Source organism: Streptomyces tsukubensis (assembly GCF_003932715.1).
Lineage (GTDB): Bacteria > Actinomycetota > Actinomycetes > Streptomycetales > Streptomycetaceae > Streptomyces > Streptomyces tsukubensis.
Genome location: NZ_CP020700.1, coordinates 5,574,794 through 5,805,479 on the forward strand (window position 1 = coordinate 5,574,794; position 230,686 = coordinate 5,805,479).

Here is a 230,686-nt window from a genome sequence, read left to right on the forward strand (position 1 = left end):
AGGCGTCGTACGACGTCACCGCGGCCCGCCCGACGCCCACCCCCACTCCGACGTCCACCGGCAGCGGGGGCCCGAAGCCGACGCCCTCGCAGACGCTGCCGGTGATCCCGTCAGGCGACCCGAGCGACCCGAGCGACCCGAGCGACCCCGCGCCGAGCGGCGATCCGTCGACTACTGCACCTGCGGCGCCCGGCGGTGGCGCCCTGCCCCAGACGGGCGGTGACACGGCCCGCGAAGAACTGGCCGCGACCGGGGCGCCGACGCTGCTCCTCGCCCTGGGAGCGGCGGGGACGGCGGGAGCGGGGGCGGCGCTGGTACGGATCCGGGCGGGCGCCCGCGGCCGTACGGGCGGACCGGCCCGGCGGGGTGAGCACCGATGACGGACCCCTCGGGCGCCCGCGCCGGTGCCGACACCCCCGCCGGTTCCGGGATCCGTACCGGAGCCGATGTCCTGCGGGACGTCGTCGCGGCCCTCGCCCCGGCCGAACTGCCCCGGCTCGACGAGGCCCGCCGCACCTACGCCGATGACCCCTATCCGCCGCAGCGCGTGGAACGCGGGGGAGGGGGCGTCCTCACCGCCGGGGTCGACACGGCCGTACTGCTGCCGGTGCTGGTCGCCTTCGTCGCCCAGTTCCTCGCCGATGTCGCCGTGGACGCGGTCCGCAGGGGCGGCGGGGCGCTGTCCCGGCGCAGGGCGCGGCGCCGGAGGCGGCGCGAGGGAGCGGACGAACGCCGCGCGGCCCTCACGGACGCGGCACCGGACGTCACGGCGCTGCCCGTCGACGACCTGCTCCGGTGGGCCCGCGAACACGCCCGCGACTGCCGCCTGTCCGCGCCGGATGCGGACCGCTGCGCCCATGTGCTGATCGTGGCCCTGAACCCGGCGCCACCGGAGGACCGGCCCGCGACCGATCCGGAGCCCCCGGCGGGCGAACCCGCGCCGGACGGACCTCAGCCCCCTCCCGGGACCTGACACCCGTCAGGCGCGAGGAGCGGGCGGACCGGGCGAGCCCCCGCTCGGTCCCGGCGCCGGGCCACCCGCCGACCGTCTCCCGCCGACCGTCTCTCGCCGACCGTCTGTCACCGGCCCTCCGCCACCGGCCAAAAGGCGCAGGTCCGGGCACGCGACGCCCGGCATTCGCACCCCGTCCGGCATCACAAAGGAATCGCAACCTCTCGCCATGGCCAGAGCACCAGCCCGCCCCGGGGGGCCCGCTCACCGCCCCCGTTCCGTACCCCCGTCCGAAGGCCCCGGCGCCGTCCCCGCGTCCCTGATCGCCGCCGCACGCCTGCCGCAGCCGACCACGACCCGGCTCGTCCAACTGGTCGTCGTCGCGGCGGCGGGTGCCGCGTTCGCCGCCTGGTGGTGGCTGGTCAAGGAGCGCGACCACTGGCCCGGCGCCCAACTCGACTGCGTCCCGGGCCCGGTGCCGCCCGGCCGGGACCCGATGGAAACGGTCACCGGCTTCACGCGCTGCGTCGACGGCGTACGGCTCGACCAGGCCCTGGTCGTCCTCTGCGGCCCCCTCGCCCTGCTGCTCTTCGCCCTGCTCGCCGGAGCCCTGGCCCGGGCCCGGGCACTGTCCCCGCGGCGCACCCGCCCGGCGGGCCCGGAGATGGCGGCCCGGCTGGCTGCCGTCGTCCCCGAAGGCGCCGCCCGGCAGCCCCTTCTGCTGATCCACCGCGGTCGGGGTCGCGGTGGCGGACTGGGCCTCGGTGCCCGGGCCGACGGTACGGTCCGCCGCCCGCGCGTCGTCGCCGGTGCCGGGGCGCACCTCCAGCCGGAACGCGATATCGGCGCACTGCTCCGGCACGAGGCGGCCCACATCACGGCACGGGACGTCGGCCGGGTCCGGATGGCCATCGCCGCCTGGTGGATCCTGCTCGCCGGGGTCACCGTCCCGCTCGCCGCCGAACTCGCGCTCCGCCCCGGGGACATCGGCGGCGCGGTCTCCCTCCGGCTCGCCGTGGTCCTCGCCGTGTTCGGGCTGACGCTCTGCGGGGTGCTGCGGATCCGGGAACACGACGCGGACGTCCGGGCCTCCGCCGACCCGCGCGACGGCGGAGCCGTAGCGGCGTACATCGCCCGGGACCGGCCCCCGACCCTGCGCCGCCGGATCCCGCACCTCCTCGGCCTGGCCACCCACCCCACCCGCGCCGCCCGGCTCGCGGCCCTCGACCGGCCCGCGCGGCTGTGGGGGCTGTCCGTACCCGAGAGCCTGGCCACCGGCGTCGCGGCCGGACTGGTGTTCACGGACACGGCGCTGCTGATCACCGCGCTCACCCCGGACAGCATCGCCACCGGCTACCGCATCACCGGCGCGCTGACCGGCTGGGCGGTGGCCGGGGTGGTGACGGTGGCGCTGTGGCGGGCCGCGGCCGTACGGCACCCGGACGCTTACGGACTCCGTCCCGCCCTCCGCGGCGCCGCACTGGGCACGGGAGTCCTCGCCGGATCGCAGCTGTCCGCGCGCGCCGCGGGGGACTGGACCGACGCCTTCGCCACGGCGGACGGACTCGCCGCCGACTTCTCCCTCGCCAACGCGACGGCGGGACGCGCCACGGCACTGTCCCTCGCCCTGATCGCGGGCGGTGCGCTCTTCACCACCTGGGCGGCGGCACTCGCCCGCGCCGCCGGGGCGGCACCGCACGGCCCGCGGTCCGGCCCGGCGTGCGCGGCGGCGGTCGCCCTGTCGGGGGCGGTGCTCGCGGTGCCGCTGGGGACGTGGTTCCTGTTCGCCGCGCTCGCGGCGGTGGAGGCGGACTCCGTCCCGTACTGGGGAGCGGTGGACTCCAGGGCATGGGTGATCGGCGGCACGCTGACGCTCTTGGGCGCGCTGGCGCCGTTCGCGCTGACGGCGCTGCGCCGGGTCCGACCGAGGCCGAGGCTCGTACCGGCGGTCGCGGTGGCGCTGTTCGTGCTGCCGACGGCGGCCGTGTGGATCCCGCTGGCAGGTTCGGAGGACACGAGCCCGCGGCGGGTGCTGTTCGGATCCACGGTGCCGACGGCGCCGGAGGCGGTCCTGACCCCGCTCCCTCCCACTCCCTCGCCCGCCCCTCCTCCCTCTGCTCCTCCTTCCCCTCCTCCCTCTTCCCCTCCTCCCCCTTCACCACGGGACGAGGGGGTGACGCACTTGGACGATCTGCCGGTCCTGCCGCCGCCGGAAGCGGAGGGACGACAGCCGGTACGGGACCCCTTCATCGCCTGTCTGGCGCTCAACGTGGGCCGGTCGGCGCTCTGGGTGGACCCGGCGGGCCGTGAGGAGACGGCGGAGCTCCTCGCCGAGGTCGACGACACGGTGCTGCGGGCGGTCTCGGCCGTACTGCGGCGCGCCCACCCCGCGCCGGTGCACAGCGATGTGCAGCAGGCGGCGATCCTCCGCTGCGACCTGTTGCGCCGCTATGCGCGCTGAGGGGCCGTGTCCCGTACACCCGACAACCGATCACCCGTCAGGAGACGATCATGCAGCCGACCACACCGGTGACCGCGCGGGCCCGGCTCCGTACCGCGGCCGTCCCCGCGCTGGTGACCCTGTTACTGGCCGCCGCGGCCGGCTGCGGGGGAGGAGGAGACAAGGACGACGGGGCGGACAGGGTAGGGGCGAGCGAATCCGCCCCCTTGGACCCGCCGCCGCAGCCGAGCAGCAGCGGATCGCCGTCCGCGACGGAATCCACAGTGCCGCCCCCGCCCCCACCCTCGACCGCACCCCCGCCTCCGACACCGGGTCCTCAGACATCTTCACCGCCCTCACTGCCTTCACCGCCCTCACTGCCTTCACCGCCTTCATCTCCGTCACCGCCGTCACCACCCTCACCGCCGTCGGCAGCCCGCCTGACCAGTGCCCTGCTCCCCACGAGCCGGCTGCCCGCCGGATACATCCGTACGACACTGCCCAGCTATCCGCCGAACCGCTCAGGCCGCCCCGACTGCGTCCAGCGCCTCAACGCGCTGGAGCTCAACCGCACGACCCACCCCGGGGCGGTCGAGTCCCGGGCGGCGTGGGCGCAGAGCCGGAGCGGCCCCTTCCTCCAGGAGGTCCTGCGGTGGTACCCGAAGGGCGCGGCCCGGGCCCAGGTCGACAACGCGGCCCGCGCGTTCGCCGGCTGCGGTACGTACACCCTGGCCTGGCCGGACGGCGATACGGCGCAGCAGACGGTGACGCCCCTCGGACCGGCCGGGATCGGGGAGAAGTCGTGGCACGCCCGAGTGACGGTGAAGTACGCGGCGGCGACGGTGGAGGAGACGCTGGTCCTGGTCGTGGTCAGGAACTGTCTGATCGTCCTCAGCCATCTGGGCAGCCCGACGGCGCCCGCCCGCGCCCAGACCCTCTCCCTGGCCGGGGCGGCGGCGGCCAGGGTTCCCTGACCCTTCAGTCGAGCGGACCGGTACGCTCCCCGATCCGGTAGGCGGCGCTGAGCCGGACATGTTCGATCATGACGCGCTCGGCGGTGTCGCCGTCACCCGCTTCGACGGCGTCGAGGATCCGGGCGTGGGCGTCGACGATATGCCGCTGCACATGGTTGTCGTCTAGCCAGAGGGAAGCGTCCTGCGGTACGGGGTAGCTGTTGCGGATGGCCCGCGCCTGCTCACCGAGGAAGGCCGGGCCGCCGATGTCCGCGATGGCGAGATGGAGATGGCGGCTCAGCTCGCCGAGGCGTTCGCGCCGCCCGGCGGCGATGTCGTCGACCATCGACCGGTGGACATCGCGCAGTCCGGCCAACTGCTCGGCGGTGATGCGCCCCGCCGCGAGCCGGGCGCCGAGCCCTTCGACGACGGCGCGGACGTCGTAGTACTCGACGAGGGCCTCGTCGCTGAGGTCGATGACCGTGGCGCCGTGATGGCTCTCGTAACTGATCAGCCGGTCCTTCTCCAGTCTGCGGAGGGCCTCGCGCACGGGGGTGATGGAGACCCCGAGCCGCTCGGCGACCGGGGCGGCCCGGAGCGGGGAACCGCCGGGGATCCGGGCATTGCGGATATCGTCGAGGAGCACGTTGTACACATAGTCGGCTTTGCTCTGAGGTGCCGTCCGCCGCTGTCGCACGCCAACCGCCCTTCCGGCAGCCCGCCGTGTCCGAAACTGTGCGCAGTTGTCAGTGTCCGTGTGAGTCCGTGTGAGTCCGTATCGGTCCGTGTGTGTCCGTGTGTGTGCCGCCGCCCAGTATCCCGTACACCGGTAAAGCCTGTGGGTCTGCCGAGCGCCGCCTTCCGTAACACGTGCACTGCATAGGACTGTTGACCGAACGGGAGTAGTAGCGTGACGGGGCCGGGGACGGTGAAACGGGTGGGGGAGACCACCGGCCCCGTCCGCCGCCCGAGAACTCGACGACCGGCTCCGCCGGCCCGCGCACGCCGTTCCCCGGCGGTATCGCGGATTTGCGAGAGAGGCAGTGCCTTTGATCCCACTGATCTGCACGGACACGGTCCCGGAGCACGAGCGCGTCGACTGGTTCACCGATACGGTCGGCCGTCTGATCGCGCCGGTACGGCTGAGCTGCCCCGACCCCGGCATGTTCCGGGCCCGGGTGGGCACCCTCGACCTCGGCGCCACCGCGTTCTCCCTCTTCGACCACACCCCGCTGCGCTCCTTCAGGACCCCTTCCCTGATCCGTCTGCACGACCCGGAGCACTATCAACTCGCCCTGGTCACCTCCGGATCGGCGGTCCTGACGCAATGCCGGCGGACCGTATCCCTCACCGCCGGGGACTGGGTGCTCTTCGATACGTCGCACGAGTACGAGACGGAGACCACGGACCGCAACGGCTTACGCCATCTGCTGCTCCGGCTGCCGCGCCACTCGGTCCCGCTGCCCCCCGACCGTATCGACGCCCTCCTCGCCACCCGCCTCAGCTGCGGCGGAGGCATCGGGGAGGTCCTCCGCGGCCATCTGCTCTCCATCGCCCGCCACGGCGGCCGCCTCCGGGCCGGCGACACGGAACGCCTGAACGCCGTCACCAGGGACCTGGCCGTCGCCTTCCTCGCCCACCACCTGGACCGGCAGCGCACCCTCCCCGACGAGGCCCACCGCACCTCGCTGCTGACCCGCATCGACTACTTCATCGACGTGAACCTCACCGACCCCGGCCTCACCCCGGCCGCGATCGCGGACCACCACCGCGTCTCGGTCCGTACCCTCCACGCCCTCTTCGAAAGCCGCCGCACCACCGTCGCGGCCACCATCCGCCGCCGCCGACTGGAACGCTGCCGCCGCGACCTGAGCGACCCCGAACTGGCCTCCCGCCGCATAGCGGACATCGCGGCCCACTGGGGCTTCACGAACCCGTCGGTCTTCAGCCGCACCTTCCGCGCCACGTACGGCGCCACCCCCGGCACCTACCGCCGCAAGGAACTCCCCACCCAACGAGGGGAACGCCACCGCCGCCGACACGGCCACGGCTAGGACACCGCAGCACTGAGCCCCGCAGGCTGCCGGCGCAGTGCAGTACCCGGGCAGCAGGCCGCGGCCGGAGCCCCGAATCGGGGCCCCGGCCGCGGGACGGTGCACGCCTTCGACCGTGGCTGCGACCACGACGGCGCTTCTCGGAACCTACGGCCGGCCGAGATGCCGACCGGTCGGCCGACTAATCCAGCTCGGCGAGCAGCTCCGCCTCGTAGATGCGTTGGGCTCGCGGCCGGACCGGCTTCCACACCGGCCCGAGCCGCCCATCGGCCGGCTGAGGTACCGGCTTGGGTACCGGACGCGGGTTCCGGCGGCGGCGCGGCGGCACCGTTGCCTCCGGGCGGCCCGCCGCCGGGCGCCGCAGGTTCTTCGGCGCCTTCTTGTGCTGGGTGAATGTCATGCAGTTCTCCTGTTGGGTCGTTCGAACAGGTCACCGGACACGGGTTTCCCTTCGGCGTCCCGAAGGGCCGACCCGCGCGAAGGCGCTTACAGGCCCGGGCCTGTCGGGCCTTCTGCCCGGTGCGTTGGGGGGAGTGACCGCAGATTGGCAGATCGTCTCTGAATTCGCCAAGTTCCGAGCGTTAGTTGACCGTTACTCGGCATCTCGGGTGGCATGGCAGACTCTTTGCCGCAGATAGGCACACGCGGTGGCACTCTGTGCCGGCATGGGGAGCTGAGGGCAGTGGAATTTCGTGTACTGGGTCCGGTTGGTGTGCTGCGTGAAGGCAGTCCGGTTCAGTTGAAACCGAAACCCTTGCAGATGCTGACCGTACTGTTACTGACGCCCGGGCATCATGTGTCGCATCAGGTTCTGACACGCTACCTCTGGCCCCGGGACGAGAAGCCGAATCCCGGCCGGATCCGGCAGTGCTTTCATCAACTCCGGCGCTCGGTACCGGAAATCTCCCAGGAGAACGAGCGCGGATCCTGCAGGATTCAGGTCGATCCGCAGAGCATCGACCTCCTGCGCTTTCAGGGGTTCCGCGAGGCCGCCCGAGCCACGGAGAACGTGCAGGCGCGGTGCGAGGCTCTGCGGTCGGCACTCGCCGAAGTGAGAGGGACGCCGTTGGAGGACCTGCCCGGTGAGGGATTTGCGCGAAAGCGGTCCGACCTCGTCACCGATCTCAGGGAACTCACCGTCTCCTGCGTTCAGGCAGAGCTGGACTGCCATGAGGCGGAATCTGCTCTGGAACGCGTCGAATCGGCTCTTGAGTACTGGCCGGACAGTGAGAGGCTGCTGGCCCTGAATGTCAGGGCTCTGCGTCAACTCCGCCGGGAAGACCTCATAGCTCCGCTTCTCAGCCGCTGGGAGATGCGTTTCAGCCGCTCCACGACCCATCTCCTGCTTGCCGATACGGCACAGGGCGAGGAGGTGAATACCCGGCCTGCCGGAGCCGCGCCGGGCCCATTCCGGTCAAAGCCCCGCCAGCTCCCCGCCGCGGCCACTGATCTGATCGGACGCCGTGCTGAACAACGACTGATTGAACAGGTCGTCCTCGGAAACACTGCCGGGCGCAGCCGAATCGTCGTGATCGGCGGCCAGCCGGGGGCCGGGAAGACCTCTCTCGCGGTACGTACGGCAAACGTCCTCGAACGACATTTTCCCGATGGCACCCTCTACGTCGATCTGCGCGGCTACTCACTGGAGGAGCCGGAGACCCACTGGCGCATTCTGGCGCGATTCCTGAACGACCTCGGGGTCCGTCCCACCACCCCGACGGAGGACGGCATGGTGGCCGCGTACCGGGCCGCCCTCGCGGACCGCGCTGTTCTGCTCGTCCTGGACAACGCCTGCGACGAAGGGCACGTACGACACCTCCTGCCGGGGCCGGGAGCCAGTGCGGCGGTGGTCACCAGCCGCCGTCAACTGCACGGACTGGCGATCAGAGAAGGCGCCGAGCTGGTCACCATCCAGACCCTGGACCATGCCGAATCGGCGGCGCTGCTCAGGGCGAGGCTCGGCGACGACCGCATGGGGATGGCCGCCCCCTTCGTCGAAGACGTGATCAAGCACTGCGGCGGTCAACCCCTGGCACTGACCATCGTCGCTGCGCGGATCGCGGAACACCGGCCTGCGGCGATCGCGGACATCGTCCGTGACCTCTGCCGGGAGAGCACCAGACTCCGTTCTCTGGACCTCGGCACGGACAATCTCAGCGTACGCATGGTGCTGGAGACCACACACAGCCGACTGCCGCAGCCTCAGGCGCAGCTCCTCTGGCAGCTCGCGGTGCATCCGGGCCCGACCATCAGTCACGCGGCCGTCCGGGCGATCGCCCCCGACGACACGGTACGCACGGGTGGTGCGCTCGAAGGCCTGATCCGGATGCACCTGGTCGACGAGCCCGTGGACGAGCGCTACTCGCTGCACGATCTGATCCGCCTCTACGCCCGTGAGATGGCCGGCCGGCGGGACGAGAACGAGCGGGCCGCCGTGGTGGACGGCATGCTCTCCTTCCTGCTGCACAACGCCTGGTCCTGCGACCGGCGGCTGGACCCGGACCGCAGGCTGCCCATCGACGAGCCGCGCAGGGGTACGGTCGTCGCTCCCCATGACTCCGCGGCGGCCATGAAGTGGTTCGAGGCGGAGTACCCGACGCTGACGGCCGCGGTCCGCATGGCCCGCGATCACGGACTCGACCGCTTTGCCTGGCTGCTTCCCATGACCATGGTGACTTTTCAATGGCGTACGAACCGCTATCTGGATGCGCTCGGCCAGTTGAACCATGCCCGGGAGGCCGCGGAACGGGCGGCCGATCCGGCCGATGTCGCCATGATCCACCGGATGCTCGCCGGTACCCATCGCGGTCTGGGCGATCGCAACCAGGCGGCACGGGAGCTCCGCTCCGCCGTTCTGCTGAGCGAGCGCGACGGCGACACCTTCAGTGCCGCCCTGAGCCGGCACGCCCTCGGTGTGCTGCTGCGGGAGAGGGGCGCACCTGCCGAGGCGGAGGAGCAGTTCCGTGCCGCCCTGGCCGTCTTCGAAGACCTGGGGGACCGTTTGGGGAAGGGAGCAGCACTGTGCGGACTGGGGAACGTCCGCCACGACCTCGGGCAGTACGACGAAGGCCTTGAATACTGCCTTCGGGCGCTCGCAGTGCTGCACGGGACGGACGATGTCAACGGCCGGGCCCATGTGCTGTACAGCATGGGCCGGATCCGCCGGGCGAAGGAGGAGCACGGTGCAGCCGTCGACGACTTCTCCGCAGCCGTCGATCTCTACCGCTCCCTCGCCTATGCGAGCAGAGAGGCCAAGGCGCTGATCCGCCTTGCCGAAGCGCTGGAAAGGGCGAATCGTCCCGAGGAGTCGGAAGGAGCCTTGGAACGGGCCCGGCTTCTGCTGCAGGAACTGGGAGAGCGCGATATCGCCGGAGCGTTGGAACGGATTCGGCGACGATTCTGACCCTCAGAGGGTGTCGGCGGCTTCCGCACGCGGGGGCAGCGGCAGCACGTACTCCTCTGCCTTCTCGGCAAGGTGCAGAGGGAGGGGCTTGGCCAGCGCGTCCGGGTAGTCGGCCGCCTGCCGGAGCTGATGGGCGAGGAGCGCGTAGGCCGCGGGCTCGTCCCCGTCCTCGCGGTGGCAGCCGAGCACGGTGATCTCGGCCAGATGCGGATTCCAGGCGGGCACTTCCGTATCCAGGACCAGTTCGCCCTTTCTCCGCCCCTGGGTGACCGGACGCGGGGCCAGCTTGTCCGCCCGGACCGCGCTCTGTCCGAACTGCAAGGCCTTCTCCGTCGTGCTGTAGAAGACCCGGGGATCGTTGCCGTTCCCGGCCCCCGTGGCCGGGTCGGGACCCCAGAGCCCGGCGCTCAGTCCGTTGACCCCGCCGGGGTGCCCCGTACCCCACCACCCCGGGGTCTCATGAGCGTCGCCGCCTCCGTCCCGGACGCGTACCAGCCGGAGATCCGGATCGAGGCCCGCGGCCGGCGCCTGTCCGGACCTGAGCAGATCGCGGCCGACTTGGCCGTCCTGGATCCAGGTCCAGAGCGAACGGAGGTTCTGGGCGTGCACGAACAGTGCCGTGGGGGCCGTACGCAGCGTCGGCAGAACGTGCTGGAGGAAACCCTCCATGGCCCGCCGTTGCTCGTCCCGGAGCCGGACTCCACGGAGGTCGCCGTCCGTCTTCCGCGGCGCTTCGCCGCTGTCTCCGTCCTCCGCCCGGGCGTCGGCCACGGGATCCTCCTCCGGTTCCGTCTCCGCTCCCGAATCCGGGTCCGCGGCGGTCAGGTCCGCGGCGAACTCCTTCAAACGCTCCAGCCCGGTGCTTCGGGTCAGACGGACCAGCATCGCCGGATAAGGCACCCAGTCGGCCTGCTCCAGATCCCAGCCGTGGATCCGGGCCCGCCCGCCGGCGTTGCCCTCGGGTGTCATGAGGAGAGCGACGGGCAGGGGATGACGCAACGCCGTACGAGTGGGTCCGTCACTGCGGCGCTTCACCGCCCAGACCGCGGCGTACCGCAGATCGTCGGGCAGCAGTCCGCCGAGCGAATGCTCCGGCAGCACCCGGACGCCCAATTGCCGGAACCCGTCGAGCCAGCTCATCTGCGCCCGGTGCGAGGCGTTCCGCTCGGTGTTGTACGTCTTGCCGTTCTGCCGGCCGCGGCGGGGCACCAGCACGAACTGGCTCACCACGCCCGCGTCGGCGCAGCCCAGGCGCACGGCGTACTTGGGATCGGCGAGTTCGGTGGCGAAAACACCCTGGTCGATCTCGACGACCGCGAGGGCCGGGCGGTCCGGCAGGGCACCGTCCGCCGAGAGCCACTGCGCGACGGTTCGCCGCCGCTCCATCACACCCTTGACGAACGACTCCCTGACCGTGCGGCCCGTGCCCACGGTGAGCCCGTCCCCCAGACCGGCCGAGGGAAGACAGCGCAGGTGCACCGTCAGCTCGGGGGTCTGCCATTCCAGGACCACGGGGTTGCCGGGGGCAGCGTTGTCGTACGCCGCTTCCGCCTCCATCTCGGTATCGGCACCGGAACCAGGCGCGGCCCCGGCGGCGTGCTCCGGATCACCACCGTCGCCCTTGAGCCCGAGAACCCGGGCCAGGGCGGCGATCGCTTCCCGCCGCATGCGATGAGTGGTCCACACCAGCCGCAGCGTCAGCACCGGCCGGGAGGTATCCACCGGATGGTCGCCGTACCCTTCCTCGGCAAGGAAGCACATCGCGGAAGCAAGGGCGATGCGCCGCTCCTCCGCGGTGCGTGCCCGCTCCGTCTCGTCCGCCTGCTGCCGGGACGGGCGGTTGTGCGGTTGATGCTCTCCGACGGTGCTGCGCCCGAGATCGGGTACGGGCGCCAAGTGCGCCGGGAGCGCTTCCCGGACCCATGCGAAGAGCTGGGAACGCTGGTGCGACATGAAGCCGCGCTCCACGGCGTGCGTCCCCATGGCGGCGCTGTGGACGACGGCAGCGCGTACTCCGGGACCCTCGCCCAGGCGCGCGGCCGGTTCGGTGAGCAGCTCCTCCGGGGAGGGCAGCGGCAAGGACTGGTTCGCAGCGAGAGGCCTGAGCAGTCCGGCCGGATCGTTCTCGTGCCAGACGTGGGAGCCACGATCACGGGCCCACTCCAGCCGGGCGACCGTATAGCGCCCGGTGAGCGGGGCACCGGGCAGCCAGGGCACCGGGCAACGCAGATACACCGAGGTACGGCGGCCGGGCGGGAGGTACAGCCGGCCCGTGGTGCGGGAGGGGTGAGTCGCCCAGCGTCGTACACCGAAGGAGAAGTGGACCCGCGGCAGGGGATCGAAGGGAACGGAGTGCAGCGACAGCCGGATCACCACCGACCACCACCAGACCTTGCCCCCGGCTTCGTGCCTCAACGCCTGTGACATCAGTTCGGCGCCGCGGTCGGCCGGGCCCCGGGGGACGGCGTGGAAGGACAGCAGTTCCCCGCCCGAGTCGTACGGGGGCAGTTGTTCGATTCGTCGCGCAAGCCAGTCCATGGCCAGGCGGTACTGGTACGGCCGGGGCAGAGCGGTACCGCCTTCGCTCGTGGGGCAGCCGAACAGGTCCAGCTCCGTCTCGCGCCAGACGGGCGGGGCGCTGCGCAGCGCACCCAAGGCCTCTGCGACCTGCTGGGGGGCGCTGACCCTCGGGAGCGTCCCCACCCAGAGGTTGAGCATGCCCTCCAGGGCTTCGGGCGGGAGGGGGTCGGGGATGTCCCGGGGGACGAGGAACCAGTAGTCGTGGGCCGGTCCACCGGGTTCGGTTCCGGTGGGGCGCGGCAGTGTGCAGAGCTCCGGACAGAGAGTGGTCAGGGCCCTGTCGAGCCGTCGGGTGGGGACGGTGCGCCAGGGTGCCGCCTCCGGATCCCGCCCGTGGTTCACGAGTTCGAGCAGTGCGGTGTTCCACAGTTCGGGCCGCTCCATGGCGCGGTAGCCGATCGTGAGCGGCTCCGCTCCAGGGGCGGGCCGGGCAGCGGATCGGGCGATGCGGGCGTAGGGGATTCCCATGATGGTCCTTCTCGGAGACTGGCTGGGACGGAGAACGGCCGTGTCCGCCGCTGACCACCTCTGGGGTGGACAGCGGTCCGCCGGGTCCGGTTCAGGGCGGGGGCGCCGGCGTAACGTTCAGCTCCACCAGCGCCTTGTACAGCGGCTCGTACAGGGTGCGAACCAGTTCGGCGTCCGGACCTTTGTGCTCGGTGAAGTACGGCTCCAGTACCCGGCGCAGCCGTACCAGCAGTCCCGGGTCGCGCCGCGGGCGCCGGGGTGCCCCTCCTCCTGCCTGCTCGGCCGCGAGGTCGGGGGCGAATGCGGCGTCGACGAAGACCACCCGGGCCGGTACCCCGCCGCGGACCAGCCGGCCGATCACCTGCCAGAGGGTGACCAGCTGATCCCAGGCGAAGGACTCCTTCTCGTGCTCTTCCAATCGCGAGTAGACGTAGCGGCGGGAGACCAGTCGGCGCCACTCGCCCCGGGCCTTCCGCCGGAACTCCTGCCCGGCCTCGTCCAGTCCGGCGGAGTCGGCAACGAGACCGCTGAAGGTTCCGCCGTGGGCATCGGGCCGGTCCCGGACGAAACGGGTGGCCCAGTCGTTGATTGCGAAGACCGACAGATAGAGGTCGTCGGGGCGGGGATGGGGACGGGAGAGGAAGAGCACGGTCCCGAAGGCGGCCTTGCCCTGCTTGTTGAGGATGTTGTGACCGCGTTCCACCGCCAGCAGCGGGGCCACCAGCAGTTGAGCCTCGGGGTCTTCGGCGAAGGAGGCCAGGTCGCCGCGGCGCACCGAGGTGACCGTGGTGCTGTCGTCGGCCGTGGCCGGCGGCGGCTCGTCGAGTTCCGCGTCGTCGGCTGTCAGTACGCGTACCCTGCCCTGCCAGCGTTTGACGGCATGCAGTTGTTCCGCCGCTGCTGTTGCGTCCCGGTAGCTGCCGACCAGAAGGAGTGCCCGCTTCCGCTGTGGGTCGGTGATCTCCTTGAGTTCGTCTTCCAGGGGACTGGTCATACCGGGGCGGGGCCGCTCCGCCAGTCGCCGGATCATCTGGGCCAACGCCGTCGACCGATTCTCGGGCCGCTGACCCGACAGGGTCAGCGGCTTACGGGTCTCCGGTTCGAAGAGAAAGCCCGTCCGGAACACCGTCTGCCGGATCGCTTCCCGGGCCTTCACGTTCGGTTTGAGGACGACTTGTACCGGGGCGAGCACATGGGCCCTGGTGGACGTGCCTGCCCAACTCGTGCCCGACATCAGCAGGACCCGGGGGCCGTCCGGTTGCGGCGGCCCGCCGCCGTTGCCGAGGCGCGGCAGCCCCAGCAGGAGTTCCCGGCCGATCCCGGCGCAGCGGAAGAAGCGCAGTGTGCCGCTCAGCAGTCCGTCCTTGTCCGGAGACTGGTCGAGCTTGTCGACGAGGTACTGGAACCCCAGCACGTTTCCCATCGGTGCCTCGGGGATGAGCGGCGCGTAGTCCAGCGGCGGTTTGCGGGACAGTTCGTTCCCCGTGGCGTCCAGATGCAGCGCCGCCTCCACCTGGGGCCATAGCCGGGTCAGTCGGTCGAGTCGTCGCTCCAGCGCGTAGAGGAGGAGGGTGAAGGAGAGCCTGCGCACCGAGCGTTTGCGCCAGGCATCGGAGCCGAGGACATCGGCCGGATCGCCGGTGTCTCCGGGGTGCGGACGGCCTGCCGACCCGTCGACAGCGGGTGAACCCTGCAGAAGCCGGTCGAGCAGCTTCAGCACACGGGCGCGGGCCCGCCTTTCGTCCAGCCCGTGCAGCAGGTCGTTCACACACTCCAGCAGCAGCCGGATATCGCCCTCGTAGCTCCCGTTGTTCCCCAGAGGGTCGTCCCGCACCCGGTCGAGAAGGGTCTGGACTTCGTCGCGCCGCTCTGCCCAGGGCTCCTCGCCCGGTAGGCCGGTCGAGACCTCCTGGTCCTCCTCCGCCTGCTCGTCCTCCTCGTAGAGCAGCCGCTCGTCGGGTGTGCCGTCGGGATCGTCGGCGGATCGCCAGGTCGGAAACCACTCGGAGAGGAGCTTCTCCTGAAGCGTCCAGGTGTTGAAGTAGTCGATGTCCACCCATGTGCGAAGCGCGGGATCCGCGATCAGCAGAGCGTAGATCCGGTTGGTGGCTGCCGCGACGATACTCAGCGCCGCGTCCCAGCCCGCGATATCGCGATCGGTGAGCTGAAGTCTGCCCTGCTGGGCCAGCTCGTCGATCTTCTTCGTCTGCACCTGGTCCAGCCAGGACTCCGCCAACCCCTGAGTGACGAGAGTGGCCGACGGAGCGAAGATCTGATCGAAGATCATCTGTACCCGGTCGGCCTCGTCCACGACGATGATGTCGGAGCGCAGACAGGTGAGTTCGAGTTGCCGGATCCGTTCCTCGTTGAGATGCGCGGGTACGGACGACGAGACCAGACTCCACGGGTTGGCGACCCAGATCTCCGCTTCCACCTGGTCCCGGGCCACGCCGTGCCGGGGGCAGCCGCTCCACAGCGGGCATCCGGCGGGGGTGCCGAGGAGCGCCGTCTCGGGCCGGTCGTCCGGCAGGGACTCGTTCCGCCCACGGCGACCGGTCGGGCGGTACGAGGGCGCTCTGCCGGGATCCTCCCCGGACCTGCCGGGTTCCCCTGCTCCGTCGTCCGCGCCCGGGTCCGGCCCCTTCGGATAGAGCCCGGTACACGGTCCGTCCGCGTAACGGAGCGGCTGCGCCTGTTCGTCGCGCAGGGCGTCCACGACACAGACGGTGCTGAGATCGTCGAAGCCCGCAGCATCGTGCAGCAGCAGCCGGTGCTCGCCCTGGGAAGCCAGTCGGCGGTGCAGCCGCTGGATATGCGTCTCCCGCGTGGTCGGCCCGAGGAGCGGTACGGCGCGCAGTCCGAGGGAACGGAAGGTGTCGACCAGCCGGAGCTGCTCGGCCACGTCGCCGACGACCAGGGTGGTCCTCAGAATCGGCGCACCGGGATTCCACCGGTCCCGTGTGGCGGCCCAGACGGCGATGAGGATCATCAGAGTCGATTTTCCGGCGCCCACCATGCCCACGAGGTGGACCAGTTCGTCCAGGCACAGTTCGCCTCCGTCGCGGAACCCGTCCCCGTCCCGGACCGCCAGCTCCAGATCGGCCAGCCGGCTGGACCAGTCGCCGTCGATGAGCTGGTCCATCCAGAGCGCCGTGGCGGCCAGCTCGTGACGGGGCACGGGCAGTGCACCCGAGGCCCGCCGGTCGCTGCCGGACAGCGGATGGCCGGGAACCGGTCCGCCGATCAGCTCAGGGGGCAGGTTCACCGAGCCGACCCGGCCGCGGTCGACGAAGGAGTGCCGGCCTGCCTCGGCAAGCTTCAACGACCGGGTCGAAAAGCCCGGGACGCCGTCCAGTGCGGCGTCGTAGTGCTGGAACCGCCAGGGTGCGACCGCCGGAACGACCTGGCGGAACGCACCGTTCCCATCCGTCACCCGATAGCCGCGCAGCCGCTGCGGCAGCTGCCGGTAGATCTCCAGATACTGCTCCCACAGGCGGTGCCGACGCAGTGTCCAGAGCCGGTGCCGGGCCGCCGTGAGCATGATCTCTTCCTGTTCCCCCACCGGGATCCCGGCAGCACGGGCGAAAGGGTAGCCACCGAGCAGGACCCAGGCGTCCCGTGCCGGCCGCGAGGGATCCAGCCGCTGGAGGAGTCTGAGAGCCAGTTCCACCTGGGCCAGTTGCACCGGCTTCACATCGGGCTGTTCCTCCCGTACCTCACTCCAGCCCGTGAGGTTCTTCGTGACTTCCCGGTGCCAGGTTTCACGGTCACGCATCAGCCGGTCCTCCTCCGGATTCCCTGATGTGCCGTTCCGCACGGAGCAGCAGTTCGCCCTCCGGCAGAAGGCTGATCCCGCCCTCCGGACGAGGGTGGTTGCGGTGGAAGACCGTCAGATAGTCCGGCCGGGCCCGAACCCGGTGCCCGGGTACCACCCAGAGCGTCTCGTGGTGCGGAGGCCCGGCAGGAGCCGGTCCCGCGGACCGGCCCAGCAGCGCGGGATGGGCCCGGTCCTTGATATCGACGGCCCAGCTGCGGCCGTCGGGAAGGCCCACCCGCATGATGTACGCCTCCGTGGTCGGCCACATCGTCACGGTCGCGCCGAGCCGGGTGAGCCGCTTCCTCAGGCCGCGCGCGATCCGGCCGGGCCAGGTGACGAACTGTCGCAGCGGCCGGTCCAGCTGGACGAGACCCTTGCACTGTTCCGGCGGGATGATCCGGTCGATGGGGGGTTCCCCGCTCTCACTGCGGCAGTAGTCGCGTTCGCACCACCAGTCGGCATCGCCCACGGGGGTCAGCAGAGTGCCGCAGCGCCGACACTGTGCACACCCGCGCCCGGGGCGCACAAAACAGGAAGGAACGGGCTGGTAGATGTTTTCGAGCAGCTCCGGCAGCCCCATCAGCGCAGGATTGCTGATCACCTTGAACCACTCCGTATGGGTGAGTACCGGGTGCTCGACCAGCAGCCTGCGGAACGCGCCGTACGACTCGGGGCCGAGGCTCCGGCATCTCTGGAGCGCCCAGCGCAGGACGTCCTGGTGATGCAGGCGTGCCGGGACGTCGGCCTGGTGCGCCCACCACTCGCGTACGAGTTCCGTCGGCAGTCCGGTGTGTTCGTCCAGCAACCGGTCGGCGGGCCCCGCCGCATCCGCCGGGAGGTCGAGAAGCCAGTTGGCCAGCGGACGGTCCCGGCACCAGCTGAGCAGTTCCGGGACGGATCGCGGCGGCTCGGCCCGGCGCAGCAGACAGACCAGAGCCGTACGGTTCAGGGCCTGGTGGACGACGTGCGGATAGGGGAGGCGAAAGGACGACAGCTCGGTGATGTCTTCCAGGGCCACGACGGCACGAGCCAGTAGCTCCACCAGCTCCACACCGGGCTCGTTCTCCCAGTCGGTCGTTGTTCCCGAGGGATGCACGGGCGAGCCCCTATCCTGCGGCCGGGCGCGATGCCCCGCATGCGGCGGGAGCCGCCCCTGGCGGCGGCACCGGGGCGCCGCCGGGCCGTCGTGAATCCGCCGCCAGATGCTCGCGTCCCTCCCGGCACCAGTCCAGCGCCTCGCAGTCCCGGCACGGCCGGCCCGGCACTGCCCGGTACACCGTCTCCTCCAGCCAGGGGCCGGCCGTCCTGCGGACGATGTCTCTCGCAGAGGCGAGCACCGAGGGTTGCCAGGGGTCGATTTCCAGACGGCGAGCGGACTCGGAGCCGAGGAGCTCCAGTTCGATGCGGGACCGGCGGCGATCCCCGTCGGCCAACTCCCCCGTACGCATGAGCAGTACGGCCAGGGCGAGTTGCGGGTGGTGCACCAGCACCGAACCTCCCTCGTACGGGCGGCGGCCGACGGTCTTGGTCTCCCGCCAGACCCACCCGCCACGCCGGGTGTGCAGCAGATCGGGTTTGGCGACGAGCACCAGGTCGAGCACCGGGTCGTAGGCCGTGACCTGTGCCTGGACACGGACCTCCTCCTCGGGGGCCAGCCGGTCGAGGGGGCACAAGGCAGCATGGCGTTCCACCATCGCAGCCGCAGCGAGAGCGATCTCCGGTGGCAGCCCGGACCAAGCGGACTCGTCCGGCGCTGCCAGGCCGCGGCAGCCGCGCGGCCGTCGCGTCTCGTGCTGTTCGTTGAGTACGGCGTCGACGGCGCGCCCCCGTCGGACAGCGGGATTCTCCGGACGGACCGAGCGGAGCTTGAGCTCCCTGGTCAGGTGGTACTTCGCCGGACAGTCCGCATAGGCACGCAGATCGCTGGCCGACAGGCTGCGCCGGGTGCGGACGCGGACCGGAAGGGGAAGCCCGATGAGACCTGCCTGCTCCCCGTGGCCCGCGGACGACGGCAGCGCACTGCAGCGCCCGGCCCCCGAGCACTCGACGCAGGAACGGCCCGGCCGTCGTTCGGATCCGTCGAGCATCCTCGTCAGGACGGGTTCCGTGTACCTCCCGAAGTCGCGCGCGGCTTCGGCGGGAGTGCAGTCCACGGTCGTTCGCGCCGTTCCGTCTCCACAGCCGAAGTCGATGACGCGGATCCGGCTCGGCCCGGGGGCGGACCGGTGCGGATCGACCACGGTGTACGGCTCCGGGCGATCCCGCTCCCGGTCGTATCCGGGCCGGCAGGCCCGACCGAAGGCGGTCACGGACGCGGCGGCCGCCACCTCGGCGTCGGGCCGGTCCTTTTTCGCCGATCCGAAGGAGAGTAGCCAGAGTTCCCGCTGGGTTCCGTCGGCGGAGGCGTACCGTCGTCCCCACGCGGTGCGCTCGTACACATGGGCACCGCGTGCGTCGGGACGGGCGTGCACGGGCAGCACATCCCGGACCACCCACTCGTACGCCACCGGCTCGGTGGGCAGCTCGCCCGGGCCACGGTTGTCCAGCAGGATCCTTCGACGGCTCAGAAAGCGGTCGAGGGCCTCGACCGTCCACTCCACCAGCCCGTCGTGCGCCGGGCGGCCACGTCCGAAACGACCCCGGGTGCGCCGCAGTTCTTCGACGGCCTCCGCCGGAGAGCGGCCGTGGAACTCGATCCGGTCAAGGGCCGTCATCAAAGGCTTGAGGGCGAACGTGAGAAACGGGTCGTACGCAGGCAGCCGGCTCGCCGCCGTCAGCCAGGGCCTGGCCTTCACCGCCAGATGCGCAGGACAGTCGGCGGGATCCTCCCGGGTCAGCGGAAGGCCCGCGCGAATGAGGCCGAGCTCATCGGAAGTAGCGAGTGGGCGGGGCCAGTTGGACATGGGCGGGCAAACCTCCTGGAGCCGGGACGGCGATGTCCAGTGCCGGCCTCAGGGAACCATGTGTTTGTGTACAGAGTCAACGAACGTAGTTCCGTGCGGCGTTGATATCTGTACAGTAGTGGGCCACGCGGACAGGCGACCGATGTGCGCGCGGTGACGGGTTCCCGGGTGCGGACGGAACGCGGACCGCGGTAGTGGGAAGGCGCGAAGCACGCAGTGAAAAAAGAGCATTTGACGCTGAACGGGCGCTATCGGCTCGAAGAGAGCTTCTCGGGCGGCATGGCCATGCTGTGGAAGGCGTGGGACACCTACCGTGACACCTGGGTGGCCGTCAAAGTCCTTCATGAGCGCAACGAGCTGGTCCGACTCCACGAAACCACCGACGGTGAAGCGCTGGAGAGCGACCTGACGACCCGATTCCGTCGTGAGTGCGCCATCCTGCGGGAGATCCGGCACCCTGCCATCCCCGCCTGGCTGGACGAGGGGTTCCACGACGGTCGGCCCTATCTGGTGATGGAATGGGTCGAGGGCATGTCGCTGCATCAGTTCATCGAGACCTACGGACAGTGCGAGCCGTCGGTGGTCGCCTCCCTGATCGTCCAGATGGCTGAGGCGCTCGACTACGCGCACCGGTGCGGGTTCATCCACCGCGACCTCAACCCCAAGAACGTGATGATCACGCGTGAAGGCGTCGTGCATCTGGTCGACTTCGGCATCGCCATGCCGCTGGACCCCACCGTGACCAGGTACACCGCCTACGGCACCCGCAGCCCGGGCACACCCGGCTACACCTCGCCCGAGCAGCACAACGGAGGCGCTGTCGGCGTTCCCTCCGATATCTACTCCCTCGGCTGCGTCGCCTTTGAACTGCACACGGGCCGATGGCCTTTCCACCCGGACTCGGAACGGGACCTGGAGCGTCAGCACGAATCGGACAAGCCCGCACCGTCGGTCGCCTGGTTCGCCCCCGGCCTGCCCCCGGAGCTCGCGGAAACCGTCGACCGGATGCTGATCAAACCGATCCGGCAGAGGCTCGACAGTGTCCCGAAGATCCTGGCCGTGTACCGCGCCTTCCTGCCCTCCGTCGGTGATCCCGAACCGAGCCCCAGGCTGACCCACGACCCCACCCGGCCGTTCCGCAGGCCCGAATCTCCGGCCCGGACTGCCCGCGGTCGTTCGGCCGCTCCACGGCGGATCCGCCCCGCGCACCGCACCTCCTCCTGGCTCCAGCCGGCCGCCGCGGCCGCCGCGCTGGAAGCCGCCCGCAACGAACTGCGGAACGGACAGGCGGCCCCGGGGCCGCACTGCGAGGCACTGGAGCGGATGCGGAAGGACGCCCTGCGCTCCTGGGGGATCCGTGAGGAGGTCACCGCGCGCATCCAACTCATCTGTGCCGACGCACGGTTCGCGGGGGCCGACTCCTCGGCGGATACGGACACGGCGCTCCGGCTCTACCGCGAACTCGTCGTCGAGCTCGCCCAGCACGCGGCGCCCGGCATCCGGGAGGTGTTCCTCAGCGCCCGAGCCGGGGCGTCGAGCTGTCTGCTGGCTCTGGAGCGGGATCCGGCGCCGGCTTTCGACGGATGGGTGGCGGTCACCTCGGAAACGGCGGAACTGCCGGAACCGCCGGAGGACACCCTGCGGCGCTGCCGGGCCCTGGGGGAGGAGTTTCTGCACCTCGGCTTCCGAACCGAGCGGGTCCGGGCGCTGCTCGCGGGACTGCCCACGACCGGCGCATAACACCCGGGCTGCTCCGCCCGATGTCATACGGCACCGGGCCACCACGCCGAGGCAGCCCGTGCACCGCCTAACGCAGTCTGCCCTCGGCCAGGGCGTCGCTCAATGCCCCGGTCAGCTCCCGGCCCAGCCCGTTCGCCTGCTGGAGCATTCGCTCCAGCTCGACGATGCGCCGGAAGGCTTCCCCGTAGCGCCGCTGCTCGGCCAGGGACAGTCGCGGCACTCTGAGTCTGCGCACATCGACCCGGGAGGCATGGGTGGAATGGGAGCCGGCCTGGCGCGCGTTGCCGGGGGAGCGCAGACAGCCCGCGAGAAACCAGGGGTCGAGGAGCCCGGGATCGGGCCGCAGCGCCAGTATCTGCGGCACGAGCGCCGTCGGCGCGGTTTGCTCGACCCATGCATCGAACACCTGCGAGGCACCTACCACGACCACGTCGAGCGGCGCCGTGAGCGTGATGTGCTCCTCGAAGGCCGTCACCTGATGAGGCCCTAGCCAGCCAGTGGGTTCCGTGCGACGGATCAGGTCATTGACCGTGAGTACGGGTACGGCCCCTCTGGGGCGCGGGCCCTGGTGGACCGCGTCCCTGGGCAGGGTCTGACCACCGTGCAGCTCCAGCGCTCCGGCACGGAGCAGTTCGTCGATGCTGGTGGTGGGCGGTTGGACACCGGCCTCCTCCAGTTCCCGCAGCGCGGCCAGGGCGGACGAAACCTCTGCCAGCCGGGAGAGCGCGGAGGAGAACTCCTCCCACGAACGCCGCGCGCGCCGTGCCGCGGAGCCACGGACCGCCGGAACGTGACGTGCGGGGGTGAGATCCACCTGCTCGTCCAGGAGGCCGACGACGGGAACGGCGGCGCTCCGGACCGGGCTCACGTCCCGGCTCTCGCCTGCTTCGTGCGCTCGTACGACAGCAGGCAGTGAGTGCGTCAAGGCATCCCAGTCCACCGGGTCCCGTCCGTCCTTCGTGCCTGTTCCCTCCTCGGTCTCGGCAGCATCGACCAACAGCAGGGTCTTGAGCGGATGGGCGTCGGCCGCGGGTTTCCGCAGGAGCCACAGGTGCAGCCCGACGGCATGGGGCGGTGCGGAGCCCGCGGGGAGCGCGATCACCGCCCGCAGCGCTCCGGTGCGCAGAAGGCCGGCCCGGATCCTCCGTCCGGCGCGCCGCTTCGCCACGCCCGGAGGGAGCAGCAGTACGGCCGTCCCGCCGTCCGCCAACCCGGCCAGCGCGTGCTGCACCCAGGCCAGCTCCGATTCCGTACGCGGGGGAAGACCGAAGGTCCAGCGGGTGTCGGTGGCGAGTTCCTCGTGCCCCCAGTCCCTGGCGTTGTACGGCGGATTGCACAGCACCACGTCGGCCCGTTCGGCAGCCCAGGTATCGTCACGGAGAGTGTCGGTCGTGGCAATGCGGGTACGAACGTTCCGCGGCAGCCCCGATGTGCCGATCCGGCCCCTGGCCAACCGTGCGAGTACCGGGCTGACGTCCGATCCCATCAACTCCAGCGCACGCTCCGACGACCAGCGATGCCCGGCCGCGAGCAGTAGCCCGCCCGTCCCGCAGGCGGGATCCAGTACCGCGCGGGGCCGGTCGCCGAGTACCGCGGCCAAGGTGACCATCAGTTCTGCGAGGGGAGAGGGCGTCGTGGAAATCTGCCGTACGTGGGTACGGGACCAGCGCTCCAGCAGAAAGTCGTAGGTGGCCCCCACTCCACGGCTACGGGCAACCTTCAGCGCCTCCTCGACGGCCGCCAGTTGAGCATTTCCCAGCTTCCCCGATGCCTCCGTCGCCCCTGTGGCCTCGGCCACCGCAGCAATGGCCTCGCCGGCCGCCGCCCGCCCCGGCAGAGCGTCGAACTGCGGCCAGAGCCATCGGAGCAGATCCTCCTCGCGCCGCAGCTTCCCGTTGTCACGGAGCCAGGACTCGACCTCCGCGAGATCGAATTGGGGTGTGGTGTCCGTTCCGCCGACGGGCGCAGGGAAAGTGCTGTACCGCCGCCGCCAGTTGCTCACTGCCGCCCGCCCCACTCCGGCCAGTCGGGCGATCTCCGCGAGTGCCACGGTGACGGGTGGGATGGAGGGCATGGCGTGCTCCGGATCCTGGCAGGTGGGACCGCGCTAACGTACAACTTGCGGAAGCCGAGCACCATGATCCCGTGAACTGTTGATTGACTCAGTACACACACTGCCAGGTTCCGTATGCGGAGCGTTCGGCCGGTGTCGCGAGAGATGCTTCGGGCCGGAATCCAGGCTGTCTTCCCCGGCGGTCCCCGCGGAGCGGGCCGGGTATCCCGGCTCGGTGGCGGTTGCGCACGGTGAAGCAGGAACAGTGGCCTCTGCGCGGCGGGCACAACAAAAAGATCCCGATCGACGTTTCCATCGAATCGGGATCCTTTTACAGAAAGTGCCCCCGGCAGGATTCGAACCTGCGCACACGGCTCCGGAGGCCGTTGCTCTATCCCCTGAGCTACGGGGGCGCACTGTCTGCCTCGGTGTTGTTGCCGTCGGCGTGACGGGTAGAACACTACCAGCTCTTCGAGGGTGCCCGTGAACAGGTATTTCGAGGGATCGGACGGGCCGCGGGAGCGGACCCGAGTCGCCCGGAGGGGGTGGAAGTGGGGAAAACCCGGACGCAGCCCCGGACGCGGACCTACTCTCAAGTTGTGTCAGGTGCGTCCGGGCGGGTGCTCGTTGTCGATGACAACCGGGTCATCCGGCAGTTGATCAGGGTCAACCTTGAGCTTGAGGGCTTCGAGGTCGTGACCGCGGCCGATGGTGCCGAGTGCCTGGAGGTCGTGCGGGAGGTCCGGCCGGACGTGGTGACGCTCGATGTCGTCATGCCGCGGCTGGACGGGCTGCGGACCGCCGCGCGGCTGCGCGAGGATCCCGCGACACGGCATCTGCCGGTGGCGATCATCAGCGCGTGCACGCAGTACGAGGTCGAGAGCGGTATCGAGGCCGGAGTGGACGCCTTTCTGGCGAAACCCTTCGAGCCGGTGGATCTCGTGAGACTCGTGCGGCGGTTGGCGCGCCGGGAGGGACCGCCGGCTCCCGACGGGCGGCAGGGGATCGGACAGCCCGGCACCGCGCAAGGGGCCGGACACCCCGGCAGTACGCAGATTGCCGGACACCCCGGCAACGCCCACGGCATCGGACAGTCCGGCACCGCCCATGGAGTCGGGCAGCCCGGCAGCGCGCGCGGCTGAGCAGCCGGGCGGCGACGACGGTGTCGGCGCCGGGCCGGCCCACCCCGCGGGGCGCCCCGCGGCGGCGGGTGACCGCATCGCGAAACCGTTCGCATTCCGGGGGGCCTCCTCCCCTACGCTGGTCCCGTGACCCCCGCCGAGCTCTCCCGTACCGTCCGGCACGCCGTGTGCCGCGCGGTGGCGGACGGTGCGCTCGCGGTGGAGGTGCCCGAGAGCGTACGGGTCGAAAGGCCCCGGCCCGGCGGCTGCGGGGACTGGGCGACCAATGTCGCGCTGCGGCTGGCCGGACCCGCCGGGCGGCCCGCGCGGGCGGTGGCCGAGGAGCTGCGGGCGCGGATCGCGGCGGAGCCCGGAATCGGCGAGGTCGAGATCACCGGGGCCGGATTCCTCAACATCACCGTCGACGAGGATCCGCTGGAGCGGCGGCGGGCGGTGATCGGGCGAGCCCTCCGGCAGCCCCGCCGCCACGGGAACCCGATCACCGGGGACCGTGGCACCGTCTGGGCCGAGACCGTCGGCCTGCTGCGCGATGCCCGGGGGTACGGACCCGCCTCCGTACCCGTGCGCGAATGCCGGGACATGAGCGGGGAGCTGGGAACCGACCCGGTGCGGTGGGCGTTCCTGGCCGTCGCCGCGGGCGACCGGGCCCGGCCCGGTGCCGAGCTGCTGCGGCAGCGCGAGAGCAACCCCCTCTTCACCGTCCGGTACGCGTACTCCCGGTCCCGGGCCCTGGTCCGTGAAGCCGCCCGGCTCGGGTTCACGGGGAGCACCGAGCAGTTCGTGGAGACGGAGCTGGAGCGGTGGCTCGCGGACTGGCCCGAGGCCCTCGACTCCGCCGCCCGGCTCTGCGCACCCGACCGGATCGCCCGGCATCTCGAAGGGACCGCCGACGCGCTGCTCGGCTTCCAGCACACGGTCCTCCCCGTCGGCGGGGAGAAACCCTCGGCCGCCCACCGCTCCCGGCTCGCGCTCGCCGAAGCCGCCGGGGGGGTGCTCTCCGGCGGCCTGTCCCTGCTCGGCATCAGCGCACCCCAACACCTGTGAGAGAGAACCGACCATGAGCCGTTCCGCACATCCCGCCGGGCCCCGCCACGCCGACGTCCTGCCCGAGGGGCACTACGCCGCCCCGCCCGCCGACCTCAACGCCCTCGACGGCAGGATCTGGTCCCGGACCGTGACCCGGGCGGCGGACGGGACCGTCGCCGTCGGCGGAATCCCGGTGACCCGGCTGGCCGAGGAGTTCGGCACCCCCGCGTACTTCCTCGACGAGGAGGACTTCCGGGCCCGCTGCCGCGCCTGGGCCGAGGCCTTCGGGCCCGGGGCCGACGTCTTCTACGCCGGGAAGGCCTTCCTCAGCCGCGCCGTCGTCCGCTGGCTGTACGAGGAGGGGCTCAACCTCGACGTCTGCTCCGGCGGCGAGCTGCGTACCGCACTGGACGCGGGCATGCCCGCCGAGCGCATCGCCTTCCACGGCAACAACAAGTCCGCCGAGGAGATCGAACGGGCCGTCGAGGCCGGTGTCGGGCGGATCGTGCTCGACTCCTTCCAGGAGATCGTCAAGGTCGCGCACACCGCCCAGCGGCTCGGCCGGCGGCAGAAGGTCCTGATCCGCGTCACCGTCGGGGTCGAGGCCCACACCCACGAGTTCATCGCCACCGCGCACGAGGACCAGAAGTTCGGCATCCCGCTCGCCGGGGACCAGGCCGCCGAGGCGGTCCGCAGGGCCCTCGCCCTCGACGGTCTCGAACTGGTCGGCATCCACTCCCACATCGGCTCGCAGATCTTCGACACCTCCGGCTTCGAGGTCGCCGCCCACCGGGTCGTCGGCCTCCTCAAGCGGGTCCGCGACGAGCACGGCGTCGAACTGCCCGAGATCGACCTCGGCGGCGGGCTCGGCATCGCGTACGTCCCCGGCGACGACCCGCGTGAACCGCATCACATCGCCAAGGCCCTCCACGAGATCGTCGGCCGCGAGTGCGAGGCCGCCGGACTGCGCAGCCCCCGGATCTCGGTCGAGCCCGGCCGGGCCATCGTCGGCCCGACGGCGTTCACGCTGTACGAGGTCGGCACCGTCAAGCCGCTGGAAGGCCTGCGGACGTACGTCAGTGTCGACGGCGGCATGTCGGACAACATCCGGACCGCGCTGTACGACGCCGAGTACAGCGTCGTCCTGGTCTCCCGCACCTCCGACGCCGCCCCGATGCTCAGCCGGGTCGTCGGCAAGCACTGCGAGAGCGGTGACATCGTGGTGAAGGACGCCTTCCTCCCGGCCGACCTCGCCCCCGGCGATCTGATCGCGGTGCCCGCCACCGGCGCCTACTGCCGCTCGATGGCCAGCAACTACAACCATGCGCTGCGACCGCCCGTGGTGGCGGTCTCCGAGGGGGCGGCGCGAGTGATCGTCCGGCGCGAGACGGAGGAAGATCTGTTGCGTCTCGATGTCGGTTAATGGAGATAGATGTCTCGGATGCCGGACGGAGCATAGAAAATGCTGTCCGGTGAGTGAGACTGGACCAACCCCTGAATGTTGAGAAACGAGGTCGGATGATGCGTACGCGTCCGCTGAAGGTGGCGCTGCTGGGCTGTGGAGTGGTCGGCTCAGAGGTGGCGCGCATCATGACGACGCACGCCGACGACCTCGCGGCCCGGATCGGCGCCCCCGTGGAACTCGCGGGGGTCGCCGTGCGGCGGCCCTCCAAGGTCCGCGAGGGCATCGACCCGGCGCTGGTCACCACCGACGCCACGGCCCTGGTGAAACGCGGCGACATCGACGTCGTCATCGAGGTCATCGGCGGTATCGAACCGGCCCGCACCCTGATCACCACCGCCTTCGAGCACGGCGCCTCGGTGGTCTCGGCGAACAAGGCGCTGCTGGCCGAGGACGGTGCCACCCTCTACGCCGCCGCCGAGCGGCACGGCCGCGACCTCTACTTCGAGGCGGCCGTCGCCGGGGCGATCCCGCTGATCCGGCCGCTGCGCGAATCGCTGGCGGGCGACAAGGTCAACCGGGTCCTCGGCATCGTCAACGGCACCACGAACTTCATCCTCGACAAGATGGACACCTCCGGCGCCGGATACACCGAGGCGCTGGACGAGGCCACCGCCCTCGGCTATGCGGAAGCCGACCCGACCGCCGATGTCGAGGGCTTCGACGCCGCCGCCAAGGCCGCGATCCTCGCCTCCATCGCCTTCCACACCCGGGTCCGGCTCGACGACGTCCACCGCGAGGGCCTCACCGAGGTCACCGCCGCCGATATCGCCTCCGCCAAGCGCATGGGCTGCACGGTCAAGCTGCTGGCGATCTGCGAGCGCGCCGCCGACGGCCGGTCGGTCACCGCCCGGGTCCACCCCGCGATGATCCCGCTCAGCCACCCCCTGGCCTCCGTCCGCGAGGCGTACAACGCGGTGTTCGTCGAGTCCGAGGCCGCCGGGCAGCTGATGTTCTACGGCCCCGGCGCGGGCGGCGCGCCCACCGCGTCCGCGGTCCTCGGCGATCTGGTCGCCGTCTGCCGCAACAAGCTCGCCGGGGCCACGGGCCCGGGGGAGTCCGCGTACACCCAGCTGCCCGTGAGCCCCATGGGCGAGGTCGTGACGCGGTACCACATCAGCCTCGACGTGGCCGACAAGCCGGGCGTCCTCGCCCAGGTCGCGACGGTCTTCGCCGAGCACGGGGTGTCCATCGACACCGTCCGCCAGCAGGGTAAGGACGGAGAGGCCTCCCTCGTCGTCGTCACCCACCGCGCGCCCGACGCCGCCCTCTCGGGGACCGTCGAGGCGCTGCGCAAGCTCGACACCGTGCGTGGTGTCGCCAGCATCATGCGTGTTGAAGGGGAGTAACCAGCAATGACCCACCAGTGGCGCGGCATCATCGAGGAGTACCGGGACCGTCTCCCGGTCTCCGACACCACTCCGGTTGTCACGCTCCGTGAGGGTGGTACGCCGCTCGTACCCGCCCAGGTGCTCTCCGAGCGCACCGGCTGCGAGGTCCACCTCAAGGTCGAGGGCGCCAACCCCACCGGTTCCTTCAAGGACCGCGGGATGACGATGGCCATCACCCGCGCCAAGGAGGAGGGGGCCAAGGCCGTCATCTGTGCCTCCACCGGCAATACCTCCGCCTCGGCCGCCGCCTACGCGGTACGGGCCGGGATGGTCTGCGCGGTCCTGGTGCCCCAGGGGAAGATCGCGCTCGGCAAGATGGGCCAGGCGCTGGTCTACGGTTCGAAGATCCTCCAGGTCGACGGCAACTTCGACGACTGCCTGGATCTGGCCAGGAATCTGTCCGAGAACTATCCGGTCGCCCTGGTCAACTCGGTCAACCCCTACCGGATCGAAGGCCAGAAGACCGCCTCCTTCGAGATCGTCGACGCACTCGGCGACGCCCCCGACATCCATGTGCTGCCGGTCGGCAACGCGGGCAACATCACGGCCTACTGGAAGGGGTACCGGGAGTACGCGGCCGACGGTCCGGCCACCCGTACCCCCCGTATGTGGGGCTTCCAGGCGTCCGGCTCCGCGCCGATCGTCCGCGGTGAGGTCGTCAAGGACCCCTCGACCATCGCCACCGCCATCCGGATCGGCAACCCGGCGTCCTGGCAGCAGGCGCTGGCCGCCCGGGACGAGTCCGGCGGCGCCATCGACGAGGTGACGGACCGTGAGATCCTGCGGGCCTACCGCCTGTTGGCCTCGCAGGAGGGCGTCTTCGTGGAGCCCGCGTCCGCCGCGTCCGTGGCCGGTCTGCTCAAGGCCGCCGAGGCCGGCAAGGTCGACCCCGGCCAGCGGATCGTCTGCACGGTCACCGGCAACGGTCTGAAGGACCCCGACTGGGCCGTGGCCGGCGCTCCGCAGCCCGTCACCGTCCCGGTCGACGCGCCGACCGCGGCGGCCAGGCTCGGCCTCGCCTAAGCCTTGCAGCAGGGCCTTTCCGGCCGCCCGATCCCTGGACGCCGCTGCGTCCGCGGTACGGCGGCCGGGGGCCCGGACCGCCCGTACGGCCGGGCCGGAGGCGGGCTCGGGGCCGTAATACCCCGGTGAAAAGCATCCCAAGCCGGGCGGCCGCGGAGGCCGGGGCACAGGCGGCTCGCGACACGCATCGTGCGCCTCCTGTGCGCCCTATGTCGCCACAGAACCTTCCTTCGATAGGCTGTACCGAACCCACCCACCCCGCATGCCGGCCGGTGCGGTGGTGCGGCCGCCGTTCGCGGCCCCGGGGGCTGACCCCTCCCGATCGCGAATGCCGCCCTACCCCCAGCAATTCCCCCACTTCATCCCCATCAGCAGAACCCGACACCACCGATCCCACTGACATCAATGTCACCGCCCGTCCCTTCCGCAACAAGGGGCAGAGCCAAGGAGAGTCATCGAGCGATGGCCGGTCCAGCGTTCCGCGCCGCCGCCGTCCGGGTGCGCACCCCCGCCACCAGCGCCAATCTCGGTCCGGGCTTCGACGCCTTCGGGCTGTCGCTGGGGCTCTACGACGATGTCGTCGTCCGGGTCGCCGACTCCGGTCTGCACATCGACATCGCGGGTGAGGGCGCGTCGACGCTGCCCCGCGACGAGAGCCATCTGCTCGTCCGCTCCCTGCGTACGGCCTTCGACCTGCTCGGCGGGCAGCCGCGCGGTCTCGAAATCGTCTGTGCCAACCGGATTCCGCACGGCCGCGGGCTCGGTTCCTCCTCCGCCGCCATCTGTGCCGGGATCGTCGCCGCCCGCGCGGTGACCATAGGGGGCGAGTCCCGTCTCGACGACACCGCCCTGCTGGAGCTGGCGACCGAGATCGAGGGTCACCCGGACAATGTCGCCGCCTGTCTGCTCGGTGGTTTCACCCTTGCCTGGACCGAGGCCGGAGCCGCCCGGGCCATCAGGATGGATCCCGCCGATTCCGTCGTTCCGGTGGTTTTCGTCCCGGGCAAGCCGGTGCTCACGGAGACCGCGCGCGGACTGCTGCCGCGTTCCGTCCCCCATGTGGACGCCGCCGCGAACGCCGGCCGCGCCGCCCTGCTCGTCGAGGCGCTGACCAGGCGCCCCGAGCTGCTGCTGCCCGCCACGGAGGACCGGCTCCACCAGGAGTACCGGGCCCCGGCGATGCCGCAGAGCGTCGACCTTGTCAACCGACTGCGCGCCGACGGCGTCCCTGCAGTCATCTCCGGTGCGGGCCCCACGGTGCTCGCGCTGGCCGAGGACAGTGCGGCCGACAAGGTCGCACAGCTCGCGGGCGAGGACTGGGCGGCCAACCGTCTGGCCTTCGACACCGCGGGTGCGAGTGTGCTGCCGCTCGTCGCCCCCGAGACCGCCGGTGATCCGTCGCGGGACGGATCCGGGCAGGTGTACGGGGCCGGGGGCGGCGTACGGGAGTCCGGTGACGCGCCCCTCGGGTGAGCCGCCACGGCGGGGGCCCGCCCGGGAACGGGGCGGGCGCCGCGGCGAGCGCGCGGCGGGGCATTTCCGGGAAACCACCCGGGAAATGCCGCGGGGAAAGTCCGGGCGCGCGCCCGGGGGCATCCACGCGGTGATTCCCGGGGACACGAGATTGCCGGTGATGGAGAGGGGGAATGTTTGTTGGAGCCGGTAGTGTTAACCTCAAGTCAGCACCGAAAGCCTTCACGGCTCGGAGCTTCGTGTCCCGCATCGGGACCGCCAATTCTTCCGGGAGCCTCCCCGACTGCCTGAGCAGCCTGCCTGAGCAGTATCGAGCACGCTCCGGAACCGGCACGACACCTCCCGCTCCGCCGAGAAGTGGCCGAGCAGGGGGATCTCGGGCCGGATCGCAAGTATCTGCTTCTCCGCCGTATTCAGAACCGGCGGGGACCACCGCCCCGACACGGTCGCCACGCGACCGCGTTCGGACAGCACAACCGGTCGCCGAGCCAGATGGCCGACGTCCGCTCCAGGGAAGGACCCTTCGTGAGCGACACCACCGATCTGATGGGCGTGACTGCCGACACCAGCGTCGACACTTCCGCGCCCGCCGCAGGTGCTGCCTCCGGCACCACCTCCCGGCGCCGCCGCTCCGGCACCGGCCTTGAGGGCATGGTTCTGGCCGAGTTGCAGCAGGTCGCGTCCGGCCTCGGGATCAGGGGCACCGCGCGGATGCGCAAGAGCCAGCTGATCGAGGTCATCAAGGAGGCCCAGGCCGGCGGCGGAGCCGCGGCCAAGAAGGCCGCCGAGCCGGCGGCCAAGAGCGCCGAGGCCAAGCCGAAGCGCCGGGCCACCTCGAAGGCGCGCACGAGCGACGCCTCCGCCGAGGCCGCCCCGGCCGCCGAGGAGAAGGCCGCGCCGCCCGCCGCCAAGGCCGAGAAGGCCGTCGCCCAGCAGCAGATCGACATCCCGGGACAGCCGGTCAGCGACGACCAGCCGGTCGTCGAGCGCCGTCGCCGCCGCGCCACCGCGCAGGCGGGCAGCCCCGATGCCCAGGCCGAGGGTGCCGTCGCCGTCAAGGAGGCCAAGGAGGCCTCCCGTACCGAACCGCAGGACGGCTCCGCCGGTGCGGCCGGACAGGACGGCGAGGGCCGCAAGGACCGCGGCGAGCGCGGCCAGCGCGGTGACCGCCGCGACCGTCAGCGCGGCCGTGGCAAGGGCGATGAGCAGCAGGGCGGACAGAGTCGTCAGCAGGGCGGCCAGCGTCAGCAGCAGCAGCAGAGCACCGGCCCGCAGGACGACTTCGACGACGACGGCAGCCGCCGGGGTCGCCGGGGCCGCTACCGCGACCGCCGTGGCCGCCGCGGACGTGAGGACTTCGCGGGCGAGCCGCAGGTCTCCGACGACGATGTGCTGATCCCCGTCGCGGGCATCCTCGACATCCTCGACAACTACGCCTTCATCCGCACTTCGGGCTATCTGCCCGGCCCGAACGACGTGTACGTCTCCCTGGCCCAGGTCCGCAAGAACGGCCTGCGCAAGGGCGACCACGTCACGGGCGCGGTCCGGCAGCCCAAGGACGGCGAGCGCCGCGAGAAGTTCAACGCGCTGGTCCGTCTGGACTCCGTCAACGGCATGGCCCCCGAATCGGGGCGCGGACGGCCGGAGTTCACCAAGCTGACCCCGCTCTACCCCCAGGACCGGCTCCGGCTGGAGACCGACCCGGGTGTGCTGACGACCCGGATCATCGACCTGGTGTCGCCGATCGGCAAGGGCCAGCGCGGTCTGATCGTGGCCCCGCCGAAGACCGGCAAGACCATGATCCTGCAGGCGATCGCCAACGCCATCACGGTCAACAGCCCCGAGTGCCACCTGATGGTGGTCCTCGTCGACGAGCGTCCCGAAGAAGTCACCGACATGCAGCGGTCGGTCAAGGGCGAGGTCATCTCCTCCACCTTCGACCGTCCCGCCGAGGACCACACCACCGTCGCCGAACTCGCCATCGAGCGCGCCAAGCGCCTGGTGGAGCTCGGCCACGACGTGGTCGTCCTGCTGGACTCCATCACCCGTCTGGGCCGCGCCTACAACCTGGCCGCGCCCGCCTCCGGCCGCATCCTGTCCGGTGGTGTCGACTCGACCGCGCTCTACCCGCCGAAGCGCTTCTTCGGTGCCGCGCGCAATATCGAGGACGGCGGCTCGCTGACCATCCTGGCCACCGCGCTGGTCGACACCGGCTCCCGGATGGACGAGGTGATCTTCGAGGAGTTCAAGGGCACCGGCAACATGGAGCTGAAGCTCGACCGGAAGCTCTCCGACAAGCGCATCTTCCCGGCGGTGGACGTGGACGCGTCCAGCACCCGCAAGGAGGAGATCCTGCTCGGCAGCGAGGAGCTGGCCATCGTCTGGAAGCTGCGCCGGGTGCTGCACGCGCTCGACCAGCAGCAGGCGATCGAACTCCTGCTGGACAAGATGAAGCAGACGAAGTCGAACGCCGAGTTCCTGCTCCAGATCCAGAAGACGACGCCGTCGTCCAACAACGACTGACGGTTTCGCCGGTACTTCGGTACTGCCACACAGCCGTGGGCCCCGCCATCCGTATGGACGGCGGGGCCCACGGCTGTGCGGAGCAGACCCTGCCGAGGGCCCTTCTCACGCGGTTTTCATCACCGCATGCAACCCTTTTGCTGAGGGACGCGTCCTACCAATGGCGGAACAAAGCTGGACAGAGTGAGAGTTTTCGCCTCGTTCGGTGGCGCGGGGGTCACGGAGCGCGACGACGGTACGGAGGGGGCCGAAGCGCCGGGAGGCGCGCAGAGCGGGAGAGAACATGAGCGAGCAGAGCAGCGGCGAAGGCGGTACGGACGCCACCGGGAGCGGCCGGAAGCCGCACCCCCGGCGTCGTCGCAGGGCCACTGTGGTGGCCGCCTGGGCCGCGGCGGGACTGATCGCCGTCGGCGGCGGCGGACTCGGCTACGCCTATCTGAGCCTCAACGGCAATCTGCGCGGGATCGACATCAACGCCCAGCTCAACGGCAAGGACCGGCCCCCGGACATCGGCAACGGCTCGATGGACGTCCTCGTACTCGGCTCGGACTCACGCTCCGGGGCCAATCGCGAGTACGGCCACAACGGGGGCGGGGCCCGCTCCGACACCGCGATGGTCGTCCACGTCTACAAGGACCACCGCGAGGCCAGTGTGGTCTCCATACCCCGCGACACCCTCGTCGACCGGCCCGCCTGTACGGCTCCCGACGGCAAGCGAATACCCGCCGCCGACGGCGTGATGTTCAACAGCGCCTACGAGGTCGGCGGCCCGGCCTGCGCCGTCGACACCGTCGAGCAGCTGTCCGGTATCCGCATGGACCACTACGTCGAGGTCGACTTCACCGGCTTCAAGAAGCTCGTCGACGAACTCGGCGGGGTGAAGATCACCACCACCGAACCGATCCGGGACACCGACAGCCGTCTCGACCTGCCGGCCGGCACCCACACCCTCGACGGCGAACAGGCCCTCGGCCTGGTCCGTACCCGCAAGAGTGTCGGAGACGGCAGCGACCTGGGGCGGATACAGCTCCAGCAGGCCTTTATGAAGGCCTTCCTCGCCCAGGTCAAGGACGCCGGACTGCTCACCGACCCGGGCAAGCTGTACGGCGTCGCCGACACCGCGACCCGGGCCGTGACCACGGACTCCGGCCTCGCCTCCGTACCGAAGCTCACCGGCTTCGTCCGGTCGCTCGCGGCACTCGACCCCGCCGACGTCCGGATGGTCACCATGCCGGTCGTCTACGACCCGCAGAACCCCAACCGCGTGCTGCCCCTCGAAGGCGCCTCCCAGCAGGTCTGGACGGCGCTGCGGCACGACAGGCCGGTCCCGGCGAGCGCGCTGACGGACTCCGCGGGCGGCAAGGGCAGCGCCGGCGCGGTCGTCCGGAGCACCCCGGCCCCCGTCTCCGGGGCCGGTGCGGGCGCCGGATGACGGAACGCGCCCGAGGGTGCGCACAGGGTCGCCGGTACGGCCCCGGGGGCGTGCGCGCCCGCGTACGCGCGGCCTCGCCACGGCGGCCCGGCCGTGCCGGAAGCCCCCGGGAATAGTTCCGCACCGACCCCGGTTTTGGGAGATACGGCCGGTCCTGGCAGACTGGTTCGTCGGCCCCGGTTCACGCGCGTGCATTCCGCCCGTGCGACCCGGAGCCCTCCCGAAACTAGGAGACACCTTGAAGCGCGACATCCACCCCGAGTACGTCGAGACGCAGGTCAGCTGCACCTGTGGCGCGTCGTTCACGACTCGCAGCACCCTCTCCTCCGGCACCATCCGTGCCGAGGTCTGCTCCGAGTGCCACCCGTTCTACACGGGCAAGCAGAAGATCCTCGACACCGGTGGCCGCGTGGCCCGCTTCGAGGCCCGCTTCGGCAAGGCTGCCGGCTCCGCCAAGAAGTAGCGAGCCAACTGCGCCGGTCACCGGCCGTCCCCGTGCCGGGGCGGCCGGGACCGGCGCTTTGACGTCCCGCAGCACCTTCGTACGTAAGCAGAGCAGGAGCCCCCGATGTTCGAGGCGGTCGAGGAACTCGTCGGCGAGCACGCCGACCTTGAGCAGCGGCTGGCAGACCCCTCCGTCCACGCCGACCAGGCGAACGCGCGCAAGCTGAACAAGCGCTACGCCGAGCTGACCCCGATCGTCGGCACCTTCCGCTCCTGGAAGCGGACCGGGGACGATATCCAGACGGCCCGCGAGCTGGCCGCCGACGATCCGGACTTCGCCGCCGAGGTCAAGGAGCTGGAGAAGCAGCGCGAGGAGCTGACGGAGAAGCTCCGGCTGCTGCTGGTGCCCCGCGACCCCAGCGACGACAAGGACGTCCTGCTGGAGGTCAAGGCGGGCGCGGGCGGCGACGAGTCCGCCCTCTTCGCCGGCGATCTGCTGCGGATGTATCTGCGCTACGCCGAGCGCGTCGGCTGGAAGACCGAGATCATCGACGCCACCGAGTCCGAGCTGGGCGGCTACAAGGACGTCCAGGTCGCGGTGAAGACCAAGGGCGGCCAGGGTGCCACCGAGCCCGGCCAGGGCGTCTGGGCCCGGCTGAAGTACGAGGGCGGGGTGCACCGTGTCCAGCGGGTGCCCGCCACCGAGTCCCAGGGCCGGATCCACACCTCCGCCGCCGGTGTCCTCGTGACCCCCGAGGCCGAGGAGATCGACGTCGAGATCAACCCGAACGACCTGCGGATCGACGTCTACCGCTCCTCCGGACCCGGTGGCCAGTCCGTGAACACCACCGACTCCGCCGTGCGCATCACCCATCTCCCCACTGGGGTGGTCGCCTCCTGCCAGAACGAGAAGAGCCAGCTCCAGAACAAGGAGCAGGCCATGCGCATCCTGCGGTCGCGGCTGCTCGCCGCCGCCCAGGAGGAGGCCGAGAAGGAGGCCGCGGACCAGCGCCGCAGCCAGGTCCGCACGGTCGACCGCTCCGAGAAGATCCGGACCTACAACTTCCCGGAGAACCGCATCTCGGACCATCGCGTCGGCTTCAAGGCCTACAACCTCGACCAGGTCCTCGACGGCGATCTCGACGCCGTCATCCAGGCCTGCGTCGACGCCGACTCCGCCGCCAAGCTCGCGGCCGCCCAGTAAGCCCGGCTGCCGGACCCGTCCGTACGAACCAGGTGGAGGACCACCAGTGAACCTGCTGCTCGCCGAGGTGGCCCAGGCCACCCAGCGGCTGGCCGACGCCGGCGTACCCTCGCCGCGCTTCGACGCGGAGGAGCTGGCCGCGTATGTGCACGGGGTGAAGCGGGGCGAGCTCCACCTGGTCAAGGACGGCGACTTCGACGCCCGCTACTGGGAGGCCGTCGCCCGCCGCGAGGCCCGCGAACCCCTCCAGCACATCACCGGCCGCGCCTTCTTCCGCTATCTGGAGCTCCAGGTCGGCCCCGGCGTCTTCGTACCCCGCCCCGAAACCGAATCGGTCGTCGGCTGGGCCATAGACGCCGTCCGCGCCATGGACGTCGTCGAACCGCTGATCGTCGACCTCTGTACGGGATCGGGCGCGATCGCGCTGGCCATGGCGCAGGAGGTGCCCCGCTCCCGGGTGCACGCCGTCGAACTCTCCGACGACGCCCTCCACTGGGCCCGGAAGAACGCCGAGGGCTCCCGGATCAGCCTCCACCAGGGCAACGCCCTGACCGCCCTGCCCGAACTGGACGGCCAGGTCGACCTGGTGATCTCCAACCCGCCGTACATCCCGCTCACCGAATGGGAGTACGTGGCGCCCGAGGCCCGCGACCACGACCCGGAGATGGCCCTCTTCTCCGGCGAGGACGGCCTCGACACCATCCGCGGTATCGAACGCACCGCCCACCGGCTGCTGCGGCCCGGCGGGCTCGTCGTCATCGAGCACGCGGACACCCAGGGCGGCCAGGTGCCGTGGATCTTCGCCGAGGAGTCCGGCTGGACGGACGCGGCGGACCACCCCGATCTGAACAACCGCCCCCGGTTCGCGACCGCCCGCAAGGCGACGCCGTGACGACGATCCCGTACGCCCCCGCCGCGTACCTGCCCGAGGAGGTTCTCTGATGGCCCGGCGATACGACTGCAACGACGCCACCGACCGGACGACCGGGCTGCGCGAGGCCTCGTCCGCCGTACGCCGCGGTGAACTGGTCGTGCTGCCCACCGACACCGTGTACGGGCTGGGCGCCGACGCCTTCAGCCGCGAGGCCGTCGCCGATCTGCTGGCCGCGAAGGGCCGCGGGCGCAATATGCCGACCCCCGTCCTCATCGGCTCCCCGAACACCCTCCACGGGCTGGTCACCGACTTCTCCGAGGGCGCCTGGGAACTGGTCGACGCCTTCTGGCCCGGAGCGCTCACCCTGGTCGCCCGGCACCAGCCGTCCCTCCAGTGGGACCTGGGCGACACCCGGGGCACCGTCGCGGTCCGGATGCCGCTGCACCCCGTCGCCATCGAACTGCTCACCGAGGTCGGCCCGATGGCGGTCTCCTCGGCCAATCTGACCGGCCACCCGGCGCCGGAGGACTGCGACGCCGCGCAGGGCATGCTCGGGGACTCCGTCTCCGTCTACCTCGACGGCGGCCCGACGCCCGGAATCGTCCCGTCGTCGATCGTCGACGTCACCGGTGACGTGCCCGTCCTGCTGCGCGCCGGGGCGCTGACCGCGGACGAGCTGCGCAAGGTCGTACCCGATCTTGAGGTGGCACCTTGATCGCCCCTGACCAGGGGCGTGGCACCGCATCGGACGACTGCTTCCGGATACTCCACGTCAGCACCGGCAACGTCTGCCGCTCACCGATCACCGAGCGGCTGACCCGGCACGCCCTCAGTGACCGCCTCGGTGATCTGATGGCGAGCGGGCTGATCGTGGAGAGCGCCGGCACCTGGGGGCACGAGGGCGCGCCCATGGAGGCCAACGCCGAGATCGTGCTCGCGGACTTCGGCGCGGACGCCACCGGTTTCACCGGGCGGGAGCTCCTCGACGAGCACGTCATCCGCGCCGATCTGGTGCTGACCGCGACCCGGGACCACCGGGCGCAGGTCATTTCGATGGGGCACTCCGCGGGCCTGCGGACGTTCACCCTGAAGGAGTTCACCCGGCTGGTGCGGGCCATAGACCCCGCGACCCTGCCCGACCCGCGCGACGAGGGCGTCGTCGAGCGCGCCCGGGCGCTGGTGCGGGCCGCGGCGGCGCTGCGCGGCTGGCTGCTGGCCCCCAGCCCGGACGCCGACGAGGTGTACGACCCCTACGGCGCGCCGATCACGTTCTTCCGCTCCATCGGCGACGAGATCAACCAGGCGCTGGACCCCGTGGTCACAGCCCTGACGGGCATTCCGGCCCGGCACTGACCGCCCCCGGGCGGACGGCCCGGGACCCGTCCCGCGGGGCCGTGCCGGCGCCCCGTACGACCGCTTCCGCGCCCCGCTCCGGGCCCTCCGGTGGCGACGGCCGCAGCCGTCTCCGTACCGCCGCGACGACCGCCCCGCGCCCCGCCCCCGGTGCCGACGCCCGTACCGCCGCTCGCGCGCGCCGCGGGCAGCCGCGGCCTAGAGTGAAAACGCACCGAAACGCGAGGACCGGAGCACGCCATGCCCGTCCGCACCGCACGCGCGAGCGCCGCGAGAAGCGCCGTCCGCTATGCCGCCGACCCGGAACTGCTGCAACGGCAGGACCCGGAGATCGCCGAGGTGATCGCGGGGGAGACGGCCCGGCAGACCGGGACGGTCCAGCTGATCGCCGCGGAGAACTTCACCTCACCGGCGGTACTGGCCGCCCTCGGCTCCCCGCTGGTCAACAAGTACGCGGAGGGCTATCCGGGGGCCCGCCACCACGGCGGCTGCGAGATCGTCGACGCGGCCGAGCGGATCGCCGTGGACCGGGCCAGGGCGCTGTTCGGCGCCGAGCACGCCAATGTCCAGCCGCATTCGGGCTCCTCGGCCGTGCTGGCGGCGTACGCGGCACTGCTGCGGCCCGGGGACACGGTCCTGGCGATGGGGCTGTCGTACGGCGGACACCTCACCCACGGCTCCCCGGCGAACTTCTCCGGGCGCTGGTTCGACTTCGTGGGCTACGGGCTCGACCCGGACACCGGGCTGATCGACTACGGCGAGGTCCGCAGCCTGGCCCGGGCGCGCGGACCGAAGGCGATCGTCTGCGGCTCGATCTCGTACCCCCGCCATCCCGACTACGCGCTCTTCCGGGAGATCGCGGACGAGACGGGCGCGGTGCTGATCGCGGACGCCGGGCATCCGATGGGGCTGATCGCGGGCGGGGCCGCGCCGAGCCCGGTGCCGTACGCGGACGTCGTCTGCGCCACCACCCACAAGGTGCTGCGGGGGCCGCGCGGCGGGATGATCCTCTGCGGCGAGGAGACGGCCGGCCGGATCGACCGGGCGGTGTTCCCGTTCACCCAGGGCGGGGCGCAGATGAACACCATCGCGGCGAAGGCGGTGGCGTTCGGCGAGGCGGCGGCCCCCGCGTTCGCCGCGTACGCCCATCGGGTGGTGGCCAACGCCCGGGTGCTGGCCGCCGGTCTCGAAGCGGAGGGCTTCACGGTCCTGACGGGCGGTACGGACACCCATCTGATCGTGGTGGACCCGGAACCCCTCGGTGTGGACGGGAGGACGGCACGCGGCCGTCTGGCGGCCTGCGGGCTGGTCCCGGACACCTGTGCCCTCCCGTACGGAGAGGGGCGCGGGCTGCGGCTGGGAACGGCCGCGGTGACCACCCAGGGGATGGGGGAGGCGGAAATGGCCCGGATCGCGGTGCTCTGTGCCGCTGCCCTGTACGCCGAGGGTGACGCGGTACGGACCTTGCGTTCGGAAGCTGCCGAGCTGGCCGGTAGATTTCCGCCGTATCCGGGGTAGCCGAGACCGAGTGCAACCGTCCGCGGCGCCCGCCAGTCCTCCACCATGCGGCCGCCGCGGTTAGGGTGTGTGGCTGAGATGGCCAGCGATTCCTGTGGGGCAGCCCGTGCGTGATTATCTGCTGACGCTCTGTGTCACAGCCGCGGTGACCTATCTGCTGACCGGTCCGGTGCGGAAGTTCGCCATCGCGACCGGAGCGATGCCGGAGGTCCGCGCGCGCGACGTGCACCGAGAACCGACGCCGCGGCTCGGCGGCATCGCCATGTTCTTCGGGCTCTGCGCGGGGCTGCTGGTCGCGGACCATCTGCAGAATCTCGGCAGCGTCTTCGAGCTGTCGAACGAACCGCGGGCGCTGCTCTCCGGCGCCGCGCTGATCTGGATCATCGGGGTCCTCGACGACAAGTTCGAGATCGACGCGCTGATCAAGCTCGGCGGGCAGATGATCGCCGCCGGTGTGATGGTGATGCAGGGTCTGACGATCCTGTGGATCCCGGTGCCCGGTGTCGGCACGGTCTCGCTGACCTCCTGGCAGGGCACCCTGCTGACGGTGGCGATCGTGGTGATCACCATCAACGCGGTCAACTTCGTCGACGGTCTCGACGGTCTCGCGGCCGGCATGGTCTGCATCGCCGCCGCCGCGTTCTTCCTCTACTCGTACCGCCTGTGGGTCGGCAACATGATCGAGGCCGCCGCCCCCGCCGCCCTGTTCACGGCGATCCTGATGGGCATGTGCCTGGGCTTCCTGCCGCACAATATGCATCCGGCGCGGATCTTCATGGGCGATTCGGGGTCGATGCTGATCGGCCTGGTGCTGGCCGCCTCCGCGATCTCGGTCACCGGCCAGGTGGACCCGGACACGCTGCGGATCTTCGTCTACGACGGCAGCGCCCGCGACACCACCCACGCGATGCTGCCCGTCTTCATCCCGCTGCTGCTGCCGCTGACGATCATCGCCATCCCGGTCGCCGACCTGGTGCTGGCCATCGTCCGCCGGACCTGGAAGGGGCAGTCGCCGTTCGCCGCCGACCGGGGGCATCTGCACCACCGGCTGCTGGAGATCGGGCACTCGCACAGCCGCGCCGTGCTGATCATGTACTTCTGGTCGGCGGTGTTCGCCTTCGGTGTGGTCGGCTACTCGGTGCACTCGGCGTCCCTGTGGATCGTCATGGTGATCGTCGGGCTGAGCGCGGTGGGGCTGGTGCTGCTTCTGCTGCCGCGGTTCACACCGCGGGCGCCGCGCTGGATGGAGGCGTTCGTCCCGCCGCGCTACCGCCGCCGCAAGCGGCCGGCCGCCGGGACGGAGCCGGAGCCCGCGCATGCGTACGCAGGCGGGGACGCCGAGGCGTCCGGTGCGGGTGAGGAGAGCGGGGCGGAGGGGGCCAGGACCAAGCTGCCCGAGGGGGTCAACGGGGCGACCGCGCTCAGCGCGCACCCGGGGCTTCCGGAGCGGCGGAAGGCCGGCACCCCGGGGTGACTTTTGCCATGTTCAGCCGCATTAGCAGACAACCTGCCCCCAAGTCCCTGCACACACGGGCGCATTCACTCTCATGTGTGAGAGTGGGCACACGAACGGGTAAAGGTCTCCTCAAATAGCTTGTGATACGATTCACGAGAACCGGCGACAGTGCCGAAGGACCGTAGTGCGACGGTCTTCCGGTCCCCGAGGACCAATCTCGGACCCGGCTTACGCTCGTCCATGACGACACCACTGCCACCACCAGCAAGCGGAGATGCCGCCATGCCGTCAATTGACGCACGCACCCTTCTGCACACCGCCGTACCGACCGCTGTCACCGGCTTGATCGCCGTGGCCGTCAGCGCCGTTGTCGCGGGCGGCAAGGGTGCGCTCGGCGCTGCCATCGGCACGCTGGTGGTCGTCCTCTTCATGGGGGCGGGGCTGGTGGTGCTCCAGCGCACGGCCAAGCAGTATCCGCATCTGTTCCAGGCCATGGGCTTCCTGCTCTACACCACGCAGTTGCTGCTGCTCTTCGTCTTCCTGATGGCGTTCAAGGACACGACCCTCTTCGATTCGAAGGTCTTCGCCCTGACGCTGCTGGTGGCGACCATTGTCTGGGTCGCGGCGCAGGCCCGCGCCTACCTCAAGGCCAAGATCCTCTACGTCGAACCCGAGGAATCCACGGCCCCCGCGGCCGCGAAGACCGGGTCCGCGACGTGAAGAGTAGGGCCGCGATAAAGAGCGTTTCGGGTTCCTGCTATCGTCCGGTGCCAACTGCGGCACTGCGGGCGCGGGCATCCGAGCTGACGCCCGCTCATCCGCGAGGCTCATGGCCCGCCCGCCGCCCCACCATCCGATACACCAGTCCCGTGCCGAACCGCGGCTTCGCGCCGCGCCGACACAACGAGGTTGCCGTACCTATGCGCCACGCTGAAGGAGCCCGCGGTGAGTGCTGACCCCCAGATGCTCGCCTTTGAGGCGGACTGTCAACTCTTCACCGGGTGTGGATTCAACGCCCCTGGGCTCCACACGTTCATGTACGAGCCTCTGTTCACGGTCGGTGGCTTCGAGTTCAACAAGCCCATGCTGCTCGCCTTCGTGAGCACGCTGGTCGTCGTCGGCTTCTTCTGGGCGGCCTTCAACAAGCCGAAGCTGGTGCCCGGCAAGGTCCAGATGATCGGTGAAGCCGGCTACGACTTCGTCCGCAAGGGCGTCGTCTACGAGATCATCGGCAAGAAGGAGGGCGAGAAGTACGTCCCCTTGATGGTCTCGCTGTTCTTCTTCATCTGGATCATGAACCTCTGGTCGATCATTCCGATCGCCCAGTTCCCGGTGACCTCGCTCATCGCGTACCCGGTGGTGCTCGCCCTCCTCGTCTACTTCCTGTGGGTCGGGCTGACCTTCAAGAAGCACGGCTTCGTCGGTGGCTGGAAGAACATCCTCGGCTACAACAAGGACCTCGGGCCGATCCTGCCGCTGATCATGGTGCTGGAGTTCTTCTCGAACCTGATCATCCGCCCGTTCACGCACGCCGTCCGGCTCTTTGCCAATATGTTCGCGGGCCACCTCCTGATCGTGATGTTCACCGTCGCGACGTGGTACCTGCTGAACGGCATCGGCGTCCTCTACGCGGGAACCTCGTTCATCCTCGTCATGGTGATGATCGTCTTCGAGCTGTTCATCCAGGCCGTCCAGGCGTACGTCTTCGTCCTCCTGGCCTCCAACTACATTCAGGGCGCGCTCTCCGAGCACCACTGATCGCCTCGGACCTCCCTCCAGCGCAACCCTCCAGATCGTCCGGTGGCCAACCCCCACCGGGTCCTTGAAAGAGAAGGAAGAACCGGCATGTCCGCTCTCCAGACCCTCGCCGCCGTCGAAGGCAACGTCGCCGCCATCGGTTACGGCCTCGCCGCCATCGGCCCCGGCGTCGGCGTCGGCATCATCTTCGGTAACGGCACCCAGGCCCTGGCCCGTCAGCCCGAGGCGGCCGGCCTGATCCGCACCAACCAGATCATGGGTTTCGCCTTCTGTGAGGCGCTCGCCCTGATCGGCATCGTCATGGGCTTCGTCTACTAGGACGAGTCCGGACAGCCCACCTCTTTTTCACGGAAGGCACTGATGTGAGCGCCCTGATCAACATCGCGGCCGCGGGGGAGCCGATGCCGCCGCTGCTCCCGCACCCCGATGAGCTCATCATCGGCACCATCGCCTTCGCGATCGTCTTCTTCTTCCTCGCAAAGAAGCTCCTCCCGAATATCAACAAGACTCTGGAAGAGCGTCGCGAGGCCATCGAAGGCGGCATCGAGAAGGCCGATGCGGCCAAGATCGAAGCCGAGAGCGTGCTGGAGCAGTACAAGGCCCAGCTCGCCGAGGCTCGTCACGAAGCCGCCCGGCTCCGCCAGGAGGCGACCGAGCAGGGTGCCACGATCGTGCAGGAGATGCGGTCCGAGGGCCGGCGCCAGCGCGAGGAGATCATCGCCGCGGGGCACAGCCAGATCGAGGCCGACCGCAAGGCCGCGGCCGCCGCGCTCCGCCAGGACGTGGGCACGCTCGCGACCGATCTGGCGAGCAGGCTCGTCGGCGAGTCCCTTGAGGACTCCGCCCGGCAGAGCCGGACGATCGACCGCTTCCTCGACGAACTCGAGGCAGGCGCCACGACCACGGTGAAGGCGGAGGTCTCCCGGTGAACGGAGCGAGCCGAGAGGCACTGTCCGCCGCTCGCGAGTCCCTCGACGCGCTGACCGACAACACGTCGGCCGACGCGGCGAAGCTCGCCGGCGAACTGGCTGCCGTCACCGCTCTGCTCGAGCGCGAGGTGTCGCTGCGCCGGGTCCTCACCGACCCGGCGCAGAGCGGCGACGCCAAGGCCGAGCTGGCGGGACGGCTGCTGAGCGGCCAGGTGGGCGGCGAAGCCGTCGATCTGGTCTCCGGAGCGGTCCGCTCCCGCTGGTCGCGCTCGCGCGACCTGGTGGACGCGCTGGAGGAGCTGGCGAACACCGCCGACCTCACCGCGGCCCAGCGGGCGGGCGACCTCGACGATGTCGAGGACGAGCTGTTCCGCTTCGGCCGGATCGTGGACTCGAACCCGCAGCTGCGGTCCGCGCTGACCGACAAGTCCGCGAACCCGGCCGCCCGGGCCGAGCTGCTGAGGAGTCTCCTCGAAGGCCGGGCGAACCCCGCCACCGAGCGACTCGTCGGCCGTCTCGTGTCCGCGCCCCGGGGACGTAGCCTGGAACAGGGAATCGACTCCCTGTCCAAGCTGGCTGCGGCCCGCCGGGACCGGATGGTGGCCGTGGTCACCTCCGCGGTACCGCTCAGCGACGCGCAGAAGCAGCGACTGGGCACCGGGCTGGCCCGGCTGTACGGCCGTGAGATGCACCTCAACCTTGAGGTGGACCCCACGGTCATCGGCGGGATCTCGGTCCGGGTCGGTGATGAGGTCATCAACGGCACCATCGCCGACCGCCTCGACGAGGCGAAGCGCAGGCTGGCCGGCTGACGCGCCCCCGCGCGTCCGCCGCCGAGCGGCGGCACAACTGAATTGGCAAGAAAGCGGCCCGGTTGGGCCGTGCAGAGATTGCAGAAGATTCCTGGGGGTCGCCCCCAGACCCCAAAGAAACTTCGGGCCCAACAAGGAGAGCAGGGAACCTGATGGCGGAGCTCACGATCCGGCCGGAGGAGATCCGGGACGCACTGGAGAACTTCGTCCAGTCGTACAAGCCGGACGCGGCCTCGCGCGAGGAGGTCGGTACGGTCAGCGTGGCCGGCGACGGCATCGCGAAGATCGAGGGTCTTCCCTCGGCCATGGCGAACGAGCTGCTGAAGTTCGAGGACGGAACCCTCGGCCTCGCGCTCAACCTGGAAGAGCGCGAGATCGGCGCGATCGTCCTCGGTGAGTTCAGCGGTATCGAGGAGGGGCAGCCGGTCAGCCGTACCGGCGAGGTCCTGTCGGTCGCGGTCGGCGAGGGCTACCTCGGCCGGGTCGTCGACCCGCTCGGCAACCCGATCGACGGCCTCGGCGAGATCGAGACCTCGGGCCGCCGCGCCCTTGAGCTGCAGGCCCCCACGGTCATGGAGCGCAAGTCGGTCCACGAGCCGATGGAGACCGGCTACAAGGCCGTCGACGCCATGACGCCGATCGGCCGCGGCCAGCGCCAGCTGATCATCGGCGACCGCCAGACCGGTAAGACCGCCCTGGCCGTCGACACCATCATCAACCAGCGCGACAACTGGCGCTCGGGCGACGTGAACAAGCAGGTCCGCTGCATCTACGTCGCCATCGGCCAGAAGGGCTCCACCATCGCGTCCGTGCGCGGCGCGCTGGAGGAGGCCGGTGCCCTGGAGTACACCACCATCGTCGCCGCCCCGGCGTCCGACCCGGCGGGCTTCAAGTACCTCGCGCCCTACACCGGCTCGGCCATCGGTCAGCAGTGGATGTACGAGGGCAAGCACGTCCTGATCATCTTCGACGACCTGTCGAAGCAGGCCGACGCCTACCGCGCCGTATCGCTGCTGCTGCGCCGCCCGCCGGGCCGTGAGGCCTACCCGGGCGACGTCTTCTACCTGCACTCGCGTCTGCTGGAGCGCTGCGCCAAGCTCTCCGACAGCATGGGCGCCGGTTCGATGACCGGTCTGCCGATCGTCGAGACGAAGGCCAACGACGTCTCGGCGTTCATCCCGACCAACGTCATCTCCATCACCGACGGCCAGTGCTTCCTGGAGTCCGACCTGTTCAACGCCGGTCAGCGCCCGGCCCTGAACGTCGGTATCTCGGTCTCCCGCGTCGGTGGCTCCGCCCAGCACAAGGCGATGCGCCAGGTCTCCGGCCGGCTCCGGGTGGACCTCGCCCAGTTCCGTGAGCTGGAGGCGTTCGCCGCCTTCGGTTCCGACCTGGACGCGGCCTCCAAGGCCTCCCTGGAGCGCGGTAAGCGCATGGTCGAGCTGCTGAAGCAGCCGCAGTACGAGCCGATGCGCACCGAGGACCAGGTCGTCTCCGTCTGGGCCGGTACCACCGGCAGGATGGACGACGTCCCGGTTCAGGACATCCGCCGCTTCGAGCGTGAGCTGCTGGAGTACCTCCACCGCGAGGAGTCCGGTCTGATGCTCTCCATCCGCGAGGGCGCCAAGATGTCGGACGACACGCTGACCGCGGTCGCCGACGCCATCGCCGCGTTCAAGAAGCAGTTCGAGACCCACGACGGCAAGCTGCTCGGCGAGGACGCCCCGGCCGCCGTCAACGTCTCGAAGTGACGACGGAAGGGACCTGACTCATGGGAGCGCAGCTCCGGGTCTACAAGCGTCGCATCCGGTCCGTCTCCGCGACGAAGAAGATCACCAAGGCGATGGAGATGATCGCCGCCTCGCGCATTGTCAAGGCACAGCGCAAGGTGGCGGCCTCCACGCCGTACGCGACCGAGCTGACCCGCGCGGTCACGGCGGTGGCGACCGGATCGAACACCAAGCACCCTCTGACCACCGAGGCGGAGAACGCCACCCGCGCCGCGGTGCTGCTCATCACGAGCGACCGCGGTCTGGCGGGCGGTTACTCCTCCAACGCCATCAAGGCGGCCGACCGGCTCACCGAGCGGCTCCGCGGCGAGGGCAAGGAGGTCGACTCGTTCATCGTCGGCCGGAAGGGTGTCGCCTACTACGGGTTCCGTGAGCGCAAGGTCGCGGACTCGTGGACCGGCTTCACGGACAGCCCGGAGTACGCGGACGCCAAGAAGGTTTCCGCGGCGCTCATCGAGGCCGTGCAGAAGGACACCGCCGAGGGCGGCGTCGACGAGCTGTACATCGTCTTCACGGAGTTCGTGTCGATGATGACGCAGTCGCCGGTGGACAACCGGATGCTGCCGCTCAGCCTCGGCGAGACGGCGGAGGAGACCGGCGGGAAGACCGAGATCCTTCCGCTGTTCGACTTCGAGCCGTCGGCGGAGGACGTCCTCGACGCACTGCTGCCGCGGTACGTCGAGAGCCGGGTCTACAACGCCCTGCTCCAGTCCGCCGCCTCCGAGCACGCGGCCCGCCGCCGCGCGATGAAGTCGGCGACCGACAACGCGGGTGAGCTGATCAATACGCTCTCCCGACTTGCCAACGCGGCCCGACAGGCCGAAATCACCCAGGAAATCAGCGAGATCGTCGGTGGCTCCAGCGCCCTGGCCGACGCGACCGCGGGGAGTGACAAGTAATGACGACCTCTGTTGAGACGGCCGCTGCCACGGGCCGCGTCGCCCGGGTCATCGGCCCGGTCGTCGACGTGGAGTTCCCCGTCGACGCGATGCCCGAGATCTACAACGCGCTGCACGTCCAGGTGGCCGACCCGGCCCAGGACGGCGCGCTCAAGACGCTGACCCTTGAGGTTGCGCAGCACCTCGGTGAGGGTGTGGTCCGCACCATCTCCATGCAGCCCACCGACGGTCTGGTCCGCCAGGCCCCGGTGACCGACACGGGCAAGGGCATCACGGTCCCGGTCGGCGACTTCACCAAGGGCAAGGTGTTCAACACCCTCGGCGAGGTGCTGAACCACCCCGAGGAGAACGCCAACGTCGGTGAGCGCTGGGCGATCCACCGCAAGGCCCCCGCCTTCGACCAGCTTGAGTCCAAGACCGAGATGTTCGAGACCGGCCTGAAGGTCGTCGACCTGCTGACCCCGTACGTCAAGGGCGGCAAGATCGGTCTGTTCGGTGGTGCCGGTGTCGGCAAGACCGTGCTGATCCAGGAAATGATCATGCGTGTCGCCAACCTCCACGAGGGCGTCTCCGTCTTCGCGGGCGTCGGCGAGCGCACCCGTGAGGGCAACGACCTCATCGACGAGATGGAGGAGTCCGGCGTCCTCGACAAGACGGCGCTGGTCTTCGGCCAGATGGACGAGCCCCCGGGGACGCGTCTGCGCGTCGCCCTGGCCGGTCTGACCATGGCGGAGTACTTCCGCGATGTGCAGAAGCAGGACGTGCTCTTCTTCATCGACAACATCTTCCGGTTCACCCAGGCCGGTTCCGAGGTGTCCACCCTGCTCGGCCGTATGCCGTCCGCGGTGGGTTACCAGCCGAACCTGGCGGACGAGATGGGCCTCCTCCAGGAGCGCATCACCTCGACCCGTGGTCACTCGATCACCTCGATGCAGGCGATCTACGTCCCCGCGGACGACCTGACCGACCCGGCCCCGGCGACCACCTTCGCCCACCTCGACGCGACGACGGTGCTCTCCCGTCCGATCTCCGAGAAGGGCATCTACCCGGCCGTGGACCCGCTGGACTCCACGTCCCGGATCCTGGACCCGCGGTACATCGCCGCGGACCACTACGAGGCCGCGATGCGCGTCAAGGGGATCCTCCAGAAGTACAAGGACCTCCAGGACATCATCGCCATCCTCGGCATCGACGAGCTGGGCGAAGAGGACAAGCTGGTCGTCCACCGTGCCCGCCGGGTCGAGCGCTTCCTGTCCCAGAACACCCACGCCGCCAAGCAGTTCACCGGTGTGGACGGTTCGGACGTTCCGCTCGACGAGTCGATCGCCGCGTTCAACGCGATCTGCGACGGCGAGTACGACCACTTCCCCGAGCAGGCCTTCTTCATGTGCGGTGGTCTTGAGGACCTCAAGAAGAACGCCAAGGAGCTCGGCGTCTCCTGACGCCGGCGATCCGGTGAGGAAGCGGCGGGCGGGGTGCCCCCGCCCGCCGCTTCCCCCGAACCCCCGCACCTTCGGCCCCCGGGCCGGAGCGGGCCCCGGCACGATCGTGTCCGGTGCCCTACTAGACTGATGAACCGACACCCGGCGAAGCCGCCGGGTGGTGACCCGAGGAGCCACCCTTGGCTGCTGAGCTGCATGTCGAGCTGGTCGCCGCCGACCGCCAGGTCTGGTCCGGCGAGGCCACCCTGGTCGTCGCGCGCACCACGTCCGGCGACATCGGCGTCATGCCCGGTCACCAGCCGCTGCTCGGTGTGCTGGAGTCGGGCCCGGTGACCATCCGTACCAGCACCCCCGAGGGTGCCGGGACGGTCGTCGCCGCCGTACACGGCGGATTCATCTCCTTCGCCGACAACAAGCTGTCGCTGCTGGCGGAGATCGCCGAGCTGGCGGACGAGATCGACGCCCAGCGTGCCGAGCGTGCGCTGGAGCGTGCCAAGTCGGATTCGGACGCGGCGGCCGAGCGCCGTGCGGACGTCCGGCTGCGCGCGGTGGCGGTGCGCTGAGCGCCCCGCCGTACGAACAAGACCTCAGCCGCGGCTCGGACTGGAATCCTCCAGACCGGGCCGCGGCTGAGGCGATGCAGGTGCGAAGGGGACCCCTTCTCCGCACGGGGCGGAGGCCGGGTTTGGGTACGACGACGAGGCGAGGAGGTCGGTGGCGATGTTCCTCGTGGTGCTGGTGAGCGTGCTGGCGGTCGTCGCACTGGTGGGGATCGGGCTGTTCGTCTTCGGACTGCGCCGCCGGCTGATCCAGCGCTCCGGAGGGACCTTCGACTGCTCCCTGCGGTGGGACGTCCCCGACGATGCCGCGGAGTCCGGGCTGCCGCCCGGCAAGGGCTGGGTGTACGGGGTCGCCCGCTACAGCGGAGACCGCATCATGTGGTTCCGTGTCTTCTCGTACGCGCCGCGGCCCCGCCGGGTGCTGGAGCGCTCCGCGATCGAGGTCGTCGGCCGCCGTACGCCCGAGGGCGAGGAGGAGCTGGCACTGCTCTCCGACGCCGTGGTGCTGGGCTGTCTGCACGAGGGGACCAGGCTGGAGCTCGCGATGAGCGAGGACGCGCTGACGGGCTTCCTGGCCTGGCTTGAGGCGGCGCCTCCCGGCCAGCGCGTCAACGTCGCGTAGCCGTCTCCCGCTGTGGGGTGCGTGTTCCGGGCCCGTTCCGTAGTAGGTGCGCCGGTTGCCCGTCCCCGGACCGCGGGTACCTGATTCCAAGGCCCTTGGATGACCTCGGCGACGCTCTCCGGGGTGCCCGAGGCACAAGCACCCAGGGGCGCTGGGGGTCCCCCCATGCCGAAGGCATAGGGGGCGGAACTGCGCGAACGGCCACAACGGGCGCGGGGGCGGCCGACTACCGCAGCGACTACGGACCGCACCGCCGGACATCCGACCGCACCGGTCATCCGCTGGGCCCGCGCATGCGAAAAGGGCCGGGGAGAGATCTTTCTCCCCGGCCCCTTCGTCATCTCATGGGCGGGTCACCGGATGCCGTGACCCTCCCTGGTTACTGGAGGCCGTTGTGGACCGCCGTGACCATTTCGCCGTTGCTGGTGTCACCGCTGAACTCCCACCAGAACGCGCCGCCGAGCTCCTGGTTCTTCGCCCAGGTCATCTTGGTGGCGATGTTCGCCGGGGTGTCGTAGCCCCACCAGTTGCTGCCGCACTTGGCGTACCCGGTGCCACCGAGCGTGCCGCTGGACGGGCAGGTGTTCTTCAGGACCTTGTAGTCCTCGAAGCCGGGCTCATAGGTGCCCTGGGCCGGTCCGGTGGCCGTGCCGCCCGGGAGCGTCTGGGTGACGCCGGTCCAGCCGCGGCCGTAGAAGCCGACGCCGAGGAGCAGCTTGTTCGCCGGCACGTTCTTCGCCTTGAGCTTGGCGATGGCGTTGGCCGAGGTCCAGGCCGGGTCCGGGATCGGGTTGTACGTGGTGAGCGGGGAGTGCATGGCGGTCGGGCCCTGGGCGTTCCAGGCACCGAAGAAGTCGTACGTCATGACGTTGTACCAGTTGAGGTACTGCGCCGCCCCGCCGTAGTCGGCGGCGTCGATCTTGCCGCCGGTCTTGCTGTCGGCGGTGATCGCGGCCGTGACCAGGTAGTTCGGGCCGAACTTGGTGCGGAAGGCCTGCGCCATGTTCTTCATGACGGCGGGGCCGCTGGTGTCGCAGGTCAGACCGCAGGCGTTGGGGTACTCCCAGTCCAGGTCGATACCGTCGAAGACGTCGGCCCAGCGCGGGTCCTCCACCAGGTCGTAGCAGGACTGGGCGAAGGCCGCCGGGTTCTGCATGGCCTGGCCGAAGCCGCCGGACCAGGTCCAGCCGCCGAAGGAGAAGAGGACCTTGATGTGCGGGAACTGCTGCTTCAGCTTCCGGAGCTGGTTGAAGCTGCCGCGCAGGGGCTGGTCCCAGGTGTCGGCGACGCCGTCGACGGAGAGGTCGGCGGTGTAGGCGCGCTCGTAGTCGGAGTAGGCGTCACCGATGGTGCAGCGGCCGTTCTGGACGTTGCCGAAGGCGTAGTTGATGTGGGTGATCTTGGCCGCGGAGCCGGAGGTCACCAGGTTCTTCACGTGGTAGTTGCGGCCGTAGACGCCCCAGTTGGTGAAGTACCCCATCTTGATCTTGTTGCCGCCGGGGCCGCCGCCGCCGGGGGTGGTGAAGGTGTGGACGCCGCTGACCGGGCCGAGCTGGTCGATGGTGTCCCGGGCCTGGACCGAGTAGCTGTACTCGGTGCCCTTCACCAGGGTGTTGTCGGTGTACGTCAGCCCGGTGACGGTAGCGATCTTCAGGCCGTCACGGAGGAGGTCGTAGTTCTTGATGCCCGTGTTGTCGGTGGCCGCGGTCCAGGTGATGACGGCCGAGGTCTCCGTCACATTGCTGGAAGCCGGGGTGCCCGGGGCGCTGGGCAGCGGGTCCGTGGGACCGCCTTCGCAGTTGGCGCCGTTGATCTTACAGTTGGACGGCGCGCCCGGGCCGGTGCCGTTGAAGCCGAAGGTGGTGCTCGCGCCGGGAGCCAGCGCGGCGGCCCAGGACTTGCTCTTGGCGGTCCAGCGGTTGCCGACGTTGGTCACGTCGGCGTCCCAGGAGGAGGTGACCCGCGTGCCGGCGGGAAAGTCCCACTCGACGGTCCAGCTGCTGATGGTGGTGGTGCCGGTGTTCTTGACCGTCCACTTGCCCTCGAAGCCGCCGCCCCAGTCGGAGCCCTTGGCGTAGGTGGCAGTGGCCGAGGTCGCGGCCTGGGCGGGTGATGCGAGGCCGACCATCGCGGCCATCGGGATCACCAGTGCGGCCAGGACCGCGGTCACCCTTGATCTGAGTGACCATCGGGCTCTGGGGACGTGCAGAGGTGGGGGTTGAGTGCTCACGGGTGCTCCTTGAGGAGGTCCGGACAGTGGGGGTGGGACCAGGGTGGAACCGTGCACTGCGCACTCTGCGAGGCTCACCGCAGCGTGTGTTCCGGTGAGAGTAAGAAGGTCTGGACCAATCGTCAATAGGTCCAGACCATAGTGAGGTGCCCCCGAACTGCCCCGTCCAACCGCTCGGTTCAGGCCACAGCGGGACGGTCCGTCAGATGCCGAGTTCCTGTGCCAGGACGGCCGCCTGGACCCGGCTGCGCAGCTCCAGTTTCCCGAGCAGCCTGCTCACATGGGTCTTGACCGTGGCTTCCGCCATCCGCAGCCGTTCGGCGATCTCGGCGTTCGACAGGCCCTCGCCCAGACACGACAGCACCTCCCGTTCACGGCGCGTAAGGGCGTCGAGGAGGGCCGGATCGGGTCCGCCGGGGGCGCGAACCGGCCGCGGAGTGGCGAATTCCGCAATCAGTCTCCGGGTCACAGCGGGGGCGATGAGCCCCTCCCCGCGGGCCACCGTCCGGACCGCCTCCAGCAGATCGCGGGCTTCGGTGTCCTTCAGCAGAAAGCCGGACGCGCCCGCCCGCAGGGAGCCGAAGACGTACTCGTCGAGGTCGAAGGTGGTCAGCACGAGTACGTCCGCGAGCCCCTCGGCGACCACCTGACGGGTGGCCGACACCCCGTCGAGCCGGGGCATCTGGACGTCCATCAGCACCAGATCGGGGCGCAGCTCGCGGGCGAGCCGTACCGCCTCCTCGCCGTCGGCGGCCTCGCCGACCACCTGGATGTCCGGTGCGCTGCCCAGGATGAGCACCAGGCCGGCGCGGACCGCGCTCTGGTCCTCCGCCACCAGGACCCGGACGGGTGTCGTCGTGGTGCCGTCGTCTGCCGGGGTCATGCTTCGGGCTCCTTGTCGTCGCGTACGGGCAGGGCGGCCCGTACCCGCCAGATCTTCTCCGGTCCGTCCGCGGGGCCCGGTTCCGGGCCCGCTTCGAACTCCCCGCCGAGGAGTACGGCCCGCTCCCGCATCCCCACCAGACCGGCGCCGGACCCCGGTGCCCGGGGGCCGGACCGGGGGCCGTACGGGCTGGTCACGACCACGGTCAGCCGCCGGCCCGCGGTGTGTTCGAGGACGATGTTCACCAGGCCGGGGGCCGCGTGCTTCAACGCGTTCGTCAGCGATTCCTGCACGATGCGGTACGCCGCCTGCTCGACCGGGGCGGGCAGTGCGGCCGCCCCCGGTCCTTCCCCGTCCCCGCCGGGCCGCCGGTCGTCGAGGACCACGTCGATCCCGCTGGCTGCGCCGTTGGTCCTGGCCTGGGCCACCAGGGAGTCGATCCCGGAGAGCGACGGGCGGGCGGCGGGCTCCCGGTCGTCGCTGTTGTCCCGGAGCAGCCCGATCAGCCGCCGCATCTCGGCCAGCCCTTCGACGCTGTTCTCGCGGATGACTTCCAGCGCGCCGCGGGTGGTCTTGGGATCGTCGAGGGAGAGCGCTGCCGTGGAGTGGATCGCGATCGCCGAGAGGTGGTTGGCGACCAGGTCGTGGAGTTCCCGCGCCATCCGGGAGCGTTCGGCGGTGACCGCCTGGGCCCGGTCCATCTCGGCCAGCAGAGCGGTCTGCTCGGCCCGCAGCCTGGCCGCGTCCGCCGCCTCGCGGTGGTTGCGGACGATCGCGCCGGTGGCCGCCGGAGCGAAGGTGATCAGCCCGAAGACGATGCCCAGCAGCAGGGACTCCGCCGCCCGGAGCACCGCGAGCAGGACACCCGTCACGACGACGGTCAGCACACCGGTGATCTTCGGGAGATGGCGGGTGAACCTGGCCGGGCCGTAGACCACGGCCGAGTACACCGCGTCCGTGAAGACGACGATCGTGATCAGCGAGCCGACCGTGAACAGATCCCCGATCAGTGCCAGACAGCCGACCAGCAGGGTGGTCATCGGCCGGGTGCGGCGGAAGGCCGCCTGGCAGCAGATGACCACGAGCGGTACCAGCGCGGCCCACGGCGGTGTGGGGCTGGTGTCCGGGCGCTGCATATAGAGCCCGAGGGACCAGATCAGTACGCCGCCGACGAGGGCGGCAGCGGCGATGAGGACGTCGTCGCGATGGGGACGGGGGAAGCTCACGTTCCCATCAAACACGGCTCGGCCGCCGCGGGCGTCGTCAGCGCGTGGGAACGGCGGCTACATCGAAAGATGCACTTCCGCGGCCTGTCATCTCCTCTCCCGCGACGACGTTCGGCGGCCCGGGGCGGGGGAGTCTGGACGAGGGAGAGAGGGGTGCAGCCGTGATCGTCACGCTGATCGTGATCTGTGAGGTCGGCTTCTGGGTGCTGCTGGCCGCCGGGCTGGGGGCCCGCTACGTACTGCGCAAGCCGCGTCTGGGGGTGGCGCTGCTGCTGTGCGAGCCGGTGCTGGAGGTCGTGCTGCTGATCGCGACGGCCGTCGACCTCAGGAACGGGGCCGAGCCGAACTGGACGCACGGACTGGCGGCGCTGTACATCGGCTACACGGTCGGGCACGGCCATCGCACGGTGAAATGGCTGGACGGGCTCGCCGCCCGGCGCTTCGACGGTGTGGAGCCGCCGCGGGCACCGAAGTACGGCCGGGAGCGCGCCGCCCACGAGGGCAAGGTGTGGCTGGGTACGGTCACGGGCGCGGTGACCGCCACCGTACTGCTGCTGCTGGCGGTCGCCTACGTCGGCGACGGTGCCCGGGACGACAGCCTCTGGGCCTGGATCGCCCAGGCCTGGAAGATCACCGGCATCCACGGGCTGGTCGCGCTCTGGTACACCCTGGCCCCGCCGAAGGCGCCCGCGGGCCAGGACGACTGGGGCAACGACCTCACGGACGGGCCCCGCGAGCACCAGCGCACCGGCAAGCACCTCTAGGACGTCAGCCAGGAAGTCAGCGCTCGCCTCCGGGGACCCACAGCACGTCCCCGCGCTCCTTGTTCGCCGTCCTGGCCAGGATGAACAGCAGGTCCGACAGCCGGTTGAGATAGGTCGCCGTCAGCGGGTTCATCGTCTCGCCGTGGACCTCCAGCGCCGCCCAGGTGGACCGCTCGGCGCGGCGCACGACCGTACAGGCCTGGTGCAGCAGGGCGGCGCCCGGAGTGCCGCCGGGCAGGATGAAGCTGCGCAGCTTGTCGAGGGAGGCGAGGAAGTGGTCGCACTCCTTCTCCAGCCGGTCGACGTAGAACTGCTCCACGCGCAGCGGCGGATACTCGGGGTTCTCGGTGACCGGGGTCGACAGATCGGCGCCGACGTCGAAGAGGTCGTTCTGGATCCGGACGAGGACGGTGACGACCTCCTCCGGCAGTCCGCCCAGGGCGACCGCGGTGCCCAGGACGGCGTTCGCCTCGTTGGCGTCGGCATAGGCGGCGATCCGCAGATCCGTCTTGGGGGCCCGGCTCATATCACCGAGCGCGGTGGTGCCGTCGTCGCCGGTCCGGGTGTAGATACGCGTCAGATTCACCATGGGACCAGCGTAATGACGTCGCCGGGGGCCGGGCGCGGGGCCGCCGGGGCGGTGGCGGGCGGCGAGGGTCCGGGTCAGCGCGGACATGCTGATGACGGGCATGACAGCAGCGAAGCAGAACCGATTAAAGTTTGCAATGGACTTAAAAAATTCACTGAGATCAAAAATGGACTCCACTGCGGCAGCGGGTAGGGTTGCGGTATGACCGAAGGGCTGAGGGAGCGCAAGAAGGCGCGGACGCGGCGACATATCTCCGATACGGCCACGGGCCTCTTCCTCGACCGCGGCTTCGACGCCGTCACGATCGCCGAGATCGCGGATGCCGCCGAGGTCTCCGTCAACACGGTCTACAACTACTTCGCCACCAAAGAGGACCTCTTCCTCGACCGCGGCGACGAAATCACCGCCCGGCTCTCCCGCTGGGTCCGCGGCCGGGACGTGGGGGAGTCGGCGGCCGCCGCCGTACTGCGCGAACTGCGCGCCGAGGCCGAGGCGGTCTCGCCCCGGATCGGCCTGACCCACGGTCATGAACGCTTTCTGCTGGTCGTCCAGGAGGCCGCCACGCTGCGCGCCGGTCTCGCCCTCCTCCAGCAGCGCGCTGTGGAACAGCTCGAACAGACCCTGCGCGAGGAGACCGCCGCCGCCGTCGGGGATCCGCTGCCCGCTCTCGTGGCCGGGCAGATCGACTGGATCCACCGGTCCGTCCTGGACGCCGTGCGCGGCGGGATGGCGGCCGGCCGCGCCCCCGAGGACGTCGCCGCCGCCGCACTCCTCTTCGTCGACGAGGTCGAATCCCTCCTCGGTGAACGGGTCCTCGGCTACGCCGTACGCACCGTCTGACCGACCCCGGTGATCATCGTTCGCCGTCCCGTCCCGCCCTCGCGGGTGTGATGTCCGTCCGACGGAGCGTGACGCGCATCTCTTCGGCGCCACAGCAGCGGCCGCGGGCGCTAACCTCCGCCGAGAGGCGAAAAGTGAACGACTGTTAAGGGGTGTCGCGTGGCCGGGAAGCTCGCCGTCATCGGGGCCGGACTCATGGGGTCCGGTATCGCACAGGTCTCCGCCCGGGCGGGCTGGGACGTCGTCCTGCGCGATATCACCGACGAGGCCCTCACCCGCGGCACCGACGGCATCAAGGCGTCCTTCGACAAGTTCGTCGCCAAGGGGAAGCTGGAAGCGGCGGACGCCGAGGCCGCCCTCGGCCGGATCACCACCACGACCGATCTCGACGCGGCCGCCGACGCGGATGTCGTCGTCGAGGCCGTCTTCGAGAAGCTTGAGGTCAAGCACGAGATCTTCCGGGCGCTCGACGGGCTGGTCCGGGACGACGCGGTGCTCGCCTCCAACACCTCCGCCATCCCCATCACCAAGATCGCGGCGGTCACCACCCGCCCCGAACGGGTGGTCGGGGTCCACTTCTTCTCGCCCGTGCCGATGATGCAGCTCGTCGAGCTGGTCCGCGGCTACAAGACCAGCGACGAAGCCCTCGCCACCGCACGGGCGTTCGCCGAGTCCGTCGGCAAGACCTGCATCGTCGTCAACCGGGACGTCGCCGGATTCGTCACGACCCGGCTGATCTCGGCGCTGGTCGTGGAGGCCGTCAAGCTGTACGAGAACGGCGTCGCCTCCGCCGAGGACATCGACCTCGCCTGCAAGCTGGGCTTCGGCCATGCGATGGGGCCGCTGGCCACCACCGACCTCACGGGCGTGGACATCCTGATGCACGCCACCGGCAATATCTACACCGAGTCCCAGGACGAGAAGTTCGCCCCGCCGGAGCTGATGCGCCGGATGGTGGACGCGGGTGACATCGGGCGCAAGAGCGGGCAGGGCTTCTACACGTACTGACGCGTCCGACCGGGCTTCCGGGCCCCGTCGATCACCCTTCGGAGTGATTTCGGTATCGGTTCGCTTACAACCAGCAACCCTGCGGCCCGTAATGCAGTCAGTTGATGGAGAACCGCAGTGGACTGACGGAACCGCACGGACGGGACGGCACCAGCAGGCCGACCCGGACGGACCGGACGCACCGGACGCACCGGAAAAGATTCAGTGCGCCGTGACGGGGTATCCCCGCCCGCGCCCGGCGGCGTGGGGGTGTCCCCAACAGCCGGACGAACGACAGCCGAAGCACTCTCGGGAGCGCATATGCACATCAGGGGCGACCACACCGAGCTGGTCGTCGGGGGCCGCCTCGACGTCCGGAGCGCGGCGGACGCCCGTACGGTCCTCCACACGGCCGTCGACGACGGGGACGGGGATCTGGTGCTCGACCTCACCGCCCTCGACTCCTGGGACGCCACCGGGCTCGGGGTCATCATGGGCGCCCACCGCCGGGCCGGACGCTGCGGCCGGCGGCTCGTCCTGCGCGGAGTGCCGCCGCAGATGCAGCGGTTGCTGGTCGCCACCCGGCTGCACCGCATTCTCGCCATCGAGGGCGGCCTCGCCGCGGAATCACTGCCCCGCGTCTGACCCCCCGTCCGGTCCGGTTCCGGCCACCGCCGCCGTGCTCCACGGCCGGGCAGGGCACCGGACGTCCGTACGGCCCCCACACCTTCCGCCGATTTCTCATGGGATCGTGACCTCGCGGACCGCGCGGCACCCCCCGGGCAGGGGGATACCCTGCCACCGTCAAGGGTTCGGTTCCGGCCGCCGCCCGGAGCCGCGGAACGGCCGGACGGATAGGTACGGGCAAGCACGGGAACGGACGGGAACCCGTGCGAACGCCTGTCCGGAGCCGGGGAACAAGGGAGCCAATGAAGCCGAGGGAGCCGATGAACAGGGCCAGTTCCGGCGGGAGCGGCGGTACGCCGCGCGCCCCGCGCGACCCCGCCGTGGAGAACTTCGCCCACCCCGCGCCCGCCCCCGTCCGCATCACCCCGGTCGTCGCGGGCGACTACCTGCTCACCGTCAACCCCGTCGACGGCAGCGAGATCGTCCTCCGCCCGCCCGGCGGCGCCCCCGCGGACCAGAACTGGCCGGCCGGGCCCGAGCGGCGGACCGCCGCCGAACGCGCCGCCCACGAGCGGGCCGGAGCACCCCCCGTACCCTCGGGACCGGCTCAGCCGCGCCCCGGGCTCGTCGAACGCGACGAGGTACGCGAACGCCTCGGCCGGCTCCTCGGCCGCGGCCGCTCCGTCCGGCTCACCGGCCCCCCGGGATCGGGCCGCACCGCCCTGCTCGACCTCGTCGCCCAGGACTGCGCCGGCCTCGCCCCGGACGGCGTGATCCGGCTCAACGGGCTCCACCGCACCGCCGGTGAGCTGCTCCACGCCCTGTTCGCCGCCGTGCACCGCAGCGAGCGCCACCGCCTCGACCGGACCGAACTCCTCACCGAGATCGCCGCGATCGGCGCCGTCGTCGTCCTCGACGATTTCGAAGGACCGGCTTCCGCCCTGACGGAACTCCTCGACGCGGCGCCCGAATGCGCCTTCCTGATCGCCTCCCTCCCGGCCGCGCCCGACTCCGGCGACGAACCCCACGGCCCCCGGATCGACGAGGCCGAACTCGAAGGGCTCAGCCGGGCCGGCTCCCTCGCCCTCCTCGCCCGGCTCGTCGACCGCGACCTCACCGAGGACGAGCGCAACTGGGCGGGCGACCTGTGGTTCGAGTCCGAGGGGCTGCCGCTCCGCTTCGTCCAGGCCGGAGCCCTGCTGCGGCAGAGCGACGCACTGCGCGTCGACGCCGAGGCCGCGGAGGACGCCTCCCCCTTCGAAGGCGCCCGGACCACCGGCGTACGGCTCCCGACACTCGGTCAGGGCGCGGCCCCCGCCGCGCTGCTCGCGTCCCGGCTCGGGGAGAGCGCGCGCGAGACCCTGCGGCTCGCCGTCGCCCTCGGCGGCGAGGTACCGCACCAGGCGCATCTGCCCGCCCTCATCGACGACACCCACGCCGACAGCGCCCTCGGAGAGCTGACGGCCTGCGGGCTGCTCTCGCCCGCCGGACCGCGCTGGCGGCTCGCCCCCGGCGCCCTCGACCAGTTGAAGGAGAAGGGGTACGGCCCCGATCCGGGCCCCGAATCCGGCACCGGTCCCGGCTCCGGCTCCGGTGCCTCCGACGGCCGTCCGGACGACGGCACGGACCGCGCCCACACCGCCGCCCGGCACTACGCCTGGTGGACCGCACACCCCTCGGTCACCGCGGAACGCGTCGTCGTCGAGGCCGACGCCGTACTCGCCGCCCTGACCGCCCTGCTCGCGGGCCGGGTCCCCGGACGGCTCGGCACCGCCGTACGGCTCGCGCGCGCCGCGGCCCCCGTCTTCGCCGCCGGACTGCACTGGACGGCCTGGGAGAGCACGCTGCGGATGGGCTCGGAGGCCGCCCGAATAGCGGGAGAGGTCGCCGAGGAGGCCTACTTCCACCATGAACTGGGCGTCCTCGCGCTCTGCACCGACAACCTCGGCCGGGCCCGCGCCGAACTGGAAGCCTCCATCGGGCTCCGCGGGGCACTCGCCGACAAGAACGGCACCGTCGCGGGGCGCCGCGCCCTGGCCCTGGTCACCGACCGCGAGAAGCGGCCGGCCGACGGGGCCGGCGCCGTCGTGCCCGCGCCCCGGGCGATAGGGCCCGGCGCTCCGGCCGCGCCCCAACTGCTCCCGGTACCCGTGCCCGTACCGCCCCCGCTGCCCGTACCCGCCCCGCGTACCCTCCGGAAGCCGGACGACGACGAGGTGGCGTCCCGGCTCGGACCGCGCCCGGTGGAGCTCGGGAGGCCCCCGGTGCGGCCCGCGCTGCCCACGGGCGCCGTGGCGGCCATCTCGGAGCCCCTGACGGTGCCGGAGGCCCTCGCCGCGGTCCCGTACCCGCAGAAGGAACCGCGCCGCCGCCGCGGCGCACCGCTGCTGGGCAGCGCCCGGCGCAATCTGGTGGCGGCGGGCGCCGGTGCGGTGCTCGTCGCGGTCCTGGGCACCGTCCTCACGTTCGCCCCGGCGTCCGACGAGGTCGACCCGCCCGGCACCCGGGTCGACCCCGGCGACTCCGCACCCGACGAGGACCTCCGCGAGGACGGAGCGACCACCGGGGAACCCGCCCCGCCGCAGAACCCGGTGATCGGTGACCCGACCCGGGAGCCGTCCCGTACGGCATCGCCCGGACGGTCCCCCTCGCCGTCGCCCTCCGCGTCCCGGGAGACGGGACGCGAGACGGCACGCCCGTCGGACTCCCCGTCACCCGAGGACCCGCGGCCGACCCGGTCGACGCCGCCGACGTCGCCGAAGCCGTCGAACAGCGGAAGGCCGACGACGTCGCCGGGCCCCACGACGAGCGGCACGCCGCCGCAGTCACCGAGCCCCGGGCCGACGGGCAGCGAGAGTTCCAGGCCGCCGTCCATGGAATCGGCACCCGAAGCGGCCGTGTCCGCCACATCGGACCCGGCACCGGACCCGGCACCGGACCCGGCACCAGCCCCGGACTCCGGCTCCCCGTCCGCGGACTGACGCCCGGTTCCGGACACGGCACCGCCCCGGCCCGGGACTCCGGGACGGGGCGGTCGTGACGGGCGCGCGGCCCGGCATCAGAGCAGTCAGAACAAACGGACCAGCCGGACCAGCCGGAACAATCAGAACAGTTTGAGTTTGTCGTCCTCGATACCGCGCAGGGCCTCGTAGTCCAGGACGACGCAGTGCATACCGCGGTCCGTCGCCAGCACCCGGGCCTGGGGCTTGATCTCCTGGGCCGCGAACACCCCGCGGACCGGCGCCAGATGCGGATCGCGGTTCAGCAGCTCCAGATAGCGCGTGAGCTGCTCCACCCCGTCGATCTCGCCGCGCCGCTTGATCTCCACGGCGACCGTGGCCCCGTCGGCGTCCCGGCACAGGATGTCCACCGGCCCGATCGCGGTGGGGTACTCACGGCGGATGAGCGTATAGCCGTCGCCGAGTGTCTCGATCCGGTCGGCCAGCAGCTCCTGGAGGTGCGCCTCGACACCGTCCTTGATCAGACCGGGGTCGATCCCCAGCTCGTGCGACGAATCATGGAGGACCTCCTCCATGGTGATGATCAGTTTTTCGCCCGCCTTGTTGATGACCGTCCAGACGCTTCCGTCGCCCTCCTTGAGGGTGCACGGAGGCGACATCCAGTTCAGCGGTTTGTACGCCCGGTCGTCCGCATGGACGGAGACACTGCCGTCCGCCTTCACCAGGATCAGACGGGGAGCGGACGGGAGGTGGGCGGTGAGCCGGCCCGCGTAGTCCACGGAGCAACGGGCGATGACGAGGCGCATGGTCGGCAACGCTACTCGACGCACACCGCCGCGCGCGATTCCCCCTGCGCTCCTCCGTCCGCACCCGCTACTGAGCCTGGCTGAGCCCCATCGGGTCGCCCCACTTGTCCCTGTTCGTTTCTGGCTGGTTGTCGGCCCAATCTTCTGGTGCCACCGGGACACCGCACTTACCGTGGATGCAGGAGGTTGCCGGACGCGTACTCTGCGTCGTCATTTTCCTGCGCATGCCGGTGCCACCGGGGGACCGGCGGACCTCCTTCCCTGCCCGTAAGACCCCGGGATCCGGGGTCGCGAGAGGAGAACCCATGTCGCTCGACGTCTCACCGGCGCTGTTGGAACAGGCCGAGCGAGGCGAGGTCGACGAAGCCGCCTTCGTCGACTGCGTCCGGACCTCCCTGCCCTACGCATGGGAGATGATCAGCTCACTGGTGGCCAAGCTGAAGGTGGACGGCGGGGACTTCGCCGACAACCAGACGCCGCCGCCGGACGAGCAGGCACGTGGTCAACTGCTGCGCGCGCTCGCGAGTGACGCGATACGCGGTGCGCTCCAGCGGCACTTCGGAGTACGTCTCGCCTTCCAGAACTGCCACCGCGTCGCGGTGTTCCCGCTGGACCCGTCGGTGGACGAGCGGCTCGGCCGTTTCACCTCCCCCCGGGCGCAGCTGCTCAACCAGTCACCGGAGTTCCGCGACTGCTGATCCGAGCGGGCGGCAGCGGAACGGCCTCGCGGTACGGGAAGTGAGGGGCGTCCGGCCGCCGGGGGTCCCCCCACGCCGTCAGGCTTAGGCCCTGTCCGGGCCTGGGGGGAGGGCGGCTCCCGTGAGCCCCCCGCACGGGACGCTTCCCGGAGCGGGGGGAACTCGGGGCGGCCGGGCCCGGGCGCGGGGGCGCTGAGGCGCCCGGCGAGACGGGCGTACGGGCCACAGCGGCCCCTGTTCAGCGCAGCAGTGGAAGGACTTCCTCGCCGAGGCGGCGCACGGTGGTCTCCGTGGCGGCGAGATCGCCGGAGCCCTCGGCGAGCAGGGCGAAGCGGGTGATGCCGGTACGTTCCGCGGTGGCCGCCAGCCGGTCGGCCGCCGTCCCGGGCGGGCCCACCGGGTGCAGTGAACAGAGCAGTTCGGTGTAGGCGACGGGGTCCCGCATCGTCCGCACGCGGTCGTCGACCGTCCGATGGGCGCCGAGCCCCAGCCTCAGCCAGCCCGGCATGGCCTTGAGCAGCGCCTCACGGGCGTCCCCGGCGTCGTCGGCTATCTGGACCACTCCGGCGGAGACGTGTCCCGCTGCGGCGACGGTATCGGGGCAGTGCCCGGCGGCCAGGGCGTGCCGCCGCCAGAGGGCGACCATCTCGGCCTTCTCCTCGTCGCCGCAGTGCATGCCGAGGAGCATCGGCAGTCCGCGCTCGGCGGCGACCCGCACCCCGCCGGGAGAGGTGCAGGCGACGACCACCTCGGGGTGCGCGTCGGGGGCGCCCGCGCCTTCCGCCGTACCGCCGCCCTTCGCTCCGGCACCAGTTCCGGCACCAGTTCCGGCTCCGGCAGCCGCCGCCGTACCCGCTGCCGCGCTGCCGTGCGCACCGGCGGCACCGCCCGCGGCGGACCGCAGTGGGCTGTCGAGCAGATCGGCGGGGCGCGGTACGACGGCGACCTCGCGGAAGCGGTACCGCTCGCCGGCCGCGCCCACCGAGGGCTCCCGCAGCCAGCGCAGCAGCAGGTCGAGGGATTCGGGGAAGCCGCTTTCGTACGCCGCGAGTCCGGAGCCGAAGACCTCCAGGTCGATCCAGGGCCCGCCGCGGCCCACTCCCAGCGAGAACCGCCCCCCGCTGGTGATGTGCAGCAGGGCCGCCTGCTCGCCGAGGGCCACCGGATGGACGTTCGGCAGCACGCTCACCGCCGTGCCGACCCGGATCCGGCGGGTCCGGCCCAGCAGCACCGCCGCCAGGGTGACCGCCGAGGGGCAGACCCCGTACGGCACGAAGTGGTGCTCCGCCAGCCAGACCCCGTCCAGCCCGGACTCCTCGGCCACCTCCGCCGTCCGCACCGCCCGGTGCAGTGCCTCCCCCCGTCCCTGGCCAGGGAACTGAGCGGCCAGGACGAACGTACCCACGCGCATGCCTTCTGCCTCCTCGCGGCCGATGGCCCGTCCCCCCTGACCGCACTAACGCCTGACACGTGCCAAAGGCACGGGCGGCGGCGAAAATCATGCGATTGTCCGGTAACTGGGCTCGGTGGCGGGTGGGCTGTCACTCTCCCGGGTGCGTCTACCCGGCTCCCCGGCCCGTAGGCTGGACTCGTAAGGAAACGCCCCGACTTGCCCCGTGAGGTGCCGCGTGTCTCCCCGCCGCAACCGCCCCAAGGGCGGCGACAAGTCCTCCGCCCCGGCCGGTGAGACCGGCGACCGGTACGGCGGATTCGGCCGTACCGAGTCCTGGCAGGGCGAGGACTGGTCGGTCCGGCACGTCGCCGGAGCCGCCGCCGACGGAAAGCGCTACCGCTGCCCCGGCTGCGACCAGGAGATCCCCTCCGGCGTACCGCATGTGGTGGCCTGGCCGGACCACGGCGGGGTGGACGACCGGCGGCACTGGCACAAGGCCTGCTGGAACGCGAAGGACCGCCGCACCAGCCGGGTGCAGCGGTCCCGTAACGCGCCCCGGCACTGACCGGGCGGCCGTGGCCGCGGGGCCGGGGTCTCCCTCCGGCCCGCGGCCACCGGGAGCTACACGTCGCGCGATTCCAGCGTGGCGTAGGCGCCCGCCAGGGCGGCGGCGGTGAGTCCGACGATGATCGCCAGCGGCTCCCAGCCCGTCGGTCCGCCGTCCATCATCGAGCCGTCGTAGAGGGCCCCGAGCTGGCTGGGGATGGAGTACTTGACCAGCCATTCGCTGAGTCCGCGGAGCGCATCGAAGGTGATCATGAAGATGGTCAGCACCAGCGGCAGCAGCACCACACCGAACATGACGGTGATCGCGCCCGCGGAGTGCCGGATCATCGAGCCGATACCCAGCGCCAGCAGCCCCAGGAAGGCGAGGTAGAGGCTGACGCCGAGGGTGGAGCGCAGCCACTGGCCGCCGTCCGGCTCGCCGCCGAGGATGCCCACCTGCACCACACCGAGCAGCAGGGTGGTCACCGCGGTCACGGCGAAGACGAGGACGAAGTAGACGATCGCCTTCGCGGTGAGTATCCGGGCCCGCGAGGGGCAGGCGGTCATGGTCGTACGGATCATCCCCGTGCTGTACTCCGAGGTGATCGTCAGCACCCCCAGGGTGATCACGCAGATACCACTGAGCACGGCACCGAAGAAGCCCAGCGACAGCACCTCGTCCTCGACGAAGGTCCCGTCGTCGGTGGCCCTCACGATGAGCGCGACGAGGGTGCCGATCCCGAAGAACACGGCGACCATCGTGCCGAGCGTCCACATCGTGGAGCGCAGCGAACGGATCTTGGTCCACTCGGAGGCGACGGCGTCCGCGAGCCGGGCCGGACGGACCGGGATCGGCGAGGTGTATCCGGCGGTGGGGGCGCCCGACGGCGGGTAGGGGCTGGTCATCGGGGGTCCTCGGACGTGGTCGGGGCAGGCTCTGACTTCGGCGACTTCGGCACCTGGGATGCCGTGACGGCGGCCGGGGGCGGCCCGGCATAGGGGTTCTCACCGGGCCGCGGCGGGGCGTACCAGCCGCCGCCCGCCGGGGCGTCGGGCATCCGGAGCTCCCCGTACGGCTGCTGCTCCATCAGCCCCGCCTTCTCGTCCTGTGTGGAGCGGAAGTCGACGGCGCTCTGCGTCATCCGCATATACGCCTCCTCCAGCGACGCCTGGTGCGGCGACAGCTCCCACAGCCGGACACCCGCGCCGTGCGCCAGGTCGCTGATCCTCGGCAGCGGCAGGCCCATCACCCGCAGCGCACCGTCCGGCTCGGGCATCACCTGCGCCCCCGCCTCGGCCAGCACCCCGGACAGCTTCTCGCGCTGCTCCGGCTCGTCCTCGGGGATCCGGACCCGGGCGAACCCCGCAGAGTTCGCCGCGATGAAGTCCCGTACCCCCATATCGGCCAGCAGCTGCCCCCGGCCGATCACGATCAGATGGTCGGCGGTCAGCGCCATCTCACTCATCAGATGCGAGGAGACGAAGATCGTCCGGCCCTCGGCGGCCAGCGCCTTCATCAGATTCCGGACCCAGTGGATGCCCTCCGGGTCGAGCCCGTTGACCGGCTCGTCGAAGAGCAGCACCTTGGGGTCGCCCAGCAGGGCCGCCGCGATGCCCAGCCGCTGGCCCATGCCCAGCGAGAAGCCCTTCGAGCGGCGCTTGGCCACGTCCTGGAGACCGACGACGCCCAGGACCTCGTCGACCCGGCGGGCCGGGATTCCGGAGAGCTGCGCCAGTGCCAGCAGATGGTTGCGGGCGGTGCGCCCGCCGTGGACCGCCTTGGCGTCCAGCAGCGCGCCGACCTCCCGGGCCGCGTTCGGCGCCTGCCGGAAGGGGCGGCCACCGACGGTGACCGTCCCGGACGTCGGATTGTCCAGGCCCAGGATCATGCGCATGGTGGTGGACTTCCCGGCACCGTTCGGGCCGAGGAAACCGGTCACCGCGCCGGGACGGACCTGGAAGCTGAGGTTGTACACCGCCGTCGTGGTTCCGTAGCGCTTGGTCAGGCCGACTGCCTCGATCATGCTCCCGCCCCATCGGCGTCAGATGCTCCGGGCCTCGGGCAACTACGCCGCCTGGCCCCCCGTAAGGCTTACGAGGATATCCGGAGGCCGGCGGTTCCCGTGAGAACGTGATTCCGAACCGGCCGTGACCCGGTGTGATCACCGCAGTTCAGGCGTCGCGCCTCTTGATGACCAGAAAGGCGCCGATCAGGGCCGCCACCACCCACAGCAGCATGATTCCCAGCCCTTCCCAGGGGCCGTACGGCGCCCGGTCACTGCCCATCGCGTCCGGCACCACCTGCATGATCTTGGATCCGGCCTGGTCGGGGAAGTAGCGGGCGACCTCCTTCGCCTTCGGGACCGCGGCCAGGATCTGCGAGACCAGAAAGAAGAACGGCATCAGAATGCCGAGCGACAGCATCGACGAGCGCAGCATCGTCGCCACACCCATCGAGAACAGCGCGATCAGGCCCATGTACAGCCCCGCGCCGACGACCGCGCGCAGCACGTTGTCCGCACCGATCGTGGTGCCGTGCCCACCCAGCAGCGCCTGGCCGAGGAAGAAGCTCGCGAAGCTGGTGATCCAGCCGACGAGCAGTGCCAGCGCCGTCGCCACCGCGATCTTGCTGAAGAGGAACGTGCCCCGCTGGGGCACCGCCGCCAGCGAGGTACGGATCATGCCGGAGCTGTACTCCGTGCCCACGACCAGCACCCCGAAGACCACCATCGCCAGCTGCCCCAGCACGATCCCGGAGAATCCGGCGAGCACCGGGTCGAAGGTCAGCCGCTGCTCGACGGGCAGATCGTCGAAGGTGGCGTTGTAGACCGCGCAGAGCGCGGCGCTGATCGCCACCGTGGCGACGAACGCCGCCAGCAGCGTCCAGACCGTCGACGACACCGTACGGATCTTGGTCCACTCCGACTGGAGGACCGCAGGGACCGAGGCCATCCGTCAGACTCCCTTGCTGCGGCCGTCGCCGCCGTCGCCGCCCTGCGTACCCCAGCCCCCGCCCCAGCCCGGCCCGGCCGGACCGCCGGCCGGCGGGGCACCGGAGGCCCCGGCCGCCGGAGTGCCGTGCGCGTGGTACTCCACGGAGCCCGCCGTCATCTGCATGAACGCCTCCTCCAGCGAGGCCTGCTGCCCGCTCAGCTCGTGCAGCACCACCCGGTGGGCGGCCGCCAGCTCGCCCAGCGCCTCCGTCGTCGCACCGTCGACCTCCAGCGCCCCGGCCGATTCCAGCGCGGTGAACCCGGCCCCGTGCAGGACGTCCCGGAGCCTCTCCTGCTCGGGGGAGCGCAGCCGTACATAGCTCCGTGAGTTCTGCCGGATGAAGTCCGTCATCGACGTGTCCGCCAGCAGCTTCCCCTGCCCGATCACGATCAGATGGTCGGCGGTCAGCGCCATCTCACTCATCAGATGCGAGGAGACGAAGATCGTCCGGCCCTCGGCGGCCAGCGCCTTCATCAGATTCCGGATCCAGTGGATGCCCTCGGGGTCGAGCCCGTTGACCGGCTCGTCGAACATCAGGATCTCGGGATCCCCCAGCAGCGCCGAAGCGATGCCGAGCCGCTGCCCCATCCCCAGCGAGAACCCCTTCGACTTCTTGTTCGCCACCGGCGACAGCCCGACGACGTCCAGCACCTCTGTGACCCTCGACGCCGGGATCCGGTTCGCCTGGGCCAGACAGAGGAGATTGTTGTACGCGCTCCGCCCGCCGTGCATCGCCTTGGCGTCCAGGAGTGCCCCGATGTACTTCAGCGGCTCCGACAGCTCGCGGTAGTGCCGCCCGTCGATCCGGACCGTTCCCGCCGTCGGCAGGTCCAGATCCAGCATCATCCGCATCGTGGTGGACTTGCCCGCGCCGTTCGGTCCCAGAAAGCCGGTGATCATGCCCGGCCGGACCCGGAACGACAAATGGTCGACGGCGACCTTCGGACCGAAGTGTTTGGTGAGATCCTCCAGCTCGATCATGCCGCCACGCTAAGCGCGCGCAAAGCCCCCCGCCACTTGAGCGACAGGGGGCTTGATGCCGGTCCGATCAGCCGTACGGAGGAACGGGTCCGCCGTCGGCCGAGGGGTCAGCGGGACTGCTGCGCCGGGACACCGCGCGAGATCGGCTCGTCGTCGACGGGCGCGCCCGCCGCGGCCACCGCGGCACCGGTCAGCGTCGCCAGCATCTCGCGGACGTTGGTGAGCTGCGCGTTGATGGAGTCGCGGCGGTTGGTGAGCGCCGCCAGCTCGCGCTCCGATTCGCTGCGGATCCGGTCGGCCTTGGCGTTGGCGTCGGCGACGATGTCCTCGGCCTGGCGCTGCGCCGTCTCCACGGTCTGCCGGGCCCGGCGCTCCGCGTCCGTCCGCAGCTTCTCCGCCTCCAGACGGAGCTGCTCCGCCCGGTGCTCGATCTCCGCGAGCCGCTTCTCCGCCTTCGCCTGACGCGACGCCAGGTCCCGCTCGGACTGCTCACGGCGCTTGGCGAGGTTCGTCTCGAAGTCCGCGGCGGCCTGGGCGGCCTTGGCGCGGGTCTCCTCGAAGAGCGCGTCCGCCTCCTCGCGCTTGGACTGGGCGTCCTTCTGCGCGTCGGTACGGAGCTGGGTGGCGTCGCCCTTCGCCTTCTCGACGATCCGGATGCCCTCCTCCTCCGCCTTCTCCTTGCGGTCGGCGGCGAACGACTCGGCGTCGTTGCGGACCTGCTGGGCGGCGGACTCGGCCAGCTCACGGTGCTGCTCGGCGGCGCGGCGCGCCTCCTCGCGCAGGTCCTTCGCCTCCTCCTCGGCGAGCCGGAGGATCTTCTCGACGCGCGCGCCGAGGCCGGCGTACGACGGCTCGGCGTCGCTGACCTGAGCCTGGGCGTTCTGCGTTTCGAGATGCAGCTCCTCGATGCGCTTTTCCAGAGAGGTGATCCGGGTCAGAGCACTATCACGGTCGGCGACGAGCTTGGTAATGCGGTCGTCCACCTGACCGCGGTCGTAACCACGCCGCACGAGCTCGAAGCCGAAGGGTGAGGATGTGTCGCTCATGGGGTTCCTGTCGAATGAGACCGGTGAGGTGATAGAGGGAATCCTAGGGGCCGAAGCGGTGTGTCATCGAGCGGATGCAGGTTTGATATAGAGAATGTGCAGTCTTTTGAGTGGCTAAGATCGTGAAGGCTTGCCACTCGAACGGGTAACACCCGCCGATGCGCCGGTCTTGACGGCCCCTCCGGAACCACCGCTCCGCGGATCGCCCGAACCGCCGCCCGGCTTCGGCACCTTGTCCCCGGCGGTCGGAGCCTCGAAGGTTTCCAGCGCCTCCAGGACGTTCTGCACCCGGGAGATCTCCGCCTGGATGTCCTCGCGCCGACGCTGGATCACATCCAGATCCCGCTTGCCGTCACCGACCAGCTTCCGCGCCTCCGACTCCGCTTCGGCCTTGACGGCCTCGCCCTCGCGGATCAGCGCCGCCTTCTTCTGCTCGGCCTCCTTGAGGAGACCCTCCGCCTTCTTCACGGCCGCGATCCGGACCCGGCTCGCCTCGGACGTCGCCTCCGAAAGCAGCTCCTCCGCCTTCTGCGCCGACTCGTTGCGCTGCTCGGTGGCCGCCTTCACCAGATGGTCCACGCGCTCGCCGGCCACCTTCATCTGCTCGGCCGTCTCCCGGCGGGCCCGCTCGTGCAGCTCCTCCACCTCGGACTCGGCCCGGACCCGCAGCTCCTCCGCCCGGTCCCTTATGGCCGTCGAGTCCCGGCGGGCACCCACCAGCAGCTCGTCCGCGTCCGCCCGGGCCCGCTCCACCAGCGAATTGCCCTCGACGGTGGCCTCGGTGACCAGCCGTTCGGCTTCCTTGCGGGCCGCGCCGACCATCGTGTCGGCCTGCTTCTCGGCCTCCAGGGCGGCGTGCAGCGCCTCCTCCTGGGCCTTGTTGACCAGCTGGTCGGCCTGCTCGGCCGCGTCCCGGCGGCGTTTGGCCGCCGCTTCGCGCGCCTCGTCGACCGTACGGTCCGCGGCCGCGCGGGCCTCGGACCGCATCCGCTCCGACGCCGCCTCCGCATTCGATTTGACCTGCTGCGCCTCGCCCCGGATCCGCTCGGCGGCCTGCTGCGCCGAGTTCACCGTCTCCGCGGCCTCGGCCCGCAGCCGCTCCGCGTCCCCGCGCGCCTCCGAAAGCAACTGGTCGGCCTGGGACGCCGCGTCCGCACGCCGCTTGTCGGCCGTACGGCGGGCGTCGTCGAGAACCTCCTGTGCCTCGGCGCGGATCCGGTCGCCCTCCGCCGCCGCCTCGCCGACCAGCCGGTCCGCCTGCGCCGCCGCCTCCGAGCGGATCCGGTTGGCGTCGTCACGGGCGTCCGCACGGGTCCTGGCCGCGTCCTGCTCGGCCGCCGCCACCGTGTCCGACGCCTCGGTACGCATCCGCTGCGCGTACTCCGCGGAATCCGTACGCACCTTGTCCGATTCGGCGATCGCCTCATTGACGGTCCGTTCGGCCAGCGCGTTCGCCGCCTCGGTCTCCGTCCGCGCACGCTCCCGCAACTGGGCCGCGTCCTCGGTGGCGCGCTCCAGCGCGGAGTGCGCGTCCGCCCGCAGCCGGTCGGACTCCTCCTGGGCCTCGGCCCGGGTCCGGCCCGCCGCGTGCTCGGCCGCCGACCGCAGCCCCGCGATCTCCTCCTCGGCCTGCTCGTGCAGCCCAGCGACGGAGTCCCGTACCTGCTTGGCGGTCTGCTCGGCCGCCGCCACCGCCTCCGTGGCCCGCCGGTCGGCGTCCTCCGTCAGCGCCTGCGCCTCGGACTGCGCCTCCTCGACCCGCTTGCGGGCCGCCGCCAGCAGCTCTTCGCTCTGCTCCCGGGCCCGGTCCCGCTCCCGGTCCGCCTCGGCCCGCGCCGACTCCAGGGTCTCCTCGGCCGCCCGGCGGCGCCGTCCGGCCTCCTCCTGAGCGGCCGCCAGCGCCTCCTGGGCCTCGGCACCCACCCGGTCGGCGGCGGCTGCCGCCTCGGCCCGCAGCCGGTCCGAGGTCTCCTGCGCCTCGGTCTTCAGCCGCTCCGCCTCGGCCGCCGCGTCCCCGCGCAGCCGTACCGCGATGTTCTCCGCCTCGGCCCGGGACGCCGAGGCGTCCGCGGCGGCCTCGTTGCGCAGCCGGTCCGCCTCCGCCTCGGACTGCTCCCGGAGGTTCCGGATCCGCTCCGCGGTCTCCGTGCGCAGCCGGTCGGACTCCTCCACCGCCTCGCGCCGCAGCCGCTCGCCCTCGGTCCTGGCGTCCGCCAGCGCGGTCTCCGCGGCCCCGACCCGGGCCTCCGCCTCGGAGTGGAGCCGCGCCAGGGACTCGGCGGCCTCCTCCTGACGGGCCGCCATCGTCCGCTCGGCGTCTTCGCGCAGCTCGTCCGCGGCCTGCTCGGCCGCCGCGCGCGCCGCGTCCGCCTGCTCCTCGGTCTCCACCCGGAGGCGCTCCGCCTCGGTACGGGTGCGCTCCAGGGTCTCCTCGGCCTGCCGGCGCAGCGTCGTCGCCCGCTCGATGGCTTCGGTACGGACCCGGTCGCTCTCGGCACCCGCGCTCGTCCGCAGCTCGTCGGCGTCCGACCGGGCCTTCGTCAGCAGCTCCTCGGCGGTCGACGCCGCCTCTTCGATCTGCTGTACGGCCTCGCGGCGGGCCTCGCCCCGGATCCGCTCGCCCTCGGCGACGGCCTCCGAGCGGAGCTGCTCCGCCTCGCCGCGCAGCCGCCGGGCCTCCTCCTGGAGCTCGACCGTCCGGGCCCGGTACTCCTTGGTGTCGTCCTTGGCGGCGCCCTTGATGTGATCGGCCTGGTCGGCGGCCTCACCGCGCAGCCGGTCCGCCTCGGTCTCGGCCTCGCGGCGGATCCGCTCGGCCTCCTCGGTCGCCTTGCGGGTGGTCTCCCGGGCGTCCTCCGACGCCTTGGTGAGCACCTCGTCCGCGTCCCGGGCCGCCTTGGCGATGGCCGCCGCGGAATCCTCGGCGGCGATCGTCTTCGCCTTCTCCGAGGCCTCGGCCAGCTGCTTCTCGGCCTCCGAACGGGCATCGGCGAGGACCTGCTCGGCCTCCGCCTTGACCGTCTCCGCCTCGCCGGTCGCCTCCGCCACCAGCCGGGCGATCTCCGCCTTCGCGGTACGGGTGCGCTGCTCGTTCACCGATTCCGCGGTGGTCTGCTGCCGGGCCGCCGCCTCCGTGGCCTGGGTGACCAGCCGCTCCGCCTCGGCCCGCGCCTCGCGGAGCCGCTCCTCGGCCTCCTGGAGCTTCTGCTCGGACGCCCGGGTCAGCTCCGCCGACTGCTGGCGGGCCTGCTCCGATTCGGCGGTGGCCCCGGAGCGCAGCCGCTCGGCGTGGCCGGTGGCCTCCTGCGCCTGGGTGGAGGCCGCGTTCAGCATCCGCTCGGCGTCCCGGCGGGCCCGGTGCAGCAGGGCCTCCGCCTCGCCGCGGGCCGACTCCGCCTCCGCGCCGACCCGGGAGCGGGTCTCTTCGGTGAGCCGTTTCGCCTCGGCCCTGGCCTGTCCGACGGCCTGCTCGGCCTCCGCGCGCGATTCGTCGAGGAGCCGGCGCGCCTGGGACTCCGTACGGGCCCGGAGCTGCTCGGCCCAGGCGACGTTCTCGTTGACGTGCGCCTCGACGGTCTGCCGGCGCTCGGCCAGCTCCTGGTCCAGCCGCTGGCGCCGCTGATTGGCCTCGGTGTGCAGCTCGGCCTGGAGCCGGGCCTGCTGCTCCGCGTGCTCCTGGAGGAGCCGCTGCGCCTGGGCCCGGATGTCCCGCAGTTCGCGCTCGGCGTCGGACCGCAACTGGTCGGCCTGCGCCTGGGCGTTCCGCAGCATCTGCTCGGCCTGGTAGCCGAGGTCGCCGTTGTCGTAGGCCGGACGGGTCGCGAGGGCCCGGCGCGCCTCGTGGAGCTTGGCGCGCAACACCTCGACCTGGTAACCGAGGTCCTCGGCGTGCTGGACGGCCTTCTCCCGCTCGGTCTTCAGCCGCTCCATCTCGGCTTCGAACCGAGAGAGGAGGTCGTCGTCAGCTCGGTGGCTCTCCTGGCGTTCGTAGCCCCGCACTACGCGGTCCCATCCGTCCCCTGGTCGCAACTGATCCCGCACAAGCACCGCTCGCCCTGCGAACGGCCCCCCGGGGAATGGTGACAGAACAATATGAGAGGACGCGTGGCGGCCCCGACCCGGCCCCGGCCCGGAACCGCCCACTCTACCGGGCCGGGAATCCCGAAGGTCAGTGCTCCGATGCAGAGGTGACGAGTTCGGTCAGAACGCCGTGGCAGTCCTTGGGGTGCAGGAAGGTGATCCGGGAGTCCATCGAACCGCGCCGGGGCTCGTCGTAGAGGACCCGTACCCCCTTCTCCCGGATCGCCTCCGAGTCGCCGTCGACATCGGCGGTGCCGAAGGCGATGTGGTGCACCCCCGGACCGTTCTTGGCCAGCCACTTCCCGACCGGGGAGTCCTCCCGGATCGGCTGGAGCAGCTGGAGGTAGGAGGCGCCGCCGTCGGAGGTCTCGTTGATCTTCAGCATGGCCTCGCGTACCCCCTGCTCCTCGTTGACCTCGGAGTGGAAGACCTCGAAGCCGTACGTGGACCGGTAGAACTCGACGGTCGCGTCCAGGTCGATACAGGCGATCCCGATGTGGTCGATGCGCGTCAGCATGGGAACAGTGGAGCGTCCGGGCCCCGGTTACGCAAGGTGCCCGCTGTCACACCGGGCGCACAGTGACCCGGGGGCGTACCGATCAGTACATTGAAGTAAACCCTCGTTCACTCCTCAGCGTCCGAGCTGGAAGGGGATCGTCACTCATGTCGTCTCTCGCTTCAGGAACGGCCCGCAGTAACGGAAACACCACGGTGATCGTCGCGGGCGCACGGACGCCCATGGGGCGGCTCCTCGGCTCGCTGAAGTCCTTCTCCGGGGCCGATCTCGGCGGTTTCGCCATCAAGGCCGCGCTCGACCGGGCGGGCATCGGCCCCGACCAGGTCCAGTACGTGATCATGGGCCAGGTGCTGGGGGCGGGGGCCGGACAGATCCCGGCGCGCCAGGCCGCGGTCAAGGCGGGCATCCCGATGAACGTACCGGCGCTCACGGTCAACAAGGTCTGTCTCTCCGGCCTCGACGCCATCGCCCTCGCCGACCAGCTGATCCGCGCCGGTGAGTTCGACATCGTCGTCGCGGGCGGCCAGGAGTCCATGACCAACGCCCCCCATCTGCTGCCCAAGAGCCGTGAGGGCTTCAAGTACGGCGCGGTCGGGATGCTGGACTCCATGGCCCACGACGGCCTCACCGACGCCTTCGAGAACATCGCCATGGGCGAGTCCACCGAGAAGCACAACACCCGGCTCGGCATCGGCCGCGCCGAACAGGACGCCTTCGCCGCCGCCTCCCACCAGCGGGCGGCCGCCGCGCAGAAGAACGGCCTCTTCGACGCGGAGATCACCCCGGTCGAGATCCCGCAGCGCAAGGGCGACCCGGTCGTCTTCGCCGCGGACGAGGGCATCAGGGGCGACACCACGGCGGAGAACCTGGCCCGGCTGCGGCCCGCGTTCGCCGCCGACGGCACCATCACCGCGGGCACGTCGTCGCAGATCTCCGACGGTGCCGCGGCCGTCGTCGTCATGAGCCGCGCCAAGGCCGAGGAGCTGGGCCTGGAGTGGCTCGCGGAGATCGGCGCGCACGGCAATGTCGCAGGACCCGACAACTCGCTGCAGTCCCAGCCGTCGAACGCGATCGCCCACGCGGTCGCCAAGGAGGGCATCTCCGTCGCCGACCTCGACCTCATCGAGATCAACGAGGCCTTCGCGGCGGTCGCCGTGCAGTCGATGAAGGACCTCGGCGTGTCCCCGGAAAGGGTGAACGTCAACGGCGGCGCGATCGCACTGGGCCACCCCATCGGCATGTCCGGCGCCCGGATCGCGCTCCACCTCGCGCTGGAGCTGCGCCGGCGCGGCGGCGGTACGGGCGCGGCCGCGCTGTGCGGCGGCGGCGGACAGGGCGACGCGCTGATTCTGCATGTACCGGGGAACGGCCCGGGGAAGTAGCCCCGGGTTACGCCCCCGGGCCATGCCCGGGGGCGTAACCGCCCGGGCCGTCCGGACCGGGCCGCGGCGGTGCAACAGGCGGAAGCGGCACGGGCCGCGTGTGCGGTGAGGAGCAGAGGCATGGTGGACGTCCCCGAACTGGTCGCCCGGGCACGGGAGGGGCAGCCGCGCGCCGTCGCGCGGCTGATCTCCCTGGTGGAGGGGGCGTCGCCGCAGCTGCGGGAGGTGATGGCGGCCCTGGCGCCGCTCACCGGCCGGGCGTATGTGGTCGGACTGACCGGCTCGCCCGGTGTCGGCAAGTCGACCACGACGTCCGCCCTGGTCGGCGCGTACCGCCGGGCGGGAAAACGGGTCGGGGTGCTGGCCGTCGACCCCTCGTCGCCGTTCTCCGGCGGTGCGCTCCTCGGGGACCGGGTACGGATGTCGGACCATGCCTCCGACCCCGGGGTCTACATCCGCTCCATGGCCACCCGCGGCCATCTCGGCGGCCTCGCCTGGGCCGCGCCGCAGGCGGTACGCGTCCTCGACGCGGCGGGCTGCGACGTGATCCTGGTCGAGACGGTCGGCGTCGGCCAGTCCGAGGTCGAGATCGCCGCCCAGGCCGATACCTCGGTGGTCCTGCTGGCGCCGGGGATGGGCGACGGCATCCAGGCCGCGAAGGCGGGAATCCTGGAGATCGGCGATGTGTACGTGGTCAACAAGGCCGACCGCGACGGTGCCGACGCGACCGCGCGCGAACTGAACCATATGCTCGGCCTCGGTGAGGCCAGAGCCCCCGGCGACTGGCGCCCGCCGATCGTGAAGACCGTGGCCGCCCGGGGCGAGGGCATCGACGAGGTCGTCGAGGCGCTGGAGAAGCACCGGGCCTGGACGGAGGAGCACGGCGTCCTCGCGGAACGCCGGCTGCGGAGGGCGGCGGGAGAGGTGGAGACCATTGCCCTCACCGCCCTCCGCGAACGCATCGCCGACGTCCACGGCGACCGCCTGGTGGGCACTCTGGCGGCGCGGGTGGTGGCGGGTGAGCTGGACGTCTACGCGGCGGCGGACGAACTCCGCGCGAGCCTGACGGAGGGTGAGTAGGGGCGCCCCCGGGGTGAAGGATCCCCCGGGGGCGGTCTGCGGTCACTGCTCAGGACCCGTCTGCCCCAAGACCCGGCGAGTGAGCCGAAGGGGCGCGGCGAGTTCTGGAGGGAGAACGCGCGGAGGCCGCGAGGAACGAGTGGCCGAGCACGATCGACTGAAGAACTCGGCTTAGACGCCATTTCAGTTGGCGTGATCTTGCGGCAGTCTGGGGTGATGGCTGCTGCGCTTGTCGAACGGTTGGCGCCTGAGGACTTGTGGGAGTTGTTCCAGCGGGTGGTGCCGCCGGCCCCGCAACGTCCGCAGGGTGGTGGGCATCGTCGTCGGGGGGATCGTGAGGTGCTGGCCGCGATCATCTTCGTGGCCACCTCGGGCTGTACCTGGAACCAGCTCCCGCCGGGCTTCGGGCTGTCAGGGGTGACGGCCTTCCGCCGGTTCGCCGAGTGGACCGAGGCCAGGGTGTGGGCCAAGCTCCACCGCCTGGTCCTGGACGAACTCGGCTCCCGAGGCGACCTGGACTGGTCGCGGTGCGCGATCGACTCCGTCAGCGTCCGGGCTCTCAAAGGGGGCGGCTGACAGGACCGAATCCGACCGACCGTGGCAAGAACGGATCGAAAATCCACCTCATCGTCGACCGCCGGGGCCTGCCCCTTTCGGTCGGCATCTCGGCCGCCAACCTCCACGACAGCCAGGCCCTCATCCCGCTGGTCTGCGGCATCCCGCCCATCCGCTCACGTCGCGGCCCGCGACGTCGCCGACCCGGCAAGCTGCATGGCGACAAGGGATACGACTACCGCCACCTGCGGCGATGGCTCGCCTCCCGAGGCATCCGGCACCGTCTTGCCCGTAAGGGCGTCGAGTCATCCCGGCGCCTGGGCCGTCATCGCTGGGTCGTGGAGCGGACCGTGTCGTGGCTGTCCGGATGCCGACGCCTCCACCGCCGCTATGAGCGCAAGCCGGAACACTTCCTCGCCTTCACTGCCATCGCCGCGACCCTCATATGTCATCGCAGACTCACCAAGTGAAATGGCGTCTTAAGCGCCCCGGAGGCGAACCGAGCCCTAAGAAACAGCCTTGCCCGTGGTGGCGTCGACGTCGATGTCGTACCACTTGCCGTCGTTGCCCTTGATGTCGATCTCCCAGCGGGCGTCGTCGAACTCGACGTCCGTGACGGTGCCCGGGTGCAGCTTCAGGGCCGCGGCCTGCGCCTCGGCGGACGTGGTCTTCGCGGCGGCGGCGGCCGCGGCGTCGTCCCGGTCGTCCTGCTTGTCCGTGTCGTCGCGGTCGTCCCGGGCCTCGTCCTGCTCGTCCCGGTCGTCGCGGTCTTCACCGGCGTCGTCGCGGTCGTCGCGGTCGTCGCCGGTCTCCACTCGCACGGATCCGTTCTGCGCATCCACCCGGACCTCGCGCTCCGTGCCCTCGGAGGTGCGGATGTCGATCTCCCAGTCGCCCTTGCCGTCGTCGTCGCGGTCGGCGGACTCCACCGTGCCCGGCACCTTCGCCAGCGCGGCGTCGGTCGCCTCGGTCAGGGTGACCTTCGCGGCGGGCGGGGTGCGGTCGTCGTCGGAACCGGTTGCGGCGAACGCGGTCAGGGTGCCGCCGGCCATCAGGGCGGCGACGGCGGTGGCGATGACGATCTTGCGCTTCATGAGTGGGGATTCCCGTCGTTGGGTCGTTAACCGGACGACCACCAATCTGGCCGGGTGACCCTGAACGCCGCCTGAAGCCACCTGAAGGCTTCTTCAGGTCGGGTTTGCGACCCTGAGGGCATGCGTCTGCTGATCGTTGAGGACGAGAAGCGCCTCGCGCTCTCCCTCGCCAAGGGACTGACCGCCGAGGGCTATGCCGTGGACGTGGTCCACGACGGTCTCGAAGGGCTCCACCGTGCCGCCGAGGGCGACTACGACCTGCTGCTCCTCGACATCATGCTGCCCGGGATGAACGGCTACCGGATCTGCGCCGCCCTGCGCGCCGCCGGGAACGACGTACCGATCCTGATGCTGACCGCGAAGGACGGCGAGTACGACGAGGCCGAGGGCCTCGACACCGGCGCCGACGACTATCTGACCAAGCCGTTCTCGTACGTCGTGCTGATCGCCCGGATCAAGGCGCTGCTGCGCCGCCGTGGCCGCGGCGCCGGGGCGTCCCCCACCCTCACCGTCGGCGATCTGCGGGTGGAGACCGCGGCCCGCCGGGTCTTCCGCGCGGAGCGGGAGATCACCCTCACGGCGAAGGAGTTCGCCGTCCTGGAGCAGCTCGCGGTCCGCGCCGGGGAGGTCGTCAGCAAGGCGCAGATTCTGGAGCACGTCTGGGACTTCGCCTACGACGGCGACCCCAACATCATCGAGGTCTACATCAGCGCGCTCCGCCGGAAACTGGGCGCCGAGTGCATCCAGACCGTGCGCGGCGCGGGCTACCGTCTGGTGGCCGGGCGATGAGATCCGTACGGGCCAAGGCCGCGCTGGGAGCCACCGCTGTCGTCGCCGTCGCCCTGGTGGTCGCCGGATTCTCGGTGCTGCTGGTGCTGCGGGCGTACCTGACCGACCAGGCCGAACTCCAGGCCGAGGTCACCGCCCGCGAGGTCGCCTCGCAGATCGCCCGGGAGGCGGGGGACGGGCCGATCTCGGTCACCTCCCCGGAGGACCGCCCGGTCCAGGTCGTCGACGAGGACGGGAAGACCGTCGCCGTCAGCAAGGACCTGGAGAAGATCTCCGGTACCGGCAGTACGGGGGTGAAGCCCGAGCCGCTGCCCACCGGCGAGGACGAGCCGGACCGGGACCAGGAGGACGACGATCCCGAGCGCGGCCAGGTGTCGGGGAAGGAGCCGCGGTTCAGCCGGGGCGAGGCGACCGTCGACGGCGAGAGCGCCGAGTACCGTTTCGCGGCCGTGGAGGCGACCACCGGCGGCGGTCTGACCGTGACCGTCTACGCGGGCGCCCCGCTCGCCGTGGAGCAGCACGCGGTGGAGTCGGTACGGGAGGCGATGCTCGCCGGGCTGCCGGTGCTGCTGGTGGTGGTCGGCGGGGTGACCTGGCTGGTGACCCGGCGGGCGCTGAAGCCGGTCGAGGACATCCGGGCCGAGATGGCCGAGATCACCGCGTCCGAGGATCTGTCCCGGCGGGTGCCGGAGCCCGGCACCCGGGACGAGGTGGCCCGGCTGGCCCGGACCACCAACGAGACCCTCGCGGCGCTGGAGGCGTCCGTGGAGCGGCAGCGCCGGTTCGTCGCGGACGCCTCGCACGAGCTGCGCAGCCCGATCGCCTCCCTGCGGACCCAGCTCGAAGTGGGCGAGGCCCATCCCGAGCTGCTGGACGTGCCGGGCGCGGTGGCCGACACCGTACGGCTGCAGCAGCTCGCGGCCGATCTGCTGCTGCTGGCCCGGCTGGACGCGGGGGAGCGGCCCGGCCGGGCGGTGGTGGATCTGTCTGCGCTGGTGCGCGAGCAGGTGTCGCAGCGGGGCGGTGCCGGGCGGGTGCCGGTCGTGGTGACCGCCGCGGACGGGGTGGAGGTGCTCGGCTCGGCGGGGCAGCTCGACCGGGTGCTGGGCAATCTGCTGGACAACGCGGAGCGGCATGCGGCGGGTGAGGTGACCGTGTCCGTCACGCGGGAGGGCGGGGCCGCGGTGCTCGCGGTCGGCGACGACGGATCCGGGGTGCCGGACGCCGAGCGGGAGCGGATCTTCGAGCGGTTCGTCCGGCTCGACGACGCCCGCTCCCGGGACGAGGGCGGCGCCGGGCTGGGGCTGGCCATCGCCCGGGACGTGGCGGAGCGCCACGGCGGGACGCTGACGGTGGGGGAGTCGCGGGCGGGCGGTGCGCTCTTCGTGCTGAGGCTGCCCGCGGAGTGATGCCGGTGCCGGTGCTCGTGCCGGCCGGGGACTCAGACTTTGCCGCGCCGGCCGCGCAGATGCTCGGCCACCGGGGTCAGGGATTCCCGCAGATCGGCCAGGGCCTCCGGGGCCATCAGGTCGATGAAGTGCCGGCGCACGGACGCCACGTGGTGCGGTGCGACCCGCCGCATCGTCTCCATGCCCGCGTCGGTGAGGACCGCGTACAGTCCGCGCCGGTCCGATTCGCAGTTCTCCCGGCGGACCAGTCCCGCGGTCTCCATCCGGGTGATCTGGTGGGAGAGCCGGCTCTTGGACTGCAGGGTCGCGGCGGCCAGGTCGCTCATCCGCAGCCGCAGGTCGGGCGATTCGGAGAGGTTGACCAGGATCTCGTAGTCGTTGTTCGTCAGCCCGAACGGCTGGAGGTCCTTCTCCAGCTGGTGCATCAGCAGCCGGCTGACGTCGAGGTGCGTGCGCCAGGTGAACTGTTCGTCCTCGGTGAGCCAGCGAGTGGCCGTCTCGGTCTCGGTCTCCATAGAAGGATTCTACCTAAAAAAGTTGAAAAGCGGACTATTTTTGGCGGGCGCGTTCACGAGACCCGCAGCGCACGCGCGATACGCCCCTCACGGGCCCCGGCATCCCGGCCGGTACCGCACCGCCACTGTGACCACCCGTGTGACTGCGCAGTGTACGCAGCGTGCAAGGGGCGCGGACGTCCCGCGGCGTACGCGCCCTGCCCGGCCGGGGGCCGCTCAGAGGCCGAAACGGCGCTGGAGATCACCCAGCTGACCGGGCAGCCGGGGCGCCGAGCCGTGCTGCCCCTGGCCCCCGCCGTGACCGCCCGGCACCCCCGCCTGCGCCGGAGGCGCCCCCGTCGCGGTCTCCGGCAGCAGCGTCTCCGTCGACTGGAGCAGCACCGTCCCGGCGCCAGCGAACTCGAACTGGTGCTCCTCGCCCGACGCCCCGCCGATCCCGGTGAGCGCCCGCAGCCCGCCCATCACCCCGGTCATATAGCCGTGGTCGTAGTGGTGGCAGGGCGAAGGGCAGTCGGCCCAGCCCACCAGCGCCTGGGGATCGACCCGCAGCGGCGGCTCCATGAAGACCACCGGACCGTTGGAGGCGGCCACGAACTTCCCCGTACCGATCAGGGTGAGGAAGCCCGGCACGATCGACTGCTTCAGCGCCAGGGACGGCTGGTACGCCAGCAGGTTCCCGGCCCGGATCGTCAGATTGCCGTCGTCCAGGTCGAAGGAGTTGACGTCGAAGGCCCGGTCGGCCAGCAGCATCTTGCCGCTGCCCTCCGCCACCACCCAGTCCGAGGCGTGCAGCGGCGAGTGGAAGGAGGTCCGCAGCAGCCGGTCGAGCCGCCCGTGGCCGATGCCGTTGAAGTCGATCCGTCCGTAATAGGCGATCATCTTCCCCTTCTGCAGGAACCACTGGCTCCCCTTGAGCTCCACGCAGAAGGTGTACGCATTGACGTTGTCGTCGCCGGGGAGGGTGGTGGGGTCGTGCACCACGGGACGGTCGCCGGAACCGGTCACAGCTTCTCCTCCGATGCCTGGACGAGCACCGCGCCCCGCCCGCTCAGCTCCAGCTGGAACGCCTCACCCGAACCGCGCCCCACCATGTCGCGCCAGCCCAGCGCGGTGGAGAGCTTGTTCTGTACGTCGCCGTGGTGGGCCACGTACGCCTGCGGGTCGACATGGACCGGGCGGCCCGGCACGATCGGCAGTTCGATCACCCCGCCGTGGGCCATCACCGCGACCGAGCCGTGGCCGCGGAGCGTGGTGGTGAACAGCCCCTGGCCGGTCACCTGGCCGCGGACCATGCCCATGACGCCGCCCTGGGCGCCGAGGAACACCGTGCCCTGCTCCAGGGTCCCGTCGAAGGCGAGCAGCCGGTCCGCCTCGACATAGAGGGTGTCGCCGGTCAGCTCCACCACCTGGATGTGGTGGCCGCCGTGCCCGAACATCACCGTCCCGCTGCCCTCGACCTTCATCAGCGGGGTGGCCTCGCCCGCCACCCGGCGGCCGATCATGCCGCCGATACCACCGCTGCCGCCGGTCGTACTCGGGGTGAAGCCGACCTCGCCGCGGTACGCGATCATGGCGCCGCGCTGGCTGTAGAGCCGCTGCCCCGGGGCGAGGGTCGCCTCGACCATCTTGGAGTTGATCTCCCGGAAGCCCACTAGACCTCGCCGCCGATCGTGTTCCGCTCACTGGGCTGCACATAGACCAGGCCGTCGCCCTCGAAGCGGATCTGGAAGGCCTCGCCTCCGCCCTCGCCGACGAGGGTGCGGAAGGTGACGCCCGACTGGAAGTTCTGGCGCAGATCGCCCTGGTGGGCGACGTAGGCGCCGGGGTCGACGGAGAGGGGGTACTGCGGGGTGACCCGGAGCACCACCGCCGTGCCGTCCGACATGATCGCGGCCCGGCCGGTGCCCTCGACCGTGGTGGTGAAGAGTCCGTTGCCGCTCGCCCCGCCGCGCAGCCCGGTGAAGCTCGTCCCGGTGCGCAGCCCGCCGTCCGCCGCGAGGAGGTTGCTCGACTCGACGTACAGCTTCTCGCCGTTCAGGGCGACCAGGCTGATCTCCGACGCCCGGTCGGCGAAGAAGCAGGTGCCCTCGCCCTTCACCTCCATCAGGGTCATCTGCTCGCCGGTGAGCCTGCGGGTCACCATGCCGCGGATGCCCTCACCGCCCCCGGACAGCTTCTTGAAGGCCATCCGGCCGTCGTACGCGACCATCGACCCGTTCTTCACTTTGACGGCGTCGCCGGCCAGATCGACCGCGAGCACTTTGCTCCCCTGGAGCCGGAAGGTTGCCACCAGGCGACGGTAACCGGCGCCGGCGGGCGGACAACAGGCCCCTGGGAACGATGCCCGCCGCACCGACCCCCGCACCGACCCCCACCCCGACCCCCACCCCGGACAAAGGCTCGGCAAAAGCGGCTGTCAGAATGGGGCCTGCGCTTGTGAGCGCGTTCACAAGATCGTCTCCCCGCAAAGGTGCACCCGCCGTGGACATCAAGACCGCCTCCGCCCTCCACCGCCTCCGGCTGATCTCGGCGCCCGAGGGCGCCTCCTTCGTCCTGCTGATCATCGCGTCGGTGCTCAAGCGCACGACGGACTTCAACGCGGTGCCCGCGCTCGGCATGATCCACGGCATTCTGTTCATCATCTACGTCCTGTTCTGGGCCGACGCCTGGAACCGGACCCGCTGGGAGTTCAAGACCGCGGCGCTCTACTTCGTGCTGGCCGTCGTCCCGCTCGGCGGTTTCGTCGCGGAGCGCAAGCTGAAGCGTTCGGCGGAGGACGCGGTGATCGCCTCCCGCGCCCGCCGCGAAGGCGTGGTCGACACCGTCTGAGACGGCCGGCCCGGGCCGTCCTCCGCGTTCGGTACGCGGAGGGCGGCCCTTCCGTGTTTCCGGGGACCGGCCCGTCCGGGACCGCCGTTCGAAGGGCGAGACGGGACGGACGCCGCCCTGACCAGTCGGTAGGGTCGGGGCCGTGTCCAAGCCGCTCAGCCTCTCCTTCGACCCCATCGCCCGCGCCGACGAGCTGTGGCGGCAGCGCTGGGGCCCGGTGCCGTCCATGGCGGCGATCACGTCGATCATGCGGGCGCACCAGATCCTGCTCGCCGAGGTCGACGCCGTGGTCAAGCCGTACGGACTGACCTTCGCCCGCTACGAGGCGCTGGTGCTGCTCACTTTCTCCAAGGCCGGGGAGCTGCCGATGTCCAAGATCGGCGAGCGGCTGATGGTCCACCCCACCTCCGTGACCAACACCGTGGACCGGCTGGTCAGATCGGGTCTGGTGGCCAAGCGTCCCAATCCGAACGACGGGCGCGGCACCCTCGCCTCCATCACCCCCAAGGGCCGGGACGTCGTCGAGGCGGCCACCCGGGACCTGATGGCGATGGACTTCGGGCTCGGCGCGTACGACGCCGAGGAGTGCGCCGAGATCTTCGCGATGCTGCGCCCGCTGCGGGTGGCGGCCGAAGATTTCGACGAGGAGTGACGAGGAGTGACGAGGGGGGCGCCCTTGCGGCGGAGGGGGCTGGACACCCCGCCCGCAGGGTGGTATCCGCGCCCGGATAGGCTCGGCGCCATGAAACAAACCGTGCTGACCCGCTACCGGGTGATGGCGTACATCACCGCCGTCTGGCTGCTGGTGTTCACCGGCGCCATCGTGCTGAAGTACGGCTTCAGCACCGGCGACACCATGGTGATCTCGCAGATCCACGGCATTCTCTTCATCGTGTACGTGATCTTCGCCTTCGATCTGGGCTCCAAGGCGAAGTGGGGCTTCGGCAAGCTGCTCTGGGTGCTGGTGGTCGGCTGCATTCCGGTGGCCTCCTTCTTCGTCGAGCCGAAGATCACCAGGGAGACCCGGGCGCTGATCGACGGCCCGGCCCCGCAGCCCGTCAAGGCGTAAGGCCTCCGCCGCTTCCGCCGGGGGCCGGATTCACCCGGACGCCGCACGTTTCATCCGTGCGGCGTCGGCTCATCGACTTTTACTAGGACGTCCTAGTAAATTGGAAGCATGGACGCTCACGCGATCGAGGAGGGCCGCCGGCGCTGGCAGGCCCGCTACGACAAGGCCCGCAAGCGCGACGCGGACTTCACCACGCTCTCCGGGGATCCGGTCGAGCCGGTCTACGGGCCCCGGCCCGGCGACGCCTACGAGGGATTCGAGCGGATCGGCTGGCCCGGCGAGTACCCCTTCACCCGGGGGCTCCACCCGACCGGCTATCGCGGCCGGACCTGGACCATCCGCCAGTTCGCGGGCTTCGGCAACGCCGAGCAGACCAATGAGCGCTACAAGATGATCCTGGCCGCGGGCGGCGGCGGGCTCTCCGTGGCGTTCGACATGCCCACCCTGATGGGCCGGGACTCCGACGATCCGCGCTCCCTCGGCGAGGTCGGCCACTGCGGGGTCGCGATCGACTCGGCCGCCGATATGGAAGTCCTCTTCCAGGACATCCCGCTCGGTGATGTGACGACGTCGATGACGATCAGCGGGCCCGCGGTCCCCGTCTTCTGCATGTACCTGGTCGCCGCGGAGCGTCAGGGCGTCGATCCCGCCGTACTGAACGGCACCCTCCAGACCGATATCTTCAAGGAGTACATCGCCCAGAAGGAGTGGCTCTTCCAGCCCGAGCCGCATCTGCGGCTGATCGGCGATCTGATGGAGCACTGCGCGGCCGGTATCCCCGCGTACAAGCCGCTCTCGGTCTCCGGCTACCACATCCGCGAGGCCGGGGCGACGGCCGCACAGGAGCTGGCGTACACCCTCGCCGACGGCTTCGGCTACGTCGAGCTGGGGCTCAGCCGCGGCCTCGACGTGGACACGTTCGCACCCGGGCTCTCCTTCTTCTTCGACGCCCACCTCGACTTCTTCGAGGAGATCGCCAAGTTCCGGGCGGCCCGGCGGATCTGGGCGCGCTGGCTGCGCGACGTCTACGGCGCCCGGAGCGACAAGGCGCAGTGGCTGCGCTTCCACACCCAGACCGCGGGTGTCTCGCTGACCGCGCAGCAGCCGTACAACAACGTCGTACGGACCGCGGTCGAGGCGCTGTCGGCGGTCCTCGGCGGCACCCAGTCCCTGCACACCAACGCCCTCGACGAGACCCTCGCCCTGCCCAGCGCGCAGGCGGCGGAGATCGCCCTGCGCACCCAGCAGGTGCTCATGGAGGAGACGGGGGTCGCCAATGTCGCCGATCCGCTCGGCGGCTCCTGGTACGTGGAGCAGCTCACCGACCGCATCGAGGCCGACGCGGAGAAGATCTTCGAGCAGATCAGGGAGCGGGGCCGCCGGGCCCACCCCGACGGACGGCATCCGATCGGGCCGATGACCTCGGGCATCCTGCGGGGCATCGAGGACGGCTGGTTCACCGGGGAGATCGCGGAATCCGCCTTCCGCTACCAGCGGGCGCTGGAGAAGGGCGAGAAGCGGGTCGTCGGCGTCAATGTGCACCACGGTTCGGTCACCGGCGATCTGGAGATCCTGCGGGTCGGCCACGAGGTGGAGCGGGACCAGGTACGGATCCTGGCCGACCGGAGGGCCGGACGGAACGACGCCCGGGTGCGGTCCGCGATCGGGGCGATGCTGACCGCGGCCCGCGACGGATCGAACATGATCGGCCCGATGCTGGACGCGGTACGGGCGGAGGCGACGCTCGGCGAGATCTGCGACGCCCTGCGGGACGAGTGGGGTACGTACACGGAGCCGCCGGGCTTCTGAGAGGCGGTACGACCCGGGCCCGGCCCCATGGCAGCTGCAGCCGCAGAGCCGTACGGTACGGCCGGTCCGGGCCCGCTCCGGGCGGCCGCGGGCGCCCCCGGTGGTCCGCGCACCGTGCATTTCGGGCCGTGCTTTTCACTTGCGCGGGCCGAGGGGGGAGGATGTACCCATGCAGCCTAGGAACATGTCCATGAGCGGTGTCGTCGACCTCGCCGCAGTGAAGGCGGCCGGTGAGGCCAAGGTCAAGGCGGAGCAGGCCCGTGCCGAGGCCGCACGCCAGGGCGGCGGCGCGGCCGTCGCCCCCTCCAGTCTGGTGATCGACGTCGACGAGGCGGGCTTCGAGCAGGAAGTCCTCCAGCGGTCGGCCGAGGTCCCGGTCGTCCTCGACTTCTGGGCCGAGTGGTGCCAGCCCTGCAAGCAGCTCGGCCCCCTCCTGGAGAAGCTGGCCCTGGAGTACAACGGCCGGTTCGTGCTCGCCAAGATCGACGTCGACGCCAACCAGCTGCTGATGCAGCAGTTCGGTATCCAGGGCATCCCGGCGGTCTTCGCCGTGGTCGCGGGCCAGGCGCTGCCGCTCTTCCAGGGCGCCGCCCCGGAGCAGCAGATCCGGGCCACCCTGGACCAGCTGATCGAGGTCGCCGAGCAGCGCTTCGGTCTGACCGGAATCGCCGTCGACGCGGACGCCGAAGACGCCCCCGCCGAGGAGCAGGCGGCGCCGCCCGGACCGTACGACGCCCTGCTGGCGGCGGCCGTCGACGCACTGGACGCGGGTGACTTCGCGGGCGCGGTGCGGGCCTACCAGAACGTCCTCTCGGACGACCCCGGCAATACGGAGGCCAAGCTCGGGCTCGCGCAGGCGGATCTGCTGGGCCGGGTGAAGGACCTGAACCCGCAGCGGGTGCGCGAGGAAGCCGCGGCCCGGCCCGAGGACGTCACCGCCCAGATCGCGGCGGCCGATCTGGACCTCGTCGGCGGCCATGTCGAGGACGCCTTCGGCCGGCTCGTCGAGACGGTCCGGCGGACCCGCGGCGAGGAGCGGGACGCGGCCCGGCTGCGGCTGCTGGAGCTGTTCGAAGTGGTCGGCGGGGACGACCCCCGGGTCACGGCGGCGCGCTCGGCGCTGGCGCGCGCCCTCTACTGACGTACCGTCATGGCCCGTTGCGGGCCGGGGTGAACGGCGGCGGTACGGGATCACGTACCGTCGCCGTTTTGGCAGCGCGGTGACAAAGGACCGCCGCACTTTACTAAAACTTGGCAAAGGCGACTGCTGTTACTCGCAGTAAACCGGCTGTGGCCCTCCGCCCGGTTTTCTCCTTCTTTCGCCCGGTCCGGCGCCCGGGGCCGCCCCACCCTGTGTCGCCGCACAGCACGCTGAGGTGTCGTTGTGGCCATCGGTTGGTTACTAGTCGGTAACGACCCCCCTTGTGTCAAGGCGTGGAATGCACGACGATCGGCCACGCTCGGTCCACTACCGCACCGTGCCTCCGTGCCCGCGGTAGCTGGGTCCCCACCGGGCCGGCCGGCGGCGCGCCGGACGAGGACAGGGGGGTTCCCGTCGTACGCCGGGGCCTGTCCGACCCGAGGCCGCAACCGATCCGTCGGACGCGGCAGCGGTTGTCGCTCGGGGGTGATCGCCGGTGGTCCGGACGCGGTACGCGCCCGGCGGCGCGGGCGCTCTCCTTCCCGAGGACGTAGCACTTCTCCCATCTCCGGACGGGCGTTCGGCGCCGTGCCGGAGGTGGTACGTCCGAGAAGGAGGAACAGTCATGGAGTCTGTGGCTCGTGGCGGAACCAGATGGAAGCGGTTCGCCATAGTCATGGTGCCGAGTGTGGCCGCGACGGCCGCGATCGGTGTCGGCCTGGCACAGGGGGCGCTCGCGGCGTCCTTCGCGGTGTCGGGCCAGGAGTTCAAGGTCAGTGCCGCTTCCCTCGACGGTCAGGGGTTCGCTCAGTACGGCGGAGTCGTCGACGGGTATGTGGAGCTGGAGGGGGACCGGAAGGTCAAGCGTCCGGTGATGATCTCCACCTTCAAGTCCGCGACCATCGAGGACATGTGCCAGTCGGTGGTCCTGGACCTGCCGTTCCTGGGGGCGTTCACCCTCCGGCTGGACGCGGGAGGCCCCGGCTCGTCGGTCACGGCCCAGAACCTCTATCTGGACGTGTCCGAGCTCAGGGCCAAGGTCGCCCAGTTCGGCAATATCGACATCGGTATCGCGGCCCGGCACACGGACCAGGGCGAGCCGGGGGGCAAGGGTCCCGTCGTCAAGGACAACATCAGCCCCAACGGGTTCGCCCAGCAGGCCGATGAGGCGTATCTGACCGAGGTGGAGCAGAAGACGTGGTCCACCACGGCCGGCACCTTCACGCTCGGTGGTCTGAGCATGAAGCTGAAGAAGGGATCCGGCAACGGCAACGAGTGCTTCACGGGCTAGGACCTCGTCTTCCGGGTCGGCCGGACCGGCACGATCCGGAAGCGAGGGCCCGGTGTCCGGGCGGGTGGTGACACCGGTGCGGCTGTGACCGCCCGCCGAACTCTCCACTCAGTAACACCAGTTCCAGGGAGCTGTTTTCCATGAGCGCCGACTCCATGGCCACCGGGCAGAACGAACACGTCCTCCGCGTCCTTCTGCGGCGGTTCCGTAACTGGCGGTGGCAGCGGCCGTTCTGGGCGGGGCTGTTCACCATGCTCGGCGGCGTTCCGATCGCCTACTTCCCCTATGCCACCCTGAGCGTGGGGAACGTCACGCTGTCCATGTCGACCACGGCGGGCGCCGGATCCCTGATCATCGGCGTGCTGCTGGTCACCCTGGGCTTCACGATGTGGTTCCACCACATCGTCCGGGTGTTCGCCGGTATCGCCGCGATCCTGCTGGCCCTGATCTCCATCCCGGTCGCCAACCTCGGCGGCTTCGGCATGGGTTTCCTGCTCGCGCTGGTGGGCGGTGCGCTCTCCGTCGCGTGGGCGCCGGGCGAGCCCGTCCTCCCGGCGGCCGTCCCACCCCACACCGCGGGGGAGGTTCCAGCACCCCCCGCCGTATCCGTACCGCCGCAAGCGGGCCCCCCGGTGCCGCCCGCGGGTCCGGCCGTCCCGGCCGGGCAGTCCGAGATCTCCCGGGAGGCCGTCGCCACCGAACCGGACGGCGGGAGGAACAGTGCAGGGTGATGTCGTGCCGCCGGACCCGGCCGCGGCGGGCGGGGGGCGCGGCAGGAGGGGGCCGCGGCACGCGGCTCCCCGTAAATCACTGCTGAGCAAGCTCCAGCGGCCCGCGGGCAAGGCGATAGCCCTGGCCGCGATGCCGACCGCGGTGCTCGTGGGGATGGGGTTCACCCCCCGCCTCGCCCTCGCGGAGAGCAAGGACATACCGTTCGCCCCCGGCCCGTGTGTGACCCGGTCCGACGAGGCCCCGGCCGGGGAACCGCCCGCTCCGAAGCCGTCGGAGACCGCGAAGCCTCCCGAGCGGACGGAGCCGGCCGACCCGCCTCCGCCCTCCCGGCCCCCGGTCCCGCAGCCCGATGCGTCCGAGGAAGCGGGGGAGTCCGGGGAGAACGACGAGGCGCCGGAGCGGGAGACTTCGGAGGAGCACGGGGAGCCGGGCGAACTGCCGTCCGCGCAGGAGGCGGCGGAGGGGCGGCGGCCCAAGGCCCGTGAGCCCGCTGCCCCGGCTGCCGCACCGGGCACCGTCGGGGCGAGCCCCGCCGCGAGCCGTGACCCATGGGATCCGCTGGGTCTCGGCGACGCTCTCAAGGATCTCTTCGGCCTTCCCGACGGGAAGAAGCCGCCCACGACCGCACCGCCTACCGGCCCCCCGGGCACCACCCCGCCCGCACCTCCCTCGACGGCCGAACCGCCGGGGAAGCCGGGTAAAGCAGGCAAGCCGGGCAAGCCGGGTGAGCCGGGGAACGGGCAGGGGAAGACCCCGCCGTCCACCGGTTCGGGAAAGCAGCCCGCGGCCCGGCCGGACGGCGGCGCCGCGGACCGTACGAAAGAGGCCGTCGCGGACGCGGCTGCCCGGGCCGGGGCCGAGGTGGCGGAGCTCGACGAGAGCGCCAAGGGCCTCGAACCCCGGAAGGACGAGGACATCCCCGAGGGCGCCAAACCGCGCATTCCGTGCGCCACCCCGGATCCGGAGGCGCTCGCCGCCGCGGAGGAGGAGCCGGGCATACCGGCGGTCCCCGACGATCCGTGGATCCTGAAGAGCTCGGCGCTCACCCTCAAGGGCCTCAAGTACCACGGCATCGTCGAGGTCCGCACCGGCGGCGGGGAGCTGAAGCCCGTCCTGAAGTTCACGGCGAAGGCCGTGGACATCAGGGACCTCCACCAGCTCGCGGTCGGCCCGCTGGGGCGGACCATGCACGTCGAGGCGCGCAAGGGCTCCGTATCGACGATCACCGAAGGCCCGGTGACCATGTACACGGAGGAGCTGAAGGGCAACCTCTTCGGCATCTTCCCGGTGACCTTCGGCCCCGGGACGCCCCCGCCGCTCGATGTGCCGTACGCCGTCTTCACCGATGTGACGGTGAAACAGGCCGGCCAGTTCGGCGGCAGACTGACCGTTCCCGGTCTGCACAACTACCTCACGGACGGTCAGGCGTCCTGGTAGGCACGGGATACTTCCCGGCTCCCGGGTGACAGGCCCGGAGCCGGATGCACCACGGGCAGGCCGTGGGCCGTTTCAGGTGCGGTCCACGGTCTGCCCGTTTCGGTGTGCAGATGTGTGCAGGTGTGTGCAGGTGGGTGCGGCTCTGCTCAGGCCTGGGAGCCCAGGTGGTGCACCCGCACCATGTTGGTGGTGCCCGGGACACCCGGCGGGGAACCGGCCGTGATGATCATGATGTCGCCGGCGTTGTGGCGCTGGAGCTTCAGCAGCTCGGCGTCGACCAGATCGACCATCGCGTCGGTGTTGTCGACGTGCGGCACCACGAAGGACTCGATGCCCCAGCTCAGGGTGAGCTGGTTGCGGGTCGACTCCTCGGTGGTGAAGGCGAGGATCGGCTGGCAGACCCGGTAGCGCGAGAGCCGGCGGGCGGTGTCGCCGGACTGGGTGAAGGCCACCAGGGCCTTGCCGTCCAGGAAGTCCGCGATCTCGCAGGCCGCGCGGGCGACGGAACCGCCCTGGGTACGGGGCTTCTTGCCGGGGACCAGCGGCTGCAGGCCCTTCGAGAGCAGCTCCTCCTCCGCCGCGACCACGATGCGGGACATCGTCTTCACGGTCTCCAGCGGATAGGCGCCCACCGAGGACTCCGCCGAGAGCATGACCGCGTCCGCGCCGTCGAGGATCGCATTGGCGACGTCGGAGGCCTCGGCGCGGGTCGGACGGGAGTTGGTGATCATCGACTCCATCATCTGGGTCGCGACGATCACCGGCTTGGCGTTGCGGCGGCAGAGCTCGATCAGCCGCTTCTGGACCATCGGGACCTTTTCGAGCGGATACTCGACGGCCAGGTCGCCGCGGGCCACCATCACACCGTCGAACGCCATCACGACGGCTTCCATGTTCTCGACGGCCTGCGGCTTCTCCACCTTGGCGATGACGGGGACCCGGCGGCCCACCTCGTCCATCACCTTGTGGACGTCCTTGACGTCCTCGGCGTCCCGGACGAAGGAGAGGGCGACCAGATCGCAGCCCATCCGCAGGGCGAAGCGCAGGTCCTCGACGTCCTTCTCGGACAGGGCGGGGACGTTCACCGCGGCACCGGGGAGGTTGATGCCCTTGTGGTCGGAGATGACGCCGCCCTCGACGACGATCGTCTTCACCCGCTGCCCGTCGACCTCGACGACCCGCAGTTCGACGTTGCCGTCGTTGATCAGGACCTGGTCGCCCTTGGAGACGTCCCCGGGCAGGCCCTTGTAGGTGGTGCCGCAGATGGTCTTGTCGCCGGGCACGTCCTCGGTGGTGATGGTGAACTCGTCACCGCGCACCAGCTCGACGGGACCGTCGGCGAAGGTCTCCAGACGGATCTTGGGGCCCTGCAGGTCGGCCAGTACGCCGATCGCCCGGCCCGTGTCCTCCTGCGCCTTGCGCAGCCGGTGGTACCGGCCCTCGTGATCGGCGTGGGACCCGTGGCTCATATTGAAGCGGGCCACGTTCATACCGGCCTCGATGAGCGCTTTCAACTGCTCGTACGAGTCGACGGCGGGGCCCAGTGTGCAGACGATTTTGGAACGGCGCATAAGGCGGATCCTATCGGTTTGTTTCGACTCGGAATATTCCGTCTGGTGGAAGATACAAATGGGCGGGTATTCGCTCAGTCGAGTGAATCCTCGGATACCAGCGCGAAGGCCTGCCGGGCGATCTCCAGCTCCTCGTCGGTCGGTACCACCGCCACCGCGACCCGGGCGTACGGCGGCGAAACGATCCGTGCGTGCGGCGACCGCTCCTCGTTCAGCCCCGAGTCCAGCGCGAGCCCCAGCTCCTCAAGACCCGCGACCGCGGCCGCCCGTACGGGCGCGGCGTTCTCGCCGACCCCCGCCGTGAACACCACGGCGTCCACCCGGCCGAGCACCGCGTAATACGCCCCGATGTACTTCTTCAGCCGGTGGATGTAGATGTCGAAGGCGAGCTGCGCCTGCTCGTCGCCCTCGTCGATCCGGCGGCGGATCTCCCGCATGTCGTTGTCGCCGCAGAGCCCCACCAGACCGCTCTTCTTGTTCAGCAGGGTGTCGATCTCGTCCGTCGACATGCCCGCCACCCGCCGCAGATGGAAGGTGACCGCCGGGTCGACGTCGCCGGAGCGGGTGCCCATCACCAGGCCCTCCAGCGGGGTCAGGCCCATGGACGTGTCCACGCAGCGGCCGCCCGCCACGGCCGAGGCCGAGGCGCCGTTGCCCAGGTGCAGCACGATGACGTTGACGTCCTCGGGCGCCTTCCCGAGCAGCTTCGCCGTCTCGCGCGAGACGTACGCGTGGGACGTGCCGTGGAAGCCGTAGCGCCGGATCCGGTGGGCGTCCGCCGTCTCCACGTCGATCGCGTACCGGGCCGCCGACTCCGGCATCGTGGTGTGGAAGGCGGTGTCGAAGACCGCGACCTGCGGCAGGTCCGGGCGCAGGTCCCGCGCGGTCCGGATCCCGGTGATGTTCGCCGGGTTGTGCAGCGGTGCCACCGGCACCAGCCGTTCGATCTCCGCGAGCACCTCGTCGTCGACCACGGTCGGCTCGGAGAACCGCAGCCCGCCGTGGACCACGCGGTGGCCGATCGCGGCCAGCTCGGGCGAGTCCAGGCCCAGCCCGTCGGCCGCCAGCTCCTCCGCCACGGCCTTCAGCGCCGCCTCGTGGTCCGCGATCGGCCCGGTCCGCTCCCGCAGTCCGGCCCCGCCGTCCACCAGCGGGGTGTGCACCAGCCGGGACGACCGCTCCCCGATCCGCTCCACCAGTCCGACCGCGAGCCGGGCGGCGTTCCGCATGTCGAGCAGCTGGTACTTCACCGACGACGAGCCGGAGTTGAGGACGAGGATCCGGGTGGGGGCCGGGGGAGGGGACGTGGTCACGGTCGGTGCCTTCTGGTCGGGGGAGAGGGTGCTGCGGGGCTCAGGCGGGCGTCGCGGCGGTCTCGGCCGCCGGACGTACGGGACGGTCCGGCGCGGGCGCCGGCTGGGCCTGGATCGCGGTGATCGCCACCGTGTTCACGATGTCGCCGACCAGCGCGCCGCGGGACAGGTCGTTCACCGGCTTCCGCAGGCCCTGGAGGACCGGGCCCACGGCCACCGCGCCCGCCGAGCGCTGGACGGCCTTGTAGGTGTTGTTGCCGGTGTTCAGGTCCGGGAAGATCAGCACGGTGGCCCGGCCCGCGACCTCGGACTCCGGCAGCTTGGTCGCGGCGACGGACGGCTCCACGGCCGCGTCGTACTGGATCGGGCCCTCGATCCGCAGGTCCGGCCGGGACCTGCGGACCAGCTCGGTGGCCTCCCGCACCTTGTCGACGTCGGCGCCCGAACCCGAGGTGCCGGTGGAGTACGAGAGCATCGCGATCCGCGGTTCGACACCGAACCGGGCCGCGGTCGCCGCCGACTGGACGGCGATGTCCGCGAGCTGCTCGGCGTTCGGGTCCGGGTTGACCGCGCAGTCGCCGTACACCAGCACCTTGTCGGCCAGGCACATGAAGAAGACCGAGGAGACGATCGCCGCGCCGCCCCCGGGGTCCGTCGGCCGCCGGGTCTTGATGATCTCGAAGGCGGGGCGGATGGTGGCGGCCGTGGAGTGCACCGAACCCGACACCATGCCGTCGGCCAGCCCCTCCTCGACCATCAGGGTGCCGAAGTAGTTGACGTCCGCGACGACGTCGTACGCCAGCTCCACCGAGATGCCCTTGTGGGCGCGCAGCTCCGCGTACCGCTCGGCGAAGGGCTGCCGCAGCTCGGAGGTGTTCGGGTCGATGAGCTGGACCGAGGAGAGGTCGATGCCCAGGTCGGCGGCCTTCTTCCGGATGATGTCCGGATCACCGAGGAGGGTCAGATCGCAGACGTCGCGGCGGACCAGGACGTCCGCGGCGCGGAGCACCCGCTCCTCGGTGCCCTCCGGGAGCACCACCCGGCGGCGGTCTGCCCTGGCCTGCTCCAGCAGCTCGTGCTCGAACATCATGGGGGTCACCCGGCCGCTGCGGGCCACGGCGAGCCGGTCCAGCAGTCCGGCGCTGTCGACATGGCGTTCGAAGAGGCCGAGGGCGGTCTCCGCCTTGCGCGGGGTGGCGCCGCTGAGCTTGCCCTCCAGCTTGAACAGCTCGGCGGCGGTGGGGAAGCTGGTGGCGGCGACGGAGACCACCGGGGTGCCGGGGGCGAGCTTGGCCGCCAGGGTGAGGACCTCGTCGGTGGGCCGCTCGTCGAGGGTGAGGAGGACGCCCGCGATGGGCGGGGTGCCCGCGGAGTGCGCGGCCAGTGCGCCGACCACCAGATCGGCCCGGTCGCCGGGGGTGACCACCATGCAGCCGGGGGTCAGGGCGGTGAGGAAGTTCGGCAGGGTCGCGCCGCCGAAGACGAAGTCGAGGGCGTCGCGCGCGAGCCCGGAGTCGTCGCCCAGCAGCACCGTGCCGTGGAGGGCCTGGGTGATCTGGGCGACCGTGGGCGCGGCGAGCGCGGGCTCGTCCGGGAGGACGTAGCAGGGGACGGGGAGGCGGGCCGCGAGCCGCTCGGCTATGGACTCCCGGTCGGCGGGCGCCACCCGGTTCACCGTCAGGGCGAGGATGTCGCAGCCCAGGGCCTCGTAGGCGCGGAAGGCGTTACGGGCCTCGGCCCGTACCGATTCCGCGGTCTGGCCGCGGCCGCCGACGACGGGGATCACGGAGGCGCCGAACTCGTTGGCGAGCCGGGCGTTCAGCGCCAGCTCGTCGGGGAGCTGGGTGGCGGCGAAGTCGGTGCCCAGCACCAGGACGACCTCGTACTCCCGGGCGACCCGGTGGAAGCGGTCGACGAGCCGGGAGACCAGCTCGTCGGTGCCCTGCTCGGCCTGGAGCGCGGAGGCCTCGTGGTAGTCGAGGCCGTAGACGGTCCCCGGGTCCTGGGTCAGCCGGTACCGGGCCCGGAGCAGTTCGAAGAGCCGGTCGGGGCCGTCGTGCACCAGCGGCCGGAAGACGCCCACCCGGTCCACCTGGCGGGTGAGGAGTTCCATGACCCCCAGCTCCACGACCTGCCGGCCGTCCCCGCGGTCGATTCCGGTCACGTACACGCTGCGCGTCACGTGTGCTCTCCTGTTCGCTTCGCTCTTCTTGAAGGCTCGGTTCGCCTGTGCATACGTCGTGCGACCCGTATCACACGCCGTCCTGATCTTTTCTGTGCGGCCGCGGTACGACCGCGCAGAAAAGCCGCCGAAGAGCGGCCTTTCCCTCTTGACGATACCTCCGTCGGTGCGCTAAGTGCCTGGCGGGTCGGCAGGGAGGGGAGGGGCGTACGTCCCGGCGGCCCGGGCGGCCCGGTGTACGGCGGTCGTCCCCGGGTAGCCGCTCCCCGACCCACCCCCGACCCACCCCCGACCCATGCCGGACTGCAGAAGCGGCAGCGGCGGTCTCCGCCGCGTGGAACAATTGATTTCCGGCTCAAACGTCCCATTGACGAGCAGGAGACACAGCGCGATGCGTATCGGAGTGCTCACCGCCGGAGGCGACTGCCCCGGACTGAACGCGGTCATCCGGTCGGTCGTGCACCGGGCCATCACCGGGTACGGCGACGAGGTCATCGGTTTCGAGGACGGCTTCAAGGGCCTGCTGGACGGGCACTACCGCCCCCTCGACCTCAACGCCGTCAGCGGAATCCTGGCCCGGGGCGGCACCATCCTCGGCTCGGCCCGGCTGGAGCGGGCCCGGCTGCGCGAGGCGGCCGAGAACTGCGGCGAGATCCAGCGGCGCTACGGGATCGACGTCCTCATCCCCATCGGCGGCGAGGGCACCCTCACCGCCTCCCGGATGCTCTCCGAGGCGGGCATGCCCGTGGTGGGCGTCCCGAAGACCATCGACAACGACATCTCCGCCACCGACCGGACCTTCGGCTTCGACACCGCGGTGACCGTCGCCACCGAGGCCATCGACCGGCTGAAGACCACCGCCGAATCGCATCAGCGGGTGATGGTCGTCGAGGTCATGGGACGGCACGCGGGCTGGATCGCCCTGGAGTCCGGGATGGCGGGCGGCGCCCACGGCATCTGCCTTCCGGAGCGGTCCTTCCAGGTCGAGGACCTGGTCAAGATGGTCGAGGAGCGGTTCGACCGGGGCAAGAAGTTCGCCGTCATCTGTGTGGCCGAGGGCGCGCATCCCGCCGAGGGCTCCATGGACTACCGCAAGGGCGAGATCGACCAGTTCGGCCACGAGCGTTTCCAGGGCATCGGCAACCGGCTGGCGGCCGAGCTGGAGCACCGGCTCGGCAAGGAGGCCAAGCCGGTGATCCTCGGACACGTCCAGCGCGGCGGTGTGCCGACGGCGTACGACAGGGTGCTCGCCACCCGCTTCGGCTGGCACGCCGTCGAGGCGGCGCACCGCGGCGACTTCGGCCGGATGACCTCGCTGCGCGGGACGGACATCGTGATGGCGCCGCTGGCCGACGCGGTGACGCAGCTCAAGAAGGTCCCGACGGACCGGATGAACGAGGCGGAGTCCGTCTTCTGACCTCGCCCGCCCGACCGTACCCCCCGACCGGGGCCCCCTGATCTCAAGGGCGCAGCCGGCCGGAGGGGAGACGAGTGGCCTTGGCCGATCCCCGTGCTTCGGCCAGGGCCACTCGTGTATCCCCCGTGCTTCCCCCGTGTTTCCCCCGATACGTCCGCACCCACGGGCAGTGCCCCTGCCCCGGGGAGCGGCCGGTGCCCCTACTCTTGCCCGGCCCGTACGGCCCCGGCAAGGGAGTGCGCCGTCCGGGACATGTCCCGCCCTGTCCCACCGCTGTCCCGGCAGGTCGGCGCGGGTCGGAGGAGTCCCCGATCCGCCGCCGCAGGGCCACGAAATTGCTTCGCCGGCGAGCGCGCCCGGCGGATACGATTCCCGGCCGAGAAGGGGAGCCCGCCTTGCCCGTGGAGCCGCCGCCGCACCCGGTCCCGCCGTCCGCCGAAGCTCCGCGCGAGCTGTATCCGCCCATCCGTCCGTACGATGCGGGCCTGCTCGACGTCGGTGACGGACAGCACGTGTACTGGGAGGTCTGCGGCAATCCGCGCGGAAAGCCCGCAGTCGTCGTCCACGGCGGGCCCGGCAGCGGCTGCACCGAGCGCATGCGCCGCTACTGCGATCCCGAGCGCTACCGCATCGTCCTCTTCGACCAGCGGGGCTGCGGCCGCAGCACTCCGCACGCCGCCGACCCCACGGCCGCTCTGCGCCACAACACCACCGGCCGGCTCGTCGCCGATATGGAGCGGCTCCGCACCCTGCTGGGCATCGAGAGCTGGCTGCTCTTCGGCGGCTCCTGGGGTTCGACGCTGATCCTCGCCTATGCACAGGAGCATCCGGAACGGGTGTCGGAGATCGTCCTGTCGAGCGTCACCACCACCCGGCGCTCCGAGATCGACTGGCTGTACCGGGGCGCGGGCCGGTTCTTCCCCCGGGAGTGGGAGCGCTTCCTCGCCGGTGCCCCGGGCACACCCCGCGACGGCGATGTCGTCGGCGCCTACGCCGCGCTGATGAACCACCCGAACACTGCCGTCCGCGAGCGGGCGGCGCTCGACTGGTGCGACTGGGAGGATGCCGTACTCTCCGGGGAGCCCGCGGCCCGAACCAGCCCCCGGCCGTACGGCGACCGGCCGCCGGCCGCCCGGCTCGCGATGGTCCGCATCTGCTCCCACTACTTCAGCCACGGCGCCTGGCTGGAGGAGGGCGTCCTGCTGCGCGAGGCACACCGGCTGGCCGGGATCCCGGGCGTACTCACCCATGGACGGCTCGACCTCAGCACCCCCCTCGACACTGCCTGGGAGCTCTCCCGGGCCTGGCCGGGCGCGGAGCTGACCGTCGTCGAGGACGCGGGGCATCAGGTCCTGTCCGGGCGATCTTCGAGGATCAGCCCGCGGCGTCAGATGCGGTGCATCGCAAGGCGGAGGTCCACGGCTCGTACGTATGGGGGCACCCCCGCGCCCGGAGGGCTGCGGGGGAGTACTTGCGTGGTCCGACAACGCGGCGTGGGGGTCCCTCCCGGGCCGCCAGGCCCAGGGGGAGTGCCGTAGCTGTCGTCGCGGGCCCGACAAGATCGCCCGGACAGGGCCTGGGGCGGGGACACCACCCGCACCCATCTGCTGCGCTCCCTCGACCGCTTCGCGGACGGCGGGCGGCTCAGCGCCCGCTGACCCAGCGGTACTGGAGTTCGGGGCGGCCTATCTGGCCGTACTGCGGGCTGCGCACCGCACGGTCCTGGGTGACGAGGTGTTCCAGATAGCGGCGGGCGGTGATCCGGGAGATCCCGACCGCCGCACCCGCCTCCGCCGCCGTCAAACCTGCGGGGGTGCCGCGCAGGGTCCGGGTCACCGCCTCCAGCGTCGGCCCGCTCAGCCCCTTCGGCAGCGCCCCGCCCTCCGGGGCGCGCAGGGTCGCCAGGGCGCGGTCGACCTCCTCCTGGCCGCTGGCCTCGCCCGCCGCGGCGCGGAATTCGGCGTACCGGCCCAGCCGGTCCCGCAGCGTCGCGAACGTGAACGGCTTGAGGACGTACTGCACCACCCCCAGCGATACGCCCTCCCGCACGATCGCCAGATCCCGCGCCGAGGTCACCGCGATCACGTCCGCGCCGTGCCCCGCGGCCCGCAGCGACCGGACCAGACCGAGACCGTGCCCGTCGGGGAGGTAGAGGTCCAGCAGCAGCAGATCGACCCGGGTGCGCTCCAGCACCCGTACCGCCTCCGACCGGGAGTGGGCCACGCCCGCGACGGAGAAACCGGCGATCCGGCCCACGTACAGGGCGTGCGCGTCGGCGGCGACCGGGTCGTCCTCGACGACCAGGACCCTGATGGTCCGAGCGGTTCCGTCCGCGGTCATGGCTGCTGCACCTCCCCGGTGCCGTGGGGCAGCGGCGATCGTACGCCACGTCCCCGGGCGGGCCCCCGGCGCGGTCTCACGCGGGTACCGCCGCCGTCAGCGGCAGCGTGACGGTGAACTGCGCGCCGCCGTCCGGGCCGGTGCCCAGTTCGATGGCGCCGCCCGCCCGGTGCACGGCCTGCCGGACCAGGGCGAGGCCGAGGCCGCGGCCCGAACCGCGGGTCGACCAGCCCCGGTGGAAGACGTCGGCCGCCCGGTCCGGATCGACCCCGGTGCCCGTGTCGTGCACCCGGATCAGCAGTTCGCCCCCGCCGCCGGACGGATTCTCCGCGCGGGCGGTGACCGTCACCCTGGCCCGGCCCGTACGGGCCCCGGAGACCGCCGCCTCCGATGCCGCCTCGACCGCGTTGTCGACGAGATTGCCCAGGATGGTGACCAGATCGCGGGCCGGGAGCGACGGCGGGAGCACCCCGTCGTCGATCCGGCTGTCCTCGGCCAGCACCAGCTCCACCCCCCGCTCGTTCGCCTGGGACGCCTTGCCCAGCAGCAGCGCCGCGAGGACCGGCTCCCCGACCGCGCCCACCACCCGGTCGGTCAGCACCTGCGCCAGCTCCAGTTCGGCGGTGGCGAAGTCGACCGCCTCGTCGACCCGGCCCAGTTCGATCAGCGAGACCACGGTGTGCAGCCGGTTCGCCGCCTCGTGGGCCTGGGAGCGCAGGGCGTGGCTGAAGCCCCGCTCGGAGTCCAGCTCGCCGGAGAGCGCCTGGAGCTCGGTGTGGTCCCGCAGGGTCACCACCGTGCCGCGGTGCTCCCCGCCGATCACCGGGCTGGTGTTGACCACGACGATCCGGTCCGCGGTCAGATGCACCTCGTCGACCCGGGGCTCGGACGCCAGCAGCGCGCCGGTCAGCGCGGGCGGCAGCCCCAGCTCGGCGACCGGCCGCCCCACGGAGTCCTCCCCGAGGCCGAGCAGCTCCCGGGCCCCGTCGTTGACCAGGGCGATCCGGCGGCGGCCGTCGAGCATCAGCAGCCCCTCGCGCACCGCGTGCAGCGCCGCCTGGTGGTAGTCGTGCATCCGGCTCAGCTCGCCCGCGTTCATCCCGTGGGTATGGCGGCGCAGCCGGGCGTTGATGACATGGGTGCCCAGGCCGCCCAGCGCCAGGGCGCCGCCCGCGGCCAGCAGCAGCCCCATGACCTGCTCCCGCACCTGCTCGCTGATCCGTTCGATGGTGATCCCGGCGCTGACCAGCGCGATCACCTTCCGCCCTGTGGAGGGTGCCGCCGGATCGCCGGGGGCCGCCGGGGCGAAGACCGGGACGACGGTCCGGATGGACGAGCCGAGCACTCCCACGGTTGTTTCGCTGTGGACCTCGCCCCGCAGCGCCTGCTCCGTCTCGCCGAGGTAGCGGCGGCCGATCTCCCCGGGCTGCGGATGGGTCCAGCGGGTGCCGTCCGGCGCCATGATCGTGACAAACGCGACGCCCGCGTCGCGGCGGACCCGTTCCGCGTACGGCTGGAGGACCGCGGTCGGATCGGCGGAGCGCGCGGCGGCGGCGACCGACGGCGAGTCCGCGACGGCCGCCGCGGTTGCGGTGGACTGGCGCCGGGCGGTCTCCTCGGCCTGGGAGCGGTCGATCACATAGGCGAAGAGGGCGCCGCTCGCCACGATCACCGCTACCAGGACCACCTGCATCGCGAAGAGCTGGCCCGCCAGGCTGCGGGGGCGGGGTATGCGCATGCCACCAGTGTGCCTTCCGTTTCACGGCGTTTAACGCCCGGTGAACGATTCGGTCGTGAACGAAATGCACGCAACGGTGACCCGGGTCACAGCGTGATGGATATTCACCGAAATCCATACGGGACATGGACCTGGCAATTTTTCCGAGGAGGACCCCTTGGCTGCGACAGCAGGCAGAAGGGACCGTACGCACTACCTGTACATCGCCGTGATCATCGCGGTCGTGGCGGGTATCGCCGTGGGCTTCGCAGCCCCCGGGGTCGCGGTCGAGCTCAAGCCCATCGGTACGGGCTTCGTCAATCTGATCAAAATGATGATCGCGCCGGTCATCTTCTGCACCATCGTGCTCGGCATCGGCTCGGTACGGCAGGCCGCGAAGGTCGGTGCCGTCGGCGGGCTCGCGCTCGGCTACTTCGTGGTGATGTCCACGGTCGCGCTCGCCATCGGCCTGCTCGTCGGCAACTTCCTGGAGCCGGGCTCCGGCCTCTCGATCACCGAGGAGGCCAAGGCCGCCGGTGACAAGGCGGCCGAGGGCGCGGGCGGCGAGTCCACGGTGGACTTCCTGCTCGGGATCATCCCCAAGACCCTGGTCTCCGCCTTCACCGAGGGCGAGGTCCTCCAGGCGCTGCTCATCGCCCTGCTGGCCGGCTTTGCGCTCCAGGCGATGGGCAAGGCGGGCGAGCCCGTCCTCCGCGGTATCGGCCATATCCAGCGGCTGGTCTTCCGCATCCTGGCGATGATCATGTGGGTGGCCCCGATCGGCGCCTTCGGCGCGATCGCCGCGGTCGTCGGCGAGACCGGTATGGACGCCCTGAAGTCGCTCGCGGTCATCATGATCGGCTTCTATGTCACCTGCGCCCTCTTCGTCTTCGTCGTCCTCGGCGCGCTGCTGAAGCTGGTGGCCGGGATCAACCTCTGGTCGCTGATGAAGTACCTCGGCCGGGAGTTCCTGCTCATCGTCTCCACCTCCTCCTCCGAGTCGGCGCTGCCGCGGCTGATCGCCAAGCTGGAGCACATGGGCGTCAGCAAGCCCGTGGTCGGCATCACCGTGCCCACCGGCTACTCCTTCAACCTCGACGGCACCGCGATCTATCTGACGATGGCGTCGCTGTTCATCGCCAACGCGATGGGCGACCCGCTGAGCGCCTCCGAGCAGATCTCCCTGCTGATCTTCATGATCATCGCCTCGAAGGGTGCCGCGGGCGTCACCGGCGCCGGGCTGGCGACCCTGGCGGGCGGCCTCCAGTCGCACAAGCCCGAGTTGGTGGACGGCGTCGGTCTGATCGTCGGCATCGACCGCTTTATGAGCGAGGCACGCGCCCTGACCAACTTCGCGGGCAACGCGGTCGCGACGATCCTGGTCGGCACCTGGACCAAGGAGATCGACAAGGAGCGGGCGGCGGAAGTGCTGGCGGGCCGTATCCCGTTCGACGAGTCGACGCTGCTCGACGACGGCCACGGCGCGCTGCCGGACGACGACGACGCTGCCGCGGTGCCGGAAGCCCGGCCGGAGAAGAACGTGCCCGTGAAGGTCTGAGCCCTCTGTGAAGGTCTGAGCCCCTGTGAAGGTCGGACCGCCGTGAGGGCGGTCCGACCCCGGTGAGGGCCCGGCCTCCTTCCACTGCGGAGCCCGGCGGTCCGTGCGTACTTCCCCGACGCACGGGCCGCCCGGCATTTCCGGCGGGGCCGCGGAAACTTACCTTCAGGTGGGTAGCCCCACTTCAAAGTGCGTACTTGTGGGGGTTCCCGGCATGGAAAACGATGGTCGTATGCCAACCGGAACCACTGTTTCTTCAGCCGTCTCTTCTCCTGTTACTCCTCCCCTTGCCGTGACCGTGATCGGCCTCGGCGCCATGGGCAGCGCCCTCGCCGGTGCCTTCCTCGACGCCGGGCACTCCGTCACCGTCTGGAACCGCACCCCCGGAAAGGGCGACGCCCTCGCCGCCCGCGGCGCCGTGGTGGCCGCGACCGCGGAGGAGGCCGTGACCGCGAGCGAACTGATCGTCGTCTGCCTCGTCGACTACGACGCTTCCGAGGCGATTCTGACCCCGCTGGCGAAGGCCCTCTCCGGCCGGACGCTGGTCAATGTGACTGCCGATGTCCCCGACCGCGCCCGGACCGCGGCGGCCTGGGCCGCGGAGCACGGCATCGCCTATCTGGACGGCGCGGTGATGGTGCCGACCGCGGTCGTCGGAACCCCCGCCGGACTGCTCTTCTACTCCGGCGACCCCACGACCTTCGAACGGTACGAGCCCGTCCTGCGGGCTCTCGGCGGCCGGACGGTCCATGTCGGCGACAGCCCGGACCGGGCGGCGGTGTTCGATGTGGCGCTGCTGGACCTCTTCTACGGCGCCATGGGCGCGATGATCCACGCCTTCGCGCTGGCCCGGGCGCACGGCGTCCCCGCGGCCGAGGTGGTGCCGTACATGACGAGCATCGTCGACCTGCTCCCCGAGGCACTGGAGGCGATGGCCGGGGACATCGACGCCCGGTCCTACCCTGCGCTCACCGCCGGGCTCGGGACGATGGCCGCTTCCGTCGACCACATCGTGCACGCCGGACGGGCCGCGGGCATCGACTCGGCCCAGATGGAGGGCATCCAGCGGATGACGGACCGGGCCCGAGAGCTGGGACACGCGGACTCCGGATGGGCGGCGAACTACGAGGCCCTGATCAACCCCCGTACCCGAGACCGGAGCTGAGACCGGACCCGAGACCCGAATCCGTACTCCCCGCGGCGGGCGCTCTTGCCCTGACCTCGGCGTCAAGGTCTACGTTCGTCGGTATGCGCATCGGTGAACTCGCGGAGCGGGCCGGGACCACCACCCGTGCCCTCCGTTACTACGAGTCGCGCGGGCTGCTGCCCGCGCGGCGCACGGAGAACGGCTACCGCGCCTACGACGAGAGCGATCTCCGACTGCTCGACGAGATCCGGACCCTCCGGAGCTTCGGCTTCGACCTGGAGGAGACCCGGCCGTTCCTGGAGTGTCTGCGCGCCGGGAACCCGGCGGGTGACGCCTGCCCGGCGTCGATCGCGGTCTACCGGGCCAAGCTCGGCGAACTCGATGCGCTCATCGGGAAGCTGACGGCCGTACGGGCACAGGTCGGGGCGCAGCTGGAGCAGGCGGAGGCGCGGCGGCGGGAGCCACAGCCGCGCTGCGGATTCGGATTCGGATACGGGGAGTGATGGCCATGGCGGGAACGGGTACGGGTACGGGAGCGGGAGCGGTGTCCGAGGTGACGGACGCGGACTTCGCCCGGGAGGTACTGGCCGCCGGGCGGCCCGTGCTGGTGAAGTTCACCGCCGACTGGTGCCCGCCGTGCCGGCAGATCGCACCGGTCCTGGCCGAGATCGCCCGCGAGGAGGCGGACCGGCTCAAGGTGGTCCGGCTCGACGTGGACCGCAACCCCCTGACGGCCCAGCGGTACGGAGTGCTGTCGATGCCGACGCTGATGGTCTTCCGCGACGGCGAGCCGGTCCACTCGTCCGTGGGCGCACGGGCCAAGCGGAGACTCCTGGAGGACCTGGCGGGTGCACTGGACTGAAGGGTGCGTCCACGTCCGGGCGGCTCCACCGCCCTCAGCCGATCAGCACCGCGCAGCCCCGCCGCTCCAGCTCCGCCACCGGCCCGTCCTGCGGGGCCAGGGCGTTCCAGCGCAGGTCGAGCTTCTCCAGGGCGGGCAGCCCGAGCACCCACTCCGGGAGCTCCCGCAGCCGGTTGGAGCGCAGGTCCAGCTCCCGCAGCCGGGGGAGGGCCGACAGACAGCGGGGGAGTTCGGTGAGGGCGTTCTCCCTCAGTTCGACGCGGCGCAGTTCGGTGAGGGCGGCGAACGAGTCCGGCAGGGCGGTCAGCGCATTGCCCCGCAGCCACAGTTCACGGAGGCCGCCGAGCCCGCCCAGGGAGCCGGGCAGGGCGGTGAGCCCGCAGTGCTGGGCCCGCAGTTCCCGCAGCGACGCCAGCCCGCCGAGCGCGCCGGGGAGCGCCCCGAGCGGGTTCCCGCCGATGTTGAGGTAGCGCAGTGCGGCCAGTTCGCCGAGGGCGGCGGGCAGGGCGGTGAGCCGGTTGTCGTGGAGATAGAGGAACCGGCTCAGCCCGGTCAGCAGGCCCAGCTCCTCCGGCAGGGCCGTCAGCGCGTTGTGGCCCAGGTCCAGCGTCCGCAGCCGCCGCAGCCCGCCGATCCGCGGGGACAGCTCCGTCAGCCCGTTGTCCGCGAGGATCAGGATCTCCGTCTCCGTCCGGTCCCAGACGGACTCCGGCACCCTGCCGAGCCCCGCCCGCCACAGGTTCACCTCATGTGTCGTCACGCCCCCGTTGTAGCCGATACCGCCCGGGCCGCGGCGACCGCCCCGGCCACGTCCTCCGCCACCAGCCCGTTGTTGATGTCCATCGCGGCGGCAGCGCCCGCCCCCACCGCGACGGGGACCTGCGCCCGGGCGTCGGTGACATTGCCGACGGCCCATACCCCGGCCACGGACGTCCGGCCCGTTCCGTCGGTGACCACCGCGCCGGTGGTCTCGTCCCGGGCACAGCCCAGCGGGGTCAGCAGCCCGTCCCGGGGCACCATCCGCGGGGCGGTGAAGACGGCGGTACGGGGTACGACCCGGCCGTCCGTCAGCTCCACGCCCCGCAGCGCACCGTCCGCGACGGCCAGCCGCTTGACCGGTGTTTCCTCGATGCGCACCCCGCGCGCGGCCAGTTGCTCGCGCTGCTCCGCGTCCGGTTCGACGCCCTGGGCGAAGAGCACCACGTCGCCGGACCACTGGCGGACCATCAGCGCTTGGTGCACCGAGCCCGGACCGGTGCCGAGCACGCCCAGCGGTTCGTCCCGGACCTCGTATCCGTGGCAGTACGGGCAGTGCAGCACGTCCCGGCCCCAGCGCTCCCGGACCCCGGGCAGGTCGGGCAGTTCGTCCCGCAGCCCGGTCGCGACCAGCACCCGGCGCGCCGTCAGCAGCGCGCCCCCGGCGAGCCGTAGCCCGAATCCACCTCCGTCCGCGGTGATCTCGTCCGCGAGGGCGTCGAAGAACTCCACCCCGTACCGGCCGGCCTCGGCCCGGCCCACGGCCAGCAGTTCCGCCGGGGGCATCCCGTCCCGGGAGAGAAAGCCGTGCATCTGCGCGGCCGGGGCATTGCGCGGCTCACCGGAGTCCACCACGGCCACCCGGCGCCGGGCCCTGCCCAGCACCAGCGCGGCGCTCAGCCCGGCGGCTCCCGCGCCCACCACGATCACGTCGTACCCGGTGTCCGTGCCGGTGGATCCCGTGCCGTCGCCGCTTCCGTTCGTCGCGCCCATCGCGATCACCTCCGCCCACAGCGTCACCGCCGCGGGCGCGCAGCGGCAAGTGTCTTTGCCGATCCGGCAAAGGCCCCGGCAGGGCCCGCCGCGGCCGCGGCGGGCGGGCCCGGGCATAAAAGAAACCCTCCACCGAATTGACCGGCGAGGGCTTTGGCTGCGTATATTAGTGAATTGGCCTCCGGCGAGAACGAACTGAATGCCGTTCACGGGGGCGCCACTAAAACTACTTTATCGCGGCGGGAGTGGAATTGTCAAGCACGGGGACCGGAAAAGCCGGAAAAAGCCGGGAAGAAATTCAGCGCGGAGAATTGCGCCGGGAGCAGGAGACCCTCGACCGGCTGCTCCTGCGCCTGGCCGAACTGCGCCGGGAGGCCGCGGCCGGCCTCCGTACCACCCTCGCCCTCCAGGGCACCCATCTCCAGGCCAGACTGGAACGCGATGTCGCCGCCGGGGAGGGCGCCGGCCGGCTCGCCGCGCTCGACGCCGTCGAATCCGGACTCTGCTTCGGCCGGATCGACCACCGCGACGGCATCAGCCGCCCCATCGGCCGGATCGGCATCCGCGACGGCGACCCCGAACGCACCCCGCTCCTCATCGACTGGCGCGCACCCGTCGCCCGCCCCTTCTACCTCGCCACCGGCCATGAGCCGATGGGCCTCACCCGCCGCCGCCACATCACCACCGAGGGCCCCACCGTCACCGATCTCCACGACGAGATCCTCGACCTCACCGACCCCACCCGCACCGGCTACGAGGACCATGACGCCGATGCCGTCCTCCTCGCCGCCCTCGGCTCCGCCCGCACCGGCCGGATGGCCGACATCGTCCGTACCATCCAGGCCGAACAGGACCGGATCATCCGCGCCCCGCGCCGCGGCGTCCTCGTCGTCGAGGGCGGACCCGGCACCGGCAAGACCGCCGTCGCCCTGCACCGCGCCGCCTACCTCCTCTACGCCGAGCGGGAGCAGCTGGCCCGCCGCGCCGTCCTGATCGTCGGGCCCAATCCGGCGTTCCTCGGCTATATCGGGGACGTCCTGCCCTCCCTCGGGGAGACCGGGGTACTGCTGGCGAGCCTCGGGGAGCTGTTCCCCGGAGTCCGGGCCGACGGCACCGAATCCGTACGGTCCGCGGCCGTCAAGGGCCGGGCCGCGATGGCGGACGCGCTGGCGCGGGCGGTCCGCGACCGGCAGCTGCTCCCGGAGACCGTCCCCGCGCTCCCCGGCCACCGCGCCGACCCCGCAGCCCGCCCCGACCCCGGCGACTACGAAGCGGAGAACACCCTTCCCGAGCCCGCCCTGCTCGTCGACCACGAGCAGCACGGCACTCTGTGGCTGTACCGCGAGATGGCGTACGCAGCCCGGGACCGGGCCCGTGCCACCGGGCTCCCGCACAACCTCGCCCGCCCCCACTTCGCCTACGCCGTCGTGGACGCCCTCACCGCGCAGGTCGCGGACCGGCTCGGCGCCGATCCCTACGGCGGGCCGAACCTCCTCGGCCCCGACGACCTCGCCCAGATCGGCAAGGAGATCGCCACCAGTGCCGACGTGCACTCCGCGATCGACGAACTCTGGCCGCCGCTGACCCCGCAGGAGCTGGTCACCGGGTTCCTCGCCGACCCCGGGCGCTACCTCCCCGAGGGCGATGCGGCGGCGATCCGCCGTACCGGCGGCCCGTGGACCCCCGCCGATGTGCCCCTCCTGGACGAGGCCGCCGAACTCCTCGGCGTCGACGACAGCGCCCGGCTCGCCGCCGAGGAGGCCGAGCGCCAGGAGCGGATCGCCTATGCGCAGGGCGTCCTCGACCTGTCGGCGGGTTCGGAGACGTACGAGTTCGAGGACGAGGAGTCCGAGGTGCTCGCCGCGCACGACATCGTCGACGCCGAGCGGATGGCGGAGCGCCAGGAGGAGGCCGACCACCGCACCGCGGCCGAACGGGCCGCCGCCGACCGCACCTGGGCCTTCGGCCATATCGTCGTCGACGAGGCGCAGGAGCTGTCCCCGATGGCCTGGCGGCTGCTGATGCGCCGCTGCCCGGCCCGTTCGATGACCCTGGTCGGGGATCCGGCGCAGACCGCCGACGAGTCCGGTGCCGGATCGTGGGCGCAGATCCTCCGGCCGTACGTCGGGGACCGCTGGACCCACACCCGGCTGGGCGTCAACTACCGGACACCCGCCGAGATCATGGCGCGGGCGGCCGCCGTCAGGCGGGCCGTACACCCGGAATTCGAGCCGCCGCGCTCGGTCCGCTCGACGGGCACCGAGCCCTGGTTCGAACGGGTCGCGCCGGACGGGCTGGCCGCGGCCGTCCTCGCGGCCGTCCGCCGGGAGACCCCCGACGAGGGCCGGCTCGCCGTGATCGCCCCCGCCGCACTCCACCCCGCGCTGTCTGCCCTGGCCGGAGACGGCCTCGACCTGACCCGGCAGGTCGTCCTGCTCGCGCCGCGCGACGCCAAGGGCCTGGAGTTCGACGGGGTGATCGTCGTCGAACCGGCCGCGTTCGGAGACAGCGATCTGTACGTGGCGCTGACCCGGGCCACCCAGTGGCTGGGCGTCGTCCACGCGGCGCCGCTGCCGCCGGGCCTGGGCGACGATCCGGTACGGGAGAACTGACGGCCCGCGCCGGGGCGGGCCCCGCCCCGGCGCACCGCCTCAGGAGGTACGGACCGGCCGCAGCCAGACCGTCGCCAGCGGCGGCAGCGTCAGCAGCAGACTCGAACCCCTGCCGTGCGACGGCTCCGGCTCCGGCACCAGCGGCCCCCGGTCACCCTCGCCGCCGGTCACCGCGGCGCCGCTGCGGATGCCCCCGCCGCCGTACCGCTCCTCGTCCGTGTTGAGCGCCTCCGCCCAGGCCGGAACCCACTCCGGCACCCCGATCCGGTAGCCCTCCCGCACCACCGGCGAGAAGTTGCTCACCGACACCAGCGGCTCCCGCTTGGCGTCGAAGCGGACGAAGGCCAGCACATTGTCCTCGGCCGCTTCGCAGTCGATCCAAGCGAAGCCCTCCGGCACGGTGTCCCGCTCCCACAGCGCGGGCGTCCGCCCGTACACCGTGTTCAGATCCCGCACCAGCAGCCGTACGCCCCGGTGGTCCGGCTCCGCCGCGTACGACGGGTCCAGCAGCCACCAGTCGGGCCCGTGCGCCTCCGACCACTCGGCGCCCTGGGCGAACTCCTGCCCCATGAAGAGGAGCTGCTTGCCCGGGTGCGCCCACATGAACCCGAGGTACGCCCGGTGGTTGGCGCGCTGCTGCCACCAGTCGCCCGGCATCTTGCCGACCAGGGCGCCCTTTCCGTGCACGACTTCGTCGTGGGAGACCGGCAGAACGTAGTTCTCGGTGTACGCGTACACCATCGAGAACGTCATCTCGTGGTGGTGGAAGCGGCGGTGCACCGGCTCACGGGCCATGTACTCCAGGGAGTCGTGCATCCAGCCCATGTTCCACTTCAGCCCGAAACCGAGGCCGCCGTGCTCGGTGGCGCGGGTGACGCCGTCCCAGGCCGTGGACTCCTCCGCGATCGTCACCACACCGGGGCACCGCCGGTAGACCGTGGCGTTCATCTCCTTCAGGAAGGCCACCGCGTCCAGATCCTCCCGGCCGCCGTGCTCGTTCGGAGTCCACCGGCCCTCCTCGCGCGAATAGTCGAGATAGAGCATCGACGCGACCGCATCCACCCGCAGCCCGTCGATATGGAACTCCTCGCACCAGTAGACCGCATTGGCCACCAGGAAGTTCCGGACCTCCTTGCGCCCGTAGTCGAATTCGAGCGTCCCCCAGTCCGGGTGCGCGGCCCGGACCGGATCCCCGTGCTCGTACAGCGGCCGTCCGTCGAATTCGGCCAGCGCCCATTCGTCGCGCGGGAAGTGCGCCGGCACCCAGTCCATGATCACGCCGATGCCCGCGCGGTGCAGCGCTTCGATCAGGAACCGGAAGTCGTCCGGACTGCCCATCCGGGACGTCGGCGCGTAGAAGCCGGTGACCTGGTAGCCCCAGGAGCCGCCGAAGGGGTGCTCGGCCAGCGGCATCAGCTCCACATGGGTGAAGCCGAGGTCCTTCACATAGGAGGGGAGCTGCTCGGCGAGCTGCCGGTAGTTCAGCCCGGGCCGCCAGGAGGCGAGATGGACCTCGTAGACGGAGAACGGCGCCTCGTGGGCCGGGCGGGCCGCACGCCGCTCCATCCAGTCGGCATCGTCCCACTCGTGCCGGGAGACCGTGACGACGGAGGCGTTGGCGGGCGGCACCTCGGTGTGCCGGGCCATCGGGTCGGCGCGCAGGGTGTGCGTACCGTCCGGGCGCATGATCTCGAACTTGTACAGGGTGCCCTCGCCGACCCCGGGCACGAACAGCTCCCACACCCCCGAAGCGCCCAGCGAGCGCATCGGGAAGCCGCCGCCGTCCCAGTGGTTGAAGCTCCCTGCGATCCGCACCCCGCGCGCGTTCGGCGCCCAGAGCGTGAAACGGGTGCCGGTGACGCCCTGGTGGACCATCGGGTGCGCGCCGAGGGCCCGCCACAGCTGCTCGTGCCGGCCCTCGCCGATGAGGTGCAGGTCGAGTTCGCCGAGTGCGGGCAGCAGACGGTACGGATCGTCGGTCTCGACCTCGTGGAGACCGCGGCCGTCGGGGCTGTCGTAGGTGATCAGCAGCCGGTAGTCGGGGACCGACCGCATCGGGAGCACCCCGGAGAACAGCCCGTCGCCGTGGTCGTGCAGTTCGGCCCGGAGGCCCTTGGCGAGCACGGTGACGGACCGGGCGTACGGGCGCAGGACACGCACCTCGACGCCGTGGCGGCCGAGATGCGCGCCGAGGAGGGCGTGCGGATCGTGGTGGCCGCCGGAGAGGAGGCGCTGCCGGTCCGCCTCGGGGAGCGCGGGGGCGGTGCGCACACCGTGGGCGGCGGAGCCGGGGCGGGGCGCGGACGGCGGGGCGGCCGGCGGCTTCTTCGGGGGCCGGGCGGCGCGCGCGGGCGCCGCGGGGCGCTTCGCGGTCCGGGGGGACGGCGCGGCGGGTGGCGCGGGCGAGGGCGTGCGGGGTGCGCCGGTGCCGGGGGATTCCTGGTACGGAGGGCGGGCGGCGGTCACGGAAGGAGCCTCCTTCGGGGCGTGGCTGAGGAAGGGCGAATGCTGCGTCGGGCGGTCTCGGACGGTCCTGGAGGGGGGCGTCAGCCGGGGGCGGCCAGCCGGTCGATCGCCGCCATCGGGACCGGCAGCCAGTCGGGGCGGTGCCGGGCCTCGTACACCACCTCGTAGACGGCCTTGTCGGTCTCGTACGCGCGCAGCAGCGCGGGCTCGGCGCGCGGATCGCGCCCCGACACCTCCGCGTAGCCCTCGCAGTACGCGGTCCGGCAGCCGTCCGCCCAGGACGGGTTCCACGGGCGGTGGGTGCGGGCCGCGTAGTCGAAGGAGCGGAGCATTCCGGCGATATCGCGGACGGGCGGCTGGGGGGTGCGGCGTTCGGCGAGGGGCCGGGCGGGTTCGCCCTCGAAGTCGATGACGGACCAGTAGGCGCCGGAGCGCAGGGTCTGGCCGAGGTGGAGGTCGCCGTGGACGCGCTGGACGCGGTGCCCGGTGCCTGCCGTGGAGCGGCCGAGGGCGGCGAGCGCGTCGAAGGCGGTGCGGAGCCGGGGCAGATAGGGCAGCAGGGCGGGGACCGCGAGCGCGGCTTCGTCGAGCCGGCTGCTCATTCCGGCGGCCAGCCGGGCGGTGAGCGCGGGTCCGAGGGCGACCGTGGGCAGTTCGGCGGCGAGTGCGGCGTGCACATCGGCGGTGACCCGGCCCAGCTCCCTGGCCTCTCCGGTGAACGGGCGGCCCGCGGCCAGCGCTTCGAGGGCGAGCTGCCAGCCGTCGCGGGAGCCGCTGAGATAGGGCTGGAGCACTCCGAGGGTGTACGGGTGCGGATCCGCCGACTCGTACCAGGCGACCGGCAGCGGCACCCGGTCGCAGCCCGCGCGGGCGAGGGCGAGCGGCAGTTCCAGATCGGGGTGCGGGCCGGGCTCGACCCGGCGGAGCACCTTGAGGATGTACGCATCGCCGTACACCAGGGAGGTGTTGGACTGTTCGGCGTCGAGGGGGCGGGCCGGGAGGCCGCCGGGGACGGCGGGTGCGCCGCCGGAGCGGGCGAACCGGAGGGTGCCGTGGGGGCCCGGGGTCCGCAGCCGTTCCAGGAGGAGTTCGGTGAGCCGGGGGTCGCGCAGCCCCTCGTACACCGTGCGGCCCGCCAGCGGTCCGGTCGCCGGACGGCCGATCAGCGCCGGGGCGAGCCGCGGCGGCAGCGTCCGGCGGACGCCCAGCAGGAGTTGGTAGCAGTCCGCCGGGCGGCCGGGCGGTCCGGCGGCCCCGGGTTCGTCCTGGTGGACCGCCACCAGCAGATGCAGCAGACCGGGCCCGTCGCCCCCGGGCCCGGTTCCGGCCACCGGCAGCAGTTCGGCCGCCGACACCAGGGAGAAGCCGGTGACCGGACGCCCCTTCCCGGCGAACCAGCGCCGGTCCGGCAGCCAGGAGCGCAGCAGCGGGGCGAGGGAGGTGAGCAGCGATGACGGACGGGCGACCGGGGTCCGGGTGGCAGCAGCCTCCGACATTGGCAACGTGCCCCTTCCCTCTGACGAAACTCATGAGGTGTATGTCGCATATGGTGCATATGTCGCAAATATACGAATGCCCAGAGTGTTCCGGATCTTTGCGGCGACAGTCCGGCGGCGCGCGGAGCCGCTCCCGCTTTGGGGTGCCGCACCCCCTCGGGTCGGCCGCCGTCCGGAAGCGTGCGGACGGGCTCCGGCCACCGGGCCCGGGGACGGGGCGAGCCCCCTGCGCCGGGGCGCCGGGGGCTCGGACGAGGGTCTCCGTACCGTCAGACCGCACCGGCTCCGACGGGGGCGGCCGGCTCCGGCTCCGTGCTCTGGTCGCGCCGCAGCCGGAACCAGTAGAAGCCGTGGCCCGCCAGCGTCAGCAGATACGGCCACTGGCCGATCGGAGGGAAGCGGACCTGGCCGATCAGCTCGACCGGCCGCCGTCCCGCGAACTCCCTCAGGTCCAGCTCCGTCGGCTGGGCGAACCGGGAGAAGTTGTGCACACAGAGCACCAGATCGTCCTGGTACTCCCGGGTGAAGGCGAGCACCGCCGGATTGGACGAGGCCAGTTCCGTGTACGAGCCGAGCCCGAACGCCGGGTTCTGCTTGCGGATCTCGATCATCCGCCGGGTCCAGTGGAGCAGCGACGAAGGGCTGCTCATCGCGGCTTCGACATTGGTGACCTGGAAACCGTAGACCGGGTCCATGATGGTCGGCAGATACAGCCGTCCCGGATCGCTGGAGGAGAATCCGGCGTTCCGGTCGGGGGTCCACTGCATCGGCGTCCGGACGGCGTCCCGGTCCCCCAGCCAGATGTTGTCGCCCATGCCGATCTCGTCGCCGTAGTAGAGGATCGGCGAACCCGGCAGGGACAGCAGCAGGGCCGTGAAGAGTTCGATCTGGTTGCGGTCGTTGTCCAGCAGCGGGGCGAGCCTGCGCCGGATGCCGATATTGGCCCGCATCCGCGGGTCCTTGGCGTACTCCGCGTACATGTAGTCGCGCTCTTCGTCCGTCACCATTTCGAGGGTCAGCTCGTCGTGGTTGCGCAGGAAGACGCCCCACTGGCAGTTGGACGGGATGGCCGGGGTCTTGGCGAGGATTTCCGAGACCGGGTAGCGGGACTCGCGGCGCACCGCCATGAAGATCCGCGGCATCACCGGGAAGTGGAAGGCCATATGGCATTCGTCGCCGCCGGCCGCGTAGTCGCCGAAGTAGTCGACGACGTCCTCCGGCCACTGGTTGGCCTCGGCCAGCAGCACCGTGTCCGGGTAGTGGGCGTCGATCTCCTTGCGGACCCGCTTCAGGAACTCGTGGGTGGCCGGCAGGTTCTCGCAGTTGCTGCCGTCCGCCTGGTAGAGGTACGGCACCGCGTCCAGCCGGAATCCGTCGATGCCCAGGTCCAGCCAGAACCGGAGGGCGGAGATGATCTCCTCCTGGACCGCCGGGTTCTCGTAGTTGAGATCCGGCTGGTGGGAGAAGAACCGGTGCCAGTAGTACTGGCGGCGGACCGGGTCGAAGGTCCAGTTCGACGATTCGGTGTCGACGAAGATGATCCGGGCGTCCGGGTACCGCTTGTCGTCGTCGGCCCAGACGTAGTAGTCGCCGTACGGCCCGTCCGGATCGGAGCGGGACTGCTGGAACCACTCGTGCTGATCACTGGTGTGGTTCATGACGAAGTCGATGACGACTCGCATGCCGCGCTGGTGGGCGGCGTCCGTGAACTCCACGAAATCGGCCAGATCGCCGAACTCGGGCAGGACGGAGGTGTAGTCGGCGACGTCGTACCCGCCGTCCCGCAGCGGGGACTTGAAGAACGGCGGCAGCCAGAGGCAGTCCACGCCCAGCCACTGGAGGTAGTCGAGGCGTTCCGTCAGGCCCTTGAGGTCGCCGACGCCGTCCCCGTTGCTGTCCTGGAAGGAGCGGACGAGTACTTCGTAGAAGACGGCCCGCTTGAACCAGTCGGGGTCGCGGTCCTTCGCGGGGGTGTCCTCGAACAGGTCGTGGACGGGTTCGTTGACGGTCATGGTGTGGGTGACCCTCCGATCGGCGGGGACGGTCGCAGAGCCACGATGTGCGCGGGCGTGACGCCCGGCTCCAGGCGCACGAAGGCGGCTCTGCCCCAGTGATAGGTCTCACCGGTGAGCAGATCGCGCACCGGGGCGGTCTCGTGCCATGCGAAGCCGAGTCGCGGCATGTCCAACGAGACCGTCCCCTCCTGGGTGTGGTGGGGGTCGAGGTTCGCGACGACGAGCACGGTGTCCTGGCCCGACCGTTTCGAATAGGCGATCACCGCGTCGTTGTCGGTGTCGTGGAAGTGGAGGTCCCGCAGCTGCTGGAGCGCCGGATGGCGGCGTCTGATCCGGTTCAGCGCGGTGATCAGGGGGGCGATCGTCCGGCCCTCGCGGGCTGCGGACTCCCAGTCCCGGGGCCGGAGTTCGTACTTCTCCGACCGAAGGTACTCCTCGCTGCCCTCCCGCAGCGCGGTGTTCTCGCAGAGTTCGTACCCCGCGTACATCCCCCAGGACGGCGAGAGCGTCGCGGCCAGCACCGCCCGTACCTCGAAGGCCGGGCGGCCGCCGCGCTGCAGCGTCTCGTGGAGGATGTCCGGGGTGTTCACGAAGAGGTTCGGGCGGAGCACCGCCGCGCTCTCCCCGGCCAGCTCGGTCAGATACTCCGTCAGCTCGCTTTTGGTGTTCCGCCAGGTGAAGTAGGTGTACGACTGCTGGAAGCCGACCGCGGCCAGCGTCCGCATCATCGCCGGGCGGGTGAATGCCTCCGCCAGGAAGATCACGTCCGGATCGGTGCCGTTGACCTCCGCGATGACCTGCTCCCAGAACACCACCGGCTTGGTGTGCGGATTGTCCACCCGGAAGATGCGCACCCCCCGCTCGGCCCAGAAGCGCAGGACCCGCACCGTCTCCCGGACCAGGCCCCGCAGATCGGCGTCGAAGGCGACGGGGAAGATGTCCTGGTACTTCTTCGGCGGGTTCTCGGCGTACGCGATCGTGCCGTCGGCCCGGTGCCGGAACCACTCGGGGTGCTCGGTGACCCAGGGGTGGTCCGGCGAGCACTGGAGCGCGAAGTCGAGGGCCACCTCCATCCGCAGCGCCTGCGCGGTCCGGACGAAGTGGTCGAAGTCGGCGAAGGTGCCGAGGTCGGGGTGGAGCGCATCGTGCCCGCCGTCGGCCGAGCCGATCGCCCACGGCACGCCGACGTCGTACGGACCGGCGGTCAGGCTGTTGTCCGGGCCCTTGCGGTGGGTCGTCCCGATCGGGTGCACCGGCGGCAGGTACACCACGTCGAAGCCCATCGCGGCGATCGCGGGCAGCCGTTCGGCGGCGGTGCGGAAGGTGCCCGAGACCGGGGGCGCGCCGGGCGCGACCACCGCCCCCTCGGAGCGGGGGAACAGCTCGTACCAGGACCCGAAGAGGGCCCGGCGGCGCTCCACCAGCAGCGGCAACGGACGGGACATGGTGACGAGTTCCCGCAGCGGATGCCGGTCGAGGACGGCGGCGACCCCGGCACCGGCCGCGGCGGCCAGCCGGGCCCGGGGCCGCTTCGCGCTGTCCCGCAGCGCGTCCACCACCGCGAGCACGGCCTCCCGCCCGTCGCTCTTGGGCACGTCCCGCGCCGCCCGCTCGTACAGCCGCGCCCCCTCCTCCAGCACCAGCTCGGTGTCGATCCCGGCCGGAATCTTGATCCCGGCCTCCCGCAGCCAGCTCGCCACCGGATCGCTCCAGGCCTCCACGGCGTAGCTCCAGAGCCCCTCGGAGTCCGGCACCACGACCGCACTCCACCGGTCGCTCCCCGGCGCGGCCTCCCGCATCGGCGTCCACGGCCCCGGCTGCCCGGCCGGATCGCGCAGCACCACATTCGCGGCGACGGCGTCGTGCCCCTCCCGGAACACGGTGGCCCCGATCTCGATGGCCTCACCGACCACGGCCTTGGCGGGCCTGCGCCCGCAGTCGACGAGAGGACTGACGTCCAGAACGGGGATCCGACCGATCATGGGCTCACCTGTGGGGGGCGGTACGGGCAGTACGGAGGCAAGCACGCGGGCACGCCGTAGCGCTATGCGGCTTTTAATGAAAGTTGCCCCTATTTGTAACCGCTGGATTACCGAGACCCGGCCCGGGACGCGGACGGCCCGTACCGATGGGGGGCGCGTTCACCCGGGGGGCGCAACGCCCCGCCGACGGGCCCACCGCCCGGCCCGGAACGGCGTCGAGCCCCGTACGGCACGGTGCCGTACAGGGCTCGGGAGTTCCCGGGGCGTCAGGACGGGAGCAGTTCCCAGCTCGGTTCCTTCGCTCCCGGGCGGAACAGCGCGAGGGCGGGGGGAAGGGTCTTACGCGTCATACGAGTGCTCCGATTCGGTCCACATCTGCCAGGGCTGGCGGGCCACCCACTCCTCGGCCCGCGCGGGTTTCACCGACAGAGCGGTGGACGACAGCCCCTCGTCGCCCGTCAGCAGCGAGGGATCCGCGCCCGCCGCCATGTAGTGGTAGACACCGGAGACACCCGCCGCGGCCTCCGCCCCCAGCAGATGCGAGAGCCCCTGCTCGAAGACCGCCGGCTCCAGGGGGACGTACCGCACATCCCGGCCCAGTCCGCGGCCGAACTCCTCGGCCAGCTCCGGGCCGGTCAGCACGGCCGGTCCGCCGATGTCGAAGGCGCGGCCCGCGATCCCGTCGACCGTCAGGGCCGCGAACACCGCCTCCGCGAGATCGCGGTGGGAGAGCCACGCCACCTGCGCGTCCTCGGGCAGCGGATAGGCCAGCACGCCCTCCGTCATCAGCGCCGGACCGTTCCACGGACTGAACAGATTGTCGAGATAGACCGGCGGCCGGACCACGACCAGTTCCACCCCGCTGCCCGAAAGCCCCTCCCGGAACACCGTCTCCGACAGCCGCCGGGTCTCGAAGCCGACCACGTTCGTCGTCCGGTCCGGGATCCGGACGTTCGTGTTGAACACCAGCCGCCGCACCCCGGACTCCCGGGCCGCCCGCGCGATGTTCTGCGCGTACCGCAGGACCTTCTCCGCCTGGTAGACCAGCGGAAGCACCACCGCCGCATGGGTGGCGCCCTCGAACAGTTGCCGTACGTCCTCGAAACGCCCCAGGTCACCCCCGCCGCAGGAGATACCGGGAAGCTGCGGCCGCTCACCCTCCGGCCGGCGGCTGAGGGTACGGACCTGATGGCCGCGCTCCACGAGCAGCCGCGCGGTGGCACCGCCCTGGAAGCCGGTCGCCCCCACGACGGCCACCCGCATCGGAATGTGATCGGACATATGTCTGAAGAGCCCTTCGATAAGGTTGAGGCCGCTGCCGGGTACCGCTCTTCCAGGCTCGCGGCGGCGGCTTCGGCCGATCAATTAACAAACCGGGTCGGAGGTTGAAGGATCGTCCAATGGACTCTGTTGACACTGCCCGGACCGAGGGCGACGACCTTCTGAGCGAGCTGATGAGGCCACTGCGGCTCACCGGCGTGTTCGACAGCCGGTGGAACCTCCGCGGCCCCTGGGCCATCGAGGGCGACGCCGAGGAGAGCTGTGCCGTCCTGCACTTCATCACCGAAGGCGACTGCTGGATCACCGGGGACGGGCGGACCTCCTTCCGGCTCCACGAAGGCGATCTCGCGGTCTTCCCGACCGGAACGGCGCACCGGCTCTCCGACCACCCCGACCGGCGCGGCGGCGTCGCGCTCGGCAGCGTGCTGCCCGAGCGCGAACCCGGCACCTCCGGCGAGATCCGGATCGACGGGGAGGGGCCGGTGACCAGGCTGCTCTGCGCCGGACTCCACTACGACGCGTCCGCCGCCGGCGGGCTCTACCGGGCCCTGCCCTGGGCCCTGGTCCTCGACCGCTCCCAGGTCGACCAGGAACCGCTGCTCCGGGACACCCTCCGGCTGCTCGCCACCACCGACCGCCCGGTCGGCCCCGGCGACCGGCTGGTCACCCTGCGCACCTTCGAGATGGCGCTGGTGCTGGCGCTCCGCCCGCTGCTGCGGGAACTCGCCGACAACCCCGCCACGCTGCCCCTGCTGCGGCACCCGGGGATCAGCAAGGCGATGGTGATCATCTCGACCCGGTTCGCGGAGCCCTGGACCATCGAATCGCTGGCCCGCGAGGTCGGGATGTCCCGGTCCGCCTTCACCGCCGCCTTCCGGGAACTGGTCGGGGAGGCCCCCGCCCGCCATCTCACCGGACGGCGGATGCAGGAGGCCGCCCGGCTGCTGGGGGAGACGTCGCTGCCCCAGTCCGCGGTGCCGCAGCGGGTCGGCTACCAGAGCGCCGTCGGCTTCCATCTGGCCTTCCGCAAATGGTTCGGTGTGACCCCCGGCGAATACCGGGCAGGCAACCGTCCGGCCGCCGCACGGCTGGCTGGTTCTTAATCACCACTGGACGCTCTCTCATTGCCCAGCCGTCCCGGACCGGGTGAGGCTCGGTACGGACGGGGGATGTGTTCCGTTTGAGGAGAAACGTTGATCAGGTCTGGCTCGCACTATCTCGATGCGCTGGACGACGGCCGGGAGATCTGGCTGGACGGCGAGCGCGTCAAGGGCGTGTCCTCCCACCCCGCCTTCCGCGGCACCGCCGCGTCCATCGCGGGTCTGTACGACCTGGCGCACGCCTCCGACCAGAGCCCGGTGCTCACCAGTGACGGGATCCACCGGGCGTACGCGATCCCCCGCACCCACGCCGATCTGGTGGCCCGCCGCCAGGCCTACAAGGTGTGGGCGGAGGCGAGCTACGGCTTCCTCGGCCGCACCCCGGACTACATGGCGAGCGGCGCCGCGGGGTTCGCGGCCCTGCCCCGGCTGTTCACGACGGACACCTTCGACGGGTCGGACAACGTTCTCGCATACCACCGAAGACTGGCCGAGAACGATCTGTACTGCGCGTTCACCATCACCAACCCCCGCCCCCGGCCCGGCGGCGACGACCCCGTGGTGCGGGTCGTCGCCGAACGCGACGGGGGCGTCGTGGTGCGCGGCGCCAAGACCATCGGCTCCGGAGCGGTCTTCGCCGACGAGGTCATCGTCGGCACCATCGAACCGCTCGCCCCGGACGACGTCGAACACGCGCTCTGCTTCTCGCTGCCCGTCGACACGCCCGGACTGAAGCTGATCTCACGGACCTCGTACGAGGGCCGGGCCCGCAGCGTCTTCGACAATCCGCTCTCCTCGCGCTTCGACGAGAACGACGCGATGCTCGTCTGCGACGACGTGTTCGTGCCCTGGGAGCGGGTGCTGACCTACCGGAACGTGGCGGCGACCGCCGCGATGTGGTGGCGCACCCCCGCCTACCTCAACTTCGTCCACCAGGCCGCCACCCGCTTCTGGACCAAACTGGAGTTCCTCACCGGGCTCGCGATCCTGCTCACCCGGGACAACGGCACCCATGGACTGCCCGCCGTCACCGAATCCGTGGGACGGCTCCTCGGCATGGTCGCCCAGGCCAAGGCGTTCGTCCTGGCCGCCGAAGCGTCCTTCGAGGAGGTCGACGGCGGCTGCGGAGGGGTGGCCCCGGGCACGGAGATATCCTTCGCCCAGCGCATCATGGCCGGTGAGCTGTACCCCCGCGCCGTCCAGGAGATCAAGAGCCTGGCCGGCGGGTCGGTCATCCAGCTCCCGGCGTCCGGCGAGGACCTCCTCCACCCCGAACTCGGCCCGCTGATGCAGCCGTACCTGAACTCGGCGGAGAGCACCGCCGAGGACCGGGTGAAGCTGCTGAAGCTGGTCTGGGACGCCCTCGGCTCCGAATTCGCCTCCCGCCACGAACAGTACGAACGCTTCTACCACGGCGCCCCGCACGTCTATCTGATGATGCAGCACGGCGCCGGCGGCGCGGAGGGCTGCGAGCGGCTGGCCCGCGCCTGCCTCGACGGATACGACCTCACCGGTCCCGGCCGGGGGCCCGGGGTGAGCACGGCGGGAGGCGCCGGCGGCGGGACCCGCCGGTGACGCACGCGCCCCCGCCGGTCGGGCTCCCCGCGGAGCCGCCCGGCACCGCGGGGAGCCCGACCGGCGCGGGCGCGCGCCATGACAGCGTTTTCCCCGCGGTACGCCTCCCCTCTCATGGGTCTACCGGGCTTCCGCCCCGTCCCGGCGCGCCCACCGCGACGGCCCTACGCCGCCCCGGGCCCGACCGTCACCGGGCTCCCGGGATCCTCGCCACGGCCGCCCCCGGCGCAGGGGGCGGCTCCGGCGTGCACACGCAGCGGCACAGCGCTCACCCGGCGCTCGTCCCGGGCGCGGGGAGCGCGGGGCATGCCGCGCTCCTGCCCGTACGACTGGGTACGACAGCCGCGGGTACCCAAGCTCCAGGGTCCGGCGAGCCGTCCCGCCCCGGCCCCGGACAGCACCCCGGCCCCGCCGTCCGGCCGGAATCCGTCACCAGGGGCCCGACCAGCCCCGGGCACGGGCCCTTACCGGGGTCCGCCACCGGCCGCGCGGCCGGACAGGAGCGCCGCAGCACCCCGGAGTGAGGGGCGCACGGCAGGCGTGCGGGCGCGTACCGCGCCGGGCGGCGGGGGGCCGCCCCCGTACGACCGTCCATTTGACCCGCACTTTCTTTCCCGTCGCGATGTGTCCGAGGGGGGCCTCCGATGACCTTGCACGACCTTGTCGTACCCGGTTTCGCAGCACGCACCGAACCGTATTTCCGCATTCCCGAGATCCGGGCCGCCGATCCGCTCGGCGCCGATGCGCCACTGGCCCGGCTCCCCGCCATGAACGCCGCCGCCGACGTCCCCGCGCTCGCCGCGGCCCTGCGCGCCCTGCTCCCCGAACCCGAGGACGTCGCCCGCTACGACGTCCCCCACGCCCTCGCCGCCATGCGCGACCTGGGCATGTTCCTCGGCTCCCTCAAACGCCACGGCACCGAGCCGGTCGCCGCCGTCCCCTATGTCCTGCCCGTCCTCGAACACCTCGGCCGGATCACGGACATGGTGCCGCGCGACACCGTCCACCACTACACCACCTGGAACCCGCCCGGCGAACGCCTGCGCACCTACACCGGGCTGACCGCCGAAGCCCGGCTCCAGGACGCCGTCCGGATGGTGATACCCGGACTGGTCGCCGCCCTCGAACACTGTGCCGAGCTGGCCGGGCTCGAACCGTACGACCCCGGATTCGCCACCGCCCTCGACCGGATCGCCGACTCCCTCGGCGCGATGGTCGAGTCCATCGACTTCACCATCGCCCATGTCCCCCCGGTGGTCTTCGCCACCGATATCCGCCCCTACTTCGAGGAGATCGGCGTCGACGGCGTCGACTACCTCGGCCCGGCCGCCGCCCAGGTCCCCCTCTGGCTGGTGGACCTGACGCTCTGGCAGTGCGACCGGAGCGACCGCTCGTACGAGCAGTTCCTCGCCGAATCCGTCCGCTACACCCTCCCGGGGTGGCGCGCCCACTACACGGCCCACCGCGACGGCACCTCCGCCGTCTCCAAGTTCTCCGCCGCCGTCAGCTGGGAGACCGAGGGCGGCCGGCCCCCCGCCCATCTGGTGCGATCCGGTTACTCACTCGTACGGGTGCTGCGTATCCTCAAGGCGTTCCGGGCCCGTCACATCACCGTGGCGCGCAAGGCGTACGCGGAGGAAGTGCGGTTGTACGACAAGGGCAGCGGCGGTGCGCCCCTCGAACTGCTGCGCGCCGTCCTCGACCTGACGCGCGACAACGAGACCTTCGTGCGCCGGGCCGTTGAACCGGCGCGCGCCGGGGGACGTGCCCGACACGACGCGTGCGGGCCCGGCGACACCTGCGGGTCCGCCGCCGAGGGCTGCGCCTGCGGCGGGAACGACGGCCCCGGGAGACCCGGGGGAGACGGCGGCCGGAACGGCGGCGACGGCCGCGACGGCCGGAGCCGGAGCCGGAGCGTCCGGCGGGCAGGGACCGGAGAGGCCGGGGAGACGGAACAATGACCCACTTCATGATCGCGGGCGGCGGTATCGCCGGGCTGACGGCGGCGCTCGCGCTCCACCGGGCCGGATTCACCGCGGTCACGGTCGTCGAGGCGGCCCGCGAACTGCGCGCGGTCGGCGCCGGGCTGAACATCATGCCGAACGCCGTGCGTGAGCTCGACGAACTGGGGCTCATCGACGAGCTGTCGGCCCGCGGCCTCGCCACCCGTGAACTGCGCTACTACCACCGCAGCGGCGGGCTGATCTCCACCGAGCCCCGCGGTCTCGCCGCCGGGTACCGCTGGCCGCAGCTCTCCATCGGCCGCTGCGCCCTCCAGAGCGTCCTCGCGGACGCCGTACGGGAACGGCTCGGAGCCGAGGCCCTCGTCCCCGGCGTCCGGGTGGCCGCCGTGGAGCAGCAGCCCCACGGCCGCCCCCGGGTACGGATCCAGCACCGGGACGGCGTCCACCGGGGCAGCGGCTCCCTGGAGCCCGACGTCCTCATCGGCGCCGACGGGATCCGCTCCGCGGTCCGCGCCGGGCTCAACCCCGGCGAGGGCGAACCGCCGTGGAACGGGCAGCTGATCTGGCGCGGGGTGTCCCGGGTGCCCGCCGAACGTGCCGGAACGTTCATGTTCATCGCCGGTGACGACCGGCAGAAGGCCGTCGTCTACCCGATGGCCGCACCCGATCCGGAGGACGGTACGGTCCCGGTGAACTGGGCCCTCGCCATCCCCGCCGCACTGGCCGCCGAATCGGCGCCCCGGGACGGGTCCGGGGCGGCCGCCGAGTCCCCGGGCGCCCACCGCGGCGACTGGGACCGCCGGATCTCCGTCGAACGCGTCGCGCACCACTACCGCGGCTGGGAGTTCGGCGGTGTCGACGTGGCGGAGGTGGTGTCGGCGGCGGAGGCGGCGTACGAGTACCCGATGGTCGACCGGGAGCCGCTGGAGCGCTGGTCCCACGGCCGTACCACTCTGATCGGTGACGCGGCGCACGCGATGTACCCGGCGGGCTCCAACGGCGCGACCCAGTCCGTCGTCGACGCCCGGGCGCTGGCCCAGGCGCTCTCCGTCCACCGCGACCCGACCGACGCGCTCGCCGCCTACGAGGCCCACCGGCGCCCGGCCATGACGGAGATCCAGCGGGCGAACCGGAGGCACGGCCCCGAGGTCGTGATCGCCCTCGCCCATGAGCGCGCGCCCGGCGGCTTCACCGATATCGACGAGGTCGTCCCGCCCGCGGAGCGCGCGGAGATAGCGGCGCGGTACGCGGCGAAGGGCGCGTTCGACCCGGCGACGGTGAACCTCGGCTCCCCGTACGAACCGGGCCGCCCCCCGGCCCTGGACTGACGCCCCGCCGGTACTGTCCCGCCGACAGGACCGGCCGCGCGGCCCGGGCAGCCGCCCCGTCTCGGCCCGGATCGGGGCGCCCCGGCGCCGGCGGGCCTTGCTGGTCACACGGCATGTGCAACATGCAGGCCGCCCCGGGCCCGGTGGGCCTTGCGGGTCTGGTGCCCGCGTCCGGCGGGGGTGTGCTGTGGTCCGTGTCCGGATGGGGTGGCTCGGGCGGGGCCGTGCGGGCCGCCGACCCGTTCCGGTGGACTCCTGGGCCCTGGATCCCGACCCGGCCCCGGGTGGTCCGGGCCCGGTGGGCCTTGCGGGTCTGGTGCCCGCGAATCCGGCGCGGGTGCGCCGCCGGGTCCCAGATGTGCCGCTCGTACGACGCGCTGCGGCCGGACGGCCGCCCGGGTCACCGGTTCGGGGCGACCGGACCCGTACCGTCCGCCCCGCGGCACCCGCCCGTCCCCGCCAGGTCGCTGGCCGCGGACGGCGGTGCGGCCGCCCCGGGGGCTCCGGAGCCGACGCCGGTCACGGCGCCTGCGGGAGGCGGCCGCACCGCCACCCGGCGCGGGACCCGCCGGGCCCGCGCCCCGGCAGGCTCTTGCCGGAGCCGGAGCCGGAGCCGGAGCCGGAGCCGGAGCCGGAGCCGGAGCCGGAGCCGGAGCCGGAGCCGGAGGGGCCCGCGCCCGGCGGGGGCGCCTCACCCCGGTGCCCGCCCCGCCCTCCGCAGGAGACCCGCGGCGCGCGGGGGAGCGCGGGCGTCCGCGGGGATGGGGGTCGCTCCTGCGAAGGTGGGAGCGTGAAGGCCATCCGTCGGTTCACCGTCCGACCCGTCCTGCCCGAAGCCCTGCGCCCGCTCAGCGACCTGGCGCGCAATCTCCGCTGGTCGTGGCATACCGAAACCCGTGACCTGTTCCAGGCCGTCGACCCCGACGGCTGGCGGGCCTGCGACGGAGACCCCGTCCAACTGCTGGGAGCGGTACCGGCCGGGCGGCTCGCGGAGCTGGCCGCCGACCGGCGCTTCCTGCGCCGGCTCACCGCCGCCGCCGACGACCTCGACGACTATCTGCACGGCCGCCGCTGGTACCAGACCCACCCCCGGGCCGCCGAGTTCCCCGCCGCCGTCGCCTACTTCTCGCCCGAGTTCGGCGTCACCGCCGCCCTCCCGCAGTACTCCGGCGGCCTCGGCATCCTCGCCGGGGACCACCTCAAGGCCGCCAGCGACCTCGGCGCCCCCCTGATCGGTGTCGGTCTCCTCTACCGCCACGGCTACTTCCGCCAGTCGCTCTCCCGCGACGGCTGGCAGCAGGAGCACTATCCCCTCCTCGACCCCGACGAACTGCCCGTCACCCTGCTGCGGGAGCCCGGCGGCAGCCCCGCGCAGATCTCCCTCGCCCTGCCCGCCGGACGCTCGCTGCGCGCCCATGTCTGGGTCGCCCGGGTCGGCCGCGTCCCCCTGCTGATGCTCGACTCCGACGTCGAGGAGAACGGGCCCGGCGAACGCGATGTCACCGACCGGCTGTACGGCGGCGGCAGCGAGCACCGGCTGCTCCAGGAGATGCTGCTCGGCATCGGCGGCGTCCGCGCGGTCCGTACGTACTGCAGGCTCACCGGCCACCCCGGGCCCGAGGTCTTCCACACCAACGAGGGCCACGCCGGCTTCCTCGGCCTTGAACGCATCCGGGAGGCGGGCGAGGCCGGACTCGGTTTCGACGCCGCCCTCGAAGCCGTCCGCGCGGGCACCGTCTTCACCACCCACACCCCCGTCCCCGCCGGGATCGACCGCTTCGACCGCGAACTCGTCGCCCGGCACCTCGGCGACCGCGGCGCCCTGCCGGGCGTCCCCGTCGACCGGATCCTCCGGCTCGGCACCGAGACCTACCCCGGCGGCGACCCCCAGGTCTTCAACATGGCCGTCATGGGGCTGAGGCTCGCCCAGCGCGCCAACGGCGTGTCCACGCTCCACGGCGCCGTCAGCCGCGGGATGTTCGCCGGTCTGTGGCCGGGCTTCGACGCCGAAGAGGTGCCCATCACCTCCGTCACCAACGGCGTCCACGCCCCCACCTGGGTCGCCCCCGAGGTCTTCCGCCTCGGCGCCCGCCGGATCGGGGCCGGCCGGGCCGAGGACGCGCTCACCGTCGGCGGCTCCGAACTGTGGCACGCCGTCGAAGGCATCCCCGACGCCGAGATCTGGGAGCTCCGCCGCGAACTGCGCGAACAGCTCGTGACGGAGGTACGGACCCGGCTCCGGGCCTCCTGGCGGCAGCGCGGCGCGGGCGCCGCCGAACTCGGCTGGGTCGACGGGGTCCTCGACCCCGATGTCCTCACCATCGGCTTCGCCCGCCGGGTCCCCTCGTACAAACGCCTCACCCTGATGCTCCGCGACCGCGACCGGCTGCGGTCCCTGCTGCTGCACCCCGAACGCCCCGTCCAGATCGTCGTCGCGGGCAAGGCCCACCCCGCCGACGACGGCGGCAAACGCCTCGTCCAGGAGCTGGTGCGGTTCGCGGACGATCCGCGGGTCCGGCACCGGATCGCCTTCCTGCCCGACTACGGCATGGCCATGGCACAGAAGCTCTACCCCGGCTGCGACGTCTGGCTGAACAACCCGCTGCGCCCGCTGGAGGCCTGCGGCACCAGCGGAATGAAGGCCGCCCTCAACGGCTGCCTCAACCTCTCCGTCCTCGACGGCTGGTGGGACGAGTGGTACGAGCCGGACTTCGGCTGGGCGATCCCCACCGCCGACGGCGACGGTACGTCCGCGACGTCCACCATGGAGGAGGACCGCCGGGACGATCTGGAGGCGGCCGCGCTCTACGAGCTGATCGAGAACCGGGTCGCGCCCCGCTTCTACGACCGGGGACCGGGCGGACTGCCCCACCACTGGGTCGGGATGGTCCGCCGCACCCTCGCCGTACTCGGTCCGAAGGTCCTGGCCGGACGGATGGTCCGGGAGTACGTGGAGCGGCTGTACGCCCCCGCGGCCGGCGCCCACCGGGCCCTGGACGCGGCGACCTCGGGCGATCTCGCCGGGTGGAAGGCCCGGGTGCGCGGCGCCTGGCCGAAGGTGGCCGTCGACCATGTGGAGGCGGTGGAGCACGCCCCCGCCGGGACCGCCGAGCTGGGCGTGGTGCTGGCCCTGCGGGTCCGGGTGGCCCTCGGGGATCTGACCCCGGACGATGTCGAGGTGCAGGCGGTCGCCGGTCGCGTCGACGCGGACGACGCGATCACCGAGGCCCGCCCCTACCCCCTGAAGCCCGCGGGTGGTCCGGATCTGGAGGGGCGGGTGGTGTACGAGGGACCGCTGCCCCTGGACCGTACCGGCGCCTTCGGTTACACCATCCGGGTCCTCCCGTCCCACCCGCTGCTGGCGTCCCCGGCCGATCTCGGCCTGGTCGCCTGGCCGGGGACGCGCTGACCCCCGGACGGACGGGACTCGACGGACTCGACGAACCCAACGGACACGGCCCGGGGCTCAGGCGGGCAGCTCCGTGTCGACCGACGGCACCCCGGGGGCGCCGCCGCCCGCTCAGGGGGAGGCGTCCCGGTCCTCCTCCCGGGGCACGTCCGTGACCAGGGTCTTGTGGGAGAGCCGGCCTTCCGTGAAGCAGAAGCGGTACGCGGGAGCGTCCCGGACCAGGTCCGCCCGGTGGTAGCGGCAGTGGTCCGCGTCCGGCGGTTCCGGATCGGTCCCGGCCGGACGCCCGGGCAGCGCCTGCCCTGGCAGGCGCGCGGTGACCTCGGACTGGAGGTCACCGACCCGGACCGCGTCGTAGACCGCGCGCGGAACGAGCGTCCGCATCCTCGTGTACTGGTCGAAGCCGGCCATCAGCAGCCCCAGCACCGCCGCCACCGCCGCCGGAACGAGCACCGCCTGCCGCAGCCCGCGCCGGACCCGCCGCCGGGCCCGGTCGAGTTCGCGGGCGGCGGTGGGCGCCCGCCCGGGCGGGGCGGCCGCGTCGCGCAGCGGTGCCCCGTCGACGGGGAGGCGCGCGGTGACCGAGAAGCCGCCGTCCGGTGCGGGACCGTGCACGAGGGTGCCGCCCGCGAGCCGGACGCGTTCATGGAGTCCGACCAGCCCGGTACCGCCGGACGCGGGCCCCTGCGCCGGGCGGGCGGCGGGGCCGTTGGCGACGGTGACACCCACCTCGCCGCCCCGGCGCACCACCCGTACCGTCACCTCCGCGCCGGGCGCGTGCCGGGCCGCGTTGGTGAGGGACTCCTGGACGACGCGGTGGACGGCCCGGTCGGTCATCTCGGGCAGCGGTACGGCCCCGGGCAACCCGGAGCCGGGATCGGGCCCGGGGCCCGTGTCCGTGGTGGCGGCCGGTTCGGCGAGGTGTACGGAGAGCCCCGAGGCCCGGGCCCGCTCCACCACCGCCCGTACCGTCTCGTCCCGCGGTGCCGTCGGCGCGCCCTCCTCGTCGGTGCGCAGCACCCCGACGATGTCCCGCAGCCGGGCGGTCGCCCCGGCCGCCGCCAGCCGGAGCTCCCGGGCCGCGGCGCGCTGCGGCTCGCCCAGCTCCCGGTCGATCTCCAGGGCCGCCGCGCGCAGGGCGATCAGCGACAGTTCATGGCCGAGGGAGTCGTGCATGTCCCCGGCGATCCGGGACCGCTCCCGCAGCCGCTCCCGGTCCGCGACGGCCCGCTGCTCGCGCTCCAGCCGGTCCGCCAGCGTCCAGCCCGCCCGGACCAGGTCCGCGTACTGCCGTACCGAACGGCCCAGCAGCCACGGCACCACCACGGCCAGCAGGACCGCCGCCACCTGCATGAACCAGATCCACAGCTCGTCACCGGCGGCGAGGGTCAGCACCAGGCCGAGAGCGGTGACGGAGGCGAAGAGGGCGAGCGCCGGACGGGCCCGGGGCGAGCGGCGGCCGGCCAGAAAGGCGAAGACGACGAGCGCCGCGCTGTACTGGGGGGTGATCAGCTGGGTGCTGTACAGGGCGCCGAGGCCGAGCGCCGTACCGAGCGCGGCCAGGGGGAACCGGCGTCCCGCGGCGACGGCGGCGCCGAGCAGGACGATCCCGGCGGCGGTGGCCCAGCCCGTACCCGACCAGCTCGCGGTCCACGGCCGGACCCAGCCTCCCGCACCGCTCCGGCCCCCGTTGAACAGGACGGGCGCGCTCACGGCCGCCCAGAGCGAGAGGTCGAGGGCGGTACGGCGGATTCGTTCGCGGCGCATGGCCCCACTCTGCCGCAGGGGGAGAAAGGGGGTGGGGGGCCGGTGGGCTGCCGTGCCCTCAGGGCCTGGGGCCCGGGTCGGCCGCCGTGTCCCGGGCCACGGCCTCCGCCTCGTACGCCAGAATCGCCAGCTCGACGCGGTTCCGCAGCCCCAGCCGGGCCAGTACCGCGCTGACGTGCGCCTTCACCGTGCCCTCGACGATGTGCAGCCGTCCGGCGATCTCCGCGTTGGAGAGTCCGGCACCGACCAGGGCGACGACTTCGCCCTCCCGGCCGGTGAGCGGCGCCAGCCTGCGCCGGGCCTCGGCGGTACGGGACAGCCTGCCGCCCTCGAACCGGTCGATGACCCGCCGGGCCACGGCCGGGGAGAGGAACGCGGCACCTTCGGCCACCGCCCGTACCCCGCTCAGCAGTTCCCGCGGGTCGCCGGACTTCACCAGGAAGCCGCTCACTCCGGCCGCGAGTGCGCGGGCGATGTACTCGTCCTCGGAGAACGTGGTCAGCACGATCAGCCCGACCGAGGGCGCGACCCGGCGCAGTTCCTCCGCCGCCCGCAGCCCGTCGGTGCCCGGCATCCGGATGTCGAGGAGTGCCACATCGGGCCGGTGGCGCAGGGCCAGCTCGACGGCCTGCCGTCCGTCCCCGGCCTCCGCCACCACCTCGATACCGGGCTCGGTCGCGAGGATGGCCCGGACGCCCGCCCGGATCATGGTCTCGTCGTCGGCGAGCAGGACACGTACCGGCGGCGTCCCGGGGGAGTGCCCGGCGGCTGAGTCTGCGGAGTAGGCGGAGTCGGCGGGAGCGGTCACGGCTCCACCCTAAGGTCCCCGGGGTCCAGGCATCCCAGGGTCCCGGTCCGGCCACCGGCGGGCGGAGGGTGGGCCCGGGACATGGGTGCGCCCGGGAGGGGGCGGCGTGCGGTTCCCCTCCCGGGCGCGGTTCGGACGGACGCCCGGGGCGTCAGAAGGTGAGCTTGACCCGGTTGATGTACCCGGTGTCCTGCGCGGCCCGGTCCTGGACCCGCAGCGCCCAGGCCCCGTTCGCGACCTCCGACGAGGCGTTGACGGTGTACGTCTCCTGGACGTTGTCCGCGGAGTCGTTGGCGCTGAAGGGCTTCAGGTTGTAGACCGTCCCGTCGGGGGCGACGAGATCCACGACCAGGTCACCGCGCCAGGTGTGGACGATGTCGACCTCGACCTGAAGGGCGGCCGGGGCGTTGCCGGTGACCCCGGAGACGGTCACCGGGGAGGTGACGGCGGCGCCGTTGTCCGGGATCGCCACATCGGCGGCGTTCTCGAAGGACGGGCCTCCCGGGTTGCCGCCGCCGGGCCGGGCGCCGACGTTGATCCCGGCCCAGGCGTCGGTGACGGACTTCACCTCGGCACTGGCCGCCCCGTACAGCTCGGTCGCGACGGCGATGGTGCCGGTGCGCGCCCCGGCGTAGTTGGTGGTGGAGGTGAACTTGGTGGTGAGCGCCTTGTACCAGATCAGCGCGGCCTTCTCGCGGCCGATGCCGGTCACGGGCAGCCCGTCGGAGGTCGGGGAGTCGTAGGCGACCCCGTTGACGGTCTTGGCCCCGCTGCCCTCGGAGAGCAGATAGAACCAGTGGTTCGCCGGTCCCGAGGAGTAGTGGACGTCGATGCTGCCGATGCCCGAGTACCAGGCGTCCTTGGAGGAGCCGTCCCGGCTGGGCCGGTCCATGTACCGCAGCGGCGTCCCGTTGCCCCGGATGTCGATCTTCTCGCCGACGAGGTAGTCGCCGGGGTCGTTCGGATTGGCCGCGTGGAACTCGACCGCGGCGGCGAAGATGTCCGAGGTGGCCTCGTTCAGACCGCCGGACTCGCCGCTGTAGACCAGGCGGGCGGTGTTGGAGGTGACGCCGTGCGTCATCTCGTGGGCGGCGACGTCGATGGACGTCAGCGGCTTGGCGTTGCCCGCGCCGTCGCCGTACGTCATGCAGAAGCAGGAGTCCTGCCAGAAGGCGTTGACGTAGTTGTTGCCGTAGTGGACGCGCGAGGAAGCGCCGACCCCGTCGCCGCGGATCCCGGAACGCCCGTGGACGTTCTTGTAGTAGTCCCAGGTGAGCCCGGCGCCGTAGGCGGCGTCGGCGGCGGCGGTCTCGGTGTTGGCCGCCTGTCCGTTGCCCCAGATGTCGTCCGGCCCGCTGAACAGGGTCCCGGTGCCGCTGGTGCCCCTGTTGAGGTTGGTGGTGCGGTGGTTGCCGCGTCCGCTGTCGGTGAGCTGGAAGGTGCTGCCGGACTGGACCGAGCCGACCGTCACCTGGCCGCTGTACTGGGTGTTGCCGGTCCCGGTGTGCACGGCCTGCCACCGGAAGAGTTCGGCGCCGGTACCGGCGTCGGTGACGACGTGCAGTTCGCTGGGCGTCCCGTCGTGCTGGAGCCCGCCGACCACCGTCTCGTACGCGAGCACCGGCTCGTTGCCCTGCGTCAGCCAGACGACCTTCCGGGGCGCCCGGGCCGCTTCGGCCTGCTTCCCGCCTTCGGCGGCGGCAGCGCCGAGGGCCCGGCTCTCGGCCGTGGCCGGGCTGATCCGGGCGGTGGTGCCGGCCAGACCGGTGAGCGCGGTGCGGGAGGCCCGGGCGACGGTTTCGGTGGCGCCCGACGGTGCCTCGCTGACGACGAGGTCGCCGCCGAGGACGGGGAGCCCGCGGTAGGTGCGCTCGTAGCGGGTGTGGGTGGTGCCGTCCCGGTCCTGTGCCACATCGCGGACCAGGAGCTTCTCGTCGGCCGTCAGCCCGAGTTGCTGCGCGGTGGCCGGGGTGTCGGCGGTGGCCGCCTTGACGAGGGCGGTGCGCTGGGCGGGGGAGAGGGCGCGGGGGAGCGCGCCGGGGTCGGCCTGTGCGGCCGGGGCGCGGTCGGCGCCGGTGGGGGCGGCGGCCTGGGCGCCGGTCGGGACACCGAGGGCGAGCAGGGCGACGGCGGCGACGAGAGCGCCGGCCGCCGTGGCGCGGCGGGGCTTGGGTCTCACGCGTACTCCTTCTGCGAGGGGGGTACCGGGGGCGGCGGGGGCGCCGGCCGGGCAGAGCGACAGAGCGGCGGAGCGGTGCTGGTACTGGTGTTGCGGTACGTGCTGTACGGCGCGTGCGGATGCCGTACGGCGTGCTGTGCGGGCCGCGTGCCCCGGCGCGCGCCGCCGGAGCCCGTGGCCGTCTCCCGGATACCGGATCCCGGTGTTCGTTCAGGTGTCCGGTAAACGGGTGTGCGGGGAGGGTGAACCGGGGTGAAGAGTCGCAGGAGTGGCGGGTTTCTGTCAGGAGCGCGTCAAGAAGTTGACCGGAATGCGTCCGTTCAACGAAGGGGGCCGTCCGCTGAGCGAACGCCGGGACGGCCGTTCGACGGCCCGTCATGTGCAGGTAAAGCCGGGGCAACGTGCGGGTATCCGCCCCGGGTCCCGACCGCGGCCCACGGCACGCCCCCCGGCCGTCCCCGCCGGGCCGGGGAAGGCCCCCACCGGCCGGGACCGCCCGCCCGGCCCCCGGGCAACGACCGGCACCGGCCGGGGCATCTGGCCGGTTTACGACCGCGGGACCGCCCCGCCCGGACGCGGCGCTTCTTACCTTCTGCCTCCGCGGTCCGGCCGCGACGGCTCAGACCAGACTGTCCCGCCACGCCCGGTGCAGACCGGCGAACCGGCCCCCCGACGCCGTGATCAGCTCGCCCGGCGCCCCGTCCTCCACGATCCGCCCGTGCTCCATCACCAGCACCCGGTCCGCGACCTCGACCGTCGACAGCCGGTGCGCGATGACCAGCGCCGTACGGCCGTGGAGCACCGTGTCCATGGCCCGCTGCACCGCCCGCTCGCCCGGTACGTCCAGCGAACTGGTGGCCTCGTCCAGGATCAGCACCGCGGGGTCGGCCAGCAGCGCCCGGGCGAAGGCGACCAGTTGGCGCTGGCCCGCCGAGATCCGCCCGCCCCGCTTGCGGACATCGGTGTCGTAGCCGTCGGGCAGCGCCGCGATGAAGTCGTGCGCGCCGATCGCCTTCGCCGCCGCTTCGATCTCCGCACGGCTCGCGTCCGGGCGGCCCACGGCGATGTTCTCGGCGACCGTCCCCGAGAAGAGGAACGCCTCCTGGGTCACCATCACCACCCCGCGCCGCAGCTCCGCCGTCTCCAGCTCGCCCAGGGGCACCCCGTCGAGCAGCACCCGGCCCTCGGTGGGGTCGTAGAACCGGGCCAGCAGCTTGGCGACCGTGGACTTGCCCGCACCGGTCGAGCCGACCACCGCGACCGTCTGCCCGGCCGGAATCACCAGGTCGAGACGGGGCAGCACCTCACCGCCGGTGCGGTAGGAGAACCGCACCCGGTCGAAGACCACCTCGCGGCCGGGCCGTCCGGCGGCGCGCTCCGGCAGCGGCACCGGCTCCCGCGGCTCCCGCACCGACGGCCCCTGCGCCAGCAGCCCGGCGATCTTCTGCAGCGAGGCGGCGGCCGACTCGTACGAGTTCAGGAACATCCCGAGCCGGTCGATCGGGTCGTACAGCCGCCGCAGATACAGCGCGCACGCCGCCAGCACACCCAGCGCCAGCGTGCCGTCCGCGACCCGGTAGGCACCCCACAGCACCATGCCCGCGACCGCGGTGTTCGCCACCAGCCGGGACCCCATCACGAACAGCGCCAGCTCCAGCATCGCGTCGCCGTTGCTGCGGCGGTGGTCCGCGTTGAGCCGGGCGAAGGCCTCGTCGTTCGCCCGCTCGCGGCGGAAGGCCCGGACCGGCCGGATGCCGTTCATCGTCTCCGTGAACTTCACGATGACCGCTGCCATCGCCGTCGACTTCCGGCTGTACACCGCGGCGCAGCGCCGCCGGTACAGCCGGATCAGCAGCGCGAGCGGGAGGAAGGTGGCGACCGCGACGGCGCCGATGCCCAGATCCAGCCAGAGCAGCAGGGCCGCGATATAGACGAACGCCAGCAGGACGTTGATCAGTTCCTGGAGGCCCTCGTCGAGCAGCTCCCGCAGCGATTCCACGTCCGCAGTCGACCGGGAGATCAGCCGGCCCGAGGTGTACCGCTCGTGGAAGTCGACGCTGAGGGCCTGCGCGTGCCGGAAGATCCGGGCCCGGAGATCGACCAGGACGTCCTGGCTGAGCCGGCCGATGGTGGTGACGAAGAAGTACTGGAGCAGCCCGGCGCCGGTGGCGGCGGACGCATAGCCCGCGGCGACCGCGATCAGCGGCCCGTAGTCGTGGTCGCGGACCGCCGGGACGCCCCGGTCGATCGCGTACGCGACCAGCAGCGGGCCCGCCTGCACCGCGGCCTGCTGGAGCAGCAGGAGCAGCGCCACCAGGACCACACGGCCGCGGTACGGGGAGAGCAGCGAGCGCAGCAGGTCCCGGGTCGCGCCCGCCGTGGCGGGAAGGTCGTCCCGGTCGAAGGGGTCGCCGCCGGGCGCGGTGAGCGGGCCCCCGGCTTCCTGCGCATTCTCCGGCGCGTTCTCCGGGAGCGTTCCGGCGGATCCGGTCGGCTGGGTCATGGACGCGTTCCTTCCGACAGCTCCGACAGCTCCGACAGCTCCGCAGTTTTCTCGGTGCTCGTACGCGGCGCCGGGGCCCGCTCCGTGCCCGACATCAGCCAGGCGTACTCCGCACTCGTCCGCAGCAGTTCGTGGTGGGTGCCGACGGCCGCGATCCGCCCGCCGGACAGCAGGGCCACCCGGTCGGCGAGCAGTACCGTCGACGGCCGGTGCGCGACGACCAGAGCGGTGGTGTCCTTCAGTACGTGCCGGAGCGCGGCCTCCACCCGGGCCTCCGTATGGACGTCGAGCGCGGACAGCGGATCGTCCAGCACCAGGAAGCGCGGGCGGGCCGCGACCGCGCGGGCCAGCGCCAGCCGCTGCCGCTGCCCGCCCGACAGGGTCAGCCCCTGCTCACCGACCTCGGTGTCGGCACCGAGGGGAAGCGCCGGTACGAAATCGGCCTGGGCCACCCCGAGCGCCCGGTCCAGGGTCTCCGGGCCGGAACCGTCCGCGCCCATCAGGACGTTCTCCGCGACGGTCGCAGAGAAGAGCGTGGGCTCCTCGAACGCGACCGACACCAGCGTCCGCAGCTCCGTGCGAGGCATCGCCGTGATGTCGACGCCGTCCAGGGTGATCCGCCCGGCGGTCACCTCGTGGAGCCGCGGCACCAGGGCGGTCAGGGTCGTCTTGCCGCTGCCGGTCGCGCCGACGAGGGCCATCGTCTCCCCGGGACGGATCTGCAGATCGACGCCGTCGAGCACCGGAACGGCGGTCGCGGGCGCGTCCGGGAAGCGGAACGCCACCCCCTCGAACCGGATTCCGGCACCCCCCGGACCCGTACCCCCGTCCCCGCCCCGCGTTTCCCCGGCGCCGTCGTGGCCCGACTCCTCCGGCTCGTCCATCACCTCGAAGTACCGCTCCGTCGCGGTCGCCGCCTCCTGGCAGAGCGCCAGCAGGAACCCCATCGACTCCACCGGCCAGCGCAGCGCCAGCGCCGTCGACAGGAACGCCACCAGCGTGCCCGCGGACAGCTCGCCGTCCGCCACCTGCACCGTGCCGAGCACCAGCGCCGCACCGATCGCGGTCTCCGGGATGACGGTGATCGCCGCCCAGATGCCCGCCACCATCCGCGATTTCAGCAGCTCCGTACCGCGGAGCAGCCCCGCCAGACCGTGGAAGGACCGCTCCTGGCTGCGGTGGCGGCCGAAGCCCTTGATGACGCGGATGCCGAGGACGCTCTCCTCCATGACCGTCGCCAGATCCCCGGCCTGGTCCTGGGCGCGCCGGGACGCGATGGAGTACCGGGCCTCGAAATAGGAGCAGATCACCACCAGCGGCACGATCGGCAGCATCAGGATCAGCCCCAGCGTCCACTGCTGCACCAGCAGGATCACCAGACCGATGAGGATGGTCACCCCGTTGACCAGCAGGAAGGTCAGTGGGAAGGACAGGAAGATCCGGACCAGGCTGAGATCCGTCGTACCGCGTGACAGCAACTGCCCCGACGGCCAGCGGTCGTGGAACGCCAGCGGCACCCGCTGGAGGTGCCGGTAGAGATCCGCCCGCATCGCCGCCTCCACCGCTGCCAGCGGGCGGGCCACCAGCCACCGGCGGAAGCCGAAGAGCACCGCCTCCGCGACACCGAGCAGCAGCAGCGCCAGCGCGCCCAGCCAGACCCCGCCGGGATCGCGGCCGGCGACCGGCCCGTCGACGATCCACTTCAGTACGAGGGGGATCACCAGGCTCAGGGACGAGGCGACGATCGCCACACCGGCGGCGATGAACAGCCGGGTGCGCACCGGCCTGACGTACGGCCAGAGCCGCAGCAGCACCCGGGCGACGGACCGTTTCCGCGCCGGGGGATCGTCCGGCGCGGCGGGGGGCGGGGGCTCGGCGGCCGCCTTCTCCTGGGGTGAAGGGTAAGTGGGCATCAGGACCGAGAGTACGGTTCACCACTGACGCGCTCATCCGGTTTTCCGCCGGGGCCCGGTACCCCGCCCAGTACCCCGCCCGGGGCCGCCGTCCCCGGCCCACGTTTCCCCGGCGGGCCCGTGGTCGTTGGACCGGCGTGAGACACGTACTCAAGCGAACGGGCCGGGGCGCACTGATCGCCGTGGCACGGGTCGGACTGGCAGGACTGTTGGCGGGGCTCTCCGGCTGTGCCCCGGGCGGCGGCGAGGGGGGCGACCCCGGGGTCGTACCACCGCAGCTGGTGTCGGGGGAGGTGATCCGGGTGACCCCCGAGGACGGCGCCCGGGGCGTCGACCCCAAGAGCCGCCTCGAAGTGCGGCTCACCAGCGGCCGGCTGGAGCGCGTCACGGTCAACCGGATCGAGAACGAGGCCCCGACCGCCGTGCGCGGCGCGATCTCCGGGGACGGGCTGCGCTGGCGGCCCGCCGAGGGCACCCGGCTCGGACTCGCCGCCAAGTACTCCGTCGACGTCGTCGCCCTCGACGGCCACGGCAGGCGCACCGCCCGCCACACCACGTTCACCACCAAGGTCCCCGAGAGCCGCTTCATCGGCTACTTCAAGCCGGAGCACCGCTCCACCGTCGGCACCGGGATGATCGTCTCCTTCGACTTCAACCGGAAGATCACCGACCGGGCCGCCGTCCGGCAGGCGATCCGGGTGACCTCCGATCCGCCGGTCGAGATCGCCGGGCACTGGTTCGGCGACCAGCGGCTGGACTTCCGGCCCGAGCAGTACTGGACGCCCGGCACGAAGGTCACGGTCGATATCGGGCTGCGGGACGTGGAAGCCGCCTCCGGCGCCTACGGCATCCAGGACAAGACCGTCGTCTTCACCGTCGGCCGTTCGCAGATCTCCCTGGTCGACGCCGAGGCCAAGACGATGGAGGTACGGCAGGACGGCAGCCTGATCGCCACGCTGCCGATCACCGCCGGGGCGCCGAACGCGATGACGTACAACGGGAAGATGGTCGTCAGCGAGATGCACGACGTCACCCGGATGAACGGCGCGACCGTCGGCTTCACCGACTCCGACGGCAAGGGCGAGTACGACATCAAGGACGTGCCCCACGCCATGCGGCTCACCCGGACCGGCACCTTCCTGCACGGCAACTACTGGGCTTCGGCGGATATCTTCGGCTCGGCCAACGTCAGCCACGGCTGTGTGGGGCTGCGCGATGTGAAGGGCGGCAGCGGGGACACCCCGGCGGGCTGGTTCTTCGACCGCACCCTGATCGGCGATGTGGTGGAGGTGGTCAACTCCCGCGACAAGACGGTCGCCCCCGACAACGGGCTGAGCGGCTGGAACATGACGTGGGAGGAGTGGAAGAAGTGACCCGGGGGCGGCGCGGGGCGGCTGTGATCCAACGCACGGCCTGCCCCGCCGCCCCTCGCGGTTAGCCTCCTCGTATGAGCACTGTCTCCCTCGAAGTAGCCGGCGGCGTCGGTACGATCCGGCTCGACCGCCCCCCGATGAACGCGCTCGACATCGCCCTCCAGGACCGGCTGCGGGAGCTGGCCGAGGAGGCCGGGGAGCGCCCCGACGTCCGGGCCGTGATCCTGTACGGCGGTGAGAAGGTGTTCGCCGCCGGTGCGGACATCAAGGAGATGCTGGAGATCGACCATGCGGGCATGGTCGCCCGGTCGCGGGCGCTCCAGGACGCGTTCACGGCCGTCGCCCGGATCCCCAAGCCGGTGGTGGCCGCGGTGACCGGATACGCCCTGGGCGGCGGGTGCGAGCTGGCCCTCTGCGCCGACTACCGGATCGCCGCGGACAACGCGAAGCTGGGCCAGCCCGAGATCCTCCTCGGGCTGATCCCCGGCGCAGGCGGCACCCAGCGGCTGTCCCGGCTGATCGGCCCCTCGCGGGCCAAGGACCTCATCTTCACCGGGCGTCAGGTGAAGGCGGCCGAGGCGCTGGAGATCGGCCTGGTGGACCGGGTCGTCCCCGCCGGCGAGGTCTACGAGGCCGCCCGCGCCTGGGCCGCCCGGCTCGCCAAGGGCCCCGCACTGGCGCTGCGGGCGGCGAAGGAGTCCGTAGACGTCGGTCTGGAGACGGACATCGACACCGGTCTCGCGGTCGAACGGAACTGGTTCGCCGGGCTGTTCGCCACGGAGGACAAGGAGCGCGGGATGCGCAGCTTTGTGGCGGAGGGCCCCGGGAAAGCGGTCTTCACCGGCACCGAGGACCTCTGACCCGTACCGCTGACCCGTTACCGCCGACCCGTACCGCACCGGCCGTCGCCGGACCGTCCCGTGCCACCGTGCCGGATGCCGCCGGACGCCCCCGGACGCCCCCGGGCGCCCCCGGGCGCCCGGCGGCGGGCCGGTGTCCCGTGGCCGGTTGCGGGGCCCGTACCTTGCCGTTTCCTTAAGGCCGCCTTACCTGCGCCTTAAGGAAACGGCTCCCCCCGATCCCCGGGGCGCGCTGTTGACAGGGTGTCAACGCAGCTCAGGGTGGGCACAACTCGCCTCATGGGGCCACTGACATATGCCGCCGCAACCCTCCGGAATGTGCAGTTCCGGGGGCCCTATTCCGCTGGAAAGGCCACGGAATCCGCGCTCAGCAGCCATGATGGGGGCATGGCGGGCCTCGAAGGTGCGGAACAACCGCGGCAGCGCGACGGCGTGACCGCGATCCGTTGGATGACCGCCATCGAGGACGAGCAGGGCCTGAAAGCGCTGGAGCTGTTCGGTGACCCTTCGCTGGAGGAGGTACGGCTCCCGTCCCGCCCCGAATCCGCGGCCACGGCCCGGCGGCTGACCCACTCCGTGATCGTCCGTCAGTGGACGCTCCCCGCCCAGACCGCCGAATCGGCCGTCCTCCTCGTCTCCGAACTGGTGGGGAACGCGGTCCGGCACACCGGCGCCCGGGTCTTCGGGCTGCGAATGACGCGCCGTCCCGGCTGGATCAGGGTCGAGGTGCGCGACCCCTCGCGCGGACTGCCCTGTCTGCTGCCGGTCCAGCCGATGGACATCAGCGGGCGGGGGCTCTTCCTGGTGGACAAGCTCTCCGACCGGTGGGGGGTGGACCTGCTGCCGCGCGGCAAGACGACCTGGTTCGAGATGAGGATCCCGCACCCCGGTTCGAGATGAGGACCGCCCGGAGGGGCTGCCCCGACCTCCCCGGATACCCCAGAAGCCCCCACGGGTGCCGGTGTGCGGCGGGCGGGGGCTTCTGGGGAGCGCCGTGGACAGGGGGGTGTTTCCACGGCTGCTGATAACGACCGAGCTCGGGTCGGAGGAGGTCGTGTCCCCGACTATGGCAGACCATGAAACAACTCCCAAATTCGCCAATCGGTCATATCTCATCAAAATGGGTGGTTCTCGCGAGAATCTCAGGTGAGATGGGGCACTTGCCTCGCAAATCTTGCTGAATCGCCGGTGTGAGGGCGTGTTTTTACGGTGCGATGATATTGCACTCCACTCGCGAAACTACCTAAATCGGTCTAATCGGTACTTTCGTAGCATTCCCTGCCTAACGTCCTCTACTGTGACCCCGATCGACCGCCGTCGTGCCCTGCGGGCCGCAGCCGGGGCCGCTGCCGCCGGTGCCCTCGCCACAAGCTGCGCCGACGGCGGCCGGGCCCCCGCCGCGCCCCCGCCCGCCCGTCCTGCCGCCACCGCATCGGCGGGCGCGGCGGCCCGCCCCGCGGGGCAGCCGCCCGCCGCTCCCGCGCCCCGCCGCCACCCCGGGCAGCCCGCCCAGATCAGCCACGGCCCCACCGGCCGGGACCGGGTCGCCCTCACCTTCCACGGCGCCGGCGACCCGGCCACCGCCCGCGCCGTCCTGGCCGAGGCCGAACGCGCCGGAGCCCGGATCACCGTCCTCGCCGTCGGCAGCTGGCTCGACCAGTACCCCGGGATGGCCCGCCGGATCCTCGACGGCGGACACGACCTGGGCAACCACACGATGAACCATGTCTCGGTCAACGAACTGCCCGAGGCCGAGGCCTATGCCGAGATCACCGGCTGCGCCGACCGGCTGCGCAGGCTCACCGGCTCCATCGGCACCTGGTTCCGGCCCTCGCGGACCCGGACCGCGACCCCGCTCGTCGTCCGGCTCGCCGGGCGCGCCGGATATCCGCACGTCCTCTCCTACGACCTCGACTCCCTCGACGCCACCTCGCCCGGCGCCGCGGCCGTCACCCGCACGGTCGCCGGGCAGATCCACCGCGGATCGGTGGTCAGCCTCCACTTCGGCTATGCGGACACGGTCGCCGCACTGCCCGCCCTCCTCGACGACCTCCACCGCCGCGGACTGCGCGCGGTGACCACCACGGAGCTGCTGAGCTGATGCACCCTCCCCACTGCCCGACGCCCGTCCGGCGCCGCCCCCGGCAGCCCGCCCGCCGCACCCGGGTGCTGCTCGCCGCCGCCGCGCTCGCCCTGATCGCGGGCTGCGGTACCGACACCGGCACCTCCACCACTTCGGAGAAGACCGGCGCCGCCGCCGCACGCAAACCCGCGAAGCCCCCGGTCCCCGCCGGACTGCCCGGGATGCCGCCGGTCCTCGACCCCAAGGACCTCTACGCGGCCGACCGCCCCAACAAGCTCTCGCCCGTCGTGAAGAACTTCCCCACCAAGGTGTACGTCCCCAACACCAACTCCAACACCGTCTCCGTGATCGACCCCACCACCTACAAGGTCGTCGAGACGATCCCGGTCGGCATCCAGCCCCAGCACGTCGTGCCGTCCTGGGATCTGAAGACCCTCTGGGTCAACAACAACCGGGGCCACACCCTCACCCCCATCGACCCCGCCACCGGCAAGGCGGGCAAGGAGGTCGAGGTCCACGACCCGTACAACCTCTACTTCACACCCGACGGCAAATACGCCGTCGTGATGGCCTCCATGGACCGGGAACTCGTCTTCCGCGACCCCCACACCATGGAGCGGAAGAAGACCACCCCCGTCACCTGCTACGGCGTCAACCACGCCGACTTCTCCGCCGACGGGCGCTACTTCATCGTCTCCTGCGAGTTCTCCGGAGAACTCCTGAAGGTCGATACGGCCCGGATGGAGGTCGTCGGCCAGCAGAAGCTCCCCCTCGACGGCGCGATGCCGCAGGACGTGAAGATCTCCCCGGACGGAAAGACCTTCTACATCGCCGACATGATGGCCCACGGCATCTGGGTGCTGGACGGCGAGAAGTTCACCACCCCCACCCTGCTCCCCACCGGCGAGGGCGCGCACGGCCTCTACATCAGCCGGGACTCCAAGGAGATGTACATCCCCAACCGGGGCGAGGGCTCCGTCTCCGTCTTCGACTTCCCCAGCAACAAGCTGACCAAGAAGTGGTGGCTGCCCGACGGCGGCAGCCCCGATATGGGCGGCGTCTCCGCCGACGGCAAGGTCCTCTGGCTCTCCGGACGCTACGACTCCGAGGTCTATGCCATCGACACCGCCACCGGCAAGCAACTGGCCCGCATCCCGGTCGGCGACGGCCCCCACGGCCTGGCGTTCTATCCCCAGCCGGGACGCTACTCCCTGGGCCACACCGGCGTCTTCCGCTGACCCCGGGCCCCCACCCCCACCCCCGCCCCCCTGCCCCCCGCCCCCTCGGCCCACGGCCCCACGGGATCCGCTCGTCGATCCGGAAAGGCTCCGGAAGTCGGGGAAGGGCGGGCGGCCCGGTCCGCGACGGGTCAAGGCGGCGGGTCAACCCGCCTACGGGTGGGTGACCTTGCCCCGCACCGCGCCGCCGGACCGGGATGGTGATCATCATGATGATCTCGTCCCGTCCGCGGCGCCGTGCCGCCGTGGTCGCCCTCGCCCTGTCCGCCGCGCTGCTCCCGGCCGCCGGCGCGGCCACCGCCGGCCCCGTCGCCCCCGCCCGGCCTGCGGCGGCCCCCGCGGCCCCTGCGGCGGCCGCCGCGCCCGCCAACTCCTGTCCCGCGGTCGAGGACCGGCTCTACGCCGCCGCCGACAAGCGCGTCGACATCAACCGCATCACCCCCGCTCCCTCCTGGCGCACCAACTGTCTCCAGCTCTACCGCACCGACGGACGCGGCCCCGAGATCGTCTTCGAGGAGGGCTTCCACCCCAAGGCCCCGCTCGACGGCCAGTACGACATCGAGAAGTACGTCCTCGTCAACCAGCCGTCCCCCTATGTCTCCACCAGCTACAACCACGATCTGTACAAGTCGTGGAAGAACGGGTGGAACTACTACATCGACGCGCCGGGCGGGGTCGATGTGAACAAGACCATCGGCGACACCCACAAGTACGCCGACCAGGTCGAGGTGGCCTTCCCCGGCGGGGTGGCCCGGCAGTTCATCGTCGGGGTCTGCCCCGTCGACAAGGAGAAGAAGATCGAAATCATGAACGAGTGCCGGGACAACCCGCACTACGAGCCCTGGCGGGCCGGATATCCGGCGGCGACCGTGGAGAAGGCGCCCGGCGGGAGCGTCCCCGCCACCACCCAGCCGGCGCCCGTGACCGCCCCGCAGGCGATCCCCGCCCAGCGCCCCGTGCTCGTGCCCGCGGCCTGAGGACCGCCTCCCCTTCTCCCGCCGGGTGATCCGCGGCGCCCCCGTCCGGGCTCGTGCCCCGCCGATGGTCCGGCAAGGCGTCATGGTGCGCGGCCGGTCAGCCGGAGGAGAAGAGGGCCTCCGAGCCCACCACGGAGAAGCCTGCCGACTGGAACGCCCGCACACTGCGGGCGTTCCCCGGGGCTATCTGCGCCCAGACCGTCCGCCCCGGCACCAATCGCCGGGCGGCCAGGGCCAGAGCGGTACCGAGCCCCTTGCCTCCGGCCTCCTCGTCCACCTCGACCGCGCACTCCCAGCGGCCGGCCAGCCCCCGCCCCAGCAGTACGATGCCGCCGTCGGCCGCCCAGACCCGTACCCCGTCCCGGTACTTCCGGGCCCGGACCACCCGGGGGTGCGAGGGGTTGTCGATCTCCCGGAGCGGCACCTCCGGTCTCCCGGGGAGCGCCGGAGCCGCCGTCATCATGTCGATCGTGCTCATCCGGCGGCGCGTACGCTCCAGCATCGCGGCCAGGAAGTGCGGATTCATCGCGGCCGCGAACGGGTCGGCCGGGGCTGCCGCGAGCTGCTTCCGTACCCACTCCGGGTCCTCGTCCGTGAAGACGACCGAATGCGCGGTGAAGGCCAGCACGCCTTCGTCCCGGGCACCGGGCCGGCCGGTCACGACGGTCCGGCCGTCGGGCGCGGGGAACCTGCCGTGCGCCGCGGCGTCGAGGATCTGCCACAGTTCGTCGCTCATGGCCCCATGCTGCCCGACCGCACGGTCCGCCCCTTGGAGTTGTCCACAGGGCCGCCCCGATAATCTGATCTCCGTCAACAGAGCACCGAGAAGGGGCGGAACACAGTGGCGGACATCGACGAGGCCCGCAAAGCGTTCGACCGGTACGACCTCGACGGCGACGGTCTGATCACCGCGGCCGAGTACAAGAGCGTGATGGCGCAGTTGGGTGACTTCAACGTCACCGAGACGGTCGCCGAGGCGGTCATCAAGTCGAAGGACGGCAACGGCGACGGCATGCTGACCTTCGACGAGTTCTGGGACTCCTTCAAGAAGGCCTGACCCGCACGGGACCGGCCGCCCGCCGGGCCCGCGAGCGCGGGACCTCCCGGGCGGCGGCCGGTCCCGGAGCCGTACCCCCCGCCCGTACTGCGCCGGACACCCCACCGGCCGCGGGCGTACCGCCGACCTGCCGTCAGCAGGCCCCGAACGACCAGAAGACGCCCACCTCGCCGTCGGCCACCGCGATCAGGCCGAGGTCCTCCACGAGGTCGATGCCGTTGAGGTACTCGGAGGTGAGGAAGCCGTGGGACCGGGTGCCCCGCAGGCCTGATGCGACGAAGTCGTGGGCCGGGTCCGATGCGGCGGCGGTCGCGTTGGTCCAGTAGCGCGCGCCGGGGCCGTACCGGCCGAGCAGGGTCCGGGCATCCGCCAGTACCGCATCCCGGTCCGGCCGGAAGCGCACGGGGGCGGGCTCCGCCTGCCACTCCTCGGCCATCACGGCCAGCGCGGCGACCGCCGCCTCCCGCTCCAGCGGATACAGACGCCCGGCCAGCTCCGGCGCGTCCGGCGGGTCGAAGGGATAGGCGGGCACCGTCCAGCGGACGTCGTTGGTGCGGTCCTGGTCCAGCCGGACCCAGCCCCGGGGATCGGGGACCGACCGGTGCAGTACGGCGTGGACGTCGTACGCCCAGTCCTCGTGCCGCCGGGGGCCGGTCGCCACGAAGGTGTACGGATCGTCGAGCAGCCGCAGTGCCGCCGCGTTCCAGGGGCACCGGCGGGAGCGGAAATCCACCAGCAGACCCCCGACCCTGAGGGCGAAAGCGTCCTTCGGCTCGCGAGGGATGCGCCCGAGCCGGTCGAGGGCCCAGAGGGCGAGGCCACCGCCTTCTTCCCCTGCCGTACGGACCGGACCCTCCGGAAGCCCAAGATCCGCTCCGTCCCGGAGCGCCTCCAGATGGGCATCGAGCAGGTCCAGTGCAGTCCGACGGTCGACAGGCAGTGACATTTCCCCACTCTAAGCCGCCCTTCCGCGGCCGCTCCCGGCTCCCTCCGATGGACCGCTTGTCCGGCCTTCCCGGAAAACCCCCTGGACGGAATACCCCCAGGGGGTATACGGTTGTGATCGTTGTCCTGCAGGGGACACCGCCGGAAGGCGCAGCACACCCAGGGAGATGTCATGACGAACCACTCCGGTCACGGCCAGGCCGACCACAGCGCTCACGGCGGTCACGGCGACCACGCCGGACACGGCAGCCACGGCGGTCACGGTGCCCACGCCGCGCACGGCGGAGCCCGCCCCGGCGGCCTTTCGGTCTCCGAAAGCGGCTACACCCTCGAACTCGACACCACGATCTTCACCGCCGGTGCCCAACCGGTCCGCTTCCGGGTGATCGGCCCCGACGGGCAGCCGGTGACCGAGTACACGCCGGAGCACGAGAAGGAGCTGCACTTCATAGCCGTCCGCCGCGACACCGCCCACTTCCAGCACGTCCACCCGGTACGGGACGAGAAGGGCACCTGGAGCGTCGAACTGGCCCTGGAGCCCGGGGACTGGCGGTTCTTCGCCGACGTCCACCCGGCCGGCCACGGCGGAACCATCACGCTGGGCATCGACGCCTCGGTCGCCGGACCGTACGACCCGCAGCCGCTTCCCGAGGCCACCGGCACCGCACGGATCGGTGAGTACACCGTCGCACTCGACGGCGAACTCCTCCCGGGCGAGGCGAGCGAACTGACCCTCACCGTCAGCCGGAACGGCCGCCCCGTCACCGACCTCCAGCCCTATCTCGCCGCGTACGGGCACCTGGTGGCACTGAGGGCCGGAGACCTGGGCTACCTCCACGTCCACCCGGAGGGCGAACCCGGCGACGGCACCACCGCACCGGGCCCCGGGATCACCTTCATGGCGGTGGCCCCCTCGGCCGGAACCTACCGGCTGTACCTGGACTTCCAGCACGAAGGCACCGTCCGGACCGCCGAGTTCACCGTCCGTACCCCCGCACCCGGCCCCAGCACGGCACCCCAGGCCGCGCCCGAGCACCAGGGCCACCACCACGGCGCCCACGCGCACCACTGACCGTATGAACAGGAGCGTCATGCCCCGCCTGACCCGACTCACGCCCGACACGGCGGTCGGAGCTTCGCGCGACCTCCTCGCCGATCTGGTCTCCCGCCACGGACGAGCCGGCGACATGGTCTCCACGATGGCGCATTCGCCGGCCGTACTGGGCGGATATCTCCAGCTCAGCCGGGCGATGGGACGAGCCAAGCTCGACCGCAGGATCAGCGAACGGATCTCGATCGCCGTCCAGGTCCGGCAGGGATGCGGACTCTGTCTCGACGCGCACGTCGACGCCGCCCGCGCCCTGGGAGTGGACGAGGAGGAGATCGCGCGAGCCCGCGAGGGCACCTCGGCCGATCCCGCGATCGCGGCGATCATCGCCCTCGGCCTCCGCGTCCACCGCGAGCCGGCGTCGATCACCGACGAACAGATCACCGCACTGCGGGAGCACGGCTACAGCGACCGTGCGATAGCCGACGTCGTCGGCGTCGTCGCACTCAACGTCCTCACCGGCTCCTTCAATCTGCTCGCCGGCCTCACCCCGGGGAGCGACACCGATGAGTAGAGACACCCCCGCCTGTATCCGCGGGGCACGGCCCCCGCCCCGGGGCCGTGCCCCGCCGCACGGAGACGGAAGGAACCGTCATGAGTCTGTTCGCCATCCGCGACTACCGGCGCCTGTTCGGCGCCCAGGTCATCGCCCTCTTCGGCACCGGGCTGACCACCGTGGCCCTCGGGCTCCTCGCGTACGACCTCGCCGGCCCGAGCGCCGGAATGGTGCTCGGCACCGCACTGACCGTCAAAATGGTGATGTACGTGGTCATAGCCCCGCTGGCCGCCGCATACGCCGACCGGCTCCCCAGAAGGACCTTCCTCGTCGCCCTCGACGTGGTCCGCGGCGCCGTGGTCCTGGCCCTGCCGTTCGTCACCGAGATCTGGCACATCTACGTACTGATCGGACTGCTCCAGGCCGCCTCCGCAGCGTTCACCCCGACGTTCCAGGCCGTCATCCCCGATATCGTCACCGACGAGTCCGACTACACGCGCGCCCTCTCGGCCTCCCAGGTCGCCTACACGATGGAGAGCCTGCTCAGCCCCGTACTGGCGGCCGTCGCCCTGTCGTTCATGAGCTTCAACTGGCTGTTCCTGGGCACCTCCGCCGGATTCCTCGTCTCCGCCGTGCTCGTCCTGGCGACACGCATCCCGAACGCCCGCCCCAGCACCCACACCAAGGCCTGGGACAAGGCGGCCGCGGGCATCAGGACCTTCCTCGGGACACCGCGGCTGCGCGGCATCATGGCCCTCAACCTCGTGGTCGCGGCGGCAGGGTCGATCGTGGTCGTCAACACCGTCAACTACGTCCGTGACGAGCTCGGCGGATCCCAGTCGGACGTCGCCCGGATGCTCGCCGCCTCCGGCGCCGGAACCCTCCTGGCCGCCCTCCTCCTGCCCCGCGTACTCGGCCGGATCAGCGCCCGCACCACCATGATGACCGGCGCCGGAGTCCTCGTCGGCGGCACTGCCGCCGCGGTGACGCTCATCGCGTCCGGCCTCGCCACCGGCACCGGTACGGCGATCGTCTGGGCCGTGATCGGCATCGGCATGGCACTGATCGTCACCCCGACCGGCAAGGTCATCCGCGACTCCGTCGAACGGGACGCGATCCCCGCGGCGTTCGCCGCCCAGTTCTCCCTGTCGCACCTGGCCTGGCTGGTCACCTACCCCGTCGCGGGGTGGCTCGGAACGGCCGGAGGCTTCACCCTCACCTGGTCCGTCCTCGCGGCGCTGGCCGTGACGGGCACCGCCGGAGCGCTCCTCCTCTGGCCGCGCCACGACGGACGGGGTGCCGCGACCCGCCCGGCGGCCACCGTCCACCACGCGACCCGCACCGACCGGTCCGCGTTGTCCAAGGCGGCGTGAGGCGGCTTGAGACACCGCACCGTACGAACGCAGAAGGCCCTGAACAGCGCCGCAGGAGGCGCTGTTCAGGGCCTTTCGGCGTCGGCCATCGGCTATCCGGTGAACTGGGCCCGGGTCGGGGCGGGCACCGGCAGCGGACCGGCGGCCCCCGGACGGAGGCCGTCGAAGATCATCGAGAGATAGCGCTGCCAGAGGCCGGGAGCCTCCTCGCTGATGCTGAGGACCGCCTGGGACGCGGCGCTGAGCAGCAGCACGATGTCGAGACCGGTGATGTCGTCACGGACCGCCCCGGCCTCCTGGGCACGGGTGACGAGGATCTGGGCGACATCGGCGAGGCGTTCGCGGGAGGTGCGGACGGTGGCCTCGGAGCGGGAGAGCGCGGCGGCCGCCTGACAGAAGGAGCGGTCCCGGGCCTGGATCTCGGTTCCGACGGTCATGAACTCGAACAGCGCGGCCCCGGGGTCGTCGGCCCCCGACAGCCGCTCCCCGGCGGCGACCAGCTCTTCGAGGCGGTCGCTGAAGATCTCCGCCAGGAGCTGTTCCTTGGTGTCGAAGTGGCGGAAGACGGTTCCCTTGCCCACCCCGGCGCGCGTGGCGATGCGGGTGATCGACACGTCCATGCCGTTCTCGGCGAACTCGGCGGTCGCGGCGTCCATCAGCAGGCGTCGATTGCGTACGGCGTCGGCTCTTTGCATGCCCCCATCGTACATAAGCGGACCGATCGGTCACATTCTCCATGGCTAAGCGGACCGTGCGGTCATGTTCTGTGCTACGGTTCAAAACATGACCGAGCGGTCCGGTTGTGATTCCGGATCGTACGGGCACCCCTACGCACTGTCAGTAAGAGAGGAAATGTCATGGACGTCCGCGGCTACGAGACCGGACCCATCAAGGCGGAGGCGGCCTTCACCTCCGACTTCCCCCTGGATGACCGCTACTCGACGCAGGACCTCGTCGACATGCTGGAGCGCGAGCGTCCCAACATGGACATCCGTCCCGGAATGCGGCACAAGTACACCCCGCTGCGCTTCGACCCGGCCACCGGTGTGAAGTACATCGGCGGTCGCTACCTCTTCGACACCTGGGAGAACGTCCTCGACTACAACCACTTCACCAACGAGGAGCTCTACCCCGAGCCGGGAGTGAAGTTCTGGTCGCGCTTCCCGGGTGTGGACAAGCACTACTGGAAGGTCACCGGCGCCCACGACTTCAAGCCGATGGCCACCTCGCACCACATCAACCGGTTCGAGCGCTACTCCTACACGGACGAGAACGTCGCGGAGCTGCTCGCCGAGGTGTGGCCCGCGATCCGCGACGAGGCCGAGAAGCAGGGTCTGTCCAGCGTCTGGCTGATGTTCCAGCCGGAGGAGAAGCAGATCGGCATCCTCACCGTCGCCGAGAAGTCGGGCGACGCCGACCCGGCCGTCGCCGTCTCCAAGGGCCTGGAGTACCTGGAGCGCCTGGACGCCTTCGGCCGCTTCCTGCCCGGGCAGCTCGGCGCCGAGCAGCTCATGGACCGGACCAGCCTGATCGTCTCGTCCTGGCTGCCCGAGTCCCGGGCGCTCGGCGGCGCGCACTCGTCCTTCGACGTGTCGCCGCCGCACCCGAAGCCGCAGATCTGATCGCGGCTCCCGCCGGAAGGCGGGGTGAGCGCCCGGCCGGAGCCCCCTCACGGCTCCGGCCGGGCGCCCCATATCCGTCACCGGGCGGGACCGACGGACCGGCCGGCGACGACCGGCCTGCCCGCTCGGCCGGTACCGGCCCGACCCGGCTCGGCCGCCCCGCCCGGTCGTCGCCCAAAGCGCTGCCCCGGCCCGCCCGATCACCGCGGGCCACCCGATCGCCGCGGGCCGGGCCGGATCAGTCGCTTCCGGCGGGCCGGGCCGTCAGGTCCAGACTCCCGGGTACGGCGGCGAACGCGCGGCCGGTCAGGGTGACCAGCTCCGCACGGCCCGCGTCCGCCGGCCCGGTGGACCAGGCGTGGAGCGCGCACCGGAAGGCCGCCACCATGATCTCCAGTGCGATCCGCAGCCGCAGCTCGTCCGTTCCGGGCGCCTCCGGCAGCGTGTCGTCCGCGACCAGCGGCCCGATCCGGGCGGAGAGCAGCTCCAGGATCGCGTCCGCAGTCTCCGCGCAGTGCTGCAGGCTGTGGGCGGCGAGCGCCGGAGTCCGCTCCACGAGCCGGCGGCTCTCCGCGAACCGCCGCTCCCACACTCCGTCCATCCGTTCCAGTGCGGTGACCAGGGACCGGTGCAGTACGTCGAGGACCGGCCCGGCCAACTCTGCCTCCGCCAGCACGCCGAGGAACGCGTCCCAGAACTCCTTCTCCGGCGCCAGCGCCACGTCCTCCTTGGAGGCGAAGTAGCGGAAGAAGGTCCGTTTGGAGATCTCCACCTCGTCGGTGAGGTCGTCCAGCGTCGTGTGCTCGAACCCGTCCCGCGTGTAGCGCGCGAGCGCCGTCTCGACCAGGGCGCGCCGGGTGCGCAGCCGCTTGCGCTCGCGCAGCGGCAGCTCCCGCTCCGATGGCTCGGTCTGCTCGGTCGCCGTCGTCATACCGGCGAGTGTAGGCAGAAACGGCCGCCGGAATACGCCGGCCGAACCGCGCGTTTGCCTCTCATAGGCACATGCCACTGAGTGACATTTTTGGACTTACGGAGGACCCCATGCGCGCCCTGACCGTCGACCGCTCCGCCCCGGGGCAGCTGCGCCTCGCCGAAGCGCCCGACCCCGTTCCCGCGCCCCACCAGGCCCTTGTCCGGGTCACGGCGATCTCGCCCAACCCGGCCGAGTTCCGCTACATCCTGCCCGCCGCGCCGGACGGCGCGGTGATCGGCTGGGACGCCGCCGGGGTGGTCGAGCGGGCCGCCGCCGACGGTTCGGGGCCGGCCGCGGGCACCCCCGTCACCACCCTCGGCCTCAGCGAGGGCTGGGCGGAGCTGCGCGCCGTCGACACCGCGCTGATCGGCACCGTCCCCGAGGGTGCCGACCTCGGCGTCATGAGCACCCTGCCCGTCTCCGCCGGGACCGCGCTGCGGGCCCTGCGCAGGCTGGGTCCGCTCCTGGGCCGCCGGGTGCTGATCACCGGTGCCTCGGGCGCGGTCGGCCGCTTCGCCGTCCAGCTCGCCGCCCGGGGCGGCGCGCACATCACCGCCGTCGCCCGGAAGCCGGAGTTGGCGGACGAGCTGCGCGCCCTGGGTGCCCATGAGGTCGTCACCGGTCCCGAGGCGGTCACCGCACCCGTGGACGGCGTTCTCGACCAGGTCGGCGGGCCCGGCCTCGCCGCCGCCTTCAACGCCCTGGGCGAGGGCGGCACGCTGGTCCTGACCGGCGCTGCCTCCGGTGCCGCGACGGAGTTCCCGCCGGGCGCCCTGCTCGCCGACCCCGCCCGTCAGGACCGTTCGATCGTCACGTTCTTCGAGATGACCGGCGGCGGCATCGACCGCGATCTGACCTGGCTGGCCGCCGAGACGGCCGAGGGCAGGCTCCGTCCGCATATCGCCACGCGCGGCGACTGGACCGATGCGAGGGCCACCCTGGACGCCGTACGGGAGAGCCGTCTCGCCGGAAAGGCCGTCCTGGACCTGTCCTGACGCGACCGGGACCCGGCCGCCCGTCCGACCGGGTCCCCGGACCCGGTCGGACACCCCGCACCGCCGAACAGCCACTGAAAAACCCCCAAACAAACCCCCAACAAGCCACTGACAAGCCCCCGACAAGCCCCTGGCAAACCACTGAACAGCCACTGACACCACTGAAAGAAACGGAAATGAACAGCTCCACCGGAACCCCGCTCTCCGTCCTCGACCTCTCCCCGATCCGCAACGACGGGACGGCCGCCGAGGCCCTCGCGAACACCGTCGCGCTGGCCCGCGCCACCGAGGCGTACGGCTACCGCCGCTTCTGGATCTCCGAGCACCACAACACCCCGGCCATGGCGTCCTCCGCGACGTCGATCATCATCGGCCAGGTCGCCGCGGCCACCGAGCGGATCAGCGTCGGCGCGGGCGGTGTCATGCTGCCCAACCACGCCCCGTACATCGTCGCCGAGCAGTTCGGCACCCTCGCCGCGTACCACCCCGGCCGGATCGACCTCGGTCTCGGCCGCGCCCCGGGCACCGACCCCTGGACCACCCGTGCCCTGCGGCGCGAGCACCAGAGCGGCGCCGACTTCCCCGAGCTGACCGCCGAACTCCGCGGCTACCTCGCCCCCGGCAGCGCCGAGCGCAAGGTCCGTGCCATCCCCGGCGAGGGCTCCGGCGTGCCCGTCTTCATCCTGGGCTCCAGCACCTTCGGCGCGGCCCTCGCCGCCCGCGAGGGGCTGCCGTTCGTCTTCGCCTCCCACTTCTCGCCCGACCAGCTTCTGCCCGCGCTGGAGCTGTACCGGGCCGGATTCCGCCCCTCGGCCACCCTGGCGAAGCCGTACGCGATCGTCGCCGCGAACGCCGTCGTGGCCGACACCGAGCGCGAAGCGGTACGGATCTTCAGCTCGTTGCAGCAGAAGTTCCTCACCCACTTCCGCGGCGGTATGGAGTTCCGCCCGCCGGTGGACGACATCGACGCGCTCTGGTCGCCCCAGGAGGCGCAGACGGTGAACGCCATGCTGGCCGAGTCGTACGTCGGCACTCCGGACACCGTCCGCCGCGGCCTGGAGGCCCTGGCCGGCCGCACCGGCGCCGACGAGCTCATGATCCTCAGCGAGGCATGGGACTTCGACGCCCGGCTGCGCTCGTACGAACTGCTCGCCAAGGCCTGGACCCTCTGACCCATCGCCGCCGTACGGCAGCCGTACCACCACCGCACCGCCGTCTCACGAAAGGACACTCCCGTGCACGCCCCCGCCGCCCTCTTCGAGCCCACCCGGCTCGGTGACCTCACCCTGCCCAACCGCATGGTCATGGCCCCGATGAGCCGGGCCCGCGCGGAGGCCGACGGGACGCCGAGCGCGCTGATGGCGCACTACTACACCCAGCGCGCCACGGCCGGGCTGATCGTCGCCGAGGGCACCCACCCGGCCGCGGCCGGGGCCATCGGCCCCGATGCGCCCGGTCTGTTCACCGACGCCCACCAGGACGGCTGGGCGCGGGTCGCGGACGGGGTCCACGCGGCGGGCGGGCGCGTCTTCCTCCAGCTCATGCACGCGGGCCGGCTGGCGCACCCGGACTTCCTGCCCGAGGGCGTCCGGCCGGTCGCCCCCTCGGCCGTGGCCGCCGGCACCCTCGTCCACACCCCCGGCGGCCGGGTGCCCGCCGTCACCCCGGACGTCCTCACCGAGGACGCGATCGGGGAGCTGATCGACGACTTCGTCCACGCCGCCTGCCGGGCGGTGGCCGCCGGACTCGACGGAGTCGAGATCCACGCCGCCAACGGCTATCTGCTCCACCAGTTCCTCGCGGAGAACGCCAACCTCCGCACCGACGGCTGGGGCGGCGACACCGAGGGCCGTATCCGGCTCACCGTCGCGATCACCCGCGCGGTGGCCGAAACCGTCGGCCCGCACCGGGTCGGCGTACGGATCTCCCCGTCCAACCCCTTCGGGGGCCTCGACGAGAGCGACCCGTACGGCACCTACACGGCCCTCGTCCGCGCGCTCGCACCGCTGGGGATCGCCTATCTCCACCACGGCGAAACGGGTACGGAACTCGACCCGGCGATCCGGGAGCTGTGGCCCACGGCACTCATGGTCACCCCCCTCCCGGCGGACCGGGACAAGCCGGAGGCCGCCGCCGACGCCCTCGCCCGGGGCGCGGATCTGGTCTCCTTCGGCCGGGACTTCCTCGCCAACCCGGACCTGGTCACCCGCTGCCGTATCGGCGCCGGTCTCAACGAGGTCCGGCCGAAGGGTTTCTACGGCGGCGGGGAGGCGGGCTACACCGACTACCCGTCCCTGGACCCGGTGCACCCGGATCCGGTCACCCGCCACTGACCCCGACAACACCCGGCCACCCGGCCGCCCAGGCCGACGGGCCGGTGCATCGCACCGGCCCGTCGGGTGTCACTGGCACTTCTTGCTGTCTCCGGTGTCGGCGTTGTCAGCGTTGTTGGCGTTATGAGCGGTTTCGTGCTGCGCGCCGCTGACGGGCGACGACGACCGCGGTCGCACCCGCACCGAGCAGTACGGCGGCGAGGGCGAGAATGCCTCCGACACCGGCCATACCGGTCTGGCCGAGGGAACCCTTCGGCGGACGTCCGGACGGTGCCGGGTTGTTGGGTGCCGTCGGCTGAGACGCGGTCGGTGTCGGAGACGGCGTCGGCGTCGGGGACGGGGATGCGGTCGGTGTCGGTGTCGGCTTCACCGGCTCCGGGATGTGCACACCGGCGTCGATCGTGTGATCGACCCCTCCCGGCGTGGCCGGCGCGGTGACCGGGGCGTACCCGTTGCACAGCCGGCCGGTGGTCGGCGGGGTCACATTGGAGTCGTGCACCCGGTCGTCACCGGCGCGCGGCAGAGTGAACCGCAGGTCGGTGGCGTCCGGCCGGCCCGGCACCTTGCTGGTGTCCGCCGTACACACGTCGAACTGCACGGTGTACTTGGCGCCCGGGGTCAGCGTGTAGTCCGCGCCGACCCCGCCGAAGTAGTACTCGCCTGCGGCATCGGTCGTGGTCGTGGCGACCTTCTCGCCCTCGGCGTCCAGCAGGTTGATCGTCGCATCCGGCAGCAGCACGTGCCCCGGATCCTGGAGGCCGTTGCGGTCGCCGTCGTACCAGACCACGTTGCCGATCTGGATCGGCGCGTTCGCCGCGGCGTACGCGATGTCACCGAGGCCACCTGCCTTGCCGAACCCGTTCTGGTTCGGCCCGACGAACTCGTACGCGTTGTTGACCGGGTCGTTGCCGGGGCCCAGACCGGTGGCGACGTTGTAGTAGCCGGTTCCGTTGGTGATGACCCGGCCGGTCGGGTCCATCTGGGTGCTGACGATCCACTGCTGCTGCGGGATGTACGCGACCGACCCCAGCGCCGACTCCTGGTGCGGCCCGGGCCGGGTCGCGGAGCCGCCGTTCGGGAAGAAGTCACCCGGGAAGTACTCGACGACACTGCCGGGCTGCACCCCGTCGAGTCTCGGATCCGTGGCATGGTCGGGGCAGATTCCGGTGCCCTCCCAGTCGTACCCGCCGGTGGGCTTGGCGCAGGCCATGTTGATGTCACCGCCGGACATACCGTTCTGCGGTGTGTCCCGGCCCGGCCTCGGGTCCAGCCCGCCCCAGCTCACGACGTCCATGAACCGGTCACGGAAGCCGAGGATCAGCGATCCGTCGCGGGCGAAGGCCATACTCGCCAGCGCCGGCTGCGGATAGATCATCGGACCGCCGGCGCTGAAGCTGTCCCAGTCCTCCAGATCGGTGTTCCACGGGTTCCAGTACTTGCCCTGCTCCTCCGGGCGGCCGGTGAGCACACTCCCGCGCTCGAAGTCCAGCCGCTGGGACAGCACGGTGGTGAAGTCCTCGCCGTCGTACGTGGCGACGACTGCCTTCAGATCCGCACGCTTCTGTGTGCTCTCCGCGCTGCACACACCACCGACGTACAGCTTGCCGTCGTGGGCGGCCACGCTGAACGGACGCCAGTCCCCGGCCGACGTGCAGCCGGGATCGGGGATCGGTACGGTCTTCAGGGGCGCCGAGGCCGTGGCCCCGGTCGCGTCGAAGCCGACCAGGCTACGGGTGAGCAGGTTCACCGCCCACAGGGTCGAGCCGTCCTCCGTCAGGGCCAGGCCGCCGATGCTCTCCTTGCCCGGTGCATCGGTGAACCCGGCGTCCTTGATCAGGTTGCCGGTGTCGTGCGCTGTCTGCGCGGCGCCCGGGACCGTCGCGAACAGCTTCGGGGCACGCCCGCCGTCGGCCGGCGTGATGTAGATCGCGTTGCCGCCCTTGGGTCCGTACTCGGTGAACCGCCGGGCGAACGCCGACTGGAACAGCTGCTTGCGGTACCGGTCGTAGGCCAGCCCGTAGGTCGTACCCACCTGGTCCTGGGTGTTGAGAACCTCCGGGCACGCCTCCTGCGCGGGACAGGTGCCCCGGGCATCCGTTCCGAAGGCCACCAGCGCCCGGGTGTCCGTCCCGCCCGCACCGCTCTGGATCGGTACGAAATACCGGGATTCGGGCAGTGTGTAGTCGGCCGGGTTCCAGACCCCGGTGGTCACCGAGTCGTCCTGGCCGTCCGAGACGTCCACGAACGAGGTGAAGCTGTCGAAGTGGTTCGGCGCGGTCGAGGCGGGCGCCGCCCGCAGATGGTCACGGTAGGTTTCCGGGATGGTGACGTCGACCCGGTACCGGCCGCCGGTCAGTTCGTTCGACGGCGGGACGACGACCTTTCCGGTGACGTCCGTGACACCGGTGACACGGTTGCCCGCGGGGTCGGTGACGGCGACCCGCATTCCCCGCTGGGGCACGTCCATGGTCGCGTTGATCACGCCGGTGCCGAAGAAGTCCCGCAGTACCTCGACGGTCAGCGTGCCGTCGGGGGCCGCCGCTCCGGCCTGTCCCGCGCTGGTCAGGACCACACCCGCGCCGCCCCCTGCCAGGAGCACGCCGGACAACCCCAACCTCAGTAGTACACCTAATCGCATAGCGCTCCTTTACCTCGCCACAAGCACACACAAATCCAACAACTCCCCCGCAGAGACTACAGTTGACGGCGCGTCATGTCCGGCGCCTGCGGAGTTTGACGCCGCCTCCGCGAGAGCTGTTACCATCGCGCCGCGTGCGGAGCATACGGAGCAGCAGAGCGCGGGACGCCGGTACCAAGCGGCGTCTCCCGGGGCGCGAGACGACGGCCCGGCGTCGCCGATGGTCACGATTAGGCCTGGCAGCGGCCGTCGTCATCGGTATCGCGACTGCCGCGACCGGCGCCTTCTTCCTCCTCGGCGACGACGATGACCCCGCCTCCCCGCGGGCGTTGACCTCGGACGAGGTGAACCGGCTGGCGGTCACGCGGTTCCTCAACTACCAGGCGGGCGGCCGGGCCGTGACGATCACCGTGCCGAACGTCGCCGGAGGGCTGGTCATCACCGGATCCATCGACTACCGCACCCATACGGGTTACGGAGTGGTGCGCGGGACCGGGCGCGATGCGTCCAGCGACGGACTGATCCGGTGGACGGCCGGCACCGTCCTCGTCCGCCCCATGGCGAAACCCCCGGCAGCCGCACCGGCGAAGCCGCCCGCGTCCGGCTGGTACACCCGTCCGCTGCGGACGTCCGGCATGACCCTGGACAGCGCGCTGGCCATCGCGCTCGACCTCGGCAGCAACCGGCCGGACAATTCCGCGCTGCTGCCGCAGAACGGAGCCGCCTGGGTCGGACGGGAGCGGGTGCGCGGCCACCGTACGGACATCATGAAGGGGCCGCGTGCCAGTGCCACGGCCAGTGCCGGCCCCGGAACGGGCACCCGTACGTCACAGACCGTGCGCTACTGGATCGGCTCGGACGGCACCATGTACCGGGTCGAGATCGGTATCGCCTCCGCGCCGCGGCCCGTGGTCCTCGATTTCGACACCAGGGCGTACGTCCCCGTCCAGCCGCTCCCCGGAGCCGCACCGACGCCGCAGCCCTAGCGGCCGCTCATGGGGTCCGGACCCGCGCACCGTTGGCGAGCAGTGACGGCGACGGCAGTGCGATGTCCGCGACGACCGGCAGCGCAGGAACCTCCGGTACGACGGTGGCACCGGCCGTGCCCGCCCCCGGGAACTCCGGCTGGGGGCCGGGTGCGGCCACCTCGGTGAAGGGGATGCCCGGGGGCGCCGCCGGGCGCCGCCAGCTGCCGAAGGGCGTGGGTGAGGTGGCGGGAACCGGGCAGGACGCGCTGGACGCGAGCCCCGCCGGTACGGTCGTCCGGAGTTTGTTCCCCTCCAGGCAGTTGCCCTGTCCCCGGGTGGCGGTGGGGAACGTCCAGCCGATGTCGACACCGTTGGCGGTGAAGGTGTTGTCCGTGATCCGGTTGCGGTCCGCCGTCAGATCGGCGGTCGCCGTGATCACCAGCCCGGCGTTGGTGTGGCCGGTGACCCGGTTGCGGATGAACCGGTTGTCGCTGCCGCCGTCGACGCCGATGCCGATACCCCAGCCGCCGTCGGCCTGTTCGGGGGTCTGCCGCTGCTGGTTGTCCGCGATCAGGTTCCCCGCGATGACGGCGTCGCGCTGCGGGAGCAGCTTCTCCTGGTGGTCGGAGCTGGTGGTCAGTCCGACACGGTTGCCGACCAGACGGTTGCCGACCACATACATGTCTCCGCCGGCATTGGTGCCCTCGTAACCGACCGCATTGAGTTCGGAGACGTTGTCCCGCACCACGATCCGGCACGGCTTGCACTGGCCCACGTAGATGCCCGAATCGGCCCCGCCGGAGGTGTAGGAGCGTTCGACGACACCGTTCTGCGCGGAGAACGCGTAGATGCCGTAGAGGCCGTTGCGGGTCGCCGTCACATGCGACACCAGGAACGACTTCAGCAGGTTGACGGGTTCGTCGCCGGTGTCGTAGCCGCCGCTGCCCGGCAGTCCGGTGACCGCCGCTGCCGAACCGGTGACCAGCACTCCGTTGTGCGTGTTGTTCCGCACGGTCAGATTCTCCACGGCCACCCCGGGCGCCGTGACGACCACGCCGTTCGGTCGCCGCACCTGCCCGTCGATGACCACCCCGGCCCGGGATTCGCCCCGCAGGGTGACGCGCTCCGTGTCGATCCGTACCGACTCGCGATATACGCCCGGAGCCACCAGCACCAGGTCACCGGGGCGGGCCAGGGACACCGCGGCCGAGATCGTCGGGGCGTCACCGGGCACCCGGATCGTCACCCGCGAGCCGTCCGGCCGTTTGCCCTCGCCCGATGCGTCGCCACCACCGTCGCTGCAGCCGGTCACCAGCGCCAGGGCGCCCAGGGCGGCCGCCGTCATGCGAAGAGCCAATCGAGACATGATCCCAGTCTGACACGGCGTCATGCCGCCCGCTGGAAGGTCGAACTCCCTGTCGCCGTACGAAGGTTGGGCGACGGGGGCGGACCGGGTATGGCACTGTACCCCTCATGCATCGCGCCGATCAGCCCCCGTCGCGCCGCGCGTTCCTCGATGTCACCGGCGCCACGGTGGCTACCGGTCTCCTCGCCGGATGCTCGGGGAACTCCGCCCGGCCCGGCCGGCCCGCCCCTTCCGCGTCGCCCGCGCCCAGGCCCGCGCCGGTCCCGGTGACGGGCCGCCATCAGGCGGGTGTGCTGCATCCCGGGACGGCCCAGCCCCATCTGCTGGCCCTGGTCGCGGACCTCGGAGCCACGGTGGCGCCCGGCCCGCTGCTGGCCGAACTCGGCGAGGCCGTCCGCACCCTCGCCGCCGGGTCCGACCCGCGGCTGCTGGGCCTGCCCCCGGGCGATCTGACCGTGACCGTCGGCGTGGGTCCACGGCTGGTACGGACCGCCGGCGCCGCACTGCCCGGCGCGGCCGACCTCCCGCGGTTCTCCCGCGAACGGATCGCCCCGCCGGCGCGCGGCGGTGATCTGCTGATACAGATCTGCGCGGGCGACGCCCTGCTTCTGCCGGTCGTCGCCGCAGCGCTGCTGGACCAGGCCGGGGACCGCGTCCGGGAGCGCTGGCGGCAGCTCGGACGCCGCGGTGCGGAGGTGCCCGTGGCCGACGGCCGCTCCGCACCGCGCAATCTGCTCGGTTTCATCGACGGCATCGTGGGCCCGCACACCACCGCCGAGCAGGAGCGCGACCTGTGGCTGGCCGGACCCCCCGCGGTCGCCGGCGGCACCCTGGCCGTACTGCGGCGCATGGAACTCGACCTGACGCGGTTCGCCGCCCTGCCGGTCGCCGAGCAGGAGGCGGTCTTCGGGCGGCGCCGGTCCAGCGGCGTACCCCTCTCCGGCGGCAGCGTCGCCTCACCCCCCGGACTGGGCGCCAAGACACCCGACGGGCGCTACCTCGTCCCCGTGGACGCCCATGTACGCAGGGCGAATCCCACCGTGGTCGGCGTCGGCCATATGCTCCGCCGCTCCTACAGCATCGACCATCCCGCCCCCGGCCTGCTGTTCATCAGCTTCCAGAACGACCTGCGGACCTTCACGGCCACGCTCAGCCGCATGGACTCCTCCGACGCGCTGCTGCCCTTCACCACCACGACCGCCGGCGCGACCTTCCTGATCCTCCCCGGCTACGGCCCGCGACGCCCGCTCGGTTCCTCGTTGTTCGGCTGACTCCCTGTCCGGGGGCCACCCGTCACAAGGCCCTCAGCACTCGATGATGTTCACCGCGAGCCCGCCCCGCGCCGTCTCCTTGTACTTGACCTTCATCGTGGCCGCCATAGTGATCATGCCCCTGAGCTGCGGCTTCAGGGCGAGACCGGAGGCCCAATCGGCCGCCAGGGACTTCTCAGGGACTTTGCGCTGATCGCCCGCGAGCCAGGAGTCCATGGCCGCCAGACCGCGCCGCCCGGCCCCGGGCATGAAGTGAGCGTAGTGGTCGAGCGTGATCTTGGGGGAGGAGTGCCCGAGCCAGGCCGCGAGGCTCACCACGGACTCGCCGGCCTCAAGCTGCACGCTGGCGTAGGTGTGCCGCAGGACATGGAACATGTCCGACCGCGACGATGCGTAGACGGGGTAGCGGCGGACTCGGCCGCCGTACTCCTGAGTCTTCTCGCCGATCACGGTGAGCAGCCCGACGGCCGCAAGGGCGGGCCGCCAGCTCCGCTCGTTCCAGGTCCTGTAGTAGATCCGATTCCCGTGCGAGGTCGTGAGGACGAGCTGCACGGTGATCGGACGCCGCTGCCGCTCCTCCAGCGCGTTGGCCGGAGGCTCCGGGTTCCGCCAGGGGAGGGTGCACGCCGTCGAGGGGAACCGGCGGAAGTGTGCGCGGGCGCGGGCCGCCAGGTTGGGGGAGAGCGGTATCTCCCGCGTCTTGCCACCCTTGGGCAGACAAAAGTACGGACGCCCTTTCATGTCCCACCGGAGCTGACGCCGGATGCGCACGATCATGTTGGCGAAGTCGAAGTCCTCCTCGGCCAGCCCGAACGCCTCGCCCTGGCGCAGCCCGAGCCCGAGCCCCAGATCCACGGCGAACCGGTAGCGCTCCTGGAGCTGCTCCCGGACGGCGTCGACGGTCGTACGGGCCCACGCCTTGGCCTTCTTCTCTTTGGCGCGCGGGGCCTTGACGCTCTTGTGGACCTTGAGCGGGTTCCGCAGAAGCCGCTGGTCGTCCACGGCGCTGTTGAGGATGGAGGAGAGGTGTCCCCAGATCACCTCCGCGGTCGAGTCCTCGACCCGTGTCAGCAGGGTCGCCTTGAAGGTGCGCAGGGTGGACGCGTCGATGTCCCGCAGTGCCACGTCGCCGAGCAGCGGGATGAGGTGGTTGTTGATCCGACTGGCCATGGGGCCGGCGGTCGAGGGTTCATCGGTACGGCCCGGCCACCAGTGCTCCACGATGTAGTCGCCGACCGAGATCGCACCGTCTCGGGGGTCGATGAACTCACCCCGACGGGAGTCCGTCGTGGCGGTCGCCAGCCACTTCTTGGCGTCCTCACTCGTGGTGAACGAGCGGTCCTGGACCCCCGGTATTCCCTTGACGCGGTACCGCTTGCCCGTGCCGTAGAGGGCGGTGCGCTCGCGCTTGCCGGTCTCCTTGTTCGGCCGCTTCTTCAGCCATCGGTCCTCTATGTAACCGGCCATGCGTTTGGTGCTCCCCTTGTGGTGCGGTGATTCCTTCCGAGTGGGTGTTCAGAACGCTGGTTGGAGCCGGTCCTTATCCCGCATCCGGAGATCTCTTTGAAGGATTTTTCGAGGGGAGTTGTGCTACGTGACCCTGCGCATGCGAGCTTGAGGATTTCGGAGAAGCGGGTCAAGGGAGCGATTCGACCGTGAATCGGACAGCTCTTGGGCCCGCACCCACTCGTCAAGCACGGTGATCCGGTACATGACGCGACGGCCCATGCGGAAGCTCGGCGGGCCCTGGCGTCGATGACGCCAGACGTAAAGGGTGTTCGGGGAGAGCCCAAGATATGTGGCTGCTTGGGGGAGGCTCAAGAAGGCCGGTTCGTGCTGTGAGGTTGCCTGGGGCATAGCTGCGTTCCTGTCGTCCAGCCTTGAGGTGACAGGAGGATGATCCGGAGAAAGGAAGATTTGGTTGGACCGGGCCGTTGGTGGTAGAAGGCCCCTGGTTGACTTCTTGTTGCATGTCTCTTTGCGTGGCTCAGGTCGGATCAGCCGCAGAATCTGAGAGGGATTGGTCAGATCGGCGATGACCTGTTCAGCGCTTGTGATGGCCAAGTTGTCTGCCGAGGCCAGATGGTGCGGTAGTGACCCACACAAGGCTGAGTAACCCCGCCGCAGCGTATTCCGGCCAGCCCTTCTCGTTTGCCGAAGAAGAGTGGCGACCACCGATAGCGTTCCGGCGTACTCGCACCGAACACGTACGAACGAAGGACACCCTCATGACCTATACGACGGTCGGCTCCGACGAGGCCGCACGGCTCCGCAACGAGGTCGTTGACCGGTTGGTCGCGGACGGCGCGATCTTCTCCCCGGAGGTCGAGGCCGTGATGCGGAAGGTTCCCCGGCACGCGTTTGCCCCCGAGGCGACGCTGGGGAAGGCGTACGCGCCGTACTCGGCCGTCATTACCAAGACGGACGAGCACGGCCTCCAGCTCAGCTCGGTGTCCGCGCCGCAGATCCAGGCGATGATGCTGGAGCAGGCCCTGGTCCGACCCGGGATGAGGGTGCTGGAGATCGGCTCGGGTGGTCTGAACGCGGCCTACCTCGCGGAGCTGGTCGGGGAAGCGGGCGACGTGGTCACCGTGGATATCGACTCCACCGTCACGGACCGGGCCCGTCGGCTGCTGGACGAGCACGGCTGCGGCCGGGTCCGCGTGGTCTGCGTCGACGCGGCGGAGCCCTTGGACGACCTCGGTACGTTCGATCTCGTCATGGTGACTGCGGGTGCGTGGGACATCCCGCCCGCGTGGACCGAGCGGCTCACTCCCGGCGGGCGGCTGGTGGTACCGCTGAGGATGCGCGGGTTGACCCGGTCCGTGGCCTTCGTCCGCGTCGACGATCACCTGGAGAGCGAGTCCGCGTTCGTCTGCGGTTTCGTCCCCATGCAGGGCTCGACCGCGCACCGGGAGGAACTGCTGCTCGTCGCCGGAGCCCCGGAGATCGGGCTGCGGTTCGACGACGGTCTGCCTGCCGACCCGAGCCTGCTCGCCAACGCCGTCACTACGCCCCGGGTGGAGCTGTGGACCGGGGTTGAGGTCGGTCGCGGCGAACTCGTCGACACCCTCCAGATGCACCTGGCGATCACACTGCCCGGCTTCTGCGTCATGACGGTCGACCCCGACCTGGACACCGGGATCGTCACTCCCTCGAACAGGTCCTTCTCCCTCGCCGCCGTGGACGGCACCGACTTCGCCTACCTCACCGTCCGCCGGACCGAGGACGACAAGGGCGTCGAGTACGGCGTCCACGCCCTCGGCCCCACGGCCTCCGGCTTCGCCAAGATCGTCGCGGACCACGTCCGCGCCTGGGACCGCGACCGGCGCGGCGGCCCTAACCCGGTCTTCCGCGTCTATCCGGCTGGCACCCCCGACGCGCAGATCCTGGCCGACCGAATCATCGACAAGGTGCACAGCCGGATCTCGCTCGCCTGGCCCCCGGCGTAGACGCCGGAGATCAGGGCGTCCCGCACCACCCTGGAAGGGAAGGTTATGAAGCCAGCCTTTGGGCCGAGGTCTCACGTGTTTCCTCAGGGGATGTGGCCAGGGGCGTCTGCCAGTGAGTCGCGAAGCCATGCCCAAGCCGAATCGGCGGCCTCCTTGGCACCCAGAGACCCGAAGCGTCGATCGCCTGGACGTCCCAATAGAGCCGTGAGATCGCTACCAGGTCAACTATCTTCGGTCCCAGCCAAGAGGGCCAGCACGCGCTCGACGGAAGGGTTCTGATCTTGCTCCGTGTCCCAGCGGTGAAAGATCTCACCGGTCAGTTCAGCCAGGCCGTCCGGCAACTCTGCGGATCGTAGCGCTTCCGCGATCTGATCCATCTCGGGTGCCCAGCGCCACGCGCGGGCCGCGACGCTCGGCAGGTACTCCGGTGCCGAGAGGATGTTGGAGGACATGCCTCGTGCTTCCTCGGCCAGAAGATCGGATACGCCATGTCGTGCCGCGAGGGCGTGCGAGATCGCGGCCAGAACCCGGGCCGATCGCTGGTAGCTGGTGAACGCCAACTTCAAGGCCGACGCAGTACCGGGATCGGAGCCGACAGTACGGACCTCAACGTCCGTTCCCGCGAATAGGCTGTCCACCAACGCCACCGTGCCCGAGTCGCCGGCCAGGTAGATTCGGGCGCTTCTGCTGGAGCCCGATGACGGTCCGAAGATCGACCCGTCGAGCACTGAGCACCGAGCGGGCATTCTGCTGCTGATCCGGCGTACCAGTTCCGGGGTGATGGGATTGGCCTCCACGAAGACGCCCTCGTAGCCCTGCTCAGCTACCGACTTCGCCGTGTCCTCGGCAGCGTGAGCTGGGCAGATGGACAGAACTATGTCGCTGCCGAAAAGCGCTTCGCCGAGCGTGTCACGCGGTTCAAGGCCAGCAGCCGCAGCCCGCGCCCGGGTTCGCGGGCTGCGGCCGGTCGTCACCCAGCGGACTCGGTGCCCATTGCGCACAGCCGCGGCCCCGATGGTGGACCCCATCGAGCCAGGGTGAAGAAGGGTGACGGTGGTCATGCCGGGCCTCCCGGCGGGAGTTCGCGTGCGAGCCGGTCCTGGTGGGAGATCAGAGCCTCCCGCAGCCCGATGCCCATGGGGGAGTGCCCGCTGGGATGGGCCGTGAGCTGTCGCCCGAACTGCCCCAGGCGCTTCCGAACGCTCTCGATACGGCGCTGCCCGTTCACCTGGATCACCTCGTGCACCTCGATCGCGGCACCTTCGAGGTCGCCCCGCCCCATGCGGGCGACCGCCAGGTCCATCCTGGCGAGGCTCAGCTCCCCCAGTCGCACCTGGCCGGCGGGAGCGGAACGGAAGTCGGCCACAGCCTGCTCGGCCATGGTCTCGGCCTCGTCAAGGCCCGAGCTGCCTCCCAGCCAGAGCTGGGTGGTGCTCGCGCAGTAGAGCTGCTTCCCGAGCGGGAAGGCCATCATGCCCGGGAGGGCGTCCTCGCTGGCCTGGTCCCGCAACCGGTCGGCTTCGAGAAGGGCGGCGAGAGCCTCGGAGGACTGCTGGAGCTGCCCGTGGGAACGGGCCTTGATGCTCGCCAGCCGGATGGCGGCAGTACCGTGCTCCGGTACGTACTGACTGCCCGCCTCGGCGAGGCGTACGGCTGCCTCCGGCCGTCCGTCCCAGTAGGCCATGAGCGCCTGAAGGCCCCGCACCCATGCCCGAAGACCGTTGTGGCCGGCGGCCTCACCGCACAGGAAGGCGGTTCTCGCCTGGGTCTCGGCCGCCTCGTACCGCCCCAGATCGAAGCTCGCGTTGGCCAGTACGCCGCAGAGCGTCCCAGCGGCGAGATAGAGATCAACTGTTTGGTCGGGACGCTGGTGCCCTTCGAGCAGTTCGAACGTCCGGTTGCGGAGTCGGCGCACCTCGGAGAAGAGGGACTGGACTGGACGATTCGGATACGTGCTGACGACGCGCCGGATGTCGGCTTCCAGTTGCTCCAGTGTCGCCGGGCCGACATTGCTTCCCTCGACGCGCGCCGCGAAGTCCGCTGATTCCTCGGCTGCCGCCATGACCATATCTTCACCCGGTACGGCATGGTCCATACCTGCCGCGTCGCTGACCCCCGCGCTGTCAGTGGGTTCCGTCGTGACGGAGGGCGAGAGGACGGGCGGCTTGAAGAGGGCGTCCACCGGTGTGGGCCGGAACAGGTGTTCCAGGATCCTGCGGGCCTCGCGTCGGGGCTGCCCCTTGAGGTCGCCCCGCAGCCATCGGTTGAACTGCCGTACTTCCACCCGGGCGGTGGCAAGGCTCGGCGGCCCCTCCGCCACGGACAGCTCGCGGGCCGCCGACGCGTAGCGCCGGGCGAAGACATGGGGGTCCGTCCACCCTCTCTGCTGGATCAGCAGACTGAACAAGGTCGGGCTCGACCCCTCCATGGCGGTCCCTCCTACTCGGTTCAGCCCCACGCTAGGCGTCCGCTTTCCGTGGAAGAAGTCGCGGGCCTCCCGTGGCCCCAATCCGACCTGGAACGACTCGATCAAGGCCGGATACGGCAGCACAAGTCCCGGCAGGACAGTCGCTAAGTCCGGCACCCGGCGAAAGGCTGCCTCCCCTACCGACGGTACGAACGCCGTCGCGGTGAGTGCCCACGATGGTTCGAACACAACAAAGGGAGGCGAGAAGTGTGATCTTGCTCCGCCGGACATCGCTCCCTGCTCCTCCGGCGCAGAGCTGTATGCCGCCCGTTGGCTTCAGGCGCCAGGCTCCCCCGGACCTGATGGTCCGGCTGCTGGCCGCCTTACAGCTGGACCTCTACTCGGTCACCGAGGTCTACGACGACCTCAACGACCTCGTCGGGGAGCACGCCACGAACGAACCCGGGACGGAAGCCGTCCAGAGGCTGGCCGCCGCGCTCGACCACATCCTGCTCCGAATTCAGGCACCGGAACTCGCGGTGCGCTGCCCGCCAGACGTCATTCATCGGGCACAACGAGCAAGGGAATGTGCGCATTCGGCGGGTGCTCGACTCTCCGTGGCCGAAGCCCGGGGCGTGGCGCTGGCCGTCCTGAACCTCCTCGATCTGGTGGGTGAACAGCTTTGAACACCGATCCGTGTCCCGGTACCGGAACTGTTGAAACTCAGGTGAGCCCTCCGGACCGGAGCGCCCCTCCCGCTCAGGTGCTGCCGCTCGGCCCGGACTGCCTTCCCGACGAGGTGCTCATCCCCCGTCCCATGGCGTCGGCACTGGTCCTGATGGACAGGGGGCGGCTGTGAGTACGCCCTCACACGCAAGTGCCGGAAACCGGCGGCACCGAGTTGTCGTCTCCGTCCTCCACCCGATGCGCGCGCTTCGCGCCGGACATCGCAAATCCCTGAAGGCCACCGGCTTTGGTCTGGTGAAGATCTTCGGCATGTTCCTGTTCTTCGTCGGCTTCTGCGGATGGCTGGTCAGCCAGTTCGCGGCGCTTCTGTAGAGCGGTCCGCTCCGCCTGCCCGGACCCCCGCGCTTGTGCCGGGCAGCGGAGCGACCTCCGGGAGGCGCTTCCCATCGCGGTTGGCATTGGCGACCGCACCGCCAGGTGCCGTCTGCACCGAAGGGCGCGCTTCCCTCGTGCCGCCGACGCGGCACGAACGGGCCCCGGCTGCTGGGAGGTCAGCTCGCGGCCGGGGCCCCTTTTCCCTCGTTAGTGATCGGAGTACCTGTGAGTTTGCCGCGTTTCGGCGAGCGGACCTTCACCCTCATGACCGCGAACCTGGAGCACGACGGTGGTCCGGACGAGGACGGCGCCCCTCCTCCGAGGTGGATCGAGGCCCACGAAGCCGTCTTCGCGCCGTTCAAGCCCGACGTGCTGTTCCGGCAGGAGGCGACCTACAGCCACTTCCACGGCCGGCGCCGACTGCACACCGCCGAACGCGTGCTCGGGATGAGGGGCTTCCTCAGCGCTCCGAGGTCCAGCCGGAACGCCACAGCACTGTTCATCCGCCCGGACGTGCTCGACGTCCTGGAGCACCACGAGCACCGGGATCCGTGGCGGGCGCCGCCGACGAACATCGTCGCCCGGCTCCAGGGCGTGCAGAACCCGCTGACGCTGATGTCCTGGCACTGCGGGTTCCCGACCCCGAGCGGCCGGGTCCGGGAGGCGGAGGAGATCCTCGCCGTGGCGGACAAGACCAAGAAGGGCTGGGGTTTCGTCGGAGCGGGGGACTGCAACGAGTACCCCGTCCCCGTCGGTGAAACGGTCCCGCCGATCGACTGGGCCAGCCCTGACGTCACCGACCGCGTCCACATGATGCAGCGGAGCATCGAAGGGCCGGACGGGTCCCGGGTGAGCTGCACGTCGGTGGACAGGCTCCTTCTCGGCGCGGGTCTGCACGACCCGGCCCGGTACGCCGCCCACCACCTCGACCAGCCGCGAGCGCTCGCCGCGACGGCCGGACACGCCCCGTCCGCGAAAGGGCAGGGCGGGCCGCGTCGGATCGACCGGCTCTATCTCGATCCCTGGCTGGTGCAGGCGGTCCTGGAGGTCTTCACCGTGGACATGTCCGGGGTGAGCGACCACCACGCCGTCGTCGCAGTGCTCTCCTACAGCAAGGCGGTGGAGGCTTTGGCCCGGTCCTTCGAGCCGCTCGCCCCGGTGGAGCTGACGCCGACGGGCGGTGCCCGGTGAAGCTCGCACTCTCCAGCGAGGGAACGGTCCTGCGGCCCGCGGACGATGCCCGGTGGACCGGGGACGTGCTGACGGCTCCCTCGGCCGGTGCCCAAATGGTGGGCACCTACCTGCGGGCCCAGCGCCGTCGGCGCGGGCTGCTGCTGCGGGACGCGGCCCGCGCCCTGGGATGGACGACCGGGGCGGCGGCCCGGCTGGAGGCCGGCCAGGCCGTCCCCTCGGCCGATGCTCTCCAGCGGCTGCTGACCTTGTACGGGTCCCCGGACACCGGTGACGCCGTACGCCCTCTGTGGGACCTCGCCCACATCGGCGGGGACTACGCGGCCGATGTCGCGCCCGGCTGGTTCGAGCGGGTGGCCGGCTGCGAGTTCGAGGCGGACCGGATCACCGCCTTCTCTGCCTGGAACATCCCCCACCTGGTGCAGACCGAGGGCTACGCGACGCATTGGTGGACGAACACTCCTGTCGGACACGTACCGCAGCCGGATGCCATCGCCGCCCGGATGCTGCCCGCCAGCCGCGACAAGGAGGTCCTCCTCCTGCTGGAGGAGACCGTCCTGTTACGGAGGTCCGACCCCGCGGTCATGACGGAGCAGCTCGACCATCTGCTCGACCTGGCGGAGCACGCCCGTACGAGTATCCGGATCGTTCCCCTGTACGCCGGGGTGGTCCCGCCGCACGGCACCCTCACCGTGCTCGGTCTGCCGAACGGGCGCTGTCTGCATGTGGAGGAGGCTGCTGCGACGGTCTACTCCACCGGTCGTCCGGCCGCCCGGCTCCAGTACGTCATCGACTCCGCGGTCGCCGCAGCTCTCCCCGCGGGCACCAGCCTCGACCTGATCCGCCGCACCCGGGCAGCCTGCGCACAGGAGGCAAACCAGTGATCGGCACCAGGACTACAGCACGGGCGGCTGCCGTCTCCGCCAGCGGCGCCCTGCTCTGGCCGCACCAGGAGGAAGCCGTGGCCGCGATCACCCGCGCGCTGGGGACCGAGGAGCGGGTCACCGCGGTGATGGCGTGCGGGACGGGCAAGACAAGGGTGGGCGCCGTCGTCGCCCGGGAGACGGTGCCGGACGGCGGGATCGTGCTGATCGCGGCCCCGCTGCTCGAACTCCTCACCCAGACCGTCCGGGAGTGGCGGCAGGTTGTCGGCGATCGGGGCCTCGGCAGGGTGATCGCGGTGTGCTCGGACCCGGCGGTCGCCCGCTACCACCAGGGCGACCTGGACGACCAGCGCGCTACGGTCACGACCGACGGCAACCAGCTCGCCCGCCTCGTCCACGACGCCAGCGGGCGCGTGACGATCGTGTGCACGTACCAGAGCCTGGCCGTGATCACAGCGGCGCAGGACGTCGGGATGCCGTCGATCGGCCTGGTCGTCGCGGACGAGGCCCACCGCACCGCAGGCTCGGCTTACAAGGCGTGGGCCGCTGTCCACGACAGCGGGCGGATCGCCGCCCGCCGTCGGCTGAACCTCACCGCGACACCGCGGATCGAGTCCTCCGACACCGACGTCATCAGCATGGACGACGAGAAAATCTTCGGCCCGACGGTCTTCCGGCTCCCGTTCGGTGAGGCGATCAGGCTGGGCCTGCTGGCCGACTACCAGGCCGTCGTACCGGTCATCACCGACGACCAGGTCCGGGAGATCACCCTCGCGGCCAGCAAGCAACCGGACTTCTACGAACTGGGCGCCTCGGCGCTCGCCCCTCAGATGCTCGCCACCCAGGTCGCCCTGCTGCGGGCCGCCCACCAGCACGGCCTGCGCAGGATGATCACCTTCCACAACCGGGTCTCCGATGCCCGCTGGTTCGCCACCACCCTCCCGCAGACCGCCGGACTCCTTCCTCCTGGGGACCGGCCGACCGCGGTGTGGGCGGACTACGTCCACGGCGGGCAGCCCCTCGACCGGCGCCGCCGCATCCTGGACCGGCTCCGCGGTACGGACGACTCCTTCGGCGTCGTCACCAACAGCAGGGTCCTCGGGGAGGGCGTGGACGCCCCCACCGTGGACGGCGTCGCCTTCATCGACCCCCGCAAGTCAGCGATCGACACCGTCCAGGCCGTGGGCAGAGCCATCCGCCTCGGCCGCCATGCCCGCGGGCAGAAGACCGCGGCCGTCTTCGTCCCCGTCCACCTCAGCCCCGGACAGGACCCCGAAGCCGCCCTCAGCACCTCCGCGTTCGGCCCGCTGTGGCAGATCGTCCGCGCGCTGGCCGCCCACGACGACGGCTTCGCCGCCAGACTGGACCTCCACGGAACCGGCTCCGGCAGCGAGCCCGGCGGAGGATACGAGCTGCCCGACTGGATCCGCCTGACCGGCATCCCGGTGACCTCCCGCTTCACCCAGGCCATCACCGTCCGTGCCCTGGGCAAGGTCGACCCCTGGGAGGAGTTCATCTGGGCCGCCACCGCCTTCCGCGAGCAGTACGGGCACCTGGTCATCCGCTACAACCACGTCACCGACCACGGCTACCCCCTCGGGATCCGTGCCGACCGGACCCGCCGGAGCCGCGCCCTCGGTGAGCTGAAGCAGGAACGGCAGGACCAGCTCGACGCGCTCGGCATGGTGTGGAACCTGCGCGACCACGACCAGACCGTCTTCTTCGAGGCTCTGCACCACTACAAGAAGGAGCACGGCGACCTCAACGTGCCCTACGACTACACGGCGCCGGACTCCGCGCCCGGCCCCCGGAACCTGGGCCGGTACGTCCAGCGCTACCGCCGGGGCGAGGGCGACCTCGGCAACCCCGACACGGTCGCCTACCTCAACAGCATCGGCTTCATCTGGGACGCCATCGAATACCGCTACCAGCAGTACCTCCAGCTCGTCCGGGACTTCCGCGACCGCCACGGCCACGCCGACATCCCTCAGAGCCACATCGCTCCAGGCGGGGAGAAGCTGGGCACCTGGGCCAGTAACAGGAGAGTCGAGGCCCGCAAGGGCAAACTCGCGCCCGAGCGCGTCCGGGAACTCCTCGACCTCGGCGTACCCCTCCCCGGCCGCTCCCCGGAGTACGGCCTGTGAACACGACCTCCACCCGCGCCCGCGCGGTCACCTGGAACCTCTTCTGCGGCGGCCTCGCCCCTGACGGCTCGGCGAAACGCCTCGCCCGGCAGACCGAGATCCTCACCCGTCTGCGCCCGGACATCCTCGCCCTCCAGGAGTGCACCGGCTGGAACGACCAGGACCAGCGCCGGCTACTCGACCTCGCGAACACCCTCGGCATGGTCCCGGTCGCCATGGAGCGGTCGCACGTCGGCGATGGCCGCAACTTCACCGCCCTCCTCCACCGGCCCGACACCTTCCACCTGGTCGGACGCCGCCGCCTCGGCGAACAGGTCTTCCACCACGCCCTCATCCGCGCACGCCTCCGCCCCGCCGGCGCCACCGACGACACCAACGACCTCTTCGTCTTCGCCACCCACCTCGCCCACACCGACGGGGACACCCGTCTCCGCGAAGCCCGCTGGCTCACCGACTATGGCGACGACTTCCCCGGCAGCCCCAGCAGGGCCATCCTTCTGGGTGACCTCAACTGCTGCGGCACCTTCGATCAGGACCCGGGCGACTGGGGCCGGACACCCCGTAACCTCCACTCCCGGTACCGGCTCGTCACCGACGACGGCAGCTTCGGCGGCATGGACCGCCGGGCCGTCCAGGTCCTCCTGAACTCCGGATGGACCGACCCCCAGACCACCACCAAAGAACCCCGGGACGCCACCGTCGGCTACTGGTGGGACAACGAACAGGTCCCCCTCCGCCTCGACCACATCCTCGTCCGCGGACTTATCCCCACCTCCTACCGCACCCACGACACACCCGGGGCACGCTCGGCATCGGACCATCTCCCCGTCGTGCTCGACTTCGAGGTGAGTACATGACCAAGCCATCGCCCGGCGGCGACGGGACGCCCGCGGTCGCGGCCGGCGTGATCCTCCGGGACGGATGCCTGCTCCTCGTCAGACGACGGGTGCCCGAAGGGTCACTCACCTGGCAGTTCCCGGCAGGGAAGGTCGAGCAGGGCGAGTCTCCCGAGGACGCCGTCGTACGGGAGGTGAAGGAGGAGACCGGCCTTGTCGTCGCGGTCACGGAGCAGCTGAGAGAGCGAATCCACCCGGGCACCGGCGTCCGCATCCTCTACTTCGCTTGCGCGATTCGGTCCGGCACCGCCCATCGCGCTGCCCCCGACGAAGTTGCGGACATCAGCTGGGTGCCCCTCCGCGACGTCTTCCACTATGTCCCCGACGGGTTCTATCTGCCTGTTCAGCAGTACCTCGACACCACCGCCACCCAGCCCGCGCCGAGAGGTCCATGCAAGAAGGGGTGACCGTGCAGATTCAGCCGAACTCCACCCGCAACCGTGTTCTGCCGCGAAGAGGACCGTCGAGGGGGCCGCGACCTGGCTAGCGTCGCAGACGGCCAGACCAGGCCCGCACCCCTGGACGATCCGCTACTACCCAAGGAGTCACGCATGACCGCGATCGACACCGAGAAGCCGGTGGCCGAAGACCAGCAGACTGTCGGCGCTGTCGATGAAGCCGACCCGTTCGGTCTCGACATCAGCTTCATAGAGGGCACGCCCGCGACCGAGACCGTCTTGACGTGCACCACGGGCGACACCTGTGGCTCGTCCTGCCCGAGCGCCTGCGTCACCTCGTAGCCAATCCGGCTCAACAGCGTGGGCTGGGCGGAGCGGTCCGTCCAGCCCCGCTTCACCAAGAACGGAGTGTGGTGATGACACGCGTACGACTCAACCGGTACCAGGGCGCCGGGGGAGCCATGCTGCGGGCTGCGGTGAACCTCAATGAGCCGGAGATGCCGCCGTGGCCGACATTGGCAGCGCCACTTGAGGACTGGCGCTCATGGCTCGCCACCGTGTGGGCCGATGACACCTTCCGGCTGGCGGTGTCGAGCGCCAGCCCTGATCTCGCCCGCCGGACGGAGTCCATCCTCGCGGGCCGGAATCCGAAAATACGGAGAGTTCGGCGGGCGGCGCTGGCCCTGGCCCGGTACGCGATCCGGTACGCACACCGCCCCACCCCGTACGGCCTGTTCGCCGGTGTCGCGCTGATCGAGTTCGGCGGTACGGCTGAGGTGCACATCGGCAACCGGCACCAGGCGGCTGACCGGCCGGACCCGGTCGTGCTCGACACGGTGATCAGCGGCTGGGAGGCGGACGGCGAACGGATGGCCGACATCGAGGTGTGCGTCAACACCCTCGCCCAGCGGCGCGGTGGACGGGTCTTCGTGCCGTCCGAGGGAGCCTCCGAGTTCTCCCTCGCTCTGACCCCTGCGCTGGTCCTCGTCCTCTATGCGGCGCGCGCCCCGATACGGAGCGCGGCCTTGGCCGTCAAGCTCTCGGCCGAATTCCCGGACACCTCCGAACACGACCGGACCAAGCTGATCGGAGAACTCCTCCGGGTACGGCTCCTACGGTCGGCGCTGCGTGCGCCCGCGACGGTCACCGACCCCTCCGACGTCCTGCCGCCCGCCCTGCGGGAGAGGGCCTGTGGCACCTCGGCGGCTCCGGATCTGCGGCTGGACGCTGCGGTGCGGCTGCCCCAGTCGGTGTTGACGGAGGCGGAGACCGCTGCGACCGTTCTGGCTCGTCTTGCCACGCATCCGAACGGCATCTCTGTTTGGCACCGCTGGACCGAGCGGTTCATCGAGCGTTATGGCGAAGCCGCCGAGGTACCGGTGGAGCTGGCGACGAACCCCGAGGAGGGGTTGGGCTTCCCCGACGGATTTGGCAGCGTCTCCGAGCCTCCCCGGCCCATGACCCTCCGCGACCGACTGCTGCTGGGGCTGGCCGGCACAGCGGCAGTCGAGGGCACCCGTTCGGTCGCCCTGTCCGGTGCGATGATCGAGGAACTGGAAGCCGCTGCGGGCACTCCTGCCGTCACCGCGCCCCACCTCGAACTCGGTACTGCTCTCCAAGCCCGCTCGGAACAGGCTCTGACGCGCGGGGACTTCCGTCTTCGAGTGTCCACCGTCTCCCGCTCGGCCGGTTCGATGACGGGCCGGTTCTGGCACCTGTTCCCAGGGACAGGTGCGACGTACACCAAGCTGCCCACGGTCGAACCCGGCGCGGAGTTGGTTCAGCTCTCCTTCCACGCCGGTCGAGTGCCTGCCGACCTGCTCACCCGCGCCCCTCGCGTGCTGCCCAGGATGATCAGCCTCGGAGAGTTCCGGCACCCCGGCGACGGCGTACTGTTCCCGGCCGACCTCATGGTCGGCGTGCGGAACGGCCGCCTCTACCTGGCGGAGACGGCCACCGGCCAGCACCTGGAGACCCTCACACCAACCGCCCTGAATTTCCTGTGGAACAACTACACCCCGCCCCTGGCCCGGTTCCTGGCCGAGATCAGCCGGGCCGCCGCCCCGCAGGTCACCTGGTTCGACTGGGGCGCGGCCTGGACCCTGCCTTTCACCCCGGCCCTCACCCACCGCCGGTCGATCCTGGTGGCGGCACGGTGGAAGGTCCGCGCCCGCGACCTCCCCGGCCGAACCGCGACGACGGCCGAGTGGGCTGACCGGCTCCGCGCCTGGACAGTTCGGTTCCGAGTCCCGGACCGCGTGCTGCTGGCAGAGGACGACCAGCACCTTCCGCTCGACCTGCGCCGTCCCAGGGACAGAGACCTGCTCCGCGCCCACCTGGTCGCCAGCCCGATCGGCGTCGCGTCCCTGTACGAGGCCCCGCCGCCCGACGCGGACGGCTGGATCGGCGGCCGGGCACACAACCTCGTCATCCCCCTCAAGGCGCGCTCATGACGGCCATTCCGGTCCCACCTGGGACTCAGGACCTCTCCGAGGGTGCCCTTGGGACGGCGCTGCTGCACATCGAGCGCGGCGACCTGCCCGCCGCTCGGCGTGAACTCGCAAAGGCGATCGAGGGTGGCGTGAGCGCCGGGGCCAACGCGTCGCTGTTCCACGGTGCCCCCGCACTGGAGTTCGTTCTCAGCCGCGCCGGTCGCGCGGGCGGCGACGTCCGCGACGCCGTCGATCGGGTGGTGGACGCCCGGCTCGCCGCCGCCCGCCGACGGCAAGAATCCGGCGCGCTGCCCCATCTCGCGGAGTTCGACCTCATCCGCGGCCTGGCCGGACTGGGCGCTTTGCTGCTGGCCCGGGGTCCGGCGCCCTCCCGGCGCGCGGACGTACTGACCTATCTCGTCTCCTTGTCCCGACCCACCCCCCTCGAAGATCGGAAGCTGCCAGGATGGTGGTCCGCAGAGGGACCTGACGGCAAGGAGATGAGCGGCGGACACGGCAACAACGGCGTCGCGCACGGCATCGCCGGGCCCTTGGCCGTGCTCTCTCTCGCCCACCGGGCCGATGCCCATGTGCCGGGCCAGCTCGACGCCATCAAGGTCTTCGCCGACTGGCTCGACGCGTACGGCGGCAGCTACTGGACCACCCGCGCCCAGATGGACGCGGACGAGCCACCCGCGCCGGAGCCGGCCCGCCCGTCCTGGTGCTACGGACTGCCCGGCATCGCCCGCGCCCAGCAGCTCGCCGCCCTCGCCCTGGGCGACCCGGTCCGACGGCAGGCGGCGGAGGACACCGTCGTGCGCACGCTGAGCAGCCCGGTGCACCTGGCCCGGATCACCGACGCCACGCTGTGCCACGGCTGGGCCGGGCTCGTGGCCCTCGCCCGAGCAGTCGCCGCCGACAGCCCCACCCCGGACCGCTTCACGCCGCTGGTCACGGACCTGAATACGCGGCTGGCCGGTGATCTGCCCCGGCTCGCCAAACCAGGGTTCATGGAGGGCCGCAGCGGCGCACAACTCGCCCTCGACGGTACGGACTCCACCGGCTGGACCGGTGCCCTGCTGATCACCTGACTCGTACGGCCCACCAACAAGGAACCCCTCATGGACCTCAACGACGAGAACCTCCCGGTCACCCGAGAAACGGACTGGTGGCACGCCACCGTGGCATTACCCGGCGACGCGGTGAGCCCCGAAGCCGCCCTCACCCTTTCGGCCGCATTATCCGGACAGCGCTTCCACTTCCTCCGCAAGGACGGCGGGCTGCGGCTGCGCACCGAGCACCCGGCGGCCGAACTGCTGGACCGCCTCGCCGCCGACCAGATTGTCAGCGGCTGGGTGCCCGGGGTCTACGAGCCGGAGACCGAAGCCTTCGGCGGGCCCGAGGCCATGGACGTCGCGCACGACGTGTTCTGTGCCGACAGCCGGGCCGCCCTGGCGGAGACCGGGGAGCCCGGCGGACGAGAACGCAGTGTGCTGCTGCTGTCCACCATGATCCGCTCGGCCGGTCTCGACCCCTTCGAAGCCGGAGACGTCTGGGCCAAACTCGCCGCCCTCCGCCCGCCCGTCACCCCGCCCACCGGCCCGGCACTCGACACGGCGGTCAAGGCCATGCGACGCCTGTTGAACGCCGACGCCGCCCGGCGCCCGAACCCCGAACCGGACTGGGCCGACCGCGTCGCCGCCTTCGCCGACGGCGGCCTCCGACTGCGCCGCCTCGCCGCCGACGGCCACCTGATACGCGGGCTGCGCGCCGTCCTCGCCCATCACGCGATCTTCGCGTTCAACCGTGCCGGAGTGCCTGCCGCCGAACAGGCAGCCACCGCGTGGCTGGGCCGCCACGTCGCCTTCTCCGAAGGAGGGGCACCCGACGTGTCCGCCCACCGAGCCCCGCACCCCGGACCTACCCTCGCTCGAATGGAGACCACCGTGACACCCGATTCCTCCTCCGCCACCCTCCGCGAGGCACTCGCGGACCGCCTCGTCGCCAGCGGTCACCTCCACACCCCCGCTGTCATCGACGCCTTCCGCACCACCGACCGACACGAGTTCCTCCCGGGCGTCGATCTGGAGTCGGCCTACAAGGAGGACGCGGTGCCGATCAAGCACGACGAGGACGGAGAGATGATCTCCTGCATCTCAGCGCCCTCGATCGTCGCCACCCAGCTCGAACAGCTCGGCGCGCGGCCCGGCCACACGGTTCTGGAGGCCGGGGCCGCCACCGGGTACAACGCCGGCCTGCTGGGCAAGCTCGTCGCCCCGGGCGGACACGTGTGGACCGTGGACGTGGACCCGGATCTGGTCGAGGGCGCGCAGAAGAACCTGGCCCAGGCGGGGGCCAGCAATGTGACCGCCGTGCTGGGGGACGGTGCCGCCGGTCTTCCCGAGCACGCTCCCTTTGATCGAATCCAGTTCACCGTGGGCGCGGGCGACGTCCCGGTGAAGCTCCTCGATCAGCTCGCCCCCGGCGGCCGACTGGTCCTGCCGATGCGCATCCGCGGCAGCATCTCCCGCAGCTTCGCCTTCGAGCGCGACGGCGACAGCTGGAAGACCGTCTCCTGCGAGATGGCGACCTTCATCCCGCTGCGCAAGGGCGTCTGCGACGACATCTACACCCGCGTACGCATGGAAGGGGAAGGCACCGTCCATCTGGAGACCTTCAGCGAGCAGGAGGTCGACCGCGACGCGATCCGCACCGTGCTCGACCAGAAGCAGTCCAAGGTCTACACCGGGGTGAAGCTCCGCCAGGGCGACCCCTTCGAGTGGATGTACCTCTACCTCGCCTTCGTGCTGCCCAACGGCCTGTCCCGCCTGCCCGGCCAGCGACCCGGCTTCACCCCGCACTTCGGCTGGGGCTCCATGGCCGCACTCGACGGCGACTCCCTCGCCTACCTGACCATCCGCGAAGGCGAGGACGAGAAGGGCCGGTACTGGGAGATCGGCGTCATCGGCCACGGCTCCCACGCCGCCGAACTCGCCGACCACCTCGCGGGCGAGATCCGCAACTGGGACGAGGGCTGGGGCAACACCGCCCCCGAGCCCACCTTCCGCATGGCCGTCGGCGATGCTCGCCACCAGCTCACGGCAACCGACACACGCTTCGTCATCGACAAGACCTTCAGCCGCCTCGTCGTCGACTGGCCCCGCAAGGGCTGACCCAGTGATTCCCGCGATAGCCAGCCGCATCCCCCTGGTCCGCCGCCCCAAGGCACCGGCGCTCCCACTGGAAGAGCGCATCACCCACCTCACCGGGCTGACCGTCGCGCCCGTCGGCGCGAGCCACCACGACCTGGTGGCCCGCGCCAGCGGGGTCCTCAACTACGCCGCGCTCATCGCCTCCGACGTCGGGATGCCCGACCTCGCCACCGAACTGTGCTGGCGACAGCACCGGACCTTCGCCAAGGCCGGCAACCTGACGGGCGGCATCGCCGTGATGTCACTGATGCCCCTCGTCAACATCTCCCGGCTCCTGACCCGCGAAGGCGACGGCGAAGCCGCCTACGACGTCCTCACCCGCCTCTACCGCGCCGCCCAGAAACGCGGAACAACCGAGATCCACGGCCACACCGTTGATCTCACAGCGCTCATCAACACCGACGCCGACCACCGCAAGGTGTGCGAAGAGCTGTGGACGACGGTGCTCATCGACGGCGCCCGCGCCCTCGCACGGATCGGCCGCTGGACCGAAGCCGCCGACGCCATGAACGCGTACCGCGGTGTCGGCAACCGCCTCCTCGACGGCCGCCAGATCACGATCATGGCCCTCATGGAACGTGGCCTCGATCAACACGCCCTCGACATGATCGACGCGACCGCGCCCACCGAGCCGTGGGAGAACGTCATCGCGGCGCTCCTGCGCGCGCACTGCCTCTCGGCCTTCTCCTTGCTGCCCGGCCCGGACCTGGACCTTGTACTCCGCGAAACGGCGGCACTGCTCGCCATCCCTGATCCCTCGTACGCCGTGTTCCAGACCCGGGCCGGGCTGACCGCGCTCGACCTGCCCCACGACGGGACGGGCGAGCACGTCAGCCTGGTGACTGAAGCCGTCGCCATCACGTCCGCCCTCGACGCGTACGCCGCACGCGAGACGCTGCACCACCCGGTTGCCCGGGGACGCCTGACTCAAGTGCAGCAGCAGAGGCTCGGCGTGGTTATCACCGAAGCGGGACTCGCGAGCGGGGCCCTGGCCGCCGATCACCTGCACGCCGTAAACAGTGCCGTGGAGATGGCCGAAGCCGCGCTCGCGAGGCTGCTCTAGACTCCGCGCGAGGTCATCCCGTAGGGCACACGGCGAGGGCAGAACGTCCGCCGACGCTCAACACGGTCCCACGGCGCCGTGCCAGCCGATTACACCAGCGGCACCAGTGCTCTCCAGGACCGAGCCAGCTCATCTTGGACCTCGGCCAGTGCCTCCGCGCGGATCCGTGCTTCTCGGAGTCGGGTCTCGCAAGCACGAGACGCTTCGAGGGGGTCGCTGGGGAGGGTGGCCCGTAGGAGGAGCTTGCACTCGGCCAGCGTGTCCCCGGCCGGGGTACCGGCGGGAAGCTCGTGCAGGAGATCGGCGGCGGAGGACTCGCGGACGTCCCACTCGCCGTTCGCGTGGCGGGTGGAGCGGATGACGGTCCCGGCGTCCGGGTCCAGGACGAGGTAGCAGTCGTCCCCGCCGAGCAGGGTACCCAGCAGCGGGAGGGGGACGGCGTGGGGCCCGGCCAGCTCGACGGCCTCGGCCGGGGTGGCGGTGAGACGGCGCACGGTCTGCCCGGAGAGCACGGGCGGCAGGTTCGGCCAGGGCACGGAGGGCCGCTCCGGGGTGCGGTCGGTCGGCTGCCCGGTCACTGTGGTGGCGTCCTCGTCGGTTCCGGCCCAGGTGATGATCACGGTGCGGGCGCCGGGCAGGGAGGCCGGGAAGAGGACGTGGCTGATGACCTCAATGGGCTGGTGGCCCATGGAGGGCAGGACCATCTTGAACAGGTGGCCGTCGCGGGACTCGGAGACGGCGGCGATGTCGGTGTCCCAGAACCGGCCGCAGACGAGGTCGGCCTTCACGTCCGTGATCAGCTTCGACAGCTCGGCGTCGTGCGGGTACTGGGCGCTGGCGAAGCGCAGCAGCTTGACGTACTCGGTTGCGTGGTGCTGCCAGTCGACGTACTGGAAGCGGGCCTCGTCGCTGAGCATCGCCCAGCGGATCAGGTTCGCGCCGGGCTCCTTCACCCAGGGCCACAGGGCGGCCATGGCGGCGTTGTAGCCGATGATGTTCCACACCCGGTCGGTCAGATACGCCGGGTTCGGGAGCTGCTGGTCGAGCATCATCTGGAGGTCGCGCCGCACGGTCGCGTCGCCGAAGCTGTCCGGGATCGTGGTCAGGGCGCCGTCCATGAGCGCCAGCACCAGGGCCTGGTGCTCGTCCCGGCCCAGCAGCAGCACCTTCGCCAGGGAGTCCAGGACCGCCTTGTCGATCTTGGGCCGGGCGCCGTTCTCCAGGTTCTGGTACCAGCCCCGGCTCCGCCCGATGGCCGTGGCGACATCCACCTGCGACAGTGGCCCGCCCAGCCCGAGCTTCTCCCCGGCGACGGCCCGCCAGGCACGCAGCAGACCGGGGTGCCCGAGGAGCTGTCCGGGGGACAGCGGCTCGGAGCCGGTGTCCGTGCGGGGCGCGAAGGCGCCGTCGACCATGGGGTCCTCCAGGGGGTGTGGGGGCATTTCCGGTGCCCGGGATGTCCGGGCGCACGAAAAAGGGCGGGAGCACTTGTGGTGCCCCCGCCCTACGTGTCAGTAACCAGAGTAAAGGATGCGCAAAGCGATCATGAATTGAACGCCCCGGGGGTTGACTGACGCACTCACTTCCTGCTTTGTTCGGCGTTGAACTATTACTCCCGATGGCCGGGTGACGATCTTGTTGATTGCGGGTCGTACCGGACACTCGTATGACTTATTCGAGGGCGTGCCCAGATTTTTGGCACGCCCATTTTTCTGTGCACGCCCACTCTGTGGCGACCTCGCCGAATTACTCGGCCCTGAAGTACCTCGGAACGCTACGCGGGTAAACCTGCCAACAGGCAAGGGAATTGATGTTACCGGCGGGTTCCGGAATGACTCTTATGACTTGCAGGCAGGGGTGATTCCGCCGGTTTCATAGGGCGTTGACGGGAGGATGGCGCCCGGTTTAAAACCAAAGGGCCCGGTGATCGACGGGGCAGTCAGCAGACCGGGAGGGTGAAGTAAATGAGGCGTGGCGTCGTTCCCTGGACACGACCGCCGGCCCCCTGCCCGGACGCCCCGGTGCTGGCCACAGCCCGGCCCCGCGCCTGCCCGCGCACCGGGCCGCCGCCGGACCCCTTCCGCTGACACCCCGCCGCAAGGGGGAATCCGGACCGGTCCCGCACATCGCGGCGAACGAGGCTTCCCAGAAGGCGTGGACCCGACCGGAGGGCCTGTTTGGTCGCATCCTCCAGACGCAGATGTCGTGTTGGCGTCGATGTCCCCCAACCCCCTGCGTGCGCTGGAGTGTTGGACGGGGTGTGCATATGTTGTTGGTCCCGGCAACGACAGCCGGACAGAACACGCGAGAAGAAGGGGGATGAGGTGAACGACCCACCGCCACAAGCCGGGGAAACGGAAACGGCGCCCAGGAGTTAGCCGCTCCCGAGCGCCGCCACCACCCCGAAGGGTGCACACAACCGAAGCGGGACGGCCGACCTTTTCGACGAGAAAGGCCGCCCCGCTCCACCTACAAGTAGGGAATTCTTGCATGCCCGCGCACCAGAACGGAAGGGCCACCACCCCGGCCCCCGACCGGAGCCTCCGGCTCGCCCGCGCCATCGCCGCGATGATCCCCGGAGCCGCCACCGCCCGCGTCTCCCAGTGCGACCCCGCCCAGGTCTGGCCCAGCCCTCACCTCCGCGCCTACGACGCCCACGGCCGCCTCCTCACCGTTACCCGGGCGAAGGGGCTGACCGCCGCCCGCTGGATCATCCGCGCCCACCCCGACGTCGACTGGGCCGAGGCCCACGACCTCGACCTCACCACCGGCACCCTGCGCCCCGCCGCGAAGGCGTACGCCACCGCCGGGGGGCGCTGACCATGCCGCGCATCCGCACCATCAAGCCCGAGGCGTTCCGCTCCGAGTCCCTCGCCGCGGTCTCCCTCTCCGCCGAGCGCACCTTCCTCGGCCTCCTGACCGAGGCCGACGACCACGGGCGCTTCCGTGACCAGCCCGCCGTCCTCGCCGGAGCCCTCTGGTCCTACCGCCCCGGCCACGGCGCCCTCGGCGTCGAGGACGACCTCACCCAGCTCGCCGCCCACAACCTCGTCTGCCGCTACACGGTCCACGAGGACGGCGAGAACCGCCGGTACGCGCACATCGTGACCTGGCGCAAGCACCAGAGGATCAACCGGCCCTCCGGGGTCCGGACCCCGCCCTGCCCCCACCACGAGACCCCGGCCGCCCCCGCCGCACCGCCCGTGACCACGGTCGTGCCGGAGCCGGCAGTGAGGGCTCACGGAGCCTTCACGGAGGATGCGGTGAGGACTCACGGAGGGCTCACTGAGTGCTCAGTGAGCCCTCACGGAGCCCTCACGCAATCCGCAGCACATGACAAAACCGCAGGTCAAGCGGCACTCAGTGAGCCCTCGCTGAGTACTCACGGAGGACTCAGTGAGCCCTCAGTGAGCCCTCACGGTCCGGATCTAGGACCTAGGAACAGGGACCTAGGAACTACTGTGTGGGGCGCCAGCGCCCCCGCACCGCAGGCTCCCCCGGCGAAGCAGCTCATCACCGAGTACGCCGCCGCCTGCACCCACACACCCCCGAGCAAGGTCCTCGACCACCTGGAGCGGGAGACCGCCCGGCTGCTGGCCGAGGGCATCGACCCCGACCACGTCCGCGCCGGGCTCGCCCGCCACCGGGTCAAAGCCCTCCACCCCAGCACCCTGCCGAGCCTGGTCCACGAGGCCATGAACGCCCAGGGCGGCTTGGACCGGCCGGGCTTCCCGGCTACCGTGCCCGCACGCCGCGCCTGGGCGAACCCCGCCGACCCTGCCGCCGCCTACGCCGAGGAGCTGTGATGCGCGACCGCAACGCCCAGCCCCAGCCCGTCGGCGGCCTCGCCCGCCGCCTCGCCCACATCCTCACCACCCGGGGCATCGACCCCACCAGCACCCCGCAGGGCGGCCCGGAGCCGGTCCCGGCCCTGCTCGCCGCCGAGTCCCGGATCCCCGCCCGATACCGGGGTGCCACGGCGGACCACCCGGCGGTCGCCGCCTGGGTCCGCGACATCGCCGAGGCGGGACGGCCCGGTCCGGGCGGTGCGCCGGGGATCGCGCAGGGCCGGTCGCTGCTGATCGCCGGAACGACGGGCACGGGCAAGACCCACCAGGCGTACGGCGCCGTCCGCAGCCTCATCTCCGCCGGGGTCCGGCTGCGGTGGAAGGCGGTCACCGCCGCCGACCTCTACGCCGACCTCCGGCCCCGCCCCGGGCACGACGGCGAGCGCGAACTCCGGGATCTCGCCCGCTGCCCGCTACTGATCATCGATGACCTCGGGGCCGCGAAGTACTCGGAGTGGACCGAGGAGATCACCATGCGGCTGATGAACCGCCGCTACAACGAACTCCTCCCGACCCTGGTCACCACCAACCTCGGCATGGCCGACCTCCGCGCCCACATCGGCGACCGCGTCGCCTCCCGGCTGACCGAGATGGCCGACAAGGTCATCCTCGACGGCCCCGACCGCAGACGCACCCACCGGCACCCCGCCGCAGCAGCCTGACCCACCTGCCACCACCGGACCCTGCCCACCACGGGCCCGCCTTCACCGACCCCGGACGAGCACACCCCTGCCCCGGGATCCTCTGGAGACCACGCATGCACAGCGCCACCACCCACGAGCCGCGCACCCTCGGCGACCACACCTGGCAGAACCAGGCCGCCTGCCACACCCGCCTCGGCACCGACCCCGAGATGTTCTTCCCCGAGCCCGACGAGATCGACCGCATCCGCGCCGCCAAGACCCTGTGCGCCCAGTGCCCGGTCCGCCGGACCTGCCTGGACGCCGCGCTGGAGAACGGCGACCGCGACGGTATCCGGGGCGGCCTCACCGAGGAGGAACGCGACGCTCTCCACAGCAAGCTCCCCCAGCGCCTCGACTACGCCCGGATCAACGCCACCCTCGCCGGCGGCGACGTCCACCTCAGCCGCGCCGAGCGCCGCGCCGTCGCCCGCGACGCCTACCGGGCCGGGATACCCGCCGACCAGCTCGCCCGCCTGCTGAAGGTCACCGTCGAGCACGCCAAGAAGCTCTACCGCCACGCCGCCCGCGAGATCAGCCACCGCAACACCCAGGCCGTCAAAACCGCCAAGGGAACCAAGAAGACCAGCGACACCAGGACGACCCCGGTCACCCCGGTGAGGACCCCGGCCCGCGCCGACCTCGGGACGGCCGCGTGACCACCCCGGCGCCGATACCGGCGCACGCCACCACCGCGTGGGACAAGGCCGCCGTCGTCACCCTCGGTGCCGCCGCCTGCGCCCTCTCCTACGACGCCCTCCAGCAGATGGCCGCCTCCATCCACATCCGGGGCGCCCTGACCTACCTCTTCCCCCTGATCATCGACGGGTTCATCGCCTACGGCGTCCGCGGACTCCTCGTCCTGCGCACCGCCCCGTTCACCGCCCGCCTCTACACCTGGGCCCTCTTCGGCACCGCCTCGGCGGTCAGCATCTGGGCCAACGCCCTCCACGCCGTCCGCCTCAACCAGCAGGGCCCACCGGGGGCCGGGCTGAAGCTCGGCGACCTCACGGTCGGGGTGCTTTCCACGGTGGCCCCGCTCGCCCTTGCCGGAGCCGTCCACCTCTACATCCTCATCGCCCGCCGCACGGAACCCACCGACCGGCCCGGTCACTCCGGACAGCCGGATACCCCGACTGTCCGCACCGACCGGATCATGACCGACTGCCCCGGAGTGACCGACCGGCCGGAGAGCGGCCGGGCAGAACTGACCGGCAGCAGTGACCGGGACCGTCCGGAACTGACCGGCCCGCCGGACACCGACCGGCCGGCCCCGGTCACCGGACACCCGGCGGCCGAACTGACCGCGCCCGCACCCTCCGCCCCGGACACCCCGTCGGTCACCCCGGCCCCGGTCACCCTCCCTGACCCGGAGCCCGAGCACACCGGCCGCGACGAGGCCGCACCGTCCGGGGAACCTGACAGCAGACCCGCCCCGGACACCGCACCGACCGGACTGACCGGCCCGGAGGGCGAGGACGAACTCCTCCCGATCGCCCGCGCGGCGGTCACCCGGGCGGACAAGGTCACCCGCCAGATCGTCGCGGACGCCATCCGGGGCCAGGGCATCCCGCTGGCCAATGACCGGCTGACCGCCCTGGTCACCCAGCTCCGCGACGAGAACCGGCCGACCCGCCCCGGCCACCGGCCGGCCCCGGTCACCGCGACCGGCTGACCAACCTCCCCACGGGGTGACCGGGCCGGACACCGACCGGCCCGGTCACCCCACCCCCGGACACCCGGACACCCAACCCCGAGCCCACCCGCTCCTGCTCGTACCGGAGGCCCTCGTGCGCACCACCCCGGTCACCCCGGCCGAAGCTGACGCCTGGATCACCACCCTCCACCGCCATGGACACCTCCACCACGCCGAACGCGGCCCGGACGGGACCTGGACCGTCCGCCGGACAGCTGACAGCCGGCCGTGGACCCTGCACCACCCGGCCCTCGCCCTCGACTACGCCGCCGAGATTCTCCGGGACCTCCGGCGAACCGCCCCGGAGCCTCGACGATGACCCGACCCGAACCCGCCGACCCCACCACCGCCGTGTGCGGCGGCGACTGCCCGGCACGAGGCCGAGCAAGCTGTAGCGTCCGAAACTCCTCCGCAGCCACGGGCAGCGGAGGAGTTTCGGACGCGCATGCCCCCACCCCGGACGGGGCGGGGGAACCCTCCCGGCACCAGGGGGTGCCGGGAGGGGAGGCTGCGACCGGGGGCGGACCGCAGCCAGGCCAGGACAACCCGTCGCCGCAGCAGCGTCGCCAGCGTCCGCGCCTGCGCCAGACCGTGCAGCGCGACCACGTCCGCAGCGTCCGCCTCACCGCCGACGAACTCGCCAACGTCCAGCAGGCCGCCCGCACGGTCGGGCTGACCACCGCCGGGTTTCTCGCCGACGCCGCCGTCGCTCTCGCCCGCAGCCACGGTGACGCCCGCGTCTGGCTGACCGACCAGCGGGCCCTGGTCGCAGAGCTGATGACCGCCGCTGCCCAGCTCGCCCGTGCCGGGAACAACCTCAACCAGGTGGCGCGGATCCTGAACTCCGGCGGTCACAGCGACGGCGTCGACCGGGCCGTCGAGCGGGTACTGCGGGCGGCGGTCCGGGTGGAGGCCGCCGCGGTCGAGATCGCCCGGCGGCGGTGACCGTGGTTCCGGACATCTCCACCGGCAGCCGTACGTACGGCCTGCTCGCCTACCTCTACGGCCCCGGCCGCCGAGACGAACACCAAGATCCCCACATCGTCGCCGCCTGGGAACCCCTCCTCGCGCCCGACCCGGGCCGGGACCCGGCGGCCACGCTCAAGCAGTTGACCGACCGGCTCGACCTCCCCGTCCTCGCCCTCCCCGCCGGCCGCCGTCCGGCCCGGCACGTCTGGCACTGCCCCGTCCGCACCGCCCCCGGCGACCGCCTTCTGTCGGATGCCGAGTGGGGCGAGGTCGCCCGCCGCATCGTCCACGCCACCGGCATCGCCGAAGCCGGTGACGACCAGGCGTGCCGGTGGATCGCCGTCCGCCACGCACCGGATCACATCCACATCGCTGCCACCCTCAAACGCCAGGACGGCCGCAGCCCCCGCCATCACCAGGACGCCATCCGTGCCCAGGCCGAATGCCGACGGATCGAAGCCGACTTCGGCCTTCAGCGGCTCAACTCCGGTGACCAGACGGCCGCTCAGCGCCCGACCAGCGCCGAGCGCTCCAAGGCGGAGCGCGCCGGGCGGGCCGAGCCGTCGCGTGAGACCCTCCGCGAAGTTGTCCGCCAGGCCCTGGCCGGAGCCGCGGACGAAGGCGAGTTCTTCGCCCGGCTCACCGCCGCCGGCCTGCGCGTCGAGAAGCGGATCGCGCCGTCCGGGGACACCCTCGGCTACAAGGTCGCCCTCCCCGCCGACCGCAACCGGGCGGGCGAACCGGTCTGGTTCTCCGGCTCCAAACTCGCCCCCGACCTCTCCCTCCCCAAGATCCGCCAGCGCCTGGAAGCCGGAGCCCTAGACACGGAGGAGGAGCCCCGGCCACGCCCGGCCACCGCCCGCCGCGACGCCGTCGTCCCCGCCGTACGGGCCGCCGCCGTCCTCGACCAGGACGACGACGGCAAGGTCGTCGGCCAGCTCGTCGGCACCGGAGAACTCCTCGACGCCCTCGCCAAGACGGCCCCCGCCACCACCCGCCGGGAGCTGTCCCAGGCGGCCCGCGCCTTCGAACGCGCCACCCGCACCCACGAACGCGCAGCCCGAGCCGACCACCGCGCCCTCCGCTCCGCCGCCCGCGGAGTCCTGCGCGCCGGAGACGCGCTCGGACGGGGCGAGGACGGCGGCACCACCGCCATGGTCCTGTCCACCCTCGTCCTCGTCACCCTCGCCGCCGCCCGCTGGCACTCAGCCCACGGCCACACCCAACAAGCAGCCGCCGCACGACAAGCCGCCCAACACCTCCGAACCGCCTACCAGACCACCGCCGCCCAGCCCTTGAAGGCAATGCGCCACCACGCCCAACGGCTGCCCGGCCCCGTACGCGACCAGCACAGCATCACGGTGACCGCGGTCCTGCCCGAGTACGCCGACCGGCTCCGGCAGGAGACCGGCTGGGACGCCCTGATCGCCACCCTCGACCACGCCCAGGCAGCCGGCCACGACCCCACCACCCTCCTCAAGACCGTGGTCGAACAGCGCGAACTCGACACCGCCGACAACGTCAACGATGTCCTCATCTGGCGCATCCGCCACACCACCGGCCTCCCCACCTCGCCGAAGCCGACCACGACCCCCCGCCCGGCCCGCACCCGCGCCCCGAAGCCCACCGAGGCCCCCGCCCGCACCATCCCGACCCCGCCTGGTCAGCGACGGCCACGCCGCTGACCAGCACAAACCCCTGGACTCCCACCAGCCCTACTGCTATGGCTCGAAGAGAGCCCCGGAGGAGAACCGTGATCCACGACAACACCGACCAGCAGCCCAGAACCACCACCCAGCCCGCCCCCACACCTGATTCCCTGGTCCCCGTGCCGGCCCCGGGCGACGACCCGCTCCGCCGCCTCCAGGAGGAGATCCGCCCCGACGGCGTCCGTATCCGTATCCGCAGCGTTGACCACCCCGAGGAACTCTTCATCACGGGCCTCGTCGTCATCTGCCCCAACTGCTCGGCCCGGCGCGACTGGATGGTCATCTGTGACGGCAACCGCATCGACATCCGCTGCCGGTGTGCCCATCAGTGGCATGAGCCCGAACTCAGCCGCGCCGACTTCGAGGTCATGACTGGCGGCAACACCACCGGCCCGGTCTACCCGAGTTTGGAGGACGCCGCCCGCGCCACCGGCTTCGACAGCACCTTCACCGGCATGTACCTGAACGAACGGCGCCCGCAGGGATGAAGGGGTGGGCTGCGGCTCCGGGCACCGCTGCCAGAGCGGCGTGCCCGGAGCGGGCGGATCTGCTGTCAGTGGCCACCAGTAGTCTCTTAGTGTGACAGTCCACTCACATTCCGAGATGACAGGGCGCCTTATCCGAGAAGCCGCTCCCGATCCCCTGATAGCCGCAGTCCTGGGTGAGATCACCTGGAACGACCACGCGGACGCCCTCTTGTGGATGGCAGAAGGACGGCTCGCCGCCCGGCTCGCGGACGACTGGACATCCCATCAGGCCGATGTCGATGCCGACATCGCCAACTGCCAGGAGAACCTGCAAAGTCTGCTCCGTGGGCGGAACCAGGAGACGGTCCGGAGAGACCGGTTCTATGAGGAATCGGCCCGGGAGGACGCTCTCAACCTCCTGCAGCGCGAGGCACAGGCCGCCCTGAAACAGTGCGAGGCGTTACAGGACACCATTGCGCACGACTTTGGCCGCCGTACGCGGGATCGTGTTCTGGGGACGGCATCGTCGGGTGACACAGTCACGAAGCTCGACAGCCGACTGGGCGCCGAACGCATGAAGCTCGTTCAGATCCGGGATGAGTACGAGCGGACCATGAGCGCGCTATCCGAACGGGAAAGCCGGAACCAGGCATTCATCGCCAGCGGGAACGCCACAGCGATGGAGACCATCAAGGGGTTTGGCCACCGAAGGTTCGAGCTGTTCGTCGCCTCCCTGCTCGAACGGGACGGGTACACCATCGAGCGACGCCACGGTGGCCCTGGAGATGAGGGCGCAGACGTCATCGCCACCGACAAACTCGGTGCCAGGGTTGTGGTTCAGTGCAAGCACACATCAGCATCAATGGCCAAGAACGTCATCGGAGCGGATGATGTACACAAGTTCAACGGAACAGCCCGCCCGGAACACCGGGCAACGCTGGCCGTGATGATGACGAACGGCTGGGCCACCGACCGCGCCCGCACATTCGCCGGCAGGCACGACATCATCATCATCGAAAGCAGCGCGCTCCAGCGCTTGGCGGAGTACGGGGAGAGTATCCGCGAGCGGATCGCTCCTATCAGGGAAAACGCGTCATAGAGCCAGACGCCACGACGACGAGGCCGCCCGGAAGATCCGAGCGGCCTCATCGTGGGGTGATGCGGTCAGAGGGTGGCGAGTGCCTTGGTGGCGACACGGAGTGCGGCGTGGAGGGAGAGGGCTTCGTAGACGGTGGGGTGGACGGTGGTGCTCCAGTCGCCCCGGAGGCCGGGCCAGGTGGCGAGGGTGACGTCCATGGTGTTGAGACCGAGGTGGGCGCTGACGTCCATGCCGCCCGAGGAACTCGGGGTCCAGGTGAGGAGGAGGGCGCCGGGGCCGAGGAGGTCGCGGCGGCCGGTGGGGGTGGGGTGCCAGGTGGCGCGGAGGATGTCGCCGGGGTGTGGGGAGACCTCGCGGACGAGGGCTCCCCGGTAACCGTCCGGCACGGGGCGGCGGGTGACCTCGCGCAGGGGGAAGAGGCCGGTGGCGGGCGGGGTCATGCGTCGGCCCAGTCGAGTTCGGCGGCGACGGTCGGCGGGAGGTAGTGGTCCTGGCCGTCCTCGGCGATGTAGACGGCGGGGCCGTCCAGGCCGGTGCCCTCGATGACCCGGCCGATGCTGTGGCCGTACGGCCAGTCGGGGTTGACGGCGAGGAAGACGGGGAGAGCGGGGTTCAGCGTCTGGAGCTGGTGGACGAGCTGGGCGACGGTCAGCGGCTTCGACAGGACGGGGACCTCCGGTTCGGAGACGGGCAGGGGGGCGGGTCAGCGGGCGGCGGCGCGGTGGCGGCGGCCCATCTCGGCGGCGTAGCCCTTGGTCGCCGAGGCCGCGCTGGACCAGCTCCCGCAGGCGCAGATGGCGAAGAACACATTGCGGCCGGGGCAGCCTTCGGTGAGAGGTCTGTTGCTGGTCGTGTACTTGTGGTCGGGCGGACAGACGGTGCTGTCCGGGTGGTACGCGTTCACGGTGACCTTGTGGGACACGGGACTCCTTCGGCGGGGGTCGGTGGGGCGGGTCAGGAGCAGTGGGCGCACAGGGCACTGGGGGTGGCGATGAGCCCGGCCAGGAACCCGGCGACGGCCTGCGGAGGGATCCCGGAGGGGAAGGTCTGCTGCCAGACCGGGGCACCGTCCAGGTCAAGGGCGCGGATGTGCCAGAGGTCGCCGTGGCGGGCGGCGGGGGCTTCGGGGAGGAACCCGACGTACATCGCGCCGTCCGGGCTGGTGCAGTGGACGTTGGCGTCCGGGTCGGTGATCCGGGTCCAGCCGTGAGCTTCGAGGAGGGCGAGGACGGGGCCCGCGCAGTCGCAGCCCGTCGGCCACTCCCGGGTGTCCGGGGTGTGGAGCGGGTGGAGCTTGGCGGGGCGGGGAAGAGCGAGGGCGGAGTACGTCACGGGTACGGGTATCCCTTCGTTGACCTGCGGTTTTTCCCGACGCCCGTACTTGAACATGGGTCCGGAGACGTGTTCCAGTCCGTTCGGGCGGGTGGGTGTCTGCCGTGGGCGAATCCCGCCCCGGACAGGCCGGCGGAGGGAAGGAAGGTGCCGCCCGCGGACGCTGTCCACGAGCGGCACCATCAGGCAGAAGCAGCACAACGGGGAGGCGGAAGGGTGAACAGGGACGAGGCCCGGGAGTACGAGGAGCTGGCCGACGACGTCCAGGCGGCGTCGGAGGCGCGGGCGCGGATGGCGGACGGCCGCCGGATCGAGATGACCGTCGGGGAACTCGCCGACCTCGTCCGCCCGGGGACCGGCCGCCGGTGCCCCGGCCGGGATCACCGCCTGCGTGTTCACCACTGACGGTGCCGGGGCGGCGGGTACGGGGGTGGTGGTGCGGGCGCGGGCGGCTTCGGCGCGGGGCTGGATGGTCGCCGAGCGGTCGAGGTCGCGGGTGAGGTGGTCGGCGAGCCGGTTTTTGGGGTGGGCGTCGATGACGGCGCAGAGGGCGCGGACGCGGGCGTGGGCCTCGGCGTGGGCGGTGCGGAGCTGGGAGGCGGCGGAGGTGACGGCGTCCAGCTCGTGGAGGAGGGGAACGTGCCCGGGGCGGGTGAGGTGGTGGAGCCGCTCCTGGTGACTGCTGATCTCGGCGTCGGAGAAGACGAGGCTCTGCCGGATGCGCAGCACGGTGAGCAGGGTGGGGTCGGTGGTGCGGCCTTCGAGCCGAAGGGTCTGGAGGGTGTCGACGGGCCGCTGCCAGGCGGCCTCGATGACGGTATCGGCGGTGGCCAGAGCGGTGGGCTGGGACAACGGACGGGGTCCTTCCGGGGGTGGGACTGCGGTCAGCGGCCGGGTGAACGGGGCGGCGGGCCCTGGGGGCGCGGGGTGAAGGGGAGGACGTTCGGTCCGGCCGGATGCCGGGGCCGGGTGGTGTCCCGGGCCGGGGAGACGGCGGTCGCCACCACACTCCGTACAGAAGTCCGGGCGGGGTCGGCGTAGCGGTCGGCGACCCGCTGGACGAGCCGCCGCTGGTAGTCCAGGGGCAGGGACTCGATGCGCTCGACGGCCCGGGACAGCTCCGGGGTGAACAGGGCCAGATCGCCGTGGCCGGCCTCCCGGGTCACGGCCCGGACGGTTTCGGCCTCGATCATCGGGGCCCAGGCGTAGTCGAGTTCGGCCATGTCGCAGACGTGCTGGGCGCCGCCGTGGAGCGCGTCGGAGAAGGGCAGGCCGTCCTCCATGACCGTGGGCAGGGAGTCCAGGAGGGTCTGGGTCGCGCGGCGCAGGCGTTCGGTCAGCTCGGGGTCGGTCGCCCAGGCCACCGGCTGGAACGGGATCGGCGGACCACCGGACGGCGGGGACGGGGTGTCCATGGCGGATCGGCCTGGTCAGCGGTGCCGGGCCGTTGCGGCGGCCGGGAGCGCGGTCGTTGTCCGGTACACGAGGGCCGGTGAGGGGATCACCGTCTTGGCCACGGTCGAGCGGGAGCGGGCGACCGCCGCGCGCTGGATGTCCAGCGGGCTGGGGACCGGCGGCTTGACCGGCGTGATGCGGGCCGCCGCCCGGTTGCGCTCGGGGAGATGGTCCTTGTAGCGGGCGACGGGGGTGGGGTCGGAGAGCCGGGTCATGGTGGCCGTGATCAGGTGGGTCGGGGTGTTCGTGGTGAAGGTGCCGAGCCACTCGGAGGAGTAGCCGGAGGCGCCGCCGCCGACGGTCCATTTCGACCGTTGGTCGCTGATCTCCTCGTGGTGGTCCAGCCGCCCGTTGATGCGGGTGACCAGGGCGAGCCGGTCGGGCGGCTGGCTGACGCTGAGGTAGGGCCCGTGGTCGACGCGCCAGCCCGCCTCGGCCAGAGGACGCAGGGGCTCCGCCTGGGCGGAGTCGAGGCGTCCGTGGATGGCGGCGTTGCTGCCGTGGGCGTGGTCTTCGGCGAGGGCGGTGGTGAACGCGGCGACCACCTCAACCGGGGTGTAGTGGTCGAAGGTGGCCAGCCACCGGGGCGGGGCGAACGGCTGCTCGTGGCCGGTGATCCGCCACAGGCAGTCGTCCTCGCCCTCAGGCAGCCACCCGACGCGTATCCGCTGGTCGGGCGAGGAGAGATAGATGTTGGCGAGGTCGTCGTCTAGGCGGTTGAACCCGGCATCGAGCAGGGGAACAAGAGCCGGGTCACCGGTGTAGGTAGACCCGGCGAGGTAGACCGGGGAGACGAAGACGTCTCCGTCGATCTCTTCAGCAGCGGGCATGGCGGGGGCTCCGTTCCTCGGGGGCGGGTTGGTCAGCGGGTGCGGGGCGGGCGGGAGATCGCGGTGACGGCGGCCGGCACCAAGGGCTGGGCCGCGGGCGGGTGCGAGAACAGCCCCGGGACCGCCGCCGTGGAGGGGGCGCGCTGGACGGCGACGGCCGCCCACTCGCTGCTCGCGGCCTGCGGCCGGACGAGGACCGGCCGGGCCGGAGCCGTCCCCGGGTCTGCGGAGGCGGGGGGCCAGGAGGCGAGGGCCGTGTACGTGTCGCCGAGCTGTTCGGCCGCCGGGCTCACCCCGTACCGGGCACCCCGTCCTGGGGAGTCCCGGAGGATCAGTCCATCCCGCTCCAGGCACGCGAGACGTTGGTACGCCGAACTGGGCTGCAGCCCGGTCGACTCGACCACCTCCGGGTACGTGAGCGGGCCGTGCTGGTCCAGTGCGGCGAGGGTGGCGGTGGTCCCGGCGGGGCGGAGCCGGGCGAGGACGTCCTCGGCGCGTTCCGCGTCGGCGGTGACCGTGGTGAAGTTCTGGCGGTGCCAGTCGGCGAGAGCGCGGTGCACCGGCTCGGTTGCCAGCCCGGCGGCCGTGATCCCGTATGTTCCGTGGCCGAGCCGCTGCACGAGCCCCTGGTTGTGCATGCGGTTGAGGATCTGGATCGTCGTCGGGTAGCTGTTCCACGGCATGGCCGCCCCGATCTCCGCCGCCCGCATCGACTCCTGCCGGCGCAGGGTCTGCAGGGTCCAGGTGGTCCAGCGGGGAGTGAGCACGGTCAGGGTGTGGTTGATGGATTCGGTCCGCCCGGCGAGGGCGGTACGCAGGGTGGGCACAGGGGACCTCCGTGCTCAGCGGGTGCGACGGGCGGTGGTGGTGGGGAGGCCGGTGATCGGCGGGACCGGTGGCACGGCCGACGGAGGGCCGCCGGGTGTGCGGGAGATGGCGGCCTCGGCTCGGGACACCTGCCCGAGCCCCTGCACCTGTGCGGGGGCGTGCCCGGTGTCGTTGGCGAGGGAGCGGCGGTAGGCGCCGGCCATGGTCCGCAGGTGGTCGGCGCTCTGGTCCCGCCGGGCGGACAGCAGCGCGATCTCGGTGCTCGCGGAGCCGAGGGTTGTGGCGCTCTGTCCGCCGCGGACGGATTCCAGCTCCCGGGTGATGTGGGCGGTGCGTTCCTGGACGCGCTGGTCGAGGTCGTCGACCTTGAACGCGGCGTCGGCGATGAGGGCGGTGAGCTGGCCGTAGGGGCTGAGGAAGGGATGGCGGCCGAGGAGATCGGCGGCCGATTCGGCACCGAGTATCTCGCGGACGAGACGGGTACCGAGGCCGGGCGGCGGGGTGCCGTGCACAACAACTCCAGAAGAGAGGGAGGGTGTTCAGGAACGGGACCGGCGGCGGCCGGCCGGTGCGGTGGCCGCGGTCGGCGCGGCGGCCTGCGGTGGCTGAGCGCTGGCGGTGCGCATGTGCGGGGAGCGGGAGCGCGCGGCTTCGGCCCGCTGGTCCGGCGCCCCGGCGGCTTCCCGGCGGAGGCGGTCGGCGGCGGTGCGGTAGACCGTGTTGTCGTACCGCTCGCCGACCGCGACCAGGAAGATCTCCCGCCGGTGCTGCGAAGAGGGAGGAGAGTCGCGGAACTGGATCACCATCCGCCACCGGGTCTGCGGGTCGACGTAGACCTTGTGGCAGCCGGCCAGCTCCCGGTGCATCCGCGCCCCGCGCTCGTTCCCGTGGACCAGGTGCTGGAGTTCCAGCAGGGCCAGATCCCGGATGTTCCCGGGGACGAACCGCAAGTCCTCCAGGGCTTCCGGGTGGGCGGAGAACCCGAAGCGTGCCTGCTTCACGACCGCCCCCGACCCGTGCGGACGGCCTCTGTGGCGGTCGGGCGGGCCGGGGGCACCGGGTTCGGCGCGTCGGCGGGCCGGTCCGGGGCACGTGGTGAGCGGGCGCCGGCGGCCTCGGCCCGCGAGAGGGCCGGGGCGGGCGGCAGTGGGGTGTCCCGGTCGGAGAGCCAGTCATCGGCCGCGTCGGCGGTGGCGAAGGCGCCCTCGCGGACGGTGTAGGTGTTCTCCTGGAAGCTGACCTCTTCGAGGAACACCCGGAATGGCAGCTCCGCTGAGGCAGGGTCGGTGTCGTGCAGGAGCGCCCAGGTCTCCTCGTCGTTGGTGTAGTGGTCCAGGACCTTCATCCTGTCCTCGGGGCCGGTGCGCAGACGGTTCTCCAGCAGGGTGGTGAGGGGGTCGGCGGGCTGCAGGCCGTGGGTGTTCGTCAGCCCGATGCCCTCGGGCGGGCAGCCCTGTTCGATCAGCCACCGCTGTCCCAGCGGGACCAGCGGGTGGGTCTCCTGGCTGAACCGGAAGGTCCCCAGTTCGGCGTCGCGGGTGAGGTGGAGGGCGACGTACGCGGGGCTGCCGGGGATGCCCCAGGTAGCCGACTGGTCGAAGAACAGCAGGTAGCTGTCCCGGTCGTCCGGACTGTGGTGGGCGGCCAGCGGCACGAACGAGTCATCGGAGATCGTCGCGTGGAAGAAGTCCCTCTCGACCTCGGCCGTGGCGGCGGTGAAGCCGTCGAGCCGGTAGTCCGGCTCGGTGCTGGTGGACATGATCAGCCCACCTCCGCATCGGGCGCGGCCAGCAGCCGGTGGCTGCGCCGGGCCGGGCTGGTGGTGCACGCGCCGAACGGGCCGTCGGGGGCGCGGAGCTGGAGCCAGGTCGGGTCGAGGTAGTCGCGGTGCCAGGTCGCCGGCCCCGCCAGCCCGGCCTCGGTGTCGGTGAACTGCTGCCACGCCAGCCACAGGCCGTGAAGGCGGGCGATGGCCTCGGGGTGCTCGCGCCACTCGAAGCACCACGGGCGGCCGGTGGTGATCTCCCGTCCGTACACGGGCAGCAGGAGCCGTTCCACCCAGGTTCCGAGGGCCTTGAGTTCTTCCTCGTACGCCGTCCCGGCCAGGGCCAGGATGAAGATCGAGGACGGCCCTTCCGGCTCGGTCGGAGTGCCCTCCGCAGAAGGGTCGGCCAGGCTGGTGCTCTCCTCGGCGCCTTCGCCGTCGTGCTCGCTGGAGAGGCGGGCGATGGTCTCGCTCTGCCGCTGGGTCTCGGTGACGAGCCGGTTCACGGTGGAGACCAGGTCGTTCAGGTCGTGGTCCGCGATACGGACTGGCTCGTCGGGAAGTGGTTCGGACATCGGCAGCCCTCACTTTTCGCAGATCGGAAGGGTGTTGGGCTGCCGATGGTCCAGAGGAATCCCGGTTTGGCCCGGCCGGGAACCCCGGTGTAGAAGCCGGGGGTTCACCCCGCCCGGTGCGGGCAGTGGCCCAGGGGCGGGGCGAGCAGCTCGACCGCGCGGGCGGCCTGTTGGGGGACGACACCGTTGCCGAGCGCGGTGAGCTGCGCGGGACGCCCCAGGCCCGGAGTGGCGGTGACCCAGCCCAGTGGGAGGCCCTGCATCCACTCCACGAACGCCGGACTCAAGCGGCCCGCGCCATCGGTCGGCTCCGGTGCCGGACGGGTGGCGTTCTCCCATCGGGCGACGGCGGCGGCGTATGGACCCCAGGCTCCGGCGAAGCCGTCTCCGTCACCGGCTCGCTGAACAAAGGCAGGACCACCGCCGACAGCGGCGGCCGGAAGCTCCGGCCCGCACGTCGCCCCGGAGTACCCGTGTCCGTGGTCCTGGGTGTTGGCAGTAGCCGGGCCGCCGCCGAGGGCAGCGTCAGGTCCCCGTTGCCGTGCCGCTGGTTCGGCGACCCCTTGACCCCGTCCGACGCCTTCGGAGTCGGCAGCAGCCACTCCACCTCGTCCGCGAGGTTCGGCCCATGCCCGCCGGCCTTCCGCTTCTGCGGATGCTGGCTGCCGCCGTTCTTCCCGATATTGCTCGTCGGGGTCTTCAACAGCGCGGGGCCAGGCGGTGAGGAAGACCCGCTCGCGGCGGTGGGGTGCGCCGACGTCGGAGGCGCGAAGCACGCGCCAGCGCGCATCGAACCCGAGGTCGGCCAGGGATCCGAGTACGGCACCGAGTGCCCGCACAACAGGCTGACCTGCATGGTCTCCCAGACACCACGGGCAGGGTTCCAGCTCGCCAGAGGCGGGGGCGGCGGGGGAGGTGAGGAGCCCCCGGACATTCTCGATCACCACCAGACAGGGTCGGAGGACGTTGATGGCGCGGGCGACGTGGTGCCACAGACCGGACCGGGTGCCCGCGGACAGCCCGGCCCGGCGACCGGCGACCGAGACGTCTTTGACAGGGGAAACCGGCCGTCAGGACGCACACCCCCGCAACCGTCGCCCAGTCCACCGTCGAGATGTCGCCGAGGTTCGGCACCCCGGGCCAGTGCCGGGCCAGGATCTTCGACGCCCCCGGGTCGGTGTCGGCGTGCCAGGCGAGCCGGCCGCCGAGGACCGTCTGGACGCCCAGGTCCAGGCCGCCGTACCCGGAGCACAGGCTCCCGATCAGCCGCTCGCCCGGCGGCACCGGTTCAGCGGGCATGGCGCGGCGCCGACGAAGGCGGGAGGAAGGCCCAGGTTCCCGGGATGCCACGGTGTGCGGGGCGGGCCGGGGGCACCGGCTGGGGCGAGCGGCTGAGCGCGGCGCTGACCTGGGGCAAGGGGCGGCCGATCGTGTCCGCCGCGGTCCGCAGCTCCAGGGCGACGGAGTCCAGGTTCTCCCGGGCCGCCTCCAGGTGGTGGCGGAGCAGGTGGAAGGTCGCGTTGGTGTTCGCGGCCGGGAGGGTTTCGGCGCGGTGGTGGAGCTGGCCGAGCTGGCTGCACGCGCGGGTGAAGTTCGCCACCGCCTGCCCCGCGTGCTTGGCGGCGGCGGTGCAGCCCTGGACGACCGTTCCCCGTTCGGGCCCGGGGCTGCCGAGAGCGGTCTGGTGCATGACGTGGTCGGCCAGATCGTTGACCAGGCCGTTCAGCGCGGTGAGTTCCTGGGAGGCGGTGACCAGGTCCGGGAGGCCGGCGAGGGAACCCGGGATAGTGATCTCCTCGCCGAGTTCCTCGGCCTCGTCGGCCAGCACATACAGCTCGTCCCTCTCCATGACGGCCCGGCCGGTGTGATCGTGGATCATGCGGGGCTCCGTCGGGACGTACGGGCAGAAGCAGCGGGGACGGGAGCGGCGGCCGGAGTCGGCGCCGAGGTACGGCGGGGGCGGCTGCGGGCGCGGGCCGCCTCCGCGCGACCGGGCGACGACCGCGCCGCAGTCGGTGGCTGGGGCTTGTCGGGTGCGGGGCCGGTGCGGGCGGTGTGCCACCGTTGGCGGATCTCGTCGAGCGGGCCGAGGGCGTGCAGGGCGTGCCCGATCAGCCGCCCGGCGGGAAGGGCCGCGTCCTCGGCCAGGGCCCGGATCTGCCGGGCGCTCTCGGTCGCCGTACGGACCAGGGCCGTGGCGATGACCTGTTCGCCGAAGTGCTCCGCCGACCCGGCCAGTGCCAGGGGGTCGCAGACCGTGAGGACCCGCTCGGCGTCGAGGGCACCGCTGGTGAGGGCGCCGCGCCGCTGGACCTCCCACAGCACGGTGAGCTGGTCGACGGGTTCGCCCCGGTGGTGCAGGGCCCCGAGCGCCCGGTAGAGCTGCTGATGCCCCGGGTCGCCGAAGTCCGAGGGCCGGAGCCAGCCGACGACCGCGTCGAGCTGGTCCGGGCGGGCGGTGAGGCAGGCCAGCAGGAACTCCTCGTCCGCGAGGAGATCCCCGTCCACCACGGTGGTCGCCCGGGGCACCGGAGCGACCGGGGGTGGGACGGGGCGCGGGTCGGTGCCCCAGCGGCGTGCGAGATCGGCCAGCACTCCGGCGAGGGCGTCGGCGCGGAGGAGGGTTTCCTCGATGGAGCCGCGGACTGTGTCGGCGCGGGCGGCCTGGTGGAGCCGGACGGCGTGCTCGGCGACCGTGCGGTGGATGGCGCCCTCCAGCACCATCCGCCCGTACACCGACGCGTGTTCCGGGCGGGGGCAGGCGGCGACGAGCTGGTGCGCGTACGAGGCAGTCACACCCCGGGTGCGGGTGCCGGCCTCGGTGACCGCGTCCGCCACCCACGACACCGGAACCGACCCGGTCGCCGCCGTGCTTCCCGGGTGGCCGCGCTCCCGCAGGGCGAGAGCGGCGCCGTAGAGGGCCTGGTGGGCGGGCCGGTAGAAGTGCTCGGGCCGCAGCCACGGGGAGAGCCGTTCGAGCTGGGAGGGGTCGAGGAAGACGGCGCCGAGCACGGCTTGCTCGGCCCGCACCAGCGGGTTCACTTCGGGCCTCGGCGGGAGCAGAGGGTGGTGATGGCCTGCTGGGCGTCGGCTAGGTCGGCGGCGAACCGGTTCAGGTCAGCGGCGAACACGGGGTCATCGACTCGTAGGGACAGGACGGGGGTGGTGAGCCACCACTCGCCGCTACGACGGACGACCGGGGCGTCACCCAGCAGGCCGGAACGGTCGGAAGAAGGGGAGGGCACGAGGACTCCAGAGGGCGGAGAGAACGGGAAGGGCGGGTGCGGGGAGTCCGTCTGCACCGGCCGGAGAAGGAGAAGAGGGTCATGCGGCGGGTCCGAGGTCGTGGCGGCCGAGGGCCTTTGGCGAGGGCCCGCTCGGTGATCCCGGCCGTCGCCGCAGCGGAGGCCGCGCCGTGCCGGGCGGCGTCCGGCTCCTTGTACCAGGGCTTCAGATCGAGGAGGGCGGGGCGGATGCCGGTGGCCAGCAGCAGCGCCGAGCCCTTCTGGAGCGCGCGGATCGCGTCCGCTGGCAGTACCCGTTCCTGCCGCATCGAGACTGACGTCGACTTGCCCGACTCGCTCGTGGAGACGGACACCGTGCGGACGTCGTGGTCGCCGACGAGACGGCTCAGCTTGTCGGCGAAGTCCGCGTCATCGATACCGGAGCCGATCAGCTTGACCGTCGCCGCGGACCACAGCGCGTCCATCCCGCTCTCACCCCAGACCCGCACCCCCTGCCGGTACGACTGGAGGATCGTCACCGGGATCACGCCCCGGGACCCCAGGTGGGAGTAGAGGTCGGGCAAGTCCTGGATCTTGCACACGTTCGCCGCCTCATCGAGGATCGCGAGCAGGCAGGGGTCGAGGCGTCCGCCGTCGCGCTCGGCCTGGATCACCGCCGCCCGCATCACCGCGTCGGCCGCCGCCGCGATGATTGCCGAAGCGGAGCCGCCGCCGTCCTTCGACAGCAGGAACAGCGTGTCGCGGCGGGTGGCGAACGCGTCCGGGCGGAACTCGGCGATCTTCTCCGACCGGCGGGGCGGGGTGACCCAGGCGGCGATCTCCGGGTCGAGGAGGCAGCTCGCGTACTGACGGGCGGTCTCGTAGATGCCGTCGCGGGTTTCGACGGCACCGGCCACGGTGCCCTGGAGCTGCGCGGCGACCGCGTTCAGCCCCGCATCGTGCAGGAGATCGACCGGGGTCCGGTCCGCAGGGGAGGCGAGCCAGGCCAGGACGTCGGTGATCGGCCGCCCGTCCGTGGCCGCCGCCAAGAACAGAGCGGTCAGCGTGTTCGCGGCGGCCGTCGACCAGAAGTCCCCCGCACTGGATTCGTCCACCGAGGCGGTGACGAAGTGCCCGGCCAGCCGCCGGGCCCCGGCCAGATCGTGGGCGTCGGCGAGGATGTCCCACCACATCTCCCGAGGGGCGTGGGCGATCTGCTGCGGGTCCAGCGTCCACACGGTGCCGACCTCGGCCCGAGCCGTGGCGGTGGCAGTGAAGGCGTCGTTCGCAGCTTTGTTGCTGGTCAGCAGCACCGGACCGGGGGCCCGCAGGATAGCCGGGATCGCCAGACCGGACGTCTTCCCCGACCGCGGGGCCATGATCGCCAGCAGCACGTCCTCCCACGACGACCGCACCTCCGCCCGCCCCGGCTTCAGCGTCCCCAGCAGCACCCCGCGGTCGTCCGGCGCCACGTCCTTCGGCCGGGTGCCCTTCAGGCTCGGCCGCAGCCCGATCGCCTTCGCCGCGCTCTCCTTCGGCAGCAGCGCGGACAGGTCCCGGGCAGTTGCCAGGCCGCTGGTGCTGCCACACCAGCGCAGCCAGAGCTTCGCGCCGAAGAACCCGCCGGTGAACAGGACGAGGGCGGGCAGGACCCGGCACCCGGCGATGAGCGCCGCCTCGGGCAGGCCCGGCCACACCTCCTCGGGCCGGATCAGGGCGGCGGCGGGATCGTAGGGGACCCAGGCCCCGGTGCCGACGAGGAGGTTGGCGAGGTTACCGAACAGCCATGTCAGGAACCCGGCCCCCATACCGAGCGCGGCTGCGCCGAGCATCAGATAGAGGAGGAAGTCGGTCCCGGTGGTGGCCGAGGGCGGACGAGAAGAAGACACAGAGCAGTCCCAGACAGAGCAGGCGGACGGGCGGCGGGGCGGGGACGGCCCGGGGCTCTGGTGACCACGAACACGACGAACTCCTTCAGTGACGGCGGGAGGCGGAGGAGGGCGGGGCGGTGGCGGACGGGCGGCTCGCCGCAGGTACGGTCTGCTCCGGAACGGCGGGCGCGCGGGTGGTCGCGGCGGGTGAGGTGGCGGTGGCCGCCGCGCTCCGATCGGCCCGGCTGGTGCGGACCTCCGTCAGCACGGCCCGGTACGCCTCCTCGGAGAACAAAGCTGGGTCGAGTTCCGCGCCGAACCCGGCGGCCCACAGGAGAACCGCCGCGCGGGTGGCCCGCCTCTTCTCCTCCTCAACGGAGAGGCCCTCGGGCAGCTCGTGCCACACATGCAGCGGCGGCACCGAGTTCTCGGTGAACCCGCACTCTCGCAGGACCTGGTGGGCGAGGGAATCGGTGGCGTCGGCAATGACCTCGCTGCTCAGGGGCTTGCGGTAGATCGCGGTGTCGGTGCCGGACGCCTCATGGCGGAGGGACACGCAGGAACCTTTCAGCAGGGAAAACGGGGGTGGTTACCGGGTCCGGCCCCGGTCCGGGATGGTGGCGGTGGACGGTGCCGGGGCCGACGGTGCGGCGGGCGAGGCGGCGACGGTCCGGCCGGTGAGGGCGGGGGACTGGGCACGGGCGACTTCCCGCAGTCCCGGTCCCTGGCTGGCGGTCAGGGCTTGGAGGGCATCCGCGGTGGTGGCGAGTTCGGTCTGGAGGTCGCCCAGGTGCTCGGCTGCGGAGGCCAGTTGGTGCCAGAGCCGGTAGGCCGGATCGCTCTCGGCCATGGACACGATCAGGGACTGGGCGTGCTCCCCGACGGCCCAGAGGACGGAGGCCGCCTTGCCCAGCGCTCCGTGATCGGGGTCGAAGAACGGCCGCACCTCGGCGGCGACCGCGCTCGTCTCGTCCGCCTCCAGCAGGCGGTCGGTCAATGAGGCCAGGGCGGTGTTGGCGAGTCCGGCGGCGTTGGTGGCCGGGGGCGGGACGGTGGTCATGCGGTACCTCCTGGTCAGCGGGAACGGGGTGGGATACGGCCCGGAGCGGGTACGGGGTTCACCGCGGGCTGGGCTTCACCCGAGGGCGGGGCCGCAGCCCTGGCCGGTGCCGTGGCGTAGTAGCCGGTCACCTGGGCCCGCCACCCCGGGGCAGCAGCACCGGAGCACAGGGAGCGCAGCTCGCCGGCGGTCTCATCGAGGTCGTCGGAGATCGTGGTGAGTGCTTCGGCGGCGGCCTCGAACGCGTCCGCCACCTCCCAGCCCTCGTTGGCGCCGACGTCCCTGACCACCTCGACGGCGGTCTCGAAGAACTGCGACAGCCGCACCAGGACACCGTCGTGCGGGTCGAGGACGTGCTCCGCGAGATCCGCTGCCTCCGCCGGAGACCGGGCGGCGCCGAGCTGGTCGGTCAGGCGCAGGAGCTGCTGCCCGAGGACCCGCCGGCCACCCGGGTCGGAGGGGGTGGTGAGCCGGTCGGTGTCGAGGGTCGGGTCGAGGTCGACCCGGAAGCCGGCCGCGGTGAGCATCCTCGCCGCCGAGGTGGCCTGCCGCCTCTCGTACTCCCGGCCCATGTCCCAATGCAGCCGGTACTGCCGGGAGAGCGGGCTGTGGTCGTCGATGAACCCGGCGTGCCGCAGCATCTCCACGGCCAGATCACCGTGCTCGGCCCGCGCGAACCCGCCGTGGGGGATGGCGGCGACGTTGCCGCCCTGCTCGCGGACGATCACCACATGCGGCTGCTCGGACTCGGACATCAAGGGCTCCAGAAAGGTGAAGGGCGGGTCAGAAATGGGGGTTCTCGGTGGGCCGGTCCGCCCCGGTGGCGGCGTCCAGCAGCTCCGGGAGATCCGCCGGGTCGGCCTCGCGGTGAGGTCGGCCTGGGGCGCGGTACTGGCCTTTCGGCCAGCCCGTTTCCCCAGGCCGCCTCCCGAACCGGACGTGCCCGTTACCGAGCATCCGGCTCTCCACTGTTACGTGGCGTCAGCCGAGTTGACGCGCCGCTTGCTCGGCCCACGGGGTGGGGATTCTCTCGCCGCGGAACCGGTAGCGAGTGACTTCCCTGGATGCGGCCAGATAGAGCCGCACGTTCTCCGTGGGGTCTGCCCACAGCCATCGGTCGACTTGATACCGACGGCGCAGTTGCTTCCTGCTGGCGCGGCGGTGCTTCTTCCGTAGCCACCTTCCGACCAGCCACCACACGTAGTGGCTGAGGTAGTGGAAGGTGCGCGACGAAACGCCGTGCTGGAAGTACGCAGTCCATCCCCGCAGCACCTGATTGATCCGGCGCAGCAGGGTGCCGAGCGAGACGTTCGTGGTCTGCTTCGCGATCGCCTTCACCTTGTGCTTGACCGACGTCAACGCCTTGTCGGACGGCCAGGTGTAGACGTACCGCTTGCCGCTTCCCTTCTGCTGTTGCCGCTGGATGCGGAAGCCCAGGAAGGTGAAGCCCTCGTCGAGATGGACGACGCTCGTCTTCTCCTCCGACAGGCGCAGGCCCATCGGGGAGAGCACCTTTGTGACCTTCTGCCGGATCGCTTCAGCGTGCGCTTTCGTCCCGGCGACCATCACCACGAAGTCGTCGGCGTACCGCACAAGGCGATACGTCGCTCCTCCGCGACGACGGTGCCGGGTCCGCGCGGTGCTGTTGCTCCCGGCCGCCTGCCACTGCTCGGCGAAGAACTCGTCGAGCACGGACAAGGCGATGTTGGCCAACAGAGGCGAGAGAATGCCGCCCTGCGGGGTGCCGGTGTCGGTGCGCCTGACCATCTGGCCCTCGGAGAGGATGCCAGCCTTCAAGAACGCCTTCACCAGCCCCAGAACGCGCTTGTCTCCGACGCGGTCTCGCACACGGCCCAATAGGGCCGTGTGGTCGATCTCGTCGAAGCACGCCGTGATGTCCGCCTCCAGGACCCAGTGATAGAGGCTGGTTCCGTAGTGGTGGATCTCGGCAATGGCGTCCTGAGCACGCCGGTTCGGGCGGAAACCGTAGGAGCACGGCTTGAAGTCCGCCTCGAAGATCGGCTCCAAGACCAGCTTGAGAGCCGCCTGCACCACCCGGTCCCGCACCGTCGGAATCCCCAGCCGGCGCAGTTTGCCACCGGCCTTCGGGATCATCCGCTCACGTACGGGCATCGGGCGGAACGCCCCGGTCTTCAGGTCGGCCCGCAGCACGCCCAGGAACTCCTCAAGGCCGTACCGAACTTCGACACCGGTGGCGGTCAGACCGTCCACCCCTGCCGATCGGGCTCCCCTGTTGCTCCGCACCCGGCTCCATGCGATCAGCAGGAACGCCGGGTCACAGACGAGGTTGAACAGATCATCGAACCTTCGCGACGGATCATCCGTCGCCCAACGATGCAGCTTGGCCTGGATCTCCAGTACCCGGCGTTCGGCCTTCATCAAGGCCCACTCCAGCTCGTCGGTATTCACCCACGACCTCCTGGCATTCCAGCACCTGCACTGCGAAACAGCTGCCGCCCTTCGCCATGTGGACGGCTTTCCCGTCCTCGGACTACTACGGCGGCTCCGTCCCACTGCGCGACTCCCGGTCGACGACGGACCTGGCCGCTCCCGCACTGGAGGTGCGGGCAGACGGCAGGCCGCGCAGCGGTTCCCACGTTCACCACAAACCGATCGGCGGGGGTGGTGCCCAGCTCTTCCCCGGCAGCATGGCCACGCCTACGCCGCAGACCTTCGGCGTGACTCCCGACGACAGCGATCAAAACCGCCGCCGGGCGCGCCTCGTCAACCAGATACTCAGCGCCTACTGCAATCCAGCCCATATCCACCAGATTTGAGCTGGCGGTGGAGTTACGGGGGTTCAACCACTGGTTCACTCTCGTTACACCTCTCCGCCTTGCTTGCCGCACCCGGGCCGTCTGGTAGTTCCGGCCCGTCACGGCGTTGTCAGGGCTGCTTTCCGCCCTCCCCGGCGTCTCCCGGATCAGGCTGCCCTCAGCTTCACCACCCCGCTGCGACGGGGCGGCGGTGGAGTCCTTCCATCTCCACTCGGTTATGTGGCGCCTCGTGGCGCACCTGATCTATCCACCAACCGGCACGTGTCACCGGCCGCACCGCGTCCTCCACCACCGCCCACTCCGCCTCACTCGTCTCGCCCTCGGTGACAAGGACGGCGTACGCGGCGGTGACGAGCTGATGGCGGCACCGCGCACCCCAGGCCACCGCACGCTCGCCGCCCTCCAGCGGCGGCATCCGGAACTCCACCTCCCACACCTGCGCCGCCTCGGCCTCGGCGGCCCGTTGTTCGGCCAGCCAGGAGGCGGTGGCTTCGGCGTCCTGGGTACGGGTGGTCTGCCAGCAGGCGGTGCAGTCCCGCCCGGCCAGCCAGCGGGCGTATCCCGCCCGCTGATCGGCCGGACGGGCGGAGAGGTCGGCATCGACGCTGTGCCCGCAGGCATGGTCAACGGGCCAGAGGGTCTTCACGGCCATGAACGTGCTCCTTGTCGAACGAGAAGAGGGAAGGGGGTCAGCGGGCACGGCCCGGCGGGGGTACCGCCTGCCGGAGCGGCAGGGCAGCCGTGCCCGTGGGCGGCACCGGGCTGAACGGATGGCGAGGGGAGGCGGCGACGGCGGCACGGGCCCGCTCGGCATGGGCGACCACCGGCTCCGCGGACCGCTCCACCATCTGCGCCGGGGCGTTCTGCGGGAGGGCGTCCGGCATCACCGCGAGCGAGAGCTGGACGTCGAGGAGCCGCTCGCCGAGCGTGACCACCTGGTGCACACCGGCCCGCAGCTTCCCGGCCAGCTCCCGCCCGTGCTCGGTGCCGAGCCGCTCGCACCACCCCGCCGCCGAGGCGAAGACGTCCTCCAGCCCGGCGAAGACCCCGTGGTCCTCGTCCAGGACCGGATCCAGGGCATCGGCGACATCCATCGCCCGGACCAGCCCGGACAGCTCGGCGGTCACCGCGGTCAGCGACAGCCCCGGCAGCGGCTCCCGCACCCGCGCCCCCGCCTCGGCCGGGACCGCCGGCGGGAGCATCACCCGCGGATCGGCCACCACCGCCAGCCCCGCGTCCTGGAACTCCCGCGACGCCGACGCCACCAGCCGCAGCGACGTGTTGAACGGCGTCCCGGAGGCAAGCTGCCACAACCGCAGACGGTCGCTGTAGGCGAACCGGTGACGGCGCAGGACCTCGGCCAGGAACGGCCGCTCGTCCGCCGTCTCCGCCACCACCCCGAACTCCGAATTCGCCCCGAAGGCCACATCGGGCTCCAACTGCATCACCAGCACCACTCCTCGGCAGCAACCTCCCCGACCGGGAGTCCGGCACGGGGAGCCCGATGATCAGGCCGGGGCCACGATTTGGAGGTGCCGGGGATTCCGGGTTAGCGGCCCCTGCCACCCCGCCGGTCCGGTGCACCCCCGGTTGAGGGCGCGGGAGACGGGGCTGGGACCGGCGAGGAGGAAGCAGCCTGGGGTGAGCGGGCGAGCGCGGCCCCCGCACGCAGCGAGCGGGACGGCCCCGGGTCCGGTCCTGCGAGCGGCTCGGCCGCGCGGGCGATCTCGACCAGGACGGGCGCGTTCTCGTTCCAGGTCAGGGCGTAGTGCCAGCCCTCGGCATTGCGCTCGGCCAGGGCCCGCGCCCGTACCTCTTCGGTGCGCGGGTGGCCGCGGACGAGGGCGTTCTCGACGGCGAGCCAGGTGTCGTGGACGCGCCAGCCGCCGTCGAGGGCCTCCCTCAGAGCGCGCAGCCGCTGGTCCCAGCGGCGTTCGAGGCGCTGGTCCTGGTCCAGGTCCGACAGGATGTCCTCGGCCGGGACGATCAGCACCGTCCCCTCGGTGAGGTACGGGGCGAACTGAGCCCACATGTCGGCGTCGCGCTGCTGCTGGCGCAGGCCGTACCGGTCGTCCAAGGGCCAGCCCTCGGCGTCGCACAGGCTGTCGGAGACGGCGTCCCAGTCGGCCAGCACCTTCTCCCCGGCCTCGACCGACTCGGCGAGGCGGATGAACGGCTCGTCCACGCTCACCGCTCCCCGTCCCGGGCCGTACGACGGTGCTGGGCACGGTGGTCCTCGTGCCCGAAGGCGTTGGCGCCGAGGTGAACGCGGCCGTGCCCGCCTGGGCCGTGCAGGCGTTGAGGTAGAGCCGGACGAGTTTGCCGATCGCCTGGCGGAGGCGGCGTCGGGACACCGGGGCAACGCTCCTTGTATAGAGGGGTGAAGGCGGGGCCACCGGCCGAGGACGAGCGGCCCCGCCGAAGAGCCGGTCCGGTCAGGCAGACATCCGGGCGTCCGTGTCGAACAACGTCCGCTCTGCCGGGTGGAGCAGATGTTGCGTAATGAAGCTCCGGCCTGCGACTTTCCACAGACCTCGCCCCTTGGTGAGGGCGGACACGGCCTGGGTCTCGACGCCGGTGAGGCCGAGGAGGGCGGCGGCGGAGGCGAGCTGGTCGGCCTCCTGCCGGTAGATGATCCGCGTCGAACAATCCGTGAGGAGACCCTCGGCGAGGGCGCGGCCCCGGGAGCCGGCCTCGCCTGCGGTCAGCAGATCGGACAGCCGGTGGATGACCATGACGTTGGCGATGCCCAGACCCCGGGAGAGCTTCCACTGGGACTGCATCCGCTCCAGCAGCGCGACGTGCCGCATCACCCGCCACGCCTCGTCGTAGATCACCCAGCGGCGCCCGGCGGTCGGGTCGGAGATCGCCGCCTCCATCCATGCGCTGGCGCAGGTCATTGCCAGGACGAGGCCGGTGTCGTCGCCGGTGCCTCCGAGCCGGGACAGGTCGATCGACAGCATCGGCGCCGACGGGTCGAACCGTACGGTCGACGGCGCGTCGAACATGCCGCCGAGGTCACCGTGGATCATGCGGCGCAGGGCGTGGGCGAGGTCCTCGGCGGCCCGCCCGAGCCGCCCGGATGATTCGCCGGTGGCGCCGTCGAGGTGCTGCGGCGAGCCGAGCACGTAGGCGACATCGCCGAGCAGCGGCGTCGTGCCCGTCTGCTGGGTGTAGGCGACGACTTGGTCGAGGGCGATGTCCAGGGCGGTGTGCTCCATGGGGTGTAGTTCGCGCCGGAGCACGGTCTTGGCCAGGGAGCCGAGGAGGAGCAGGCGGCGCTTGCGGACCTCGGTGGTCCAGTCCTCGTTGCTGATCCCGTACGGCTTCTCCGGCGCGTCCAGTGGGTTCAGCCGTCCGGGGAGGCCGGGGCCGAGGGCGATGGTCTGCCCGCCCAGCTCCCTGGCGACGACCGTCCATTCGCCCTTCGGGTCGCAGGGGACGTAGATCCGGTAGTCGAAGGCGGTGGCGCGCAGGGCGAGGGATTTGGCGAGGGCGGACTTGCCCATGCCGATGATCCCGGCGAGCAGGATGTTGGGGTTGGTGAACCCCTCCAGTCGCCCGTACAGGGCGAACGGGTCGTAGCAGAAGCTGGCTTCGGCGTGGACGTCCTGTCCGACATAGATCCCCTGCGCGCCGAGCCCGCCCTCGGCGAGGAACGGATACGCGCCGCTGGCGACGGCGGTCGTCATCCGGTGGGCCGGGAGCTTGAGGAGTCCGCCGCGGGCGGAGGCCGGTCCGGGGCGGCCGGCGGCCGGATAGGTGGGGACCAGCTCCGGGTCCGGGCCGGTCACTGTGCGGGGGGTGTCGGGGCGGGTGGCGTGGCGGGCTTTGACCTGCGCTGCGGTGAACTCGGCCTTGGCCCGCCGGTTGGTCCTGCGGTCGGTGCGGTGGGGGGTGAACAGCGGGCTCGCGGAAGCCCGGGGGCGTACGGACATCGGTGGGTACTCCGGTCGGTCAGAGGCGGTCGGGGCCGGTGAACGGGGCCCGCAGTTCGGCGGGGGTGTGGGTGCGGCGGACTCGTACGGACGTGCGCAGGTGGCGCCCGCAGACCGGCAGCCGGGGACGGCACCCGTCGGCGATGATCAGCCGGTCGGTGTCGATGGCGGGGGCGCGGTGCCAGGCGGCGTGTAGATGCTCGGCCGCCTGCCACAGCCGCACCCGCGCCGCTCGAAGGGCCTCGCCCCCGGCCCGGTCGATCGGGGTGGTGCGGGTGGTGTGGGCGTCGAGGAGGGCGTAGAGGGCGAGGCAGTGCTGGTGCAGGGCGTCCAGCTCCGGGCGGGTGGCGGCGAGCGGGCCGTCGGGGACGGTGATCGCCCGGTGGAAGTCCAGGGCCTCGGTGGCGAACGCCAGGTCGGTCGGCATCGGCTTCTCGGTCCCCGAGTCACGGGCGGGCGAGGGGCAGGGCGGCGTTGGTGAACGCCTCAGCCTGCTGCCAGGTCAGCGGACGCAGATCGACCAGCGCCGCCACGGCCGCCGTCTCGATCGCCGCACACGCCGAGTTGAGCTGCTCGGGAGTGTCCGCGGACACGGTCACCAGACCGGTCAGCGCAACGTCGGCGTGGCCGGCGATCAGCTCGCGCTCGCGGCTCTTGATGTCCGCGTACTCGACGTTGTCCTCCTCGGAGTCGACCTGGCCCTTGCGCTGCCGCTCCGCCGCGTCCGCGATGACCGTCGCCTTCTTCCGCTGCACATCCTTGAGGGCGGCGTCGAGGCCCTTCGGTGCGTAGGTGAGGGAGAGGGTGCGGCGGACGCCGGAGGTGAAGAGGAGCTGGTGCAGGAACCCGGCACTGGTTTCGATCCGGGGCCAGTTCTCGATCCAGAAGGTGGCGTGGTGGGCGGAGTCGGTCTCGATCCGGTCCGCCTTCTCCACCAGCACCACCGGACCGGCGGCAGCGGGATCGGCCTCCGGTCGGTCACCCGGGGACCACTGGTCGAGGGCGGCGCTCGCCTTCGGGTCGTAGGCGGTACGGATCACGGCGGCGATCTCGCCCGCGGTCAGCCACCCGCCCGGGGTGAGACCGGCGTTGCGCACCGACTGGTCGAACGTCGCGGTCAACTGGGTCAGCACCGAGAACGCCCCGGTCAGCCCGCCGCCGGCCTGGTTGATCAGACGGCGGGCCGCCTTCAGATCGAGGGCGATGGCGACGTAGCTCTCGTGCGGTGCCGCGGCCGGACCGGCGGCGGTCAGCAGGTCGGTGTAGACGGGGCCGGCGAGGTGGGTGTCCGGGTTCCCGTACTCGGACCAGTACCGCTGGAGCGCGTCACCGGAGTCCGGCACCGTCCGCTCCAGGACCTGGACGCGGGCGATGTGCCCGGTACGGGACAGCGCCGCCAGAGTGCGGCCCCACCCGGCGACATTCGAGTTCTGTGCGGCCGGGTCGAGCAGCGCGAACGCCCGCGACGAGACCCGGACCACCGCGGTCAGCGTCCCCTGGTGCGGATCGTGGACCGCGCCGGTACGGCGGTCGGAGGAGGTGACCACCCGCAGAGAGGCGGCCGTCCCGGGGAGGTGGAGCAGACCCTCCCGCCGGGGCCGGGTGGACGGGCGGGTCAGCCACACGAGCTGACCCTTCGCCCGCCGCAGGGTGTAGCGGAGGGCGATCGGGGCCCAGTCGGCGAGCGAGCGGCCCCGGTACCGGACGAACACGGCCGCGAGGATCACCGTCCACAGGGGGATGAGCTTCAGAGCCCCGGGCACACCGGTCGACATGAGGACGGCGAGGAGGAGCAGGCCGGTCAGAGCGACGGCGACGAGCTGCGGCGCCGTGAGGCCGAGGAGCACGCCCCGGCGGGAGCGGTGGGGGAACTTCACCGTGGCCGGAGCGACGGGAGCCGTGGAATCAGGGTGCATGGGTGGTGTCGTCCTTGAAGAAGAAGGGGGTGGCCCCTGGGGGCTGACGGGTGCGCCCGCCCCCAGGGGATGCCGGTCAGCCGGTCAGGACCGGGGGTCCGAGCCGCCCAGACCGCTGGGCGGCTTCGGGTAGACCCACCGGGCCGGGGTCGTACCACCCTGCGGACTCAGCCCCGGCGGAGCCGGCGGGGGCGTGGTCGGCGGGGTGGACACCGCCTGGGCCACGGGCGGAGGACCGGTCGGTGCCCCTGCGGGCGCCGGGCCTGGCGCGGTCGCCGAGCCGCTCGGGCTGGTGGTTCCCAAACCGGCGGGTGCGGGGCCCGAGGCGGTCGTGCCGGAGACGGGTGCGGCAGCGGTGCCGGTGGGTGCCGGTGTGCTGGTCGCTCCGGTCGCTGCCCCGGTGGCTCCTGCGGATGATCCGCCACTCGCGCCGCCGGTGCCGGTGGGCTGGCCGGGGCGCTGGATGAGCGGTCGGCCCTTGTCGCCGTCGGTACGGGGGCGGCGGATGAGGGGCTGGCCCTTGTCGCCGGTGGCGCCCGGGTCCTCGCCGAACCGGAAGGTCGTCTGCGGCGGCTCGTCCCCGCTGATCCCCTCCGGGGAGGTGTTGCCTCCGGCCGGGTTGATCCCGGCGGCGACGCCTCCGGCGCCCTGGCCGGGGACCTTGGCCGGACCCTGCGGCGCGGGCATACCCGTGCCAGCCTGCATGGCGAGCTGACCTGCGGTCTTCGCCGCCCCGGCCGCGACCGTGACCCCGGCGACGCCGGTGCGGTGCAGATCGTCCTGCCCGCCGCCCTCGGCCGCCCAGTGCACGAACTTGTACGTCGCGTACGGGCAGAGCAGCACCAGGACCATGATCACGATTCCGGCCATCGCATCGGACAGGGCACTGAGCCCGTCCGTGGGGTCGGTCTTGCCCATGGCGGAGACGCCGAGGAGGAACACGATCGTCATCAGCAGCTTGGAGACGATCAGGGAGCTGGTGGCCTCGATCCAGCCCCTGCGCCAGCGGCGGGCGACTTCCCAGCCGCCGCCGGCCCCGGCGAACACCGCCAGGGTGACCAGGATGAGGATGCCGACCTTGCGGGCGACCATGACGGCCCAGTAGAGGAAGGCGCCGATGGTGGCGCCGAGGGCGACGATCGCGGGGATGCCCCAGCCGAGCCCGTACATCGCCCCGTAGGAATTGACCTTGATGACACGGCGGATCGCGTCATCGACGGAGCTGTTCGCCGCCTTGAACAACCCCGCGGACAGCGCGTCCACGATGGTGAGGGCGATGGTGGTGCAGGCGATGGCGGCGAACGCGAAGAACACCCCGGCCACGGTGCCGGTCACAGCCTGGAACAGGGCCCGCTCGTCCCGCCGCCACGCCGCCCGGATGAGCTGCAGACAGAAGGTGCCGACGATCATGACGAGCCCGATCGGGAGCAGCAGCTCGTAGTTCTCGCGGAACCAGGTCGCGTTCAGGTCGACGGCGGTGGTCTTGTCCACGGCCTGCGCGGCGAGGTCGGCGGCGGCCTGGGCCATCTCGCCCATGGACTTGGCAATCCAGGCGCCGATGCCGTCCGTGATGGCCTGGCCGGTCGAACTCGCCACACCGCCGACCGCGTCGCAGACCGTGTTCATCAGGGGCAGATCACAAGCTGAAGGCATGGTTCACCTCCTTTCGGTTCAGGGAGCGGTGGTGGGCAGGACCGCCGCGAGACGGCACGCTTGGTCGGGGCGGCACTGGACGGCGAGCGTCGAGGAGCGGGGCTCGGCGCCGGCGCCCTTCTCGGAGCCGGTCCAGGCGATCGACTGACGTCCGGTGACCGTGACCGCGTAGATGTACGCGTCGGTGATCGCCCCCGGATCGGCGGCCAGCGCGGACTTGAACGCCTGCGGGAAGTGCCCCTCGCCGACCGTCGCGGTCGCGTACTGGGCCTGGTCGCCCATCCGCGACCACAGCACCGGATCCGGCACCAGGTCGGCGACCGAGGACCAGTCCGCGTACTTCTTCTCCCGGGTCATCCACTTCTTCAGCCCGGCGACGTGCTCGGGCTGGGAGAGGCGGCGGGTGTCGTACGACCACAGGACCTTCGCGGCGGCCTTGGCGAACCCCACCGGATCGGACGTGCTCACGGGCGCCGCCACCTGGCCCCCTTTCGGGACCTTCACCAGGGCGGGAGCCGGCGGAGCCGACTGCCGGGTCTCCGGCACCGACGCCGGGGCCGCCGTATCGCGGGTGTCCTCGCGGGTGAGGAAGGCGACCAGCCCGGCGAGGCCGGTCAGCAGCGCCAGCACCACGGTCACGATCAGGGACCGGTGCAGCACCGACGACCCCGGGCCCGGCACCAGCGACCCCCTCGGAGGCCGGGGGCTGCGGTGGGAGGAAGGTTTCTTCTCGTGCGTGGGCATCAGTTGACCTGGGTGCCCATCGCGGAGAAGAAGCTGACGATGCCGTTCGCCGCGCCCAGCAGCAGGGCGCACCCGGCGGCGACGACGGTGCCCTTCTTGCCGTTCGCCTCGGCCTGGTGACCGCCGGAGTGGTGGCCCCAGGCCCACACCAGCGCGGACACCGCGAGCGCGCCGACGACCGCGATGATCCCGAAGAGGTTGATCGAGCTGATGACGTCCTTCAGGACGTCCAGGCCCGGGAGACCGCCGTCCGCGGGCTTGATACCGGGGTTGAAGGCCAGGAACTGACCCGACTGGCTGATATTCACCACAGAACTCCTGTTTCAGGGCATACGAATGCCCGGGAGGAAGAGAAAGGAGAGAAAGAGGGGGGAGGGGGACGCGAGGGCGTCAGACGACGCGACGGACGGCGAGGATGTCCGGCCGCCACTCCGCGAGGGTGGCGATCTTCACGACGTCGCCGGTGCGCGGGGAGTGCAGGATCAGCCCAGAGCCGATGAACAGGCCGACGTGTTCGGGGACCTGGGCGGTGCCCCGGGTGAAGAGGAGGTCACCGGGCTTGATAGCCCCGACGCCGACCGGCTTGCCTTCCTTGACCTGTGTGTAGGTGGTCCGGGTCAGGGAGACGCCGCCGGCCTTGTAGGACATCTGCATCAGGGACGAGCAGTCGCACCGCCCCATCGGGTCCTGGCCCCGCGGATCGGCACAGGTGCCGCCCCACTGGTACGGGGTGCCCAGGGCGCCGAGTCCCCAGCGGATCGCCGTCTGCACCGACTTCGGCGCGTCGGTCGGGATCTCGTACCCCTTCGGCAGCACCCCGGCCGGGATAGGGCCGAACTCCGACCCGTCACCACCAGGACCACACCCGCCACCAGGGGCGGAGGCACCGGGGTCGGTGGTCTCGTCGCCGGTCAGGGTGGGGGCGATGGCCTTCTGCAGCGCGGTCGCCAGCGGCTCCCACTTCGCGTACGCGTCCGGGAAACCGGAGAGCTGCACCGCCTGGGCGGCCTGGGTCACGGTCATCGACTCCCAGCCCGAGACCTTGAGCAGCCCCTCGTAGAACTTGGTCGACGCGTACACCGGGTCCCGGACCTGCTCCGGGGTGCCCCAGCCCATCGACGGACGCTGCTGGAACAGCCCCAGCGAGTCCCGGTCCCCGTAGTCCAGGTTCCGCAGGCCCGACTCCTGGAGCGCGGTCGCCAGCGCGACGATCTGCCCCCGGACAGGGACCTTCATCGCCACCCCGGTGGCCTGGATCGTCCGCGCGTGCGGAATCTGCTCCTCCGGGTCCGGGAGACCGGTGACGGAAACGCCGCCGCCGTCCCCGCCGTTCAGGATCGACTCCACCTGCGCGGCGACCGCACCGCTGTCCACACCCTGTGTGTCGCAGGTGGCCTGGGCGTTGGTGGCTCCGACTAGGGCGACGGCGACCGGGGCGATCAGCAGCAGCGGGGCCAGCGCGACCCCGCCCGCGATCACCGCGACCTTCTTCACGACCGCCCCGCCGGGGAGGGCGAGGGGCGTATCTGGGCATGCCGCATGGACGGCTCCTTGCGTGTAGGCCGCCCGGCCCCGGCTTTCTCGTCGGAAAGGTCACCGGGAAACGGGCGGGTCAAAGAAGAAAGAGAAGAAGAGGGCGGGGAAGGTGCCCGGGAGCGGCTAACTCCCGGACACCCTGGCCCGTCATTCAGAAGCGGCAGCAAGCCGCCCTCGTAATCTCACCCGCCACACAGGAAAAGCCCCTCCGCGATAGAGCCGTGCCCTCGTCTCCTGGACGGGGCAGCACGCAACAGCACAGGTCAACCGGCCCCAGGCCAGGGCCCGGAGCGGCGAACACAAGGGGGACTGTAGGAGGGAAATCCGGCCGCACCAAACGACCCCGGAACCCCCGAACACGTCATTGGGTACGGCCGGAAAAGACGACTACTGTGCGCGGCACCGCTCACCCCGGACAGGGTTTTCGAGCGGGCAGCGCCCGCATGCGCTCATGAATCCAGCGGGCGTGCAGCCGTCTTTCCCGAAGGAGAAACCGCCGTGCCGTACACCCTGCACCGAGGCGACGCGCTCACCGTCCTGAAGACCCTGCCCGACGAGTCCGTCGACGCAGTGATCACCGACCCGCCGTACAACTCCGGCGGGCGGACATCCTCGGAGCGCACCGCCCGGACCGCGCGGGCGAAGTACACCAGCGGGGACGCCGGCCACGATCTGGCGAACTTCCCGGGCGAGAACCGCGACCAGCGCTCGTACCGGGCGTGGCTGACCGACCTGCTGACCGAGTCGTACCGGGCGGCCCGCGAGCACGCGGTGGTGATGGTGTTCACGGACTGGAGGCAGGAGCCGACTACGTCGGACGCGCTGCAGATGGCGGGCTGGACCTGGTCCGGCACCATCCCGTGGATCAAGCCTGCGTCCCGGCCGAGGAAGGGTGGGCCGAAGCAGGATTCGGAGTTCATCCTCTGGGGTGTTAAGGGCACCCTCGACAAGACCCGCGATCTCTACCTTCCGGGCCACTACGTCGCCTCCCAGCCCCGCAAGGGCCGGGTCCACATCACCCAGAAGCCGGTCGAGGTGATGCGCCAGCTCGTCCAGGTTGCCCGCCCCGGCGGAACCGTCCTCGACCCCTTCACCGGCTCCGGCTCCACCGGAGTCGCCGCGCTGAAGGAGGGCCGGAGCTTCATCGGAATCGAGCTGTCCGACCACTACGCCGAAGTCGCCGAGCAGCGCCTGCGCGAGGCCGTCCTCACCCGGGACGACGTCGACCTCGCCGGACCGGAGCAGTGAACAGACCCGCGCCCCGGACTGGGGCGGAAACAAGAAGAGGGCGGTTGCCGAACCCGGTGCTCCGGGGCACGGCAACCGCCCTCACCACGCCAGCGCCGGGGTCAGCCGGCCTCGACGCTCCGCCGGATCAGGTCCCCGGCCCGCTCCAGATCGGCGTGCGATCTGATCCGCACCTCCAGAGCCCCCGTGCCGTGGAATCCGATACCGCGGACGTCCCGGGTGAAGCCCTCAACCAGCTCCACCGAGTCCGGGTCCACCTTCAGCGTCACCACCAGCGTCCGCTTCCGGGGCTGCACCTTCACCGACGCCACGTTCTTCATCCGCCGGTACCCGAAGTAGCACTGGAGGGCCTCCCGCTGCACCGAGCCCGACTCCGTCAGCACCGCGTCCAGGTCCGCGAACAGGTCCTTCAGCTCCTGCGGCGCCGCGTCCAGGTGCTGCTGCGCCGTCTTGCCCCCACCAGAAGTCGGCACCTCCTCCACCGGGACGGTCGCTCCGGGGACTGCACGGGAACGGGGAACGACCGGAGTGCTGGACGAGCCGGTGAACGAGGCGACCAGCCGCAGCGTGACCACGTCCTCGAACACCCGGTACGCCACCAGGTCGATCCGGTGCCGGATCATCTCCAGCGCCACCACCGTGTGCGGCGTGAAATCCCCCGCCACGCACACGATCCGCGGACGGCTCCAGTCCACCGACCCCGCCGCCTCCGCCCCGAGACGGTCCCGCACCAGGCCCTCGAACTCCGCGTGGCTGTCGTTCAGCCACGCCAGATACGACAGCGCCTGCGTCACCACCTCTTTGTCCCGGGTCCGCTTGTACTCGACGATCACCGGCGCCCCGGTCTCGTCCAGCCCCAGCGAGTCGATCCGCCCCCGGTGCCGGCCCGTCTCGTACTCCGACGCCAGAAACCGGATCCCCAGCATCGCCTCCATGTTCCCCTCAATGAGCGACTGCAGCTCCCGCTCCAGCGCCACCGACGAACCCGACATCTCCACCGCACGCCCGCCATCCACACGGAACGCCCTCAGATCACCCACACGAACCCCCAGCCCATCGGCAGATCGACTGGGCAGAGAATCCCCCGGGACCAGCGGATATTCCGCCGATATGGAAACGTGACCAAGCAGGCAGCGCTGGCGGTGATGCCTACTGGCCTAGGGACGGGCTCTGGTGTCGTCACGTCACCCCTCGCCGTGGCCACCCTTGTCCACGAGATCCTCCAGAAGGATCGGACGCCGGGGCATTACTTTGAGCGTCTTCGGGGCAGGCTTGTTTATCACCTCGTGGATTTTGTGGTCGAGGTCTGCCCACATCGCAGGAATATCATCAGAGGCTGGTCCTGTAGGGAGGAAGGCGGCGGGGGTCTCCCCGTCCATGGTCTTGCAGGAACTTCTCATGGCCGCGTCCAAAATCTGATCGGCCAGCTTCGACACATTGGCCGGTGACACCGCACCCAAGCAGAGCAGGGCATAACCGGCCTCCTCAGCCGCTTGGCCGACCGCTTCAAACCTACGTCGGAGTTCACTGCTTGAAGAGCCTTGCTGCTTCGCTGCCCGAAATGCGAGGGCACCTGCAAGCCACATCTGAATGAACGCACGGAACTTTTGGTAGGTCGCCAAGAAGTCAATGTGCTCAGGATGTGCAGCGAGAGCATACGGAGAAAACGGGCTCAGGTTCGCCTTGTATTGGAGCATGGACAAGCGGTCGATATGGCCTCGATCGAAGAGTGTATGGCAGTTAGGGCAGAGGGCGATCATGTTCTCGAACTCATGTTGCCGTACCTCCTCCCAGCGCTGGATGTGGGCAATTTCGAGAATGGGCACCCGACAGGTCGGTATGGCACAGCGATGGCCAGCTTCCACGCGAAGCCGACGGTCCAACTTACGAGGAACTGCAGGTCGGTTGGCAGGCATGTGCATCATGCTAGATGAGGTGAGTTAAGCCTGAGAGGGTGCGCGCCATGCAGGGAAGGTGAAATTTGCCCGATTTCGGGAGGCTTTGAAATTTGTGAGCAGAGGGTGACCCTATTTCGGGAGTCGGTGCTTCTTTCTTTCCATTTCCTGCTTCACGTAAAAAGTCAGAAGGGTGAGGAGGCCAAAGTGTGAGATCAGTACACTGGATACAATCAGGGAGTCACCCATCCATTCCGGTGCGCTACCGTCATCTATGACGGGAACCCAGAGGTAGAGTGTGCAGGTAGTGATAAGCCAGTTACCTGTTTCCTTTGGTCGTCTTTTTGCTCGTAGCTCAAAGAAGATCGTCAGGGCTAGCCAGGAAATGAAAATGTAGAGGCCGCCGACGGTAAGGACGGGATTCAGTTCCGTGTAATTTCTTACGAATCGCACCTGATGGGGCCACTCGAACACCAGTAGGAAGGCAAGGAGAAGTAGCGGGGAAACTTGAAATGACAATCGCGCAATCCGCTTTGCTGGCAGCTCGTGGCGAAGCAAGATTTCCGCCCAGCCCTCGAAGAGCGGATTCGGTGCCTTGTTAGGATCAAGGCCGTCTAGTGCGCGAGAAATCGCCGCGAACGCTTCCTCTAACGTGAAATCTCGGAGCTTCATCCCGGTTGAGTCGATGTAACCCTCGATCTGGGCCGCAAAGTCAAGGATGGTGTCCGAGTTCAAGCGAGAAGTTGGAGGTATTATGATTCGCTTGACGGGGTTGGTCGTTTTATTGAGTTCCTCGGTTAGGTTAACCCAGACAAGCGCCTTCGTGGTCACGTCATACACAATCCCCACGACTGGAATTCTACTTTCCTTCCAGTCCTCGTGGTGATCGTCAATCGGCAACGTGTAATCCTTGGCGCGCTTGTATTTATTGCCCGCCTTCACTTGAATGGCAAGAACGTGACCCGTCCGACGTCCCGACCTCGTAAGAAGTACATGTAGATCTTCGCCGTGATCGTTTCCGCCTTCGATCTCTTGGACAATGTGACCATGAGCTTCCAGCAGTGTCCGCACGGCGTTCACGCCAGCTCGCTCGATGATTCGGTTCTGCCTAACCCGTGCCATGCTCCCCCTCCGCTCGCTGTCACGATAACGAGGTTCTAGCCTTCCAGGCTCACCGATCCGCGAATCTGACTAGCGATATGGCGCACTGTCAGCGGACACGGTGACCGTGCAGACCACCTTGCCTTGAGTAAGCGGTGTCTGTGGAAAGGTTGTGCAGGCGAGCAACACACGGCGCACGCCTGCTACTGCGGCAACGGCGATACCTCCACCGTTATCCCAGCGCGCTGCCCGGAACGCACCTCAGATGACGCCGAGCCGCGTAGCAGCTCGCAGCTCGTGACCTCAGCCGCTCCCGGTCCTGACCGCCTAACCTGCGCTTGAAGGGAAGAAGCCAGCACGGTCGCCTTCTTGCAGGCCGAACCGGTGGGTGCGGGCTTGGGCGATGACATCGCGGGGAGGGTCACCGTTCTCGAAGATGATCACCTGTCCTGGGAAGGTGAGCATGTTGCGGTAGAAGTGATCAACGACGGTCGATGTCATCGGTACGTCGTCGCCTGGGGCGTCGCTCTGGGGGTCGCTGTGGGGGCCGCGGTAGGTGACGACGGGCGAGTCGAGGACGACGAGTCCGGGGTGCGGCCGGTCATGCTCACGGCAGTAGTGGGCCAGGGCCGTGGTGAATGCGGAGTGCAGCACGGAGCGGACGCCTTTGCCCCGAGAGGCCCGCAGTCGGTTACCTGCCCTGATCTCCATCTGGTACTGGTCGTACTCCGCGAACTCGACAGAGGGCACCTTCCACGCCTCTAGCGTGCCCTGGAGGACGTGATCAAACGCGGAGAGTACCCGGTTCGGAATGTACTCGGCGGGCCGGTGGGTGGGCGTTGCGGCTTCACCGTCCAGCTGCGACCGGCGTTCTTCCAGTTCCTCGATGCGCTGGTGAAGGTCCAGGTCACGTTCGATGGCCGAGCGGACCTCAAGATGCTGGTCCATGTCCTCACGCAGTGGGGCGAGCCGCCCTCGAGTAATGGAGATATCCGCGTCGAGGCGAGCAGCGGATGCCTTCAACTCCTCCCTGCGGCTGCTGAGTTCTTCGAACTGGCTGTGGAGGTCGCGCATGGTCGGCCGAAGGTCATCGAGGAGGGAGGTGGTCTTGGCGATCTCGGTCTCCACTGCGAGATGCAGCTGGGTCGTCTCGCGTTCGCTGTGATCGGGGTGCTGGTGTTCGGGTTCGGCGCCGCAGAAGACGCAGGTGCCGACCTTGAAGAACCCCAGGAGGTTGCCGGCTTCGGTGACCATGATGAGCCGGTCGATGTCGGAGCGGTACTGCTCTTCCAGCAGAGTGAACCGGGACATGAGGTCGCCGACCTCGGCCAGACGCACTTCTATCCCGGCCAGCCCCTCCGTGACCGACATACGTTCGGCCACGGAGTTCAAGTGCTGTTGGGTGATGGTCTCGACTGCGCGGGAGTAGCCGTCGATGGTTGTCTGCAGGCGCCGGTGCCGGTCGCGGAGTTCCTGGACGTTCTCGGAGGTACTGAGCTTGTTCTGCAGGTCGACGATGATCCGGTCGAGGAGGCCGACCTGCCCTTTGTTGACTCGGCGCTGGCCGGCGTTCATCCCGGTGGTGGCTTCGGCCTCGCCTTCCCCGGTCAGCAGCAGCCGCATGGCGGAGGCCGCTGCGGTCTTCCCACTGGCCGAGAAGGAGTGCAGGACCGGGGAGCGTTTGTCGACCATGCGGTTCTCGGGAACGACCGAGAGGTGCACCAGGTCGCTCAGGCGCAGCTCGCGCGTGCTGCCTGCGTCGTTCGTGCGGATGCGCAGGTCGTCCCATCCCAGGTGGCCCAGGAGGAACTGGGAGAGGCTGTTCTTGCTGCGCGCGGTGTGCTTGGCCGTGACGTCGAAGTCGGAGGGACGGGTGACCTGTTCCCGCAGGTCGGCCCAGTGCACGTGGATGGCATTGCTGTCCGGGACGCGCAGCAGGGTGAGCGGGGTACCGTCGTCGAGTTCGAGGCCGAGGAGGATCTGGCTGTATCCCTCGGCTTCGGAGACGAGGTCGAGCTTGCTGCCGCCGAGCATGTACTCGATGGACTCCGCGACGAACGATTTGCCGGTGTCTGAGGCGCCGTAGACGACGGTGAGGGACGGGTCGAAGTCCACTGTGGCGAGCGGCTTGGTCGCGGAGGCGTAGGTGAGGTGTGTCAGACGCAGGTCAGCCATGGCCGGCCCCTTCGGATGCGGAGCCTGTTGCGGCGCGGTTGATGATCTGATGGGTCACGCTGCGGGCGTGCGCGGGGGAGGCGTAGTGGCGGAGAGCCCACTCGGCGCGTTCGCGCAGCGATGCGATGTATGGGGCTTCCAGCACTTCGATGAAGGTGGGGCCGTTTTCCGTTGCCGCGTACATGAGGCCGTCGTCGCTGCTGACGATGTCGGCCAGCCCGGCCCGGATCAGCACGAGAAGACCTTGTTCGAGGAGTTCTCGCTTCCTGCCGAGCTCGCCCTCCCGGGTCGGCAGGTCGGGATGGAGGCTGCGCGGGCCGCCGAACTCGCCGCTGTGGAGTACGAGGTAGTCCAGAGCGACGAGCTGTGCGAGGTCCAAGGGCTGGGGGTGGCTCTCGGCCAGGAGGACAAGGGCGCGCACGCCGACCTCGAGTGGGCTGTTGAGCGGGGTCACTGTTCTCCCTCCCGGCACCAGATAAGGCGGTTGTCGTTGGCCAGGTGGTGACAGACCCCCTTGCGGACCTCCGGTCCCACGTAGGGCTTGAGGACCGTCTCGGTCACCTCCACGGTGCCCGCGCAGATCGTGACGGCTGCGTGCCGTTCCCAGCCATTCGGATGGGCCCGCTCCGCCTCCTCCACGACAATCGTGTAGACATCCTCTTTAACCTGGTCAAAGTAGTCTGATGTGGTCGAATCCCGCGCGAAAACGCGCACCGACTCTGCGGCGAAGAAGGCCACCCGCTGCCGCAGAAGATGCCCCTTGGCCTCGGCTACGTCGTCGACCTGCTCCAGACTGTCTATCTTGTCCGGGAACCGCTCCCGGTAGACATCGACGAGGCGCTGCACATACCGTGCCTCGTCGTGCCGGGGCAGCTCGGGAGGAGTCAGCTTCATCGGCCCGCTCGCCGGCGGAACGTGCGGGAATCGCGCGAGCCAGTGCGGCGTGGTCATGTGCTCTTCGAGCACCTGATCGAGATCGATGCACGAGAACATGCCGAAGTCGGTGCCTTCCGCCAGCTCCACGACTCTACGGCGCTCGTCATCATCGAGTTTGGCCACGAGCTTGTCCTTGGTCGTGGACAGGTCCTCCAGGAACTTCGCCCGGCACTCGGACGGCTTCGAGATGAGGCGCTTCAGGCTGACAGCGAAGGTGAGAGCAACGAAGACGTAGCGGCTGGGGACGGTGAAGTGACCGGCCGCGGCGGCCACGAACATCTTCCGCATCTCCTGGGCCGCAATGGCCCAAGTCAGATCCCGCGCGTACTGCTTGCACTGGTAGTTGTGCCATTCCCCCTCCAGCTTCGCCTGCGTCAGGAAGCCAGCCACGTCGATACCGTGGTCCCCCGACCCTCCCTGCCGTTCAACGAGGTCGTACTTCACCCCCTGCGTCGGCACCCATTCCTTCACGAACTCCTCGAACTCAGTGGGGTCGTACAGGAGAGTGACCGTCTGCTTCGGCGTCGCCATCCTCGGCATGCTTAGCCTAGGCGGCAGCACTGTCAGTGCCCGCGGCTCCTCGCCCCCCGGCTGGCCGTCATGCTGGCTCGTCACGCCATCCCCCCTTGCTGCGCTTGGCGATCTCCACAGATATCACCGGGACGGAGCCACATCCAGACCCGAACAGCGGCGCGAACTGCTGCATGGTCGGGTTCGTTCGCCAATAAGCCGCGACCGGCAGTGCTCTGGCCTCCAGCGGAAGGCTCCAGGCTGGCCACTGCAGATCGCGTCCGCATCCCCGCCGCTCAGCCGTCGTCGGCTTCCTGAAGGCGCACACAGGCTCAGCTCGGAGAGCGGGGCTGTCCACGACGACTCGAATGCCGTCGTCACACCAGCCACATCAAGATCATTGCATCAGGGCCAGGCAGAGCGTCCCGTCCCAGCTCTGGCAGCGGACGCGACCTCCACCTTCCGAGGGACTGGGGCCCTGCCCTGGGCCATCCGGAAGACTGCTTGCGCAGGGATTTCCCAGGGACTTTTCAGGGACTTTCACGCTTGCCCCAGGGCTAATCCAGGGACATTCCACCGTGCAAGCAGGGAAGGCCCTGACAGCGCTGAAAGACACAAAAGCACTGGTCAGGGCCTATTTCATCAGCACTCGATGATGTTCACCGCGAGCCCGCCCCGCGCCGTCTCCTTGTACTTGACCGACATGTCCGCGCCCGTCTCCTTCATGGTCTTGATGACCTTGTCGAGGGAGACCAGATGGCTGCCGTCGCCGCGCATCGCCATCTTTGCCGCCGTGACGGCCTTCACCGCCGCCATGCCGTTGCGCTCGATGCACGGGATCTGCACCAGACCGCCCACCGGGTCGCAGGTCAGGCCCAGGTTGTGCTCCATGCCGATCTCGGCCGCGTTCTCCACTTGGGCGGCGGTGCCGCCGAGGACCTCGGCGAGGGCGCCCGCCGCCATCGAGCAGGCCGAGCCGACCTCGCCCTGGCAGCCGACCTCGGCGCCGGAGATGGAGGCGTTCTCCTTGAAGAGCATGCCGATCGCGCCGGCCGCCAGCAGGAACCGTACGATGCCGTCCTCGTCGGCGCCGGGCACGAAGTTCATGTAGTGGTGGAGCACCGCCGGGATGATGCCCGCCGCGCCGTTGGTGGGGGCCGTGACGACCCGGCCGCCCGCTGCGTTCTCCTCGTTGACGGCCATCGCGTAGAGGGTGATCCACTCCATCGCCAGGGCCGCGGGATCGCCTTCGGCCCGCAGCTGGCGGGCCGTGTTCGCGGCCCGGCGGCGGACCTTCAGCCCGCCCGGCAGGATGCCCTCTCGGGACAGCCCGCGCGCCACGCACGCCTGCATGACCTGCCAGATCTCCAGCAGCCCGGTACGGATCTCCTCCTCCGTGCGCCAGGCCTTCTCGTTCTCCAGCATCAGGGACGAGATGGACAGACCCGTCTCCCGGGCGAGCCGGAGCAGCTCGTCGCCGGTGCGGAAGGGGTACTTCAGCACGGTGTCGTCGAGCTTGATGCGGTCCTCGCCGACCGCGTCGTCGTCGACGACGAACCCGCCGCCGACCGAGTAGTACGTCTTCTCCAGGACCGTGCCGCCGTCGGCGTCGTACGCCCGGATCGTCATCCCGTTGGCGTGGTACGGCAGCGCCTTGCGGCGGTGCAGCACCAGGTCCTCGTCGAAGTCGAAGGGGATCTCGTGCGCGCCCAGCAGGGAGATCCGGCCGGACTCCCTGATCTGCGCCACCTGCTCGTCGGCGGTCTCCACATCGACCGTGCGCGGGGAGTTCCCCTCCAGGCCGAGCAGTACGGCCTTCGGGGTGCCGTGGCCGTGGCCGGTCGCGCCGAGGGAGCCGTACAGCTCCGCCCGTACGGCGGCGGTGTGGGCGAGCAGGCCCTCGTTCTTCAGCCGGCGGGCGAACATCCGCGCCGCGCGCATCGGGCCGACCGTGTGCGAGCTGGACGGGCCGATGCCTATCGAGAACAGGTCGAAGACCGAGATGGCCACGTGAAACTCCTGAGGGTGGGGAGACGCCGTTGTCTGCCACGGTGCGGTGGTGCGGGTGGGGCAGGGGTGAGGCTCTGGGGAAAGGGCGGTCGGAGGTGCGGAGCGCGGCGGGGGCACCGGCTCACCTTTCAGTGTGCGCGATGCCCCCGATGTCCGTACGATCGTACAAAAGTACGAATACGGGTTACTTCAGGCCGGGGTAGAGCGGGTGCTTGTCCGCCAGGGCCGTGACCCGGCCGCGCAGGGCCTCGGCGTCGTACCCGGGCTTCAGCGTCTCCGCGATGATGTCGGCGACCTCGCGGAAGTCGTCCGCCCCGAAACCGCGGGTGGCCAGGGCGGGCGTGCCGATCCGCAGACCCGAGGTGACCATCGGCGGCCGCGGGTCGTTCGGGATCGCGTTCCGGTTGACCGTGATGCCGACCTCGTGGAGCCGGTCCTCCGCCTGCTGTCCGTCCAGCTCCGAGTGGCGCAGGTCGACCAGGACCAGATGGACGTCGGTGCCGCCGGACAGGACGGAGACCCCGTGCTCGGTGACGTCCGCCTTCACCAGGCGCTCGGCCAGGATCTTGGCGCCGTCCAGGGTGCGCTGCTGGCGCTCCTTGAACTCCTCGGAGGCCGCGACCTTGAAGGAGACCGCCTTCGCGGCGACGACATGCTCCAGCGGGCCGCCCTGCTGACCCGGGAAGACCGCGGAGTTGATCTTCTTGGCCAGTTCGGCCGTGGAGAGGATCACACCGCCGCGGGGGCCGCCCAGCGTCTTGTGCGTGGTCGTGGTCACGACATGGGCGTGCGGCACCGGGTTCGGGTGCAGCCCGGCCGCGACCAGGCCCGCGAAGTGGGCCATGTCGACCATCAGATAGGCGCCGACCTCGTCCGCGATCCGGCGGAAGGCGGCGAAGTCGAGCTGCCGCGGATAGGCGGACCAGCCCGCGACGATCAGCTTGGGCCGGGACTCCTTGGCCAGCTTCTCGACCTCGGTCATGTCCACCTGGCCGGTGGCGTCGTCCACGTGGTACGCGACCACGTTGTAGAGCTTGCCCGAGAAGTTGATCTTCATGCCGTGGGTGAGGTGCCCGCCGTGCGCGAGGTTCAGACCCATGATCGTGTCGCCGGGCTTCAGCAGGGCGAACATCGCCGCCGCGTTGGCCTGCGCGCCCGAGTGGGGCTGGACATTGGCGTGCTCGGCGCCGAACAGCGCCTTGACCCGGTCGATGGCGATCTGCTCGACCACGTCGACGTGCTCGCAGCCGCCGTAGTAACGGCGGCCGGGGTAGCCCTCGGCGTACTTGTTGGTGAGGACCGAACCCTGGGCCTCCATCACCGCGACCGGTGCGAAGTTCTCGGAGGCGATCATCTCCAGCGTGGACTGCTGGCGGTGGAGCTCGGCGTCGACGGCGGCGGCGACATCCGGGTCCAGCTCGTGGAGAGGGGTATTGAGAAGCGACATATCGGTAGGTATCCCTGTCGTCAGCTCTTGGTGAACTCGGCGTACTCGTCGGCGGAGAGCAGATCGTCCGGCTCCTCCGCCACGCGCACCTTGAACAGCCAGCCGCCCTCGAAGGGCGCGCTGTTCACCAGCGAGGGGTCGTCCACGACGTCCTGGTTGATCTCCGTGACCTCGCCCGACACCGGGGAGTACAGGTCACTGACGGACTTCGTGGACTCCAGCTCGCCGCAGGACTCGCCCGCGGAGACCTGCGCGCCCACTTCGGGAAGCTGTGCGAACACGACATCACCCAGTGCGTTGGCCGCGAACTCGGTGATCCCGACCGTCGACACGCCGTCCTCGGCGGCCGTCAGCCACTCGTGCTCCTTGCTGTAGCGAAGCTGCTGGGGGTTGCTCATGGGGTGAATTCTCCTGTACGCGGACGGTGCGGATGAACGGACCCGGACCGTGGCGACGTGCATCTGGTCACGTACGGCGTCCGGGCGGCCATGGGGCGGGGAAACAGGGAAAGACGGATGAGGCAGAAAGAATGAAGAGGAGAGGAGGCGCGGGTGGGTTACTTCTGCCGGCGGTAGAAGGGGAGCGCCACGACCTCGTACGGCTCGTGCGCACCGCGGATGTCGACCCCGACCCCGGCGGTCCCGGGCGCGGCGTGCGCGGCGTCCACGTACGCCATGGCGATCGGCTTGCCGAGGGTGGGGGAGGGGGCGCCGGAGGTGACCTCGCCGATCACCGCGCCGTCCGCCACCACCGGATATCCGGCGCGCGGCACCCGGCGGCCCTGGGCGACCAGTCCGACGAGGGTACGCGGCGGGGTGCCCGCGGCCCGCTCGGCGGCGGCCTCCAGCGCCTTGCGCCCGACGAAGTCGCCCTCCTTCTCGAACTTGACCACCCGGCCGAGACCGGCGTCGAAGGGGGTGAGCGCGGTCGTCAGCTCGTGCCCGTACAGCGGCATCCCCGCCTCCAGGCGCAGCGTGTCCCGGCAGGACAGACCGCAGGGCACCAGGCCCGCGTCCGCGCCCGCCTCGGTCAGCGCCCGCCACAGGCCCTCCGCGTGCTCGGGCGCCACGAAGAGTTCGAAGCCGTCCTCACCGGTGTAGCCCGTGCGGGCGATCAGCGCCGGAACCCCGGCGACCGTGCCCGGCAGGCCCGCGTAGTACTTCAGCCCGTCGAGGTCGGCGTCCGTGACGGACTTCAGGATTCCGGGGGCCTCGGGGCCCTGGACGGCGATCAGCGCATAGGCGTCGCGGTCGTCGCGCACCTCCGCGTCGAAGCCCGCGGACCGCTCGGTCAGCGCGTCCAGCACGGTCTGGGCGTTGCCCGCGTTCGCCACGACCAGATACTCCGTGTCACCGGTCCGGTACACAATGAGATCGTCGAGGATGCCGCCGTCCTCGCGGCAGATCATCGTGTAGCGGGCGCGGCCGGGGCCGACCGTCGAGATGTTGCCGACCAGCGCGTAGTCCAGCAGGGCGACGGCCTGAGGGCCGGACACGGTGATCTCGCCCATGTGGGAGAGGTCGAAGAGCCCGGCCCGGGTGCGTACGGCCTGGTGCTCCTCGCGCTCACTGGCGTACCGCAGCGGCATGTCCCAGCCCGCGAAGTCGGTCATGGTCGCACCCAGGGAGCGGTGCAGGGCGTCGAGGGCGGTACGGCGGGGGGCAGTGCTCATGAACGGGTTCTCCCAGGCATGACGGATTCCATGACGACGAGGACGTTCCTCCCCATCTGTCATCGGAACCTGAGAGGTTCGTCGCGACCCCGCGTACGGATGGACGTACGGACGGGAGGGCGCGACTTGCACCTTGGGTGGGGCCGGCGATGCGGCCCGCTTTTCAGATCTGCCTCATCGCACGCGGTACGGGGCCTGAGAGATTCAAGGGAGGAACTTGCTCCTTCGGCGCCCGGAGTCGTGCTCCGGGTCTCTCCCGCGCGGATTCGAACGGCCGGTATGCAGTTGGCGCGCACATCATTGCACGCAGAACGGGAAGTGCGGGAGCCCCGGCCCGGTTGTTCTCGATACGGGGACGCCCGGGGGACGGCTCTAGGGCTTGTGGAGACGGCTGGTCACGGGCGCGCGGCGGGAGCGGCGCGCGGACGGGCGCACGACAGCGGGGAACCGCTACGGGTGTGACACCGGTCTTACCGGGGAAAACGGCGCTGTGCGGGGCGAAGCCGGGAGAAACGCACGACACGACAGGAGGAACGTGAGACGGATTCGAGGAGCAACACGGGAAATGCCGGAAAAATCGCTTGCATCTCATTACCATTTCTTTACGGTCCGTTGATGCTCCATGGGCATGTGTGTGGGTGACCCGACCATGGGGGAGGAGGGTGTGATGACGTTGCAGCGCTCCAGCGCCTACGCCACGACCGCGGGGGTGCCCGCACAGCCGGCAGCGCCCGTGCGGGAGCGGGTGGGCGCGCACGCACCGCCCGTGCTGCGCGATCTCCGGGGCCGCGCGGGCCGCGGGCCGCGGGCGCTCACGTTCGCGGCGGGCGATC

Annotated in this window: 196 protein-coding genes, 1 tRNA gene, 3 pseudogenes and 1 riboswitch (2 of these 201 cut by a window edge); of the genes and pseudogenes, 106 read left to right on the forward strand and 94 right to left on the reverse strand. The window is 71.2% G+C overall.

The features are described from left to right. The 4 genes from B7R87_RS23140 to B7R87_RS23155 form a co-directional block, all read left to right on the forward strand. On the forward strand, nt 1–380 hold the end of the coding sequence (locus B7R87_RS23140) for a hypothetical protein (protein WP_153227288.1). The gene continues 631 nt to the left of window position 1, outside the view; only the last 380 of its 1,011 coding nucleotides appear in the window; the start codon falls outside the window, past its left edge; its stop codon occupies nt 378–380. Further along, a complete protein-coding gene (locus B7R87_RS23145) occupies nt 377–973 on the forward strand; it encodes a hypothetical protein (protein ID WP_006346630.1) in 597 nt (198 codons plus the stop codon). Before B7R87_RS23140 ends, B7R87_RS23145 begins: the two co-directional genes overlap by 4 nt. 208 nt (nt 974–1,181) lie before the next feature. Continuing rightward, nucleotides 1,182–3,413, forward strand: a complete 2,232-nt coding sequence (locus B7R87_RS23150) for a M48 family metalloprotease (RefSeq protein ID WP_130584823.1) — start codon at nt 1,182–1,184, stop codon at nt 3,411–3,413. A gap of 50 nt (nt 3,414–3,463) precedes the next feature. Then, the gene (locus B7R87_RS23155) at nt 3,464–4,366 is read left to right on the forward strand and encodes a sensor domain-containing protein (RefSeq protein WP_107069930.1); all 903 of its coding nucleotides are present in this window, start codon (nt 3,464–3,466) and stop codon (nt 4,364–4,366) included. Between the two features lie 4 nt (nt 4,367–4,370). Here B7R87_RS23155 and B7R87_RS33185 read toward each other — a convergent pair whose 3' ends face one another. Beyond that, on the reverse strand, nt 4,371–5,042 hold the full coding sequence (locus tag B7R87_RS33185; RefSeq protein ID WP_040914228.1) for a GntR family transcriptional regulator: 672 nt from the start codon (nt 5,040–5,042) through the stop codon (nt 4,371–4,373). A gap of 352 nt (nt 5,043–5,394) precedes the next feature. Here B7R87_RS33185 and B7R87_RS23165 point away from each other — a divergent pair, with 352 nt between their 5' ends. Then, a complete protein-coding gene (locus B7R87_RS23165; protein ID WP_006346623.1) occupies nt 5,395–6,399 on the forward strand; it encodes an AraC-like ligand-binding domain-containing protein in 1,005 nt (334 codons plus the stop codon). A 181-nt stretch (nt 6,400–6,580) separates the two neighbouring features. On the opposite strand, the gene B7R87_RS23170 is transcribed toward B7R87_RS23165, so the two are convergent. After that, nucleotides 6,581–6,799, reverse strand: coding sequence for a hypothetical protein (locus B7R87_RS23170; protein WP_006346622.1), 219 nt, complete (start codon nt 6,797–6,799; stop codon nt 6,581–6,583). Nucleotides 6,800–7,159: 360 nt separating this feature from the next. On the opposite strand from B7R87_RS23170, the gene B7R87_RS23175 reads away from it, so the two are divergent. Continuing rightward, on the forward strand, nt 7,160–9,802 hold the full coding sequence (locus tag B7R87_RS23175; protein ID WP_006346621.1) for an ATP-binding protein: 2,643 nt from the start codon (nt 7,160–7,162) through the stop codon (nt 9,800–9,802). Nucleotides 9,803–9,805: 3 nt separating this feature from the next. On the opposite strand, the gene B7R87_RS23180 is transcribed toward B7R87_RS23175, so the two are convergent. The 4 genes from B7R87_RS23180 to B7R87_RS23195 form a co-directional block, all read right to left on the reverse strand. Beyond that, nucleotides 9,806–12,850 (reverse strand): pPIWI_RE module domain-containing protein, encoded by a 3,045-nt coding sequence (locus B7R87_RS23180; RefSeq protein ID WP_006346620.1) that lies wholly within the window; start codon nt 12,848–12,850, stop codon nt 9,806–9,808. A 91-nt stretch (nt 12,851–12,941) separates the two neighbouring features. Next, on the reverse strand, nt 12,942–16,625 hold the full coding sequence (locus B7R87_RS23185; RefSeq protein WP_006346619.1) for a pPIWI_RE_Z domain-containing protein: 3,684 nt from the start codon (nt 16,623–16,625) through the stop codon (nt 12,942–12,944). Then, the gene (locus B7R87_RS23190) at nt 16,618–17,763 is read right to left on the reverse strand and encodes a pPIWI_RE_Y domain-containing protein (protein ID WP_006346618.1); all 1,146 of its coding nucleotides are present in this window, start codon (nt 17,761–17,763) and stop codon (nt 16,618–16,620) included. The genes B7R87_RS23185 and B7R87_RS23190 overlap by 8 nt, the downstream gene beginning before the upstream one ends. Before the next feature lie 10 nt (nt 17,764–17,773). Beyond that, nucleotides 17,774–19,570: a PD-(D/E)XK nuclease family protein gene (locus B7R87_RS23195; RefSeq protein WP_006346617.1), complete on the reverse strand. Its 1,797-nt coding sequence runs from the start codon at nt 19,568–19,570 to the stop codon at nt 17,774–17,776. 231 nt (nt 19,571–19,801) lie between these two features. Between B7R87_RS23195 and B7R87_RS23200 the strand changes: the two genes are divergently transcribed. Then, complete coding sequence (locus B7R87_RS23200) at nt 19,802–21,310, forward strand: serine/threonine protein kinase (RefSeq protein ID WP_006346616.1); 1,509 nt, start codon at nt 19,802–19,804, stop codon at nt 21,308–21,310. Between the two features lie 67 nt (nt 21,311–21,377). Here the strand turns inward: B7R87_RS23200 and B7R87_RS23205 are convergent, their stop codons facing one another. After that, entirely contained in the window at nt 21,378–23,384 is a 2,007-nt protein-coding gene (locus tag B7R87_RS23205; protein ID WP_006346615.1) for an N-6 DNA methylase, read from the reverse strand. Between the two features lie 320 nt (nt 23,385–23,704). After that, nucleotides 23,705–23,776: transfer RNA gene (locus tag B7R87_RS23210), tRNA-Arg, on the reverse strand. 132 nt (nt 23,777–23,908) lie between these two features. Between B7R87_RS23210 and B7R87_RS23215 the strand changes: the two genes are divergently transcribed. From B7R87_RS23215 to B7R87_RS23335, 25 genes are all read left to right on the forward strand, one after another. Next, a complete protein-coding gene (locus tag B7R87_RS23215) occupies nt 23,909–24,505 on the forward strand; it encodes a response regulator (RefSeq protein WP_078902133.1) in 597 nt (198 codons plus the stop codon). Between the two features lie 126 nt (nt 24,506–24,631). After that, nucleotides 24,632–25,549 (forward strand): ArgS-related anticodon-binding protein NrtL, encoded by a 918-nt coding sequence (gene nrtL, locus B7R87_RS23220; protein WP_130584822.1) that lies wholly within the window; start codon nt 24,632–24,634, stop codon nt 25,547–25,549. 13 nt (nt 25,550–25,562) lie between these two features. Further along, the gene (gene lysA / locus B7R87_RS23225) at nt 25,563–26,954 is read left to right on the forward strand and encodes a diaminopimelate decarboxylase (RefSeq protein ID WP_006346612.1); all 1,392 of its coding nucleotides are present in this window, start codon (nt 25,563–25,565) and stop codon (nt 26,952–26,954) included. Between the two features lie 98 nt (nt 26,955–27,052). Continuing rightward, nucleotides 27,053–28,342 (forward strand): homoserine dehydrogenase, encoded by a 1,290-nt coding sequence (locus B7R87_RS23230; RefSeq protein WP_040914217.1) that lies wholly within the window; start codon nt 27,053–27,055, stop codon nt 28,340–28,342. A gap of 6 nt (nt 28,343–28,348) precedes the next feature. Continuing rightward, complete coding sequence (gene thrC, locus B7R87_RS23235) at nt 28,349–29,407, forward strand: threonine synthase (RefSeq protein ID WP_006346610.1); 1,059 nt, start codon at nt 28,349–28,351, stop codon at nt 29,405–29,407. A 462-nt stretch (nt 29,408–29,869) separates the two neighbouring features. Next, nucleotides 29,870–30,880: a homoserine kinase gene (gene thrB, locus B7R87_RS23240; RefSeq protein WP_006346609.1), complete on the forward strand. Its 1,011-nt coding sequence runs from the start codon at nt 29,870–29,872 to the stop codon at nt 30,878–30,880. A gap of 525 nt (nt 30,881–31,405) precedes the next feature. Then, nucleotides 31,406–33,403: a transcription termination factor Rho gene (gene rho, locus B7R87_RS23245; protein WP_040914214.1), complete on the forward strand. Its 1,998-nt coding sequence runs from the start codon at nt 31,406–31,408 to the stop codon at nt 33,401–33,403. A 283-nt stretch (nt 33,404–33,686) separates the two neighbouring features. Next, complete coding sequence (locus B7R87_RS23250) at nt 33,687–34,835, forward strand: LCP family protein (protein WP_130584821.1); 1,149 nt, start codon at nt 33,687–33,689, stop codon at nt 34,833–34,835. 238 nt (nt 34,836–35,073) lie between these two features. After that, nucleotides 35,074–35,298 (forward strand): 50S ribosomal protein L31, encoded by a 225-nt coding sequence (gene rpmE, locus B7R87_RS23255; protein ID WP_006346606.1) that lies wholly within the window; start codon nt 35,074–35,076, stop codon nt 35,296–35,298. Nucleotides 35,299–35,403: 105 nt separating this feature from the next. Next, nucleotides 35,404–36,483: a peptide chain release factor 1 gene (gene prfA / locus B7R87_RS23260; RefSeq protein WP_006346605.1), complete on the forward strand. Its 1,080-nt coding sequence runs from the start codon at nt 35,404–35,406 to the stop codon at nt 36,481–36,483. A gap of 46 nt (nt 36,484–36,529) precedes the next feature. Continuing rightward, nucleotides 36,530–37,375 (forward strand): peptide chain release factor N(5)-glutamine methyltransferase, encoded by an 846-nt coding sequence (gene prmC / locus B7R87_RS23265; RefSeq protein ID WP_006346604.1) that lies wholly within the window; start codon nt 36,530–36,532, stop codon nt 37,373–37,375. A 49-nt stretch (nt 37,376–37,424) separates the two neighbouring features. Further along, a complete protein-coding gene (locus B7R87_RS23270) occupies nt 37,425–38,072 on the forward strand; it encodes an L-threonylcarbamoyladenylate synthase (RefSeq protein ID WP_006346603.1) in 648 nt (215 codons plus the stop codon). Continuing rightward, complete coding sequence (locus tag B7R87_RS23275; protein WP_006346602.1) at nt 38,069–38,710, forward strand: arsenate reductase/protein-tyrosine-phosphatase family protein; 642 nt, start codon at nt 38,069–38,071, stop codon at nt 38,708–38,710. The genes B7R87_RS23270 and B7R87_RS23275 overlap by 4 nt, the downstream gene beginning before the upstream one ends. Before the next feature lie 240 nt (nt 38,711–38,950). Then, nucleotides 38,951–40,228 carry a serine hydroxymethyltransferase gene (locus tag B7R87_RS23280; protein ID WP_006346601.1) on the forward strand — a complete coding sequence of 426 codons (1,278 nt, stop codon included), beginning with the start codon at nt 38,951–38,953 and terminating at the stop codon, nt 40,226–40,228. A gap of 106 nt (nt 40,229–40,334) precedes the next feature. After that, the gene (locus B7R87_RS23285; protein WP_040914196.1) at nt 40,335–41,702 is read left to right on the forward strand and encodes an MraY family glycosyltransferase; all 1,368 of its coding nucleotides are present in this window, start codon (nt 40,335–40,337) and stop codon (nt 41,700–41,702) included. A 264-nt stretch (nt 41,703–41,966) separates the two neighbouring features. Continuing rightward, nucleotides 41,967–42,404, forward strand: coding sequence for a hypothetical protein (locus B7R87_RS23290; protein ID WP_006346599.1), 438 nt, complete (start codon nt 41,967–41,969; stop codon nt 42,402–42,404). Nucleotides 42,405–42,629: 225 nt separating this feature from the next. Next, nucleotides 42,630–43,442: a F0F1 ATP synthase subunit A gene (gene atpB / locus B7R87_RS23295; protein ID WP_040914195.1), complete on the forward strand. Its 813-nt coding sequence runs from the start codon at nt 42,630–42,632 to the stop codon at nt 43,440–43,442. Between the two features lie 87 nt (nt 43,443–43,529). Then, entirely contained in the window at nt 43,530–43,760 is a 231-nt protein-coding gene (gene atpE / locus B7R87_RS23300) for an ATP synthase F0 subunit C (RefSeq protein WP_006346597.1), read from the forward strand. Nucleotides 43,761–43,804: 44 nt separating this feature from the next. Continuing rightward, the gene (locus B7R87_RS23305; protein WP_130584820.1) at nt 43,805–44,371 is read left to right on the forward strand and encodes a F0F1 ATP synthase subunit B; all 567 of its coding nucleotides are present in this window, start codon (nt 43,805–43,807) and stop codon (nt 44,369–44,371) included. Beyond that, a complete protein-coding gene (locus tag B7R87_RS23310) occupies nt 44,368–45,183 on the forward strand; it encodes a F0F1 ATP synthase subunit delta (protein WP_006346595.1) in 816 nt (271 codons plus the stop codon). Before B7R87_RS23305 ends, B7R87_RS23310 begins: the two co-directional genes overlap by 4 nt. 152 nt (nt 45,184–45,335) lie before the next feature. Further along, nucleotides 45,336–46,934 (forward strand): F0F1 ATP synthase subunit alpha, encoded by a 1,599-nt coding sequence (gene atpA, locus B7R87_RS23315; RefSeq protein WP_006346594.1) that lies wholly within the window; start codon nt 45,336–45,338, stop codon nt 46,932–46,934. Between the two features lie 20 nt (nt 46,935–46,954). Then, complete coding sequence (locus tag B7R87_RS23320) at nt 46,955–47,872, forward strand: F0F1 ATP synthase subunit gamma (protein ID WP_006346593.1); 918 nt, start codon at nt 46,955–46,957, stop codon at nt 47,870–47,872. Next, nucleotides 47,872–49,314: a F0F1 ATP synthase subunit beta gene (gene atpD, locus B7R87_RS23325; protein ID WP_006346592.1), complete on the forward strand. Its 1,443-nt coding sequence runs from the start codon at nt 47,872–47,874 to the stop codon at nt 49,312–49,314. Before B7R87_RS23320 ends, atpD begins: the two co-directional genes overlap by 1 nt. Nucleotides 49,315–49,493: 179 nt before the next feature. Then, on the forward strand, nt 49,494–49,877 hold the full coding sequence (locus tag B7R87_RS23330) for a F0F1 ATP synthase subunit epsilon (RefSeq protein ID WP_006346591.1): 384 nt from the start codon (nt 49,494–49,496) through the stop codon (nt 49,875–49,877). 157 nt (nt 49,878–50,034) lie between these two features. Then, the gene (locus B7R87_RS23335; RefSeq protein ID WP_006346590.1) at nt 50,035–50,496 is read left to right on the forward strand and encodes a DUF2550 domain-containing protein; all 462 of its coding nucleotides are present in this window, start codon (nt 50,035–50,037) and stop codon (nt 50,494–50,496) included. Between the two features lie 379 nt (nt 50,497–50,875). Here the strand turns inward: B7R87_RS23335 and B7R87_RS23340 are convergent, their stop codons facing one another. The 3 genes from B7R87_RS23340 to B7R87_RS23350 all read right to left on the reverse strand — a co-directional run bounded on the left by B7R87_RS23340 (nt 50,876) and on the right by B7R87_RS23350 (nt 54,835). Beyond that, nucleotides 50,876–52,624, reverse strand: a complete 1,749-nt coding sequence (locus tag B7R87_RS23340; protein ID WP_040914197.1) for a glycoside hydrolase family 18 chitinase — start codon at nt 52,622–52,624, stop codon at nt 50,876–50,878. Nucleotides 52,625–52,928: 304 nt separating this feature from the next. Next, nucleotides 52,929–53,609, reverse strand: a complete 681-nt coding sequence (locus tag B7R87_RS23345) for a response regulator (RefSeq protein WP_006346588.1) — start codon at nt 53,607–53,609, stop codon at nt 52,929–52,931. Further along, complete coding sequence (locus B7R87_RS23350) at nt 53,606–54,835, reverse strand: sensor histidine kinase (RefSeq protein ID WP_006346587.1); 1,230 nt, start codon at nt 54,833–54,835, stop codon at nt 53,606–53,608. The genes B7R87_RS23345 and B7R87_RS23350 overlap by 4 nt, the downstream gene beginning before the upstream one ends. 161 nt (nt 54,836–54,996) lie before the next feature. Between B7R87_RS23350 and B7R87_RS23355 the strand changes: the two genes are divergently transcribed. Continuing rightward, nucleotides 54,997–55,599, forward strand: coding sequence for a hypothetical protein (locus B7R87_RS23355; protein ID WP_006346586.1), 603 nt, complete (start codon nt 54,997–54,999; stop codon nt 55,597–55,599). A gap of 16 nt (nt 55,600–55,615) precedes the next feature. Here B7R87_RS23355 and B7R87_RS23360 read toward each other — a convergent pair whose 3' ends face one another. Beyond that, complete coding sequence (locus tag B7R87_RS23360) at nt 55,616–56,188, reverse strand: cob(I)yrinic acid a,c-diamide adenosyltransferase (RefSeq protein WP_006346585.1); 573 nt, start codon at nt 56,186–56,188, stop codon at nt 55,616–55,618. Between the two features lie 201 nt (nt 56,189–56,389). On the opposite strand from B7R87_RS23360, the gene B7R87_RS23365 reads away from it, so the two are divergent. The 4 genes from B7R87_RS23365 to B7R87_RS23380 all read left to right on the forward strand — a co-directional run bounded on the left by B7R87_RS23365 (nt 56,390) and on the right by B7R87_RS23380 (nt 61,623). Continuing rightward, entirely contained in the window at nt 56,390–57,028 is a 639-nt protein-coding gene (locus B7R87_RS23365) for a TetR/AcrR family transcriptional regulator (RefSeq protein WP_006346584.1), read from the forward strand. Between the two features lie 159 nt (nt 57,029–57,187). Further along, nucleotides 57,188–58,036 (forward strand): 3-hydroxyacyl-CoA dehydrogenase family protein, encoded by an 849-nt coding sequence (locus B7R87_RS23370; protein WP_006346583.1) that lies wholly within the window; start codon nt 57,188–57,190, stop codon nt 58,034–58,036. A 300-nt stretch (nt 58,037–58,336) separates the two neighbouring features. Next, on the forward strand, nt 58,337–58,660 hold the full coding sequence (locus B7R87_RS23375) for an STAS domain-containing protein (protein WP_006346582.1): 324 nt from the start codon (nt 58,337–58,339) through the stop codon (nt 58,658–58,660). A 302-nt stretch (nt 58,661–58,962) separates the two neighbouring features. Continuing rightward, a complete protein-coding gene (locus B7R87_RS23380) occupies nt 58,963–61,623 on the forward strand; it encodes an ATP-binding protein (protein WP_130584819.1) in 2,661 nt (886 codons plus the stop codon). Between the two features lie 122 nt (nt 61,624–61,745). Here the strand turns inward: B7R87_RS23380 and nucS are convergent, their stop codons facing one another. After that, nucleotides 61,746–62,408, reverse strand: coding sequence for an endonuclease NucS (gene nucS, locus B7R87_RS23385; RefSeq protein ID WP_006346578.1), 663 nt, complete (start codon nt 62,406–62,408; stop codon nt 61,746–61,748). Between the two features lie 305 nt (nt 62,409–62,713). On the opposite strand from nucS, the gene B7R87_RS23390 reads away from it, so the two are divergent. After that, complete coding sequence (locus B7R87_RS23390; protein WP_006346577.1) at nt 62,714–63,106, forward strand: SCO5389 family protein; 393 nt, start codon at nt 62,714–62,716, stop codon at nt 63,104–63,106. A gap of 238 nt (nt 63,107–63,344) precedes the next feature. Here the strand turns inward: B7R87_RS23390 and B7R87_RS33725 are convergent, their stop codons facing one another. Next, a complete protein-coding gene (locus B7R87_RS33725; protein ID WP_233168910.1) occupies nt 63,345–64,517 on the reverse strand; it encodes an LLM class flavin-dependent oxidoreductase in 1,173 nt (390 codons plus the stop codon). 217 nt (nt 64,518–64,734) lie between these two features. Here B7R87_RS33725 and B7R87_RS23405 point away from each other — a divergent pair, with 217 nt between their 5' ends. Continuing rightward, complete coding sequence (locus B7R87_RS23405; protein ID WP_006346574.1) at nt 64,735–65,064, forward strand: hypothetical protein; 330 nt, start codon at nt 64,735–64,737, stop codon at nt 65,062–65,064. A 56-nt stretch (nt 65,065–65,120) separates the two neighbouring features. Here the strand turns inward: B7R87_RS23405 and B7R87_RS23410 are convergent, their stop codons facing one another. The 7 genes from B7R87_RS23410 to mce form a co-directional block, all read right to left on the reverse strand. Then, complete coding sequence (locus B7R87_RS23410) at nt 65,121–65,951, reverse strand: ABC transporter permease subunit (protein WP_006346573.1); 831 nt, start codon at nt 65,949–65,951, stop codon at nt 65,121–65,123. Then, complete coding sequence (locus B7R87_RS23415; RefSeq protein WP_006346572.1) at nt 65,948–67,069, reverse strand: ABC transporter ATP-binding protein; 1,122 nt, start codon at nt 67,067–67,069, stop codon at nt 65,948–65,950. Before B7R87_RS23415 ends, B7R87_RS23410 begins: the two co-directional genes overlap by 4 nt. A gap of 148 nt (nt 67,070–67,217) precedes the next feature. Beyond that, the gene (locus tag B7R87_RS23420; RefSeq protein ID WP_006346571.1) at nt 67,218–67,997 is read right to left on the reverse strand and encodes an ABC transporter permease; all 780 of its coding nucleotides are present in this window, start codon (nt 67,995–67,997) and stop codon (nt 67,218–67,220) included. A 3-nt stretch (nt 67,998–68,000) separates the two neighbouring features. Then, nucleotides 68,001–69,020: an ABC transporter ATP-binding protein gene (locus B7R87_RS23425; RefSeq protein ID WP_130584818.1), complete on the reverse strand. Its 1,020-nt coding sequence runs from the start codon at nt 69,018–69,020 to the stop codon at nt 68,001–68,003. Nucleotides 69,021–69,127: 107 nt separating this feature from the next. After that, on the reverse strand, nt 69,128–70,066 hold the full coding sequence (locus B7R87_RS23430) for a coiled-coil domain-containing protein (protein WP_006346569.1): 939 nt from the start codon (nt 70,064–70,066) through the stop codon (nt 69,128–69,130). 114 nt (nt 70,067–70,180) lie between these two features. Continuing rightward, entirely contained in the window at nt 70,181–74,065 is a 3,885-nt protein-coding gene (scy, locus tag B7R87_RS23435; protein ID WP_130584817.1) for a polarized growth protein Scy, read from the reverse strand. 169 nt (nt 74,066–74,234) lie between these two features. Continuing rightward, nucleotides 74,235–74,663 carry a methylmalonyl-CoA epimerase gene (gene mce / locus B7R87_RS23440; RefSeq protein ID WP_006346566.1) on the reverse strand — a complete coding sequence of 143 codons (429 nt, stop codon included), beginning with the start codon at nt 74,661–74,663 and terminating at the stop codon, nt 74,235–74,237. A 194-nt stretch (nt 74,664–74,857) separates the two neighbouring features. Here mce and B7R87_RS23445 point away from each other — a divergent pair, with 194 nt between their 5' ends. From B7R87_RS23445 to B7R87_RS23455, 3 genes are all read left to right on the forward strand, one after another. Then, complete coding sequence (locus B7R87_RS23445) at nt 74,858–76,045, forward strand: acetyl-CoA C-acetyltransferase (protein WP_006346565.1); 1,188 nt, start codon at nt 74,858–74,860, stop codon at nt 76,043–76,045. A gap of 120 nt (nt 76,046–76,165) precedes the next feature. Then, on the forward strand, nt 76,166–77,125 hold the full coding sequence (gene meaB, locus B7R87_RS23450) for a methylmalonyl Co-A mutase-associated GTPase MeaB (protein ID WP_006346564.1): 960 nt from the start codon (nt 76,166–76,168) through the stop codon (nt 77,123–77,125). 216 nt (nt 77,126–77,341) lie between these two features. Further along, nucleotides 77,342–78,150 (forward strand): IS5 family transposase gene (locus B7R87_RS23455; protein WP_198965074.1). Its coding sequence is split into 2 segments (ribosomal slippage): nt 77,342–77,689 and nt 77,692–78,150, totalling 807 coding nucleotides; the frame shifts between segments, so codons are not numbered across the junction. Between the two features lie 36 nt (nt 78,151–78,186). Here the strand turns inward: B7R87_RS23455 and B7R87_RS23460 are convergent. Further along, nucleotides 78,187–78,774, reverse strand: coding sequence for a PepSY domain-containing protein (locus B7R87_RS23460; protein ID WP_006346563.1), 588 nt, complete (start codon nt 78,772–78,774; stop codon nt 78,187–78,189). Between the two features lie 120 nt (nt 78,775–78,894). Here B7R87_RS23460 and B7R87_RS23465 point away from each other — a divergent pair, with 120 nt between their 5' ends. Both B7R87_RS23465 and B7R87_RS23470 read left to right on the forward strand, forming a co-directional pair. Beyond that, nucleotides 78,895–79,563 carry a response regulator transcription factor gene (locus tag B7R87_RS23465; protein WP_006346562.1) on the forward strand — a complete coding sequence of 223 codons (669 nt, stop codon included), beginning with the start codon at nt 78,895–78,897 and terminating at the stop codon, nt 79,561–79,563. Further along, nucleotides 79,560–80,972: a sensor histidine kinase gene (locus B7R87_RS23470; RefSeq protein ID WP_006346561.1), complete on the forward strand. Its 1,413-nt coding sequence runs from the start codon at nt 79,560–79,562 to the stop codon at nt 80,970–80,972. The genes B7R87_RS23465 and B7R87_RS23470 overlap by 4 nt, the downstream gene beginning before the upstream one ends. Before the next feature lie 32 nt (nt 80,973–81,004). Here B7R87_RS23470 and B7R87_RS23475 read toward each other — a convergent pair whose 3' ends face one another. From B7R87_RS23475 to B7R87_RS23490, 4 genes are all read right to left on the reverse strand, one after another. Continuing rightward, nucleotides 81,005–81,487 carry a MarR family winged helix-turn-helix transcriptional regulator gene (locus B7R87_RS23475; protein WP_006346560.1) on the reverse strand — a complete coding sequence of 161 codons (483 nt, stop codon included), beginning with the start codon at nt 81,485–81,487 and terminating at the stop codon, nt 81,005–81,007. Between the two features lie 216 nt (nt 81,488–81,703). After that, on the reverse strand, nt 81,704–82,492 hold the full coding sequence (locus B7R87_RS23480; RefSeq protein ID WP_006346559.1) for an AIM24 family protein: 789 nt from the start codon (nt 82,490–82,492) through the stop codon (nt 81,704–81,706). Continuing rightward, on the reverse strand, nt 82,489–83,139 hold the full coding sequence (locus tag B7R87_RS23485; RefSeq protein WP_006346558.1) for an AIM24 family protein: 651 nt from the start codon (nt 83,137–83,139) through the stop codon (nt 82,489–82,491). The genes B7R87_RS23480 and B7R87_RS23485 overlap by 4 nt, the downstream gene beginning before the upstream one ends. Then, nucleotides 83,139–83,777: an AIM24 family protein gene (locus tag B7R87_RS23490; RefSeq protein WP_078902129.1), complete on the reverse strand. Its 639-nt coding sequence runs from the start codon at nt 83,775–83,777 to the stop codon at nt 83,139–83,141. Before B7R87_RS23490 ends, B7R87_RS23485 begins: the two co-directional genes overlap by 1 nt. A 191-nt stretch (nt 83,778–83,968) precedes the next feature. Here B7R87_RS23490 and B7R87_RS23495 point away from each other — a divergent pair, with 191 nt between their 5' ends. From B7R87_RS23495 to B7R87_RS23530, 8 genes are all read left to right on the forward strand, one after another. Further along, the gene (locus tag B7R87_RS23495) at nt 83,969–84,316 is read left to right on the forward strand and encodes a DUF3817 domain-containing protein (protein ID WP_006346556.1); all 348 of its coding nucleotides are present in this window, start codon (nt 83,969–83,971) and stop codon (nt 84,314–84,316) included. Between the two features lie 142 nt (nt 84,317–84,458). Then, nucleotides 84,459–84,968, forward strand: a complete 510-nt coding sequence (locus tag B7R87_RS23500; RefSeq protein ID WP_006346555.1) for a MarR family winged helix-turn-helix transcriptional regulator — start codon at nt 84,459–84,461, stop codon at nt 84,966–84,968. A 90-nt stretch (nt 84,969–85,058) separates the two neighbouring features. After that, entirely contained in the window at nt 85,059–85,385 is a 327-nt protein-coding gene (locus tag B7R87_RS23505) for a DUF3817 domain-containing protein (protein ID WP_040914177.1), read from the forward strand. A 108-nt stretch (nt 85,386–85,493) separates the two neighbouring features. Beyond that, the gene (locus tag B7R87_RS23510) at nt 85,494–87,194 is read left to right on the forward strand and encodes an acyl-CoA mutase large subunit family protein (RefSeq protein ID WP_006346553.1); all 1,701 of its coding nucleotides are present in this window, start codon (nt 85,494–85,496) and stop codon (nt 87,192–87,194) included. A gap of 169 nt (nt 87,195–87,363) precedes the next feature. Beyond that, nucleotides 87,364–88,335 (forward strand): tetratricopeptide repeat protein, encoded by a 972-nt coding sequence (locus B7R87_RS23515; RefSeq protein WP_040914176.1) that lies wholly within the window; start codon nt 87,364–87,366, stop codon nt 88,333–88,335. A 625-nt stretch (nt 88,336–88,960) separates the two neighbouring features. Beyond that, complete coding sequence (locus B7R87_RS23520; RefSeq protein WP_040914174.1) at nt 88,961–89,626, forward strand: DUF6230 family protein; 666 nt, start codon at nt 88,961–88,963, stop codon at nt 89,624–89,626. Between the two features lie 140 nt (nt 89,627–89,766). Continuing rightward, nucleotides 89,767–90,357: a DUF6114 domain-containing protein gene (locus B7R87_RS23525; protein ID WP_006346550.1), complete on the forward strand. Its 591-nt coding sequence runs from the start codon at nt 89,767–89,769 to the stop codon at nt 90,355–90,357. Further along, a complete protein-coding gene (locus B7R87_RS23530) occupies nt 90,347–91,795 on the forward strand; it encodes a hypothetical protein (protein WP_006346549.1) in 1,449 nt (482 codons plus the stop codon). Before B7R87_RS23525 ends, B7R87_RS23530 begins: the two co-directional genes overlap by 11 nt. Before the next feature lie 146 nt (nt 91,796–91,941). Here B7R87_RS23530 and pyk read toward each other — a convergent pair whose 3' ends face one another. The 3 genes from pyk to pta form a co-directional block, all read right to left on the reverse strand. After that, nucleotides 91,942–93,366 (reverse strand): pyruvate kinase, encoded by a 1,425-nt coding sequence (pyk, locus tag B7R87_RS23535; protein WP_006346548.1) that lies wholly within the window; start codon nt 93,364–93,366, stop codon nt 91,942–91,944. A 74-nt stretch (nt 93,367–93,440) separates the two neighbouring features. Next, nucleotides 93,441–94,679, reverse strand: coding sequence for an acetate kinase (locus B7R87_RS23540; RefSeq protein WP_006346547.1), 1,239 nt, complete (start codon nt 94,677–94,679; stop codon nt 93,441–93,443). Nucleotides 94,680–94,719: 40 nt separating this feature from the next. Further along, entirely contained in the window at nt 94,720–96,861 is a 2,142-nt protein-coding gene (pta, locus tag B7R87_RS23545; protein ID WP_006346546.1) for a phosphate acetyltransferase, read from the reverse strand. Between the two features lie 391 nt (nt 96,862–97,252). Here pta and B7R87_RS23550 point away from each other — a divergent pair, with 391 nt between their 5' ends. Both B7R87_RS23550 and pip read left to right on the forward strand, forming a co-directional pair. After that, the gene (locus B7R87_RS23550) at nt 97,253–98,278 is read left to right on the forward strand and encodes an ATP-dependent 6-phosphofructokinase (protein WP_006346545.1); all 1,026 of its coding nucleotides are present in this window, start codon (nt 97,253–97,255) and stop codon (nt 98,276–98,278) included. Nucleotides 98,279–98,679: 401 nt separating this feature from the next. Beyond that, nucleotides 98,680–99,816 carry a prolyl aminopeptidase gene (pip, locus tag B7R87_RS23555; protein ID WP_006346544.1) on the forward strand — a complete coding sequence of 379 codons (1,137 nt, stop codon included), beginning with the start codon at nt 98,680–98,682 and terminating at the stop codon, nt 99,814–99,816. A gap of 106 nt (nt 99,817–99,922) precedes the next feature. On the opposite strand, the gene B7R87_RS23560 is transcribed toward pip, so the two are convergent. Beyond that, on the reverse strand, nt 99,923–100,618 hold the full coding sequence (locus tag B7R87_RS23560; RefSeq protein ID WP_006346543.1) for a response regulator: 696 nt from the start codon (nt 100,616–100,618) through the stop codon (nt 99,923–99,925). A gap of 76 nt (nt 100,619–100,694) precedes the next feature. After that, entirely contained in the window at nt 100,695–102,356 is a 1,662-nt protein-coding gene (locus B7R87_RS23565) for a sensor histidine kinase (RefSeq protein WP_006346542.1), read from the reverse strand. Nucleotides 102,357–102,513: 157 nt separating this feature from the next. Here B7R87_RS23565 and B7R87_RS23570 point away from each other — a divergent pair, with 157 nt between their 5' ends. From B7R87_RS23570 to trxA, 4 genes are all read left to right on the forward strand, one after another. Next, nucleotides 102,514–103,893: a cation:dicarboxylate symporter family transporter gene (locus tag B7R87_RS23570; protein ID WP_040914171.1), complete on the forward strand. Its 1,380-nt coding sequence runs from the start codon at nt 102,514–102,516 to the stop codon at nt 103,891–103,893. 292 nt (nt 103,894–104,185) lie between these two features. Then, a complete protein-coding gene (locus B7R87_RS23575; protein ID WP_006346540.1) occupies nt 104,186–105,058 on the forward strand; it encodes an NAD(P)-dependent oxidoreductase in 873 nt (290 codons plus the stop codon). Between the two features lie 83 nt (nt 105,059–105,141). Beyond that, entirely contained in the window at nt 105,142–105,543 is a 402-nt protein-coding gene (locus tag B7R87_RS23580) for a MerR family transcriptional regulator (protein WP_006346539.1), read from the forward strand. After that, nucleotides 105,543–105,902 (forward strand): thioredoxin, encoded by a 360-nt coding sequence (trxA, locus tag B7R87_RS23585; RefSeq protein ID WP_006346538.1) that lies wholly within the window; start codon nt 105,543–105,545, stop codon nt 105,900–105,902. The genes B7R87_RS23580 and trxA overlap by 1 nt, the downstream gene beginning before the upstream one ends. Nucleotides 105,903–105,936: 34 nt before the next feature. Here trxA and B7R87_RS23590 read toward each other — a convergent pair whose 3' ends face one another. After that, on the reverse strand, nt 105,937–106,647 hold the full coding sequence (locus B7R87_RS23590) for a leucine-rich repeat domain-containing protein (RefSeq protein WP_006346537.1): 711 nt from the start codon (nt 106,645–106,647) through the stop codon (nt 105,937–105,939). 11 nt (nt 106,648–106,658) lie between these two features. After that, complete coding sequence (locus tag B7R87_RS23595; RefSeq protein WP_045852853.1) at nt 106,659–107,651, reverse strand: NAD(P)/FAD-dependent oxidoreductase; 993 nt, start codon at nt 107,649–107,651, stop codon at nt 106,659–106,661. Between the two features lie 311 nt (nt 107,652–107,962). Between B7R87_RS23595 and B7R87_RS23600 the strand changes: the two genes are divergently transcribed. Continuing rightward, nucleotides 107,963–110,263 carry a HelD family protein gene (locus tag B7R87_RS23600; protein WP_006346535.1) on the forward strand — a complete coding sequence of 767 codons (2,301 nt, stop codon included), beginning with the start codon at nt 107,963–107,965 and terminating at the stop codon, nt 110,261–110,263. A 39-nt stretch (nt 110,264–110,302) separates the two neighbouring features. Here the strand turns inward: B7R87_RS23600 and glgB are convergent, their stop codons facing one another. From glgB to B7R87_RS23620, 5 genes are all read right to left on the reverse strand, one after another. Then, nucleotides 110,303–112,729: a 1,4-alpha-glucan branching enzyme gene (gene glgB, locus B7R87_RS33730; protein WP_233168912.1), complete on the reverse strand. Its 2,427-nt coding sequence runs from the start codon at nt 112,727–112,729 to the stop codon at nt 110,303–110,305. Between the two features lie 80 nt (nt 112,730–112,809). Next, nucleotides 112,810–114,225: a maltokinase N-terminal cap-like domain-containing protein gene (locus B7R87_RS33735; RefSeq protein WP_006346533.1), complete on the reverse strand. Its 1,416-nt coding sequence runs from the start codon at nt 114,223–114,225 to the stop codon at nt 112,810–112,812. 269 nt (nt 114,226–114,494) lie between these two features. Beyond that, a complete protein-coding gene (gene treS, locus B7R87_RS23610; protein ID WP_006346532.1) occupies nt 114,495–116,237 on the reverse strand; it encodes a maltose alpha-D-glucosyltransferase in 1,743 nt (580 codons plus the stop codon). Further along, nucleotides 116,234–118,222: an alpha-1,4-glucan--maltose-1-phosphate maltosyltransferase gene (locus tag B7R87_RS23615; RefSeq protein ID WP_006346531.1), complete on the reverse strand. Its 1,989-nt coding sequence runs from the start codon at nt 118,220–118,222 to the stop codon at nt 116,234–116,236. The genes treS and B7R87_RS23615 overlap by 4 nt, the downstream gene beginning before the upstream one ends. Nucleotides 118,223–118,561: 339 nt before the next feature. Beyond that, on the reverse strand, nt 118,562–119,503 hold the full coding sequence (locus tag B7R87_RS23620) for an SDR family oxidoreductase (protein WP_006346530.1): 942 nt from the start codon (nt 119,501–119,503) through the stop codon (nt 118,562–118,564). A 119-nt stretch (nt 119,504–119,622) separates the two neighbouring features. Between B7R87_RS23620 and B7R87_RS23625 the strand changes: the two genes are divergently transcribed. The 5 genes from B7R87_RS23625 to glgP all read left to right on the forward strand — a co-directional run bounded on the left by B7R87_RS23625 (nt 119,623) and on the right by glgP (nt 128,879). Further along, the gene (locus tag B7R87_RS23625; protein WP_006346529.1) at nt 119,623–120,606 is read left to right on the forward strand and encodes an AraC family transcriptional regulator; all 984 of its coding nucleotides are present in this window, start codon (nt 119,623–119,625) and stop codon (nt 120,604–120,606) included. A 90-nt stretch (nt 120,607–120,696) separates the two neighbouring features. Then, nucleotides 120,697–122,178 carry a 4-hydroxyphenylacetate 3-hydroxylase family protein gene (locus B7R87_RS23630; protein WP_130585211.1) on the forward strand — a complete coding sequence of 494 codons (1,482 nt, stop codon included), beginning with the start codon at nt 120,697–120,699 and terminating at the stop codon, nt 122,176–122,178. 644 nt (nt 122,179–122,822) lie between these two features. Then, nucleotides 122,823–124,139 carry a monodechloroaminopyrrolnitrin synthase PrnB family protein gene (locus B7R87_RS23635; protein WP_233168913.1) on the forward strand — a complete coding sequence of 439 codons (1,317 nt, stop codon included), beginning with the start codon at nt 122,823–122,825 and terminating at the stop codon, nt 124,137–124,139. Next, nucleotides 124,136–125,470 (forward strand): FAD-dependent monooxygenase, encoded by a 1,335-nt coding sequence (locus B7R87_RS23640; protein ID WP_006346526.1) that lies wholly within the window; start codon nt 124,136–124,138, stop codon nt 125,468–125,470. The genes B7R87_RS23635 and B7R87_RS23640 overlap by 4 nt, the downstream gene beginning before the upstream one ends. A gap of 790 nt (nt 125,471–126,260) precedes the next feature. Beyond that, nucleotides 126,261–128,879 (forward strand): alpha-glucan family phosphorylase, encoded by a 2,619-nt coding sequence (gene glgP / locus B7R87_RS23645; RefSeq protein ID WP_006346525.1) that lies wholly within the window; start codon nt 126,261–126,263, stop codon nt 128,877–128,879. Between the two features lie 111 nt (nt 128,880–128,990). Here glgP and B7R87_RS23650 read toward each other — a convergent pair whose 3' ends face one another. From B7R87_RS23650 to B7R87_RS23670, 5 genes are all read right to left on the reverse strand, one after another. Beyond that, nucleotides 128,991–130,646, reverse strand: coding sequence for a sensor histidine kinase (locus B7R87_RS23650; RefSeq protein WP_130585210.1), 1,656 nt, complete (start codon nt 130,644–130,646; stop codon nt 128,991–128,993). A 58-nt stretch (nt 130,647–130,704) separates the two neighbouring features. Continuing rightward, on the reverse strand, nt 130,705–131,355 hold the full coding sequence (locus B7R87_RS23655; RefSeq protein WP_233169080.1) for a response regulator: 651 nt from the start codon (nt 131,353–131,355) through the stop codon (nt 130,705–130,707). Between the two features lie 250 nt (nt 131,356–131,605). Next, complete coding sequence (locus B7R87_RS23660; RefSeq protein ID WP_130585209.1) at nt 131,606–133,633, reverse strand: M4 family metallopeptidase; 2,028 nt, start codon at nt 133,631–133,633, stop codon at nt 131,606–131,608. A 619-nt stretch (nt 133,634–134,252) separates the two neighbouring features. After that, on the reverse strand, nt 134,253–136,136 hold the full coding sequence (locus B7R87_RS23665; RefSeq protein WP_006346520.1) for an ABC transporter ATP-binding protein: 1,884 nt from the start codon (nt 136,134–136,136) through the stop codon (nt 134,253–134,255). Next, entirely contained in the window at nt 136,133–138,049 is a 1,917-nt protein-coding gene (locus tag B7R87_RS23670; protein ID WP_006346519.1) for an ABC transporter ATP-binding protein, read from the reverse strand. Before B7R87_RS23670 ends, B7R87_RS23665 begins: the two co-directional genes overlap by 4 nt. Before the next feature lie 137 nt (nt 138,050–138,186). Between B7R87_RS23670 and B7R87_RS23675 the strand changes: the two genes are divergently transcribed. The 6 genes and pseudogenes from B7R87_RS23675 to B7R87_RS23700 all read left to right on the forward strand — a co-directional run. After that, nucleotides 138,187–139,422, forward strand: coding sequence for a L,D-transpeptidase (locus tag B7R87_RS23675; protein WP_006346518.1), 1,236 nt, complete (start codon nt 138,187–138,189; stop codon nt 139,420–139,422). A gap of 74 nt (nt 139,423–139,496) precedes the next feature. Next, a complete protein-coding gene (locus B7R87_RS23680; protein WP_006346517.1) occupies nt 139,497–140,282 on the forward strand; it encodes an enoyl-CoA hydratase/isomerase family protein in 786 nt (261 codons plus the stop codon). A gap of 387 nt (nt 140,283–140,669) precedes the next feature. Beyond that, on the forward strand, nt 140,670–141,182 hold the full coding sequence (locus B7R87_RS23685) for an ATP-binding protein (RefSeq protein WP_006346516.1): 513 nt from the start codon (nt 140,670–140,672) through the stop codon (nt 141,180–141,182). Nucleotides 141,183–141,579: 397 nt separating this feature from the next. Then, entirely contained in the window at nt 141,580–142,383 is an 804-nt protein-coding gene (locus B7R87_RS23690; RefSeq protein ID WP_130585208.1) for a polysaccharide deacetylase family protein, read from the forward strand. Further along, nucleotides 142,383–143,603: a YncE family protein gene (locus tag B7R87_RS23695; RefSeq protein ID WP_006346514.1), complete on the forward strand. Its 1,221-nt coding sequence runs from the start codon at nt 142,383–142,385 to the stop codon at nt 143,601–143,603. Before B7R87_RS23690 ends, B7R87_RS23695 begins: the two co-directional genes overlap by 1 nt. A 212-nt stretch (nt 143,604–143,815) precedes the next feature. Further along, nucleotides 143,816–144,448 (forward strand): annotated as a pseudogene (locus B7R87_RS23700) (ADP-ribosyltransferase); the annotation flags it as partial. Nucleotides 144,449–144,677: 229 nt separating this feature from the next. On the opposite strand, the gene B7R87_RS23705 reads toward B7R87_RS23700, so the two are convergent. Beyond that, complete coding sequence (locus B7R87_RS23705) at nt 144,678–145,316, reverse strand: GNAT family N-acetyltransferase (protein WP_006346512.1); 639 nt, start codon at nt 145,314–145,316, stop codon at nt 144,678–144,680. 105 nt (nt 145,317–145,421) lie between these two features. Here B7R87_RS23705 and B7R87_RS23710 point away from each other — a divergent pair, with 105 nt between their 5' ends. Next, the gene (locus tag B7R87_RS23710) at nt 145,422–145,637 is read left to right on the forward strand and encodes an EF-hand domain-containing protein (RefSeq protein WP_006346511.1); all 216 of its coding nucleotides are present in this window, start codon (nt 145,422–145,424) and stop codon (nt 145,635–145,637) included. Between the two features lie 133 nt (nt 145,638–145,770). On the opposite strand, the gene B7R87_RS23715 is transcribed toward B7R87_RS23710, so the two are convergent. Beyond that, a complete protein-coding gene (locus tag B7R87_RS23715; RefSeq protein ID WP_006346510.1) occupies nt 145,771–146,583 on the reverse strand; it encodes a hypothetical protein in 813 nt (270 codons plus the stop codon). Nucleotides 146,584–146,754: 171 nt separating this feature from the next. On the opposite strand from B7R87_RS23715, the gene B7R87_RS23720 reads away from it, so the two are divergent. The 3 genes from B7R87_RS23720 to B7R87_RS23730 all read left to right on the forward strand — a co-directional run bounded on the left by B7R87_RS23720 (nt 146,755) and on the right by B7R87_RS23730 (nt 149,559). Beyond that, a complete protein-coding gene (locus B7R87_RS23720; RefSeq protein ID WP_006346509.1) occupies nt 146,755–147,654 on the forward strand; it encodes a hypothetical protein in 900 nt (299 codons plus the stop codon). Between the two features lie 19 nt (nt 147,655–147,673). Continuing rightward, nucleotides 147,674–148,204 (forward strand): carboxymuconolactone decarboxylase family protein, encoded by a 531-nt coding sequence (locus B7R87_RS23725; RefSeq protein WP_006346508.1) that lies wholly within the window; start codon nt 147,674–147,676, stop codon nt 148,202–148,204. A gap of 80 nt (nt 148,205–148,284) precedes the next feature. After that, nucleotides 148,285–149,559 carry an MFS transporter gene (locus B7R87_RS23730; protein WP_006346507.1) on the forward strand — a complete coding sequence of 425 codons (1,275 nt, stop codon included), beginning with the start codon at nt 148,285–148,287 and terminating at the stop codon, nt 149,557–149,559. Nucleotides 149,560–149,651: 92 nt separating this feature from the next. Here the strand turns inward: B7R87_RS23730 and B7R87_RS23735 are convergent, their stop codons facing one another. Continuing rightward, the gene (locus B7R87_RS23735) at nt 149,652–150,254 is read right to left on the reverse strand and encodes a TetR/AcrR family transcriptional regulator (protein WP_040914130.1); all 603 of its coding nucleotides are present in this window, start codon (nt 150,252–150,254) and stop codon (nt 149,652–149,654) included. A gap of 162 nt (nt 150,255–150,416) precedes the next feature. On the opposite strand from B7R87_RS23735, the gene B7R87_RS23740 reads away from it, so the two are divergent. Next, the gene (locus tag B7R87_RS23740) at nt 150,417–151,181 is read left to right on the forward strand and encodes a hypothetical protein (protein WP_006346505.1); all 765 of its coding nucleotides are present in this window, start codon (nt 150,417–150,419) and stop codon (nt 151,179–151,181) included. 238 nt (nt 151,182–151,419) lie between these two features. Here the strand turns inward: B7R87_RS23740 and B7R87_RS23745 are convergent, their stop codons facing one another. Beyond that, nucleotides 151,420–152,112, reverse strand: a complete 693-nt coding sequence (locus B7R87_RS23745) for a TetR family transcriptional regulator (RefSeq protein WP_130585207.1) — start codon at nt 152,110–152,112, stop codon at nt 151,420–151,422. Nucleotides 152,113–152,222: 110 nt separating this feature from the next. Here B7R87_RS23745 and B7R87_RS23750 point away from each other — a divergent pair, with 110 nt between their 5' ends. The 3 genes from B7R87_RS23750 (at nt 152,223) to B7R87_RS23760 (ending at nt 155,482) form a co-directional block, all read left to right on the forward strand. Beyond that, on the forward strand, nt 152,223–153,149 hold the full coding sequence (locus B7R87_RS23750) for a zinc-binding dehydrogenase (RefSeq protein ID WP_006346503.1): 927 nt from the start codon (nt 152,223–152,225) through the stop codon (nt 153,147–153,149). 176 nt (nt 153,150–153,325) lie between these two features. After that, entirely contained in the window at nt 153,326–154,321 is a 996-nt protein-coding gene (locus B7R87_RS23755; protein WP_006346502.1) for an LLM class flavin-dependent oxidoreductase, read from the forward strand. A 63-nt stretch (nt 154,322–154,384) separates the two neighbouring features. After that, the gene (locus tag B7R87_RS23760) at nt 154,385–155,482 is read left to right on the forward strand and encodes an alkene reductase (RefSeq protein ID WP_006346501.1); all 1,098 of its coding nucleotides are present in this window, start codon (nt 154,385–154,387) and stop codon (nt 155,480–155,482) included. A gap of 121 nt (nt 155,483–155,603) precedes the next feature. Here the strand turns inward: B7R87_RS23760 and B7R87_RS23765 are convergent, their stop codons facing one another. Then, nucleotides 155,604–158,120, reverse strand: a complete 2,517-nt coding sequence (locus B7R87_RS23765) for an SdrD B-like domain-containing protein (protein ID WP_078902125.1) — start codon at nt 158,118–158,120, stop codon at nt 155,604–155,606. 260 nt (nt 158,121–158,380) lie between these two features. On the opposite strand from B7R87_RS23765, the gene B7R87_RS23770 reads away from it, so the two are divergent. Continuing rightward, on the forward strand, nt 158,381–159,106 hold the full coding sequence (locus tag B7R87_RS23770; RefSeq protein WP_040914120.1) for a hypothetical protein: 726 nt from the start codon (nt 158,381–158,383) through the stop codon (nt 159,104–159,106). 7 nt (nt 159,107–159,113) lie between these two features. On the opposite strand, the gene B7R87_RS23775 is transcribed toward B7R87_RS23770, so the two are convergent. Next, nucleotides 159,114–160,454: a right-handed parallel beta-helix repeat-containing protein gene (locus B7R87_RS23775; protein WP_040914100.1), complete on the reverse strand. Its 1,341-nt coding sequence runs from the start codon at nt 160,452–160,454 to the stop codon at nt 159,114–159,116. A gap of 107 nt (nt 160,455–160,561) precedes the next feature. Between B7R87_RS23775 and B7R87_RS23780 the strand changes: the two genes are divergently transcribed. After that, the gene (locus B7R87_RS23780) at nt 160,562–161,725 is read left to right on the forward strand and encodes a Dyp-type peroxidase (protein WP_006346497.1); all 1,164 of its coding nucleotides are present in this window, start codon (nt 160,562–160,564) and stop codon (nt 161,723–161,725) included. 33 nt (nt 161,726–161,758) lie between these two features. On the opposite strand, the gene B7R87_RS23785 is transcribed toward B7R87_RS23780, so the two are convergent. After that, nucleotides 161,759–163,192, reverse strand: coding sequence for a tyrosine-type recombinase/integrase (locus tag B7R87_RS23785; protein WP_006346496.1), 1,434 nt, complete (start codon nt 163,190–163,192; stop codon nt 161,759–161,761). A 123-nt stretch (nt 163,193–163,315) separates the two neighbouring features. After that, the gene (locus B7R87_RS23790) at nt 163,316–163,582 is read right to left on the reverse strand and encodes a helix-turn-helix transcriptional regulator (protein WP_078902124.1); all 267 of its coding nucleotides are present in this window, start codon (nt 163,580–163,582) and stop codon (nt 163,316–163,318) included. 371 nt (nt 163,583–163,953) lie between these two features. Between B7R87_RS23790 and fxlM (B7R87_RS23795) the strand changes: the two genes are divergently transcribed. Next, a complete protein-coding gene (gene fxlM / locus B7R87_RS23795) occupies nt 163,954–165,177 on the forward strand; it encodes a methyltransferase, FxLD system (RefSeq protein ID WP_006346494.1) in 1,224 nt (407 codons plus the stop codon). A gap of 221 nt (nt 165,178–165,398) precedes the next feature. On the opposite strand, the gene B7R87_RS23800 is transcribed toward fxlM (B7R87_RS23795), so the two are convergent. Together B7R87_RS23800 and B7R87_RS23805 are read right to left on the reverse strand one after the other, a co-directional pair. After that, complete coding sequence (locus B7R87_RS23800; protein ID WP_006346493.1) at nt 165,399–166,238, reverse strand: NAD(P)-dependent oxidoreductase; 840 nt, start codon at nt 166,236–166,238, stop codon at nt 165,399–165,401. Continuing rightward, the gene (locus tag B7R87_RS23805; RefSeq protein ID WP_006346492.1) at nt 166,235–167,605 is read right to left on the reverse strand and encodes a hypothetical protein; all 1,371 of its coding nucleotides are present in this window, start codon (nt 167,603–167,605) and stop codon (nt 166,235–166,237) included. The genes B7R87_RS23800 and B7R87_RS23805 overlap by 4 nt, the downstream gene beginning before the upstream one ends. A 341-nt stretch (nt 167,606–167,946) precedes the next feature. Here B7R87_RS23805 and B7R87_RS23810 point away from each other — a divergent pair, with 341 nt between their 5' ends. From B7R87_RS23810 to B7R87_RS23860, 12 genes are all read left to right on the forward strand, one after another. After that, nucleotides 167,947–168,270 (forward strand): hypothetical protein, encoded by a 324-nt coding sequence (locus B7R87_RS23810; RefSeq protein WP_130585206.1) that lies wholly within the window; start codon nt 167,947–167,949, stop codon nt 168,268–168,270. Between the two features lie 238 nt (nt 168,271–168,508). After that, nucleotides 168,509–168,643 carry a hypothetical protein gene (locus tag B7R87_RS34170; protein WP_269847465.1) on the forward strand — a complete coding sequence of 45 codons (135 nt, stop codon included), beginning with the start codon at nt 168,509–168,511 and terminating at the stop codon, nt 168,641–168,643. A 267-nt stretch (nt 168,644–168,910) separates the two neighbouring features. Continuing rightward, nucleotides 168,911–169,837, forward strand: a complete 927-nt coding sequence (locus B7R87_RS23815; RefSeq protein WP_100249082.1) for an endonuclease/exonuclease/phosphatase family protein — start codon at nt 168,911–168,913, stop codon at nt 169,835–169,837. Then, nucleotides 169,834–170,721 (forward strand): Scr1 family TA system antitoxin-like transcriptional regulator, encoded by an 888-nt coding sequence (locus B7R87_RS23820; protein ID WP_006346489.1) that lies wholly within the window; start codon nt 169,834–169,836, stop codon nt 170,719–170,721. The genes B7R87_RS23815 and B7R87_RS23820 overlap by 4 nt, the downstream gene beginning before the upstream one ends. Further along, nucleotides 170,718–172,865 carry a DEAD/DEAH box helicase gene (locus B7R87_RS23825; RefSeq protein ID WP_006346488.1) on the forward strand — a complete coding sequence of 716 codons (2,148 nt, stop codon included), beginning with the start codon at nt 170,718–170,720 and terminating at the stop codon, nt 172,863–172,865. The genes B7R87_RS23820 and B7R87_RS23825 overlap by 4 nt, the downstream gene beginning before the upstream one ends. Continuing rightward, complete coding sequence (locus B7R87_RS23830; RefSeq protein ID WP_006346487.1) at nt 172,862–173,722, forward strand: endonuclease/exonuclease/phosphatase family protein; 861 nt, start codon at nt 172,862–172,864, stop codon at nt 173,720–173,722. Before B7R87_RS23825 ends, B7R87_RS23830 begins: the two co-directional genes overlap by 4 nt. After that, the gene (locus B7R87_RS23835) at nt 173,719–174,168 is read left to right on the forward strand and encodes an NUDIX hydrolase (RefSeq protein ID WP_006346486.1); all 450 of its coding nucleotides are present in this window, start codon (nt 173,719–173,721) and stop codon (nt 174,166–174,168) included. Before B7R87_RS23830 ends, B7R87_RS23835 begins: the two co-directional genes overlap by 4 nt. A 144-nt stretch (nt 174,169–174,312) precedes the next feature. After that, nucleotides 174,313–174,501 (forward strand): FxLD family lanthipeptide, encoded by a 189-nt coding sequence (locus tag B7R87_RS23840; protein WP_006346485.1) that lies wholly within the window; start codon nt 174,313–174,315, stop codon nt 174,499–174,501. 74 nt (nt 174,502–174,575) lie between these two features. Continuing rightward, complete coding sequence (locus B7R87_RS23845; RefSeq protein ID WP_063838382.1) at nt 174,576–176,612, forward strand: lantibiotic dehydratase family protein; 2,037 nt, start codon at nt 174,576–174,578, stop codon at nt 176,610–176,612. Next, nucleotides 176,609–177,682, forward strand: a complete 1,074-nt coding sequence (locus B7R87_RS23850) for a lanthionine synthetase LanC family protein (RefSeq protein WP_040914097.1) — start codon at nt 176,609–176,611, stop codon at nt 177,680–177,682. Before B7R87_RS23845 ends, B7R87_RS23850 begins: the two co-directional genes overlap by 4 nt. A gap of 30 nt (nt 177,683–177,712) precedes the next feature. Next, nucleotides 177,713–179,764: a methyltransferase, FxLD system gene (gene fxlM / locus B7R87_RS23855; protein WP_006346482.1), complete on the forward strand. Its 2,052-nt coding sequence runs from the start codon at nt 177,713–177,715 to the stop codon at nt 179,762–179,764. Between the two features lie 4 nt (nt 179,765–179,768). Beyond that, the gene (locus tag B7R87_RS23860) at nt 179,769–180,866 is read left to right on the forward strand and encodes a hypothetical protein (protein ID WP_006346481.1); all 1,098 of its coding nucleotides are present in this window, start codon (nt 179,769–179,771) and stop codon (nt 180,864–180,866) included. An 89-nt stretch (nt 180,867–180,955) separates the two neighbouring features. On the opposite strand, the gene B7R87_RS23865 is transcribed toward B7R87_RS23860, so the two are convergent. Continuing rightward, on the reverse strand, nt 180,956–182,308 hold the full coding sequence (locus B7R87_RS23865) for a helix-turn-helix transcriptional regulator (RefSeq protein WP_233168914.1): 1,353 nt from the start codon (nt 182,306–182,308) through the stop codon (nt 180,956–180,958). Between the two features lie 1,048 nt (nt 182,309–183,356). Between B7R87_RS23865 and B7R87_RS23870 the strand changes: the two genes are divergently transcribed. The 10 genes from B7R87_RS23870 (at nt 183,357) to B7R87_RS23915 (ending at nt 191,334) form a co-directional block, all read left to right on the forward strand. Continuing rightward, a complete protein-coding gene (locus tag B7R87_RS23870) occupies nt 183,357–183,686 on the forward strand; it encodes a hypothetical protein (RefSeq protein WP_006346479.1) in 330 nt (109 codons plus the stop codon). A 2-nt stretch (nt 183,687–183,688) separates the two neighbouring features. Next, the gene (locus B7R87_RS23875; RefSeq protein WP_006346478.1) at nt 183,689–184,672 is read left to right on the forward strand and encodes a hypothetical protein; all 984 of its coding nucleotides are present in this window, start codon (nt 183,689–183,691) and stop codon (nt 184,670–184,672) included. Next, nucleotides 184,672–185,376, forward strand: coding sequence for an ATP-binding protein (locus tag B7R87_RS23880; RefSeq protein WP_006346477.1), 705 nt, complete (start codon nt 184,672–184,674; stop codon nt 185,374–185,376). Before B7R87_RS23875 ends, B7R87_RS23880 begins: the two co-directional genes overlap by 1 nt. A 95-nt stretch (nt 185,377–185,471) precedes the next feature. After that, nucleotides 185,472–186,053, forward strand: a complete 582-nt coding sequence (locus B7R87_RS23885) for a WhiB family transcriptional regulator (protein WP_006346476.1) — start codon at nt 185,472–185,474, stop codon at nt 186,051–186,053. Next, entirely contained in the window at nt 186,050–187,069 is a 1,020-nt protein-coding gene (locus tag B7R87_RS23890) for a DUF2637 domain-containing protein (RefSeq protein ID WP_006346475.1), read from the forward strand. The genes B7R87_RS23885 and B7R87_RS23890 overlap by 4 nt, the downstream gene beginning before the upstream one ends. A gap of 115 nt (nt 187,070–187,184) precedes the next feature. Then, nucleotides 187,185–187,409: a hypothetical protein gene (locus B7R87_RS23895; RefSeq protein WP_040914111.1), complete on the forward strand. Its 225-nt coding sequence runs from the start codon at nt 187,185–187,187 to the stop codon at nt 187,407–187,409. Nucleotides 187,410–187,681: 272 nt separating this feature from the next. After that, on the forward strand, nt 187,682–188,035 hold the full coding sequence (locus B7R87_RS33740) for a plasmid mobilization protein (protein ID WP_006346473.1): 354 nt from the start codon (nt 187,682–187,684) through the stop codon (nt 188,033–188,035). Nucleotides 188,036–188,037: 2 nt separating this feature from the next. Further along, the gene (locus B7R87_RS23905; RefSeq protein ID WP_040914109.1) at nt 188,038–189,744 is read left to right on the forward strand and encodes a mobilization protein; all 1,707 of its coding nucleotides are present in this window, start codon (nt 188,038–188,040) and stop codon (nt 189,742–189,744) included. A 68-nt stretch (nt 189,745–189,812) separates the two neighbouring features. Continuing rightward, nucleotides 189,813–190,256, forward strand: a complete 444-nt coding sequence (locus tag B7R87_RS23910; RefSeq protein ID WP_006346471.1) for a hypothetical protein — start codon at nt 189,813–189,815, stop codon at nt 190,254–190,256. A 91-nt stretch (nt 190,257–190,347) separates the two neighbouring features. Further along, nucleotides 190,348–191,334, forward strand: a complete 987-nt coding sequence (locus tag B7R87_RS23915; protein WP_052704608.1) for a restriction endonuclease — start codon at nt 190,348–190,350, stop codon at nt 191,332–191,334. A 65-nt stretch (nt 191,335–191,399) separates the two neighbouring features. On the opposite strand, the gene B7R87_RS23920 is transcribed toward B7R87_RS23915, so the two are convergent. The 20 genes and pseudogenes from B7R87_RS23920 to ltrA all read right to left on the reverse strand — a co-directional run bounded on the left by B7R87_RS23920 (nt 191,400) and on the right by ltrA (nt 206,704). Then, nucleotides 191,400–191,774, reverse strand: coding sequence for a hypothetical protein (locus tag B7R87_RS23920; RefSeq protein ID WP_006346469.1), 375 nt, complete (start codon nt 191,772–191,774; stop codon nt 191,400–191,402). A 263-nt stretch (nt 191,775–192,037) separates the two neighbouring features. Then, nucleotides 192,038–192,256 carry a hypothetical protein gene (locus B7R87_RS23925; protein WP_006346467.1) on the reverse strand — a complete coding sequence of 73 codons (219 nt, stop codon included), beginning with the start codon at nt 192,254–192,256 and terminating at the stop codon, nt 192,038–192,040. 32 nt (nt 192,257–192,288) lie between these two features. Further along, complete coding sequence (locus B7R87_RS33745) at nt 192,289–193,518, reverse strand: DUF317 domain-containing protein (protein WP_006346466.1); 1,230 nt, start codon at nt 193,516–193,518, stop codon at nt 192,289–192,291. A gap of 32 nt (nt 193,519–193,550) precedes the next feature. Further along, the gene (locus B7R87_RS23945) at nt 193,551–194,081 is read right to left on the reverse strand and encodes a hypothetical protein (protein ID WP_006346465.1); all 531 of its coding nucleotides are present in this window, start codon (nt 194,079–194,081) and stop codon (nt 193,551–193,553) included. 15 nt (nt 194,082–194,096) lie between these two features. Then, nucleotides 194,097–194,951 (reverse strand): DUF317 domain-containing protein, encoded by an 855-nt coding sequence (locus B7R87_RS23950; protein ID WP_006346464.1) that lies wholly within the window; start codon nt 194,949–194,951, stop codon nt 194,097–194,099. A gap of 32 nt (nt 194,952–194,983) precedes the next feature. After that, nucleotides 194,984–195,778, reverse strand: coding sequence for a winged helix-turn-helix domain-containing protein (locus B7R87_RS23955; RefSeq protein ID WP_006346463.1), 795 nt, complete (start codon nt 195,776–195,778; stop codon nt 194,984–194,986). A 15-nt stretch (nt 195,779–195,793) separates the two neighbouring features. Further along, complete coding sequence (locus B7R87_RS23960) at nt 195,794–196,291, reverse strand: hypothetical protein (protein ID WP_006346462.1); 498 nt, start codon at nt 196,289–196,291, stop codon at nt 195,794–195,796. A gap of 27 nt (nt 196,292–196,318) precedes the next feature. After that, nucleotides 196,319–196,780: a hypothetical protein gene (locus tag B7R87_RS23965; protein WP_130585204.1), complete on the reverse strand. Its 462-nt coding sequence runs from the start codon at nt 196,778–196,780 to the stop codon at nt 196,319–196,321. After that, nucleotides 196,777–197,538 (reverse strand): hypothetical protein, encoded by a 762-nt coding sequence (locus B7R87_RS23970; protein ID WP_130585203.1) that lies wholly within the window; start codon nt 197,536–197,538, stop codon nt 196,777–196,779. The genes B7R87_RS23965 and B7R87_RS23970 overlap by 4 nt, the downstream gene beginning before the upstream one ends. Before the next feature lie 2 nt (nt 197,539–197,540). After that, nucleotides 197,541–198,119, reverse strand: coding sequence for a DUF4913 domain-containing protein (locus B7R87_RS23975; RefSeq protein WP_006346460.1), 579 nt, complete (start codon nt 198,117–198,119; stop codon nt 197,541–197,543). A 104-nt stretch (nt 198,120–198,223) separates the two neighbouring features. After that, nucleotides 198,224–198,382: a hypothetical protein gene (locus tag B7R87_RS33750; RefSeq protein WP_157997800.1), complete on the reverse strand. Its 159-nt coding sequence runs from the start codon at nt 198,380–198,382 to the stop codon at nt 198,224–198,226. Between the two features lie 504 nt (nt 198,383–198,886). Beyond that, nucleotides 198,887–199,138 (reverse strand): annotated as a pseudogene (locus tag B7R87_RS33755) (DNA cytosine methyltransferase); the annotation flags it as partial. A 91-nt stretch (nt 199,139–199,229) separates the two neighbouring features. Beyond that, nucleotides 199,230–199,418: pseudogene (locus tag B7R87_RS33760) on the reverse strand (DNA cytosine methyltransferase); the annotation flags it as partial. Further along, complete coding sequence (locus tag B7R87_RS23990; RefSeq protein WP_006346457.1) at nt 199,408–199,998, reverse strand: hypothetical protein; 591 nt, start codon at nt 199,996–199,998, stop codon at nt 199,408–199,410. The gene B7R87_RS23990 and the pseudogene B7R87_RS33760, both read right to left, overlap by 11 nt. After that, entirely contained in the window at nt 199,995–201,161 is a 1,167-nt protein-coding gene (locus B7R87_RS23995; RefSeq protein ID WP_130585202.1) for a DnaB-like helicase N-terminal domain-containing protein, read from the reverse strand. Before B7R87_RS23995 ends, B7R87_RS23990 begins: the two co-directional genes overlap by 4 nt. Before the next feature lie 70 nt (nt 201,162–201,231). Next, a complete protein-coding gene (locus tag B7R87_RS24000) occupies nt 201,232–203,175 on the reverse strand; it encodes a type IV secretory system conjugative DNA transfer family protein (protein WP_006346455.1) in 1,944 nt (647 codons plus the stop codon). A 142-nt stretch (nt 203,176–203,317) separates the two neighbouring features. Then, a complete protein-coding gene (locus B7R87_RS24005) occupies nt 203,318–203,770 on the reverse strand; it encodes a hypothetical protein (RefSeq protein WP_006346454.1) in 453 nt (150 codons plus the stop codon). Between the two features lie 33 nt (nt 203,771–203,803). Next, nucleotides 203,804–204,274: a hypothetical protein gene (locus B7R87_RS24010; RefSeq protein WP_006346453.1), complete on the reverse strand. Its 471-nt coding sequence runs from the start codon at nt 204,272–204,274 to the stop codon at nt 203,804–203,806. Between the two features lie 14 nt (nt 204,275–204,288). After that, a complete protein-coding gene (locus tag B7R87_RS24015) occupies nt 204,289–205,029 on the reverse strand; it encodes a hypothetical protein (protein WP_006346452.1) in 741 nt (246 codons plus the stop codon). A 226-nt stretch (nt 205,030–205,255) separates the two neighbouring features. After that, complete coding sequence (gene ltrA / locus B7R87_RS24025) at nt 205,256–206,704, reverse strand: group II intron reverse transcriptase/maturase (RefSeq protein ID WP_006346451.1); 1,449 nt, start codon at nt 206,702–206,704, stop codon at nt 205,256–205,258. A 56-nt stretch (nt 206,705–206,760) separates the two neighbouring features. Here ltrA and B7R87_RS24030 point away from each other — a divergent pair, with 56 nt between their 5' ends. Further along, nucleotides 206,761–207,072, forward strand: a complete 312-nt coding sequence (locus B7R87_RS24030) for a hypothetical protein (RefSeq protein ID WP_006346450.1) — start codon at nt 206,761–206,763, stop codon at nt 207,070–207,072. Between the two features lie 163 nt (nt 207,073–207,235). Here B7R87_RS24030 and B7R87_RS24035 read toward each other — a convergent pair whose 3' ends face one another. The 10 genes from B7R87_RS24035 to B7R87_RS24080 all read right to left on the reverse strand — a co-directional run bounded on the left by B7R87_RS24035 (nt 207,236) and on the right by B7R87_RS24080 (nt 216,817). After that, nucleotides 207,236–207,724, reverse strand: a complete 489-nt coding sequence (locus B7R87_RS24035) for a hypothetical protein (protein ID WP_006346449.1) — start codon at nt 207,722–207,724, stop codon at nt 207,236–207,238. Between the two features lie 37 nt (nt 207,725–207,761). Continuing rightward, nucleotides 207,762–208,517: a hypothetical protein gene (locus B7R87_RS24040; RefSeq protein ID WP_202488946.1), complete on the reverse strand. Its 756-nt coding sequence runs from the start codon at nt 208,515–208,517 to the stop codon at nt 207,762–207,764. 104 nt (nt 208,518–208,621) lie between these two features. After that, nucleotides 208,622–209,257 (reverse strand): hypothetical protein, encoded by a 636-nt coding sequence (locus B7R87_RS24045; RefSeq protein WP_233168915.1) that lies wholly within the window; start codon nt 209,255–209,257, stop codon nt 208,622–208,624. Nucleotides 209,258–209,507: 250 nt separating this feature from the next. Then, a complete protein-coding gene (locus tag B7R87_RS24050) occupies nt 209,508–211,010 on the reverse strand; it encodes a hypothetical protein (protein WP_006346446.1) in 1,503 nt (500 codons plus the stop codon). 19 nt (nt 211,011–211,029) lie between these two features. Beyond that, complete coding sequence (locus tag B7R87_RS24055; protein ID WP_006346445.1) at nt 211,030–211,437, reverse strand: DUF6238 family protein; 408 nt, start codon at nt 211,435–211,437, stop codon at nt 211,030–211,032. 19 nt (nt 211,438–211,456) lie between these two features. Continuing rightward, the gene (locus B7R87_RS24060) at nt 211,457–212,926 is read right to left on the reverse strand and encodes an SCO6880 family protein (protein ID WP_006346444.1); all 1,470 of its coding nucleotides are present in this window, start codon (nt 212,924–212,926) and stop codon (nt 211,457–211,459) included. 84 nt (nt 212,927–213,010) lie between these two features. Further along, entirely contained in the window at nt 213,011–214,579 is a 1,569-nt protein-coding gene (locus B7R87_RS24065; RefSeq protein ID WP_420341121.1) for an SCO6881 family protein, read from the reverse strand. Nucleotides 214,580–214,597: 18 nt separating this feature from the next. Next, on the reverse strand, nt 214,598–215,323 hold the full coding sequence (locus tag B7R87_RS24070; protein WP_045852850.1) for a hypothetical protein: 726 nt from the start codon (nt 215,321–215,323) through the stop codon (nt 214,598–214,600). After that, nucleotides 215,323–215,631, reverse strand: coding sequence for a DUF6112 family protein (locus B7R87_RS24075; protein ID WP_040914073.1), 309 nt, complete (start codon nt 215,629–215,631; stop codon nt 215,323–215,325). The genes B7R87_RS24070 and B7R87_RS24075 overlap by 1 nt, the downstream gene beginning before the upstream one ends. Nucleotides 215,632–215,713: 82 nt before the next feature. Further along, nucleotides 215,714–216,817, reverse strand: a complete 1,104-nt coding sequence (locus B7R87_RS24080) for a C40 family peptidase (protein ID WP_006346440.1) — start codon at nt 216,815–216,817, stop codon at nt 215,714–215,716. A 540-nt stretch (nt 216,818–217,357) separates the two neighbouring features. Here B7R87_RS24080 and B7R87_RS24085 point away from each other — a divergent pair. Beyond that, entirely contained in the window at nt 217,358–218,107 is a 750-nt protein-coding gene (locus tag B7R87_RS24085) for a DNA-methyltransferase (RefSeq protein ID WP_006346439.1), read from the forward strand. 101 nt (nt 218,108–218,208) lie between these two features. Here B7R87_RS24085 and B7R87_RS24090 read toward each other — a convergent pair whose 3' ends face one another. The 10 genes from B7R87_RS24090 to gcvT all read right to left on the reverse strand — a co-directional run bounded on the left by B7R87_RS24090 (nt 218,209) and on the right by gcvT (nt 229,853). After that, complete coding sequence (locus B7R87_RS24090) at nt 218,209–219,147, reverse strand: DUF5655 domain-containing protein (RefSeq protein WP_040914072.1); 939 nt, start codon at nt 219,145–219,147, stop codon at nt 218,209–218,211. A 144-nt stretch (nt 219,148–219,291) separates the two neighbouring features. Continuing rightward, nucleotides 219,292–220,032 (reverse strand): HNH endonuclease signature motif containing protein, encoded by a 741-nt coding sequence (locus B7R87_RS24095; protein ID WP_078902120.1) that lies wholly within the window; start codon nt 220,030–220,032, stop codon nt 219,292–219,294. Nucleotides 220,033–220,134: 102 nt separating this feature from the next. Next, entirely contained in the window at nt 220,135–221,124 is a 990-nt protein-coding gene (locus B7R87_RS24100; protein ID WP_078902119.1) for a DUF4365 domain-containing protein, read from the reverse strand. Between the two features lie 306 nt (nt 221,125–221,430). Next, complete coding sequence (locus tag B7R87_RS24105; RefSeq protein WP_006346435.1) at nt 221,431–223,278, reverse strand: coiled-coil domain-containing protein; 1,848 nt, start codon at nt 223,276–223,278, stop codon at nt 221,431–221,433. Continuing rightward, on the reverse strand, nt 223,271–223,732 hold the full coding sequence (locus tag B7R87_RS24110) for an ABC-three component system middle component 2 (RefSeq protein ID WP_006346434.1): 462 nt from the start codon (nt 223,730–223,732) through the stop codon (nt 223,271–223,273). Before B7R87_RS24110 ends, B7R87_RS24105 begins: the two co-directional genes overlap by 8 nt. Then, the gene (locus B7R87_RS24115; RefSeq protein ID WP_233168916.1) at nt 223,729–224,745 is read right to left on the reverse strand and encodes an ABC-three component system protein; all 1,017 of its coding nucleotides are present in this window, start codon (nt 224,743–224,745) and stop codon (nt 223,729–223,731) included. The genes B7R87_RS24110 and B7R87_RS24115 overlap by 4 nt, the downstream gene beginning before the upstream one ends. 621 nt (nt 224,746–225,366) lie before the next feature. Beyond that, nucleotides 225,367–226,734 (reverse strand): L-serine ammonia-lyase, encoded by a 1,368-nt coding sequence (locus B7R87_RS24120; RefSeq protein ID WP_006346432.1) that lies wholly within the window; start codon nt 226,732–226,734, stop codon nt 225,367–225,369. A 184-nt stretch (nt 226,735–226,918) separates the two neighbouring features. Continuing rightward, complete coding sequence (gene glyA / locus B7R87_RS24125) at nt 226,919–228,181, reverse strand: serine hydroxymethyltransferase (RefSeq protein WP_006346431.1); 1,263 nt, start codon at nt 228,179–228,181, stop codon at nt 226,919–226,921. A 20-nt stretch (nt 228,182–228,201) separates the two neighbouring features. Beyond that, on the reverse strand, nt 228,202–228,579 hold the full coding sequence (gene gcvH, locus B7R87_RS24130; RefSeq protein ID WP_006346430.1) for a glycine cleavage system protein GcvH: 378 nt from the start codon (nt 228,577–228,579) through the stop codon (nt 228,202–228,204). Between the two features lie 158 nt (nt 228,580–228,737). Next, complete coding sequence (gene gcvT, locus B7R87_RS24135; protein ID WP_006346429.1) at nt 228,738–229,853, reverse strand: glycine cleavage system aminomethyltransferase GcvT; 1,116 nt, start codon at nt 229,851–229,853, stop codon at nt 228,738–228,740. Between the two features lie 174 nt (nt 229,854–230,027). Beyond that, nucleotides 230,028–230,122: riboswitch (glycine riboswitch) on the reverse strand. A gap of 398 nt (nt 230,123–230,520) precedes the next feature. Here gcvT and B7R87_RS24140 point away from each other — a divergent pair. Further along, nucleotides 230,521–230,686, forward strand: the start of a protein-coding gene (locus B7R87_RS24140; RefSeq protein WP_130585201.1) for an ATP-binding protein. Its footprint extends 626 nt past the window's final position; the window shows 166 of its 792 coding nt (coding positions 1–166); the start codon lies at nt 230,521–230,523; the stop codon falls past the right edge of the window.

Coding starts and splice junctions, on each gene's coding strand:
- B7R87_RS23145 (WP_006346630.1), top strand. CDS start 377: ATGACGGACCCCTCGGGCGCCCGCGCCGGTGCCGACACCCCCGCCGGT.
- B7R87_RS23150 (WP_130584823.1), top strand. CDS start 1,182: ATGGCCAGAGCACCAGCCCGCCCCGGGGGGCCCGCTCACCGCCCCCGT.
- B7R87_RS23155 (WP_107069930.1), top strand. CDS start 3,464: ATGCAGCCGACCACACCGGTGACCGCGCGGGCCCGGCTCCGTACCGCG.
- B7R87_RS23170 (WP_006346622.1), bottom strand. CDS start 6,799: ATGACATTCACCCAGCACAAGAAGGCGCCGAAGAACCTGCGGCGCCCG.
- B7R87_RS23175 (WP_006346621.1), top strand. CDS start 7,160: ATGCTGACCGTACTGTTACTGACGCCCGGGCATCATGTGTCGCATCAG.
- B7R87_RS23180 (WP_006346620.1), bottom strand. CDS start 12,850: ATGGGAATCCCCTACGCCCGCATCGCCCGATCCGCTGCCCGGCCCGCC.
- B7R87_RS23185 (WP_006346619.1), bottom strand. CDS start 16,625: ATGCGTGACCGTGAAACCTGGCACCGGGAAGTCACGAAGAACCTCACG.
- B7R87_RS23195 (WP_006346617.1), bottom strand. CDS start 19,570: ATGTCCAACTGGCCCCGCCCACTCGCTACTTCCGATGAGCTCGGCCTC.
- B7R87_RS23205 (WP_006346615.1), bottom strand. CDS start 23,384: ATGCCCTCCATCCCACCCGTCACCGTGGCACTCGCGGAGATCGCCCGA.
- lysA (WP_006346612.1), top strand. CDS start 25,563: ATGAGCCGTTCCGCACATCCCGCCGGGCCCCGCCACGCCGACGTCCTG.
- B7R87_RS23230 (WP_040914217.1), top strand. CDS start 27,053: ATGCGTACGCGTCCGCTGAAGGTGGCGCTGCTGGGCTGTGGAGTGGTC.
- thrC (WP_006346610.1), top strand. CDS start 28,349: ATGACCCACCAGTGGCGCGGCATCATCGAGGAGTACCGGGACCGTCTC.
- thrB (WP_006346609.1), top strand. CDS start 29,870: ATGGCCGGTCCAGCGTTCCGCGCCGCCGCCGTCCGGGTGCGCACCCCC.
- B7R87_RS23250 (WP_130584821.1), top strand. CDS start 33,687: ATGAGCGAGCAGAGCAGCGGCGAAGGCGGTACGGACGCCACCGGGAGC.
- prfA (WP_006346605.1), top strand. CDS start 35,404: ATGTTCGAGGCGGTCGAGGAACTCGTCGGCGAGCACGCCGACCTTGAG.
- B7R87_RS23270 (WP_006346603.1), top strand. CDS start 37,425: ATGGCCCGGCGATACGACTGCAACGACGCCACCGACCGGACGACCGGG.
- B7R87_RS23280 (WP_006346601.1), top strand. CDS start 38,951: ATGCCCGTCCGCACCGCACGCGCGAGCGCCGCGAGAAGCGCCGTCCGC.
- B7R87_RS23290 (WP_006346599.1), top strand. CDS start 41,967: ATGCCGTCAATTGACGCACGCACCCTTCTGCACACCGCCGTACCGACC.
- atpE (WP_006346597.1), top strand. CDS start 43,530: ATGTCCGCTCTCCAGACCCTCGCCGCCGTCGAAGGCAACGTCGCCGCC.
- atpA (WP_006346594.1), top strand. CDS start 45,336: ATGGCGGAGCTCACGATCCGGCCGGAGGAGATCCGGGACGCACTGGAG.
- B7R87_RS23320 (WP_006346593.1), top strand. CDS start 46,955: ATGGGAGCGCAGCTCCGGGTCTACAAGCGTCGCATCCGGTCCGTCTCC.
- atpD (WP_006346592.1), top strand. CDS start 47,872: ATGACGACCTCTGTTGAGACGGCCGCTGCCACGGGCCGCGTCGCCCGG.
- B7R87_RS23335 (WP_006346590.1), top strand. CDS start 50,035: ATGTTCCTCGTGGTGCTGGTGAGCGTGCTGGCGGTCGTCGCACTGGTG.
- B7R87_RS23340 (WP_040914197.1), bottom strand. CDS start 52,624: ATGGTCGGCCTCGCATCACCCGCCCAGGCCGCGACCTCGGCCACTGCC.
- B7R87_RS23345 (WP_006346588.1), bottom strand. CDS start 53,609: ATGACCCCGGCAGACGACGGCACCACGACGACACCCGTCCGGGTCCTG.
- B7R87_RS23360 (WP_006346585.1), bottom strand. CDS start 56,188: ATGGTGAATCTGACGCGTATCTACACCCGGACCGGCGACGACGGCACC.
- B7R87_RS23365 (WP_006346584.1), top strand. CDS start 56,390: ATGACCGAAGGGCTGAGGGAGCGCAAGAAGGCGCGGACGCGGCGACAT.
- B7R87_RS23375 (WP_006346582.1), top strand. CDS start 58,337: ATGCACATCAGGGGCGACCACACCGAGCTGGTCGTCGGGGGCCGCCTC.
- B7R87_RS23380 (WP_130584819.1), top strand. CDS start 58,963: ATGAACAGGGCCAGTTCCGGCGGGAGCGGCGGTACGCCGCGCGCCCCG.
- nucS (WP_006346578.1), bottom strand. CDS start 62,408: ATGCGCCTCGTCATCGCCCGTTGCTCCGTGGACTACGCGGGCCGGCTC.
- B7R87_RS23390 (WP_006346577.1), top strand. CDS start 62,714: ATGTCGCTCGACGTCTCACCGGCGCTGTTGGAACAGGCCGAGCGAGGC.
- B7R87_RS33725 (WP_233168910.1), bottom strand. CDS start 64,517: ATGCGCGTGGGTACGTTCGTCCTGGCCGCTCAGTTCCCTGGCCAGGGA.
- B7R87_RS23410 (WP_006346573.1), bottom strand. CDS start 65,951: ATGACCAGCCCCTACCCGCCGTCGGGCGCCCCCACCGCCGGATACACC.
- B7R87_RS23415 (WP_006346572.1), bottom strand. CDS start 67,069: ATGATCGAGGCAGTCGGCCTGACCAAGCGCTACGGAACCACGACGGCG.
- B7R87_RS23420 (WP_006346571.1), bottom strand. CDS start 67,997: ATGGCCTCGGTCCCTGCGGTCCTCCAGTCGGAGTGGACCAAGATCCGT.
- B7R87_RS23425 (WP_130584818.1), bottom strand. CDS start 69,020: ATGATCGAGCTGGAGGATCTCACCAAACACTTCGGTCCGAAGGTCGCC.
- B7R87_RS23430 (WP_006346569.1), bottom strand. CDS start 70,066: ATGAGCGACACATCCTCACCCTTCGGCTTCGAGCTCGTGCGGCGTGGT.
- mce (WP_006346566.1), bottom strand. CDS start 74,663: ATGCTGACGCGCATCGACCACATCGGGATCGCCTGTATCGACCTGGAC.
- meaB (WP_006346564.1), top strand. CDS start 76,166: ATGGTGGACGTCCCCGAACTGGTCGCCCGGGCACGGGAGGGGCAGCCG.
- B7R87_RS23460 (WP_006346563.1), bottom strand. CDS start 78,774: ATGAAGCGCAAGATCGTCATCGCCACCGCCGTCGCCGCCCTGATGGCC.
- B7R87_RS23465 (WP_006346562.1), top strand. CDS start 78,895: ATGCGTCTGCTGATCGTTGAGGACGAGAAGCGCCTCGCGCTCTCCCTC.
- B7R87_RS23470 (WP_006346561.1), top strand. CDS start 79,560: ATGAGATCCGTACGGGCCAAGGCCGCGCTGGGAGCCACCGCTGTCGTC.
- B7R87_RS23475 (WP_006346560.1), bottom strand. CDS start 81,487: ATGGAGACCGAGACCGAGACGGCCACTCGCTGGCTCACCGAGGACGAA.
- B7R87_RS23505 (WP_040914177.1), top strand. CDS start 85,059: ATGAAACAAACCGTGCTGACCCGCTACCGGGTGATGGCGTACATCACC.
- B7R87_RS23510 (WP_006346553.1), top strand. CDS start 85,494: ATGGACGCTCACGCGATCGAGGAGGGCCGCCGGCGCTGGCAGGCCCGC.
- B7R87_RS23515 (WP_040914176.1), top strand. CDS start 87,364: ATGCAGCCTAGGAACATGTCCATGAGCGGTGTCGTCGACCTCGCCGCA.
- B7R87_RS23520 (WP_040914174.1), top strand. CDS start 88,961: ATGGAGTCTGTGGCTCGTGGCGGAACCAGATGGAAGCGGTTCGCCATA.
- B7R87_RS23525 (WP_006346550.1), top strand. CDS start 89,767: ATGAGCGCCGACTCCATGGCCACCGGGCAGAACGAACACGTCCTCCGC.
- pyk (WP_006346548.1), bottom strand. CDS start 93,366: ATGCGCCGTTCCAAAATCGTCTGCACACTGGGCCCCGCCGTCGACTCG.
- B7R87_RS23550 (WP_006346545.1), top strand. CDS start 97,253: ATGCGTATCGGAGTGCTCACCGCCGGAGGCGACTGCCCCGGACTGAAC.
- B7R87_RS23560 (WP_006346543.1), bottom strand. CDS start 100,618: ATGACCGCGGACGGAACCGCTCGGACCATCAGGGTCCTGGTCGTCGAG.
- B7R87_RS23565 (WP_006346542.1), bottom strand. CDS start 102,356: ATGCGCATACCCCGCCCCCGCAGCCTGGCGGGCCAGCTCTTCGCGATG.
- B7R87_RS23580 (WP_006346539.1), top strand. CDS start 105,142: ATGCGCATCGGTGAACTCGCGGAGCGGGCCGGGACCACCACCCGTGCC.
- trxA (WP_006346538.1), top strand. CDS start 105,543: ATGGCCATGGCGGGAACGGGTACGGGTACGGGAGCGGGAGCGGTGTCC.
- B7R87_RS23595 (WP_045852853.1), bottom strand. CDS start 107,651: ATGGGCGCGACGAACGGAAGCGGCGACGGCACGGGATCCACCGGCACG.
- B7R87_RS33735 (WP_006346533.1), bottom strand. CDS start 114,225: ATGTCGGAGGCTGCTGCCACCCGGACCCCGGTCGCCCGTCCGTCATCG.
- treS (WP_006346532.1), bottom strand. CDS start 116,237: ATGACCGTCAACGAACCCGTCCACGACCTGTTCGAGGACACCCCCGCG.
- B7R87_RS23615 (WP_006346531.1), bottom strand. CDS start 118,222: ATGATCGGTCGGATCCCCGTTCTGGACGTCAGTCCTCTCGTCGACTGC.
- B7R87_RS23620 (WP_006346530.1), bottom strand. CDS start 119,503: ATGTCCGATCACATTCCGATGCGGGTGGCCGTCGTGGGGGCGACCGGC.
- B7R87_RS23625 (WP_006346529.1), top strand. CDS start 119,623: ATGGACTCTGTTGACACTGCCCGGACCGAGGGCGACGACCTTCTGAGC.
- B7R87_RS23635 (WP_233168913.1), top strand. CDS start 122,823: ATGACCTTGCACGACCTTGTCGTACCCGGTTTCGCAGCACGCACCGAA.
- B7R87_RS23640 (WP_006346526.1), top strand. CDS start 124,136: ATGACCCACTTCATGATCGCGGGCGGCGGTATCGCCGGGCTGACGGCG.
- B7R87_RS23650 (WP_130585210.1), bottom strand. CDS start 130,646: ATGCGCCGCGAACGAATCCGCCGTACCGCCCTCGACCTCTCGCTCTGG.
- B7R87_RS23655 (WP_233169080.1), bottom strand. CDS start 131,355: ATGATCCGGGCGGGCGTCCGGGCCATCCTCGCGACCGAGCCCGGTATC.
- B7R87_RS23665 (WP_006346520.1), bottom strand. CDS start 136,136: ATGACCCAGCCGACCGGATCCGCCGGAACGCTCCCGGAGAACGCGCCG.
- B7R87_RS23670 (WP_006346519.1), bottom strand. CDS start 138,049: ATGCCCACTTACCCTTCACCCCAGGAGAAGGCGGCCGCCGAGCCCCCG.
- B7R87_RS23680 (WP_006346517.1), top strand. CDS start 139,497: ATGAGCACTGTCTCCCTCGAAGTAGCCGGCGGCGTCGGTACGATCCGG.
- B7R87_RS23685 (WP_006346516.1), top strand. CDS start 140,670: ATGGCGGGCCTCGAAGGTGCGGAACAACCGCGGCAGCGCGACGGCGTG.
- B7R87_RS23695 (WP_006346514.1), top strand. CDS start 142,383: ATGCACCCTCCCCACTGCCCGACGCCCGTCCGGCGCCGCCCCCGGCAG.
- B7R87_RS23705 (WP_006346512.1), bottom strand. CDS start 145,316: ATGAGCGACGAACTGTGGCAGATCCTCGACGCCGCGGCGCACGGCAGG.
- B7R87_RS23715 (WP_006346510.1), bottom strand. CDS start 146,583: ATGTCACTGCCTGTCGACCGTCGGACTGCACTGGACCTGCTCGATGCC.
- B7R87_RS23720 (WP_006346509.1), top strand. CDS start 146,755: ATGACGAACCACTCCGGTCACGGCCAGGCCGACCACAGCGCTCACGGC.
- B7R87_RS23725 (WP_006346508.1), top strand. CDS start 147,674: ATGCCCCGCCTGACCCGACTCACGCCCGACACGGCGGTCGGAGCTTCG.
- B7R87_RS23730 (WP_006346507.1), top strand. CDS start 148,285: ATGAGTCTGTTCGCCATCCGCGACTACCGGCGCCTGTTCGGCGCCCAG.
- B7R87_RS23735 (WP_040914130.1), bottom strand. CDS start 150,254: ATGCAAAGAGCCGACGCCGTACGCAATCGACGCCTGCTGATGGACGCC.
- B7R87_RS23740 (WP_006346505.1), top strand. CDS start 150,417: ATGGACGTCCGCGGCTACGAGACCGGACCCATCAAGGCGGAGGCGGCC.
- B7R87_RS23745 (WP_130585207.1), bottom strand. CDS start 152,112: ATGACGACGGCGACCGAGCAGACCGAGCCATCGGAGCGGGAGCTGCCG.
- B7R87_RS23750 (WP_006346503.1), top strand. CDS start 152,223: ATGCGCGCCCTGACCGTCGACCGCTCCGCCCCGGGGCAGCTGCGCCTC.
- B7R87_RS23755 (WP_006346502.1), top strand. CDS start 153,326: ATGAACAGCTCCACCGGAACCCCGCTCTCCGTCCTCGACCTCTCCCCG.
- B7R87_RS23765 (WP_078902125.1), bottom strand. CDS start 158,120: ATGCGATTAGGTGTACTACTGAGGTTGGGGTTGTCCGGCGTGCTCCTG.
- B7R87_RS23775 (WP_040914100.1), bottom strand. CDS start 160,454: ATGTCTCGATTGGCTCTTCGCATGACGGCGGCCGCCCTGGGCGCCCTG.
- B7R87_RS23780 (WP_006346497.1), top strand. CDS start 160,562: ATGCATCGCGCCGATCAGCCCCCGTCGCGCCGCGCGTTCCTCGATGTC.
- B7R87_RS23785 (WP_006346496.1), bottom strand. CDS start 163,192: ATGGCCGGTTACATAGAGGACCGATGGCTGAAGAAGCGGCCGAACAAG.
- B7R87_RS23790 (WP_078902124.1), bottom strand. CDS start 163,582: ATGCCCCAGGCAACCTCACAGCACGAACCGGCCTTCTTGAGCCTCCCC.
- fxlM (WP_006346494.1), top strand. CDS start 163,954: ATGACCTATACGACGGTCGGCTCCGACGAGGCCGCACGGCTCCGCAAC.
- B7R87_RS23800 (WP_006346493.1), bottom strand. CDS start 166,238: ATGACCACCGTCACCCTTCTTCACCCTGGCTCGATGGGGTCCACCATC.
- B7R87_RS23805 (WP_006346492.1), bottom strand. CDS start 167,605: ATGGAGGGGTCGAGCCCGACCTTGTTCAGTCTGCTGATCCAGCAGAGA.
- B7R87_RS23810 (WP_130585206.1), top strand. CDS start 167,947: ATGGTCCGGCTGCTGGCCGCCTTACAGCTGGACCTCTACTCGGTCACC.
- B7R87_RS34170 (WP_269847465.1), top strand. CDS start 168,509: ATGCGCGCGCTTCGCGCCGGACATCGCAAATCCCTGAAGGCCACCGGC.
- B7R87_RS23815 (WP_100249082.1), top strand. CDS start 168,911: ATGACCGCGAACCTGGAGCACGACGGTGGTCCGGACGAGGACGGCGCC.
- B7R87_RS23835 (WP_006346486.1), top strand. CDS start 173,719: ATGACCAAGCCATCGCCCGGCGGCGACGGGACGCCCGCGGTCGCGGCC.
- B7R87_RS23840 (WP_006346485.1), top strand. CDS start 174,313: ATGACCGCGATCGACACCGAGAAGCCGGTGGCCGAAGACCAGCAGACT.
- B7R87_RS23845 (WP_063838382.1), top strand. CDS start 174,576: ATGACACGCGTACGACTCAACCGGTACCAGGGCGCCGGGGGAGCCATG.
- B7R87_RS23850 (WP_040914097.1), top strand. CDS start 176,609: ATGACGGCCATTCCGGTCCCACCTGGGACTCAGGACCTCTCCGAGGGT.
- fxlM (WP_006346482.1), top strand. CDS start 177,713: ATGGACCTCAACGACGAGAACCTCCCGGTCACCCGAGAAACGGACTGG.
- B7R87_RS23865 (WP_233168914.1), bottom strand. CDS start 182,308: ATGCCCCCACACCCCCTGGAGGACCCCATGGTCGACGGCGCCTTCGCG.
- B7R87_RS23870 (WP_006346479.1), top strand. CDS start 183,357: ATGCCCGCGCACCAGAACGGAAGGGCCACCACCCCGGCCCCCGACCGG.
- B7R87_RS23875 (WP_006346478.1), top strand. CDS start 183,689: ATGCCGCGCATCCGCACCATCAAGCCCGAGGCGTTCCGCTCCGAGTCC.
- B7R87_RS23880 (WP_006346477.1), top strand. CDS start 184,672: ATGCGCGACCGCAACGCCCAGCCCCAGCCCGTCGGCGGCCTCGCCCGC.
- B7R87_RS23885 (WP_006346476.1), top strand. CDS start 185,472: ATGCACAGCGCCACCACCCACGAGCCGCGCACCCTCGGCGACCACACC.
- B7R87_RS23920 (WP_006346469.1), bottom strand. CDS start 191,774: ATGACCCCGCCCGCCACCGGCCTCTTCCCCCTGCGCGAGGTCACCCGC.
- B7R87_RS23945 (WP_006346465.1), bottom strand. CDS start 194,081: ATGGACACCCCGTCCCCGCCGTCCGGTGGTCCGCCGATCCCGTTCCAG.
- B7R87_RS23950 (WP_006346464.1), bottom strand. CDS start 194,951: ATGCCCGCTGCTGAAGAGATCGACGGAGACGTCTTCGTCTCCCCGGTC.
- B7R87_RS23970 (WP_130585203.1), bottom strand. CDS start 197,538: ATGTCCACCAGCACCGAGCCGGACTACCGGCTCGACGGCTTCACCGCC.
- B7R87_RS23975 (WP_006346460.1), bottom strand. CDS start 198,119: ATGTCCGAACCACTTCCCGACGAGCCAGTCCGTATCGCGGACCACGAC.
- B7R87_RS33750 (WP_157997800.1), bottom strand. CDS start 198,382: ATGCAGGGCCTCCCACTGGGCTGGGTCACCGCCACTCCGGGCCTGGGG.
- B7R87_RS23990 (WP_006346457.1), bottom strand. CDS start 199,998: ATGATCCACGATCACACCGGCCGGGCCGTCATGGAGAGGGACGAGCTG.
- B7R87_RS24000 (WP_006346455.1), bottom strand. CDS start 203,175: ATGCTCGGCGCAGCCGCGCTCGGTATGGGGGCCGGGTTCCTGACATGG.
- B7R87_RS24010 (WP_006346453.1), bottom strand. CDS start 204,274: ATGACCACCGTCCCGCCCCCGGCCACCAACGCCGCCGGACTCGCCAAC.
- B7R87_RS24015 (WP_006346452.1), bottom strand. CDS start 205,029: ATGTCCGAGTCCGAGCAGCCGCATGTGGTGATCGTCCGCGAGCAGGGC.
- B7R87_RS24030 (WP_006346450.1), top strand. CDS start 206,761: ATGTGGACGGCTTTCCCGTCCTCGGACTACTACGGCGGCTCCGTCCCA.
- B7R87_RS24035 (WP_006346449.1), bottom strand. CDS start 207,724: ATGGCCGTGAAGACCCTCTGGCCCGTTGACCATGCCTGCGGGCACAGC.
- B7R87_RS24040 (WP_202488946.1), bottom strand. CDS start 208,517: ATGCAGTTGGAGCCCGATGTGGCCTTCGGGGCGAATTCGGAGTTCGGG.
- B7R87_RS24050 (WP_006346446.1), bottom strand. CDS start 211,010: ATGTCCGTACGCCCCCGGGCTTCCGCGAGCCCGCTGTTCACCCCCCAC.
- B7R87_RS24055 (WP_006346445.1), bottom strand. CDS start 211,437: ATGCCGACCGACCTGGCGTTCGCCACCGAGGCCCTGGACTTCCACCGG.
- B7R87_RS24060 (WP_006346444.1), bottom strand. CDS start 212,926: ATGCACCCTGATTCCACGGCTCCCGTCGCTCCGGCCACGGTGAAGTTC.
- B7R87_RS24065 (WP_420341121.1), bottom strand. CDS start 214,579: ATGCCTTCAGCTTGTGATCTGCCCCTGATGAACACGGTCTGCGACGCG.
- B7R87_RS24070 (WP_045852850.1), bottom strand. CDS start 215,323: ATGCCCACGCACGAGAAGAAACCTTCCTCCCACCGCAGCCCCCGGCCT.
- B7R87_RS24095 (WP_078902120.1), bottom strand. CDS start 220,032: ATGATGCACATGCCTGCCAACCGACCTGCAGTTCCTCGTAAGTTGGAC.
- B7R87_RS24100 (WP_078902119.1), bottom strand. CDS start 221,124: ATGGCACGGGTTAGGCAGAACCGAATCATCGAGCGAGCTGGCGTGAAC.
- B7R87_RS24105 (WP_006346435.1), bottom strand. CDS start 223,278: ATGGCTGACCTGCGTCTGACACACCTCACCTACGCCTCCGCGACCAAG.
- B7R87_RS24115 (WP_233168916.1), bottom strand. CDS start 224,745: ATGGCGACGCCGAAGCAGACGGTCACTCTCCTGTACGACCCCACTGAG.
- glyA (WP_006346431.1), bottom strand. CDS start 228,181: ATGTCGCTTCTCAATACCCCTCTCCACGAGCTGGACCCGGATGTCGCC.
- gcvH (WP_006346430.1), bottom strand. CDS start 228,579: ATGAGCAACCCCCAGCAGCTTCGCTACAGCAAGGAGCACGAGTGGCTG.
- gcvT (WP_006346429.1), bottom strand. CDS start 229,853: ATGAGCACTGCCCCCCGCCGTACCGCCCTCGACGCCCTGCACCGCTCC.